The 230,686-nt window shown below is 42.6% G+C and carries 219 protein-coding genes, 1 tRNA gene, 1 other RNA gene, 1 riboswitch and 3 other annotated features (1 of these 225 running past the window's edge); of the genes, 39 read left to right on the forward strand and 182 right to left on the reverse strand.

Annotated elements, in window-relative coordinates:
- Positions 1 to 117: 117 nt before the first annotated feature.
- From MKY77_RS16865 to MKY77_RS16875, 3 genes are all read right to left on the reverse strand, one after another.
- Complete coding sequence (locus tag MKY77_RS16865; protein WP_342515386.1) at positions 118 to 2,475, reverse strand: DNA internalization-related competence protein ComEC/Rec2; 2,358 nt, start codon at positions 2,473 to 2,475, stop codon at positions 118 to 120.
- Complete coding sequence (locus MKY77_RS16870; protein WP_237663743.1) at positions 2,438 to 3,007, reverse strand: ComE operon protein 2; 570 nt, start codon at positions 3,005 to 3,007, stop codon at positions 2,438 to 2,440. Before MKY77_RS16870 ends, MKY77_RS16865 begins: the two co-directional genes overlap by 38 nt.
- Positions 3,008 to 3,077: 70 nt before the next feature.
- The gene (locus MKY77_RS16875) at positions 3,078 to 3,737 is read right to left on the reverse strand and encodes a helix-hairpin-helix domain-containing protein (protein ID WP_339146959.1); all 660 of its coding nucleotides are present in this window, start codon (positions 3,735 to 3,737) and stop codon (positions 3,078 to 3,080) included.
- 83 nt (positions 3,738 to 3,820) lie between these two features.
- Between MKY77_RS16875 and comER the strand changes: the two genes are divergently transcribed.
- A complete protein-coding gene (gene comER, locus MKY77_RS16880; RefSeq protein WP_339146960.1) occupies positions 3,821 to 4,639 on the forward strand; it encodes a late competence protein ComER in 819 nt (272 codons plus the stop codon).
- Between the two features lie 102 nt (positions 4,640 to 4,741).
- On the opposite strand, the gene MKY77_RS16885 is transcribed toward comER, so the two are convergent.
- The 8 genes from MKY77_RS16885 to MKY77_RS16920 all read right to left on the reverse strand — a co-directional run bounded on the left by MKY77_RS16885 (position 4,742) and on the right by MKY77_RS16920 (position 9,954).
- Positions 4,742 to 5,491 carry a class I SAM-dependent methyltransferase gene (locus MKY77_RS16885; RefSeq protein ID WP_339146961.1) on the reverse strand — a complete coding sequence of 250 codons (750 nt, stop codon included), beginning with the start codon at positions 5,489 to 5,491 and terminating at the stop codon, positions 4,742 to 4,744.
- Positions 5,492 to 5,842 (reverse strand): ribosome silencing factor, encoded by a 351-nt coding sequence (rsfS, locus tag MKY77_RS16890; RefSeq protein WP_237663739.1) that lies wholly within the window; start codon positions 5,840 to 5,842, stop codon positions 5,492 to 5,494.
- A complete protein-coding gene (yqeK, locus tag MKY77_RS16895) occupies positions 5,843 to 6,421 on the reverse strand; it encodes a bis(5'-nucleosyl)-tetraphosphatase (symmetrical) YqeK (protein WP_339146962.1) in 579 nt (192 codons plus the stop codon).
- On the reverse strand, positions 6,414 to 6,980 hold the full coding sequence (locus MKY77_RS16900) for a nicotinate-nucleotide adenylyltransferase (protein ID WP_339149848.1): 567 nt from the start codon (positions 6,978 to 6,980) through the stop codon (positions 6,414 to 6,416). The genes yqeK and MKY77_RS16900 overlap by 8 nt, the downstream gene beginning before the upstream one ends.
- Positions 6,981 to 6,999: 19 nt before the next feature.
- Positions 7,000 to 7,293: a ribosome assembly RNA-binding protein YhbY gene (gene yhbY, locus MKY77_RS16905; protein ID WP_339146963.1), complete on the reverse strand. Its 294-nt coding sequence runs from the start codon at positions 7,291 to 7,293 to the stop codon at positions 7,000 to 7,002.
- Entirely contained in the window at positions 7,287 to 8,123 is an 837-nt protein-coding gene (gene aroE, locus MKY77_RS16910; RefSeq protein WP_339146964.1) for a shikimate dehydrogenase, read from the reverse strand. Before aroE ends, yhbY begins: the two co-directional genes overlap by 7 nt.
- A 207-nt stretch (positions 8,124 to 8,330) precedes the next feature.
- Entirely contained in the window at positions 8,331 to 9,434 is a 1,104-nt protein-coding gene (yqeH, locus tag MKY77_RS16915; RefSeq protein WP_339146965.1) for a ribosome biogenesis GTPase YqeH, read from the reverse strand.
- 4 nt (positions 9,435 to 9,438) lie between these two features.
- Positions 9,439 to 9,954 carry a YqeG family HAD IIIA-type phosphatase gene (locus tag MKY77_RS16920; protein WP_339146966.1) on the reverse strand — a complete coding sequence of 172 codons (516 nt, stop codon included), beginning with the start codon at positions 9,952 to 9,954 and terminating at the stop codon, positions 9,439 to 9,441.
- Between the two features lie 483 nt (positions 9,955 to 10,437).
- Here MKY77_RS16920 and MKY77_RS16925 point away from each other — a divergent pair, with 483 nt between their 5' ends.
- Complete coding sequence (locus MKY77_RS16925) at positions 10,438 to 10,578, forward strand: sporulation histidine kinase inhibitor Sda (protein WP_063560167.1); 141 nt, start codon at positions 10,438 to 10,440, stop codon at positions 10,576 to 10,578.
- Positions 10,579 to 10,818: 240 nt separating this feature from the next.
- Here the strand turns inward: MKY77_RS16925 and MKY77_RS16930 are convergent, their stop codons facing one another.
- The 5 genes from MKY77_RS16930 to MKY77_RS16950 all read right to left on the reverse strand — a co-directional run bounded on the left by MKY77_RS16930 (position 10,819) and on the right by MKY77_RS16950 (position 15,668).
- Entirely contained in the window at positions 10,819 to 11,601 is a 783-nt protein-coding gene (locus MKY77_RS16930) for a phosphatidylserine decarboxylase (protein WP_339146967.1), read from the reverse strand.
- Between the two features lie 189 nt (positions 11,602 to 11,790).
- Positions 11,791 to 13,566 carry a M3 family oligoendopeptidase gene (locus MKY77_RS16935; protein ID WP_339146968.1) on the reverse strand — a complete coding sequence of 592 codons (1,776 nt, stop codon included), beginning with the start codon at positions 13,564 to 13,566 and terminating at the stop codon, positions 11,791 to 11,793.
- A 528-nt stretch (positions 13,567 to 14,094) separates the two neighbouring features.
- The gene (gene sigK, locus MKY77_RS16940) at positions 14,095 to 14,808 is read right to left on the reverse strand and encodes an RNA polymerase sporulation sigma factor SigK (RefSeq protein ID WP_010196129.1); all 714 of its coding nucleotides are present in this window, start codon (positions 14,806 to 14,808) and stop codon (positions 14,095 to 14,097) included.
- Positions 14,809 to 15,039: 231 nt separating this feature from the next.
- Positions 15,040 to 15,276 carry a hypothetical protein gene (locus MKY77_RS16945; RefSeq protein ID WP_339146969.1) on the reverse strand — a complete coding sequence of 79 codons (237 nt, stop codon included), beginning with the start codon at positions 15,274 to 15,276 and terminating at the stop codon, positions 15,040 to 15,042.
- 44 nt (positions 15,277 to 15,320) lie between these two features.
- Entirely contained in the window at positions 15,321 to 15,668 is a 348-nt protein-coding gene (locus tag MKY77_RS16950; protein ID WP_339146970.1) for a hypothetical protein, read from the reverse strand.
- Positions 15,669 to 16,089: 421 nt separating this feature from the next.
- Between MKY77_RS16950 and MKY77_RS16955 the strand changes: the two genes are divergently transcribed.
- Entirely contained in the window at positions 16,090 to 16,977 is an 888-nt protein-coding gene (locus MKY77_RS16955; RefSeq protein ID WP_339146971.1) for a helix-turn-helix domain-containing protein, read from the forward strand.
- A 154-nt stretch (positions 16,978 to 17,131) separates the two neighbouring features.
- On the opposite strand, the gene MKY77_RS16960 is transcribed toward MKY77_RS16955, so the two are convergent.
- Both MKY77_RS16960 and MKY77_RS16965 read right to left on the reverse strand, forming a co-directional pair.
- A complete protein-coding gene (locus MKY77_RS16960; RefSeq protein WP_339146972.1) occupies positions 17,132 to 18,655 on the reverse strand; it encodes an ABC transporter permease/substrate-binding protein in 1,524 nt (507 codons plus the stop codon).
- A complete protein-coding gene (locus MKY77_RS16965; RefSeq protein ID WP_339146973.1) occupies positions 18,655 to 19,608 on the reverse strand; it encodes an ABC transporter ATP-binding protein in 954 nt (317 codons plus the stop codon). Before MKY77_RS16965 ends, MKY77_RS16960 begins: the two co-directional genes overlap by 1 nt.
- Positions 19,609 to 19,801: 193 nt before the next feature.
- Here MKY77_RS16965 and MKY77_RS16970 point away from each other — a divergent pair, with 193 nt between their 5' ends.
- Positions 19,802 to 20,584, forward strand: coding sequence for a thermonuclease family protein (locus MKY77_RS16970; RefSeq protein WP_342515387.1), 783 nt, complete (start codon positions 19,802 to 19,804; stop codon positions 20,582 to 20,584).
- 48 nt (positions 20,585 to 20,632) lie between these two features.
- Here the strand turns inward: MKY77_RS16970 and MKY77_RS16975 are convergent, their stop codons facing one another.
- Positions 20,633 to 20,866: a YrhC family protein gene (locus MKY77_RS16975; protein WP_339146975.1), complete on the reverse strand. Its 234-nt coding sequence runs from the start codon at positions 20,864 to 20,866 to the stop codon at positions 20,633 to 20,635.
- A 248-nt stretch (positions 20,867 to 21,114) separates the two neighbouring features.
- On the opposite strand from MKY77_RS16975, the gene MKY77_RS16980 reads away from it, so the two are divergent.
- Positions 21,115 to 21,300, forward strand: coding sequence for a hypothetical protein (locus tag MKY77_RS16980; protein WP_339146976.1), 186 nt, complete (start codon positions 21,115 to 21,117; stop codon positions 21,298 to 21,300).
- 44 nt (positions 21,301 to 21,344) lie between these two features.
- On the opposite strand, the gene MKY77_RS16985 is transcribed toward MKY77_RS16980, so the two are convergent.
- The 5 genes from MKY77_RS16985 to MKY77_RS17005 all read right to left on the reverse strand — a co-directional run bounded on the left by MKY77_RS16985 (position 21,345) and on the right by MKY77_RS17005 (position 26,534).
- Positions 21,345 to 22,880 carry a carboxypeptidase M32 gene (locus MKY77_RS16985; protein WP_339146977.1) on the reverse strand — a complete coding sequence of 512 codons (1,536 nt, stop codon included), beginning with the start codon at positions 22,878 to 22,880 and terminating at the stop codon, positions 21,345 to 21,347.
- Between the two features lie 138 nt (positions 22,881 to 23,018).
- Positions 23,019 to 24,155, reverse strand: coding sequence for a bifunctional cystathionine gamma-lyase/homocysteine desulfhydrase (locus MKY77_RS16990; RefSeq protein ID WP_339146978.1), 1,137 nt, complete (start codon positions 24,153 to 24,155; stop codon positions 23,019 to 23,021).
- A gap of 1 nt (position 24,156) precedes the next feature.
- Positions 24,157 to 25,080 (reverse strand): cysteine synthase family protein, encoded by a 924-nt coding sequence (locus MKY77_RS16995; protein WP_339146979.1) that lies wholly within the window; start codon positions 25,078 to 25,080, stop codon positions 24,157 to 24,159.
- A 33-nt stretch (positions 25,081 to 25,113) separates the two neighbouring features.
- A complete protein-coding gene (gene mtnN / locus MKY77_RS17000; protein ID WP_339146980.1) occupies positions 25,114 to 25,815 on the reverse strand; it encodes a 5'-methylthioadenosine/S-adenosylhomocysteine nucleosidase in 702 nt (233 codons plus the stop codon).
- Positions 25,816 to 25,892: 77 nt separating this feature from the next.
- Complete coding sequence (locus MKY77_RS17005) at positions 25,893 to 26,534, reverse strand: class I SAM-dependent methyltransferase (RefSeq protein ID WP_339146981.1); 642 nt, start codon at positions 26,532 to 26,534, stop codon at positions 25,893 to 25,895.
- Positions 26,535 to 26,749: 215 nt separating this feature from the next.
- Between MKY77_RS17005 and MKY77_RS17010 the strand changes: the two genes are divergently transcribed.
- A complete protein-coding gene (locus MKY77_RS17010) occupies positions 26,750 to 26,959 on the forward strand; it encodes a YrzA family protein (protein WP_148979855.1) in 210 nt (69 codons plus the stop codon).
- Between the two features lie 44 nt (positions 26,960 to 27,003).
- On the opposite strand, the gene MKY77_RS17015 is transcribed toward MKY77_RS17010, so the two are convergent.
- The 9 genes from MKY77_RS17015 to mltG form a co-directional block, all read right to left on the reverse strand.
- On the reverse strand, positions 27,004 to 27,966 hold the full coding sequence (locus tag MKY77_RS17015) for a nuclease-related domain-containing protein (protein WP_339146982.1): 963 nt from the start codon (positions 27,964 to 27,966) through the stop codon (positions 27,004 to 27,006).
- Positions 27,967 to 28,305: 339 nt separating this feature from the next.
- Entirely contained in the window at positions 28,306 to 29,001 is a 696-nt protein-coding gene (locus MKY77_RS17020) for a YrrS family protein (protein ID WP_339146983.1), read from the reverse strand.
- Positions 29,002 to 29,094: 93 nt separating this feature from the next.
- Positions 29,095 to 30,870, reverse strand: coding sequence for a penicillin-binding protein 2 (locus tag MKY77_RS17025; protein ID WP_339146984.1), 1,776 nt, complete (start codon positions 30,868 to 30,870; stop codon positions 29,095 to 29,097).
- Positions 30,871 to 31,021: 151 nt separating this feature from the next.
- On the reverse strand, positions 31,022 to 31,495 hold the full coding sequence (gene greA, locus MKY77_RS17030; RefSeq protein ID WP_237663715.1) for a transcription elongation factor GreA: 474 nt from the start codon (positions 31,493 to 31,495) through the stop codon (positions 31,022 to 31,024).
- Between the two features lie 161 nt (positions 31,496 to 31,656).
- Positions 31,657 to 32,292, reverse strand: a complete 636-nt coding sequence (gene udk / locus MKY77_RS17035; protein ID WP_237663714.1) for a uridine kinase — start codon at positions 32,290 to 32,292, stop codon at positions 31,657 to 31,659.
- 4 nt (positions 32,293 to 32,296) lie between these two features.
- Positions 32,297 to 33,568 carry a U32 family peptidase gene (locus tag MKY77_RS17040; RefSeq protein WP_339146985.1) on the reverse strand — a complete coding sequence of 424 codons (1,272 nt, stop codon included), beginning with the start codon at positions 33,566 to 33,568 and terminating at the stop codon, positions 32,297 to 32,299.
- A 22-nt stretch (positions 33,569 to 33,590) separates the two neighbouring features.
- A complete protein-coding gene (locus MKY77_RS17045; RefSeq protein ID WP_339146986.1) occupies positions 33,591 to 34,517 on the reverse strand; it encodes a peptidase U32 family protein in 927 nt (308 codons plus the stop codon).
- The gene (locus MKY77_RS17050; protein WP_339146987.1) at positions 34,514 to 35,176 is read right to left on the reverse strand and encodes an O-methyltransferase; all 663 of its coding nucleotides are present in this window, start codon (positions 35,174 to 35,176) and stop codon (positions 34,514 to 34,516) included. The genes MKY77_RS17045 and MKY77_RS17050 overlap by 4 nt, the downstream gene beginning before the upstream one ends.
- Positions 35,177 to 35,524: 348 nt before the next feature.
- Positions 35,525 to 36,664: an endolytic transglycosylase MltG gene (gene mltG, locus MKY77_RS17055; RefSeq protein WP_339146988.1), complete on the reverse strand. Its 1,140-nt coding sequence runs from the start codon at positions 36,662 to 36,664 to the stop codon at positions 35,525 to 35,527.
- A 246-nt stretch (positions 36,665 to 36,910) separates the two neighbouring features.
- On the opposite strand from mltG, the gene MKY77_RS17060 reads away from it, so the two are divergent.
- Positions 36,911 to 37,372, forward strand: coding sequence for an Rrf2 family transcriptional regulator (locus MKY77_RS17060; RefSeq protein ID WP_339146989.1), 462 nt, complete (start codon positions 36,911 to 36,913; stop codon positions 37,370 to 37,372).
- Between the two features lie 44 nt (positions 37,373 to 37,416).
- Here the strand turns inward: MKY77_RS17060 and MKY77_RS17065 are convergent, their stop codons facing one another.
- The 18 genes from MKY77_RS17065 to MKY77_RS17150 form a co-directional block, all read right to left on the reverse strand.
- Positions 37,417 to 37,701: a DUF1292 domain-containing protein gene (locus MKY77_RS17065; RefSeq protein ID WP_237663708.1), complete on the reverse strand. Its 285-nt coding sequence runs from the start codon at positions 37,699 to 37,701 to the stop codon at positions 37,417 to 37,419.
- A gap of 16 nt (positions 37,702 to 37,717) precedes the next feature.
- Entirely contained in the window at positions 37,718 to 38,134 is a 417-nt protein-coding gene (gene ruvX / locus MKY77_RS17070) for a Holliday junction resolvase RuvX (RefSeq protein WP_339146990.1), read from the reverse strand.
- A gap of 3 nt (positions 38,135 to 38,137) precedes the next feature.
- Positions 38,138 to 38,404 (reverse strand): IreB family regulatory phosphoprotein, encoded by a 267-nt coding sequence (locus MKY77_RS17075; RefSeq protein WP_237663842.1) that lies wholly within the window; start codon positions 38,402 to 38,404, stop codon positions 38,138 to 38,140.
- Positions 38,405 to 38,486: 82 nt separating this feature from the next.
- Complete coding sequence (alaS, locus tag MKY77_RS17080) at positions 38,487 to 41,120, reverse strand: alanine--tRNA ligase (protein ID WP_339146991.1); 2,634 nt, start codon at positions 41,118 to 41,120, stop codon at positions 38,487 to 38,489.
- 266 nt (positions 41,121 to 41,386) lie between these two features.
- Positions 41,387 to 41,613 (reverse strand) — a binding site (T-box leader).
- A 46-nt stretch (positions 41,614 to 41,659) separates the two neighbouring features.
- Positions 41,660 to 42,718 (reverse strand): AI-2E family transporter, encoded by a 1,059-nt coding sequence (locus MKY77_RS17085; RefSeq protein WP_339146992.1) that lies wholly within the window; start codon positions 42,716 to 42,718, stop codon positions 41,660 to 41,662.
- 57 nt (positions 42,719 to 42,775) lie between these two features.
- Positions 42,776 to 44,155 carry an aspartate aminotransferase family protein gene (locus MKY77_RS17090; protein WP_342515388.1) on the reverse strand — a complete coding sequence of 460 codons (1,380 nt, stop codon included), beginning with the start codon at positions 44,153 to 44,155 and terminating at the stop codon, positions 42,776 to 42,778.
- Between the two features lie 418 nt (positions 44,156 to 44,573).
- Positions 44,574 to 46,040: a CoA-acylating methylmalonate-semialdehyde dehydrogenase gene (locus tag MKY77_RS17095; protein WP_339146994.1), complete on the reverse strand. Its 1,467-nt coding sequence runs from the start codon at positions 46,038 to 46,040 to the stop codon at positions 44,574 to 44,576.
- A gap of 166 nt (positions 46,041 to 46,206) precedes the next feature.
- A complete protein-coding gene (locus tag MKY77_RS17100; protein WP_339146995.1) occupies positions 46,207 to 47,814 on the reverse strand; it encodes a PucR family transcriptional regulator ligand-binding domain-containing protein in 1,608 nt (535 codons plus the stop codon).
- Positions 47,815 to 47,967: 153 nt separating this feature from the next.
- Positions 47,968 to 48,201 (reverse strand): hypothetical protein, encoded by a 234-nt coding sequence (locus MKY77_RS17105; RefSeq protein WP_010196066.1) that lies wholly within the window; start codon positions 48,199 to 48,201, stop codon positions 47,968 to 47,970.
- A 72-nt stretch (positions 48,202 to 48,273) separates the two neighbouring features.
- Positions 48,274 to 48,504 (reverse strand): hypothetical protein, encoded by a 231-nt coding sequence (locus MKY77_RS17110; RefSeq protein WP_339146996.1) that lies wholly within the window; start codon positions 48,502 to 48,504, stop codon positions 48,274 to 48,276.
- A 23-nt stretch (positions 48,505 to 48,527) separates the two neighbouring features.
- The gene (locus tag MKY77_RS17115) at positions 48,528 to 49,994 is read right to left on the reverse strand and encodes an NCS1 family transporter (RefSeq protein ID WP_339146997.1); all 1,467 of its coding nucleotides are present in this window, start codon (positions 49,992 to 49,994) and stop codon (positions 48,528 to 48,530) included.
- A 300-nt stretch (positions 49,995 to 50,294) separates the two neighbouring features.
- Positions 50,295 to 51,719: a dihydropyrimidinase gene (hydA, locus tag MKY77_RS17120; protein WP_339146998.1), complete on the reverse strand. Its 1,425-nt coding sequence runs from the start codon at positions 51,717 to 51,719 to the stop codon at positions 50,295 to 50,297.
- Positions 51,720 to 51,734: 15 nt separating this feature from the next.
- Positions 51,735 to 53,021, reverse strand: coding sequence for an NAD-dependent dihydropyrimidine dehydrogenase subunit PreA (gene preA / locus MKY77_RS17125; RefSeq protein ID WP_339146999.1), 1,287 nt, complete (start codon positions 53,019 to 53,021; stop codon positions 51,735 to 51,737).
- A 24-nt stretch (positions 53,022 to 53,045) separates the two neighbouring features.
- Positions 53,046 to 54,374, reverse strand: coding sequence for an NAD(P)-dependent oxidoreductase (locus MKY77_RS17130; protein WP_339149849.1), 1,329 nt, complete (start codon positions 54,372 to 54,374; stop codon positions 53,046 to 53,048).
- A 161-nt stretch (positions 54,375 to 54,535) separates the two neighbouring features.
- Positions 54,536 to 55,426 carry a nitrilase-related carbon-nitrogen hydrolase gene (locus tag MKY77_RS17135; RefSeq protein WP_339147000.1) on the reverse strand — a complete coding sequence of 297 codons (891 nt, stop codon included), beginning with the start codon at positions 55,424 to 55,426 and terminating at the stop codon, positions 54,536 to 54,538.
- 321 nt (positions 55,427 to 55,747) lie between these two features.
- The gene (locus MKY77_RS17140) at positions 55,748 to 55,903 is read right to left on the reverse strand and encodes a YrzQ family protein (RefSeq protein ID WP_156515689.1); all 156 of its coding nucleotides are present in this window, start codon (positions 55,901 to 55,903) and stop codon (positions 55,748 to 55,750) included.
- 22 nt (positions 55,904 to 55,925) lie between these two features.
- Positions 55,926 to 56,120 carry a hypothetical protein gene (locus MKY77_RS17145; protein ID WP_047969446.1) on the reverse strand — a complete coding sequence of 65 codons (195 nt, stop codon included), beginning with the start codon at positions 56,118 to 56,120 and terminating at the stop codon, positions 55,926 to 55,928.
- 15 nt (positions 56,121 to 56,135) lie between these two features.
- On the reverse strand, positions 56,136 to 56,609 hold the full coding sequence (locus MKY77_RS17150; RefSeq protein ID WP_339147001.1) for a PRC-barrel domain-containing protein: 474 nt from the start codon (positions 56,607 to 56,609) through the stop codon (positions 56,136 to 56,138).
- Positions 56,610 to 56,795: 186 nt separating this feature from the next.
- Here MKY77_RS17150 and MKY77_RS17155 point away from each other — a divergent pair, with 186 nt between their 5' ends.
- Positions 56,796 to 57,416: a hypothetical protein gene (locus MKY77_RS17155; protein ID WP_339147002.1), complete on the forward strand. Its 621-nt coding sequence runs from the start codon at positions 56,796 to 56,798 to the stop codon at positions 57,414 to 57,416.
- A gap of 78 nt (positions 57,417 to 57,494) precedes the next feature.
- Here MKY77_RS17155 and MKY77_RS17160 read toward each other — a convergent pair whose 3' ends face one another.
- From MKY77_RS17160 to MKY77_RS17185, 6 genes are all read right to left on the reverse strand, one after another.
- Complete coding sequence (locus tag MKY77_RS17160) at positions 57,495 to 59,897, reverse strand: ATP-dependent RecD-like DNA helicase (RefSeq protein WP_339147003.1); 2,403 nt, start codon at positions 59,895 to 59,897, stop codon at positions 57,495 to 57,497.
- A gap of 19 nt (positions 59,898 to 59,916) precedes the next feature.
- Entirely contained in the window at positions 59,917 to 60,570 is a 654-nt protein-coding gene (locus tag MKY77_RS17165; RefSeq protein WP_339147004.1) for a tetratricopeptide repeat protein, read from the reverse strand.
- A gap of 87 nt (positions 60,571 to 60,657) precedes the next feature.
- Positions 60,658 to 61,773: a tRNA 2-thiouridine(34) synthase MnmA gene (gene mnmA, locus MKY77_RS17170; RefSeq protein ID WP_339147005.1), complete on the reverse strand. Its 1,116-nt coding sequence runs from the start codon at positions 61,771 to 61,773 to the stop codon at positions 60,658 to 60,660.
- A 251-nt stretch (positions 61,774 to 62,024) separates the two neighbouring features.
- The gene (locus MKY77_RS17175; RefSeq protein WP_339147006.1) at positions 62,025 to 63,173 is read right to left on the reverse strand and encodes a cysteine desulfurase family protein; all 1,149 of its coding nucleotides are present in this window, start codon (positions 63,171 to 63,173) and stop codon (positions 62,025 to 62,027) included.
- A 73-nt stretch (positions 63,174 to 63,246) separates the two neighbouring features.
- Positions 63,247 to 63,663: an Rrf2 family transcriptional regulator gene (locus tag MKY77_RS17180; RefSeq protein WP_047969452.1), complete on the reverse strand. Its 417-nt coding sequence runs from the start codon at positions 63,661 to 63,663 to the stop codon at positions 63,247 to 63,249.
- A gap of 31 nt (positions 63,664 to 63,694) precedes the next feature.
- Positions 63,695 to 64,333: a YitT family protein gene (locus tag MKY77_RS17185; RefSeq protein ID WP_339147007.1), complete on the reverse strand. Its 639-nt coding sequence runs from the start codon at positions 64,331 to 64,333 to the stop codon at positions 63,695 to 63,697.
- A 197-nt stretch (positions 64,334 to 64,530) separates the two neighbouring features.
- On the opposite strand from MKY77_RS17185, the gene MKY77_RS17190 reads away from it, so the two are divergent.
- Positions 64,531 to 65,802: a replication-associated recombination protein A gene (locus tag MKY77_RS17190; RefSeq protein WP_339147008.1), complete on the forward strand. Its 1,272-nt coding sequence runs from the start codon at positions 64,531 to 64,533 to the stop codon at positions 65,800 to 65,802.
- A gap of 106 nt (positions 65,803 to 65,908) precedes the next feature.
- On the opposite strand, the gene MKY77_RS17195 is transcribed toward MKY77_RS17190, so the two are convergent.
- Positions 65,909 to 66,163 (reverse strand): hypothetical protein, encoded by a 255-nt coding sequence (locus tag MKY77_RS17195; RefSeq protein WP_339147009.1) that lies wholly within the window; start codon positions 66,161 to 66,163, stop codon positions 65,909 to 65,911.
- Positions 66,164 to 66,299: 136 nt separating this feature from the next.
- Between MKY77_RS17195 and MKY77_RS17200 the strand changes: the two genes are divergently transcribed.
- A complete protein-coding gene (locus MKY77_RS17200) occupies positions 66,300 to 66,992 on the forward strand; it encodes an RsfA family transcriptional regulator (RefSeq protein ID WP_339147010.1) in 693 nt (230 codons plus the stop codon).
- A 314-nt stretch (positions 66,993 to 67,306) separates the two neighbouring features.
- Here the strand turns inward: MKY77_RS17200 and MKY77_RS17205 are convergent, their stop codons facing one another.
- Positions 67,307 to 68,074 (reverse strand): tRNA threonylcarbamoyladenosine dehydratase, encoded by a 768-nt coding sequence (locus MKY77_RS17205; protein ID WP_339147011.1) that lies wholly within the window; start codon positions 68,072 to 68,074, stop codon positions 67,307 to 67,309.
- Positions 68,075 to 68,274: 200 nt separating this feature from the next.
- Between MKY77_RS17205 and MKY77_RS17210 the strand changes: the two genes are divergently transcribed.
- Positions 68,275 to 68,727 (forward strand): hypothetical protein, encoded by a 453-nt coding sequence (locus tag MKY77_RS17210; RefSeq protein WP_339147012.1) that lies wholly within the window; start codon positions 68,275 to 68,277, stop codon positions 68,725 to 68,727.
- A gap of 189 nt (positions 68,728 to 68,916) precedes the next feature.
- Here MKY77_RS17210 and ssrS read toward each other — a convergent pair.
- From ssrS to MKY77_RS17230, 4 genes are all read right to left on the reverse strand, one after another.
- A non-coding RNA gene (gene ssrS / locus MKY77_RS17215) (6S RNA) lies at positions 68,917 to 69,106 on the reverse strand.
- A gap of 65 nt (positions 69,107 to 69,171) precedes the next feature.
- Positions 69,172 to 70,944 carry an aspartate--tRNA ligase gene (aspS, locus tag MKY77_RS17220; protein WP_339149850.1) on the reverse strand — a complete coding sequence of 591 codons (1,773 nt, stop codon included), beginning with the start codon at positions 70,942 to 70,944 and terminating at the stop codon, positions 69,172 to 69,174.
- Between the two features lie 3 nt (positions 70,945 to 70,947).
- Positions 70,948 to 72,228 (reverse strand): histidine--tRNA ligase, encoded by a 1,281-nt coding sequence (hisS, locus tag MKY77_RS17225; RefSeq protein WP_339147013.1) that lies wholly within the window; start codon positions 72,226 to 72,228, stop codon positions 70,948 to 70,950.
- 730 nt (positions 72,229 to 72,958) lie between these two features.
- Complete coding sequence (locus MKY77_RS17230; RefSeq protein WP_237663687.1) at positions 72,959 to 73,135, reverse strand: RNA polymerase subunit sigma-70; 177 nt, start codon at positions 73,133 to 73,135, stop codon at positions 72,959 to 72,961.
- Positions 73,136 to 73,268: 133 nt separating this feature from the next.
- Between MKY77_RS17230 and MKY77_RS17235 the strand changes: the two genes are divergently transcribed.
- Positions 73,269 to 75,044 carry an SH3 domain-containing protein gene (locus MKY77_RS17235; protein WP_339147014.1) on the forward strand — a complete coding sequence of 592 codons (1,776 nt, stop codon included), beginning with the start codon at positions 73,269 to 73,271 and terminating at the stop codon, positions 75,042 to 75,044.
- 495 nt (positions 75,045 to 75,539) lie between these two features.
- Here the strand turns inward: MKY77_RS17235 and dtd are convergent, their stop codons facing one another.
- From dtd to MKY77_RS17275, 8 genes are all read right to left on the reverse strand, one after another.
- Positions 75,540 to 75,980, reverse strand: a complete 441-nt coding sequence (dtd, locus tag MKY77_RS17240; RefSeq protein WP_339147015.1) for a D-aminoacyl-tRNA deacylase — start codon at positions 75,978 to 75,980, stop codon at positions 75,540 to 75,542.
- Between the two features lie 15 nt (positions 75,981 to 75,995).
- The gene (locus tag MKY77_RS17245) at positions 75,996 to 78,194 is read right to left on the reverse strand and encodes a bifunctional (p)ppGpp synthetase/guanosine-3',5'-bis(diphosphate) 3'-pyrophosphohydrolase (protein ID WP_339147016.1); all 2,199 of its coding nucleotides are present in this window, start codon (positions 78,192 to 78,194) and stop codon (positions 75,996 to 75,998) included.
- A 725-nt stretch (positions 78,195 to 78,919) separates the two neighbouring features.
- Positions 78,920 to 79,432: an adenine phosphoribosyltransferase gene (locus MKY77_RS17250; RefSeq protein ID WP_060665151.1), complete on the reverse strand. Its 513-nt coding sequence runs from the start codon at positions 79,430 to 79,432 to the stop codon at positions 78,920 to 78,922.
- A gap of 14 nt (positions 79,433 to 79,446) precedes the next feature.
- Positions 79,447 to 81,792 carry a single-stranded-DNA-specific exonuclease RecJ gene (gene recJ / locus MKY77_RS17255; RefSeq protein ID WP_339147017.1) on the reverse strand — a complete coding sequence of 782 codons (2,346 nt, stop codon included), beginning with the start codon at positions 81,790 to 81,792 and terminating at the stop codon, positions 79,447 to 79,449.
- 202 nt (positions 81,793 to 81,994) lie between these two features.
- The gene (locus MKY77_RS17260; RefSeq protein ID WP_339147018.1) at positions 81,995 to 82,318 is read right to left on the reverse strand and encodes a lipopolysaccharide assembly protein LapA domain-containing protein; all 324 of its coding nucleotides are present in this window, start codon (positions 82,316 to 82,318) and stop codon (positions 81,995 to 81,997) included.
- Positions 82,319 to 82,341: 23 nt separating this feature from the next.
- Positions 82,342 to 83,232 (reverse strand): cation diffusion facilitator family transporter, encoded by an 891-nt coding sequence (locus MKY77_RS17265; protein ID WP_339147019.1) that lies wholly within the window; start codon positions 83,230 to 83,232, stop codon positions 82,342 to 82,344.
- Positions 83,233 to 83,342: 110 nt separating this feature from the next.
- Positions 83,343 to 85,598, reverse strand: coding sequence for a protein translocase subunit SecDF (gene secDF, locus MKY77_RS17270; protein ID WP_339147020.1), 2,256 nt, complete (start codon positions 85,596 to 85,598; stop codon positions 83,343 to 83,345).
- A 188-nt stretch (positions 85,599 to 85,786) separates the two neighbouring features.
- Positions 85,787 to 86,071, reverse strand: a complete 285-nt coding sequence (locus MKY77_RS17275; protein WP_339147021.1) for a post-transcriptional regulator — start codon at positions 86,069 to 86,071, stop codon at positions 85,787 to 85,789.
- A 172-nt stretch (positions 86,072 to 86,243) separates the two neighbouring features.
- Here MKY77_RS17275 and spoVB point away from each other — a divergent pair, with 172 nt between their 5' ends.
- A complete protein-coding gene (spoVB, locus tag MKY77_RS17280) occupies positions 86,244 to 87,800 on the forward strand; it encodes a stage V sporulation protein B (protein ID WP_339147022.1) in 1,557 nt (518 codons plus the stop codon).
- Between the two features lie 273 nt (positions 87,801 to 88,073).
- On the opposite strand, the gene MKY77_RS17285 is transcribed toward spoVB, so the two are convergent.
- Positions 88,074 to 88,748, reverse strand: coding sequence for a DUF421 domain-containing protein (locus MKY77_RS17285; protein WP_339147023.1), 675 nt, complete (start codon positions 88,746 to 88,748; stop codon positions 88,074 to 88,076).
- Positions 88,749 to 88,953: 205 nt separating this feature from the next.
- Here MKY77_RS17285 and MKY77_RS17290 point away from each other — a divergent pair, with 205 nt between their 5' ends.
- Positions 88,954 to 89,343 carry a TIGR04086 family membrane protein gene (locus MKY77_RS17290; protein ID WP_237663677.1) on the forward strand — a complete coding sequence of 130 codons (390 nt, stop codon included), beginning with the start codon at positions 88,954 to 88,956 and terminating at the stop codon, positions 89,341 to 89,343.
- Between the two features lie 60 nt (positions 89,344 to 89,403).
- Here MKY77_RS17290 and yajC read toward each other — a convergent pair whose 3' ends face one another.
- From yajC to nadB, 14 genes are all read right to left on the reverse strand, one after another.
- Positions 89,404 to 89,667 carry a preprotein translocase subunit YajC gene (yajC, locus tag MKY77_RS17295; RefSeq protein WP_339147024.1) on the reverse strand — a complete coding sequence of 88 codons (264 nt, stop codon included), beginning with the start codon at positions 89,665 to 89,667 and terminating at the stop codon, positions 89,404 to 89,406.
- Between the two features lie 44 nt (positions 89,668 to 89,711).
- Positions 89,712 to 90,851 carry a tRNA guanosine(34) transglycosylase Tgt gene (gene tgt / locus MKY77_RS17300; RefSeq protein ID WP_010195974.1) on the reverse strand — a complete coding sequence of 380 codons (1,140 nt, stop codon included), beginning with the start codon at positions 90,849 to 90,851 and terminating at the stop codon, positions 89,712 to 89,714.
- 271 nt (positions 90,852 to 91,122) lie between these two features.
- On the reverse strand, positions 91,123 to 92,151 hold the full coding sequence (gene queA, locus MKY77_RS17305) for a tRNA preQ1(34) S-adenosylmethionine ribosyltransferase-isomerase QueA (protein ID WP_339147025.1): 1,029 nt from the start codon (positions 92,149 to 92,151) through the stop codon (positions 91,123 to 91,125).
- A gap of 186 nt (positions 92,152 to 92,337) precedes the next feature.
- On the reverse strand, positions 92,338 to 92,538 hold the full coding sequence (locus tag MKY77_RS17310; protein ID WP_339149851.1) for a DUF2905 domain-containing protein: 201 nt from the start codon (positions 92,536 to 92,538) through the stop codon (positions 92,338 to 92,340).
- On the reverse strand, positions 92,535 to 93,536 hold the full coding sequence (gene ruvB, locus MKY77_RS17315) for a Holliday junction branch migration DNA helicase RuvB (RefSeq protein WP_339149852.1): 1,002 nt from the start codon (positions 93,534 to 93,536) through the stop codon (positions 92,535 to 92,537). The genes MKY77_RS17310 and ruvB overlap by 4 nt, the downstream gene beginning before the upstream one ends.
- Before the next feature lie 126 nt (positions 93,537 to 93,662).
- Positions 93,663 to 94,274, reverse strand: coding sequence for a Holliday junction branch migration protein RuvA (ruvA, locus tag MKY77_RS17320; protein WP_339147026.1), 612 nt, complete (start codon positions 94,272 to 94,274; stop codon positions 93,663 to 93,665).
- 151 nt (positions 94,275 to 94,425) lie between these two features.
- The gene (locus tag MKY77_RS17325) at positions 94,426 to 94,992 is read right to left on the reverse strand and encodes an intercompartmental signaling factor BofC (RefSeq protein ID WP_339147027.1); all 567 of its coding nucleotides are present in this window, start codon (positions 94,990 to 94,992) and stop codon (positions 94,426 to 94,428) included.
- 410 nt (positions 94,993 to 95,402) lie between these two features.
- Positions 95,403 to 96,155: a YhcN/YlaJ family sporulation lipoprotein gene (locus MKY77_RS17330; RefSeq protein WP_339147028.1), complete on the reverse strand. Its 753-nt coding sequence runs from the start codon at positions 96,153 to 96,155 to the stop codon at positions 95,403 to 95,405.
- Between the two features lie 100 nt (positions 96,156 to 96,255).
- On the reverse strand, positions 96,256 to 96,996 hold the full coding sequence (gene nadE / locus MKY77_RS17335) for an NAD(+) synthase (RefSeq protein WP_339147029.1): 741 nt from the start codon (positions 96,994 to 96,996) through the stop codon (positions 96,256 to 96,258).
- Between the two features lie 32 nt (positions 96,997 to 97,028).
- Complete coding sequence (locus tag MKY77_RS17340) at positions 97,029 to 98,009, reverse strand: hypothetical protein (protein ID WP_339147030.1); 981 nt, start codon at positions 98,007 to 98,009, stop codon at positions 97,029 to 97,031.
- Complete coding sequence (gene safA / locus MKY77_RS17345) at positions 97,993 to 99,489, reverse strand: SafA/ExsA family spore coat assembly protein (protein ID WP_339147031.1); 1,497 nt, start codon at positions 99,487 to 99,489, stop codon at positions 97,993 to 97,995. The genes MKY77_RS17340 and safA overlap by 17 nt, the downstream gene beginning before the upstream one ends.
- Before the next feature lie 396 nt (positions 99,490 to 99,885).
- Positions 99,886 to 100,989: a quinolinate synthase NadA gene (nadA, locus tag MKY77_RS17350; protein ID WP_339147032.1), complete on the reverse strand. Its 1,104-nt coding sequence runs from the start codon at positions 100,987 to 100,989 to the stop codon at positions 99,886 to 99,888.
- Between the two features lie 4 nt (positions 100,990 to 100,993).
- Positions 100,994 to 101,836, reverse strand: a complete 843-nt coding sequence (nadC, locus tag MKY77_RS17355; protein WP_339147033.1) for a carboxylating nicotinate-nucleotide diphosphorylase — start codon at positions 101,834 to 101,836, stop codon at positions 100,994 to 100,996.
- Positions 101,793 to 103,412, reverse strand: a complete 1,620-nt coding sequence (nadB, locus tag MKY77_RS17360; protein WP_339149853.1) for an L-aspartate oxidase — start codon at positions 103,410 to 103,412, stop codon at positions 101,793 to 101,795. Before nadB ends, nadC begins: the two co-directional genes overlap by 44 nt.
- A gap of 143 nt (positions 103,413 to 103,555) precedes the next feature.
- Here nadB and MKY77_RS17365 point away from each other — a divergent pair, with 143 nt between their 5' ends.
- Positions 103,556 to 104,701, forward strand: a complete 1,146-nt coding sequence (locus tag MKY77_RS17365; protein ID WP_339149854.1) for an IscS subfamily cysteine desulfurase — start codon at positions 103,556 to 103,558, stop codon at positions 104,699 to 104,701.
- A gap of 3 nt (positions 104,702 to 104,704) precedes the next feature.
- Positions 104,705 to 105,241 carry a transcription repressor NadR gene (locus tag MKY77_RS17370; RefSeq protein ID WP_237663666.1) on the forward strand — a complete coding sequence of 179 codons (537 nt, stop codon included), beginning with the start codon at positions 104,705 to 104,707 and terminating at the stop codon, positions 105,239 to 105,241.
- Between the two features lie 100 nt (positions 105,242 to 105,341).
- On the opposite strand, the gene pheA is transcribed toward MKY77_RS17370, so the two are convergent.
- The 10 genes from pheA to MKY77_RS17420 all read right to left on the reverse strand — a co-directional run bounded on the left by pheA (position 105,342) and on the right by MKY77_RS17420 (position 113,586).
- Positions 105,342 to 106,214 (reverse strand): prephenate dehydratase, encoded by an 873-nt coding sequence (gene pheA / locus MKY77_RS17375; protein WP_339147034.1) that lies wholly within the window; start codon positions 106,212 to 106,214, stop codon positions 105,342 to 105,344.
- Between the two features lie 72 nt (positions 106,215 to 106,286).
- Positions 106,287 to 106,760 (reverse strand): ACT domain-containing protein, encoded by a 474-nt coding sequence (locus MKY77_RS17380; protein WP_342515389.1) that lies wholly within the window; start codon positions 106,758 to 106,760, stop codon positions 106,287 to 106,289.
- Positions 106,761 to 106,875: 115 nt separating this feature from the next.
- Complete coding sequence (gene obgE, locus MKY77_RS17385) at positions 106,876 to 108,159, reverse strand: GTPase ObgE (RefSeq protein WP_339147036.1); 1,284 nt, start codon at positions 108,157 to 108,159, stop codon at positions 106,876 to 106,878.
- A 246-nt stretch (positions 108,160 to 108,405) separates the two neighbouring features.
- Entirely contained in the window at positions 108,406 to 108,939 is a 534-nt protein-coding gene (locus MKY77_RS17390; protein WP_339147037.1) for a Spo0B C-terminal domain-containing protein, read from the reverse strand.
- A gap of 227 nt (positions 108,940 to 109,166) precedes the next feature.
- Positions 109,167 to 109,457: a 50S ribosomal protein L27 gene (rpmA, locus tag MKY77_RS17395; protein ID WP_168863583.1), complete on the reverse strand. Its 291-nt coding sequence runs from the start codon at positions 109,455 to 109,457 to the stop codon at positions 109,167 to 109,169.
- Positions 109,458 to 109,469: 12 nt separating this feature from the next.
- On the reverse strand, positions 109,470 to 109,796 hold the full coding sequence (locus MKY77_RS17400; RefSeq protein ID WP_339147038.1) for a ribosomal-processing cysteine protease Prp: 327 nt from the start codon (positions 109,794 to 109,796) through the stop codon (positions 109,470 to 109,472).
- Positions 109,797 to 109,811: 15 nt separating this feature from the next.
- Positions 109,812 to 110,120 carry a 50S ribosomal protein L21 gene (rplU, locus tag MKY77_RS17405; protein ID WP_339147039.1) on the reverse strand — a complete coding sequence of 103 codons (309 nt, stop codon included), beginning with the start codon at positions 110,118 to 110,120 and terminating at the stop codon, positions 109,812 to 109,814.
- Positions 110,121 to 110,135: 15 nt separating this feature from the next.
- Positions 110,136 to 110,224, reverse strand: a sequence feature (ribosomal protein L21 leader region).
- Positions 110,225 to 110,282: 58 nt separating this feature from the next.
- Complete coding sequence (locus tag MKY77_RS17410) at positions 110,283 to 111,734, reverse strand: Rne/Rng family ribonuclease (RefSeq protein ID WP_339147040.1); 1,452 nt, start codon at positions 111,732 to 111,734, stop codon at positions 110,283 to 110,285.
- Between the two features lie 207 nt (positions 111,735 to 111,941).
- Positions 111,942 to 112,811: a M50 family metallopeptidase gene (locus tag MKY77_RS17415; protein WP_339147041.1), complete on the reverse strand. Its 870-nt coding sequence runs from the start codon at positions 112,809 to 112,811 to the stop codon at positions 111,942 to 111,944.
- A complete protein-coding gene (locus MKY77_RS17420; RefSeq protein WP_339147042.1) occupies positions 112,804 to 113,586 on the reverse strand; it encodes a M23 family metallopeptidase in 783 nt (260 codons plus the stop codon). Before MKY77_RS17420 ends, MKY77_RS17415 begins: the two co-directional genes overlap by 8 nt.
- Before the next feature lie 191 nt (positions 113,587 to 113,777).
- On the opposite strand from MKY77_RS17420, the gene MKY77_RS17425 reads away from it, so the two are divergent.
- The 3 genes from MKY77_RS17425 to MKY77_RS17435 are packed head-to-tail and all read left to right on the forward strand — an operon-like array spanning position 113,778 to position 116,053.
- Positions 113,778 to 114,152 carry a type II secretion system protein gene (locus tag MKY77_RS17425; RefSeq protein ID WP_339147043.1) on the forward strand — a complete coding sequence of 125 codons (375 nt, stop codon included), beginning with the start codon at positions 113,778 to 113,780 and terminating at the stop codon, positions 114,150 to 114,152.
- A gap of 1 nt (position 114,153) precedes the next feature.
- Complete coding sequence (locus MKY77_RS17430; protein WP_339147044.1) at positions 114,154 to 114,672, forward strand: hypothetical protein; 519 nt, start codon at positions 114,154 to 114,156, stop codon at positions 114,670 to 114,672.
- A gap of 19 nt (positions 114,673 to 114,691) precedes the next feature.
- Positions 114,692 to 116,053: a prepilin-type N-terminal cleavage/methylation domain-containing protein gene (locus tag MKY77_RS17435; RefSeq protein ID WP_339147045.1), complete on the forward strand. Its 1,362-nt coding sequence runs from the start codon at positions 114,692 to 114,694 to the stop codon at positions 116,051 to 116,053.
- Positions 116,054 to 116,088: 35 nt separating this feature from the next.
- Here MKY77_RS17435 and MKY77_RS17440 read toward each other — a convergent pair whose 3' ends face one another.
- From MKY77_RS17440 to MKY77_RS17530, 19 genes are all read right to left on the reverse strand, one after another.
- A complete protein-coding gene (locus tag MKY77_RS17440) occupies positions 116,089 to 117,057 on the reverse strand; it encodes a glycerophosphodiester phosphodiesterase family protein (protein WP_339147046.1) in 969 nt (322 codons plus the stop codon).
- Positions 117,058 to 117,116: 59 nt separating this feature from the next.
- A complete protein-coding gene (minD, locus tag MKY77_RS17445; RefSeq protein ID WP_339147047.1) occupies positions 117,117 to 117,917 on the reverse strand; it encodes a septum site-determining protein MinD in 801 nt (266 codons plus the stop codon).
- Positions 117,918 to 117,920: 3 nt separating this feature from the next.
- On the reverse strand, positions 117,921 to 118,640 hold the full coding sequence (gene minC / locus MKY77_RS17450) for a septum site-determining protein MinC (protein WP_339147048.1): 720 nt from the start codon (positions 118,638 to 118,640) through the stop codon (positions 117,921 to 117,923).
- 298 nt (positions 118,641 to 118,938) lie between these two features.
- Positions 118,939 to 119,460 (reverse strand): rod shape-determining protein MreD, encoded by a 522-nt coding sequence (gene mreD / locus MKY77_RS17455; protein ID WP_339147049.1) that lies wholly within the window; start codon positions 119,458 to 119,460, stop codon positions 118,939 to 118,941.
- On the reverse strand, positions 119,457 to 120,344 hold the full coding sequence (gene mreC / locus MKY77_RS17460; RefSeq protein ID WP_339147050.1) for a rod shape-determining protein MreC: 888 nt from the start codon (positions 120,342 to 120,344) through the stop codon (positions 119,457 to 119,459). Before mreC ends, mreD begins: the two co-directional genes overlap by 4 nt.
- Before the next feature lie 14 nt (positions 120,345 to 120,358).
- Positions 120,359 to 121,375, reverse strand: coding sequence for a rod shape-determining protein (locus tag MKY77_RS17465; protein WP_339147051.1), 1,017 nt, complete (start codon positions 121,373 to 121,375; stop codon positions 120,359 to 120,361).
- Positions 121,376 to 121,567: 192 nt separating this feature from the next.
- Positions 121,568 to 122,239 (reverse strand): DNA repair protein RadC, encoded by a 672-nt coding sequence (radC, locus tag MKY77_RS17470; protein ID WP_339149855.1) that lies wholly within the window; start codon positions 122,237 to 122,239, stop codon positions 121,568 to 121,570.
- Between the two features lie 266 nt (positions 122,240 to 122,505).
- Positions 122,506 to 123,063 carry a Maf family protein gene (locus MKY77_RS17475; RefSeq protein ID WP_339147052.1) on the reverse strand — a complete coding sequence of 186 codons (558 nt, stop codon included), beginning with the start codon at positions 123,061 to 123,063 and terminating at the stop codon, positions 122,506 to 122,508.
- Between the two features lie 270 nt (positions 123,064 to 123,333).
- Positions 123,334 to 124,449, reverse strand: a complete 1,116-nt coding sequence (locus tag MKY77_RS17480; RefSeq protein ID WP_339147053.1) for a hypothetical protein — start codon at positions 124,447 to 124,449, stop codon at positions 123,334 to 123,336.
- 164 nt (positions 124,450 to 124,613) lie between these two features.
- The gene (locus tag MKY77_RS17485; RefSeq protein ID WP_339147054.1) at positions 124,614 to 125,324 is read right to left on the reverse strand and encodes a pilus assembly protein PilO; all 711 of its coding nucleotides are present in this window, start codon (positions 125,322 to 125,324) and stop codon (positions 124,614 to 124,616) included.
- On the reverse strand, positions 125,321 to 125,962 hold the full coding sequence (locus MKY77_RS17490; RefSeq protein ID WP_339147055.1) for a hypothetical protein: 642 nt from the start codon (positions 125,960 to 125,962) through the stop codon (positions 125,321 to 125,323). The genes MKY77_RS17485 and MKY77_RS17490 overlap by 4 nt, the downstream gene beginning before the upstream one ends.
- Complete coding sequence (pilM, locus tag MKY77_RS17495) at positions 125,959 to 126,942, reverse strand: pilus assembly protein PilM (protein ID WP_339147056.1); 984 nt, start codon at positions 126,940 to 126,942, stop codon at positions 125,959 to 125,961. Before pilM ends, MKY77_RS17490 begins: the two co-directional genes overlap by 4 nt.
- Positions 126,943 to 126,971: 29 nt before the next feature.
- Positions 126,972 to 127,715, reverse strand: a complete 744-nt coding sequence (locus tag MKY77_RS17500) for a prepilin peptidase (RefSeq protein ID WP_339147057.1) — start codon at positions 127,713 to 127,715, stop codon at positions 126,972 to 126,974.
- On the reverse strand, positions 127,715 to 128,179 hold the full coding sequence (locus MKY77_RS17505) for a type II secretion system protein (RefSeq protein ID WP_339147058.1): 465 nt from the start codon (positions 128,177 to 128,179) through the stop codon (positions 127,715 to 127,717). Before MKY77_RS17505 ends, MKY77_RS17500 begins: the two co-directional genes overlap by 1 nt.
- Before the next feature lie 95 nt (positions 128,180 to 128,274).
- Positions 128,275 to 129,483 (reverse strand): type II secretion system F family protein, encoded by a 1,209-nt coding sequence (locus MKY77_RS17510; RefSeq protein WP_339147059.1) that lies wholly within the window; start codon positions 129,481 to 129,483, stop codon positions 128,275 to 128,277.
- Positions 129,476 to 130,522 (reverse strand): type IV pilus twitching motility protein PilT, encoded by a 1,047-nt coding sequence (locus tag MKY77_RS17515; protein ID WP_339147060.1) that lies wholly within the window; start codon positions 130,520 to 130,522, stop codon positions 129,476 to 129,478. The genes MKY77_RS17510 and MKY77_RS17515 overlap by 8 nt, the downstream gene beginning before the upstream one ends.
- Before the next feature lie 10 nt (positions 130,523 to 130,532).
- The gene (locus tag MKY77_RS17520; RefSeq protein ID WP_339147061.1) at positions 130,533 to 132,200 is read right to left on the reverse strand and encodes an ATPase, T2SS/T4P/T4SS family; all 1,668 of its coding nucleotides are present in this window, start codon (positions 132,198 to 132,200) and stop codon (positions 130,533 to 130,535) included.
- Between the two features lie 24 nt (positions 132,201 to 132,224).
- Entirely contained in the window at positions 132,225 to 133,703 is a 1,479-nt protein-coding gene (locus tag MKY77_RS17525; RefSeq protein WP_339147062.1) for a hypothetical protein, read from the reverse strand.
- Between the two features lie 23 nt (positions 133,704 to 133,726).
- Positions 133,727 to 134,104 (reverse strand): hypothetical protein, encoded by a 378-nt coding sequence (locus MKY77_RS17530; RefSeq protein ID WP_339147063.1) that lies wholly within the window; start codon positions 134,102 to 134,104, stop codon positions 133,727 to 133,729.
- A gap of 396 nt (positions 134,105 to 134,500) precedes the next feature.
- Between MKY77_RS17530 and MKY77_RS17535 the strand changes: the two genes are divergently transcribed.
- The gene (locus MKY77_RS17535; protein ID WP_339147064.1) at positions 134,501 to 134,914 is read left to right on the forward strand and encodes a sigma-70 family RNA polymerase sigma factor; all 414 of its coding nucleotides are present in this window, start codon (positions 134,501 to 134,503) and stop codon (positions 134,912 to 134,914) included.
- A complete protein-coding gene (locus tag MKY77_RS17540) occupies positions 134,907 to 136,046 on the forward strand; it encodes an anti sigma factor C-terminal domain-containing protein (RefSeq protein ID WP_339147065.1) in 1,140 nt (379 codons plus the stop codon). The genes MKY77_RS17535 and MKY77_RS17540 overlap by 8 nt, the downstream gene beginning before the upstream one ends.
- 210 nt (positions 136,047 to 136,256) lie before the next feature.
- Here the strand turns inward: MKY77_RS17540 and MKY77_RS17545 are convergent, their stop codons facing one another.
- Together MKY77_RS17545 and MKY77_RS17550 are read right to left on the reverse strand one after the other, a co-directional pair.
- Positions 136,257 to 137,993, reverse strand: a complete 1,737-nt coding sequence (locus MKY77_RS17545) for a sensor domain-containing diguanylate cyclase (RefSeq protein WP_339147066.1) — start codon at positions 137,991 to 137,993, stop codon at positions 136,257 to 136,259.
- Between the two features lie 104 nt (positions 137,994 to 138,097).
- Positions 138,098 to 139,393, reverse strand: coding sequence for a folylpolyglutamate synthase/dihydrofolate synthase family protein (locus MKY77_RS17550; RefSeq protein ID WP_339147067.1), 1,296 nt, complete (start codon positions 139,391 to 139,393; stop codon positions 138,098 to 138,100).
- 294 nt (positions 139,394 to 139,687) lie between these two features.
- Here MKY77_RS17550 and MKY77_RS17555 point away from each other — a divergent pair, with 294 nt between their 5' ends.
- Genes MKY77_RS17555 through MKY77_RS17565 form a run of 3 tightly spaced genes read left to right on the forward strand, consistent with a single transcriptional unit; the run spans position 139,688 to position 142,795 of the window.
- Positions 139,688 to 140,587, forward strand: a complete 900-nt coding sequence (locus MKY77_RS17555) for a RimK family alpha-L-glutamate ligase (RefSeq protein WP_339147068.1) — start codon at positions 139,688 to 139,690, stop codon at positions 140,585 to 140,587.
- The gene (locus MKY77_RS17560) at positions 140,584 to 141,474 is read left to right on the forward strand and encodes an ATP-grasp domain-containing protein (protein ID WP_339147069.1); all 891 of its coding nucleotides are present in this window, start codon (positions 140,584 to 140,586) and stop codon (positions 141,472 to 141,474) included. Before MKY77_RS17555 ends, MKY77_RS17560 begins: the two co-directional genes overlap by 4 nt.
- Positions 141,461 to 142,795 carry a Mur ligase family protein gene (locus tag MKY77_RS17565; protein WP_339147070.1) on the forward strand — a complete coding sequence of 445 codons (1,335 nt, stop codon included), beginning with the start codon at positions 141,461 to 141,463 and terminating at the stop codon, positions 142,793 to 142,795. The genes MKY77_RS17560 and MKY77_RS17565 overlap by 14 nt, the downstream gene beginning before the upstream one ends.
- A gap of 143 nt (positions 142,796 to 142,938) precedes the next feature.
- On the opposite strand, the gene MKY77_RS17570 is transcribed toward MKY77_RS17565, so the two are convergent.
- Both MKY77_RS17570 and MKY77_RS17575 read right to left on the reverse strand, forming a co-directional pair.
- A complete protein-coding gene (locus tag MKY77_RS17570; protein WP_339147071.1) occupies positions 142,939 to 143,070 on the reverse strand; it encodes a hypothetical protein in 132 nt (43 codons plus the stop codon).
- Between the two features lie 116 nt (positions 143,071 to 143,186).
- Entirely contained in the window at positions 143,187 to 145,835 is a 2,649-nt protein-coding gene (locus MKY77_RS17575; RefSeq protein WP_339147072.1) for a valine--tRNA ligase, read from the reverse strand.
- A gap of 218 nt (positions 145,836 to 146,053) precedes the next feature.
- Positions 146,054 to 146,300, reverse strand: a binding site (T-box leader).
- A 183-nt stretch (positions 146,301 to 146,483) separates the two neighbouring features.
- Here MKY77_RS17575 and MKY77_RS17580 point away from each other — a divergent pair.
- The gene (locus MKY77_RS17580; RefSeq protein WP_082892102.1) at positions 146,484 to 146,672 is read left to right on the forward strand and encodes a hypothetical protein; all 189 of its coding nucleotides are present in this window, start codon (positions 146,484 to 146,486) and stop codon (positions 146,670 to 146,672) included.
- A gap of 85 nt (positions 146,673 to 146,757) precedes the next feature.
- Here the strand turns inward: MKY77_RS17580 and ysxE are convergent, their stop codons facing one another.
- From ysxE to hemA, 9 genes are all read right to left on the reverse strand, one after another.
- Positions 146,758 to 147,798, reverse strand: coding sequence for a spore coat protein YsxE (gene ysxE / locus MKY77_RS17585; protein ID WP_339147073.1), 1,041 nt, complete (start codon positions 147,796 to 147,798; stop codon positions 146,758 to 146,760).
- 100 nt (positions 147,799 to 147,898) lie between these two features.
- A complete protein-coding gene (gene spoVID, locus MKY77_RS17590) occupies positions 147,899 to 149,158 on the reverse strand; it encodes a stage VI sporulation protein D (RefSeq protein WP_339147074.1) in 1,260 nt (419 codons plus the stop codon).
- 93 nt (positions 149,159 to 149,251) lie between these two features.
- Entirely contained in the window at positions 149,252 to 149,461 is a 210-nt protein-coding gene (locus tag MKY77_RS17595; protein ID WP_339147075.1) for a hypothetical protein, read from the reverse strand.
- A gap of 132 nt (positions 149,462 to 149,593) precedes the next feature.
- Positions 149,594 to 150,880: a glutamate-1-semialdehyde 2,1-aminomutase gene (gene hemL / locus MKY77_RS17600; RefSeq protein ID WP_339147076.1), complete on the reverse strand. Its 1,287-nt coding sequence runs from the start codon at positions 150,878 to 150,880 to the stop codon at positions 149,594 to 149,596.
- 76 nt (positions 150,881 to 150,956) lie between these two features.
- The gene (hemB, locus tag MKY77_RS17605) at positions 150,957 to 151,937 is read right to left on the reverse strand and encodes a porphobilinogen synthase (RefSeq protein WP_339147077.1); all 981 of its coding nucleotides are present in this window, start codon (positions 151,935 to 151,937) and stop codon (positions 150,957 to 150,959) included.
- A 1-nt stretch (position 151,938) separates the two neighbouring features.
- The gene (locus MKY77_RS17610) at positions 151,939 to 152,685 is read right to left on the reverse strand and encodes a uroporphyrinogen-III synthase (protein ID WP_339147078.1); all 747 of its coding nucleotides are present in this window, start codon (positions 152,683 to 152,685) and stop codon (positions 151,939 to 151,941) included.
- Positions 152,685 to 153,617: a hydroxymethylbilane synthase gene (gene hemC / locus MKY77_RS17615; RefSeq protein WP_339147079.1), complete on the reverse strand. Its 933-nt coding sequence runs from the start codon at positions 153,615 to 153,617 to the stop codon at positions 152,685 to 152,687. The genes MKY77_RS17610 and hemC overlap by 1 nt, the downstream gene beginning before the upstream one ends.
- Positions 153,618 to 153,660: 43 nt before the next feature.
- A complete protein-coding gene (locus tag MKY77_RS17620) occupies positions 153,661 to 154,494 on the reverse strand; it encodes a cytochrome c biogenesis protein (RefSeq protein WP_339147080.1) in 834 nt (277 codons plus the stop codon).
- A gap of 16 nt (positions 154,495 to 154,510) precedes the next feature.
- Positions 154,511 to 155,881: a glutamyl-tRNA reductase gene (gene hemA / locus MKY77_RS17625; RefSeq protein ID WP_339147081.1), complete on the reverse strand. Its 1,371-nt coding sequence runs from the start codon at positions 155,879 to 155,881 to the stop codon at positions 154,511 to 154,513.
- Between the two features lie 262 nt (positions 155,882 to 156,143).
- On the opposite strand from hemA, the gene MKY77_RS17630 reads away from it, so the two are divergent.
- Positions 156,144 to 156,626 carry a DUF5668 domain-containing protein gene (locus MKY77_RS17630; protein WP_339147082.1) on the forward strand — a complete coding sequence of 161 codons (483 nt, stop codon included), beginning with the start codon at positions 156,144 to 156,146 and terminating at the stop codon, positions 156,624 to 156,626.
- Between the two features lie 238 nt (positions 156,627 to 156,864).
- On the opposite strand, the gene MKY77_RS17635 is transcribed toward MKY77_RS17630, so the two are convergent.
- The 7 genes from MKY77_RS17635 to lonB all read right to left on the reverse strand — a co-directional run bounded on the left by MKY77_RS17635 (position 156,865) and on the right by lonB (position 166,123).
- Positions 156,865 to 157,596 (reverse strand): amino acid ABC transporter ATP-binding protein, encoded by a 732-nt coding sequence (locus MKY77_RS17635; protein ID WP_339147083.1) that lies wholly within the window; start codon positions 157,594 to 157,596, stop codon positions 156,865 to 156,867.
- Between the two features lie 10 nt (positions 157,597 to 157,606).
- Entirely contained in the window at positions 157,607 to 158,269 is a 663-nt protein-coding gene (locus MKY77_RS17640) for an amino acid ABC transporter permease (RefSeq protein WP_339147084.1), read from the reverse strand.
- A gap of 281 nt (positions 158,270 to 158,550) precedes the next feature.
- Positions 158,551 to 159,336: a transporter substrate-binding domain-containing protein gene (locus MKY77_RS17645; protein ID WP_339147085.1), complete on the reverse strand. Its 786-nt coding sequence runs from the start codon at positions 159,334 to 159,336 to the stop codon at positions 158,551 to 158,553.
- Positions 159,337 to 159,632: 296 nt separating this feature from the next.
- Positions 159,633 to 160,835 (reverse strand): DHHA1 domain-containing protein, encoded by a 1,203-nt coding sequence (locus MKY77_RS17650; protein WP_339147086.1) that lies wholly within the window; start codon positions 160,833 to 160,835, stop codon positions 159,633 to 159,635.
- A gap of 72 nt (positions 160,836 to 160,907) precedes the next feature.
- Positions 160,908 to 161,492, reverse strand: a complete 585-nt coding sequence (gene yihA / locus MKY77_RS17655; RefSeq protein ID WP_237663614.1) for a ribosome biogenesis GTP-binding protein YihA/YsxC — start codon at positions 161,490 to 161,492, stop codon at positions 160,908 to 160,910.
- A complete protein-coding gene (lon, locus tag MKY77_RS17660; protein ID WP_339147087.1) occupies positions 161,489 to 163,813 on the reverse strand; it encodes an endopeptidase La in 2,325 nt (774 codons plus the stop codon). The genes yihA and lon overlap by 4 nt, the downstream gene beginning before the upstream one ends.
- A gap of 624 nt (positions 163,814 to 164,437) precedes the next feature.
- On the reverse strand, positions 164,438 to 166,123 hold the full coding sequence (gene lonB, locus MKY77_RS17665) for an ATP-dependent protease LonB (protein WP_339147088.1): 1,686 nt from the start codon (positions 166,121 to 166,123) through the stop codon (positions 164,438 to 164,440).
- A gap of 195 nt (positions 166,124 to 166,318) precedes the next feature.
- On the opposite strand from lonB, the gene MKY77_RS17670 reads away from it, so the two are divergent.
- A complete protein-coding gene (locus MKY77_RS17670) occupies positions 166,319 to 166,888 on the forward strand; it encodes a hypothetical protein (RefSeq protein WP_339147089.1) in 570 nt (189 codons plus the stop codon).
- A gap of 68 nt (positions 166,889 to 166,956) precedes the next feature.
- Here the strand turns inward: MKY77_RS17670 and clpX are convergent, their stop codons facing one another.
- The 15 genes from clpX to MKY77_RS17745 all read right to left on the reverse strand — a co-directional run bounded on the left by clpX (position 166,957) and on the right by MKY77_RS17745 (position 181,365).
- Positions 166,957 to 168,225, reverse strand: coding sequence for an ATP-dependent protease ATP-binding subunit ClpX (gene clpX, locus MKY77_RS17675; protein ID WP_237663607.1), 1,269 nt, complete (start codon positions 168,223 to 168,225; stop codon positions 166,957 to 166,959).
- A 469-nt stretch (positions 168,226 to 168,694) separates the two neighbouring features.
- Entirely contained in the window at positions 168,695 to 169,981 is a 1,287-nt protein-coding gene (gene tig, locus MKY77_RS17680; protein ID WP_339147090.1) for a trigger factor, read from the reverse strand.
- Positions 169,982 to 170,197: 216 nt separating this feature from the next.
- Complete coding sequence (locus tag MKY77_RS17685; protein ID WP_339147091.1) at positions 170,198 to 171,211, reverse strand: tetratricopeptide repeat protein; 1,014 nt, start codon at positions 171,209 to 171,211, stop codon at positions 170,198 to 170,200.
- A 190-nt stretch (positions 171,212 to 171,401) separates the two neighbouring features.
- Positions 171,402 to 171,478 (reverse strand) — tRNA-Arg (locus tag MKY77_RS17690).
- A 164-nt stretch (positions 171,479 to 171,642) separates the two neighbouring features.
- A complete protein-coding gene (locus MKY77_RS17695) occupies positions 171,643 to 172,146 on the reverse strand; it encodes a metallophosphoesterase (protein WP_339147092.1) in 504 nt (167 codons plus the stop codon).
- 10 nt (positions 172,147 to 172,156) lie between these two features.
- The gene (locus MKY77_RS17700; protein WP_339147093.1) at positions 172,157 to 172,759 is read right to left on the reverse strand and encodes an XTP/dITP diphosphatase; all 603 of its coding nucleotides are present in this window, start codon (positions 172,757 to 172,759) and stop codon (positions 172,157 to 172,159) included.
- On the reverse strand, positions 172,756 to 173,523 hold the full coding sequence (rph, locus tag MKY77_RS17705) for a ribonuclease PH (RefSeq protein ID WP_339147094.1): 768 nt from the start codon (positions 173,521 to 173,523) through the stop codon (positions 172,756 to 172,758). The genes MKY77_RS17700 and rph overlap by 4 nt, the downstream gene beginning before the upstream one ends.
- A gap of 483 nt (positions 173,524 to 174,006) precedes the next feature.
- A complete protein-coding gene (locus tag MKY77_RS17710) occupies positions 174,007 to 175,089 on the reverse strand; it encodes a GerMN domain-containing protein (protein ID WP_339147095.1) in 1,083 nt (360 codons plus the stop codon).
- 372 nt (positions 175,090 to 175,461) lie between these two features.
- Entirely contained in the window at positions 175,462 to 176,271 is an 810-nt protein-coding gene (gene racE / locus MKY77_RS17715; protein WP_339147096.1) for a glutamate racemase, read from the reverse strand.
- A gap of 9 nt (positions 176,272 to 176,280) precedes the next feature.
- Positions 176,281 to 176,736, reverse strand: coding sequence for a MarR family transcriptional regulator (locus MKY77_RS17720; protein WP_237663594.1), 456 nt, complete (start codon positions 176,734 to 176,736; stop codon positions 176,281 to 176,283).
- Between the two features lie 404 nt (positions 176,737 to 177,140).
- Positions 177,141 to 177,365: a spore germination transcription factor GerE gene (gene gerE / locus MKY77_RS17725; protein ID WP_047972062.1), complete on the reverse strand. Its 225-nt coding sequence runs from the start codon at positions 177,363 to 177,365 to the stop codon at positions 177,141 to 177,143.
- 116 nt (positions 177,366 to 177,481) lie between these two features.
- Positions 177,482 to 177,946: a thioesterase family protein gene (locus MKY77_RS17730; protein ID WP_339147097.1), complete on the reverse strand. Its 465-nt coding sequence runs from the start codon at positions 177,944 to 177,946 to the stop codon at positions 177,482 to 177,484.
- A gap of 257 nt (positions 177,947 to 178,203) precedes the next feature.
- Complete coding sequence (gene sdhB / locus MKY77_RS17735; RefSeq protein ID WP_237663591.1) at positions 178,204 to 178,971, reverse strand: succinate dehydrogenase iron-sulfur subunit; 768 nt, start codon at positions 178,969 to 178,971, stop codon at positions 178,204 to 178,206.
- On the reverse strand, positions 178,968 to 180,728 hold the full coding sequence (gene sdhA / locus MKY77_RS17740; RefSeq protein ID WP_339147098.1) for a succinate dehydrogenase flavoprotein subunit: 1,761 nt from the start codon (positions 180,726 to 180,728) through the stop codon (positions 178,968 to 178,970). Before sdhA ends, sdhB begins: the two co-directional genes overlap by 4 nt.
- A gap of 28 nt (positions 180,729 to 180,756) precedes the next feature.
- On the reverse strand, positions 180,757 to 181,365 hold the full coding sequence (locus MKY77_RS17745; RefSeq protein ID WP_223490495.1) for a succinate dehydrogenase cytochrome b558 subunit: 609 nt from the start codon (positions 181,363 to 181,365) through the stop codon (positions 180,757 to 180,759).
- 353 nt (positions 181,366 to 181,718) lie between these two features.
- On the opposite strand from MKY77_RS17745, the gene MKY77_RS17750 reads away from it, so the two are divergent.
- Positions 181,719 to 182,150 carry a YslB family protein gene (locus MKY77_RS17750; protein WP_339147099.1) on the forward strand — a complete coding sequence of 144 codons (432 nt, stop codon included), beginning with the start codon at positions 181,719 to 181,721 and terminating at the stop codon, positions 182,148 to 182,150.
- Positions 182,151 to 182,665: 515 nt separating this feature from the next.
- Here the strand turns inward: MKY77_RS17750 and MKY77_RS17755 are convergent.
- From MKY77_RS17755 to polX, 13 genes are all read right to left on the reverse strand, one after another.
- Complete coding sequence (locus MKY77_RS17755; RefSeq protein ID WP_339147100.1) at positions 182,666 to 183,907, reverse strand: aspartate kinase; 1,242 nt, start codon at positions 183,905 to 183,907, stop codon at positions 182,666 to 182,668.
- Between the two features lie 314 nt (positions 183,908 to 184,221).
- Positions 184,222 to 184,408: riboswitch (Lysine riboswitch) on the reverse strand.
- A gap of 70 nt (positions 184,409 to 184,478) precedes the next feature.
- Positions 184,479 to 186,251: an excinuclease ABC subunit UvrC gene (uvrC, locus tag MKY77_RS17760; RefSeq protein ID WP_339147101.1), complete on the reverse strand. Its 1,773-nt coding sequence runs from the start codon at positions 186,249 to 186,251 to the stop codon at positions 184,479 to 184,481.
- A 365-nt stretch (positions 186,252 to 186,616) separates the two neighbouring features.
- Positions 186,617 to 186,931, reverse strand: coding sequence for a thioredoxin (trxA, locus tag MKY77_RS17765; RefSeq protein WP_339147102.1), 315 nt, complete (start codon positions 186,929 to 186,931; stop codon positions 186,617 to 186,619).
- Between the two features lie 394 nt (positions 186,932 to 187,325).
- Positions 187,326 to 188,303, reverse strand: a complete 978-nt coding sequence (locus MKY77_RS17770; RefSeq protein WP_339147103.1) for an electron transfer flavoprotein subunit alpha/FixB family protein — start codon at positions 188,301 to 188,303, stop codon at positions 187,326 to 187,328.
- Between the two features lie 196 nt (positions 188,304 to 188,499).
- Positions 188,500 to 189,273 (reverse strand): electron transfer flavoprotein subunit beta/FixA family protein, encoded by a 774-nt coding sequence (locus MKY77_RS17775; protein WP_339147104.1) that lies wholly within the window; start codon positions 189,271 to 189,273, stop codon positions 188,500 to 188,502.
- A 64-nt stretch (positions 189,274 to 189,337) separates the two neighbouring features.
- Positions 189,338 to 190,111, reverse strand: coding sequence for an enoyl-CoA hydratase (locus MKY77_RS17780; protein WP_339147105.1), 774 nt, complete (start codon positions 190,109 to 190,111; stop codon positions 189,338 to 189,340).
- Between the two features lie 34 nt (positions 190,112 to 190,145).
- Positions 190,146 to 190,733 (reverse strand): TetR/AcrR family transcriptional regulator, encoded by a 588-nt coding sequence (locus MKY77_RS17785; protein ID WP_339147106.1) that lies wholly within the window; start codon positions 190,731 to 190,733, stop codon positions 190,146 to 190,148.
- A gap of 180 nt (positions 190,734 to 190,913) precedes the next feature.
- Positions 190,914 to 192,602 (reverse strand): long-chain-fatty-acid--CoA ligase, encoded by a 1,689-nt coding sequence (locus MKY77_RS17790; RefSeq protein ID WP_339147107.1) that lies wholly within the window; start codon positions 192,600 to 192,602, stop codon positions 190,914 to 190,916.
- Positions 192,603 to 192,785: 183 nt separating this feature from the next.
- Complete coding sequence (locus tag MKY77_RS17795; RefSeq protein WP_339147108.1) at positions 192,786 to 193,961, reverse strand: cation:proton antiporter; 1,176 nt, start codon at positions 193,959 to 193,961, stop codon at positions 192,786 to 192,788.
- Positions 193,961 to 194,455 carry a cation:proton antiporter regulatory subunit gene (locus MKY77_RS17800; RefSeq protein ID WP_339147109.1) on the reverse strand — a complete coding sequence of 165 codons (495 nt, stop codon included), beginning with the start codon at positions 194,453 to 194,455 and terminating at the stop codon, positions 193,961 to 193,963. The genes MKY77_RS17795 and MKY77_RS17800 overlap by 1 nt, the downstream gene beginning before the upstream one ends.
- A gap of 157 nt (positions 194,456 to 194,612) precedes the next feature.
- Positions 194,613 to 195,020, reverse strand: a complete 408-nt coding sequence (locus MKY77_RS17805) for a DUF350 domain-containing protein (RefSeq protein WP_339147110.1) — start codon at positions 195,018 to 195,020, stop codon at positions 194,613 to 194,615.
- 14 nt (positions 195,021 to 195,034) lie between these two features.
- Positions 195,035 to 197,392, reverse strand: a complete 2,358-nt coding sequence (locus tag MKY77_RS17810) for an endonuclease MutS2 (protein ID WP_339147111.1) — start codon at positions 197,390 to 197,392, stop codon at positions 195,035 to 195,037.
- Between the two features lie 27 nt (positions 197,393 to 197,419).
- Positions 197,420 to 199,141, reverse strand: a complete 1,722-nt coding sequence (gene polX / locus MKY77_RS17815) for a DNA polymerase/3'-5' exonuclease PolX (protein WP_339147112.1) — start codon at positions 199,139 to 199,141, stop codon at positions 197,420 to 197,422.
- A 393-nt stretch (positions 199,142 to 199,534) separates the two neighbouring features.
- Between polX and MKY77_RS17820 the strand changes: the two genes are divergently transcribed.
- The 4 genes from MKY77_RS17820 to MKY77_RS17835 all read left to right on the forward strand — a co-directional run bounded on the left by MKY77_RS17820 (position 199,535) and on the right by MKY77_RS17835 (position 203,437).
- Positions 199,535 to 200,215: a PspA/IM30 family protein gene (locus tag MKY77_RS17820; RefSeq protein WP_339147113.1), complete on the forward strand. Its 681-nt coding sequence runs from the start codon at positions 199,535 to 199,537 to the stop codon at positions 200,213 to 200,215.
- Positions 200,216 to 200,306: 91 nt separating this feature from the next.
- The gene (locus tag MKY77_RS17825) at positions 200,307 to 201,335 is read left to right on the forward strand and encodes a TFIIB-type zinc ribbon-containing protein (protein WP_339147114.1); all 1,029 of its coding nucleotides are present in this window, start codon (positions 200,307 to 200,309) and stop codon (positions 201,333 to 201,335) included.
- On the forward strand, positions 201,332 to 202,207 hold the full coding sequence (locus MKY77_RS17830) for a TPM domain-containing protein (RefSeq protein ID WP_339147115.1): 876 nt from the start codon (positions 201,332 to 201,334) through the stop codon (positions 202,205 to 202,207). Before MKY77_RS17825 ends, MKY77_RS17830 begins: the two co-directional genes overlap by 4 nt.
- Positions 202,208 to 202,417: 210 nt before the next feature.
- Positions 202,418 to 203,437: an SPFH domain-containing protein gene (locus MKY77_RS17835; RefSeq protein WP_339147116.1), complete on the forward strand. Its 1,020-nt coding sequence runs from the start codon at positions 202,418 to 202,420 to the stop codon at positions 203,435 to 203,437.
- A gap of 312 nt (positions 203,438 to 203,749) precedes the next feature.
- Here the strand turns inward: MKY77_RS17835 and MKY77_RS17840 are convergent, their stop codons facing one another.
- Together MKY77_RS17840 and zapA are read right to left on the reverse strand one after the other, a co-directional pair.
- Positions 203,750 to 204,292 carry a CvpA family protein gene (locus MKY77_RS17840; protein WP_339147117.1) on the reverse strand — a complete coding sequence of 181 codons (543 nt, stop codon included), beginning with the start codon at positions 204,290 to 204,292 and terminating at the stop codon, positions 203,750 to 203,752.
- 5 nt (positions 204,293 to 204,297) lie between these two features.
- Complete coding sequence (zapA, locus tag MKY77_RS17845; protein WP_063560010.1) at positions 204,298 to 204,567, reverse strand: cell division protein ZapA; 270 nt, start codon at positions 204,565 to 204,567, stop codon at positions 204,298 to 204,300.
- A gap of 94 nt (positions 204,568 to 204,661) precedes the next feature.
- Here zapA and rnhC point away from each other — a divergent pair, with 94 nt between their 5' ends.
- Positions 204,662 to 205,618 carry a ribonuclease HIII gene (gene rnhC, locus MKY77_RS17850; RefSeq protein ID WP_339147118.1) on the forward strand — a complete coding sequence of 319 codons (957 nt, stop codon included), beginning with the start codon at positions 204,662 to 204,664 and terminating at the stop codon, positions 205,616 to 205,618.
- 655 nt (positions 205,619 to 206,273) lie between these two features.
- On the opposite strand, the gene pheT is transcribed toward rnhC, so the two are convergent.
- From pheT to MKY77_RS17865, 3 genes are all read right to left on the reverse strand, one after another.
- The gene (gene pheT, locus MKY77_RS17855; protein WP_339147119.1) at positions 206,274 to 208,688 is read right to left on the reverse strand and encodes a phenylalanine--tRNA ligase subunit beta; all 2,415 of its coding nucleotides are present in this window, start codon (positions 208,686 to 208,688) and stop codon (positions 206,274 to 206,276) included.
- A gap of 14 nt (positions 208,689 to 208,702) precedes the next feature.
- Positions 208,703 to 209,737, reverse strand: a complete 1,035-nt coding sequence (gene pheS, locus MKY77_RS17860; protein ID WP_223490528.1) for a phenylalanine--tRNA ligase subunit alpha — start codon at positions 209,735 to 209,737, stop codon at positions 208,703 to 208,705.
- 526 nt (positions 209,738 to 210,263) lie between these two features.
- Positions 210,264 to 211,022 (reverse strand): RNA methyltransferase, encoded by a 759-nt coding sequence (locus MKY77_RS17865; RefSeq protein ID WP_339147120.1) that lies wholly within the window; start codon positions 211,020 to 211,022, stop codon positions 210,264 to 210,266.
- Positions 211,023 to 211,141: 119 nt separating this feature from the next.
- Between MKY77_RS17865 and sspI the strand changes: the two genes are divergently transcribed.
- On the forward strand, positions 211,142 to 211,348 hold the full coding sequence (sspI, locus tag MKY77_RS17870) for a small acid-soluble spore protein SspI (RefSeq protein ID WP_010195705.1): 207 nt from the start codon (positions 211,142 to 211,144) through the stop codon (positions 211,346 to 211,348).
- 334 nt (positions 211,349 to 211,682) lie between these two features.
- On the opposite strand, the gene MKY77_RS17875 is transcribed toward sspI, so the two are convergent.
- The gene (locus MKY77_RS17875; RefSeq protein WP_339147121.1) at positions 211,683 to 212,768 is read right to left on the reverse strand and encodes a M42 family metallopeptidase; all 1,086 of its coding nucleotides are present in this window, start codon (positions 212,766 to 212,768) and stop codon (positions 211,683 to 211,685) included.
- A 72-nt stretch (positions 212,769 to 212,840) separates the two neighbouring features.
- Complete coding sequence (locus MKY77_RS17880; RefSeq protein ID WP_339147122.1) at positions 212,841 to 213,326, reverse strand: dUTP diphosphatase; 486 nt, start codon at positions 213,324 to 213,326, stop codon at positions 212,841 to 212,843.
- Between the two features lie 112 nt (positions 213,327 to 213,438).
- Here MKY77_RS17880 and MKY77_RS17885 point away from each other — a divergent pair, with 112 nt between their 5' ends.
- Positions 213,439 to 213,831: a sigma-w pathway protein ysdB gene (locus tag MKY77_RS17885; RefSeq protein ID WP_339147124.1), complete on the forward strand. Its 393-nt coding sequence runs from the start codon at positions 213,439 to 213,441 to the stop codon at positions 213,829 to 213,831.
- 89 nt (positions 213,832 to 213,920) lie between these two features.
- Here the strand turns inward: MKY77_RS17885 and MKY77_RS17890 are convergent, their stop codons facing one another.
- From MKY77_RS17890 to MKY77_RS17915, 6 genes are all read right to left on the reverse strand, one after another.
- Positions 213,921 to 214,496, reverse strand: coding sequence for a glycerol-3-phosphate responsive antiterminator (locus tag MKY77_RS17890; protein WP_339147125.1), 576 nt, complete (start codon positions 214,494 to 214,496; stop codon positions 213,921 to 213,923).
- Between the two features lie 79 nt (positions 214,497 to 214,575).
- Complete coding sequence (locus tag MKY77_RS17895) at positions 214,576 to 216,273, reverse strand: FAD-dependent oxidoreductase (protein ID WP_339147127.1); 1,698 nt, start codon at positions 216,271 to 216,273, stop codon at positions 214,576 to 214,578.
- A 218-nt stretch (positions 216,274 to 216,491) separates the two neighbouring features.
- Complete coding sequence (gene glpK / locus MKY77_RS17900) at positions 216,492 to 218,021, reverse strand: glycerol kinase GlpK (RefSeq protein ID WP_339147128.1); 1,530 nt, start codon at positions 218,019 to 218,021, stop codon at positions 216,492 to 216,494.
- A 77-nt stretch (positions 218,022 to 218,098) separates the two neighbouring features.
- Positions 218,099 to 218,926 carry an MIP/aquaporin family protein gene (locus tag MKY77_RS17905; protein ID WP_339147130.1) on the reverse strand — a complete coding sequence of 276 codons (828 nt, stop codon included), beginning with the start codon at positions 218,924 to 218,926 and terminating at the stop codon, positions 218,099 to 218,101.
- A gap of 444 nt (positions 218,927 to 219,370) precedes the next feature.
- Complete coding sequence (locus MKY77_RS17910; RefSeq protein ID WP_339147131.1) at positions 219,371 to 219,826, reverse strand: hypothetical protein; 456 nt, start codon at positions 219,824 to 219,826, stop codon at positions 219,371 to 219,373.
- Between the two features lie 56 nt (positions 219,827 to 219,882).
- Entirely contained in the window at positions 219,883 to 220,209 is a 327-nt protein-coding gene (locus MKY77_RS17915) for an antibiotic biosynthesis monooxygenase (protein ID WP_339147132.1), read from the reverse strand.
- 478 nt (positions 220,210 to 220,687) lie between these two features.
- On the opposite strand from MKY77_RS17915, the gene MKY77_RS17920 reads away from it, so the two are divergent.
- The gene (locus MKY77_RS17920) at positions 220,688 to 221,503 is read left to right on the forward strand and encodes a glycoside hydrolase family 16 protein (protein WP_339147133.1); all 816 of its coding nucleotides are present in this window, start codon (positions 220,688 to 220,690) and stop codon (positions 221,501 to 221,503) included.
- A 220-nt stretch (positions 221,504 to 221,723) separates the two neighbouring features.
- Positions 221,724 to 222,794, forward strand: coding sequence for a LacI family DNA-binding transcriptional regulator (locus tag MKY77_RS17925; RefSeq protein WP_339147134.1), 1,071 nt, complete (start codon positions 221,724 to 221,726; stop codon positions 222,792 to 222,794).
- A gap of 473 nt (positions 222,795 to 223,267) precedes the next feature.
- Here MKY77_RS17925 and MKY77_RS17930 read toward each other — a convergent pair whose 3' ends face one another.
- From MKY77_RS17930 to MKY77_RS17940, 3 genes are read right to left on the reverse strand one after another with little or no spacing between them, the layout of a single operon-like run.
- A complete protein-coding gene (locus MKY77_RS17930; protein WP_339147135.1) occupies positions 223,268 to 223,639 on the reverse strand; it encodes a DUF1304 domain-containing protein in 372 nt (123 codons plus the stop codon).
- Positions 223,640 to 223,671: 32 nt separating this feature from the next.
- Entirely contained in the window at positions 223,672 to 224,310 is a 639-nt protein-coding gene (locus tag MKY77_RS17935; protein ID WP_339147136.1) for a nitroreductase family protein, read from the reverse strand.
- A 14-nt stretch (positions 224,311 to 224,324) separates the two neighbouring features.
- Positions 224,325 to 224,759 (reverse strand): MarR family transcriptional regulator, encoded by a 435-nt coding sequence (locus MKY77_RS17940; RefSeq protein ID WP_339147137.1) that lies wholly within the window; start codon positions 224,757 to 224,759, stop codon positions 224,325 to 224,327.
- Positions 224,760 to 225,247: 488 nt separating this feature from the next.
- On the opposite strand from MKY77_RS17940, the gene MKY77_RS17945 reads away from it, so the two are divergent.
- On the forward strand, positions 225,248 to 228,358 hold the full coding sequence (locus MKY77_RS17945; protein WP_339147138.1) for an ATP-binding protein: 3,111 nt from the start codon (positions 225,248 to 225,250) through the stop codon (positions 228,356 to 228,358).
- Between the two features lie 87 nt (positions 228,359 to 228,445).
- On the forward strand, positions 228,446 to 229,558 hold the full coding sequence (locus tag MKY77_RS17950; protein WP_339147140.1) for a response regulator: 1,113 nt from the start codon (positions 228,446 to 228,448) through the stop codon (positions 229,556 to 229,558).
- Positions 229,559 to 229,582: 24 nt separating this feature from the next.
- Here the strand turns inward: MKY77_RS17950 and MKY77_RS17955 are convergent, their stop codons facing one another.
- From MKY77_RS17955 to MKY77_RS17965, 3 genes are all read right to left on the reverse strand, one after another.
- Positions 229,583 to 229,711, reverse strand: coding sequence for an anti-repressor SinI family protein (locus tag MKY77_RS17955; RefSeq protein WP_339147142.1), 129 nt, complete (start codon positions 229,709 to 229,711; stop codon positions 229,583 to 229,585).
- Positions 229,712 to 230,056: 345 nt separating this feature from the next.
- On the reverse strand, positions 230,057 to 230,455 hold the full coding sequence (locus MKY77_RS17960) for a hypothetical protein (RefSeq protein WP_339147143.1): 399 nt from the start codon (positions 230,453 to 230,455) through the stop codon (positions 230,057 to 230,059).
- A 196-nt stretch (positions 230,456 to 230,651) separates the two neighbouring features.
- Positions 230,652 to 230,686: the 3' portion of an NAD(P)H-dependent oxidoreductase gene (locus MKY77_RS17965; RefSeq protein ID WP_339147144.1), read on the reverse strand. The gene runs 550 nt beyond the window's last position; 35 of the gene's 585 nt are visible here — the last part of the coding sequence; the start codon falls outside the window, past its right edge — the gene reads right to left on this strand; the stop codon is at positions 230,652 to 230,654.

Here is a 230,686-nt window from a genome sequence, read left to right on the forward strand (position 1 = left end):
CGTCGTGATTCTTTTCCAAAGCGGTTGTGAAAAGAATGAGGATATCTCTGAAAAGCTTCGCTATAAAAGAGACTGCGTCTAAATGGTGCAGTCTCTTTTTCATTTTGATACTGTATCCTATGGTAGTACCGTGGAAAACGTTCCACCCCGATGTGTAAATTCAAAGATAATTGCCCCTTGTCTATCCGTACGATACACCATTGCCTCTGAACGCTCCAGCCTGTCGAGTACTTCCTGATGTGGATGACCAAAACGGTTGTTTCTCCCGGCGGAAATGATGGCGATATCCGGTTGCAGCCTTTCAACAAATGCCTGGCCGGTTGAAGTCTTGCTCCCATGATGACCAGCTTTTAGCACATCCACCGTTATATTTGGGTAGCGAAGTAACACCTCCCTTTCCCCTTCACCTTCCATATCTCCAGTAAACAGCCAACTTCTGTCGCCCAAAATGGCGTAAAGAGCAATCGATCCTTCATTCTTATTTTCATACGCTTTGGCTGGATGCAGATATAAAAAACTGGCAGTATCCACATCCCACCCTATATTCGGAACAGCAGTCTGTATTTTTGCCCCTCGATAGTCGGCTTCAAGCAATATCTCCTCTTCCAGTTCACTTCCGCCAAATCCCAATGGAACCACCACTTCGCTTACCTTTACATGTCCCCAGAGACTTGCGACATTGCCGATATGATCATAATCTCCATGAGATAATATTAATTTGTCCAACTTCCTTACTCCTTCCGCTTTCAAAAAAGGCAACAATACATCGATACCACTGTTATACTCCCTCTTCCTTTCTTTCCATGCTTCTTTCGGGAATGGGAATGCGCCTCCTGTGTCAATCAGATACGTTCCTTTATTAAAAGGAAGCCGAATAAATATAGCATCTCCCTGTCCAATATCCACTACCACCACTTTTCCATAAGGGTTTGTATATGGAATGTACCATTGGAAACACAAACAGCCCACAAGCATAGCCGATGCAGCCGACAACCTTTTCTTTTCCCACAGATAAAAAAATAAAGCCGTAAAAGATACGAGCAGCCCCATCATCCCGATAAAAGGTTTTCCAAACACCAGTGTACCGAATGGTATACTCGCAAACCACACCGCAAGAGAATTCAAAAGCTGAAGGGGGAAAGAGAAAAAAGGGACAAGTAAGGGGAGCAGTCCAGGATAGAAGATCATCGCAAAAAAGAGCAAGAATGCACCAGGAAGGACAAACAAGGAGAAAAAAGGGACATAGATTATATTTAAAAACGGGCTCCAGATGGAAAACTGGTAAAAGTGAAAAAGCAGCAAAGGCAGCGAAGCGACCTGAGCAATAAAGGAGACATAGAAAATCTGAAGAAGTCCATTGTTGACAGTGCTGATTTTCCTTGACGTCAATATTAAAGCCATACTGACCGAAAAGGATAATTGAAATCCGATATGATACATGTAATATGGGTTCAATAGCAAAACAAAGATGCAGGCAAGGCCGATTGTATCAATAGAGAGGATTTTCTTTTTAAAAAGCAGCAGCACAAGGGCTACGCCTGTCATTGTTGCGGCCCTCATGACAGACGGTGCACCACCTGCCAGAACGACATAAAGAGGTAATAGAAGGATTAAGAGGATGTTAACCGATTGTCGGGTTAGTCCCAATCGAATACCGGTATAGAAGGCAGCTGCGGTAATGATTCCTACATGCAAACCAGAAATCGCCAATAAATGAATGAGGCCCAACTTTTGGTATGCCTCTAATACCATATGATCAAGATATCTTCTCTCCCCGAAAATCAAGGAAATTATAAAGCTTGCCACAACTGGGTCCATATGTTCATCAATTGTTTTTATTCCCTTGTCGCGATACTTTTGGAGACCTTTAAAAATAGAAATATTTTCACCGGGGGCACAAGATTCCGGCAACCTGTCCAATGAAAATATCCAATATTTTTTTTGTTCGTAAAGATAGTTCTTGTAATCAAAAGCATGAGGGTTGGTGGCTGGCTGAGGTATTTTCAAGGCCCCTTGCCAATTACATAGCTCTCCAATTTCCAAAGATTCAAGTAGGGTGATCTCTTGTTGCTCCTGGAGATAATATTCCACTACCATCGATTCTTTTTTATTACTTTTCATTTCAAAACTGGCTTTGTTTCCATCAATATGAATGGATGTGGTGATGGTTCCAGAAATTCGTGTTTCACTACCCGTATGAACGGATACATTCTGGGACTCGATCATATTCATATAGCCGTAAAATCCAGCGCTGAAGAGGAGAGTCAAAAGGAGTAGTCTGAGAGGATTTTTATCTTGAAGATAGATCCATAAAAAAAAGACAATCAAAAGGGAAAGCGGTCCCCAGTGAGTATCTGACCTGGAGACAGCAATTCCCAAACAGCTAGCGATGGCCAAATAAGCAAAGTAGCCTGTCCTAATTTTCATTAAAATAAGATTATCCTTGCTTACTGAAAAGCTCGGTGGATTGTTCATACCAGCGCTTTATTTCTTCATCACTTGCACCGGATTCCTCCAATCTTTCAATCAAGCTATTAATGAATCCTATTTTCTCAGGATCGTTCAAGCTTACAGCCATCTCATCCAGTTCCACGTGTTCCACGCGCACATCAGCCTGTTCGAACATTTCCATTGCATATGGATGGTTCTTATATTCCATTGCATAGTAAACCGTTTTAATTCCCGCTTGGATTATGGCTTTACAGCAATGAAGGCATGGAAAGTGGGTGACATAAATTTCGGCGCCAGTCGTCGGCACCCCAAATTTGGAGCATTGAAGCAAGGCATTCATTTCGGCATGGATGGTCCGCACACAATGATTATCAATGACATAGCATCCTTCATCAATGCAATGTACTCCACCTGCAATGGAACCATTATAACCTCCAGCTATGATTCGTTTATCACGTACAATAGTTGCTCCGACAGCAAGCCTTGTACAGGTACTTCTTAGTGCTAATAAATGGCTTTGCGCCATAAAGTATTGATCCCAAGATATTCTTGTCATCTTCCCATATGCCTCCTAATCTTCTTAAACAATATCCTTAGTGTAGCGGGTTTTCTTGTCTTCCGTCAATTCAATTGGCTACAGTAATTTCATCCTTAAGCTTTTCAAAAGATTTCTCTCCGATTCCTGTCACATTCATGATTTCCTCTATACTCTTATATAAGCCATGGTCGGTCCTGTAGTCGATGATTGCCTTTGCTTTTGCTGGTCCGACACCCGTAAGAGCTGTCAGCTCCTCTTCTGAAGCAGAATTTATATTTATTTTTCCACCAGCGGAGTCAGCATTTGAACTGTTTTCAGGTTTAATAAGGACCTCCCTCTCCTCTTCATCTCCCTCACGCGGGACGATGATGACCATTTCATCTGTCAGGAGGGAGGCCAAATTAACTTTCCTCGTATCTGCGTCATCCAAAAAACCTCCTGCCACCTCCACTGCATCGATGACCCTGTCCCCCGATTTCATTTTGTAGACCCCAGGCTGGAAAACAGCTCCTTTGATATCAATAAGTACCTCTTTATTTATTGGCTGGGACGTTTCCTGTTCAACATCGTTTACTCCCAGATCCTCTTCACTTTCAGCTTCAGTTGCTTCCATCAAAAAACTCACTTGTTGTTCCGCCTGCGTTTCTGTGGGAACATATAGCCTGGACCAGATGAAAAAACAAAATAACACAACAACACTAATCACAATCAACACTTTTGTTTTATGGACATACCACAATTCTTTCAAGGCACTCACCTTCTATTCATATTAATAAGCATAAATACATATAGTGTATGAGAAACTTTTTTGGATGGAGGAGGGAATGAAACATGAAGATTGGAATGATCGGCACAGGAAACATGGGGAGAATCTTGGTGGAATCATTTGTCGACTCGAAAGCAGTACCTCCTGAGAATATCACGATTACTAATCGTTCCATAGAGAAAGCATTTAATTTACAACGCAAATATCCTGACCTATATGTGGCTGAAACGGCGGAAGAAGTGGTAAATGCTGCTGATATTATCTTTTTATGTGTTAAACCATTGGATATTCACCCCCTTTTAACAAAAATCAATAAAGACTTGACGGCCGATAAATGTGTGATTTCCATTACGAGCCCTGTATCTGTTACGCAGCTGCAAACAATCATCAACTGCCAGGTGGCACGCATCATCCCAAGTATCACAAACCGCGCCTTAGCTGGTGTCACATTGGTGACATTCGGAGAGAATGTACGAGAAGAATATAAGGATTTCTTACTGACTATTTGTTCAAAGATTTCAACACCAATTCATATTAAGGAAGATGTTACAAGGGTGGCATCGGATATTGTAAGTTGTGGACCTGCATTTTTCAGTTATATTTTGCAGAGGTTCATTGACGGGGCTGTAAGTGAGACGGCCATAACCAAGGAGCAAGCGACAGATTTGGCGAGCCAGATGATCATCGGAATGGGAAAATTGATTGAAAAGGATATTTATACCCTTCAAACCTTGCAAGAAAAAGTGTGTGTTAAGGGTGGTGTTACTGGAGAAGGCATTAAAGTGCTTGAGAATGAATTGGGCGATGTATTCCATCATGTCATTCAAAAGACGCATGAGAAGTTTGATGAAGATCTTGTGGAGGTCAAAAAACAGTTTCATTGATTTTTCTCTAATAAGGTTATTCGCCATCAAGCGACAAATACCTTTAAGTTTTTTCAACTTTTTCCGTTAAACGCAAAAAACAGGTTTCCCTAAAGGGGAAGCCTATTTTTTTGCGGTGAAGAATATTCTTTCTGCATTTTCTGCTAAATGTTCAGTGGAATAGTCTCCAGTTACCGATAAGATGGTGAACCCCACTTCTTCTAGCCACTTTTTATAGGTCTCCACAGGAAAAGTCCGTTGGAAATGGAGTTCATCAAACCGTGTATACTGGTTTGTTTCTTCTTGAACGAAGAAAGAAAGCTCATGTTCGACACTATTCGGATGCTCTCCGGGGAAGCTGTTCCATATGTAGGCAACATCCTCTTCTGCACTGGTGAAAGTGTTATTCATGAATACTTGTGTCATTTTGTAGAGGGAATGCACATCGAATAATAGAAGCCCTCCTTCTTTTAACTGTTTATAGGCAGCTGAGAAGGCTCTTTTGACATCGTCTTCTGATTCAAGATAATTCAGGGAATCACAGAAAATAGTGATGCAATCGACGTTTTGGAATCCATCAAGCTCTGCCATGTTCTGCTCATAAAAAGGTATGGAAACCCCAGCTTCGGTTGCCTTTTCATAAGCAATGGCCAGCATGCTTTCTGAAAGGTCCACTCCTGCCACTTCCCAGCCTTCTTTAGCAAACCGAATGGCAAGCTCACCTGTGCCGCATCCAACATCCACCACTGAGAACCCCTTGGAATCCGCAGGAAGATGTTGATTTTTCATTGCCTGCACAAATGACACCCATTTTTCATAGGGAACATCCTGCATCAATTGGTCATAAATATAGGCAAATTGTCCGTAAGCCATTTATGTTAACTCGATTTGAATGTCCTCGCGCGGAGCATCTCCCCAAAGACGTTCCAAGTTGTAATAGCCGCGCTCATCTTTATGGAATACATGGGCCACTACATCCCCAAGGTCAACGAGGACCCAGCGAGCTTCATCAAAGCCTTCCATTCTCTTTACATGCTGACCGTTCTCATCTGCCGTTTCTTTTATCGCACGTGCGATTGCCTGGACCTGCTTATCGGAGTTACCGTGACAGATCAAGAAATAATCTGACACAAGGGAGATACCCTGCATATTTAAAGCAACCAATTCTTCTGCACGTTTATCATCTGCAGCCTTTGCCGCAAGCTGTAATAATTCTTTAGACATTTATGTTAACTTCCTTTCTTTAACCTTCATGGTCATATCGTTATAGGCGTGAAATGTATCAGGGTAGATGGGCTGATTTCGTTTCAATAAAAAAGTGATCGTGTTTTTCATTGCCTGTATGACAGCGATATCAAGAGAATTCATGGCGGATTCCCGAACCTGTTCTACTCCAGGAAAATCCCTGCCAGGTTCGATATAATCGGCTACAAAAAGCACCTTATCCAAGGGGCTCATATTTATTTTCCCCGATGTGTGGCATCTTATTGCTTCTAGTACTTCATGGTCGGTAATACCGACCTCATTTTCCACCAGATAGGCTCCCACCGGGGCGTGCCAAAGTTCATCATGATGCTGCAAGAGATCCTGTGGCATTTTTTGATTGATAATGATTTGCCGCATTTCCTCTTTGTCCCGAAATTTCGCGTAATCATGGAAGATGGCGGCAAGTTCTGCTTTCCCAACATCAACCTTATAAATTTCTGCTAATTTGATTGCCGTTTCCATCACCCCGAGAGTATGCACATATCTGCGCTCGGTCAGTTGATCCTTCACCACTCTTAATGCTTTATCTCTATTCATATAGGCGTTTCCCCTCTATCATTTCTTTTACCTTCTCAGGCACTAGATATTGAGAAGTCCATCCTTGTTGAACCCGCTTGCGGATCAATGTGGAGCTGATGTCCATTTGGGGTGTCTCCACCTCGAGCACAGGATATTCCGAAGTGAAAGAATACCCCGGCCGTTTCACGCCCACAAAGGTGACGATCTCCAACAGCTTCTTTATGTTGTGCCATTTAGGCAAGTACTCTACCATATCCGCCCCTATGATAAAATAGAAGGTTGAATCCGGATTTCTTTCCCTTAATAACAACATTGTATCATATGTATAAGAGGGACCTTCCCTCTGAAGCTCAATGGTTTCCACCTTGAAACTTGCATTGGATTCCACAGCGGCTTTAAGCATTTCAACCCTGATTTCCGTCGGTGTAATATCTTTTTTTTGCTTATGGGGAGGGATATGGTTAGGCATAAACCAGATCTCATCGAGAGACAACTTCTGTCTCACCTCACTGGCTATCAAGAGGTGGCCTAAGTGAGGTGGATCGAATGTACCGCCAATAATGCCTACTTTCCTCATCATGATCCCTCCATCCGATTTATCTTGGTAATACGATTTGTTTGTTTTCCTTAGATTCCTTGTACAAGATAATGGTACTGCCGATCACTTGTACAAGCTCGGCTTTTGTACCGGCAACAAGATCTTCTGCAACCACTTTACGATCTTCATCGCAATTTTGAAGTACGCTGACCTTAAGTAACTCTCTCACTTCCAAAGCCTCTGAGATCTGCTTTGTCATATTTTCATTCACTCCGCCTTTTCCAACTTGGAAAATCGGATCTAAATGATGCGCCTCTGCGCGTAAAAATCTTTTTTGTTTACCAGTTAACATGATATTCCTCCTAGTTGTTCTTTCACTAAATTCTTCATTCTGTTTGTATCGGGAAAATGGCCTGTCCAATGTTCAAATGCAAGTGCAGCCTGATAGGCAAACATGTGAACACCATTCTGTGTCACAGCACCTAACGCTTTAGCACCCTTCAATAGTTTTGTTTCATAAGGATTATAGATAATATCACTGAATACGGCACCTTGCTTGATTGCTTTCAAGGGCAAAGGGGAGTCTTCCGTATGTGGAAACATCCCGACAGAAGTAGTCTGAATGACCACGTCATAGACTTCAAGCCTTTCAATGGCTTCTTCCATCGTTATGCTCTCGGCAAGATGGTCCAGCAAAAATTCCTGTATCAGATCAGCCGACTTGGAAGCGGTGCGGTTATACAGATCGATTTGAATGCCTTGTTCTTGAGCCAAAGTATAGAAAATCGCCCTTGCCGCACCTCCTGCCCCAATTATTAGAATGCGCTTATTGTTCAGCTTCGTTACTTCTTTCAATGCTTCCACATATCCCCTGCCGTCGGTATTATAACCAATAAGTACCCCATCCTTGTTAACTACCGTATTGACAGCTCCAATACGTCCTGCTGCTTCATCAACTTCATCAAGCAAGGGGATGATAGCTTCTTTATGGGGAATAGTGACATTAAAGCCGCTCACACCCAATGCCCGCATTCCATCCACTGCTGATTTCAAATCATTCGGCTCAATATGAAAAGCGTGGTAATGGGCATTGTAGCCCGATTGCAGGAATGCATCATTATGGATAAGTGGAGACATGGAATGTTCAATGGGAGCACCTATCACTCCGTATAGTTTTTTCATCACTGCCTCCCTCCATTTACATTAAGGTTTTATTCATGCCACTGTTGATTTCCGCAAACGGCTACGCTTTCCACGGGGCGACCTTGAGCCTCCTCGGGCTACGCCCTGCGGGGTCTCAAGATTGTCGCTATCCCCCCGCAGGAGTCTTCGCCTATTGCTCCAATCAACAGCTAGAAATTTATAAAAGATAAGTTATTGGGTTTTCAGTTAGATCAAGGATTTACGTACCATCACGCCTACGCCTTTCGGTACGTGAGCGACCACTTTGATTCCTGGTTCATTAATTGTCACCCAGCCCAGACCCGAGAAGACAATATCCGTTTTCTCACCTTTTATTGTAAATTCATGGGCTACAAGTTCCGGGAAATCTTCTACAAAGTTTTTACCAGGTGGTTGCAGCAAATCACCAAGATGCTCCTTGTATACATGCTCTGCATTCTCAAGTTTCGTCCGGTGAATGTAAAAATCATTGGATACATAGCAAGTAAAGGAATTCCGACCACCCTTTACATAATCAAAACGAGCCAATCCTCCAAAGAACAAGGTTTGCCCTTCATTTAACTGAAAGATTTTCGGCTTGATTTCCTTTTTAGGGGAAATCACTTTCAATTCCTTTTTATCTATAAAGTGTGCCATTTGGTGGCGGTTAATGATCCCAGGTGTATCGTACAGAGAAGATCCGTTGTCCAATGGTATATCGATAAGATCGAGAGTGGTACCTGGGAACTGCGAGGTCGTGATAACATCCTTCTCCCCTGAGAATTCACGGATAATCCGGTTGATGAAAGTAGATTTACCAACGTTCGTACAGCCGACCACATATACATCCTCACCTGCACGGTATTCTTCGATGGCCTGAGCCAGATCCTTTACACCTGTCCCTTTATCAGCACTGATAAGGAAAACCTCTTCTGGTTTTAGCCCGAGCTCTTTGGCGGCCTGCTTCATCCAGTTAATTACCTTATTCGGCTTGACGGATTTAGGCAAAAGGTCCACTTTGTTTCCTACGAGCAACACTTTGTTGTTACCTACAAAGCGATGCAAACCAGGCAACCAGCTTCCGTCAAAATCAAAGATATCAACAATCTTCACGACAAGTCCTTTTGTTTGTCCGATTGAATTCAATATCCGAATAAAGTCGTCATCTGTCAGAGAAACATCTTGTATTTCATTGTAATGCTTCAAGCGAAAGCATCGCTTACAGATGATCGCTTCCTTATCTAATGAAGAAGGAGGGGCATACCCCAACTCTTTCGGGTTGTCTGTCTGTATGGCAACACCGCAGCCGATACATACTACTTGTTCTTCCATGTTTTTAGTCCTCCCAATTAATCATACCTTTTCGTTTCATCCAAGAAAGGATACGCCTTTCCACTTTGCGGTTAAACTTTGTTACAAACCCGTCCGTCTGTGCTACTGGGACAACAAGAATTGTATGCAATCCTAGGCGATTGCCTCCCAATACGTCTGTCAGAAGCTGGTCACCGATTACCACCACTTCTTCTTTTTGAAGCTTCATATCTTTAAGTGCCCTTCTGAATGCTCGTCTCATGGGCTTTCTTGCACCGTAGATATAGTTGATACCTAACGGATCAGAAAACATCTTCACTCTTTTTAATTTATTGTTAGAAACTACTGTTACCAAGATGCCGACTTCCTGCATTCCCTTGAACCATTCTATCAACGCTGGTGTGGCTTCTGGTCGGTCCCATTCAACTAATGTATTGTCAAGGTCCGTAATGATACCTTTGATTCCTTTTTCCTTCAACTCTTGCGGTTTTATCTCAAACACGCTTTTTACGTGTTGTGCAGGCAGAAAATATTTAAACATTCAAATCACCCTCTATTGGTTCTATTATTCGGCTATGTAACCGTGTTATTGTACAGAAATGAATTCCCTTATCCATTAAATACTTTACCATCTTACCTAAATTCCATGTCCATGTTAAGCAAATTATAGATATTTATAGTGTTAGCTTGCATCAAACTTCTTATAAAAAGTGTTGAAAATAAAAATTTTTCGACAAATTCCTGACGTTTTCAACACCTGTGGATAAACTTATCTACATTATACAGTGTGTCCTACCTCAATTACTGGTAATTATAAACAGTTTACCCACATGTTATCCACTGTTAATTGTGGATAACAGAACGGTTGTTCTACGAAAAAATACGTGGTAGAGTTATCATACAAACAAGCGAAACTACCATTATATGATCATCTTATAGAAACTAGAACTGACAAACACACATAATAAAATCGGACAATACATAGTGACGAAACACTAGGAGGTGTAGGGCAGAGGCCAATCTGATGAGAAAACTTTCTGATGAACTTTTACTGGAATCCTATCACAAAGCTACGGAATTGAAATTAAGTCATGATTTTATTCTACTGATCGAATTAGAGATTAAACGCCGTTCCCTCAGCTATAAAATCAAAGCAACTTCCTAAAAGAACCGGACATCCCGGTTCTTTTTTTATTAGCTCTGTCAAAGCTAGGTATTGATAATGATAAGGTTTCTAGCTGTTGCTTGGAGCAAAAGGCATAGACTCCAGCGAGAGAATAGCGACAGCGACACCCTTTAGAACCCTAAAATGTTGCGAGGAGGCTCATGGATAAGCGAAGCCTTTGGAAGAGTAACAGCGCCATTTAACAAACCCTTTTTTAAAAAAGAAAAGCTAGTGCCTCCACTAGCTTAGCCACGTTCCAATCTTTTGTCCTACCAGGACCTCTTCTTTTTCCTTAATCATTTCATCCATTACAAAACCGTTCTTTTCAAACAACAAGATGACAGTCGAACCAAAAGAGAAATAGGCCATTTCTTCTCCTTTAACAAGTTGTTCGCTTTTATGTGTCAATTCAATACTATTGACAAACATCGCCCCGACCTTCACGACAACAACATGTTTACCGCTGTTTTCAATTTCTGTTAATCGGCGATAATTTTTGGCAAGAGGTTCCTTCCCATATTTAAGTCCCATCTGATTAACAGGATATGATTTTCCACCAAGTGTCCATTGCTTCGTGACAATTCCTGATATAGGTGTATGGATTTTATGGTAGTGGCTTGGACTCAAATAGAGCACCATGTAGAATCCACCCATATACTTTTGAGCCAGATCTGGGTCCGATAACATTTCCCCAACAGAATAGTCAATGCCCTTCGCGGTAAGAAGAAGATCATCTGTAATGGCGCCTGTCTTTTCTACCACCGCATCAACTGGGCTCACTACTGAATTCTTACTAGAGTCGATTGGTCTTACATTTGGCTTAAGACTCCGAATGAAAAATTGCTGTAGGGTTGGAAATGAATCTATCTTCTCCTGCATTTCTTCGGTGTTAATATTATATACCTTCGCGAAAGATGGGATAAACCGCTTGCTCAGCTTAGAACTGGCAAAACGCTTTACTGCCATTGATGACAATTTATGATTTGTCAATTCAATGGATAATCTATACACATTTTTCAACAATTTGCATTCCTCCAAGTTTGATTCTATCTATATAAAAGGTTGGTTTCTTCCATTTTATCTGCCGTCAACTTGACTCCATGAGTGATATTATAACATTTGACCCGCCACTACACTAATAATTTTTAGTTGAGACTGCCACCTACAAAGAAAGAGGAATCTCCTTTATGCGGAAATTCCTCTTTACTTCTATTATTTATTTGTTAGTTGTAAAAATTCCTCGACGTCTTCCAGGGATTTTTTTACCGCCTTTTCCCAGAAGTCACGTTGTGTCAGATCGACGCCAAGGTGCTTCATCGCGAGATCTTCCACTGTCATGGACGCAGTGTCTTTTAATAGAGCGATATATTTCTCTTCGTAATTAGTTCCTTCTTCCAATGCTTGTGTATAGATGCCTAATGAGAACAAATAACCAAATGTGTACGGGAAGTTGTAGAAAGGAACTTGAGTAATAAAGAAGTGCATTTTGGAAGCCCAGAACGTCGAATCATATTCTCCCAACGCATCACAATAAGCCTCTTTTTGTGCCTCTACCATCAACTCATTCAGTCTTTCCACACTTACCAGGCCATGTTTACGCTCGTCGTAGAATCTTGTTTCAAACAGGAAGCGGGCATGGATATTCATGTAGAATGCAACACTGCGTTGAATCTTATCTTCTAGAAGGGAAATCTTCTCTTGTTCGTCCTTTGCATACTTCACAGCTGCATCCGCCACAATCATTTCAGCGAATGTGGACGCCGTTTCCGCCACATTGCTTGCGTAGAAGCGGTTTAATGTCGGCACTCCATGCATAGCATGCTGATGGAATGCATGACCCAACTCATGAGCCAATGTGGAGACATTGGACAGCGTACCGGAATAAGTCATAAAGATTCTAGATTGGCCAGATACAGGGAAGCTTGTACAGAAGCCGCCAGGGCGTTTCCCCGCTCTATCTTCCGCTTCAATCCAGCGATCTTCAAATGATTGTTTCGTGAATTCTGTGAGCTCCGGACCGAACTTGGAGAATTGTTCTATGATAAATTCCGCCCCCTCCTGATAGGACAGAATGGTTTCTTCAGCAGATAGAGGAGCGGACACATCATACATATTCAACTTCTCCAGACCTAAAAGCTCGGCCTTGCGCTCAAGATATTTCTTCAGAGTACCTTTATGGTCAGTGATAACCTGCCACATCATATCAAGTGTTTCCTGTTTCATCCGATTGTTTTCAAGTGGTTCTTTCAACACAGAATCCCAACCGCGTTGCTCATATACTTGCAAACGGAATCCTCCAAGATGGTTTAAAGCCGCTCCAATAGTTTCCGCTTGTCCTTCCCAAGCCTTTTTCCATGCGGCTGATACTTTTTTCCTGACTTCACGATCGCCATTTGAAAAGCGATTTTGTGCTTGTCCTACTGACAGTTCTTTTACTTCCCCATTTTCTTCTACAGGGATTTTAATGGTACCGACAATAGAATTATATAGCTTACCCCAGGCATGATAGCCATCCACTGCTAGGGATGTTATCAATTTTTCCTGCGCAGCCGGCAGTTTATCTCCCGCTCTGCGTCTTCTTTCATTTAAAACGTATTCCAGTGGCTGAAAAACATCTTTTTGAATAAGCTTTGACCACGATACTTCATCTATTCCCACTAGTTTCTCATCCAAAGCGCCTAACTGGACTTGCAACTTCGCATGTAGTTGTGCCACTTTCCCTTGCAGTTGGGAAGCGGACTTATCCTTGACATCCTGTGCAAGAAGACAGCTGATGAATGCGGATGCCTGTACCACTTTTTTCACAACACTTTCGTAGGAAGTCAGTACGTCTTCCAGAGAGTCCGTAGAAAATTGTTGGATCTGTTGTTCGAACTGTTCTAATTCTGTTTGGATTTCAGATAGATATGTATGAAATTCTTTTGAGTTACTTCCACCTTGGAAAAATACTTCTAAGTCCCAAGTTTCACTATAAGTTTTAGTCGTCACGTTGTAATGTCCCCCTTTTGGCATTATGGTTTCATTATAACCGAAGTGTGTAAATATTTCTACAATTCCAAACTATTTGATATGCGTAATTTTCGTATTACGAAATTTTTGATTAAAAAAAGCCTATGCCCGAATGCATAAGCTTATCTAAAAAGGTGATTTTTACAATAATAAGCGCCGCCGATAAGCAACAAGATAAACAGAATTACCAGAAGGCCATACACCCATCCACCATAGAATCCAGGTCCATATGGTCCAGGATATGGCGGAGGACAACAACCAAACCCAGGGTACCCGTACATACCAACACCCCTTTCCCAACTAGGTATCTACACTACTACCATATGCACATCCCAAAAAAGAGACAGGGCAAACGCGGAGAAACCGGCAAATAATTTAGATTTGTTCATTACATTTCGGTTACTGGGGGATTAAATTTCAGAGAGGGGTCAGACCCTTAAAGGAATTCCCCCTTTCACGTCGAAACCCCTTGGAGCTGTTTGCAACCAAGGGGTTTAATGGTAGATTCTATTGTTTTTTCTTTTCTTTTTCAGCCCGATAGAATTCGTGGAACATTTTCATGAGGGCCCGCTTTTCGATCCGAGAGACGTAACTTCTAGAGATACCAAGTTCTTTGGCGATTTCCCGCTGCGTCTTCTCATCTTTCAAGTCGAGACCAAAACGTCCCACAATCACCTCACGCTCTCTTTCATCAAGCACATCAATATACACCTTGATCTTCTCAAGCTCCATATTTAGCTGGATGGTATCTATCACATCTTCGGACTCCGACTTCAATACGTCAATCAGACTAATTTCGTTCCCTTCCTTGTCTTGACCAATCGGATCATGCAACGAGACATCCTTCTTTGTTTTCTTTAAAGCCCTGAGATGCATCAATATTTCATTTTCAATACAACGAGCTGCATAGGTCGCTAGCTTTGTCCCCTTTCCTGAATGAAAACTTTCAATTGCTTTGATCAACCCGATTGTCCCGATGGAAATCAAATCTTCCGAATCTTCCCCGGTATTTTCAAATTTTTTTACAATATGTGCCACAAGCCGCAAGTTATGTTCAATAAGTAGATTCCTTGCCTCTTCATTCCCCTCTGCCATCAATTTCAGATATTTCGCTTCATCCCCAGATGACAATGGTTGTGGAAATGCATTGTTCTTGACATAAGAAACTAGGAAAACAAGTTCTTTGATTAAGTATCCTACCGATGCTAGTATGCTTGACACACTTTCACCTCCATAGAAATGCTTAGGCAAGAGCCTAGTAATAATTCTTATGTAGAAAAAGGCTTACGTGTGCAAGTACACTTCAAAATAAATCCAAAATTAAGTGTCATACAAACTATTCCTAGAAAACATAAATAATGTGCCAATTCTGACGATTAATGGTACAATTTCAATAGGAACAAATGTTCAACCTAAAGCACAAAAAAATCTTCCTAGCGAAGTAGGAAGATCTTAGTATTGAATATACGGGTATTTTTTCAACTTGGAAGGGATGGTACCTTTGCCCACTTTGACTACACTGTACTCTTGAAACAAAGTTTCAAACCACTTAGAGACTTCTGCATATGTTTTATTTTTGTAATCCACAAGCTGGGCAACCCGGTAATGCCTACGTGCCTTTTGCTCACGATCTACTACGATAAACCAAAAGCAAGTAAGCTCAAAAGTGTTCGTACTTGTCGCTGACATGATATCAACCTTCCTTTAATAGAGTAGTTTATCTAAATATAGATTTACATGTGAATTGGCGGTAATTCTTTCTTATGAATAGATGGTAATTCGCTTACTAACGCACCCATATGGATTGGAGGCAATTCCATATGAATTGGTGGTAATTCGCTAACTTGTTTCCCCATGTGAATTGGTGGTAATTCGCTAACTTGTTTCCCCATGTGGATTGGTGGTAATTCCATATGAATTGGTGGTAGTTCGCTTACTTGTTTCGCCATGTGGATTGGAGGCAATTCCATATGGATCGGTGGTAACTCTTCACTGCCAGTAGTTTTTGCATGAGAAGTAACAGCATTTGCCCCTAAACCAATTAAAGAGATTGCTAATACGGAGAGAAAATACTTTTTCATCTTCATTACCTCTTTCTAATTTTATTTAATCAGATTATAAAAAATTTGTTGTACATATTGTTGACTTGACAGAAATTTGATACTTAAGTTTAAAATTAATCAGTGTATAGATGGTAGTTCATTTGTTTTAACATCATCCGAAGTGGTTACATGAGAAGAAACAGCACTTGCTCCAAATAAAGTAATAGTAACGACTAAGAATGTGATTAGAAACCTTTTCATCATCATAACCTCTTTCTCTCAATTTTTTCTGTTATTATCAATTTATGTTATATAAGTATTTTACACTATTTATAATAATCATTATTTCTTCATAATTTGAGGTTTACTAGAAGAAAACAATGATTTCCTTCTGTTTTCTACGTTTTTCATTTCAGATTATAACTCTAGGAATATTTTATTAGTAAGGATGTGATATATTGTGGATTTTTCGTTAATTGGAAAAGAAATAAAAATCCTGCGATCTGCACTAAACTTATCACAAGCGGAGTTAAGTGAGGGGATATGTACACAATCACAAATCAGTAAAATTGAAAAAGGGGAAGTGTTTCCTCTTGCTAACACTTTATATTATATAGCAGAAAGGCTTGGGGTGGATATAAATTATTTTTATGATTTAGCAACTAATCCTCAATTATCCTATATCAAAGAGGTGTTTACACAAGTAAGAGAGTTGCTCCACCGCAATGAATATGAGGAAGTCTATACTATTGTAGAAAACGAAAAGAAAAATCCTCTGTTTATTAACAACCGAAAAAATAAGCAATTCCTCCTATGGACAGAAGGGATTTGCATATACCATTTAAAACGAAATAAACGCGAGGCATTAAAACTTTTACAAAGTGCTCTTGACCTGACAAAAATGACTTCAAAACTAATGGGAGAGAGAGAAATTGAGATACTAAACAGTCTCGCCATCATTCATTTTGAGACTAAAGCTTATGAAGAAGCATTAAATATATACAATTACGCTATAGAAAGTTATATGAAAATTCCTTATCATCATGACCCTACAATTAAAATCAAAATTTTATACAATAAATCAAAAACCTTAACTAGACTTAATATGCTAGAAGAATCAACTAAGTCTTGTAAAGAGGCAATAAAATGGTGTGTAAAACATAATAGCATGTATGCGCTTGGTAGTCTTTACTACCATATCGGGTACAATTATAGTCTACTACTGAATCATGATATTGCCATTGAATACTATAACAAATCCATTCAAATTTTTATGATTCAGGAAAACAAGGTGTTTGTTAAACATATTAAGGAAAAAATTGATGAATTATCTATTCTTATTGATTAAGGTTTTTTCGTAAGCTTTGTTGCTTCTTCGTATTTATTAACTAACATCCTTTCTGTCGGGCTCTTTTCCCGGTTGTATGTAATCAATTCCCAACCTTTTTTCTTTTTAATAGCAAAAAACAAAAAAACTAGGCCGCTAAGCCTAGTTTTTACGTTTATTCACCTAAAAGTCCTTTACTCTCAAGAAAAACTTTTGCTACTTCATAGGTTGTTTTACCTTCTACCGTTACCTGGTAGTTCATATCGCGCATTTCGTCATCATTGATTTGGTTTTCTAATTTGTTTAAGATGTCTTCGAGTTCAGGGTGCTCATCAAGGGTTTCTTTTCTTAGTAGTGCTGCTCCTTGATAAGGTGGGAAGAGGTTTTTATCATCCTCAAGCACTCGGAGGTCGAATTGTTTGATTTCTGCATCTGTCGAGTATGCATCCACCAAATTGACGTCTCCACTTTCCACTGCCTGGTATCTTAGCTTAGCCTGCATGGTTGTGAGGTTAGGGAAGGTAATGCCATACACTTCCTGAATCCCAAGATAGCCATCTTCTCGGTCTGAGAATTCCAGGGTGAATCCTGCTTTAATTTCATTTTTTGCTCCATCAAGATCCGTAATGGTATTTATATCATTCGCCTCAGCAAACTCCTCTGGGACAGCTAAAGCATAGGTGTTATTAAAGCCCATTGGTTTCAAGTAAACCAGTTCGTCCTGTTCCAACAGTCCTTTTTTCGCTTGTTCAAATACTTCTTCGTCATCGATGCTTACCGGCTCTTGATCCAACAGGGTCATGATGGCCGTTCCGGAATACTCGGGGTAAATATCGATATCCTTATTTTTCAAGGCTCTATAAACAAAGGTTGTATTCCCAAGCGAAGGACGTAATTCCACACGTAAGTCTGTTTCTTCTTCAATCAATAATTTATACATGTTAATGATAATATCCGGCTCCGCTCCGATTTTACCGCTGATGACAAGATCGGCTTCGGTGGCTTTTATGATCGCAAATGGAGATAGGAAAAGGAGAACCACCACGATACCAATAATCAAGGCTTTTTTTCCAGAACCTTTTTTAGCAGCCCTTTCAATCATTCTCAACACGATATCAAAAAGAATGGCCAGGAGCGCTGCCGGAATTGCTCCGAGTAGAATGAGGGCATTGTCATTCCGGTCGATTCCAAGAAGAATGAGACTCCCCAGTCCTCCTGCTCCAATCAAAGCGACAATCGTAGCCGTTCCTATGATCAAAACCATTGCTGTACGGATCCCTGCCATGATGACCGGTAGAGCAAGCGGCAACTCCACCCGGAATAACCTTTTCATGGAGGTCATTCCCATCGCTTTAGCAGCTTCGCGTAAGGATGGATCCACTTCCTTTATCCCTGTATAGGTATTCCTCAGGATTGGCAGCAGGGCATATAAAAATAATGCGATGACCGCTGGCACAAATCCAATTCCAACAAGTGGGATGAGCAATCCCAATAAAGCAAGAGATGGAATGGTCTGTAGAACCGCTGTAACACCTATAATAGGTTCTGCAATCTTTTCCTTTCTTGTTAAGAAAACACCCAGCGGAACAGATATGAACACCGCAATGGCGAGGGCTATGACGGAAATTTGAATATGTTCAAGCAGGGCGGTCCATAGCTGGTCGCCACGGGCAGCATATAAATCCTGAAGAAATGTCATTATACTAGCCCTCCTTCCTGGCTATGAACATGAAGAAAATGCAAGACCATATCACTTGTGAGGATTCCGACCGGTTCATTTTCATGCATTACGGTGAGGGCTTTTTCTTCGCTCAATACCGCCAAAGCTTCACCAAGAGTAACACTGCTATCCACTTCCCTAGCAGGGTTTACGGCTGGATTCAATTGCAGGTCCCCCAATAATTCTTCCAATGGCTGCTGAAGAATACTGCGCCTGTTGCCGATGAATGATTTTACAAAATCATTCTTTGGCTGGTTCATAAACTCTTCAGGTGTTCCCACTTGCACGGTTTCCCCATCCTTCATCAAGCAGATCCTGTCACCTAGCGTCAATGCTTCATTCATATCATGTGTGACAAAGACGATGGTTTTTTGAATTTTCTCCTTCAAGCGCAGAAAATCCTGTTGCAATTGCTCTCTGCTAAGAGGATCAAGTGCACTGAATGGCTCGTCCATCAAAATGATGGGTGGATTTGCAGCTAAGGCCCTTGCCACGCCGACACGCTGTTGTTGCCCACCAGACAATTCAGATGGCTTGCGCTTTTTATAGGTAGATGGATCTAACCCAACCAGGTCAAGAAGTTCATCCACACGCTTAGAGATATCCCCCTTCTTCCATGACTTAAGCTCTGGGACGATAGAAATATTCTCCTCAATGGTCATATGAGGAAACAATGCAATCTGTTGCAGTACATAGCCGATATTCCAGCGCAGCTCATGAATATTATGGTCTGAGATACTTTTTCCATCAATAAGGATATCTCCATCAGTTACAGTATGTAATCGGTTAATCATTTTCAGGGTGGTGGTTTTCCCACATCCACTCGGTCCTATTAAAACAAAGAACTCCCCTTCTTTTATATCAAGATTGAAGGATCGAACCGCAGTGGTACCATCCTCATAGGTTTTCGTTACATCACGAAAGGTTATCAAAACCTGCTCACTCCCAGACATTATTTTCTCTTTATCATTTCCTAAAAGCACAAACTATAAATACCCTACTTTTCCACCTGATAAACTTCCTTTAACAATCTCTTCAGATTCTATTCCTTTCCATGGTATAATTGGGAAAGATTTTGAGGATAGAAAGGTGACAATGATGAAAAAGTTTTTGTATGCATGGTGTTTGGCAGTTTTACTTATGTTGACAGGATGTGCAGTAGAAGACGGCTCCTCCACTCAGCTTGCCAATAATTCCACCAACCACGAACCCAGTATTAATGTAAGGGAAGAAACAGAACCCAATATTGAAGAGAATCACGAATTCCCACGCACAGAGGTCCCACTTGTTAGGGTCATTGATGGCGACACCATTAAGGTGAAAATAGATGGAAAAGAAGAAAATGTGCGTTTTTTACTAGTTGATACGCCTGAAACCAGCCATCCAAGGATGAATGGGCCACAGCCTTTCGGACCGGAAGCAAAAGAGTTCATGGAAGAATTTGCAGCCGCCGGAAAACTGGAACTGGAACTAGATGTAAGCGAACGCGACCGTTATGGCCGAGTTTTGGCATATGTGTATGTGAACGGAGTGTCTGCACAAGAGGAACTTCTAAAAAGAGGGTTGGCACGAGTAGCTTATATTTATCCTCCTAATACACGCTATGTAGACCATTATCAAACCCTTCAAGAAAAGGCCCAAGCTGATGGCGTGGGTATCTGGAGTGTGGAGAACTATGCACAGGATGATGGCTTTTATCCTGAATATGTAGAAGATCCTGATTTGAAAGAATCAACAGAGAAACAGCCTGTTACGGAAAACTGTCCTGTCAAAGGAAACATCAGCTCTAGTGGAGAAAAAATCTATCATGTGAAGACTGGTGCCTTTTATGAAAGGACCATCCCCGAGGAGTGTTTTAACACGGAAGAAGAAGCAAAGAAAGCGGGCTATAGGAAATCAAAACGATAATTTCACGCATTTTAGTAAAGGAGCCCCTCGGGAGGCTCCTTTTTTCATTCATTGATCATCTTGTTCTTGCAACAACTTCTTCAGCTTTCTTGCTCTTACCACGAAAAATACGGCCCCACCCAGTAGAATAACAGTAGTCCCCATCATCGTAAAGATTTGAATTGCTTCTTTTCCTGTATGTTGGAAGGCCACGCCAATATATAAAAAAACACTGACGGTCGTTAATATCATGGCATATCTAGTATAATCTTGAACTTTTGCTTGTAACACTTTCGCATTCATCTAGAATCCCCCCATCTATCATTCACTTTAACATAGTTTGCTAGTTTTTCCGGCTTGTAATTTTTTCCGTACGGTGAGAAAAGGCTTTGTTTTTTTCCGTATTATCCCTTATTCAGAAACCTTCTTCCCACTATTCAAAGACTATACTTAGGAACTTTCTATCAATCTGTATTTTTCAAGGAGCTAAACTTTTTTCAACTGGTAAATATCGTTATAATGGAACAATAAATTAGAGAGGAGGAACGAAATTGAAAAAACTGCTCATCTCTTTTTGCCTCTTAACCTTGCTGACAGCCTGTTCCTCTGCAAGTGATACAACAGAAGAAATCATCATTGTCGACAGTCCAAGTACCCCTAATGGTGAACCTGAAGAGAATGCTAAAGACGGTACACTTTATACCAAGAAGAATAATGAGGAAAAGAATCAAGATTGAATATGGAAAAGTCCTTCCGCAACTTGGCGGAAGGACTTTTGTTTTTAAAATTGATAAATAGCAGAGTATTTTTCTTCTAGATATCGCACAAGATATTTGGCATCCAACTCTTCGCCTGTGACCTTCACAATCAACTCGTTTGGAGAATAGAGCTTACCATATTGATGGATGTTTTCTCTTAGCCACCCACGGATCGCCAGGAAGTCTCCCTGCTCGATTTTATCGTAAAAATCAGGCATTTTCTTGATGAACGTATAAAGGATTTGGGCTGCATATAGGTTTCCAAGTGAATAAGAAGGGAAGTAGCCGAATCCACCAAAGGACCAGTGTACATCCTGCAGGACACCTAATGTGTCTGTCGGCGGCGTAATTCCAAGGTACTCCTCCATTTTTTCATTCCAAACCTTAGGTAATTCCTTTACTTCATATTCCCCTGCAAATAACCCTTTTTCGATTTCATAACGAATCATGATATGAAGGTTATAAGTCAGTTCATCCGCTTCGACACGAATATAGGAAGGATCCACACGGTTTGTCGCGGCATAGAAATCTTCCAAGGAAACATCCTTTAGCTGTGCCGGGAAGTGTTCCTGTAGGTCTTTGTAGAAGAAGGTCCAGAACTCTTTACTGCGCCCAACCATATTCTCCAGAAAACGTGATTGAGACTCGTGGATCCCAAAGGAGGTTCCTCTACGGATGACCCTACCTTCAAAATCCGGGTTCACACCTTGCTCATACATGCCATGACCCGCCTCATGGATCGTACCAAAAATGGCAGAACGGACATTTTCTTTTAAATAACGGGTAGTGATGCGCACATCCCCTGTGTTGACGGAAGATGCAAACGGGTGAACCGTTTCATCGAGGCGTCCACCTTCCATATCAAACCCAATAAGTGGGAGTATATATTGGTTGAATTTCTTTTGTGCATCTATATCGTAATTTTGTGCAAAAATGTCTTCTCGTGGTTGGGACTTTGATGCTTTGATCTTATTTAAAATCTCCACGCTTTTTTCACGTAGGTCTTTAAATAGCACATCCAGTTTTTCTACCGTCAGGCCTGGTTCAAATTCATTGAGCATGGCATTGTATGGATGACCTTCATATCCATAGTACTCACCAAACTTCTTTTTGAATGTCAGCACCTTTTCGAGAACAGGGGCATAAGAAGCGAAATCATCCTTCTCACGGGCTTCTTCCCATGCCTCATTGGCATCATTGACAAGGATCACATATTCCTGGTACTCTTCAGCAGGGATCTTGCTGGATTTGTCAAAATTCTTTTTGCGTTCCGCCACACAAGCTTTTGTTGCATCATCCAATTGGGACCATACATGTTCTTCTGTCAAAAAAATCAGCAATTCTCCCATTTCATCCGAGATGGACAATTTGAACGCTTCCGTTGATAAAGTACCGCGAGCCTTCCCGAATAAGGATCTCCCCTTCTTCGGTGCTTTCGTTTTGGAGTCCCAGCTAAGCAATCCTAATACATCATTATAATGGCAAAGCTTTTCATCAAGCTTGTTGAAAGCATCCACTTTTTCTTGTATGTTTTTTTCTAAAACAGGCATGGTTGTCATGTATTCTCCCCCTAGTAAAAATAGTATGAAAATTATGTATTCTTTACCTATTATAACAGAATTTTGCCCGGGAGAGAAAATTTAATCACAACAAAGCCCTATAAGAGACTAGCTCCTATAGGGCTTGATTTTCATAGATTAACCTTCGATTGCTTGTTTTAGATCTGCAATAAGATCTTCTACATCTTCAATTCCTACCGAGATACGAACCAGTCCATCGACAATCCCAAGCTCTGCACGGCGCTCAGCAGGGATGGACGCATGCGTCATACGAGCTGGAACAGAGATAAGGCTCTCCACCGCCCCAAGGCTTTCTGCCAAAGTAAAGTATTTGATCCTCGCCAAGAGCTGATCGGCTTTCTCCGCGCTTCCGATATCAAAGGATACCATCCCGCCGAAGCCACCTGCCTGCTGCTTCGCGACATCATGATTTGGGTGTTCTTCTAATCCCGGATAATACACCTTCCCTACAAATGGGTGACTCTCAAGAAATTCTACAATTCGGCGTGTATTCTTCTCTGTCGCTTCCATGCGCAATCCCAGTGTCTTGATTCCACGCATCAATAACCAGGAATCCTGTGGTCCCAAGATACCGCCAGTAGAGTTTTGGACGAAGTGGAGCTCTTCTGCAAGTTTCTCAGAATTCACCACTACCAAACCAGCTACCACATCACTGTGACCACCAATGTATTTGGTCGCACTATGAAGGACAATATCCGCCCCAAGATTGATTGGAGTCTGCCAGTATGGTGTGCTGAAGGTATTATCGACAATTGTCAGTAATCTATGCTTCTTTGCAACCAAGCTTGCTTTCTGGATGTCCGTCACTTTCAATAATGGATTAGTTGGTGTTTCAATGAAAAGTGCTTTTGTGTTATCTTGAATGGCCGCTTCAATATTCTCCACCTTGCTTGTATCCACGAACGTGGAGCTTATTCCCATTCGGTTCAACACTTTCGTCATTACGCGGTATGTCCCGCCATAGACATCATCTGTCAAAACGACATGGTCCCCACTGTCAAACAACATCATGACAGCTGTTATTGCCGCCATTCCCGAACCGAATGCAAAGCCTGCTTTCCCGTTTTCCAAATCCTTGATTAATTCTTCTAGTGCATGACGTGTCGGATTGCCTGTACGGGAATACTCAAACCCCTTGAAGTTTCCAACACTCTCTTGTTTGTATGTGCTCACCTGATAGATCGGAGTGGATACAGCACCCGTATGTGGGTCACCAAAGATTCCACCATGTATCAATTTCGTTTTCTTATGCATATCAAATGCCCCCTTCATAAATCTTTTTGCTTAAATAGCGCTCACTGCTATCGGCAAAAATCATCACTATGTTGGTTCCGGCTTCTGCAGTTTTTGCTTCTTCCAAGGCCGCATGCAACGCTGCACCTGAAGAACTCCCTACCAATAAGCCTTCTTTTTGCGCCAACTCCTTGACGCGGTTGAACGCATCCACATCATAAACCGTGTGGATGGCGTTGAAATATGTTTCATCCATATAGCCTGGGAGGAATTCCATCCCGATGCCTTCGGTTTTATGTGGGCCTGATTGACCGCCATTCAATATAGATCCTTCCGGTTCCACGATGACGGTTTTCACATCAGGATTCTTTTCTTTTAAATACTTGGCCGTACCCATGAAGGTCCCGCCGGTTCCCGCCCCGGCTACAAACACATCCACGTTACCATCCAGTTGCTCCCACAGCTCAGGACCGAGTGTCTTATAATAGGTTTCTGGATTGGCAGGATTGCCAAACTGCTGGGGACAATAGGAATTGGGGATCTCCTTGATAAGCTCCTGAGCTTTTTCAATGGCACCCTTCATTCCCAGTGGTGTCGGTGTATGGACAATGGTTGCACCAAGAGCTTTCATAAGCTCCTGCTTTTCCACACTGAATTTCTCCGGCATGCAAACCATGACCTTATAGCTCGTTCCCACAGCCGCCAAAGCCAAACCTATGCCTGTATTTCCTGCTGTTGGTTCAATGATGGTCCCGCCTTCTTTTAGTTTGCCGGAACGTATGGCATCTTCCAATAGCTCTTTCCCTAAACGATCTTTGATGCTTCCGCCAGGATTATAAAATTCAAGTTTGGCAAAAAGACGTACCCCTTGCGGCACCTCAAAATTCGCTAACTCCACGACAGGTGTATTGCCTATCAGGCCGTGGACATTTTTAAAAACGTTCATCTTGTATCCCCCCGCACACATTCAAACTGTGTGTTAAGCGTTTTTTAGCTCGCTTAGCATATTTTCAATCAACATGGATGAATGCAATGCCGCCTTGCTTAGGAACTGATCAAAGCTGATGTTCGACTCTTTTCCAGCGATATCCGATAATGCACGGATGACCACAAACGGCACCTCAAAGGAATGACAAACCTGGGCAATCGCCGCTGCTTCCATTTCCGCAGCCTGCAACTCAGGCATTTTTTCACGAACCGCTTCTACACGCACCGGATCGTTCATGAAGGAATCGCCTGTAGCGATCAGTCCTTCCACCACCTGCATGCCGCTTACGTTTTCAGCAGCTTTTTTTGCCACTGCCATAAGTTTCGCATCCGCTTCGAATGCTGCCGGCAAGCCAGGAACTTGTCCATACTCATATCCAAATGCCGTCACGTCCACATCATGATGACGAACTTCTGTTGAAATGACCACATCTCCAACATTTAAGCTTGGAGAGAATCCGCCCGCAGAACCAGTATTGATGACCGCTTCTGGTTTGAAACGCTCTAAAAGCAACGCAGTACTAAGTGCCGCATTCACTTTCCCGATTCCTGACTTGGAAAGGATGACATCCACTCCGTTCAATGTTCCAGTATAATATTCACAACCTGCTATCGTTGTCGTTTCCATGCCTTCTATTTTCTCACGCATGATGGTTACTTCTTCCTCCATTGCTCCGATGATTGCTACTTTCATTACGAAAATCCCTCTTTTCATATTATTAGCGGATGGGCTACTCACTTCTGAAAAGAGAGAAATTACTTGCCCACCTGCTATTGTTTGATCGCTTCCATTACCCAGACAAAATGATTAAAACGCTGGAACTCCACCTTAAAACCATGTTTTTCAAAAATTTCGGTGAGGACGCCCATCGTTGTATAGTATTCCGTTCTTAAATCCTTCGCCAAATTCAGAAACGTATGCTTTTCTGCCTGTTCAATTGTCGCTCTGTACGCCTCCTCATTTTCAAAGACCGTATCAGCAAATACTATTTTACCACCTTTATCAAGTAACTTTCCATAGTGCGCCACCGCTTCTTCCTTTTCTTCATCTGTCAAATGATGAAACGCATAGGTGCTGACAATGGATCGGATCGATTCCGGTGGTGCAGGGAAACTTAAAAAGTCCCCGTCTTCAATGCTGACTGTCTGTGGCAGCTTTTCCGATGCCTTCTCCCGCATTGTTTTGGAAGGTTCAATAGCATAGACTTTATGTCCTTCTTTCAGCAGCTCGGCAGTTAGATTCCCTGTACCAACTCCGAACTCCACGACAGGACTCAGTGCCTTTGCCGCCACATCCTTTAATATATCCTCATATCCACGGAAGACCTCTGCATATTCCTGATCTTTCCCGCTTACCGTAGCATCATAATAGTTTGCCCAATCATTAAACAGTTCGACGAATTCACGCCCCATTGATGATCACTCCACCTATTCCAATAATTTATATAATTCCTATGAGTATAGTATGTTTTAAAAAAATTACTGTTCTCAATCTATCACATCTTTCTATTTTCTTCAATGAAAATGTTTGGTACGATGTACACAGAAAGCTGATAATAGGAGGATGGGAACGTTTACAATCATTCTGATTTTTCTGTAAAATAAAGCCGACGAAAGGACTAGGAATTATGAATTTTGAATTTAGTTTGTTGGAAGATAAAGTGGAGTTTTTTGAAGCACTTGACTTGAAAACATTGGAAAAGAAAATAAACGAACAAATCGACCACAATCGTGCCATTATGTTGGGCGTACATTCTGTGTCCCATCAGATGCATGTGGATGAGGAAGGTAGACGTTTTTATAGTGCAGTGGTGCATTTTAGGTTGAAAGGGAAATGATTCTGATTAGTGGAGAACGCTCGGGAGGGGGCGTTTTTTTGCTTTTACGATAAAAAGTATCTCCTGCCTTTATAGTCTCCTTCAAATCTGAGGTTTAACGATGATAAGTATTTAGAAGTAGCTGTTCTTGTCGGTAGTTGAAGGAACCAGCGTATTCCCTTATTAGTGATGACTTCTCCAATCAATAGTTTATGATCAGAAAGTGCATCAAGATGAGTGATCTTAGAGCACGCTCCACATTCTAGACAATACCATCTCGTTCTCTTTTTACGCATCGGGGTACATTTACAAGTAGTACATATCACTCCAGGTATTAACTCATGGGTCTGCATCTTATAATACCCAAGGAAATTAAACTTATCGGGAGTATGCTTTTTGATCATTAGTTTGCAGAGTTTAAGAAGTTCTTTCATACTCAAATGTTCAATAAAATGATTATCGTCCATTTCTCTTATTCTTTTTGGTAAGTTTGTATGAAAAGTGACTTTCTTTCGAATGGAGGGTGTTGTCTTAATGAGCGTGGCATTTGTATGGGTTAAAGCTATAAGACTTGAGATCGGGATCGGGGGAAAGTTATGCTTTTCAAACCAAAGTGCAAGCTGATGACTTTGCCGTGCCATTTGAGAAATGGGATCACTTAGCTTTTCTATGCCACCATTATCGGGCAAATGTCGTAAAAGTTGATTTGCTGGTTCATCAAACTCCAAAACACCATTTATATATTTTGAATCGACAATAATACAATGGGTTTGCGAAAGAAGCACTGTATCCATCTGAAAAAACCTACCTTTTGGATCTTCAAGCCTTAAACTATTAAGAATTAAATATTTGTCATCAGGCAAAAAGGTTAAAAAGTAATCCATGGCCTCCTCACCTTTATGGCCATAGAACAACCTACCATTTTCTTTTTCCATTATTGGAAATTTAGGATGGTTTTTTGGGACTCTTCGCATTCCAGCCTCATGGGCTAAAAGCCTACGGGACTTTTCTCTCTGCTTTTTGATCATTTTGTACCTCCTTTTTATGACCTTTAAAAGTATTCTCTTCCTCCCACTTGATTTCCTGCTATTAAGTAAGCTATTTTATAGCATTTTTAGCATGAGGAGTTTCAAATTTTCCTCGTGTGGATGTCTTATTTTCCAAACTCTCATTTTTATTTTCCGTTATCCTAATTTACGAGTCATTACATACAATTTTCTTTCCGTTAATTAAAAATACGAGCAGTTACGCAACATTTACGAGCCGTTCGACAAAATACCGCAGGTTCCAACACTCAGCACACCCCCTGAAATAAAAAAGACCCACCCCAAGGGATAGGTCCACCACCATGATATTCTATATTTTCATTACAACGACTTAACCTGCTCCACCTTCGTTGGCTTCCAACCTTTGTTGGTCACCCACTCCAAGTAAATTTTGAAGTTTTCACCGGTGGATTTGTTTTTAATCGAGGCTACAGCTAGGTGCTCGCTGCCGCCATTACCTAAGAAGTACAATGTATAGTCCCCACTGTTCAGGCCGGTAGCTGCATGAACGGCATCCAGTTTTTCTTTCCAGTCGACATGGCCTTCGTCATAGACGGAAGTATGTGGTTCTGACTGAGTCGTGCCGACTGGACCCCAGCCAGGATTTGTCATCGTTTTGATGACGTTAGGGTCATCGGAGTTTTCGGAAACCTCAGTTTCTGAATCGTCGGCTTCATTCGACTCCTTCTCTTTTTCCTTCTCTTCTTTTTCCTTTTCTTTCTTTGCCTCTTCGGCTTTCTTGGCTTCCTCAGATTCGGACTTTTCCTCTTCTTCTGAAGGAGCCGCTTCCTCAGAATCTGCTTCGTTCTCTTGTGTTTCGTTTAATTCTTGTTCTTCTGTTGCCAGCTGGTTTTCGCTGTCTTTTGCTGGATCATTTTTTCCAAAGAACAGAGAGGAAGCGAGAACAATAATAAATATGAATACAACACCAATCAGGATATTCAAGATCATGTTTGTTTTTTTGCGTTTGGTTGTTCGGCCGTAACGTGAGCCACCTTTGTTAAAGTTTAAAGACACGACAGTCCCTCCTAGTCAAAGCCATATATAGTATAATTACAATAGTTTATTGTACCATCAATACTATAAAAAGCACAGTGAAAAGGATTGGTATTATCGTTCCGGGTTTTCCAGATTGTACAGCTGTTGTACCATCTCCACATAGACTGATGAGACATTGTTCTCATCCAGCACGTCCAACTCTACCATCACCATGGCATATTTAGGGCTTTGGATGGGAAAATATCCTGCGAACCACCTGTTCAACAGTTCCCTGTCTCCCTCCGTAAGCTTTCCTGTCTGGGCAGTACCGCTTTTTCCGGCTACCTCATAAGGTAAGTCCCTCATCCTCCAGCCCGTGCCCGTATCTGCTGCTACCACTTCTCTCAGAAGATGTTGGAGCTGCATAATCGTATAAGGGGATAGCTTGTCTACCTTTCTGTCATGCTCTGGAAAAGTGTAGAGTGATGTACCGTTTTTATAGAGGATGTCACTGACCAGCTTCACTTCTTTTGACTTTCCTCCCCGGGCAATGGTCGCCATCATATTGGCAATGGCAAGTGGTGTCACCTTCACGTCCTTTTGACCGATTGAGGTTTGGGCCACTGCGAGCGGGACACTTTTTTCCTTATCATCTGTCCAGATGATGTTCTCCTTTTCAGAAGGGATTTGTGTGAAATCTTCAAAGCCGAACATATCTCCATGCCAACCGACTGTCCCTGTCAGCCCCAAAATTTCTGCGTACCTGTCCAACACATCCCGGTCTTTTGCCATCAGCTGTTTTCCAATTTCCCCAAAAGTATAATTGCAGCTTTGTGCGAAACTTGTTTCGAGATCAAGTGTACCCATCCGTTTCTTTTCATCCTCTAGAAGGTTTCCCCTAATATCTAAATCACAATTATACGCCATCTCTTTATCTACCATATTTTCTTCGATCGCAGCTGCTGTTACGACCGTTTTGAAAACAGATCCGGGAAAATGAGGCTCTAGCATCAAATTATGGGCACCCGGACCTTTAATAGGGTTTTCGGGATCCGCGGCAGGTCTAGAGGCCATGGCTACCACTTCATTTGTAGCAATGTCTATAACAACCAAACCACCCTTTTTCACCTGGTAGTCATCTAACACTTTTTCCGCCATCTGTTGGACATTTTTATCAAGGGTTGTCTTCACAGATAGAGGATAATAGGGGTTCGACGGTGACATATACCGAACATCGATACCAAACAGTGGACCACCAAAGCGATCTACATGATATAGAAGTTTGGTGGACCCTTCCGGAAGGATGATTTCATCAAAAGCCTGCTCCAAACCAGAAACCCCGATTGGTGTGTGTGGAGAGTAATTTTCTTTTGACACCTTATCAGGATACCGCTTCAAAAACGTGTCTGCATCTTCTCCGGTCATACCTATTACGTGCTCAGCGATATTATCCTCGAGTTTGAACTGACGATACAACGCAACCACGCCTGGATAGTCGAGATCATTAATCTTCTCCATCTTCTCTTCCGTCAGGCTTTCTGAAAGCACTACCGGCTTCTCAGCATCCGCAAGCAAACGATCAATTTCATTGGGGCTCATTCCGAGAATGCGTCCAAGTTCATCCTTAGGCCAATCAAGTCCGTTTAAAAAAGGAAACAAAATGACACTTGGGAAATAGTCGTGAGTTAGCGGTAACCCATTTCGGTCAATGAACCTGCCACGCCCTTCATCAATGACGAGGGATTGTGTCCGTTGCTTGACACTCGCTTCGATAAGGTTAATATGGTCTTTTGTAAAGGATTCGGTGCTGATTAGCTGCACTTGAACAAGCCTGCCGATTAGCAGGCTTAACAGCAGGATCACACAGATTCCAAGTTTGTTGATTCTCCCTCTGATTAACCGTTGCATAAAAAAACACCTCATCAACATTGTTGACGAGGTGCGGTTTTTTTAATCAAGTAGGCTATTTTCTATAGAAAGTCGATGCTATTGGCTTGTAAGGTTGACCCTTTCTTTAACTTTACAAATTGCACCAACCTTAACGTAAACAGTCTAAGTCTTATTTTACTGAAACGATTTTCACGTTCATTTCTCCGCCTGGAGTTTGAATGGTTACTTCATCGTTTACACGTTTGCCCATAAGGGAGCTTCCCATTGGGGATTCGTTGGAGATGTTGCCTTCGAATGGATCAGCTTCAGCACTACCAACGATAGTGTAAGTTTCTTCTTCGCCATCTGGAAGCTCAACAAATGTTACTGTCTTTCCTAGACCTACTGCATCTGTTTCCTTGTCTTCCTGGATGATTTTTGCGTTACGGACCATTTGCTCAAGAAGCGTGATACGGCCTTCCACGAATGCCTGCTCTTCTTTTGCGGAATCGTACTCGGAGTTCTCGGAAAGGTCTCCGAAGCTTCGTGCTATCTTAATACGTTCTACCACTTCTTTACGTCTTACGGATTTCAGGTTCTCTAATTCTTGTACAAGCTTGTCTTTACCAGCTTGTGTCATTGGATATACTTTCTCTTGTGCCATGACTATTCACTCCTTCAAGTAATTGCATTCCCCAATTTACGTGTATCAATATGACAACTTCGTCAAAAGCCTATGTAAATGTGGAAAAAGATGTACCCATTTAATGGAATACATCGTCGTCCCTTCCACAATTGGAAAATTCTCTAGCTTCTCATATGTTATTACAAAATCTCTTTTTGTTCAAGAATTGTTTGAATTTTTGTTACCATCAAGTCGATGGCAACGTGGTTTTGTCCACCTTCAGGGATAATAATATCTGCATATCTCTTCGTCGGTTCGATGAATTGGTTATGCATCGGTCGGACTACGGTTACATATTGTTCGATGACAGAATCAATGGTACGTCCACGTTCCTTGATGTCTCGAAGCATGCGGCGGATGATGCGGATGTCGGCATCTGTATCCACAAAAAGCTTTATATCCATTAAGTTACGCAAACGCTCGTCTTCTAATACCAAAATTCCCTCTACAATAATTACATCCTTCGGTTCTACTTCTATCACCTGGGAGGATCTTGTATGAAGTGTGTAGTCATATACCGGCTTTTTCACGGTATCATATTGTAATAAGTTCTCAATGTGCTCAATCAACAGATCGTTGTCGAATGCAAGCGGATGATCATAGTTGGTTTTCAATCTCTCTTCCATTGGTACATCTGCTTGATCCTTGTAATAGTAATCCTGTTCTAGCATCAGGATGGATTTCTCTGTAAAATGGTCAAAAATTGCTTTCGTTACACTAGTTTTTCCTGAGCCAGAACCTCCGGCCACCCCGATTACGATCGGTTTCTTCCCCATTTCCTTACTGCCCCTTTCGCATCATGTTATTTGGATAGACCGGTTTTTCCACTCTGAACTTCACGATCTGCAATGGGTGACGGGCCGCATCTAATTCATTACCCTTTTCATCCCATATTCTCTCTATCTTCTGGGTGAAGTTATCCATTTCAGGTCCGAAAAATTCGACCTCTTCCCCAGGCTTGAAATAGTTTCGTTGTTGCAACGTTACCATTTTCGTTTCCGCGTCATAGTCAAGTACCTGTCCCACAAAGTCAAAGGCAGTCTTCTTGCTATGGTTACCAAACATCTGCTCTTTATACCCTGGAACACCTTCAAAGAACGCAGGCGCCGTTTCACGGTTTGCACATTTATCAAGTTCTTCTAGCCATTCTTGTTGGATGACAAAGTTCTCTGGGTCTGCACAATATGCATCAATCACTTTGCGGTACACACTCACGACTGTAGCCACGTAGTGAATGGATTTCATACGCCCTTCAATTTTCAAGCTGTCAATTCCAAGCTCTATCATTCTTGGAATGGATTCAATCAACTTCAAATCCTTAGGACTCATAGCGAATGGGGCATCGTTTTCAGCAAACAATGCTTTCTCTTCTCCGTCTTTCAGCTCATACAAATCGTAATCCCAACGGCAGGACTGGCAACAACCTCCTCGGTTAGAGTCACGTGCTGTCATATGATTACTTAGCGTACAACGTCCGGAATAGGCGATACACATAGCACCGTGGATGAACGTTTCAATCTCGATGTCCACCTTTTCTTTCATTTCACGGATCTCCTCCGCACTTGTCTCACGAGCAAGCACGACACGCTCCAATCCTTCCTCTTTCCAGAACTGGACAGCTTTCCAGTTGGACAAGGATTGCTGAGTGCTAAGGTGTACTTCAAGCTTAGGAGCCACTCTGCGGCAGGTTTCAATAATAAGCGGGTCTGCAACGATGATACCATGGACCCCAGCTTTTTCGATCCCGATCAGATACTCATCCAGGCCATCCATGTTTTCGTTATGGGCGAATATATTAGTAGTAACGTATATTCTTGCCCCAAATCTTTCCGCAAACTGTACCCCTTCCGCCATTTCCTCAAAAGTGAAGTTGCCGGCGTTGGAGCGCAGTCCATATTCCTGTCCACCGATGAAAACGGCGTCTGCCCCATACTGGACAGCAATTTTCAGTTTTTCGAGATTACCTGCAGGTGCAAGTAATTCGGGCTTTTTTACAATAACACGCTTGCCATCTACTATTTTTGAAATTTTATCATTCACATAGGTTTTCATAAAAGGTTACCTCCTTTTCTACTTAATAAACTGTTTCCTTGAAGAAGAATCCTGTATCCAACCGGCGGTGATCCTGCTGCAGCTCTTCGAGTTCACTTAGAAGATCATCTTTGATTTCTTCATATTGCTCTCTATCTTCCACGCACATATCGATCGCTTTACGGTAGCGTTTGGTCACTTCCACCATATATTCAGGAGTTTGGAGCACCCCATCAATTTTGAAGCTGTCCACTTCTGCATCAATCATTTCTTCTAATTCATCGATGATGCACATATCATTCGGACTCATAATATGGGTTCCATTCTCATCTTCATACACAGGATATTTGTTGTTACGTTCTTTATCGTGGAGAAGCATCGCTCTTTCTTTTCCTTTTTCCACTTCCATTGTTTTTCCTTGGTATTCAAAGTAGTGCCCAATTAGGGAACGCTTAGATTGGAACATACAGGTCATGCCATGTACCTGTACTTCTATTTCCACTTCTGCATTTTCTTTGATTTCCACAATGGAATCCATGTTTATTTCCCGGGCCAGAACCGCACGCTTTGAACCTTTTCTACCCCAATAATTACAGGTATAGTAATTGGTTGCCGTCGTTTCTGTATTCCAGTGTAGCTTCATATCTGGCGCAACTTCCTTCGCAGCCATCAACACCGCTGGATCCCCAAAGATTACGGCATCTGCATTCGCTTCGTTCAAAAATTGCAGGTAATCGGAGAGTTCTTCCACTTTTTCGTTATGAAATAGTGCATTCATAGCCATATAGACCTTTTTGCCCTGAGCATGTGCAAGCGTAATCGCCTCTTTCACTTGATCTCTTCCAAATTCCCCAGCCAGGCGCAGGCCATAACGTTGTTCGCCGATGACAAATGCATCAGCACCAGCATCCATCAGGTCTTTCATATTTTCCAAATCAATTGGAGTCACTAACAATTCCGGTTTCTTCATATTCTTTCACCTCTTTTTTTACTGATGGCAATTCCATCTCCCACAGGCAGGATGGTAGTTATATAATCTGGATGTTCCATCAGCCATCTGTTATAGCGGTCAATTTTTTTAACGAGATTTCTTATTCTTTTCGGTTCAATGGTTTCCTGGTTCTCTGCAACCAGTCCACGGAACAGTACATTATCAGTAATGATGACACCCATGTCATTCAATAGAGGCTCATACATCGTAAAAAAGCGCTCATACTGACCCTTTGCTGCATCCACAAAAATAAGATCAAAGGGTCCTTGCTGTGCTACTTGTGCCTGAACCTCTAGGGCATCCCCAAAAATCAACTCAATACGGTTGGAAAGCCCAGCCTCGGCGATATGCTGCTTCGCTTGTAGGTACCTCTGTTCATCACGTTCGATTGTTACGATAGTCACACCCGGTATTGCTTGTGCCATACGAATCGCTGAGTATCCAATTGCAGCACCGATTTCAAGGATTCGCTTTGGTTGCGACAGTCTTAACAGCTGAAGCAGTGTCTCCATACCAACAAGGTCCATAATCGGAACATTATCTGATTGTGCAAGCTTTTCCATCTTTGTAACTAAATCGTTTCTGGTGGGGACAAGGGAATCAAGATAAGTAATTACTTTATTTTCATTGGCTTCCAATCTAGGCAGCCTCCTTCTTCTATTTAAACAAGGGATAGGAAATATGCAGTTGAACGAATCCCCTTCTAGTTTCAGTGCAAGATGTGAGACTCCGGCGGGAGCGGTAAGTTGAGACCCCTGAAGCGTTGTGAGGAGGCTCAAGCATCGCCCTCTGGATAAGCGAACATCTCGGACGGAAGTCTAGAGGCGAATTACAGGTAAGTAGTTTCCATAAACAAAGAAAATAGAGGTGACCTCACAGGAGGAACCCTCTTAATTTTAAAAATACTTTTCAGTTCAAAACAACTCGATATATTTTATCACAAAAAAAAGGGAAATGCGAATTAATTTCGCACTTCCCCTACTGCCCTAACTGTTATCTTGGTTGGTAATATGTTGGTTCTTATCGTTATTATGCTCTTCAAGTGTTTCGTTGAATAACACTTCTCCATCAGGAGTCGCAAGGAAGTAATAATACTCTGTCTCGGCAGGGTGCATTGCCGCCTGCAACGAAGATATACCAGCATTGGCGATCGGACCAGGAGGCAGACCTTGATGTTTATAGGTGTTATACGGAGAATCCACTTCAAGATGTTCATATAATGTTCTCTCTTTGTGTTCTCCTAAAGCATACAATACTGTCGGATCGGTTTGAAGAGGCATGCCCACATCCATTCGGTTGTAAAAGACACTCGAGATGATTTCACGATCGGTTTGCACGGTAGCCTCTGCCTCTATGAGACTTGCCAATGTCAGTAATTGATGCGGTGTCAAATCTCTGTTCGCCATGCCGATTCGAACTTCGTCATCTGCTAGTATTTCACTCGTTTTCTGGAGCATGACGTCAATGACCTCTTCGGCAGTCGGACTCTCCACATAGAACGGATACGTTGCAGGGAATAGATATCCTTCTAAAGCATATTTTATATCCTCATTCAGTACTTCATCAGTCACAACATTTGGATACTTTTCCATCATGCTTTCTATGAACTTTTTGTCATTAACGGTTTTAAGGAAGTCTTCTTCTTTAAGTCCTATTCTGTTCTCAAGAATAACAGCAATCTGTTCCAACTGTCTTCCTTCGGGGATGGTAATCGTGAACAGAACATCCTGCTGTACCTTCCCTTCTTTTAAGAAGCCGATTATTTCATCAAGGTTCATGGAAGGACTTAAATCATACTCCCCTGCCTGAAAACCGGATTCATTTTTGAACTTTACATAATAGCGGAAAGCTTTTCCATTATGTATGATGCCATTTTCTTCAAGGATATTACCTATCGCGGTTGGAGATGATCCAATCGGAATATCCACCATTACGGTTTCTGTTGAATCCTCGTTCACTGGTTTTAATGCATTTTTTATATAGAAATAACCGCCACCGATAATTCCGGTCAAGGCAAGCATAAGAATGACGAATACGGTAAATACGATGCGGCGAACAATCTTCGCTTCAAAATGCTTCTCTTTCAACTTTTCTTGGATACTGTCTTTACTATTTTTCTCTGACAAAAAAAAGCCCCCCTCTCGCACACCAATTAATTATACAACAATTTCATTATATTTTTGACAAAAAAACAAGCATTTTTGTTTTTCCGACACATTCCTACATCATATTTTACCATTTTTCATGAGTAACGCATTACTTTTGTCCCGATATTATTCAATTTATTAGGAAGTTGTTCTTGTTTCCATTCAGTAGTTATTCCATTTTCATTCAGAATAGATATTATGGTAAGATAAACGTGGAGGGAGTATATGAAACTTACACTATATACAGATTACTCATTAAGAGTTTTATTATATTTAGCTAGCGCACCTGAAGAGAATAGGCTTGTACAAATCAAGGATATTGCGGAGTCCTATAAAATCTCCAAGAATCACTTGATGAAAGTCACCTTTAACCTCGGAAAACTTGGCTATGTAGAAACGATACGTGGACGTAATGGGGGCTTGAAGCTTGCAGTTTTACCAGAGGAAATAAATATTGGAAAGCTGGTGCGCGAGACTGAGGAAGACTTCCATATGGTCGAGTGTTTCCAGGAGCATCCTTCTTGTATCATTTCCCCTAATTGCAAATTAAAGGGTATCTTATATCAGGCACTCCAAGCATTCCTTTCTGTGTTAGACGAATATACCTTATATGATTTGATAACAAATAAAGAACAGCTGACCTCCCTATTGTTTCCTGTGCAGAAACAGGACGAGAGCAGCACATAAAAAGAGAGCAAACAGAAATTTTCTGCTTGCTCTCTTTTGTATTCTTACTCTTCTTCTTCCGCCAAGAACGTGTTCAACATTTCTTCGATCATGTCCCACTCTTCATCCGTTTCAACCGGCTGAAGGTCGCCGCCTTCTTCTGACTCGCTTGGAACGAAGCTGGAAGCATGGATTTCGATGTCATCTTGATCATCATTGTCTGCTCCTACAGGATAGTAAAGTACATATGACTTTCCAAACTCCTCTGAGTCAAATGTGAAAAGCACCTCACATAATTGTTCGTTCCCGTTTTCGTCTACTACTGTAATATTTTGTTCTCCGTGTTCCATTCTGCTCACCTCTAGTTTATTGTTGGCTGTCTAAATATCCTTGTAAAATAACCACTGCAGCCATTTTGTCAATTACTTGCTTTCTTTTTTTTCTACTTACGTCAGCAGAGAGGAGAATTCTTTCTGCTGCTACAGTAGAAAGACGTTCATCCCAATAGATGACAGGCAGCCCGGTTTTGGAGGTCAGCTTCTCGCCATAGTGCTTGCTGGCTTCCCCCCTGGGTCCGATGGAGCCGTTCATGTTTTTGGGTAGCCCTATTACCACTTTTTCAGGCTTATATTCTGCGATAATTTGCTTCAATCGCTTAAAGCCCAAATTTTTAATTGCTTCATCAATTTTTATCGTTTCCAAACCTTGTGCAGTCCATCCCATTTCATCGCTGATGGCCACACCCACCGTTTTGGAACCGACGTCTAAGCCCAAAATGCGCATGTACTACTCCTTGCGGTGCTGTTCTAAGTAGGACTTCACCAATTCTTCAATAAGCTCGTCCCTTTCAATTTTCCGAATAAGCGTTCTCGCGTCTTTATGACGAGGGATATAAGCAGGATCCCCGGATAATAAGTAACCTACGATTTGATTAATCGGATTGTACCCTTTTTCCTGCAACGCCTCATAAACCGTTATTAATACGTCATCAACATTAGCTTCCAATGCATCTTCCGGAAAGTTAAATTTCATTGTTTTGTCAAAGGAGCTCATCATTTGCACCTCTCTCTTAGACTTCTTTTTTTCTATCTGCTTGTCAATTGTTACCTATATTGTACACCAAATGTCGGCAATGTTAAACGGATTTTATCCAATCTTCAACAGATTGTAATGCAGAATCGACTTGTTCCGGGTTTTTTCCGCCTGCTTGTGCCATATCGGGACGACCACCACCGCCGCCACCGCAACGTGTAGCCACCTCTTTAACAACCTTACCGGCATGGTATCCTTTTTCAATAAGATCTTTTGTTACACCTGCAGATATGTTTACTTTTCCATCTTGTACACTTGCAAGTACTATGATACCAGAACCTAATTTATTTTTTAAATCATCCACCATGGTTCGTAGGTTATTCATGTCCGTACCCGCCACTTTGCTCACTAGCATCTTTACTCCATTGACTTCTTTTGCTTTAGAAGAAAGGTTGGATGCTTCGATGTTTCCTAGCTTAGAAGCCAAGGACTGGTTTTCACGTTGTAATTCCTTCATGTCGGAAAGAAGAACATTGATCCTTGCTCCCACCTCTTGAGGTTTTGTTTTCAATTTTGCAGCAGCCTCTTTCAGCAATTGAACCTGATCATTCAACAGACGGTACGCACCTTCACCTGTAACGGCCTCCATACGACGTGTTCCTGCACCAATTCCAGACTCAGACACGATTTTGAATAGACCAATTTCAGAAGTATTCGGTACATGACATCCTCCGCAAAGCTCTAGGCTATATTCGCCAACTTGAACGACGCGCACGATATCCCCATACTTTTCACCGAATAATGCCATTGCCCCCATCGCTTTCGCTTCTGTTATGGACTTGTTTTCAATGACAACATTCATGCTAGCCCAGATCTTTTCGTTGACGATTGCTTCTATTTGCTCCATCTCTTCCTGTGTTACCTGACCAAAGTGTGAGAAGTCAAAACGAAGACGGTCTGCAGTAACCTGGGAACCAGCTTGGTTTACATGTGTGCCAAGCACATCTTTCAAAGCTTGGTGCAGAATGTGCGTAGCAGTGTGATTTTTGATGATTTGAGCACGGTTCTTTGCATGAACTTCTGCTTTTACCGTTTGCTCTCTTTTCAGCACACCTTCCTCTACAACGATGGTATGTAAATTTTGGCCGTTAGGAGCTTTTTGAACATCCTTCACAAATCCTCTTCCGGATTCGGTAACGATATATCCGTGATCAGCAATCTGCCCACCACTCTCGGCGTAGAAAGGTGTTTCTGACAAAATGACTTGTACCTCATCGCCGGTTTCAGCTGAATCTGCAAGCTCCCCATTTTTGACAATGACGGAGAGTGTTGTCTCTGCGGATAGTTGGTCATACCCAATAAAGCTGCTTTCGGAACGGACCTCCCCTAAAACTCCGGATTGGACCTGCATGGAGCTGGAATCTTGACGAGCGGAACGAGCACGATCCCGCTGGCCTTCCATCTCTTTTTCAAACCCTTCGTGATCAAGGGACATGCCCTGTTCTTCCACATACTCTTCTGTTAATTCCACCGGGAAACCGTACGTATCATAAAGGCGGAATGCGTCTGCACCGGAAACGACTGTTCTGCCTTCCTCTTTCGCTTTTGCTATGACGGTCGAAAGGATTGCCAAACCATCATTTAGTGTTTCATGGAATCGCTCTTCTTCTGTTTTTACTACACGCTGGATGAAATCCTGTTTTTCTTTTACTTCTGGGTAGAAATCCACCATGATTTCCGCTACTACTGGCACAAGCTCATACATAAATGGACGGTTGATGCCAAGTTGTTTTGCGTAACGAACAGCTCTTCTTAAAAGGCGACGAAGAACATAGCCACGTCCTTCATTAGAAGGTAGGGCACCGTCACCAACTGCAAATGTCACCGTGCGGATATGGTCAGCAATTACTTTAAATGCCGTATCTTTTTCCTCGTTTGTTCTATACTTTTCACCAGATATTTTTTCAGTCGCTTGTATGATTGGAATGAAAAGGTCTGTATCAAAGTTTGTCGGTACATCTTGGATAACAGATACCATACGCTCAAGGCCCATACCTGTATCAATATTCTTCTTTGGAAGCGGTGTGTAGGTATGATCTGGATTGTGGTTGAACTCTGAGAATACAAGGTTCCAAATTTCGAGATAGCGTTCGTTCTCTCCTCCTGGATATAGTTCCGGATCATTTTGATCGTTCCCATAGCTTTCACCACGGTCATAGAATATTTCCGTATTTGGTCCACTTGGACCTTCACCGATGTCCCAGAAGTTACCCTCGAGTCGGATAATTCTTTCTGCAGGAACACCAATCACTTCATTCCAATACTGATATGCTTCCTCATCTTCAGGATGGATGGTGACAGAGAGTTTTTCCTGGTCAAAGCCGATCCATTTTTCACTTGTAAGGAACTCCCACGCCCAGTCGATTGCTTCTTTCTTGAAGTACTCTCCGATGGAGAAGTTACCAAGCATTTCAAAGAAAGTATGATGACGGGCAGTTTTCCCGACGTTTTCTATATCATTCGTGCGGATGGATTTTTGTGCATTACAAATTCGGGGATTTGCCGGAATGACACGTCCATCAAAGTATTTTTTTAATGTAGCCACTCCACTGTTGATCCATAAAAGGGAAGGATCTTCGTGTGGGACAAGTGATGCGCTAGGTTCAACCGCATGTCCTTTTTCTTTGAAGAAATCTAGGAACATTTGTCGTACTTGAGCGGATGTTAGATGTTTCATGTGATTTTCCTCCTTTAATTGTTACTGTCAATACTCCTGTTTCCTTACGTTCCAAGTGTTAAGCTTTCCACGGGGCGGTGCTTGAGCCTGGTCATTTCATTGAAGGCCATTCAAATTTCTAATGATTTGTTTTACACCGCAAGCTTCCGCAACCGGCTTCGCTTATCCAGAGGGCGACCTTTAGCCTCCCGATGGAGTCACACACCTTTCATTACAGTCAACAGGGGGACTTTGTTTCAAGAAAACAAAAAACTCCCGTCCCTAATAACAGGGACGAGAGTGTTCTCGCGGTACCACCCTGATTATGACAGAAAAGTTCCGTCATCTCTCAGATTGCTTTAACGGTGCAAACCGGCAGGATTTTACCCTGCTCTCCGGATTAGCTTTCCATTACCCTTCATCCTGGAATTCTTTCAGCCGTGGAATTCCTCTCTAAGTGAGCAATGCTCGTCAGGATGGACTGTAACGTACTCAGATCCTTCTTTGAATTGGTTTATGTAGCTAGTATGTTTCGATTATATGCAACAGAAAGACGGTTGTCAATGTTTGATGAAATGAGCAGTAAGATGGGTCAAAGTGACCTTTAACACAGCAAATACCGGTACTGCTAATATCAATCCAATCACTCCCGCCACCTCTCCTCCTATCAAGAGGGCCAAAATGATGAATACAGGATGGATATGCAAGCTTTTTCCTACGATGAGAGGAGATAAAATGTTGCCCTCTATAAATTGAAGTCCAAATATGACGATAATGACGAGAATCACCATTTTCACTGACATAGTCGCGGCGATAATCACAGCCGGGAAAGCCCCTATTATCGGGCCAAAATAAGGGATGATATTGGTGATTCCGATAATAACGCCAAGAACTAAAGCATACTTCATACCACTTAACCAGAGGGCTACCGTTGCTAAAAAGCCAATAATCAGGCAAACAGTAAGCTGTCCTCTTATATAGCTACCTAAAGAGATGTCCACATCTTTTAAAAAGGCGAGCCCCGGCTCCCGCCATTTTCTAGGTGTAAGATACCAGACAAGTTTCTTGACCTGATCGTAATCCTTCAACAGATAAAATACTATAAATGGGATGACAATCAGAATGAAGATGGAATTTAATATTCCTTTCATTCCTGCTACTACCCTTGTTAAAAGATTAGACAGCATCGCTTCGAATTCACCAAAAGTCTGATCTACCCTTTCATGGATTCCGTCAGGCCAACTAGAGGTGGAGCTATGAATTTGTTTGATCCAACCACTATATGTTTGAGCAAGTCGTGGAAAATTGTCGGAAAGCTCCCACAGTTGGTCAATGATGACGGGTATGCCTTTGTACCCTATGAGACCGATTCCACCAAAAAACAATAGATAGATCAGAAGAATGGCTATAGGCCTTGGCATGCCTCTATTGTGCGTGTATTCTACAACCGGGTGCAACAGGTATGTAATGAAAATACTGATTAAAAACGGGATGCTTATGATTATTAAAATCCTTAGAACCGGTTCCCATAATGGACTCAGCTTCATGAAGACATACAAAATGATCATAACGAGTAGAAGTGTACCTAGGCGTAACAGCCATTTCTTCTGATTTTCCAAGAGAAACGCCTCCTACTCGTTATTCTCTATTTAGTTAAAGGGATTTATACGGGTATTTTACTTTAGATCCGAAATAGAATCCGCCACCGTCTCAATGATGAACTGAAGGTCTTCATCACTGATCGACAGAGGAGGAGAAAGTGTAAGCACATTATTATATCCAGCAACTGTAGCCCCGTTTTTCCCCACAATCAATCCTTTCTTTTTACAAGCAGCAATTACTCCATTAATCTTATCGATTTCGATCGGCTCTTTTGTATCTTTATTCTTAACGAGTTCCAATCCGACAAGCAGCCCTTTGCCACGCACATCACCGACATATGGATTAGCTGATAATCGTGATCGAAGTTCACTTAAAAGTACGGCTCCTTTTTCAGCAGAACGCTCTATCAGCTTTTCGTTCTCCATGATTTCCAAGTTTTTCAATGCCAGTGCACAAGAGGCGGGGCTTCCGCCGAAAGTGTTAACATGTCGCAGGTAATCGTATTCCTCCGCCCCTTTAAATTGCTCATAGATTTCCTTTTTGACCGCTGTTGCAGACAGAGGCAGATACGCGCTGGTGATTCCTTTCGCCATCGTGATAATGTCAGGTTTTACACCATAATTCATAAATCCAAATGGCTTGCCTGTTCTTCCAAACCCGCATATTACTTCATCCACAATTAGGAGGGCACCATGTTTCTTGCAAATCTCAGCGACTGCCCCCATGTAATTGTCAGGTGGGGTCAGTATCCCTCCCCCTGTTATGATAGGTTCCATGATCATGGCTGCAATGGTTTCACTGAGCTCCCATGTCATGACCTGATCAACATCTCTCACGCAACGCATCTTCATTGGATCTTCCGTTTGGGCATCTTCTATCCTATAGGTGTCCGGTGGTGGTATGTGTACAAAACCTGGTGCTAGGGGCTCATATTTGTATTTACGTTGCGCCTGTCCAGTGGCGGCTAGGGACCCCATTGTATTTCCGTGATAAGAACGGTATCTGGAAACGATTTTGTAGCGGTTGGCATCGCCACGCTGGGCATGATACTGCCTTGCTATCTTAAAGGCTGTTTCATTTGCTTCTGAACCACTGTTGGAGAAAAAGATGACATATTCTTCTCCCAGCCACTCGTTTAGTTTTTCGGCAAGCTTGATTGCAGGGACATGACTTTGTGTTAAAGGGAAATAAGCCAGTTCTTTCAGTTGTTCATATGCCGCTTCTGCAAGTTCCGTTCTTCCGTAACCGACATTCACACACCAAAGACCGGACATGCCGTCCAAATAACGGATTCCGTCAATATCTGTTACCCACGCACCTTTCGCCTCTTTTACCACCATCGTGGAAGTTGGACTGTAAGGTTTCATGGAATGCCATACATACCGGTCATCCTGAGCCAATAAATCATGTTCTTGCGTCTGATTCACTTTCGTCACCCGATACACCCTTTCCATTTTTAGGGATTTGGGAAAATGCCAACGCCGCTGTTGATTTCCGCTCTGGGCTTCGCTTTCCACGGGGTGCTTGCGGAGCCTCCTCGGCAAGCCTGGTGGCCTCTGAAAAAGTAATGAACTTTAGTAATCTGGTTAACACCGCTGTTGATTTCCGCAAACGGCTTCGCTTTCCGCGGGGCGACAATCTTGAGCCTCCTCGGGCTACGCCCTGCGGGGTCTCAAGATTGTCGCTATCCCCCCGCAGGAGTCTTAGCCTATTGCTCCAATCAACAGCTAGAAACCATAAAAAATGATAAGTTATTAGGTTTATCAGTGGCCTTGCAAGCCTGCGGGGTCTCTTCTAAGCGCTACCTCCCGTAGGAGTCTTCGTCCTGTGCTCCAATCAACAGCTGGGATATCCTATTAACTAATGCTTATTTCAAAAATCGAATCTTGATGTAATCATTTTTTTACGGGTGAAGAAATTCACGCCGTCTTTTCCGTTCACATGAAGATCTCCGTAAAAAGAGTCTTTCCAGCCCGAGAACGGGAAAAACGCCATCGTTGCTGGTACTCCTACATTGACACCAATCATGCCTGCATCCGCTTCTTCCCGGAACTGGCGAACTGCCTTGGCATCTTTTGTGTAGATGGTAGCACCATTTCCAAAACGGGATTTTTCAATATGAGACAATGCTTCATCAAGGTTCTTTGCTCGCAGAAGACTCAATACCGGTGCAAAGATCTCTTCCTTGGCAATTGTCATTTCCGGTGTCACATGGTCAAAGATAGTTGGTCCAAGGTAGTTTCCTTCTGTCATCTCATCCATTTCCTTTCGCCCATCCCTGATCAGGGAAGCCCCTTCTGATAAACCCTGTTTAATGTAGCCAAGTACTTTTTCCCTATGGCTTTCCCTTATAACAGGGGTCAATAATACTTCTTCATCCATTCCGTTTCCGATAGTCAGGGTATTCGCTTTCGTTTTTAACTCTTCTACAAATTGGTCATTATCCCCGACTACCACAACTGCACTACACGCCATGCAACGCTGTCCCGCACTGCCAAAAGCGGAAGTCAGGATATGCTGTGCTGCTTTTTCATTGTTTGCATCTGGCATGACCACATGATGGTTTTTCGCTCCTGATAAAGCCTGAACACGCTTCCCATTTTTCGCGGCAGTCTCATATACATATTTTGCCACAGGCTGCGAACCGACAAAGGATATTGCTTTTACATCCTCATGATTAAGCAGACCATTTACCACGTCGTGTGCTCCATGAACAATGTTTAAAATCCCGTCAGGCGCTCCAGCTTCTGTAAAAAGCTCTACCAAACGATTTGCAAGCATCGGCGTTCGCTCTGAAGGCTTCAGGACAAACGTATTACCGCATGCGATGGCAAGCGGGAACATCCATAACGGAACCATCATTGGAAAGTTGAAAGGCGTAATCCCCCCCACCACTCCAAGGGGATAGCGGTACATGCTGGAATCAATATCTTCTGCTATATTGGATAAGGTTTCCCCCATCATCAAGGTCGGGGCACCGGCTGCAAATTCCACACATTCCAACCCTCTTTGCACTTCCCCATGCGCTTCCTTGAAGGCCTTTCCATTTTCGAGCACGATGAGCTTTGCCAGTTCATCATGGTTTTGCGTCAACAGATGATGATATGCATACATAATGCGGGCACGCTTAGGGACAGGCGTATTCTTCCACATTTGGAACGCGGTTTTTGCAGCCTTAACCGCTTCCTCCACATCCTCTTTCGTCGAAATTGGAACCTTTGCCAAGCATTCCTTTGTCGCAGGGTTGATAACTTCCATCTGTTCCGTCCCCTTGGAATCCACCCATTTTCCATCTATGAAATTCTGCAAAACTGCTGTTTCTTTTGAAGTGATTGTCATGTCTTTGTCCTCCTCATTCTTTTATGGGATTTTTAGAACTTATGACTATTATCTGTGAAATTAGAAAGGCTTTCATTAGACAAAATGTAAAATGGATAAGGTTTTGCCTCTGACATTTTGCCAGAAAAAAAGATTGGTCCGTTTAGGAAACCAATCTCCATACTTTTTATAATGTGTACGATTTGCCATCTCCGTCCAAATACGCATTTGTTGTATTCAGATATTCATATACCATCACCATGAATTCAATTACTAATCTCTTCTCCGAATTCATGAAATCTGCCCCCAGCAAGCTCTCAAGCTTCTGTATCCTGTGATAGAGGGTCTGTCTGACGATATAGAGTTTGCTTGCCGTCTCTTTTTTTGATCCGTTGCAGGCCAGATAGGTTTTCAAGGTTTCGAGCAGCTTTCCATTATGCTTCTGATCATAAACAATCACAGGCTCGAGATATTCCATGACAAAATCACGAAGATCATGATGCTTTTGCATAAATGAAATGAGCCGGTAAATATGGAGATCTTCGAAAAAGGAGAAATACTCCTCTTTTAACAGCTGTTCTTGTATCTGCAAAGCCTCCCACGAGGACTGATAGCTTCTAGATAGCTGATCAAGGGGATGAACATACTTTCCTACAGCTAAACGCAGCGAAGAAGTTCCGTTGTTATCTTTTTGTTTACTAAGAATAACTGCAGCACCCTCAGAAAGCCTCTCTTTCCAGCCTCTCTCTTCCCTTCTGTTGATCAGGATTACCGTCAACGTGTTTTTCATTTCAGTAAAAAAAACTGAAAAGCCCTGCTGTTCAAAAATAGAGCGGAATAACAAGGTAAGATAGGTCTTGTCCAAGGAAGGCGCCTGCTGGTTCTTCTTTTTGCATAAGAGAACCACTCCACCTTTATGAAAGATTGCCTCATTTCGTCCAAGAAATCCGCGGATAGATTCCTTGCTCTGACCACCTTCGAGCCAACTGCGGAGCCACTCGCTTTCTTCCAATCTTCTTTTCTCCTCCACATACAACCCTCTTAAAATATGCTGTGCGAGCGCTGTAACCGTACGATCCAAAAGAAGATGATCAAACTCACTCATCGTGCGGTCCTGTGAAAGGATGTGAATGACACCATGGTGCTTATCCAACACCTGTACAGACTCCTTCAAATATCTTTCCTTAAAAGGGTCCGATTTCAGGGAGCAAAGAATTTTCTTCCGTTCATGGATAGGGACGTCTGGGATAAAGAACCTTTCTTGGTTACCATTTTCGTAAATGATTTGTGTTTCCAAATGTTCTTGAAGATAGGTGAGGATGTCAAGTTCATGTGTAATGGTCAATAGTTTTTTGTTCAAGGTTTGAGAGTAGCTTTCCAATTGAGAGATCATCTGATATTGCTGGTTGATTAAGACAGAATGAATATCTTGTGTAATATCTACAAATGACACTTCCTGATGAAAGAAAATAAGAGGGAATTGATGTGCATTGGCTAAATCAATAATTTCCTGAGGGATGGCGGGGATGTAGGGACCTTTCTCAATACATAATCCGGCGGCCTGACAGTTTATCAACTGTTGGACAAATGAACAGAACTTCTCGATGTCCCCTCCAAAAGATACACCTGTGGATAAAATCAGTTCTTGTCCATTCAATAGTTTTTCTATATTGGTGATTTCCACAACATGCACCCATTTCACTTGGCGATGCATTCCTTGTCCTCCTGCAATTACTTCGGATCTCTCAAACTGTTTTCGCTTCATGATTTCCTGTAAGGACAGCATGGTTTTCATTTATTCACCTCTTAAGCCTTAATGTATGACTAGGTCCTAAAATCATACTCTTATTATAACGTAAGTAGTAAATAAATTTAATTAAAAATTCTGACAAATTAACACAAAAGATGACATGTTCAGTATTTCGACATGTCATCCTTTCTTTTACGGTTAATTATTTATCGGAAAATATAATTGAATCTCCTGGACCATTTCCTGGAATTCACCCTCGTCATTGAAATCACTTGAATCCCAATTTTCCAGGATCCAATTGACCAACTCTTCTGGTGAATTAAAGAACTCTCCACTAGAATCGGCTTTACGAATTGTAAATCTGTTGTTATCCTCGTCAATGGTTACCTCGCAAGGATAAGCACTTTCTTTGCATTTCAATTGATATTCCATAAAAGAATTACTCCTTTCACGATGCAGTTTACATGATTTTATTCCAACCTTGCTCAAACTATGAGAAATTTATTAACTTTCTTGCCGCTGCTGTCTGATTAATAGGGAGGCAAAATACTTCCTCGAATCTGCATGTTTTATGTGTAGAGTTTCTTCATGGGGAATGTCCTTTTTTCCATCATTCATTTCCAGGACAAGAAATGCACCCTCTAAGTTTTCTTCTACATCCTTGATACGGAACCCTTTATTTATGAAAAAATCTATTTTATCTTTTTCCGCTATATATTGTTGATAATCACTCAAAAAATATTCCTCCTCTCAGGTAGTCAGCTCGAAAGCTCCCGTGGTTCTTCATAGGCATCCGCATCATCAAGGATGACCCAATCCCTTCCCACTGTGATTCCTAAATATTTCTCATCATCCGGGTCTTCAATCTCAGCCTGCTGATATTTTTTGAAATACCAATATTTTGCGAGGACATAATATAAACCTCCACCTACTACAAATCCCACAATGAAAGAGTAGTTCGCCAAATAATAAGCTGATGCTCCTCCTACAAACCAGGCGATGAACCCTGCAAGATTAAACCCATTTGTATATTTAAACTGACCGTTGTTTTCATATAGATCGTGGACATTGACTCTCCTTTTTCTTAATAAATAATAATCTGCAAACAAGATTCCTACGATTGCAGATAAAATGCCTCCTACAATCAATAGAACAGGAATCAAAATGTCAAACAGGTTCCATGGTTGTACGACAGATCCCACGATTCCTGCGATCACAACCCCCGCCCAAAATGGAACTTTCGGACCTCCAACATTCGAGAAAATGGTAGCTGCCGGAATAAGGTTCGCCGAAGCATTGGTGGACCATTGGGCAAAAATAATCATCAACAACAGCACTCCTAGAACAATTCCTGTTGCAGCCTCCTGCAAAGCGACGACAGGGTCGTAATTGGAAACGGCGATATACGATACGCCTCCGATAGCCACCATAAATGTTTGTGTGATCGGAAGGGCAATCACACTTCCAACTATGCTGGACTTGTTCCGTTTCAGCCAATTCCTTTCATACTTTGGTGCTTTGATAAACCGGGATATGGATGGAATGTCGGCAGCTAACGTTGCCCAGAAACCCATGTTACTGAAAATAACGATAAGGAAGGCAGTAACCGCCGCTCCCCCAGTCACCGGACTCTCAATCCAGGACCAAACCTCTCGCCCCTGTTCTAACGCTCTATCTGATAGAGTAGTGTACATCCATGCAGAAATGATGATGATGATTGGTGCAGCAAGATCTGCGAATCGTTCCACTGCTTTGATCCCCAGTGCAGTATTCAATAGCTGGACCGCAGCAAAAATCAGGAAGCAGACAAACCAGTTGTCAAAACCGGTCAATGTAAAAAGAATGGCGTTCATTGCAGTCGCGCCGAAAAATGTATTGATCCCAAACCAAAACGATGCTGCCAAGCCCCGGATAATGGAAGGTATATGGGTACCCACCGTCCCAAATGGAGCCCTCATATAGACTGGGAAGGAGAGTCCATGCTCAATGCCAATGTCTCCTGTGATTGTCATGAATAATCCAATTGCGATACTTCCTATAATGGTCGCTACGATTACCCAACCGAGCGATAAGCTTTGTACACCTGCTCCTCCGATAGCAAATGCTGCAAGGACCACTGCCATTCCGACCCACATGACCGCAAATCCTAATGTACCAATTTTTCTGGCAGAATGAGCAATCGGTAGAAGGTCTGGTGATTTTAAGTAGCTTTCATTCTTTTTCATTTCAACACCCCATTAACTAAATTTAAGGCCCTGTTATACACCGCTGGTGATTTCCGCAAACGGCTGCGCTTATTCAGAGGGCGACCTTAAGCTTCCTCGCGCTACGCTCTGCGGGGTCTCAAGATTGTCGCTATCCCCCGCCAATTGCTCCAATCACCAGCTATAAAACTCTTTGAACTAAGAATTTTCTGCGAGTGATCACACATTCAGACAAGCTAGATATAATAAATGCTTGACCTAAGGAAATAATGTAGGTCAAGCATACGGAGGTTGGCAGAATGTAGTTTTAGGATTAGTAGTTTAAATGGATAGTGTCTCGTTCTGTTTTAAGAGAGATGTTTCCCCATATTTGTTCCGTTTAATGTACTGGCCGCTTCCTGCTTTTCCGACATATTGCTTATCACGGACAACGAACTGACCCCGTACCATAACAGAAACTGGTTCCCCAGTAATTTTCATCCCTTCAAAGGCATTGTAATCAACGGCCATATGATGGGTCGAAGCTGATATGGTCCGTTCTTGGTTTGGATCAAAAATGACGATGTCTGCATCCGCACCAACGGATATGGTCCCTTTTTTCGGGAACATACCAAATAGTTTCGCTACCCGTGTGGATACAATATCCACGAACTGGTTGATAGATATACGTCCCTTCTTCACACCCTCAGAGAACAGGATGCTTACTCGGTCTTCAATCATGGGTCCGCCATTCGGTATTTTTGTAAAGTCACCCTTTCCGAGACTCTTTTGCCCGTTAAAGTCAAAGGAGCATTGATCCGAGCCGAGAGTTTGAAGCTGACCGCTTTTGAGCGCATTCCATAAAACATCCTGGTGCCATTTTTCACGCAACGGTGGTGACCAGACATATTTCGCACCTTCAAAATTCGGCTTTTCCAAATAACTCTGATCCAGTGCCAAATATTGAGGACATGTCTCCCCCCAGATCTCCACCCCTTTGTTCCTTGCCTCCGCAATCTTTTCTACTGCTTCCGCACAGGATACGTGGACCACATAAAGCTGGGAATCCGCTAGGGAAGTAAGCTGTGCAGCCCTGCCAGTTGCTTCGCCCTCCACCTCAGGAGGTCTAGTTAAGGCATGGTAGATAGGATCCGTATTTCCATTCTTTAATGCTTCCTTCGTTAAATAATCGATGACATCGCCGTTTTCTGCATGAACCATGACAAGGGCACCGAGATCCTTAGCTGCCTTTAAGGTATGGAACAACGTTGCATCATCCGCCTGGAATACATCTTTATAGGCCATGAACACTTTGAAGGAGGTGATACCTTCCTTATCTATGACTTTAGGAAGTTCGTTCAAGACGTTCTCATTCATTTCTCCTATCATTAAGTGAAAGCTATAATCGATGACCGCTTTGTCTTTTGATTTGTCATGCCATGTCTGAATGGCATCTTGTAGTGGCTTGCCCTTATCTGTCAGGCAGAAATCAATCACGGTTGTCGTGCCACCAAAAGCTGCGGCCATCGTTCCGCTTTCGAAATCGTCCTTTGTAACTGTCCCTCCAAACGGCATATCCAGATGGGTATGCGGATCGATTGCTCCAGGGAATATATAGCAACCCCTTGCATCAATTACTTCTGCGTCTGCGGATGAAAGGTTGAGTCCGATGGAGGAAATTGTTTCTCCGTCAATCAAAATGTCTGCTTCATACTGGTCGCTTGCCGTTACAATTATTCCATTCTTTATTAACTTTTTTGCTGTCATTTTGTTACTTCCCCCTTATTTAACCGTATCCACTTCACATTTCTTCAATAATCCAAGGGCGGTCTGGCGGTCATTCCACGTCATTGGCGGTTGTTCATGCGGGAGCTCCACCATGGTGATGGCATCCTCCACCGGACAGACGATCGAGCATAGATTACAGCCTACACAATCTTCTTCCCTCACCTGTAAATAGGATTTACCAGAAGGGTCCTTCAGCATATCGATGCACTGATGGGACGTATCTTCACAGGCGATATGACATTTATTGCAGTTAATACAGGTATCCTGATTAATTCTGGCGACGATTTTATAGTTTAAATCGAGATTGCCCCAATCCGAGTACTTTGGAACGGATTTCCCAACAAGATCCAGGACTTTAGCTATCCCTTTTTCATCCAGATAGTTGTTCAGGCCATCAATCATGTCTTCCACAATACGGAAACCGTGATGCATGGCGGCTGTACAAATCTGCACGCCAGTTGCCCCCATCAGCATGAATTCCACCGCATTCTGCCAATTCGATACTCCACCCATACCTGATATAGGCACATTGATCCTAGGGTTTCTTGCGCATTCCCCAACCATATTAAGTGCTATCGGTTTTACGGCAGGTCCACAATACCCGCCATGTGCACCCTTGCCGCCTACATGCGGAACTGTATTCCAGCTGTCCAGATCCACCCCGGCCAGACTGTTGATTGTATTGATCATACTTACCGCATCAGCTCCACCCCTGACAGCAGCCTCTGCTGTCACGGTGATATCCGTGATATTTGGAGTCAGTTTTACAATGACGGGAGTTTTAGCTGCTTCTTTTGCCCAGTATGTCTGCTTTTCCACTAGGTCTGGAACCTGGCCTGATGCAGAGCCCATTCCACGTTCCGCCATTCCATGCGGACAGCCGAAGTTCAACTCAAGTCCGTCCACCCCTACCGCTTCTACCTTTTTCACAATTTCATGCCATTTTTCCTGTTTTGGCTCCACCATCAAGGACGCAATTACAGCCCTGTCCGGAAATCTCTTTTTGGTTTCTTCGATTTCCCTTAAGTTCACTTCCAATGGTCTGTCCGTGATAAGCTCAATGTTATTGAACCCCGCCACTCGCTGCCCGTTGAAACTCACAGCAGCAAACCGGGATGATACATTGATGATTGGGTCCCCAAGCGTCTTCCATACAGCCCCTCCCCATCCTGCTTCAAAGGCGCGTTGCACCTGATAGCCAGAGTTTGTCGGCGGTGCAGAAGCCAACCAAAAAGGGTTTGGAGATTTAATTCCTGCCAAATTTATCGATAGATCTGCCAATGCTTTCCCCCCTCAAAACGATTGTTAGGCCGTTTCTATTCGGCTTTTCACCAATTTTTCATAAAGTGCATAAGCGGTAAGCTTGCCCTGTTCTGCAGCCGTTACCACCATCGCCTCACCTTGACCTTTTCCAAAGACGACATCTCCACATGCAAATACCTTCTCATGGGATGTTTGGTGGGTGAGCGGGTCAATTTTCACCACTCCGCCGTCGTGGGAGAGGCCGAATGCATCAATCAGTTTCGTATATCTTGTCTGACCAATCGCTTTGATGACAGCATCCACTTGTAGTGTGAATTCTGAGCCTTCCACCTTTACAGGTCTTCTTCTGCCATCTGTACCAGGTGCACCAAGCTCCATTTTCACACATTCTATGGCCGTGACTTCACCATTCTCATTCCCGATGATTCGATTTGGTGCAGTAAGCCAACCAAATTCCACCCCGTCCTGCTTTGCGAACTCGTACTCAAAATCATAGGCAGTCATCTCTTCCAAGGTTCTGCGATAAAGAATCTTTACATTCTTCGCACCGAGCCTGACAGAACAAGTTGCGCCATCAATTGCGGTATTACCTGCCCCGATCACCACCACATTTTTCCCCTTGAGTTTATTGGAAATCGCATTTGTTTTGGTTTCTTTGACAAATTCAATCGCGTCGAAGACTCCCTCTAACTCTTCCCCATCAATTCCAAGCATCGGAACACTTGCCATTCCAACCGCTAGGATCACTCCGTCATAGTTAGTCAGTATTTCTTCTACGGAAATATCCACACCCACTCTTGTACCTGTCCGAATTTCTACATCAAGACTTCTGACCTGGTCCACTTCCCAATAAGAAACCCTCTTTGGAAGACGAAACGACACGATACCATACGTATTCAAGCCCCCGGCTTCCTTCTCGGCTTCAAAAATTGTTACTTGAAACCCGAGCAGCGCAAGTTCCCTGGCTGCAGAGAGACCTGCTGGCCCCCCTCCGACAATCGCCACTTTCTTCCCATTGGAAGTTCCTTTTTCGAAAAGTATTTGATCGTTCCGGATTGCCCAATCAGTGGCATATCGCTGGAGGTCCCCTATGACAATCGGTTTTGTGTGATGGTTCAGAACACAAGCTCCCTCACACAACTCTTCTGTCGGACACACACGCGAACAGCTTGCACCTACAGGATTGGCACTCATGATCGTTTTCGCGGAGCCCTTCAGATTTCCTGATGCAATCTTTTTGATAAAAGAAGGAATGTCAATACTAGTTGGACAGGCAACAATACAGGGTGCATCATAGCAGTACAGACAGCGATTCGCCTCTTCCACTGCTTCCCTATCCGTCAATCCAGGCTTTGCTTCCAAAAAATTCATCGCCAAATTTTCAAGATCTATTCTTTTCGTTGCTCCTTTCACACAGCCACGCTCCTTTTTTGCAGACTCGCAAGAAAAAAAGCGACCCAAATCGACGCATGTGCCCAAGATTCTATGTAGGAATTAGGTTCACAAACTACGAATGAGCCACCTTTTAACCTTTACGGTAAAAGTGCTGTCATTTCTTCATATGTTTCAGGTCTTCTATCACGATAAAACTGCCATACATCTCTCACTTCACGAATTAGTTTCTTGTTCATTTCACCAATTATTACTTCATCCTTATCTCTACTTCCTATGGAAACGAAAGATCCACGGGGGTCCACCAGATAGGACTGTCCATAAAATTCGCCCATTTTCCAAGGTCCTTCCACGCCTACCCTGTTGATGGCACCGACATAATAGCCGTTTGCCACAGCATGTGCTGGCTGCTCAAGCTTCCACAGGTATTCTGAAAGTCCCGCCACCGTGGCAGATGGGTTGAAAACTATTTCCGCCCCTTTTAAACCAAGTAAACGTGCCCCTTCAGGGAAATGGCGGTCATAACATATGTACACGCCAACTTTTGCGTATGCCGTATCAAAAATCGGATAACCAAGATTACCCGGCTTAAAGTAGAATTTTTCCCAGAAACCATGTCCCTGGTCTCCCACCCCAACTTGCGGAATATGCTGCTTTCGATATTTACCAAGATATTTTCCATCCGCGTCAATGACTGCTGCGGTATTATAATAAGTCGCGATCCCTTCCCTTTCATAAATCGGAAGGACAATGACCACACCCAGTTCCTTTGCCAGGTCCTGAAATAACTTTGTTGTCGGACCATTTGGAATTTCTTCTGCCGCCTCATACCATTTTGCATTTTGTTCACTGCAAAAGTATGGACCATAGAAAATCTCCTGCAAGCAGATGATCTGTGCGCCTTTTGCTTTCGCTTCTCGAACCAATTTAATATGCTTTTCAATGGCCGTCTTCTTGTGGACCTCTACAGCTTCTTTCCCATCCACATCATTCGACGCCTGAATTAAACCAATCATCACTTTATCGGACATACATGAACCTCCTTTTAATGAATTATTGGTAAATTGTTAGAATAATTAGAACTTTATGTTTATTCTACTGTCTTTAAGTAAGTATTTCACTATACATAATGTTAAATTGTAATGGGTGGGGACTGTCCAAAATGTAAAACGACAGTAACCTAGTTGATTGTAGTGGAAGGCGCGCAGAAGCCCGCGGGAGGAAGGGACAGGTGAGACCCCGCAACGGAGTGAGGAGGCTTACGGACCGCACGCAGGCAAGCGAAGCGCCTGGAACGGAAATCAACTGTTCAAAAGAAAAAACCCGCTCCTATAATTAGGAACGGGCTTTCATTAAGAAAACAATCTCTTGGCTTGCTTTCTCATCTTTTTCATATTCCGTTTGGAAGTGATATCTCCCAGGAAGTTTTGTACATCGTTGTTACGGCTTAGTCGAGTGGCAGCGGCTCCAAGGCCGATCATTAATAAGGATGTCATAGCTCTGTTCATGCGACTCACTCCCAAATTTTAGTTACATACTGATTTGTCGATCGTCTTCATGAAACAAATCATCCAAAGAACTTAACGTCCCATCCTCTTCCACCTGATGAGTATGGACCATTCCTTTGGATACGGAAAGCTCAATAAAACAACCCCAACAATAATACTGGTTCACTCCGATTTTGCCGATATCTTTGCTTTTGCAGTTAGGACAACAAAGGACCATCTTAGACACCTCGCGTTAGGATAATACAGAAACGACGACGGTATCTTTTCCTATGACAAGATCAGAAGGATTCTTTACTATCTTTTTTCCTTCAGACAAATCCGCAAAAAAACCGTCCGTTACTTCATATCCTACGATTGTGCCCGTTTCCTCCTCGAAATATACATCATCCAACAGGCCAAGCTTATCTCCTTCTCCAGTAATAAAGGACTTTCCTTTAATACCTTGGAAGTGGTGATAATATACTTGTCCGTCCTCTTTGGTGATGGGATTCAGGACATGTTTTCCCACCATGATTCCTTCATCACCGAAAGAATGGATGTATTCTAACGGGAGAAATTTTGCTCGATGGAAGAGACCTTTTCCATCGATAATTAATCCTTTTATCCGACCTGGCTCTTCAATGCAAAGATCCTTCACTCGGCCAACCTTATTCCCTGATGCCATATCATATATTAGCATCCCAATCACTCGAGAAAATGTTCTCAAAGAATCCACCTCTTTTCGAACATTACTAGCTTTTGTCTGATTGGGTCAACTGATACTGCGAAAGGTTTTCCATTTTAAAATAGGTGTTTTAAAGAAAAAACAGGCTGAAATTATCCACAATTGACCAAGCAGTATTTCTTAAATCGAATAAGATGTAAAGAATTCAATGGAAGGAGGTGAAAATTCATGTCAAAATATTATTACTACAAGAGTGAACAAAAAACTGTCATTGAAGACAACGCAGCAGGATACGACTACAAGAAGCATGATAAGAAGGACCATTGTAAAAAGCATGACGATGATAAAAAGAGACCTTGCAAAAAGCATGACGATGACCATGATAAAAAGGACAAAAAAAGGAATGGTTCCAAATTAGTGGAATTCGCTTATCAAACATTTGAACCAATTACTTCTACACCGCTACCTTTAAATTTCCCACTTAGCACGCAACCACAGGTTATTGCTACAGCTACATTGAGAAATGTCGAAAAAGGCAATGTAGTATGGTTGAATGGCCTTTACCATGTGAACAACAACTCCCCTGAATTCGCAGACGTGATTACAAGAATTTACCGCGGCAACATTTCCCCTGCAAATCTGATTTATCAAAGCATCGTAGAAGTTGATGCGGAAGGAAACGATGACGCAACAGAATCTGTCACTCAGTTTGTGGATGTTATTCCAGCGGACGGAAAAGAAACAACCTATTATCTGACTGCACAAAAGGGACAATTTTCAGGAGACTTGAATGTCTTCGCATATGGTCCTTTCACATTCACTGCTGCAGAAATCAAACAGGAAGACTGATCTCATCAGTCAAAAGAGGCTTGCCCAAAGGTGGACTAGCCTCTTTCCCATAGTAAATTTTATAGTTTACAGCGTCGCTTATTCGTCATCCATAAAATCATATGGACTGACGTTTTCCATGCCGATATTCGCATCCCTCCAGAATGGAATCTCCTGTAAAACAGGATCATCGTCATCTTCTTCCGTTATATCTATAGACTGCTTCACTTGTAGCCGTTCCCTTAAAGACGTTTGCCTTGCCTGCTCATCCGCTCGCTGCACACCAAGCTTCAATGCATCTTCTTCCCCACATAATATCAAGAAGCGTTTGGCACGTGTTACAGCCGTATACAATAGGTTCCTCCTCAACATCCTGTAATAGCTTTTCACCACTGGCAAAACTACTATCGGGAACTCACTTCCTTGCGACTTATGTATGGAGCAGCAGTATGCGTGTGTTATCTGACCGAGATCCTGTTTCGTATAGGTCACTTCATTCCCATCGAATGACACAATGACCATATCTTGTTTCTCTGTGTTCTCTTTCGCATAGAAAATGGAAACAACTTCTCCGATATCCCCGTTGAACACATTGCTTTCCGGTTGATTCACAAGTTGCAATACCTTGTCACCAGTCCTGTACACGACATTCCCAAAGCTGAGTTCACGCCTTTGCTCACTTTTAGGGTTGAACAGCTCCTGAAGCATTTCATTCAGTTTATCTATCCCCGCATTTCCCCTGTACATGGGAGCGAGTACTTGGATATCCCTTGCTGTGTACCCCTTACTTTGTGCATTGGCACAGACCTTTTTCACTACATCCAATATCTGAGCCTGCCCGCATTTTATAAAGGAGCGGTCTTTTTTTCCCGAAAAAATATCAGCTGGTACTACTCCATCCTTCATATCATGTGCCAGCTCAATAATGGAGGATCCATCTGCCTGTCTATAGATATCCGTCAGTTGCACAGTGGGAATGACTTTGGATGCCAACAAATCCTTTAACACCTGTCCTGGTCCCACTGAAGGCAATTGGTCTTCATCTCCCACCAAAACTACTTGAATATCTTCAGGGAGGGATTTGAAAAGTTGATTGGCAAGCCAGATATCAACCATTGATACCTCATCGACTATCAGCAATTTCCCTTTTATCGGATTTTCTTCATCATGTTGAAAACCTTCCGAACCGTTCCAGCCCAAAAGCCTATGTATCGTCAAGGAAGGCAGGCCCGTTGCTTCACTCATCCGTTTGGCAGCGCGGCCAGTCGGTGCCACAAGCATGATGGGAAATGGATCATCTTTGTCATAATCATTCGGTTCAAGGGAACAACCGTGCAGATCTGCATATAATTCAACAATCCCTTTAATGACAGTCGTCTTCCCGGTACCAGGGCCACCTGTTAAAAGCAGCATTGGGGTCATAAGTGCCTGCTGGATGGCTTCTTTTTGAGAGGGGGCATATTGTACCTTCAACCTGTCCTCAAGCTCACCTAATGCAAGCAGGAACTCGGACTCTGGAAACTGGTCTGCATATTGGGTTTGCTCCAGAACTTTTTTGATATTCGTGACTATACCTTGTTCGGAAAAATAAAGGCTAGGAAGATATACTCGACCTTCCTCCGCTTTTAGCTTCCCTTCTTCTGTCAGTTGCAAAATTTCCCGAGAAATGTCAGAGTCTGAAACAAGCCCATGCTGTTTTTCATTTAAAAGCCTTACCACTGCCTCAATAAGCTGGACTTCTTTTACAAAGCAGTGCCCTTCCTGCATGGAATGCTGCTCAAGCATATATAGGCAACCTGCTCTAATGCGATCTGGGTGGTTTCCGGATATTCCAAAGTGATTGCCGAGTTCATCTGCCCGGGCAAATCCGATTCCTTCTATCGTTTCAACTAGTTGATATGGATTTTTTTGGAGGGTTTCAATTGTCAGATCTTTATAGGCTTGATAAATCTTCATGGAAAGCTGTGGACCAAAACCAAATTGGGACAATGCGATCATGACCTGTTCGAGGCCTTGATGCTCCATCAGGCTGTCATAGAGAAGTTTTGCCTTATCCCCAGCAAGCTTTGGAATGGAGTCCAATACTGAAGGGTTTTCCAGAATTTTTGAAATAGCATTCTCACCAAGGGCATCGGCAATCTTCTCTGCCGTCTTTCTTCCGATCCCTGAAAATAAATCACTTGATAAATACTGGACAATCCCCTGTCTTGTTTGTGGAATATCCTTACGAAAGTGCTCTACATGAAACTGAAGCCCAAACCTAGGGTGATCCTTCATCTGTCCAAAAAATATGTAAGTCTCATCTTCATGTATCCGAGGGAAATAGCCTGTGACGACCGCTTCCTTTTCATCATAAGCAACATTCGTCTCCGTCACTCTGATCCGCACGACCGAATACATATTGGATTCATTATGGAAGATAGTAACAAGATGCGAACCTTTTATAAACTTTTCATGTTCCTCGAAAAGATCGAGAGAGGATTGTTGCTTTTGGTCCTTCATGGGAATTTCCCTCCGTTCCCTAGTTTTCTGTCAGGATTTTCTTAGCATGTGCCGCAAGCATGTGATCTGCCTGAACGTCCAATGCTTTATCAAGATTCTCTAATGCTTTTTCCCTGTTTTCTTGATAAGCATAAGCAACTCCCAAGTTGTAGTATGCATCTGCATGCATGTCATCAGCCTCTATCACTTTTTCAAACTCTGCTGTAGCTTCTTGAATCAGGCCTTGTCCCGCCAAGCAAAGCCCGTACTGGAATCTCGCTTCAGCATCTTCAGGCTTTAATTCTACAGCACGTTGAAAATAAGGGAGCGCAAGTTTTGCATGTTCAAACTGCAAAAGAGTCATCCCCATCATAAAGAAGATATCACTGTCCTTAACACCTTTTTTCAGCGCAAGTTCAAACTGATCTTTTGCTTCATTCCATTTTTCAAGCTGGTAAAATACATTTCCAAGCCCATAGTGAGCAGTTCCGATTGTGCCGTCTTTCTCCAACGCACGTTCGAAAAACTTCATCGCTTTTTCTAACTCACCAACAGCACTTAGAACATTTCCGAAGTTAACATACGCTACCGCATTATCCGGATTTTCTTCTATTTCTTTTGAAAAAGCCGTGAGCGCTTCCTCATATTTTCCTTCTTGAAGGTATTGAATCCCTAATGCATTATTATCTAACATCTTTACGTACACCTCATCCATTTAATAAGTCTTTTTAGTATATCACAGAGAAAACCTCCATTCCCTATGGAATCGAGGTTTTCACTTTTAGCCTACATACCAAAGCTTCTCGTTGTTTTTGAACACATGATCAATCGTACCCCCACCAAGGCACTCGTCGCCATTATAAAAGACAACAGCTTGTCCGGGAGTAATCGCTCGTACCGGTTCATCAAAGATAACTTTTACTTTGTTATCTTCTAGGTGTTGAATGGTTACTTTATTATCGGACTGGCGATAACGGAACTTGGCTGTGCAAGCTGTCCCGTCAGCAGGTGGATGATCGGACACCCAACTGATATCGGTTGCGGTTATGGAATCGGAATATAGCAACTCATTGTGGAAGCTTTGCCCCACATACAAAACGTTCTTTTCCAGATCCTTACCGATTACGAACCACGGATCCCCGCTTCCACCGATACCAAGACCATGACGCTGTCCGATTGTATAATACATTAATCCGTCATGCTTCCCTTTTACTTCTCCATCCATCGTCACCATGTTTCCTGGTTGAGCTGGAAGGTAACCGCTCAGGAATTCTTTGAAATTGCGTTCGCCGATGAAGCAAATTCCTGTGCTATCTTTTTTCGTTGCTGTCGCAAGACCTGCACGCTTTGCAATTTCACGAACTTCTGACTTTTCGATATTGCCAATCGGGAACATTACTTTAGAAAGTTGTTCCTGACCGAGTTGATTTAAGAAATAGGTTTGATCTTTATTGTCATCAAGGCCGCGAAGCATTTTGTATTCGCCATCACGAAATTCCACTTGTGCATAGTGCCCTGTTGCCAAATAGTCGGCTCCAAGGTCCAATGCATGCTCAAGGAAAGCCTTGAATTTGATTTCTTTGTTACACATAACATCAGGATTTGGCGTGCGTCCTGCTTTGTACTCATCTAAGAAATATTGGAACACTTTGTCCCAATATTGTTTTTCAAAATTTACCGCGTAATAAGGGATTCCGATTTGGTTGCAGACACGGATGACATCGTTGTAGTCTTCCGTTGCCGTACAAACCCCAAATTCATCGGTGTCGTCCCAGTTTTTCATGAAAATACCGATTACATCGTAGCCTTGTTCTTTTAGAAGAAGGGCTGCTACGGATGAATCCACTCCACCAGACATTCCTATTACTACACGGGTATCTTTTGGTGCTTTTGTCATCTTGATCACCCCGTATTTAATTTAAATATTCTATATAACTCTGTTGCTTTGCGTTTCAAGAGTTCGCTTTCCGCGGGACGGTGCTTGAGCCTCCTCACTTCGTTGCGGGGTCTCAAGCTACCGTTTTCTCCCACAGGACAAGAAATGCTACAGCAGTGATTCATCGCACGAAGAAAATGCGTTAGCATTTTCGAGGAGTCTCACTCCTTCCACTCCAACCAACAGGCGTCTCTTATCAACCTTCAAACATATTATTTCTTTCGTGATAGTCGTTTAACGACTTTTGCTGTTTCTTTTGCAGCGAATGTGATATCTTCTGTCGTGTTGCCAAGGCCGAAGCTGAAACGGATAGATGATGCAATTTTATCCGAATCCTTTCCGAACATGGCTACAAGGACATGAGAAGGATCAATGGAGCCTGCTGTGCACGCTGATCCACTTGATACGGCAATCCCTGACAAGTCCAGATTCACTAACAAAGATTCCACATTTGTTCCCGGAAAATAGACATTCAGGATATGTGGTAACGTTTCTTCTGCAGCACTGTTTATTTCAAAAGGAACTTCTTCCTCCTGCCATATTTGGAGCATTTTATTTTTAAAGCTGTTATATAATGTCACCTTTTCTTCCGCTTCCTCTGTACTGAGTTCAATCGCGGTTTTCAAGCCGACAATACCTGCCACATTTTCTGTCCCTGCACGGCGTTTCCGTTCCTGTTCCCCGCCATAGGTAAGAGTGGAGAAATTCACACCTGACCTTGCATATAAAAAGCCTACACCTTTTGGTCCATTGATTTTATGTGATGACATGGAGAGAAAATCGATGCCATGTTCCTCCACATTGATCGGAAGAAGACCGAAGGCTTGGACGGCATCCGTATGAAAGTAGGCTGGATGTTCTTTCAGCATTTCTCCAATTTCTTTTATTGGCTGCACGGTGCCCACTTCGTTATTCCCAAACATGATGGTTACGAGGATGGTTTGATCTGTCAATGCGCCTTTTAAGTCTTCTAGTCCCACCTGTCCTTTTTCATCTACTGGAAGATAGGTAACCTTAAACCCTTCCTTTTCCAATTGCTCACAAGTATGAAGAACGGCATGGTGCTCGACTTGCGTCGTGATGACATGCTTGCCGCGAGAACTGTTTGTCCTGGCTACACCAAGTATGGCCAGGTTGTCCGCTTCTGTCCCGCCGCTTGTGAAAATTATTTCCGTTTCTTTCGCACCTATAGCTTTGGCAGCAACATGTCTTGCCTCATCCACCAAATGTCTCGTTTTTCTGCCAAATCCGTGGATGCTCGAGGGATTTCCGAAATCTTCTCTCATGGCAGGAAGCATACTATCGAGGACAGCCGGGTGCATTGGTGCCGTTGCTGCATGGTCTAAATAGATCTGTTTCAATGAGGACGCCTCCTTTCATAATAGTTACTGTTCCCTTGTTCCACTCCTTGCATAACTATCTTTAATGGGGAACTTAGATGTAAAACATATATGCTTCTTGATCTCCGCCTTCATAATTGGCCAGATCGTCTAATGTTGTGCTATCTAATACGTCCTTCACCGCATCACGGATCCTAATCCATAGTTCACGCTTTGCCGGCTCTTCATCATCAATCACTTCAACAGGGCTGATTGGTCCTTCGAGTACGCGAATAATGTCTCCGGCCGTAATTTTCGTCGGCTCATCTGCTAAAATATATCCTCCGTATGCACCTCTTATACTTTTTACAAGGCCTGCATTACGTAATGGAGCAATTAGTTGCTCCAAATAGTGCTCTGACAAGTCATGTGTCTGAGCAATGGTTTTTAAGGAAAGCGGACCTTCCCCTACATTTTTTGCAAGTTCAATCATGATGGTTAACCCGTAACGTCCCTTGGTTGAAATTTTCATTTCGAACACCCCTACTTTTTCTATTCAATTTCTATATTTGAAGAGTAACCTTTTTATCATTTCTATGTTGAATTTTATAAAGTATTAAGTCCGTAGCTTTTTGACAGGCCGGCAAAGTCAAGCCGACGATGCTTCCAATGGTAAGACTGAATAGTATGGTCCCAATGAAAATCGGACCACCCAATAGCCAACCTAAACATAATACTACTAATTCCATTCCTAATCTAATATATTGCACTTTCCAGCCAGTCACTTGGGTCAAGGAAATCATCAAGCTGTCCCTTGGTCCGGCACCGCAACGCGATGAAATATACACGCCAATTCCAACTCCGATGATCACGATCCCCAAGACAAGCATCGTAATTTTACCCATGATTGTATCTGGAGTATGCAACTGGGGAACCATCAAGTACAGATCAATAAAAATCCCGACCATAAGCATATTCAGAAAAGCTCCAATCTGAGGCAGCTTTTTGGAAATAATAGAAGAAATCATCAAAATAAAAAAGCCTACAATGATGGACCATGTACCGATCGTCAATCCAATCTGGTAGAAGAGTCCAATATGAAAAACATCCCATGGCGCACTGCCAAGGTTTGCACGTATCATCAATACAATCCCAAAAGCCATGATGAGTAGTCCGATGAAATAGATGGACCATTTCGCCATAAACAATTTTCTCCCTAAACTCCGCTCTCCTTGCATGCTTCTCTACCCTTCTGTCTTCGCTAATTTCTGTATCTATTTAAAATCTATCCTATTATAGCATAATTCCATAGGTTTTACATTTTAAACCATGATGATAATTGTGGTACAGTGGGTATGGGACATTACATGTCATTGTAAGCAGGAAGGTGTTTATCTCAATGAATAACAAACCACTGGCCTTTCGGATGAGGCCGCGAACGATAGAGGAAATGGTTGGCCAGGAGCATCTGGTGGGAGAAGGGAAAATCATTCAAAGAATGGTAAAAGCCAAACACCTTTCTTCCATGATCCTTTACGGGCCGCCAGGGATAGGAAAAACGTCGATAGCAACAGCCATTGCCGGTAGTACGCAATATGCTTTTCGCACATTGAATGCGGTCGTCCACAATAAAAAAGATATGGAAATAGTCGCAGAAGAAGCGAAAATGTCAGGCAAGGTCATCCTTATCCTTGATGAGGTGCATCGCTTGGACAAGGCAAAACAGGACTTTCTGTTACCTCACCTTGAAAATGGGCGGATCGTTCTGATCGGAGCAACCACGAGCAACCCCTATCACGCCATCAACCCTGCCATCCGGAGCAGATGCCAGATTTTTGAGCTTCATCCCTTGTCAGTAGAAGAAATTAAGCATGTCATCATGCAGGCATTGCAAGATAAAGTACGGGGGCTTGGAGAACAAGAGATTAATCTTGATGCCAGAGCTTTAGAACATTTTGCGAACGGGTGCGGCGGGGATGTGCGCTCAGCGCTGAATGCATTGGAACTTGCAGTGCTTTCCACAAGTCCAAATGAAGATGGAAGTATAGTCATTAGCTTGGAAACGGCCGAAGAATGCCTGCAGAAAAAAAGCTTTTATCATGACAAGGACGGAGACGGGCACTATGATGTTCTCTCCGCTTTTCAAAAGTCCATCCGGGGCAGTGATGTAGATGCGGCCCTTCATTATTTGGGTAGATTGATTGAAGCGGGAGATCTCGTTAGTATCGGAAGACGGTTGCTTGTCATCGCATATGAGGATATCAGTTTGGCCAACCCGCAGGCCGGGGCACGCACACTCTCCGCCATCGAGGCGGCAGAGAGACTCGGGTTTCCAGAAGCACGTATTCCTTTGGCAAATGCAGTCATCGAGCTTTGCCTATCTCCTAAATCCAATTCTGCCTATAAAGCGTTGGATGAAGCATTGGCCGATATCCGGAAAGGGCTGGTCGGGGAAGTGCCCGCCCACTTAAAGGATGCCCATTATAAAGGGGCGGCTGACCTTGGAAGAGGTGTCGAATATAAGTATCCACATGACTATGCGAGTGGATGGGTTGCCCAGCAATACTTACCTGACAAGTTGAAGCATAAATCCTACTATAAACCGAAAGATACGAGTAAATTTGAAACGGCCCTAGGGCAGATATATGAAAATACGAAGAAGAAAAAGTAAGGAGGGATTAAATTCCCTTCTTATTTCTTTTCAATAAGCCCTATACCATTACCTGTCGGGTCCGCGAGATATGCTAGTAAGAAAGTCTCAAACTCCATCTTCTCTCTCACAACCATCGCGCCGCTCGCCTTTGGTTTTCCAATTGCTGTTTCGAGCAATCCACTTCAATCTGGATGCGCGTTCTCTGAGGATACTCACTCTCTCCTTTTGCAATTCCACCATTTATGCTGGTTTCAGCCGTACTGACAGGCCAATAATCCCAGTTTTCTTCACCGTTATTCCAACCGAAGACTTCTTGATAAAATTTCGTTGCCTCATTCGAATTTTGGCTGCTAATCTCAAATCCTACCACTTTTCCCATTTCCATTCCTCCCATTTCCCCATGAATGTTCTCGTAAACTAAAGAGTTTTCCTCTTTTTTCTAGTAATCTTCCGTATATTTCTTTTGTTTTGTGGAAATGATGGGTAAAAAAGACCGTTTCAAGGAGTGGATAAGGATGAAAGTCAGACAGGATGCATGGTCTCACGAAGATGATTTATTACTTGCAGAGACTGTTTTACGATACATACGCGATGGCGGTACACAACTTGCCGCCTTCGAAGAGGTTGGCGATGCGTTAAACCGCACTTCCGCCGCTTGTGGATTCAGATGGAATGCAGAAGTCAGGAAGAAATATGAACCTGCCGTTGCCATAGCCAAAAAGCAACGAAAAGAGAAAAAACGAGCGCAAGAAAAATTAGCAAAGCTACAACAGAAACAAAAAGGAGAGCCGGTTTCAATTAAAAAAGTTACCACACCTTCTCTGGAAATGGAATGGCTGCCAGCACCCAAAACAGCTTCAAACGAAAATGAAAACAAGCTTCCGTTCGAATATGACATGGAAGATGAAGAATATGCACCTCTTCCGGTAAGGAATGCAGCTGTTGATACTTCGATTACCTTGGATGACTGTATTCATTTCCTACAAACCTTCCAACAAAATCAAAACTCTGATTATCGCTTGCAGTTGGAAAGTGAAAGATTACAAAAGGAAAATCAGTTACTAAAACAGAAAAACCAGTCCCTGGAACAGCAGCTCAAGAATTTAGAAGAACAGCAAGTTGCCATAAACGAAGATTACGAAATGCTGGTCCAGATCATGGACCGTGCAAGAAGAATGACCGGTGGAGTCCAGGATGAAGTGATGTAAGTCCCCTAAAAAAGGTCTTCATAACGGCGATGAAGACCTTTTACATGGAACAAAACTTAAACAGAGGTCTTCATAACGGTGATGAAGACCTTTTACATGTGAATCGACACAAACAGAGGTCTTCATAACAGCGATGAAGACCTTTTACATGTGAATTAACACAAACAGAGGTCTTCATAACAGCGATGAAGACCTTTTACATGTGAATCGACACAAACAGAGGTCTTCATAACAGCGATGAAGACCTTTTACATGTGAATCGACACAAACAGAGGTCTTCATTAATATAATGAAAACCTCTGAAGTAAATAATATTATTGCTGGCCACCAACACGCTGGATTTTAACATCCTTCAGGATATCGTTGATCACGTATCCGCCAAGAATAAGCCCTGCAACAGATGGTACGAATGCATTGGAGGAAGGTGGCATTTTCGCCTTACGAATTTCCGCTTTATCGTTCCCAACCGTTTTACGGACATCTTCCCGAATGATTATCGGGCTTTCATCCGAGAAAACCACTTTGATGCCACGGTGAATTCCCTCTTTGCGAAGTCGTGTACGAATAACCTTCGCAATAGGATCTGTGTGAGTTTTAGAGATGTCAGCCATTTTGAATCTTGTTGGATCCATTTTATTTGCCGCTCCCATACTGGAAACCATCGGAATCTTCCGCTTTAAACACTCTTTCATCAAGTGGATTTTATAGGAAATCGTATCAGATGCATCAATGACATAATCCAAACCATAGCTGAAGAACTCTTCATAAGTCTCTTCTGTGTAGAACATTTTAAGAGCTATGACTTCACAGTCAGGATTGATATCTTGAATGCGCGCTTTCATAAGGTCCGCTTTCGGCTGCCCCACTGTGGACATGAGTGCGTGAATTTGACGGTTTACGTTTGTGATATCCACATCATCTTTATCCACTAAAATAAGGCGTCCAACGCCGGAACGTGCCAATGCTTCTGCTGAAAAAGAACCGACCCCACCGATTCCTAATACTGCAACCGTGCTATTTTTAAGTGTTTCCAATCCTTCTTTTCCTATTGCCAATTCATTTCTTGAAAATTGGTGTAACATTGCATATCAACTCCATTTATCGCTTGTTTCATTTCAAACGTCTTTTAAAGATTGTACCCGAAATCGAATATAACATACTTTGGATGAAAAGCAAGTAGTCGGATAGGAATTTTGTTTTTTTACAAAAATAGGTTTATATGCCTTATAATATAGGGAATAGTTATTGGATATTTATTTTTATTGAAGGCGGGGAGTTTGTAATGAAAAATCTGTTTAAGGCCTTATCTTTCTTCTTAGTGATTGGCAGTGGGTTAGTAACAATCTTTCGCTTGAACAAAACAAATAAGCAGTTAATAGCACGGGAAACAACCTCGTTTCAAGTGAAGCAGACATTGAAAGCCATTGCTGCGACATTGGAGAAGTCGAAGGAAAATGAGCGTTTTTCGAAGGTAGAGGGCAATCAAAATACTTTGGAGGTCACTAATGAAGAATCGAATCTCCAGGGCTCGAAAGCCTTAGAAACATCAAATGAACAAGAAGAAGCCGTGAACCAACAAGAGGAACCTCCTTTGATAAAAGCGAACAAGAACGCACGTGGTGAGTATATCTATCATGTTCCTGGAGGCGTTTTCTATAACCGGACGACCCCGGTGGAATGGTTCCATACAGAGGAAGAGGCGCAGGCAAAGGGATACCGGAAGTCAGCGAGGTAATAATTATTAGACAACCTTCATTTGGATGAGGGTTGTTTTTTTGATTTCTAAGCGGAAAGAGTGCAATGTTGTTTGGCTTTTGGAGGCGCCGGGAGTTTTAGAACAATAGAGTAAGAAGATAAAGTCTAAAAAACAAAAAAACCGGCACCACGCCATAGAGCACAGTACCGGTTTTTAATCCGTATGTAGGCAAGTCCCAATCGTGCCGTCGTCGATGCCTTCGTTTTGATCCCCGCTCACAGCAGGTGGGTGCTCTGTTTCATGCATGTAGTAAGTCCTCACGAGGAAGGCTTTTACGCAGCGACGAAAACTCTGAGCTCCCGTATAATCTATTGTTCGGTCAAAACAATAGGTTATACGACGAACACATCAGGACTTGCGACTTCTTGAAGTAATCTTAACACAGGGGATAGCTATTTTCAAGCTATCACCGTATAGGAAAATCTACTCTTTTTTGACAGCCAGCGACAAATGTAGCTCGTCTAATTGCCCACCTGCTACAGGACTTGGAGCTTCTGTAAGGATGCAGCTTGCACTCGCTGTTTTCGGGAATGCAATGGTGTCACGCAGGTTCGTTCTGCCAGCTAACAACATGACTAGACGGTCCAAGCCTAACGCGATTCCACCATGTGGAGGTGTTCCGTATTCGAATGCTTCAAGAAGGAAGCCGAATTGTTCTGTTGCCTCTTCTTTACTGAATCCAAGTACTTCAAACATTTTCTCTTGGATATCACGTTCATAAATACGTAGGGATCCTCCGCCGAGTTCATATCCGTTCAATACCAAGTCATAGGCTTGTGCGCGGACTTCACCAGGATTTGTTGCAAGTAATGGAAGGTCTTCACGTACTGGCATCGTAAATGGATGGTGGGCGGCAAAGTAGCGGCCCGCTTCTTCGTCATACTCCAGTAACGGCCAGTCTGTTACCCATAGGAAGTTGAACTTGCTATCGTCGATAAGGCCAAGCTCTTTTCCGAGCTTCATGCGTAGTGCGCCAAGTGCATCGGCCACCACTGACTTTTTATCAGCCACAAAAAGGATCAAGTCCCCTTCCTCAGCATCAAGGGATTTAATGAAGCCTTGTTGTTCTTCTTCGTTGAAGAATTTTGCGATTGGTCCTTTTAATCCTTCTGCTTCAACCTTTAACCAAGCTAGACCTTTTGCTCCATATACCGCAACATATTCAGTCAAGGCATCGATGTCTTTACGGGAGTACTTGCCTGCCGCTCCTTTGACGTTGATTGCTTTTACCTGGCCACCATTATTAACGGCCGCACTGAATACTTTAAATCCACACTCTGCCACCTGTTCAGAAAGGTCAACGAGCTCCATGTCAAAACGGGTGTCCGGCTTATCGGAACCGTATCTGCTCATGGCATCCTGATAGGTGATACGCGGGAAGTTTTCTGGAACGTCCACTCCCTTGGTATTCTTCATCACCATTCTCATCATCTCTTCCATCATACCGATGATCTCTTCTTGAGATAAGAATGATGTTTCGATGTCGACTTGTGTGAACTCAGGCTGTCTGTCTGCACGAAGGTCCTCATCACGGAAGCAGCGGGCAATCTGATAATAGCGTTCCACACCCGAAACCATCAAAAGTTGCTTAAAGATTTGTGGGGATTGTGGCAGTGCATAGAACTCACCAGGGTGTACACGGCTTGGTACTAGGTAATCGCGCGCCCCTTCTGGCGTGCTTTTTGTTAAGATAGGTGTTTCCACTTCCATGAATTGTTGGTCATTTAGGAATTCACGGATGGAGCGTGTCACATCATGGCGCATCTTCAATGTGTCGAACATCACCGGACGACGAAGGTCTAGATAACGGTATTTCAACCGTATATCTTCATTGACTTCTGTTTTGTTGTCTAGGACGAATGGCGGTGTTTTTGCTGCGTTCAGCACTTCGATCGTTTCCGCTTGGACTTCGATCGCACCTGTTTTCAGATTAGGGTTCACAGTGGCTTCGTCACGTGCAACCACTTTCCCTTTTATATATAAAACATATTCATTACGTACATTTTCTGCTGTTTGAAGAGCTTCTGCAGATACATCGGGATTGAACACGATCTGAACAATTCCAGTACGGTCGCGAAGGTCTAGGAAAATAAGTCCTCCAAGGTCACGGCGCTTTTGCACCCACCCTTTTAATTCGATTACTTCTCCGATTGATGATTGTGGTACTTCGCCACAGTTATATGTTCTTCCTTGCATCATTTATCTCTCCCTACTTTTCTTTTCTGCGATGTATGCAACTGCTTCTTTAAAAGAAACTTCCTGTTGCTCACCTGTTTCCATTTCTTTTATGGAGACAACACCTTTATCCAGTTCATCATCCCCAAAGACGATGGTGTATTTCGCTTGGAGGCGGTCGGCCGCTTTGAATTGCGCTTTAAGTTTTTTGTCCTGATAGTCTTTTTCCGCGACAATTCCTGCTTTTCTTAAATCGAATAGTAGTTTCACTGCTGTTTCCTTCGCTTTGTCTCCCAGTGCAACAACATAGCAGTCGATAGAATCTTCAAACGGGAACTTCACATTTTCCGCTTCCATTGCTGAAATGAGGCGCTCGATGCTGAGTGCAAATCCGATACCAGGTGTTTCCGGTCCGCCGATTTCTTGGACCAATCCATTGTATCGTCCCCCACCACATAGAGTCGTGATGGCACCAAAACCTTCGGATGTGCTCATGATTTCAAATGCTGTGTGGTAATAGTAATCAAGTCCGCGCACCAAGTTCGGATCAATTTCATATTGAATGCCTAGTGCGGAAAGGTAAGCTACCACTTTGTCAAAATAAACCTTGGATTCCTCGTTCAAGTAATCAAGGATGGATGGCGCAGTTGCCATCAACTCGTGATCGCGGTCTTTCTTGCAATCAAGGATTCTAAGAGGATTCTTCTCCAGACGTCCCTGGCAATCGCCACAAAATTCGTTGATTCTCGGTTGAAAATGATTAATCAGCGCATCCCTGTGTGCTTGTCTGCTTTCTTTGTCACCCAAGCTGTTGATGACCACCTTCAAGTTGTTAAGACCTAAGCTTTTGTATAATTCCACTGCTAAAGCAATTACTTCTGCATCAATGGAGGGATCATCACTTCCGAGTGCCTCTATTCCGAATTGGACGAACTGGCGGAAACGGCCCGCCTGTGGGCGCTCGTATCGGAACATCTGGCCGATGTAGTAAAGCTTTGTCGGTTGTGTCGGCGAACCGAACATTTTGTTGTTTACATAAGAACGCGCCACTGAAGCCGTTCCCTCCGGACGAAGTGTCAGGCTTCTGCCACCTCTGTCTTCAAAGGTGTACATCTCCTTCTGCACCACATCCGTTGTATCCCCAACCCCTCTCAAGAACAACTCCGTGCTCTCAAAGATCGGCGTCCTAATCTCCTTATAATTATAAAGCTCACAAATCTCCTTCGCCTTCGCCTCAATATACTGCCACTTCTCCACCGTACCAGGTAAAATATCCTGCGTACCACGCGGTATCTGAATTGCCATTCGCGGTTCCTCCTTTAAAGGGGGTCAGACCCCTTTTCGTTATTTAAAGTGGTAAAGAGGGTCTAACCCTCTCTCCGTTAATACGTTACACCATTAAAGAATTTTTCTTTTATCAATACAAAAAACTCCCGTCCCTTGTTTATTTTCTAAACAAGGGACGGGAGTTATATATCCCGTGGTGCCACCCTAATTGAAGTTTGAAGGCATTTCAAATATCTTTTGTGCCTTCGGTTACTTCCACTCAAGCAGTTAACGCCTGCAACGTCCATCTCCTAGTAAAGCAATTTGTGCTGTCTGCAGCAAGTTAAAACAACCATGCAACTGACTGGCAATGCTTTTTCAGAGCGGATCCTACGGAGTGTTCATTCATTGAGTCATCAAGGGGAAATGCTTTCAGCCCAGGGCATTTCTTCTCTTTCCATGTGGTTCCCAACTACTGTTCTCCATCATCGGTATCATATATTTTGGCTATTTCGTAAATTTTGTTGCTATTTCGTATTTAGTAACGCCTCGTAATACTTAGTACTGTCGTGCTCTTTTCCTTACCATGCAAGCAATGAGGCACTCCATATTTAGTATAAAAAGCGGTAAAAAGTCCAAAAGCCGACTTTTTACTAGGTAATTACAACAATCTCTGTGAAAAGAGCCTACATTTTAGTCCATTAACGCGACTGTTTGTTATGTAAGATACTTGCTAGTATATATACTTTCAATTCTAGTTGTCAAGGCTTTATTGAATTCGGTTCAATTGTTTTTTTAACGACTTTACGTCACGCATGGTAATCCCGAACTCCGAAGCAAGCTCCATGTATGTGGAATCCTTCTCCTTTTCAATAAAATCATGAAAGCTTACCCCAAAAACATCTCTACTGCCATATGCACGGTTATGTTTATCGCTGAATTTCATCTTTTTACGCTCCTTTTTTGCTACACTAGTATCTATCCTGTCCCTTTTTTGCTTATTTCTTTCAGATTTAGCAGGAATTTTTTCCACTTTTGTAGAAAAAGAAAGTTTGAACTTTCTTTAAGGAGGCCTAGTATTGCGTCATAAACTACCTATTTTTCTTACTGCACTATTATTATTTACTACCATCTTTTCCTTCATGGATGCTTCACCAGCAGAGGCCAATAGGACTGTCGTGGTTGCGACAGATGTATTGAATGTCCGTGAAACCCCCGACGCGGACGGGGTTATCATTTCAAAAGTCCAAAGAGGAGAATCCTATCCTGTTGTGGACAGCCAAGGGGAATGGCTGAAGATACAAGTATCTTCGACCAAGGCCGGATGGGTTGCCTCATTCCTTGTAACAGAAAGCAGCCAAGGAGCCCGTTCTACCGCTTCAAGGGCGGCAAGTGATGCCACCGTACAAGTCCTGACAGACGATCTGAGAATGAGGTCAGGTCCCGGTACTAATTTTTCCGTGGTCGGCTATCTCCATTCTTCCGCTTCAACTGTCCAATATCTTGAAGAAAATGAAAACTGGGTAAAGGTTCATTTTGACGGTGTGGAAGGATGGGTCGCCAAAGAATACGTTACCATCCTGGCCAAAAAGAAAGAAGAAACTGCCGAACAGCCTGAGGAGCCAGCGGAAGATGCCAATGGGCAGGTTGCCATCATTACAACAGACGGACTGAACATCCGAAGTGAGCCTTCCACCCAAAGTGAGGTGCTGGGTTCCTTATCTAATGGACAACAGGTGGATGTATTGGCAATTCGTGGAGATTGGTTGAACATTTCTTATAATGGCACAGTAGGGTGGATTCACAGGGATTATGCAACGATTGGAACATCTAGTTCTGGAGGCCAAGGAGGGAAGACACCTAAAACTGGTGCAACCATCAAGGTGTCCGGACTGAATGTGCGAAGTGAACCATCACTTAATGGAAAAGTATTGGAGCAGCTTTCGCAAGGAACTGCAGTAACGATTATCAACGAAAAAAACAATTGGTGTGAAATTGAATACGGCAACGGGGAAACAGGCTGGATCGCAGGCTGGTTTCTGGAGCGAAGCGGCGTTTCTAATCCTGTTCCTTCCACAAGCAATGAAGGGACAATCGTGATCGTTGACGATGGCACCAATATTCGAAATGCGCCTTCCACTAATGCCAACGTAGTTCTGCGGGCAAATGAAGGGGAGGAATTTTCGATTGTCGGCGTAGAAGACAACTGGTATAAAATAAAGCTAAAAGATGGCTCAGAAGCATATGTTGCCGGTTGGATTGTCGCCACAAAAGGAAGCACGCCTAATATTGCTAGGGCTGGTGCAGAACAATACCTGTCAAGCAAGGTGATTGTAATCGATCCTGGGCATGGCGGCAGAGATGTTGGAGCGATAGGTGTACAAGGAACACTAGAGAAGGATTTAACGCTTAGAACCTCCTTGCTGTTGCAGGATAAGTTAAGAGCTGCCGGAGCGACCGTGTACATGACAAGGCAGCACGACACATCCGTCCCACTTCTGGCAAGGCCTCAAATGGCCAATTATCATCGTGCAGATGCTTTTATCAGCGTGCATTATGATAGCATCGATGATAGTAGCGTCACAGGCACCACCACCTTCTACTATAGTCATTCCGATAAAACGCTCGCGGACAGTGTGCATTCTTCTCTCATCCAGTTTACGAACCTGCGTGACCGTAGCGTTCGCCAGGAGAACTACCTGGTATTGAGAGAAAGCATGCAACCCTCCTTGCTTTTGGAATTAGGTTATATTAGCAACCGTGGAGAGGAATTAACGGTAATCTCCGGGGATTTTCAAGAGAGAGCTTCCACTGCCATCTACCAGGGATTGGCACAATATTTTAGGGGGAACTGATTAAGAGGACCTATTTGAGGTCCTCTCAGTGTGTAGACAAAGTATAATCTAAAAGAAATATGTAATAACCATGTTGATCGTAGTGGAAGGCGCGTAGACTCCAGCGGGAGGAAGGGACAGGTAAGACCCCGCAACGGAGTGAGGAGACTTACGGGCCGCCCTGTAGATAAGCGAAGCTCCTGGAACGAAGATCAACAAGAAAATGCAACACTAAAGATGATTAGAACTTGTCAACAGTCTGAGAGGACCTATCTGAGGTCCTCTTTTGTTGTTAATGGCAGTCGGAAATTGGTTATTGTGACAATTTAGTTGGTTATTGTGACTTTTGAGGAGGTTATTGTGACTTTTCCAGCCATTATTGTGACAATGGTACAATTTGACCACCAAGAGAAGACTCCCCCCACACCCACATACAGAAACACCCCACAATTTCCCACAAAAAAAGCCGGCCACACACCTCCAGATAAAGGCGTGCAACCAGCTTCACAAATCAAATCATTTACTCTCCACAATCAACGTCACCGGTCCATCATTTACAAAATCCACGTCCATCATCGCACCGAACTGGCCGGTTTCCACTGTCACGCCTTTATTGCGCAACGCTTCGTTAAACGCTTCATAGATGGTTTCTGCATGGTCTGGCTTGGCTGCCTCCATGAAGTTGGGACGGCGCCCTTTGCGGCAGTCTCCATATAAGGTGAACTGGGATACGGAAAGGACCTGCCCATCCACATCCAGCAAGGACAGATTCATCTTGTCTTGATCATCCTCGAAAATACGCAGGTTGGCCACCTTTTCGGCAACATAGGCTGCATCTTCAGGGGAATCCTCATGTGTAACGCCAACGAGAAGCATCAATCCACGATCGATTTTCCCGACGACCTCACCACCGACACGAACTTCTGCTTTTTTCGCTCTCTGTAAAACCACTCTCATATCAATAAACCTCTCTTACTGCATTATTCGACGAACCGCATAAATATCGGAAATCTGTTTGATCCGATCCACCACTTTTTGAAGATGGTTGATATTATGAATGGCAATGGCCATATGGATGGTCGCCATCTTGTTCCGGTCCGAACGGCCTGACACCGCGGTAATATCGGTTTTCGTCTCATTTACAGCCTGTAGCACCTCATTCAATAATCCGCGGCGGTCGTAACCTGTAATTTCAATTTCTACGTTGTATTCGCGATTATCTTTAACATCACTTTCCCAGTCTACATCAATGAGGCGGTCGTTTGTCCCCTCTGCTTCCACGTTCGCACAGTCAGCACGGTGGACGGAAACGCCACGGCCTCTTGTGATGAAGCCAACGATGTCATCTCCTGGAACAGGATTACAGCACTTTGAAAGTCGGACAAGCAAGCTGTCGATTCCTTGAACGACGACACCTGCGTCTTTTCTCTTCTTTACCGGCGCTGTTTTCTTCTTCTCGGCATTTTCGGTAATATCTGTAATCTGTTGTTCCTTGTCACGCTGTCGTCGCTGTTTTTCTGTCAGACGGTTTGCCACTTGAAGAGCGGTGATTCCGTTATACCCAACTGCAGCAAACATGTCTTCCGCCGACATGAAGTTGAATTTTTCCGAAACGCGGTTGATATTTTCGGCATTCAGGATTTCCTTCAGATCAAAGTCCATTCCTTTGATTTCTTTTTCAACTAAATCGCGGCCCTTTTCTACATTTTCTTCACGGCGTTGCTTTTTGAAAAACTGTCGGATCCTGTTTTTGGCCTGGGAGGTTTGTGCAAGCTTCAACCAGTCCTGACTCGGTCCATAGGAATGCTTGGACGTCAGGATTTCGATGATGTCCCCTGTTTTTAATTTATAATCCAGGGTCACCATTTTACCATTCACTTTCGCACCTATTGTTTTATTCCCGATTTCCGAATGAATACGATAGGAAAAGTCGATTGGTACAGATCCGGAAGGAAGTTCGATGACATCCCCTTTAGGTGTAAATACAAAAACCATATCCGAGAATAGATCAATTTTCAGTGATTCCATGAATTCTTCCGCATTGGTAGCGTCATTTTGCCACTCCAAGATTTCACGGAACCATGTTAACTTCTCTTCAAAGGAAGCGCGGTCATCAGCTTCTTTGTCTTCTTTGTACGCCCAGTGCGCAGCAATCCCGTACTCTGCGATCTGATGCATATCGCTTGTGCGGATCTGCACTTCTAACGGGTCTCCCTTTGGTCCGATCACAGTTGTATGCAGGGACTGGTACATATTAGGCTTTGGCATGGCAATATAATCTTTGAAGCGGCCAGGCATCGGTTTCCAACATGTATGGATGATTCCAAGAACCGCATAACAGTCTTTGATACTGTTAACGATGATGCGCACGGCTAATAAATCGTAAATTTCGCTAAACTGCTTGTTTTGTTTAGCCATTTTACGATAGATACTATAAATATGCTTCGGACGTCCAGACAGCTCTGCGGTGATTTCCACTTCTTCTAGACGGTCGTTTACTTCATTCATTACTTCGGAAATATATTGCTCGCGTTCTGCACGTTTTCGTTTCATCAGGTTGACGATACGGTAATATTGCTGTGGATTTAAATATCTTAAAGCAGTATCCTCTAGCTCCCACTTGATTTTACTGATCCCCAAACGGTGGGCAAGTGGTGCAAATATTTCAAGGGTTTCGTTAGAGATACGGCGTTGCTTTTCTTGTGGAAGATGCTTCAAGGTCCTCATATTATGAAGACGGTCAGCAAGTTTGATCAAAATGACACGGATATCCTGAGCCATTGCCACGAACATTTTACGGTGATTTTCCGCTTGTTGTTCCTCTTGGGACTTATACTTGATTTTACCAAGCTTTGTTACACCGTCCACAAGCATTGCCACTTCGGCATTGAAGGCTTCCTTGATCTCTTCAAGAGAAACGGACGTATCCTCTACAACATCATGAAGAAACCCAGCCGCAATGGTGGATGGATCTAGATCAAGGTCCACAAGGATTCCTGCGACCTGTATTGGATGTATGATATAAGGCTCACCGGATTTTCGATATTGTTCTGCATGAGCGTTTTTGGCAAACTCATACGCTCTTTCCAAAAAGGCGATGTCCTCATCCTTTAGATAGCGCCTTGCATTATCTATCACCTGGTCTGCAGTTAATACTTGCTCATTTGCCATATTTCTACTCACCTTTTTGACTTCTTTTTTTATTTGGCTCTGTTTAACACCGCCGTTGATTTCCGCAACGGGCTTCGCTTGCCGCGGGGCGCTTGCGGAGCCTCCCCTAAGCACTACCTCCCGAGGGAGTCTACGCCCTCTGCTTCAATCAACAGCTATAAAACTCGTTGAGCATCTTTAACAGAGTGATTTATCAAAAAAACTATTAAAAAACGCATGCGCTATGGTAGTCTTGTTAATTTTATCATTATGGTCAAGATTCTTTCGTTCTTTACTTGGATATAACAAATAAGTATATTGTTTTTATTATCGTGAAATTTTATGTAGATGTAAAGAGATTATGAGGGAAAAATAAAGATTTGTCGACAGATTTTTCAGGAATTAGTGTAAAAAAAATACTTTTCTAAAAAAAGAAGCCTTTTCACCTATTATTTCATCATATTGATTATACCAAAAGAAGGTTTTCGTAAACTTTGTTGTTTTTCGTACTATTGAATCAACCGTTATATTCATTACTGTCGTGCTCTTTTCCCTGTGGTACTGAAAATCACTACCTGCATATTATCGGTAAGTAGGCAGTAAAAATTCCATTTGCCGACTTTTTACTGGTAATAGCAACAATCCTTGAGAAAAGAGCCTACCAAAAAATAGTACTGGGTATTTTTCATCCATATATACAAAAGAACCAGAGCAATCACGTTGCTCTAGTTCTTTTCGTTACTTCCTTAGTACTTCATCAATGTGAGGATATCAAATCCGTCCAACTTGTCACGGCCATCCAGGTAGGATAACTCAATGAGGAAGGCGATTCCTGCAACCACTCCTCCAAGCTCTTCTACAAGCTTGATTGTCGCTTCAATCGTTCCGCCTGTCGCAAGAAGGTCGTCCGTGATCAATACACGTTGTCCTGGTTTGATTGCATCCTTATGGATGGTCAGTACATCTTTCCCGTACTCCAATCCGTATTCCACACGTGCTACTTCACGTGGAAGTTTTCCTTCTTTACGAACCGGCGCAAAACCAACTCCAAGAGAATACGCAACCGGACAACCGATGATAAATCCACGTGCTTCCGGTCCAACAATTAAATCTACTTCTTTATCACGAGCATATTCAACGATTTGGTCTGTTGCATAACGGTATGCATCGCCATTATCCATCAACGTTGTTATATCCTTGAACTGAATTCCAGGTTTTGGCCAATCAGGAACGATTGTTACGAATTTCTTTAAATCCATCTTCTATTTTCCTCCTATGAATGAACAGTGCATTGCTTGGTTAGATGCTGATCAAACCACGCTTTCAATTGTTTATATGATGAATATAAAAACAAGTTTTCAAGCATCACTTGCTGTTGCTTTTTACGATAAGTGGGAGACTCTTCAAAGTCCCGTTTTTTCGCTGCATGGTTTAATGCGATAAAACCCTTGTCTATTGTAACAAATTCTAAGTCAAAAAACACCTGTGATATAAAATCTACCGTTTCTTTTGACCATCCACGATGTTTGGCAATATCTTCAGCATGCTTGCTCAAATCAAACGACCCTTTTTTTGATAATAGGGCATAGAACCATTTGAAGTGCTCCCTTGTTGGGATGGTGGAGAAAAAATGATTCTCTTTTTGATAGAACGAGGCATAGATTCTCTCAGGCTCAGCTTTTTCCAACAGATTGGAAAGCAATGATTTCTCAGCCGGGATATCCAAAATGACTACGAACTTCCCGGTTATGTCCGGTGTGGTTTCTCCATTTATATGGGTGGCAAACGGACGAAGTTCCGCTTGGAGCATCACGTCATCCAACGTCCTTTCATTGAAATATAGGATATGAAGTTTCTCTTTATCTATACCTGCTAATGTCTGGTTAAGCTGTTTAATAGAACGGATATCAAATAGCTGCCAATCTGTCACCCTGATATCCTTTAAAAATATCTGAGGCTTTCTAAAGTTATTCCATTCATTTATAGACAATTCCCCAAGCACATCAAGTGATGCTCCTGGAGAGACGTGATGATAGATTTCGCCGAAACCGAACCCCACACAATCTAGGGAGCTTCCTTCCTGTTCAATGACAAGTTTCAAGTGGTTGCTTTTATTGCCAATCTGGCGGATCTGCTGTGGAAGCACACCTTTGACGAGAACTTTAGGTTTCGGATTATTCACACCGAATGGTGAAAGCAGTTCCAATTGCTCAATCGTCTCGAGTGTAACCTCTTCCACCTTGCATTCCATATCCACTTCGGTGATTGGGGTATAATCCTCTTCCGTTAAGATAGCAGCCGCTTTTTGATTCATTCTTTGACGAAGCTCTTCTACATCCGCTATTTTTAATGTCATTCCGGCAGCCATTGGATGTCCACCAAAATGAGGGAGGATATCTCGGCATTCCGAAAGGTTTTCAAAGAGGTCAAACCCTATAATGGAACGTGCCGACCCCTTCGCCAGCCCTTTTTCCTCGTCAAGGCTCAGTACGATGGTCGGTCTGTAGAATCGGTCGACAAGGCGTGATGCCACAATACCGATCACTCCTGCATTCCAGTTATTACCCTCTACGATAATAAAACTGTTTTCTTGTGGAGGATACTTCTCTTCTACCTGCTTGATTGCTTCTTCTGTAATCTGGGTGACAATCTGCTGTCGCTCTTTATTATACGTTTCCATTTCCTCGGCAAGCATTTTTGCTTCTTCTACATCATCCGTCATTAGAAGGTGCACAGCCGGATCTGCATTGTCCAAGCGACCCACAGCATTGATTCTTGGGCCGATGGAAAATCCGACTGTCTCCTCTGTAATCGTATGCAGTTCCACTCCACATTTTTGCAGAAGTGCTTTTAGTCCTACTCTTGTCGTCTGCTTCATCTTTTTGATTCCTTTTGATGCAAGTAATCGATTTTCACCTACCAATGGTACAAGGTCGGCTATAGTACCTATTGCAGCCACTTCCAATAGGTGCTCAGGATTTTTCCCTAAAAGCGCATGAGCAACTTTGTAAGCAACTCCCACTCCAGCAAGGTCATCAAATGGATAGGTGCAGGTTTCCTTTTTCGGGTGGATGATAGCGTAAGCATCAGGTAGCACTGGTCCAGGTTCATGGTGGTCAGTGATAATAAGGTCGATGTTCAGCTCTTTTGCAATCTTTGCTTCATGTAGAGCTGATATCCCGGTATCAACCGTTATAATGACGGAATAACCGTTTTCCTTTGCCTGTCGGAAAGCATTTTCGTTTGGTCCGTATCCTTCTGTGAAGCGATTTGGAATATAAAAGTCAACGAGCGCCCCGATTTCACGAAGAGCAGTAACCATCACAGTCGTGCTGCTGACTCCATCGGCATCATAGTCCCCAAATACAAGGATCTTTTCGCTATCTTCCATTGCTTGGTTAACCCGTTGAACAAGTTTGTCCATATCCTCCATAAGAAAAGGGTCGTGAAAATCCTGGTCATCTGTATATAAAAATTCCTTTGCTGCGTCTATTGTGTCAAGCCCCCTGTTTACTAAAAGGGAAGCAATAAGTGGGGCAATATTCATTGATTCAATTAATTGTTCGACTTGTTCTCTCTTTGGTTCTTTCACATTCCATCTTGATTTAGAAGCTAACAAACTAATTCCTCCCTTAGCTTTCCTAATTATACTAGAGACTGATTGTAGCTTCAATAAAGTTTAAAATAACCCACAGGTACCTGACCCCTAAAACAGATACTCTAAATTCATAAAATTCACTTTGCAGGGGTCTGGTACCGCACTAAGATCTGGACCGCAAAAAGTGGTTTCGTACCGTAAAAAAAAAAAAAAAACAGGCCCATCACCTGGACCTGCGTCTCTCTCCTACCGTTTCATTTTTACTCTCAATAGCTTCTGTTTCCTTTGCTTCTGCTGTCTTTTTTGTTGTTTCACCTGCATGCTGCTTATGTTGCAGCCTCCGCTTCACCATGATCACCTGGTAGATTCCAATGGATCCGGCAATCACGATTCCCATCAGTGTGGAAAATAAAATCACGAGTACCAAGGGCCATTCGGCTGTACCAAAAAGGAAATTCACTTCAACAGGAGCTACATTAAGCACGGCGAAAATGGCCACCACAATCGTGAACAACACTCCTGCCAGTAAATACCATTGAGTTTTCATGTTCCTCCCCCCTCTACTTCTTACTATTCAGAGTATGGATTGATGTGCACGAAAACATCCTGCACCTCTTTGTTTTCCATCAATTTGGCCTTTACCTGTTTGCCTATTAGATGGCCATCTTCCACTGTAATATAAGGGTCTACAGATATTTTCAGATCGATGATGACATAATGGCCATGCTCTCTTGCGTGCAGACTGTCAAGCTTCATGACGCCTGGTACCGTCACGACAACCTCACGGAACTCCTCTGTATCCTCTTCATGCATCACATGATCCATCGTGTTATGGATGGATTCTGAACCCAACTGCCAAGATATTTTAATAATAAGAAGCGCAACGACAATTCCCGCAACCGGATCAAGATAGACAAGCCAGTCTACTCCAATATAACCGCCAAGTACCGCTCCGGCGATCCCGATTAAGGCAGCGATGGAAGAAAATACATCTGAACGATGTTCATACGCATTGACGATAATCGCATCACTCTTAATTCTTTTTCCCAAATTATACTTATATCGAAACATCGCCTCTTTGACAATGATGGAAATGACCACCGCATAGATTGCTAAGGCTTTTGGCGCTTCAATCGGTTCAAAGAAGGCTTGGAACGAAGATTTGCCAATTTCAAACCCTACAATGAGCAAAAGCACCGCAACGATGATTGCGGCAATATTTTCAGCCTTCCCATGACCATATGGATGATCCTCATCTGGAGGTTGTTTTGCCGCTTTGAGCCCTATGTATACAGCCATTGACCCTGCCACATCAGAAGCAGAATGCACAGCATCCGCAACAAGCGCGCGACTGTTGGCCACCACCCCGACCCATCCTTTCAAAATTGCCAAGATGATGTTTCCGACCACACCTATCAATGCGGCAAACTCTGCTTTTTTAAAACGTTCATTATGGTCCATACCGCACACCTCTTTCTAATCTCTTCTCCTATTGTACCCGAATTGAAGCAGAATCTCGGAAAAAAATAAAAAAACGTCGCAAAGCAACCATATGCTTTGCGACGTCTTAATTATACCTCAGGTTCCGGATCTTCAACCGGTGCCTTTTTCGGTTTACTCAACTGCTTGTGCTTCCAAATCAACCATAACTGCGCTGCGATGAACAAGGAAGAGTACGTACCAACGACTAATCCTACCAATAACGCAACAGAGAAGTTTGTGATAGACTCACTTCCAAAAATCAACAATGCGATAACTGCAATCAGTACTGTCCCCACTGTATTGATGGAGCGGACGAATGTCTGCTGTAGGCTGCGGTTGACCACTTCTGAAAGGTCATCAAAGGTTTTGACACGCTTTTTACGCTTCAGGTTTTCTCGTATCCTGTCAAAGGTGACGATTGTATCATTTATTGAATACCCGACAATGGTCAAGACAGCTGCAATGAAGGTGATATCAACCTCCAAGCGAACGAGGCTGAAGAATGCAACAATAAAGAATGCATCATGGAACAATGCCACAATCGCCGCTACTGCAAAGAGCCATTCAAATCGGATAGTCACATAAATGATAATCCCGATAGCCGCGATTAAAACCGCAAAGAATGCGTTCCGGGCGAGCTCCTGTCCTACGGTAGGAGATACCGTGCTGACACTTGGTTCTGATCCGTACTTTCCTTCAATAAATTGCTTGATTTCCGCAATTTCCGTTTGGGTGAAGTCATCCACATAACGGGCAACTGCTATTTCATTATTCGTACCAGCCAAGACAACATCTTTTGGCTCATAGTCAATGGAGGCAAGCTCATCTGTAATTTCTTCAGCTGTCAAACGGTTGTCACTCATGATTTCTACACGCGTTCCACTTGCAAAATCAATACCCAGGTTCAAACGGAAAGCTGCGAGAAGAATGATTCCAACTACAATCATCGCTCCTGAGAAAAGAAAGAACTTTTTGCGATGCTTTACAAAGTCCCAATTGGAGAAACGATTTGGTGGCTCTGTGTTCTCATCTGTCTTGTTAATATCCAGCATGTCTTCTTTTTTCACACCGAATAGATGTGGTTTATTGTTCATAAACCTGCTGCTTACCCATAAGCCGAGCAATAATCTTGTACCAAGTACCGCCGTTAGGAAGCTTAACAAGATACTCACAATCAACATGGTAGCAAACCCTTTTACAGAACTTGTCCCATAGACAAACATGACACCTGCTGCAAGTAACGTTGTAATGTTTGCATCCAAAATGGTAGACAACGAGTTGCGGTTTCCTGCACGGAATGCGGACATCGCCGACCTTCCAAGCTTTAACTCCTCTTTGATCCGTTCATATGTGATGATATTGGCATCTACCGCCATCCCCACTCCTAAAATTAGGGCCGCAATTCCTGGAAGGGTAAGGACACCATTCATCAACTCAAACACTAATAGAATTAAGAAAATATAAGCACTCAATGTCAAAACAGCTACTAATCCAGGCAAACGGTATGCTACAAGCATGAACAGCAGGATGGCACTAATACCGATCATCCCAGCAAGAACTGTTTTCTGAAGTGCTGTTTCTCCGAATTTTGCTCCAACAGAAGTGGAGTAGATCTCTTCCAACTCTACAGGAAGGGAACCGGCATTAAGCAACTCCGCAAGCTCCTTTGCCTCTTCAATGGAAAAGTTACCTGTAATCTGTACATTCGTATCATTGAAAACTCGATCTACGCCTGCAGCTGAAAGGTACTTGGGATCAGCCTTCCCCGCTTCTGCTTCATAGGAATCGACGCCTTCTTCAAAATCCAGCCAGATAACCATCAGGTTACGACCGGTACCAATACCCATGTCACGGACTTGACGCGTCACTTCGGCAAACTCAGTAGCATCTTTCAATGTCAGTGCCACACTTGGACGGTTATTTGGATCGAACGATTGAGAAGCACCGTTTTCCGCCAAGGAAGACCCATCCATCAAGAGATTGTCATCAACGTCCCGGAAGGTCAGCTTGGCTTCTGTCGATAACAGTTCCCGAGCCCTTGACTGATCATCCACCCCGGCAAGCTGAACGCGGATCCTGTCCTCTCCCTCAATCTGGATATTCGGTTCGCTTACTCCAAGCACATTGACACGTTTATTTAACGCGCTGACGGTGCTTAGTAAAACATCCCTGTTAATTTCACTATCTTCATTGATTGGCGTAACCTCATAAAGAACTTCAAATCCTCCTTGAAGGTCAAGGCCAAGTTTAATGTCTTTTGTAATTAGGTTCGTAAACACTCCTATTGTGCTTCCGATTAAAATAAGAAGTAAAAAGAATGCAACGATCCGTCCTCTTTTGACCATGCGTAAAAAATCCTCCTTCTGCTCTTACAATCGATGAAATGAAATTGTAGTATGGACAAGTGGCTAGCTTACATGCTTCACATTCCCAGTATGTATAATTATGTAAAATCGTTCAATAAAAGCCGTTTTCATGCCATCATGTACCATTATGATTCATCCATTAATGACTGTCAATTTTTGCTGAAAATTTAATCTTTTTGTGATGCAAAGTAGTTTGGTGCCTTATATGCTTCAATCGTGATGTAGCTCATATAGTCGGTGACCGATAAACTGTACACATCATTGACCAGCTCAAACAGCCTTTTCGTTTCTGGGCGCTTCCATTTCTTTTTTGTCAAGCATTCCCACAGTTCATCTTCTGATACGGTATCATATCCGAATAACTGAAATTCCTCCAGTTTACTTTGTAGAACTGGCCCCAACTCGTACCGGAAAAGATCATAAGCATGCTGTGCATCGGTTTCCTTCTTCATTGTTCATTGAACCCCCATTCAATTCACTCTCTGATTCGTTACGTATGCTTTAATCGGATAACCTTCTTTCCCTCTTCCATGCACCTTCATAATACTTGTCATGCTTGGCCTACTCCACTGCATATAGATAATTGTATATGAAATCTCCGTAATTGAGAAGGCAGGGAATCACATGACAAAGCAAACATTTCTTAAAGGGACATTAATATTGATTGTTGCAGGACTTATTACGCGCGTACTAGGTTTTGTGAATCGAATTGTGGTGGCAAGATTTATCGGGGAAGAAGGCGTGGGACTATATATGATGGCCGTTCCAACCCTTGTCCTGACCATCACCATTACGCAGCTTGGGTTACCTGTTGCCATTTCTAAGTTGGTGGCAGAAGCCGAGGCCCAGGGTAATCATCGTAAAATAAAAAAAATACTGGTCGTTTCCCTGGCAACAACCGGAGCACTCAGCCTTGTCTTCACTCCCGCCATGATTCTCCTCGCTCCGTACCTGTCCAACCACCTGTTCACAGACCCAAGAACCTATTATCCTTTAATGGCCATAGCGCCGGTAGTGCCGATCATTGCCATTTCCTCTGTATTGCGAGGATACTTCCAAGGCAGACAGAACATGAAACCATCGGCCATTTCACAGGTCATCGAGCAAGTTGTAAGAATATCATTGGTAGCAGCCTGTACAAAAGCATTACTACCCTATGGCATCGAATACGCCGCAGCAGGTGCCATGCTATCTGCTGTCGTCGGTGAGCTGATGTCTTTACTGTACATGTTATTCGTTTTTAAAAACAAAAAGGCGTTCCGCTTGCGTGCAAAATTCTTTAATTACGTTGGGGAAGGAAAGGAAACCTTCAGGGATCTGATGAGAATCGCCCTACCTACAACCGGAAGCAGGATGATCGGGTCCATCGCCTGGTTTTTTGAGCCGATAGTCGTCGCACAAAGCTTGGCTATCGCAGGTGTCGCAACCGCCATGGCCACCAAGCAATACGGGGAACTGGTAGGCTTTGCCCTGCCGCTCATGATGTTACCATCCTTTATTACTTATTCCTTATCCACCGCCCTTGTTCCTGCCATAAGTGAAGCAGCTGCCAAAAAAAATAGCATCCTCATTGAGCATCGCCTACAGCAAGCACTGAGACTTTCCTTTGTAACTGGCGGTCTTGCCGTCGTACTCCTTTTTGTTTATGCAGAGCCAATCATGCTACTGATGTATGGCAGCAGCAAAGCAGCTATCTATATTAAAGTGATGGCACCATTCTTTTTGTTCTATTACTTCCAGGGACCCCTCCAGGCAACCCTTCAGGCACTCGACCTTGCAAAGGCAGCCATGATTAACAGCTTTATCGGTGCGGCAGTAAAGACGGCGGTCATCTTCATTCTGGCGAGTAAGCCCGCATTTGGAATCATGGGGGCAGCACTCGGGATCGTCATCGGCATGATGCTCGTCACCTTGTTGCATATGGCAACCATCATGAAGGTCCTCTCCTACTCGCTTTATGTGCGAGATTATATCAAGAGCTTTATTACGATGGGTGTGTGTGTAGCATTTGGTTTGTGGATGCATGACCATCTCTGGCTAAGCCTTGGAGTTGGACAACGGAGCGGGCTGATGATTTTGCTGACCTGCCTATTATATTTGTTGTTATTGCTGATTTTCGGCCTAGTTAAAAGAGATGAGCTCGCCAGGCTACCATTTTTGAAGAAATGGCTGGCGAGGTGAATAGGAGTTTTTATCATGGAATTGATTTTGGGGAATCCGGCTTTTGGGCAGGATTCTCTTTTATTTTGACGGGAACTCGCGGGGGCCATAAGAGGGGGCTTGGCTTTGAGGTGAGCCTGAGTTGGGCGACTTTAGGTATTTTCAGCGTTCGCCCGATTGTACTTTGCTTTCGTCCATAATGTTGAATTTCCGCCCGTTTACAAAAGGGAGATCTAATTCAAAGAAGCGATACCCTCCGCTTTTTTAACCAACCCCCCATCTCCCCCATATCTGCTATTCATCCTTTAGATCGATAAAAAACACACCTTTATCATAGCTACAGAAGGAAATGTTCTTAAGATCCTTGTACCCAAGGGATCTTAATTGCTGCCTAAGCCAAAGGTTTGTTTTGTTGATCTGTTTAAGGTGATCTTCTTGTATGGTTCCGTCCATTATGAGAGGGAGATTTAAAGTACCTTCTTCCTCCTGTTGGTCTTCCACGGACGTTCCTTCCTCTTTCTTTTTCTCAAAAACAGACAGCTTTCCGGAAGGTTCGAGAATGGCAAACTCTACATCTGCCACATTTTTCACATTTTTATCTCTAAGCTGAACAAGCAGGTCGTCAAAGTTATAGCGTTGCTTTTTCATCATGTTTTCATCGATTTTCCCATTGTTGATGATGACACTTGGTTTTCCGTCGATGACATCCCTGATCCGCTGGCTTTTCAAGGAAACATATGCGAGGAGTATTTGTATCCCCATCAGTAAGAACATCGGCAACATAGAATGACTAAGCGGGTCCTTTGGGTTTTCTATAGCCACCACTGCCATTTCGGCAATCATGATGAAGACGACAAGATCTAAGACACTCAGTTCACCAATTTCCCGCTTGCCCATGACACGAAAGATAATGAGGATGATAATATAAAGAAAAATGGTCCTGCCTATTATCAGTATGTAATCTTCCATCATCATTCCCCCTAGACTCACCATAATTAAGCATGATTACTTCTAGTCTTAAACAAAGATGGTTTTTTCATGACATGAAGTCTTTACCAAATTCCGTAGTAACTCCCAGTAAGGCCACTCGTAGAAAATATTTATATTCTATTTGTTTCAACTCGTGAATATGCTTGTATTACTTAGCATGTACCAAGAAAGGGGAAGAATCCAGATGGAATCAAAACGACTTGGATTGGCCATCATGTATGGTCTGATCACCGTTTTTATGTTCGCGATAGGAATCAGTCTTTTATTTTCATTACTCTTACGTTTCACCTCTCTGCAGGAAACCAGTGTCGCCTGGATTATTGTGACATTATCTTTCATCACACTTTTCATCGGAGGCTTTGTGTCTGGAGGGAAAGGAAAGGAAAAGGGGTGGTTGCTTGGGGGAGCAACTGGGGGAGCGTACACGCTGGTCATCTTCCTTTTTCAGTATTTAGGAAACGACTCCTTATTCACCCTACACCAACTACTATTCCATCTTGGGTTTATTGGGACAGCCGCCCTTGGGGGAATTATCGGGGTGAACCTGAGCGGGGGATATGTGTCCAAAGCATAACTATGTTTACTGCATGAAAAAAGAGCATGGTCCCAAGGGATTCATGCTCTTACTTGTACATTAGTCTTGAACTACATCTCTAACCGCTTGGCGGTCGTATGTAAGACGAGATCCGTCTCCTGCTTTGATGACGATTTTGTCCTCATCCAATGCATCCACGATACCGTGTAATCCACCGATTGTAACAACCTTGTCCCCTTTTTGCAGGTTTGTCTGCATGTTACGTACTTGCTTTTGACGCTTTTGTTGTGGGCGAATTAACAAGAAGTAGAAAATAGCAAACATTAATACTAAAGGTAAAATAGCACCAGCCATTCCATCCATGTTGTAACGCCTCCTTTCTCACTAGTCATGTATGGGAAGAGATTTTAGAAGTTTTTCGCATTCGGTTTATTGAATCCATATTTCTCAAAAAACTCTTCTTTGAAGTCCCCCAGACGATCTTCGCGGATCGCTTGTCTGACATCCTCCATTAATTTTACCAGAAAATAAAGGTTATGGTAAGTTGTAAGTCTAATTCCCAAAGTTTCGTCACATTTGATTAGGTGACGGATGTAAGCCCTGGAATAATTTGTGCAAGTATAGCAGTCGCACTCCGGATCCAACGGTCCAAAGTCACGTGCAAATTTTGCATTTTTCACTACCAGGCGCCCTTCACTAGTCATTAATGTCCCATTTCGGGCAATTCTAGTCGGCAGTACGCAGTCAAACATATCAATTCCTCGAATTGCTCCATCAATAAGGGAGTCAGGAGATCCAACTCCCATCAAGTAACGCGGTTTATCCGTCGGCAGCCAAGGTGTCGTAAACTCCAGTGTGCGGTTCATCACGTCTTTTGGCTCTCCAACAGAAAGTCCACCTACTGCATAGCCAGGGAAGTCCATAGAAACAAGATCCTGTGCACTTAGCTTACGGAGATCCTCATACTCCCCACCTTGAACGATACCGAAAAGGCCTTGGTCTTGAGGACGTTGGTGTGCTTCTAAGCAACGCTCTGCCCAGCGGGAGGTTCTCTCCACTGACTTTTTCATGTATTCATGTGTCGCAGGGTATGGCGGGCACTCGTCAAAAGCCATCATGATGTCAGAGCCAAGGTCGTTCTGGATGTGCATCGCTTTCTCTGGCGATAGGAAAAGTTTATCCCCATTCATATGATTCCGGAAGTGGACCCCCTCTTCCTCGATTTTCCGTAGGTCGCTTAAACTGAAGACCTGGAAACCGCCTGAATCTGTCAGGATGGCACGATCCCAGTTCATAAATTTATGAAGGCCACCTGCCTCTTTGACGATCTCGTTACCTGGACGCAGCCATAGGTGGTAGGTGTTGCTCAGGATGATTCCAGCACCCATTGCTTTGACATCTTCAGGGGACATCGTCTTGACCGTTGCAAGTGTTCCCACCGGCATAAATACGGGAGTTTCGAAGCTTCCGTGTGGGGTGTGGACGATGCCTAAACGTGCTCCTGTTTGTTTACATGTTTTGATTAGTTCGTATCTGATTGCTGTCATTGTATTCTCCTTAGGATTTCTATAAAGCATTTCGTTGCTTGGTTAACTCATGTAGATTTCCGTTTCGGGTGTTCGCTAATCCAGAGGAGGTGCTTGAGCCTCCTCTGCTTCGCCTGTGGGTCCCAAGCTACCGTTTCCCCCACAGGACAAGGAAGGCTTCGGAGCGATTCATCCCACGAAGAAAATGCGTTAGCATTTTCGAGGAGTCTCACACCCTGCACTTCAATCTACAGGTAAGCCATCATTACAAAGAAACAGCCTCTTTCAATTTTTAAAGTATCAGCATGGCATCGCCAAAACTGAAGAAGCGGTATCTTTGGTTGACTGCTTCTTCGTAGGCGTGCATGACATTTTCACGACCTGCAAGTGCGCTGACAAGCATGATCAAGGTTGATTTTGGCAAGTGGAAGTTTGTTATCATACCGTCAATGGCAGCAAACCTATAACCTGGGTATATGAATATGTTTGTCCAACCGCTCGCCTCTTTAAACTCACCATGATCACGTGCGATGGTTTCTAGCGTCCGCGTGGAAGTGGTCCCCACCGTGATGATTCTTCCCCCGTTGCTACGCACATCATTCAAAAGTCTTGCAGTACCTTCTGACATCTGATAAAACTCTGCATGCATATCATGCTCTTCTACGGAATCCACACTCACAGGGCGGAATGTCCCAAGTCCTACGTGAAGGGTAATGAAAGCGGTATGTACCCCTTTATCCTTCAATGCTGCTAGTAGTTCTTCTGTAAAATGCAGACCAGCAGTCGGAGCTGCAGCTGAACCTGTTTCTCTTGCAAAAACAGTCTGATAACGGTCACGGTCCTCTAATTGTTCCTTGATATATGGAGGAAGTGGCATTTCACCTAGACTGTCTAACACTTCGTAAAAGATACCTTCATAGCGGAAATCGAGCTTTCTGCCACCATGCTCGCTTTCACCGGTACATACTGCAGTCAGCCTTCCGTCACCGAAGGACACCACAGTGCCTTCTTTTACTCGTTTGGCAGGCTTGATGAGGGTTTCCCATGTGTCGCCTTCAAGCTGCTTTAATAAAAGTACCTCAATCTTTGCTCCGGTTTCACTTTTCACACCAAAAAGTCGAGCCGGCAATACCCTTGTATCATTTAATACGAGGCAATCGCCTTCATTGACGTACTCCAATATGGATCGGAAAGAGGGTTCATGTGTAAGTTTTCCTGTTTCCTTGTTCAGCACCATTAGGCGTGAGGCTTCTCTTTGTTCAAGTGGGGTTTGTGCTATCAGTTCTTCTGGTAAGTGGAAATCAAATAAATCTATCTTCATACTGTCACCTTTTCTTGTTTGCTATCTTTGTATCTCGTTAACTCCTGTATCCTTGCGTTCCAGGGGTTCGCTTACCCAGAGTGGCATGTGCTTGAGCCTCTCACAACGCTTCAGGGGGTCCCAACCTACCGCTATCTCCGCAGGAGTCTCACACCTTGCACTTTAGTCTACAGGTAGAATCTTTTTTCACCTAAAGCGACCAATAAAATAAAACACCAGACTGAGTACGATGCTGATGATGATGGAGGTTACGATAGGGAAGAAGAATGTCATATTCCCTTTTTTCACAACGATGTCTCCCGGTATCTTGCCGACGACTTGCCAGAGCAATCCTACAATTAAAAGTACCGCTCCAACTACCATCAGCATTTTAGGCAGTTCCATTATTCTTTTGGCACCTCCATATTGAAGTGTCGATAGACTAGGTCTGTTACAACGCGACCTCGTGGGGTTCGTTGAAGAAATCCGATTTGAAGAAGGTATGGTTCATAAACATCCTCAATGGTGTGGGATTCCTCACCGATAGTAGCGGCAATGGTGTCCACCCCTACAGGTCCCCCCCGGAACTTTTCGATGATTCCCATCAACAGTTTATGGTCGATATGGTCGAGTCCGAGTTTATCCACCTGCAAGCGATCAAGCGCCTCTTTTGCAAGGGACGCACTAATGGTATCTTTTCCTAATACCTGCGCAAAATCCCTGACACGACGTAGAAGACGGTTGGCGATTCGCGGCGTTCCCCTCGCTCTTCTGCTTATTTCTGTTGCCGCATCCTGTTCTAAGCCTATCTCCAAAATCTGGGCGGTGCGGAGGCAAATCTCGGTAAGCTGTGCTTCGTTATAGTATTCTAATCTGCTAAGGACGCCAAAGCGGTCTCTTAGCGGTGCCGTCAGTAAGCCGACCCTTGTGGTAGCGCCAACAAGTGTGAAAGGAGGAAGATCCAAACGGACAGATTTTGAGGTTGGGCCTTTTCCAATCACTATATCCAAGCAGTAATCCTCCATTGCTGGATAAAGGACCTCCTCTATGGAGCGATGAAGGCGGTGAATTTCATCAATAAACAACACATCTCCAGGCTCAAGGGCAGAAAGGATGGCAGCCAAATCACCTGGGCGTTCAATCGCAGGGCCTGCAGTCGTGCGGAGCTGGACCCCCATTTCATTGGCGATGATCGCAGCAAGCGTCGTTTTACCGAGTCCTGGCGGGCCATAAAGCAGAACATGATCCAACGTTTCCTGGCGCATTTTTGCCGCTTGGATAAATACTTCCAGGTTTTCCTTCACTTTATCTTGACCTATGTACTGCTGAAGCGTCTGTGGTCGTAAGCTGTATTCCAAGGAATGCTCTTCTAGAGTAGCATCTTGTGAAACCATGCGGTCATCCATCATTGGGTTCCCCCTTTCCGGGACAGAATAGTCCCCCATATAAATATACTTCCTAAGAAAACGTCGCTGTTGATTTCCTCCCTGTACTACATTCAACAGCTTAATTAACTAATGATGCAACAGAGACTACTTGAGAAGCAGCTGCAAAGCCTTCTTTACATATTGATCGGTTGTTAAATCTTCCTTTTGCAAAGCAGGTACAACCTTCTTGATTTCCCTATCACCATATCCTAATACCTTCAAAGCTTCCAATGCTTCATCAAGTGCGGTGCTACTCCCACCAGGAACACTGACTTCCACGTCAGGCTGAAACAAATCAGGAAAGGCACTTGGTACTAGATCATTCAATTTGCCTTTCAAATCAAGAATTATCTGCCTAGCTGTTTTCTTTCCGACTCCAGGAAATTTCACCAAGAATTTTTCATCTTCGTTTTCAATGGCATGAACAACTTGTGCCGGCTGTCCGGAAGCCAAAATAGCAAGCGCCCCTTTGGGCCCAATCCCTGTGACATTCAAGAGTTTCATGAACAAGTTCTTATCTTCTCGTGTTTTAAAGCCGTAAAGGGCCAATATATCTTCTCTCACATGTTGATATGTATAAATGGTCACTTCTTTATCCGCATCTACGCGGTAAATGAAAGGATTGGGGGCATTAACTTGATAACCCACTCCCATCACTTCCACCACGACATATTCCGGTGACACATATGCCACAAAACCTTTGATAAAATCAATCAACGTCCAAATACTCCCCTTTATGTTCAACTTCTATTCTCCATTTTACCATGAATAGAACAAACAATCGGCTCAAAAGAAAAAGATAGCATAATTTAATATAATTGTTAAGCATACAACGCTAAAAAAACAGACCAGCAGAGTGCCGGTCTGTCTATTGTTTATTGGTGGTATAAGGCTTGAAGGTTTCAAGCACCTGTACATAGTCATCCTTGTTCACCACTTTAATTCCGCCTTTTAATTGTTCATGCTGGTGGCTTTCCAGCTTGCCGACATCAATTTGGAAAAAGGATTGAATGATCTTGGATGCTTCTGTGGGCTTCCCTTCATAAATAGTCAGAATGCCTTCTTCAGAGATACCGAAATAACCGTTCGACTTCAAGAGTGGGGAGATATCGTCAATATACTGTTGAAACACTACTTGCTCACTATCAAGATCGATGACTTGCCAATCCTCATATTGAGCCCAGAAATCCTCCATTGCCCAAACAGTTTCATCCAGGATCTCTTCACTGACTTCTCCATCCAGATAGATTCGCTCCAAGACGACCTTCAGTGTCAAAGGACCACTTACTTCAAATGCATCCTCCAATACCTCTTCATCTACATATTCATTCTCATCTGCAGCACCTTCAAATGTGGCAAACGTATAAAACAATCCAAACGCGGTTGCAAAAACTGTGACAAGTAAAATCCACTTTTTTAGTATGATGGGTTTCATTGTTACATTGCCCCCTCACATTCTGTTTAGTTTAATTTCTAAGTAATTTGCTAGTCTTATCTTTTTTAGTTTGACCATATTTAGGAATAATAACCATGCAATGTGGATGATTTTTCTAATAATATTGATAAAGAGATAAATCAGATACTAGTTGAATGTAGCGGAAGGTGTGCAGAGAGCGCGCAGAGAGACCCCGCATGGCCGGAGGAGGCTCAAGATCGCCCTCTGGATAAGTGAAGCAGTTTGCGGAAATCAACAGTGGTATGAAACAGATTACTAAAATAATGTATTTTTTCAGTCGCCTTAAGTATTTTGAGAATGCTCCCTAGAAGCGCCTGGAACGGAAGTCAACTGTTTTGCATTTATCATCAAAAAACAGCCTCCATTAATCAGAGGCTGCTCAAAAGGGTTTATCTAGTCATCGTACGTGTAAGTCCACGCATCGTATCATCCAAGTCTCGTAAGTGCCACTCGCCGTCCCTCAGGTCATTATCCACACTTTGGACCGTGTTATAGACACCTTCCTTTGTAGAAATACGTAACTCTTTGTTTTCCACAAGTGGTTTCACAGCACGTTGTACCTCACGCTTTAGATCACTTGTATCTGCATTGTTTTCGGGGTTTACTGCAACGATGACATCATCCCCATTGACAAGGGCACGTGCATTTCTCACTCCATCTACCTGCTCCGCACGCTTTACTAAACGATCGGCTAATCTGCCATCGTAGATATTATAATAAGATGGGTTGCCGACATGATCTATGCCATTCAAGCTTTCGTGATAATTTCTATCTGTACGGCTGAAACGTGGAGTATCATACCCGATGTTCATAAACCCTCTGTTGTCCGTTCTATTTCTTGTTTGTCTGACTCCCTTGTCCTTATTACGTCTTACTCTGTTTTCGTCATAGACAACAGAACGGTCCAGTATTTCATTCAAAGGACCATCATTATCTTCCAGAAGACGGGCATTGCCCCTTTCTTCCGGTTCGCGACGTGTACGGTCATTGTTTACATAAGGATTGTGTTCGCTTGTATAATAACCAATAGGTCTTGTTTCCTGATAATACCTATTGTCTGTTGCACTTTCCTTTTGGCCGCATCCAGCTAGACCGCCAACTAAAAGTGCCGCAGAGGTTACAGTGAATAGTGACTTCCTCAATGTAAAAACCCCCTAACGAGTCAGTTGAGTACAAAAGATGTACTCTCCATTAGGGTGACAAGTTAAGGGGGTTTTTATTTTGTTAGTTCTCTCCAACTTCTTAAAATTTTGGAGGGCTGTATGCCAATTGACGTTTATGTTCCGTGCGTTTATGCATTCTATCAATGATTTGCTTGTCTTTTTCGGGAATTTCCTCACCCTTAAGGTAGCTGTCAATCATATTGTAAGTTGTTCCCATTTCGTTTTCGTCTGTTTGACCTTCCCATAGTCCGGCACTAGGTGGTTTATTAATGATGCTATCCGGTACTCCAAGCACTTTAGCCATTTCACGAACTTCGCCTTTGGTGAAATTCACAAGAGGTACTAAGTCCACTCCGCCATCTCCGTATTTTGTAAAATAACCGGTATGCCATTCAGCAGCATTATCTGTTCCAACTACCAGATACCCATAGTTGTTGGCTACTGCATAAAGAGTGGTCATGCGAAGGCGTGCACGTGTATTAGCATCACCAAGACGGGATGTTTCCTCGTTCCATTCGCCTTTTTCCTTCAATTGTTTTTCCATGGCGGAAAAAAGGACGGTATGTGTTTCAGAAAGATCGATGGTCGTGTGGGATATTCCACAGCTCTCGATTACTTCAAGTGCATATTCTTGGTCTTTAGGGTCACTTTTACACGGCATAATCACACCGAGGGAATCTTCAGGGAATGCTCTTTTGATGAGATGTGCGACGACTGCGGAATCGATTCCTCCACTAACCCCGACAATTGCTCCATTTAATCCTGAATCCTTCACTTTTTCTTGAATCCATTGTACTAACTTGGCAATTTTTTCTTCCATTACGTATTCTTCCCTCCATTTGTCATTATTGATTATTGTATCAGATTGTTGAAATTCGTCAAAAACTGTTTGCGATGATTCCAGGTAGAAATAAAAAAGGAAAGATTCGCATAACTACTTGGTACCCCTTTTTCATCCCTTGTTTGGGAGAATGAATTCCCCTCTCTTAGGATGTCCATTGGAAAAGAAAGCGCCGTCCAACACCATGGATGCTTGTTGAGAAGATCCTCCAAAAAGAAATGCGTTCCAAACAGGGTCCTATCCCATCTAAGGAAAGGCAGAATTCTGCTAGCATACTGAACATAATCCCATTCAGCAGCCCCTATGGAAAGGAGGTCATAATCGATTAAATACACTTTATTATCTGTACTTCGAATAAAATTATGACTTGCGACATCCCCGTGCAGGACTACAGCTTCAGATTCCTTAAAATTGGAAGACAAGGCATCAAGCGCAAGATGACTATAGTATTGAATTTCACTAATTACTCCAGGATTAAACCATTTTGCTAAAAAAGGTACGTTCTGCTCAAATATTTCAATTCGTTTTCTCCACTTTTGCATCGTTGTTTCAACAGGTAGGTCTGGTAGGAGGTCAGGAAAAATCTTTTTGGAATGGTGATGAAAATCCCGGAGAACCATCAACCCATCCATCCTGTCCTCATTCTTCAAATAAGTGAACTTTCTTTTCGCAGAGAGAAAGCGTGTCAGCACCCAATAACGCCCTTGTTCGTTCATCACGTACGTTCCTTGGCCAAACTGCTCATACATAAGACCGTTATGAAAACCGCTTTTATGCAGAAAGCGGCTGAAATGGATGATGGAATCAAGGTTCCCGTATTCATAATAGCCCTTTATAATGTAACTTCCATCATCCGTTTGGATTTTGTAAAGATTATCTTTTATTTTATTGTAGGATTGAATGTTCATATTTGTTTCATGTGCTAAACGGAAGAAAAGACGATTTCGATTGAAATCGTCCCTAAAAGTAGGTTGGTTAGTTTTCATCATCATATTCTGGACCTTCGAAATCCGATCCTTCATTCCGCTCTTCATTAGTGTTTCCATAACCATAGCCTTGTGGATTATAATATCCCGAAGGTGCCATTGGGTAGCCGTAAGGGGCATAGCCATATGGAACATCGCTGCGATAGCCTTGTGGTGCTCCACAGCCACAGTCGCCACCAGAGCTGGTTCCTACTCCTGCTACCTGCTGTTGGTCACCACCCATCGGTCCGAAACCTGAACCGGGAGCAACCGGCCCCATCGGATAGCACGGATAACCGCCCATTCCACCCATCGGACCCATTGGCATTCCTTGTGGCATCATTTGTGGCATTCCCATTCCTTGCATACCTGGCATCATTTGCGGCATTCCCATTCCTTGCATACCTGGCATCATCTGTGGCATTCCCATTCCTTGCATGCCGTTTTGACTCATCTGATCCTGAACACCCATTACTGCGCTTTCCATCTCTTCATTACTCATGTTCGGCATTTGGCCCATTTGTTGCATCTGTTGCATTTGCTGCATCATTTGCTGTTGCATTTGACCATAATCCACGTCTGGGGATTCTTCGCCTTGTTGAACTCCCATTACTTGCGATTCATCCATTCCTTGCATTCCAGGCATCATCCCTGGCATTCCCATTTCTTGCATTCCAGGCATCATCCCCGGCATTCCCATTCCTTGTATTCCAGGCATCATCCCTGGCATTCCCATTCCTTGCATCCCAGGCATCATCCCTGGCACTCCCATTCCCTGCATTCCAGGCATCATTCCTGGCATTCCCATTCCTGGAGCTCCCCAGCCTGGTCCCCAACCATGGTGGTGATGGTGGTGTTTTGGCGGACACGGTGGTGGGCATAATCCGCTACCAGGTAAAACCGGTGAAATTGGATAGCACTCTTCCATATGAGGAGCTGGCTGTTCTACACCCAATACCTGCTCCGGGCTTTCCTCTTTCGGTTTTGGTATGTTCACAGGCATGTTAACATTTGGCATCTTTATGTTCGGCATTTTCATGTTTGGCATTTTGATGTTAGGCATCTTCATGTTCGGCATCTTCTCATTAGGCATTTTTTCATTTGGCATTTTCATGTTCGTCGGCTGTTTCTGAAAGTAATTATTTACTTCCACTTCAGGAAAGTACGGTTTCAGCTGAGGCATCTTAGGTGTGTATGGTGTTTTCGGAGCCTCTTTAACCGGTTGTTCTTTCACTGCAGGCTTTTTCGGCATTTCCTTATAGGGATGCTGCGCTTTCGGTGCCTGTACTCCCATCACTTGCTTTGGTGCTTCCTTCGTCACACCCATCACTTGGCTTTCTTTCTTGACAGGTACCCCTGCCATCGGCACTTTTATTTTCATTCCAGGCATAATCATGTCAGGATTGCTTAATTGTGAATTCGATTTCTTTAGCTCTTCGAAATTCACGTTATATTTCTGGGCAATCTTCCACAAAGTATCCCCTTTTTGGACAATATGGATTTTCAAGGATTTTCCCTCCTTAGCAAAGTCTCTACAGTCTATGAGTTGTGTAGGCATTTTGCCACTATTCTTCACATCAACATATGCGTGAAAAAGGAAGTTTATGATAAAAAACATGGACACCGCAGGGAAAAAAGATATTTTCCCTGCGGCGCCCATTTTTATTTTTTGCTATATTTTCTAACGTAGCTTTTCTTGAGAAGACCCTACTAACGAAGAACTTTTTAATAAAGTTCATGCCAAATGGAGGTGAGTCGATGTCAAAATGCCTCGAGTTCGTGCCAAAACACACCGAGTTGATGCCAAAACTTATTTTCGCAGCTGTTACGCACCTTTGCTCTCAACACAACAACAAAGTACACATAATGCATCCAGCAGCCCACTACCTAAGCACAGAAATTCTCAGGCATGTTCTAGCATTTTGTCCAAGGCAGAAATGGCGTGGTCTGCTATTTCTTTTTCTACAGTGATGCGATTGATGACCTTTCCTTTTTCAATGGATTCTAATGCCCATAATAGGTGAGGAAGGTCGATTCGATTCATGGTGAGACATGGGCACATGTTAGGGTTGAGCGATACAATGTCCTTGTCCGGATGCTGCTGGATGATTCTGTTCACCAGATTCATTTCGGTACCGATTGCCCATTTGCTTCCAGCGGGCGCTTTTTCGATTGTTTCTATGATATATTTCGTACTGCCTGCAAGGTCGCTTTGCTGCACCACTTCCCACGTGCATTCCGGATGGACGATTATGTTCATGTCAGGCTTCTCTGCTCTTAGCTCGGCAATATTGGCGAGCGTGAACTTTTCATGGACGGAACAATGGCCTTTCCAGAGGATGACCTTAACATTTGATGGGTCACCTTCGTATTCTAATTTGTCTGTAATCGGATTCCAAACAGCCATTTCATCAAGAGGAATGCCTAGATCATAGGCTGTATTTCTCCCAAGGTGTTGATCTGGCAAAAATAAGATTCTTTCCTTTTGGGTAAATGCCCACTTTACCATTTTGTGCGCATTCGATGAGGTGACGGTTGCCCCTCCTCTTTTTCCGCAAAATGCCTTGATGGCAGCCGTCGAGTTTACATAGGTGAGCGGCAGCACCGTATCGCCAAAAACCTGCTCCAACTCTATCCATGCACGTTCGGTCTGATGGATGTCTGCCATGTCAGCCATGGAACAGCCTGCACGCATATCCGGCAAAACCACCACCTGATCTTGATTTGTAAGGATATCCGCAGTTTCCGCCATAAAGTGAACGCCACAAAAAACAATATTGGACGCTGTTGTCTCAGCAGCTGCTTGAGCCAACTGAAGGGAATCCCCCGTAGCATCCGCAAATTCAATCACTTCATCCTTCTGGTAATGATGGCCCGGTATAAAGAGGTCAGTTCCCATTCTTTCTTTTATTGCCTTTACTTTCGTTTTCATTTCCCCTATTGACATATCATGATATTTTGTGGGCAACATCCCGTTGTCTTTTTTCACTAATTCTAATATATTCACCCTGTTAAACCCCTTTCATCCCAACATTAAAACTTATATCCAGCGCTCGTGCAGAATGGGTAAGGTAGCCGAGCGATATATAATCGACACCTGTTTCACGGTAGGAAGCGATAGTGCTAAGATTGATCCCACCAGACGCTTCCGTAACGATATGCTTTGGTACATGTTGGATGTATTCTTTTATCTCTTCAGGTGTACGGTTATCAAACATGATGACGTCCACTCCAGCTTCCACTGCTTCCTGCACCTGTGCCAGTGTTTCTGTTTCGACTTCGATTTTGATCATATGGCCAATTTTCTCGCGCACTCGTTTTACCGCTTCTGTGATGCTACCGGCAAATTCGATGTGATTGTCTTTAATCATTACCCCGTCATATAATCCAAATCGGTGGTTATATCCCCCACCGCAAGTGACAGCATACTTTTCTATCATTCTTAATCCAGGTGTCGTTTTTCTAGTATCACAGACTTTTGAATGGTCACTTGAAAGGGTGGATACAGCTTCTGCAGTCAATGTGGCGATTCCGCTAAGTCGCTGAATCAGATTCAGGGATACACGTTCTGCACCTAAAAGTGCCCTCATGCTTCCTTCCACCGTTCCGATGACTTCCCCTTTTTCCATCCGCTCACCATCTTTTTTATAAAGGGTCACCGCAATGTTGGAATCAAGCATAGCAAATGCCTCTTGTATCACTTGTTGACCGACAAATACCCCATTCTCTTTCGATAGGAATGTCCCTCTCCCTTTTTCCTCTTTTTGAAATAGAACGTCGGAAGTGACATCCCTTTCTCCCATATCTTCTTTAAAAAAACCACGCAGCATCTCTTGCAGCATGATGGTATTCATTTGACTCCCTCTCCTTTAGCCCTGATTTTTTCTCTGTATGAATAATTCTGACCTTTCTCCACGCATCATGGGACACAGGATAGTCAGATCGATAATGCGCCCCCCTGCTTTCCTGTCTTTGGAGTGCGGATTCTGTTATAAGGAAACTTAATTGAAGCATATGAATTATTTCTAAAACTTCCATTTCAAAGATTTCTGTAAAATGATGAACCGCCTGCCAATATGGCTGATAGGTTAGCAGCCAATTTCTCAATTCGGTCAATCCATCCTCATGCCGGACAATACCAGCATGCTTCATCATCATTTGCTGGATGTCTGATTTACTTGGAAGTGGCACTGCCCTTTGTTGCAACAGGTCTAAATCTCTTGTCATCATGGTGCTTCGGTTCCATGGCACGTCTTGATTGGAAGGCTCCCTTTTCAGAAGATGCTCTGCAAGCGTTTTGGAAAAGACAATGGTCTCTAATAAGGAGTTGCTCGCCAATCTATTAGCCCCATGTACTCCATTACAAGCAGCCTCCCCAACAGCATATAGTCCAGGCAAAGTCGTATCACCATGGATGGTCGTTTGAATACCCCCCATATAAAAGTGGGCGCCAGGGACTACTGGAATAAGCTTTGTCTTCAGGTTGATGCCATGGTTCGTGCAAAGGTTGGTTATGGCAGGAAACCGCTCTTCGAACTTATCCACTCCATCAATATTTAGATAAACTTTTTCCCCTTGCTCCAGTTCATGAAAAATTGCCCTTGAGACAACATCTCTAGGTGCCAGGTCCTTAAGTGGGTGGGTCGATTTCATGAAACGGTCACCCTTACCATTTTGGAGATAAGCACCTTCCCCCCGCACCGCTTCCGAAATCAGCCCAACCACTTTTCCTTCCACAGAGAGCATGGTCGGATGAAACTGCATAAACTCCAAATCTGTCAGTGCAGCACCTGCTTGATACGCAAGGGACAGGGCCATCCCGTTGATACTTTCATTATTGGATGTGTATGGATAGAGCGCTCCTGCCCCGCCTGTAGCAAGCACCACATAAGAAGCAAAATAATTCGTTCTTTCTCCGTTAAGATTAAATGTCTGCACACCACAACAGCTATTGTTTTCGACTAAAATCTTGATAACGGTTTCATGTTCCACCACCAGGACCTTCTCAGATAGTGTTGATTGCAGCCACTCCATCAATTCCTTTCCGGTCTGGTCTCCGCCTGCATGGAGGATGCGGCGTTTTGAATGGGCACCCTCCAACCCAAGCATATAATCGCCATGGCCATTTTTATCAAATTGCATGCCTTTTTGAATGAGGTGCTGCAATTCAGCCGGCCCCATCTTCGTCAGAACCTCCACCGCATCTTCTTCGTTATGGTAGCAGCCAGCCGAAAGTGTATCCTCATAATGTAGTTTCCATGAATCTGTATGTTCGATGGCACAAGCAACCCCGCCTTGTGCAAGAAAAGAATTATTATCTTTTTTACTTGACTTTGTGAAAATAATCACATTCATGTGCTCACTTAAATAATTTGCAGTCAGCAAAGCAGACAATCCGCTTCCAACTACAATGACATTTGGTCGTAAAATAGACACAAAAAAACCTCCTGTGTATATAAGTGTCTTGACACCTATATTTACATATTTTTATACTGATGACAAGAGATTTTTTCAAAGACTAGAAGATCGCTAGATGAACTGGTTTAGCACACTTCAATCGAGAAGGAGATTTACTGATGATATATTTGGATTATGCCGCAACTACTCCTATGAGCAAAGAAGCCTTAGAGGCCTACCAACAGGTTGCACGCCAATATTACGGCAACAGCAGCAGTTTGCATGATTACGGCTCCGCTTCTACCAACCTTCTTGAAACATGCAGATCCGAGCTTGCCCGGATGATTTCCGGAAAAGCAGAGGGAATCTATTTTACAAGTGGCGGAAGTGAAGCAAACTATCTGGGAATCCGCTCCCTCCTAAAAGGAAATGAACAGAAAGGAAAGCATCTCATCACAACCCAAACCGAGCATGCTTCCATTCACGCTCTATGCAAGACACTCGAAAAAGAAGGCTATGACGTAACATGGCTACCTGTGGACGAAAATGGCATCATCGCATTATCTCAGTTAAAAGCGGCATTGAGGGAAGATACATGCCTCGTTTCCATCCACCATGCCAATTCGGAAACTGGTATCCTGCAACCACTTGAAGCAATAGGCTCTCTATTAAAAGAGAAAAACATCCTCTTTCATAGCGATTGTGTACAGACTTTTGGTAAAATACCTATAGATGTGGAAAAGTTCCACCTGACAAGCCTGTCCCTCTCCGCCCATAAAATTTATGGTCCAAAGGGCGTGGGTGCACTATATATTGATCCAAAGGCAACTTGGAAGTCACCATACGAAGAGGCCAGTCATGAAAAGGGAATGCGTCCAGGAACCGTGGATGTTCCTGCAATTGCCTCCTTTTTGACCGCCGCACAGGCGTTGGAACCATTGCTGAAGGATTTGAGAGAAAAATATGAAATGCTTCGGATCTTTTTCTTGAGACAGATCCAAAAGGCCTGGCTACCAATATCCGTAGAAGGCGAGCATACCAACGGGTTGCCACATATACTCGGTCTTAGGATCACAGGATTGGAAGGGCAGCATGTGATGTTGGAGTGCAACAGAAAAGGCATCGCGATTTCTACAGGAAGTGCGTGCCAGGTTGGTTCCCAATCCCCCTCCCGCACCATGCTAGCCACTGGCAAAACAGATGACCAAGCACGAGAATTCATTCGCATCTCATTTGGAAAACACACAACTATCAAAGATCTGGAGCTTGCGGTGCAGGCCTTAAAAGAAATCATAGAAGAACAGATGAAAAGGAGCGGCTGATTAATGACCCAAGAAAAGAAAGTCCTAGGGGAAGAGCGAAGAAACCTGCTGTTGCATTGGCTGCAAACGGAAGACAAGCCGCTGACCGGCGGAGAATTGGCTGGACGGACCAATGTAAGCAGACAGGTAATCGTTCAGGACATCTCCCTTTTGAAAGCTAAAAACGAACCGATCCTGGCAACAAGCCAAGGCTACGTCTATATGAAACCTTTCGGAGAGCAGGTGAAAAAGGAGCGCATCATCGTTTCCTTCCATGAACCCCATCGCACGAAAGAAGAGCTGTATATCTTAGTCGATCATGGCGTAACCGTGAAAGACGTGCGAATCGAACATCCGGTCTATGGCGACTTAAATGCATCGGTGATGGTATCGAGCCGTGCAGAAGTCGATGCTTTCATACGTAAAATAAAACAGACGAAGGCATCCTACCTTTCCCAACTGACAGATGGGACGCACCTGCATACGATTGAAGCGGATTCGGACGAGAAGTTGGATGCAGCATGCGCAGCATTGAAAGATGCCGGGATGATTGTGGAATAGGTCAAATCCTTTTACCAGAGCCAAAGACAACGCTACTATTCCAAAACAAAAGCCTGTCTGGAATGCACCAACACGCATTCCAGACAGGCCTTTTCATTTTTCATTTCAATAAATAACTATTATATCTCCCCAACACTTTCACGGAACACCCAAGCGCCTCCAGCTCCTCGATGGCCGGCGAAATGAGCGGATGGTCCATTGCCTCATTCACATCAATGATGAAAAAATAATTACCCAAACCCGTTTTCATCGGACGTGATTCAATTTTGGATAGGTTTAGTTTTCTCCACGCAAACACAGACAACACTTGGTGTAATGCACCTGATTGATCGGTCGGAAGCGTCACCATCATGGTGGTCTTCTCCCCTGCGCTTTTATATTCTTCATTATATAAGTTTACCGTATCATCACGATGGAGAATGATGAATTTGGTATGATTGTTGTCATAATCATGGATGTTTTCCTGAAGGATTTTCAGGTTGTATTCCTTTGCGGCAAGCGCATTGGCGATACACGCAGCCTTTTGGGAAACCCTGTGATCGGAAATCAATTTAGCTGCTGCGGCCGTCGATGATGTTGTTTCATAAACTGCATTCGGGTATTTCTTATGTAAAAATTTATGGCACTGAGCAATCGCATGCGAGTGGGAGTAAATTACTTCCAACTCATCGCCACTATGAACAGTTTCAGGGTGTACCAAAAGATGCTGGCTGATGGGGATTGTCAATTCTCCTACTATCGGAAGAGGGCAATCATGAATCAGATAATCTAGCGTTACATTGACAGACCCTTCAATCGCATTTTCAAGCGGTACAACCGCAAACTCAACCTCCCCTTCCAACACCGCATCCATACATTCCGGGATTGTGGAAAAAGCCTTTTTACTAGCTTCTGGAAAAAATCTTGTCACGGCCATATCGGTAAACGTTGCTTTCGGCCCTAAAAATCCAATTCTTTGTTGTGATGGTGTCATTCTCTCTACTCCCCTATCTAAACTATGCTTACTCAGGGTTGCACCTTCCCACCTTCCAATAGGAATCCGGTGTTAAGCGCCTGTCCCCAAAATCTCTACTTTATCTACAAATTCTAATCGCTTTAACATCGAAAGTAAAGCATTGATATCACCTTTCAACCCGGACATATCAAGGGAAAGGGTGACGTTTGCTTTCCCTTGAAGCGGGATGGTCTGGTGAATAGTCAAGACATTGCATCCGACAGTGGCAACGGTTGCAAGAAGTTGCGACAACGCACCTGTCTGATCTTCCAGATGAAAAAACAAGGTCATGATTTTTTCTTTAACCATGGTGTGGAACGGAAAAACGGTATCGCGGTATTTGTAAAAGGCACTGCGGCTGAGGTCCACCTTCTGGACTGCTTCGGCGATGGACTCCACTTTCCCCCGAGCAAGCATTTCTTTCACTTCAAGCGACTTTTTCATCGCTTCGGGCAGGACATCTTCCCGCACTAAAAAGAACTTCTCCTCTAACATCGGATATCTCTCCTTTTTCTCATAAAGCATTATAGGATAAAAAATTTGGTTTACTTCCTGTGGACTTCGTTCCAGGTGATCAGTCAACAGGATATCGCTATATGTAAAGAAGAGAGGATAATATGAATTATCCCCTCCTGTAAATCTATTCTACAAATTCAAATTCGTATTTCTGAAGACGCACGATGTCGCCGTCTTTGGCACCTCGTGCACGCAATGCTTCATCGACACCCATTCCGCGAAGCTGGCGGGCAAAACGCTTGATAGACTCTTCATGGTTGAAGTTTGTCATCACAAACAGTTTCTCCAGCTTTTCGCCAGAAAGTACGTAAGCACCGTCAGGATCCCTTGTGATTCTGAAGTCTGCTTCCTCTTTCTCATGCTTGTAGACCACGCGTTGCTCAATCGCTTCTTCTTCATAAAGCGGGTACTCCGGTGCATGCTCAAGCTCGTCCGCCACCGCGTACAATAGGTCGCGAAGACCGCTGCGGGTAAGAGCAGAGATAGGGAATACCTTCACTTCATCGCCCACCTGTTGCTTGAATATTTCAAGGTTTTCCTCTGCATCCGGCATGTCCATTTTGTTGGCAACGACAATTTGTGCACGCTCTGTGAGACGCAGATTATATTCTTTCAGCTCTTCATTGATTGTTTTGTAATCCTCATATGGATCACGGCCTTCTAGCCCGCCCATATCCACTACATGGATGATGACACGAGTACGCTCGATATGACGTAGGAATTGATGTCCAAGACCTACACCTTCATGCGCACCTTGAATCAGACCTGGTAAATCGGCCATGACAAAGCTGCGGCCGTCTTCGGTCTCCACTACCCCAAGATTTGGTACGATAGTGGTGAAGTGGTATTCGGCAATTTTCGGTTTTGCTGCAGATACAACCGATAAAAGGGTAGACTTCCCTACACTTGGGAAACCCACAAGTCCAACATCGGCAAGCACTTTCAATTCAAGTACGACATAGCGCTCCTGGCCTGGTTCCCCGTTTTCGGCTACTTCCGGAGCAGGATTTCTAGGTGTAGCAAAGCGCGTGTTTCCGCGACCTCCACGTCCACCCTTCGCAACTACATACTGTTGTCCGTGTTCTGTTAAGTCAGCTAATGTTTCCTTTGTATCATCGTCCATGACTACAGTTCCAGGTGGAACCTTTACAATCATAGCTTCCGAGTTTCTGCCATGCTGGTTCTTGGACATTCCGTGCTCTCCACGGTTTGCTTTAAAGTGACGCTTGTAACGGAAATCCATTAACGTACGTAGCCCTTCTTCTACTTGAAGGATGACGTCCGCACCTTTACCACCGTCACCGCCAGCTGGTCCACCATCCGGCACATATTTTTCACGACGGAAGGCTACCATTCCGTTCCCACCGTCGCCACCTTTTACATAAATCTTGACCTGATCGACAAACATTGATTATTCACTCCGATATGTCAAAAGGTAAAAGAACACCTTTTGCGTTCATTTTTTAAAGCTCTTTTCTTAAAAATTGTTGCTATTCACGAGTAAAAAGTCGGCAATTGGACTTTTTACTGATTACATTACCTAAAAATCGCAATTAGTCTGCATTCTAAAACAGGGAAAAGAGCACGTCAGTAAGTAATATAAGACTAATTATTTATTTACGAAACAGCAACAAAGTTTACGAAAATCGGCTTTTTAAAGCTTATAAGACACCTGGATGGTACTTTGCTCAGATGTTATCGCCTGTTCATGCACTGTAAATCCATCCGGCTGTGTTTGCAGCCACTCCGTTAAAAAGTCTGTATCTTCTAGTATTCCATTTATATCAAAAAAGAAACGAATTTCTTCTGCCTCTTCTATATTCAAACTTAAAAACAAATGGTTATCTGCTTTTTTGTTCACCGCATTTTCTAGGTCGGTAAACAAAGAAGAAATCCATTTGTATAATACCCCATCCGCTTTTGACAAGTTCACCGGCTCCCCGATGACCTCGTATTCCATCGCAAACAATCTCGGCTCCCAATGGAAGGTAATCAGATATTCTGCAAATGCAGGGGCGTGTAAATTCGTCAAATTGGATTCATGATTAGCCTCAAGCACAATCTCATCTATCAAATTATTCACTCGCTCCAAACGCCCCAAAGACAAATTCGCTTTAATCAACTGAATCCGATTAAGCCAATCATGCCTCGAATGACGCAACACATCCAACGTCCCTCTATTTATCATAATACCGTACTCCTAGTCCCAACTTTAATTCCAACACCTTCTTAACTATGTCGATTATAGCATAAAAAAAGAAGAAAAGGGGGTCAGACCCCTAAAGGATTTTCGTTAATGACGTCGAATATATGTCGAATATATAAAGTTTGCTTCTGCATTTTTTGCCTAGCTGTTCTTTTGTCCAGCGCAATAAAAAAACTCTAACCTAAACATAGGCTAGAGTTCCTTTGGAATTATGCTTCTTGAGCAACAGGATATACGCTAACTTGTTTGCGGTCACGGCCTAGGCGCTCGTAACGAACGATTCCGTCAACCTTCGCGAACAATGTATCGTCTCCACCACGTCCAACGTTTGCTCCTGGGTAAATTTTAGTACCGCGTTGACGGTATAAAATAGAACCACCAGATACTAGTTGACCGTCTGCACGCTTAGCGCCAAGACGCTTAGAGATAGAGTCACGACCGTTTTTAGTACTACCTACTCCCTTTTTGGAAGCAAAGAACTGAAGATCTAATCTTAACATGTATTCCACCTCCTACTTAGAAATGGTTATATAATTTCCATAGTCACGTTCAATCGTCTCTAAAGACACAACCATACCTTCCAGCAACAGCTGTACTTTCTCATGTGTCGCCTCATCCAGACCGGATGGGACCGAACACTTTAAAAATCCATCTGCCCCTTGCTCAATATCAGGAGTAACCTGACATAATGACATGACCGCGTTCACCGCACCGAAAGATACGGCAGAAACCCCGGCACACACAATGTCTGCACCCTTTTTGGCAAAGTTAGCATGTCCAGTTATGGTAAACGATTGGATCAACTTGTGATCGTCTCGTTTAATTGTAACTTTAATCATCCGATCACCTTTAAATTACAGGTTGATTGCATCAACAGTAACTTTTGTGTAAGGTTGACGATGACCTTGTTTTTTACGGTAGTTTTTCTTCGCTTTGTACTTGAATACAGTAAGCTTCTTCGCACGACCTTGTTTTTCAACTTTAGCCGTTACAGTTGCTCCCGCTACTAGTGGGCTACCGACTTTAACATCGTCGCCACCAACGAAAAGAACCTTGTCGAAAGTTACTACATCTCCAGTAGCTCCATCAAGTTTTTCGATGTAGATCGTTTGACCTGCTTCAACCTTGATTTGTTTACCACCTGTTTCAATAATTGCGTACATTCTCTTGCACCTCCTCAATAGACTCAGACTCGCCAGTATCAGGTATATGTAACGAATTCACGCCCATATTTCACGGAACCTGGACTGTGCGGTTGTAGCACGGGTGCTACAAACTAACAAAGAACATCTTAGCATATTCCAAACCCTTATGTCAATAAGGTTTCAGAGCGTTTTTAACCTTTCTTTCGCGTCCTCGACAGACCCGGCAAACCTAACTTCAAAACGTGGGACCCCGTCTTTTTTAATAAAATAAATCTCGAGTCCCGTTCTTTCCATTATAGCAGAAAGACTCATCAGTTTGTTGACGACCTCTATGCTTGCTTCCACCACTACCGCTTCGACATCACTTCCTTTAAACTCCAGAAGTTCACGCTCCAGTTGATAGGTGACAGTATCCACAGAAAACACCACACCTTTCCCTTCGCACGGTTCGCAAGGTTGCAGCAACATGTTCGTCAATGGTTCACGCACCTTCTTACGCGTAAGTTGCAATAGGTTCAGTTCGGTAAATCCTATCACCCTCACATGGGAGCGGTCTTTCTGCACCGCATTCTGTACAGAACGGAACACCTGCTGCCGCTCCCCGTCATTTGTCATATCAATGAAATCGACAATAATGATGCCGCCGATCTGCCTTAAACGAAGCTGTCTCGCAATCTCGACTGCCGCTTCGAGGTTGGTTTTCAGCACCGTTTCTTTTTGACCGGTCTTTCCTATGTATTTACCCGTATTCACATCAATGACCGTCATCGCTTCGGTGTGTTCAATGATGATGTAGCCTCCACTTGGCAGCCACACGATCCGCTTCAACGCTTTTTCGAGTTCCTGCTCCATGCCCCTTCTTTTAAATATGCCTTCCTTGCCTTGATAAAAGCGGACAGGATAGCCTTTCTTTTTCAAAAGCTGGGAAGTGTAGACCTCATCCACCTCAGCAAGTTTCACATCAGAAGCAGGGATCTCTCTTAGTATTTTTGATAAAAAATGATCTTCTTCGTGTACCAGACAAGGAATCTTTACCGCCGAGCCTTGCTTCTCCTGGACCTCCAAGAACTGCTGCTGCAACTCCAACAATTCCGCCTCCACCACATCGGCCTCAATATGCTCACTTGCCGTCCGTAAAATAACCCCTTCTTCTGAAGTCAGCCATTCCTGCAAAAGCTTTCGCCATTCCTGCCTTTTGGCATCCGACATTTTCTTGGAAATGGCTTTATACTTCCCGTATGGCTGGTACACAATATGTGTCCCCGGAAACTCAAGGAGACCCGTCAGCTTTGCTCCTTTTGTCCCTTCGCCCTCCTTGACTACCTGTACGAGAATTGCTTCTCCCTGGTGGACAAAATGGGAAATGCCCTTTTGTTCCTTTTCCGATTTGGAGAGGGTAGAGGTTTGATAAGAACACAAATGGTCACGATGAAGATATCCTGGTTTCTTTTGTCCAAAATCAACAAAAGCGGCTTGCATGCCTGGCAGGACATTCACAACGCGACCCACATATATATTCCCTTCAATCGGATGAGAAGTTGGCCGGTAAATCAATAACTCGACAATTTTGTCATCCTCTTTTATCGCGACCCGTTTCTCCGTCGCTTTCATATCCATAATTAACTCTATCAATGAATTAGCCCCAGCTTTCAACGTGAAGTTTTAGTAAGGCTCTTTTCTCGACTATTGTTTATATTATTGGTAAAAAGTCTTTTTACCGCTTATCCGCTCTGAATAAGGCATGTAACCTTTTATGTTAAACCAGGAAAAGAGCAGGACAGCAAAATAAAAACAGGTGTTATAAAAATACGACAAAGCAACACCGTATACGAAAAGAACCTAGTATGAATACAGGATATCTCCTATATCAATTGTCGTCAACTTCTCCTTGAAATAAGCATGAAGCAACTCATTTTCATCAAGCGGTGGCTGTTTATCGTTTCCCTTCATCACAATGATATTATGCTTGCAATCGCGCTTGAACCTTTGAAGCACCTGATGGATCTTCTCTTTTTCATCGACGACAATCGGGGTGATGGTTGAAAAGGAATTATTCTTTCCGTAATACCGCTCCATCAGAAATCGCATAAACATGAAATGCCTCTGTCTCCATTCTGTATATAAGGAAAAAAAGAGGAAAATCGTAATGATCCAAACATTGATATGCAACGGGTCAATAAACAGATACGTCGCAGTAAAAAGCGCCAAGATGACAAAGGAAACCTTTAGTGTCCGCTCATGGGCCTGTGCAAATGGGGAGAACCTGCTGAACAACAGCCCCATGATTTTCCCGCCATCAAGTGGCCAGATCGGTAGAAGGTTCACAAGGAAAATCATCAAATTAAAGGTGAAAAACAACTCCCACATCCCCGGAGATAAATACCCCATCTCATATAGAAGGAAACCACCCGCTCCAAGCCATACATGCTGCAATGGCCCCGCGAGTGTGACAATCAGTTCTTCTTTCAAGGGACGGTTCCCGTGCTCCTCCATTTCAGCCACCCCGCCGAACGGCAATAGCAGTACCTGTTTGATCCGCCAATTATAGTGCGTTGCCGCAACACTATGTCCTAGCTCATGAACTAGAACAATGAAAAAAAGTAGTAACAGCTCCCGGAAGCTCGCAGTCAAAATGGCCAGTCCCACCAAAAACCACATGAGTGGATGGACATGTATTTTCTGAAATAGCCTCAGCCACTTATTATTCAAATGATATCACCTGCATAGGGTCGATAAATTCATTATCCTTTTGGATGGCAAAATAGAACATCCCTTTTGATCCATCCTCAAGCACCGTCGTTTTTCCGAGCACATCGCCTGTCTCAATATAATCATAGAGCTTCACTTCCACTTCCCCAAGCTGTCCATACCACGTGTAGCTGTTATCTGCGTGCTGGATGATGACTGTTTTTCCTGTGTCCTCTTTAACTCCGACGAACGAGACAAAGCCCCCATTCATCGCCTCCACATTAGAGTGAGCCATCGTTTCCACCATCACACCCTGCCCGTTCACCTCAAAGCTCTCAAAAACCCTACCGGAAGCCGGGATGACATAATCATCCGGATTCACCTGGGGCTGTGCACTATTATTAGGTAACGGTAAGAGTGCCAAGGACTTCCCAAACTTCTCTTCATACCAGTTAGTAAAAGCTGCGAACTGAAAGCTTTGCTCCATCGTTTTCGAGACAAACTGACGCGGCTTTTCAAACACACCGGAAGGGTTCTGGAACATAATGGCCACAACCAACACAAGAATCGCCGACGCCAAAATCTTGAACATGAACATTTCCTTGTTGAATAGAGGATGTCCACCATTCCCATCAGGTCCACTTTCATAAGAGGAATAGCCTGACCCTCCATACCTCTCCTCATCACGCATAATATGTTGTGTTGGCCCCGAGTTATTCCGTTTGGGCAATTGGTTCTGCCGTTGCTTCCTGCGCTTTGCGGCCCTTCTTTTAATTTCCGCTATCCGATCGTTCATACAAACACCCTTCCCGCAAATAGGTTTGTACCATTTTATGACTTGTCCCGGTAGGATATGACGGGTCATCAAGAAGCATTTTAAATCTATTATTTTCAGGAAAAAATAGATTACCTTTTAAAAGTTTTTAGTATAATGGAAGAATAGGAAGAAAGTAGTATTGTTAACCTTGAAAAAAGTAGGGGAATATAGTGAGAATAAATCAAAGAATTCATGACCAAAAAGGACTAACGTTGATAGAAATTCTAGTATCCATTGTTATTTTAGGTATTATCTTTACAGGTATGTTAGGCTTTTTCTCTCAAACGGTAAAGTACTCCTCTCATAATGAAAACAAAATCATTTCCATAAATCTAGCCGAAAAAATGCTATCTGAATACAAAGCCAGCAATTCATATACCCGGGAGCACACTTTAAACGGTAAAGACTATTACGTTGAAATTACTGAGCTCTCCGCTCATCAAAACATGGACTTAGTACCGATAGCCGTAAAAGTGTATACTGATCCATCCCTTACACCTACCTCATTAACTACAGAACTCTATAGTTATAGGGAGGACAAATGAAATGATGACAAATCAAAACTCCCAAAAAGGCTATGCACTTCTATATGTATTATTAACTATCGTCTTGATCGGATTGTTTATTCCGCCTTTAATAAATTCGGTACTTTCAAGTAGTCTCCAGTACAAAAAAACAGAAGAAATCATTCAGCACGATAAACTTGCTGAAATGGGGACTATCTATTTCGAGAAAAAAGTAATTGATATACTTGAAGATTGGGAGTTTCCTGAAGATTGGGCTCCCGATAATAAAGAAGCGTGGAACGCAAAGTCTCGTGAAGAGAAAAATGATAACCTAAATCAATACGTTCTCCGCAATGTAACGAACAAAATTGAGAGTAATCACAACTCCACTTTTTTAGAAACAGATGGATATAAAATAGAACTGACAAATATTCGCGTCATGCGAGCAACCGGAACCATCAACTATCAAATTTCCACCTCCTTAAATAGTGAAGCACCGAGATATTTTACAAAAGAGATGATCATTCCCATAATCGATTTTGATTTAGAGGAAAATTAAAAACAGGAGATTATTACTAATGAAAAGGAAATTTTCTTTAAATCAATCCGGTGTTACCCTTTTAGAAGTGCTGGTTTCCCTTGCTATTCTAGCCTTCGTAGGAACTTTAACTTTCAGTGTACTTGCTACAACTATCAAACATGAAGAAACAACGGGTTCACACATTATCTTAAGGCAAGAATCAAATATTATTATTTCATCCATAAGACAAAATCATCAAACAACGTCACCTAATTACACATTGTGCCCTCAAGACTTATTAGCAAGTAACGAAATGGAATTCAAGGATTTTTCCATCAATCAAACAGTAATTGACAAAAATGATTGCATACAAATTGATCCATCTGAAAAAACAGATGTGACTTTTACGCTTATAGATAACTTAAATAAAACTTTTAATGTAAGTACGACGCTAGAGCCTAGCCATGTACAGAGTTCCATAAATATTAAGAAAGACCCACCACTTCTAGTAGAACCGCCACCAACTATGTACGAGTCTTTCCTATATGAGAATATTTTTATTTTCGGTTCGGATTTTGGTATTTATGGATCAACACCTGTCAATGGGGTTCCGAAAGAAAAGTTAGGAACGATTCTGATAAACAACTATAATAAAAAGGATCTAAGGTTCACTGGTAACAACCAAGTGGTAGTTCATAGAGTTTTAATCGATAAAAAAGGAAATGCCGTAACGTTTGATAGCAGTACCAAACTCGGAAGGATCGGAACAACTGAGGCGATCCATATTAATGGCGATGTAAATCTGAATAACGGTGGATCGGAAATTAATGCTGATACTGTTGTTATTGACGGCAACGTGCACTTTGAAAGTAGTGGAAAAATCACTGCCAAAAAGGTTTTCATTAGTGGGAATGTTAATTTTGTGAATTGGTCTGCATTGATACAAGCCGATGAAATTTATATTGCAGGAATAATTACAGAACGACACAGTGGGAATGTGGTAGGTAGAAAAAAAACATATAATCCATTGGATGTGCCTACTAATGAAGATTTATTTGAGAATGTGATGCCAGCTTTGAAGGAAGATAGTTGGTATCGAAACAACGGTTATGCTACTGGAGGAGTACTTCAGGAAAACTCAAAAATCTTTGCTAATAATTACACTTCTACTTCATACAATCACAACAACCTAAATAATGTAGTAGTAGTAAGCAAAGGCGACATAACTATTACAGGCTTAGGTGCAAAAGGTTTAAAAGGAATACTTATCGCTCCTTACGGAAAGGTAACCTTTGGCGGGGCTTCATTTGAAGGGATCGTTATTGCAAGGGACGGTTTTTACACACAAACCAATCCCTCCATTACATTTAACAATATCGAGAACTTTTTTCAAGTTGAGAGTGCCCTTCCATTTCAATAATAAAAAGCTGCTCAGAACCATGAGCAGCTTTACCTTTATCTACCACTTAGTACCTCTATCCGGTTCGTCCAAATGTATCCCGAGAAATAATCAGGTATTCTCTCCAGATCCTCTTTCGAATCAAATCCTTCGGAGAAACCTCCATCCCCAGCAACAATAACCACCCTTGTATCTACTTTTTCCATACGTTCGTGAAACTTGCCGGACCATCCCCATAGAAATGGGCCAATCTTTTCAGGTACATGAAGTTGTGTTCCTTCACATGCTTCAGGAACATAGCCCGTCCATCCAATGGCAAGGTATGGGATCAGGCAACTCTTCATCGATCCTTTGGACATCACTCTCATATCAGGCACCATGTTTTTTAAGCTAGAGATAGGTTGGTCTCCTCCATACACGGTTAATTGTTCCATGCCATTAACGGTGTTCTTTTCCAGATAGTCCGCTAGCAGCTCCCCCTCTTTGGGATCATCACTTTTAATGTGGATCAGTAGCTCTTGATTCGGAAATTGTTCCAACACTTCTTTAAGTGTAGGAATGAGTCCTATTCCTTTTCCTCGGAATGGGTATGTTTTGCCACCATCTGCGGTATAACCATGCCCAACATCCAATTGACGCAGTTCCTCCATGGAATGCTCGCGGGTCACCCCCGCACCGTCTGTACGGCATTCCAATGTCCAATCATGAAATACGGCAAATTCTCCATCCGTTGTTGGATGAACATCCAATTCTACTATGTCTGCTCCAAGTCGAAACGCCTCTTCCATGGAAGCGATAGTGTTTTCGATATAGGCATGTTCAGGCTCAAAGATACGTTCTGCGGTGCATGCATCCCGGGTAATATCCTCCATCGTAAACGTTTGATGCACGCCCCTATGAGCAAGATACTTCGCTTCAACATTCTCTCTTTCCATAAAGAGAGAGGTGTTATTTAAAAACATAAAAACTATCAAAATGATAATACCGATCCCAATATACTTGAACGCTTTTTTGATGTTCTTCAATTTGTCCCTCTCCCATTCAAATAAAGCCGCCTCTTTTAAGAGACGGCTCGATTGAACCCTTAGCGTACGCCAAAGAATTTTTTTATTTTAAACATAACGCCTTTGTTTTCATCTTCAAGGGATTGCAACGGCACGGATTCACCCAAAATGCGTCTTGCAATGTTACGATACGCGATGGACGCTTTGCTTGTCGGATCCATGACAATCGGTTCCCCACTGTTAGATGCGCGGATGACACTATCGTCATCTGCAACGATACCAATGATATCGATTGCAAGTATGGATACAATTTCATCTACATCAAGCATCTCGCCGTTCTTTACCATATGGTTTCGAATACGATTGACAACAAGACGAGGAGGTTGGATGTTTTCCTCTTTCTCGAGCAATCCGATAATACGGTCTGCATCACGTACAGAAGATACTTCAGGTGTTGTGACAACGATGGCTCTGTCAGCACCGGCAATGGCATTCTGGAAGCCCTGCTCGATACCAGCAGGACAGTCTATGATGATATAATCATAGTCCTGCTTCAGTTCCATCACTAGTTTTTTCATTTGATCCGGTTTTACAGCCGACTTATCACTTGTTTGCGCTGCAGGCAAGAGCTTCAGGCATTCGAAGCGTTTATCATTGATCAAGGCCTGATGTGTTTTGCAACGACCTTCAATGACGTCGACCAGATCATAAATGATACGGTTCTCAAGTCCCATGACAACATCGAGATTTCTTAACCCAATATCTGTATCTATCAAACATACTCTTTTTCCTTGTAATGCAAGAGCCGTTCCTATATTTGCAGAAGTTGTCGTTTTGCCGACTCCACCTTTACCGGAAGTAATTACGATAGCCTCTCCCACTTGTTACATTCTCCTTTCAAGCCGTGTTAACATCGGTCTTAGTTGTGAAAGCAATTGTAAGCGGTCTATGACAATTTGTTCTTGATCATCTATATAGGCGCATTCCATCTCACTGCTTCCTTCTAGTTGCTCACTTAAATCTGGAGCGCGGTTTATTGTGTTATCAATGGAAAGCAATGTAGGCTTCATCAAACTTGCAGCTATGATAGCATCCTTTTTGCCTTGTAGGCCAGCATAGGCACTTCCCCTCAACGCACCCATAACGAATACATTGCCGCCTGCCTTCACCGTACCTCCAGGATTGACATCTCCTATCAAGAGGAGATCTCCCTCCACTTCTAGCACCTGCCCTGATCGGATCATCCTTGCAACAGGTAGAATCTCGGATTCTTTTTTCCACTGGATTGCCTGTTCTTTTGTTACTACATTGCTTTCTATGTCTTCCACAATAAAGTTCTTCTTGCTTCGAATTACATTTCGTAATTTTTCCTGCTGCTTATTGGTTAAGTAACGATTTCCGACTCTTAGACGTACACCTAAGAGCGGCGCTTCGTCCGGATTGCTATTCGACGTTAATTTTGCTTCTATTTCAGCTAAAAGCTCTGGAAACGAGCATGTATCATCGAGATGCAGGGTTAAGCCCTCTTTTGTGCCCTTAATGGTTACATACTGTTGTTTTTGTCTATTCACGACGTTCACCTCAACAAGTATATAATTCGACATTGTCCTTCTATTTCCTTTTTCCTATATCCATAAAATAAAAAAAAGATTGCTAGATTTTTTATGTAATGGAAAAGCCCGTCCCTTTTTGGGGGATGGGGCTTTTCCAATAACTTTTAGTTCCCTTGTAACTCCGCTTTTGATTTACGCACTAGGCTTCGCTTTCCACGGGGCCCTTGTGGAGCCTCCTCGGCAAGCCTGCGGGGTCTCCACTAAGCGCTACCTCTCGGAGGAGTCTTCGCCTTGTGCTCCAATCAAAAGCTAGAAGACTTACATTTACAATGATTATTTAAAAAATATCTTACAACTCATCCTTTTGTTCGATTGCAAGGCGCTCCATGAAGAGTTTGATTGGAAATAGTAGTATTAATGTGATGATGGCATTAAATACTAGTGTAGGTACGACTCGCATGTATAAAAATTCGGAATGGACCAGTTGTGTTGTCCCAATCAAGGAATGGATTCCAAAGACAAGGTGCTCGGTGATGGTAATGGATAGTAGCACCAATAAAAAGGATATCAAGTAATTTGTATTCACAAATCTCAAGATACCGGAAACAATATAGACGGACACCCCGAATGCAAATAGATAGACACCCAGGATTTCCGTATAAACTATATCATAGAGAAAGCCGAACAGCATGGCACAGATCAGGCCCACATATGGGCTTGTATAGATGGCACAGAGGACGATGACAATCAACATAAACCTAGGTACGATAATCCAGTCTTCCCGGATTTCGTGAAGGCCAAAGAAATCGACGCTCATGCTTTCGAGTATAAATAAGAAAAGAAGCAGGGCTGGTAAGATATATTTTCTCACTCAGAGCCCCCCTCTTCGGCAGCTTCTTCTGTTGGTTCCTCTTCTCCTGATATGAGTGTTCGTTTTACAATCATAACCTGAGTGATGTTATAGAAGTCAGCGGCTGGTTTGACATAGGCCATCTGCGTCAATCCATACTCATCTGCCACAACCTCCGTCACTTCACCAATCATCAGACCTTCCGGGAATACACCGCCCAACCCGGAGGATAGTACGGTTTCCCCTTCCTTCACTTCCGCTTGGTGAGGGATACGCTTTAACAGAAGGGCGCCTTTTTCTTCATCATAGCCTTCGATCAACCCAAATATGTCTTCTTCTCCTTGTATGTACGCAGAGATGCGGTTCTTTGGATCCAAGGAACTAAGGAGTTGCACAGTGGAAGTAAAGGCATTGGCATGTTTGACCTTACCGATCAGTCCACCCGAGGTGACGACCGCCATGTCCTTTTCCACACCGTTTTGCTTCCCTTTATTCACCGTGATTTGCTCGACCCATTGATCAGGGTTTCTGCCAATGACGGTGGCAGGTTTTGGTTCATAATCACGAAGCGAATCGAGTTCCCCGATCACTTCACGAAACTCGTCGTTTTCTTTTTCTAGCTTTTGGACCTTTGTTTCTAAAAGAGCATATTCTTCCAGTCTAGCACGCAGCAATTTATTCTCTTCATACGTATCTTTTAAATATCCTACATTATCAAAGAAGCCCGCGACAAAATGTGCGGGCCTATAAAAGATAGATTGGACAAAGCCTGTCGAGTCCTTTACGAACTGTTCAGGCCATGTCAAATCGTCCCGTTCTTTTAAAGAGAAACCAATCAATGCCACCAGAAAAATTAAGCTCACCAACAAAATAATCAACCTTTTATTGAGGAAAAATTGTGGCATGACTTAACACCTACTTAGCGATAATCTCTTGATTTCTTTTTAAACTCATCAATATAATCCAATGCTTTGCCTGTTCCTATTGCCACACAATCCAATGGATTTTCGGCAATAATCACCGGCATTCTAGTCTCATCGCTGATCACTTTATCCAGGTTACGGAGTAAAGCTCCGCCACCTGTCAGTACGATTCCACGATCCATGATATCTGACGCCAGTTCAGGAGGTGTGCGCTCCAATGTCGCTTTAACAGAATCTACAATGGCCGTCACTGTGTCCTTCAAAGCTTCAGCTACTTCTTTTGCAGTGATTTCCACTGTTTTCGGAAGTCCTGTCAAAAGATCGCGGCCACGGATGTCCATTGGCTCGATCCCTTCTGTATCCCCAGCAGATCCTACTTCAAGCTTCAAGGCTTCTGCGGTACGCTCCCCGATCATCAGGTTGTAGTTTTTACGGATATAGGCAATGATGGCATCATCCATTTCATCCCCTGCTACACGGATTGATTGGCTTGTTACGATACCTCCAAGTGAGATGATGGCTACTTCGGTCGTTCCGCCACCAATATCCACCACCATGCTTCCTGTTGGTTCCCATACAGGCAGGTTCGCACCGATTGCCGCAGCAAATGGCTCTTCGATCGGATACGCATCACGCGCGCCAGCTTGGCGAGTCGCATCGATTACCGCTCTTTCTTCCACAGCCGTGATACCCGATGGCACACAAACCATCACATATGGCTTGCGTGAAAAGGAACTTTTGTTCCTTAAAGCTTGTTTAATATAATATTTCATCATGGTCGCTGTCGTTTCATAGTCCGCAATGACTCCGTCTTTCATTGGACGAAGTGCGACAACATTCCCCGGAGTTCGACCGATCATGTTTTTTGCATCGTTACCGACCGCGACAATCTGCCTGTTATCGGTCTGCAATGCGACAACAGAAGGTTCACGCACAACAATACCTTTTCCTTTAATAAAAACTAATGTATTGGCTGTTCCCAAGTCAATACCAAGATCTCTCGTTCCAAACATATAAGTGTATCTCCCTTTCTGATACTAATGCGTAATAGTGGTAAATGAAAAGTGATAAAACGGACGAAGCATGCCCTTTTATTTTCATAAACATGTGGATAAGTTTTTTTGTAGAAATTTGATGGATTAAGAAGGTTGTCCTTCGAAACTCATGAGTAATATTATAGCGTAGGATATGCAAAATGCCTAGTATTACACATAGCCTTTTTCTTTTAAACTGATGAATTTCTGATCGCCGATGATCAAATGGTCCAAAAGCTCTATACCAATCAGCTTTCCGCATTCACTTAATCGTTTTGTGACATCTATATCCTCCCGGCTTGGAGCAGGATCGCCCGATGGATGATTATGGATACAGATGAACGAGGCAGCAGATCGCCTGAAAGCTTCTTTGAATACCTCGCGCGGATGCACGATGGATGCATTTAGGCTACCGATAAAGACAGTCTGTTGATGGAGGACCTGATTTTTCGTATTAAGATAGAGGCAAACAAAATGTTCCTGTGATAAAAACCTCATGTCTTCCATGACATAATTGGCAGCATCCTCCGGAGATCGGATTACATATCGGTCTTCATATTGCAAGCGGTGGATTCTCCGTCCGAGTTCGACGGCAGCCATAATCTGAACGGCCTTCACCTTCCCAATTCCCTTTGTTTCGATGATTTCTTCAATAGAAGCATCTTTTAAAAGGCGCAGTCCTTCAAAATTCACTAGGAGCTTATTGGCCAGCTGCAGGACAGATTCGTCCTTTGAACCAGTACGTAGCAGGATGGCCAGCAACTCATGGTTGGACAGGCTTTTCGGTCCATCCTGTATCATTCGCTCTCTTGGCCGTTGATCTTCGGGATAATCTTTAATCATCAGTGCGGTGGATGTGGTGGATTCCAATTTTCTTCCTCCCCTTTTAGTGGATGGAGGGTCATGCCACGACCGTTCTATTAGGCTCTTTTCTCAAAGATTGTTACTATTTTCTTGTAAAAAGTCGGCAATTGGACTTTTTACTAATTACGTACTCTAAAAGGTGCAAGCTTGTTATTACGTACAGCAGGGAAAAGAGCACGACAATAAGGAAAATAACGATTGATATATCCATACGAAACAGCAACTAAGTTTACGAAAAGAGCCTTCTATTGAAAACTTTTCAATTCACGAATCGTTCTTGAAAGCGGAAGCCCCACAATCGAAAAGTAGTCTCCTTTGATCTCTTTTACAAAAAGCGCACCGACTTCCTGAATCCCGTAAGAACCGGCTTTGTCCATCGGTTCTCCTGATTGGATGTAAAACTCGATATCCTCATCGGTCAGATCCCAAAATGTGACGGAGGTTTTTTCATAAAAGGTCACCTCTTTTTCTTCACTCAAGATGGCAACTCCACTTATGACATAGTGTGTATTGCCGCTCAGTGTTCGGAGGGTGGCTCTGGCCTCGTTTTCACTTTCCGGTTTGCCGAGAACCTTGTCACCAAGGACAACGATGGTATCGGATCCGATGATAACGGAGTCTCTATTTTTCATAAAGACATCTTGGGCTTTCTGATAAGCCAAGGTAGTCGCAATTTCTTCTGGTGTCAGGGATGGGTCGAAGGTTTCTTCGATGTTACTCACCTTCACGGTAAAAGGGAGGTGTACTTGTTGGAGAAGTTCCTTTCTTCTGGGGGATCCTGAGGCTAAAATAAGAGGTTTCATGTTTTATCACCTTTCGCAAATAGTAGTTGGTTGAGAGATACATGTTAATCCTATCACAAACATTATGGCAGGGCCAAATATCTTCCGATGAATTGGGAAAATTGTTTTTTTGACAGAAAAAAGGCCCCAAAATGGAATTTTGGGGCTGGCGTCTGTATGGTATCGTTAATAAGTTTGACGTTTCTTTTCGCTGCGGTCACTTGCTTTCCGCAGGCGGTCCGGGAGCCTCCCGCAGGAGTAAAGTGACTTCCGCTTCAATCCACTTATCTATTAATATAAGAATTTGGTTGCGTCTAATAGTTTTTGTTGGGCATCCCAGAGTGCTTCGGTGTTATTGGATGATTGATGGGACTGCAAGCTTTCATAGGCTCCGGAAAGTGTTGCCTTCCATTCTTTTATGCTCTCTGTTAATTCCGAATCATTAATGGCGGCTACTTTATCGAAGGAGGCTCCAAGGGTTTCAGAGGTTGCAGCATCCAAGGATCTGCCTTGTAATAAAAGTGCGGTAGCAACCGTAAGCTGCTTGTACAATACCTGACCTTCTTGAAGCAAAAGTGCATCCTGGTCTGTGAGGGAATTTACCGTTTTTTCCGAAAGACTGATTTCTTTTGCATAAGGTTCAAACCCTTTTTCTTGTGCCGCCCCTGCCATTTGCTTCATCCCTTCCACATTTTGCCCGACAGCCATAAAGACATATGTGGGATCAGAACCTAGGGCGGTTGCTGGAAAACCGGCAGCCTTCAGACGCTCCATTTCTGCATTGGCTCCCTCCGCCGTGGTAAAGGCACCTGCTTGAAGGACAGAAATAGTTTGAGCAGGAATGGTGGCGTTTCCTTCCCCACTGACTGCAGGGGTCTCAGGTGCATCATTCGTTTGATTCGTCACCGGTGCAGCGGCTGGCACTTCTGGATTAACTGGTGTTCCGGACATATTCATGACTGCAAGAATCAGAAAACCTAAACAAGTTCCAATACCGATAGCCATACCAATGGATAATAGAAGCTGCTTTGAGAAGGATGGAGGAGCAAGCTTTTTCTTTTTACCAAAAGGGGTCGGACGCACCTTTGTTCCTTTGTCTTTGTTCATCTGACGGAGATCTTCAATATATGAAGTGTTATCTTGTGAGTCTTTTGACTTTTTAGACTCCTTTGAGTTTTTTGGTGGCTCTTTCGGTAGCACCCATTCAAATTCTTCTTCCTTTTTTTCAGCAGCAGCTGCTGATTCGTCCACAATGATGATCGGCAATTCCTCTTCCGGGAAATCATCCTTGATCGGGACCTCTTTTTGCTGAGACGGCACTTTCTCTTTGTAATTCTTTTTCTTCTTTCCACTTCCGTACGGCTTTTCTTTTCCATTTATTTTTATTTTTACCTGGTGATTGTCCACTTTCCACACCTCCGTTTACGTTTGACAAATTTTGTCTTGGTTAGATTTGTTTTATCCTATCATAGGCCATAAAAAAAAGAACAAGACTTTTGTCGTCTTGTCCTAATTCTTTTCCGACACAATATCCATCCCCAAGATGAATTCGACTATTTCCACGGAAATAATTAATTGGTGTCGATAAATGGATTTGTTCGATTACTTGGTTCCGGAACAGATAAAGGAGGTAGGTCTTCCACCAGATCATCAAGTTCAGGAAGGTAAAATGCTGAAAGAGTTACGGAGTAAGTAAGAGATTCCAATTCCTGTTCGGTCGAAGTCACTTCAGGTAGACCGGTGAAGCTTACGGATTCCACCTGCGTTATCCGCGTCAAACTCTCCAGGGAAGAAAGAAAGGTGGTCAAATCTTCATATACTTCCGATTCAACGGATAGATTAACTGTGACTTTTTTCAGTCCTTCTGGTAAATACGCTTCCTCCTGGACTGTTTCCCCTTCGTCTTCATGCATCGTTTCATATTCTTCCAAGGTTGTACCGGCAGGAATGAACTCACCCTCACCGAAAGTCATGCTTACGATTCTACTATTTGATAGGACTTCTGCCTTTTCCATTTCCAAAATAAGCTGCTCCAAATAAGGGGTGACAGGAATCTTACGTTGAAGCTCAACCGTTGTATTGCCGATTGCGTTAGCCGTTTCCTCCTGTTGCTCCAACACTTGGATAAGCTGCTCTTCTATTTTTTTCTCGTCATGCAACTGTTGTGCTCTTGCTTCCTTTGGTGCATAAGACAAATAGTAGAAACCGGCGATACCCAATACGATCAGGAGAACACAAGAGCTTAACAAGATGTAATGTTTCTTTTCCAGTTCAATCATCATAACTCTTCGTCCTCCTCCACTTCCGTATCAGTTTCGCTTTCCACTTCTTCTTCCTCTTCTACTTCCTCTTCGACGGTTTGGAATGCATCGCGGTCAAATGCCAAGGTGTATTGTCCTATATACCTTGGGAGCACACCGACTGTTTCTTCCGTTCCGACATCAACTGTTGAAATGGAAGAGAGATCGATGGAATGGTATAGAGTCGATTCGTTCAAATGATAGAGGAAATAGGCAGCATCCCTTGATTCATCAAATTGAACGGATAGGTTTAATAATCCTGTTTCATCATAGGTAAAGCTTTGAATGAATCCTCGTTCTGGCAACAGCCTGATTAGGTCCTGCATCACAGGAACCATCTCAAGCGGGTACTCCTCCGCCCATACAACCGTATCTTCGAGTCGTTTAGCTGAGGAAGAGTTTTGCGAACGGTTCACCGGATCTTCCTTGGCAACCCTTAATTGCTGCACCATTTCCAGTTCCTGTTGGGCTGTCTGTACATCGTTATTGACCATGTTATAAAAGGTAAAAAGAATGATAGCTGAAAACAAAAGAAAAAATGCACAAATGCCATACACAAGAGGCGTGGTAATATTTCTGGATTTCTTTTTCGGTAATAAATCGATATCTACTAACATCATTGCACCTCTTTTAACGCCAACCCTAAGGAGTAGTAGTATTTCGGGTCAACCACCTCTTGGTCTAGTGTGTAAACTTCCTGTTCATACGTATCTACTTTCACCGAAGTCTTCTCTTTGAGCTTTGCATGAATCAAAGGCAGATTCGGATGGTCTCCGTAAAGTAGAACCCTACCAATCTCTTCATTCCCCTGATTCAAGGAATAACGGAAAAAGTTCATGATACGCTCCACTTCAATGATGAAATCCTCCAGGAACACATTGAACTGTACGATGTCCCCCGCCCATTCTAGCTGGGTATTGGTGACAGACACTTCCCAAACCTTCATGTCCTGCGGGAATGCAACGGTACGCATGAAAACAGGAACATGGTTCATGAAGATGCTCAGAGTAATACAGCTCACATCAAAATGGATGACTAACAGATGATCTTGTTCATTACGCTGACCAAATTCATAATACAGGCGATATAAACAAAGGGAGGAGACATCCGCTGCCGACGGTTTCATTTTGTTGTCTTCAAGCAACGAAGATATCTGGGTTACCACTTCTTCAGGCGAAGCAAAAAGAACCAGCTCCGTCTTTTCCGAACGATGAAGAACATGTACATCAAACACGGGATCCTCAAATGGCAGATGGATGGTCGAACCCAACTCCAGATACAAATGACCAATGATTTCGTCATCCATGATATTAGAGGGAATCGTCAGTTTCCGGGTGACGACGTATTGATCTGGCACAACAAAACGGACATGCTTCCGTTTTAGTCCCCAGTCTTCTACACATTCTTCTAAAATGAGACGAAAAATATTTTCATCGACAATCTTTCCATCTCGGATGATATTTGGCGGCAAATATCGCTCATTTGTGCGCTTGATTGTCAATGGATCCAAACTTTTCAACTCTACCATTCGAATGACATGGTCACGGATAATCAAATTTATGAAATTGTTTTGCTTTGGTTGCAGAAACGAAAATTCCATCCAGAAAGCTCCTTATGTAAGTTGTTGTACTAGAAGAGTAAGGAAAAATACCAAAATAGTATTTCTTCCCCTTTAAAATAAGTAATCACTGAAGCAAGTGCGATGGATGGACCGAATGGAAACGGCACACCTCTTTTTACTTTTCCAAGTAGCATTCCGATAAGGGCTGCAATCATTCCGATTAATGATGCTAGGAAGAAGGTAAGTATAACAAGCTCCCAACCCAGGACAAACCCCAGTACGGCAAAAAGCTTCACATCTCCCCCACCCATCCCGCCTTTTGAAAGAATGGCAACCAAAAAGGGAATGAAAAATCCAACCGCCAATCCTATTAGATGGTCCGGTATGGTTTGATAGGGAATGAAAAACCGTTCAATGATGAAAAGTCCAAAGAAAAATAGGAGGATCTTGTTCGGAATGAGCATATAATAAAGGTCCGATATAACAATGATAATGAGCATGGAAATAAATGTCCATGCGACAATCAGTTCATAAGTCCATCCCATCAATAGGGGAGCTAGGACAAAAAGCACAGCCGTCAAAAGCTCGAATAATGGATAAATAGGAGACACGGACTTTTGACAGTGCCGACATCTCCCTTTAAGAAATACATATGAAAGGACGGGAACTAAATCTAGCCCCGTCAATGTGGTTTTGCAATTGGTACAATGTGATCTTGGTGTGACTATTGACTCACCCTTTGGTATCCGTAGGCCCACTACGTTGTAGAAGGAGCCTAGGAGGAGGGCGAAGCTAATTATAAAAACCTTCATTACTCAGGTTTAACAGACGATCTACTTAGGCTTGTGACAGAGACTACAGTCTCCGAACCAGCACTTCCAGAATACACTCCATGAGCAGTGTCCTTAGATAGTAACAAAACACCTGTAACAGTGGTCCCTGAAACAACTACATATGAGTTATCAATATCATATGCATCACCATGTGGATGCTTAATATTACTCTCAATTAACCCCGCGCCTTGAAGGGCTCCCAATGTAATTTGATTAGTATCCTCATCAATTATATCTGCATTATTTACAATTGCTAGTTTCCCTGCACTTACCATTTGCTGCGCATTTGCTAAATGGGCATCTTTTTTTGAATTATCTATTATTTTCCCGATACTAGGCACAGCAATCGCAGCAATAATCCCCAAAATAACAACAACAGCAAGTAATTCGATCAATGTTAACCCTTTTTCGTTGCGAAGCATTTTTCTACATTTTTGCAACATCGTAATTTTCCTCCCGTAATGGAAATATGTAGTAATCTATCTACATATAATTCTATTATACTATCTTTCAAATTTCAATAAGATTTTACACGTTTCTACATTTGAATATGGTTAAAAATATCGAACATTGGAACTAGGATTGATGTGACTATAGTCCCGACTATCACAGCGAGCACAACAATCATTAGTGGCTCAATTAAACTTTTCAATCGGTCGGTTGCATAGTCGACTTCTTTTTCATAGAATTCGGCTATTTTGTCCAACATGGTATCAAGTGAACCTGTGCTTTCCCCTATGCTGATCATCTGTGTGACAAGCGGCGGAAAAGCCCAATGCTCTTTCATCGGCCCAGTGAGGGATTCACCTTTTTCTAATTCCATTTTACTACGCGCCAACACTCTCGCAATCACTTCGTTTTCGACAATCTTTTCTACAATGGTGATGGCCTGCAAAATCGGGACTGAACTTGAAAACAATGAACTCAGTGTCCTTGTCAGTCTCGCAATGACAGCCTTCTGCAATAATGGTCCGAAGATTGGCAGACGCAATAACGCATAGTCGATATAATATTTTGTCTGTTTCTGCTTGTTCATCGCCATGATCCCCACTAAGATTCCCCCAAGCAGCAACAGCAATAACCACCAAAAGCTTTGCATCCATTCACTTGCACCAAGTACGAATCTTGTAATCAACGGAAGGTCCGCTCCAAAGTCGCTGAACATCGAAACAAAGGTGGGAACAACTCCCACAAGCAAAAAGATGACTACCCCGATTGCAATGACTCCAAGTACCAACGGATAGGTCAGGGCTGAAACAATTTTCTGCCTTGTCTCATTCTGCTTTTCAAATTGAGTGGCGAGACGGTCCAGGGTATCGTCCAGTGCTCCACTTGCCTCCCCTGCCTTGATCATATTGATGAACATAGTGGAGAAAACCTTAGGGTGCTTGGCAGCCGCTTCTGATAGCGGGTTTCCTTGCTTCAGCTCTTCCTCCACATCAAAAAGCACGCGTTTCAACGCTTTGCTTGATGTCTGTTGGGCCAATACATTGGTTGCTTCCACAACCGATATTCCGGCACGGATCAAAGTGGAAAATTGGCGCAGGAAGATAACGAAGTCCCTCAATTTCACAGGATTTCCGATGGTGATTTCCTTTGTGAAAATGGATTCCGGCACTTCCTCGAGGTTCATCACCCGGATTCCTTTTTCCTTTAGCATTACAATCGCTTCCCGGCGCGAGCTGCTTGTGATGTTTCCTGTCTGTTTGCCGGCTGTGTTCCTGCCGGTATAGGTGAATCTAGGCATGTTGAATCGTCTCCTGTAAGAAGCTCTCGGCAGTTATCCTGCTGATATGGCCTTGTTGAATGAGTTGTTTGATGCTCATTTCCAATGTATGCATGCCAAGCGCCTTGCTTGTTTGCATCACGTTTTGTATTTGATGGATCTTTTCGTTACGAATCAGGTTGGCCACTGCCGGTGTGTTGACAAGTATCTCTGTGGCCACTTTCCTTCCTTGCCTATCAATGGTAGGGAATAGTCTTTGGGACACGATGGAAACGAGAACAGATGCCAACTGAATACGTATCTGTGCTTGTTGTGGGCCTGGGAATACATCAATGATTCGATCGATCGTCGATGGTGCGCTTGTGGTGTGAAGCGTTCCTAAAACAAGATGCCCCGTTTCCGCAGCCGTGATGGCCGTCTGGATGGTTTCTAGGTCTCGTAATTCTCCAACTAAAATGATATCCGGATCCTGCCTCAAGGAAGCACGGAGTCCTGTTGCAAATGTCTTCGTGTCAAAGCCGACCTCACGCTGATCGATCATGCACTGATTATGGCGGTGCAAATACTCAATCGGATCCTCTAGTGTGATGATATGTTTTTTCTGAGATCTATTAATAAAATCAATCATGGATGCAAGGGTCGTGGATTTCCCGCTTCCAGTTGGTCCTGTCACTAGAATAAGTCCCTGCGGTTTGTCCATGAGTGTTTGTAAAATCGAAGGCAGTTGCAGCTCTTCCAGTGATGGGATCCTTGTTGGGATAATCCGTATCGCTATCGCAACAGAGTTTCGCTGTCTGTAGGCATTAACTCGGAAGCGTGAAATTCCAGGAACACTATAGGAAAAGTCCAATTCCCCTTTTTCCTTAAAGCGTTCCCACATGAAATCCGGAATCATCTGTTTAGCAAGTGTTTCAGTGTCTTCAGGTGTTAGAATTTCTTGTCCGTATCGCTTCAGATCGCCATTGATTCGAAATACAGGTGCGACCCCAACAGAAAGATGGATGTCGGAAGCCTTGTATTCGTATGCGGCATGAAGCCAATCATTCATTTTTTCAATCATTGCTCATCACCTACTCTGACAAGGCGACACGCAAGATTTCCTCGGTCGTCGTCAACCCTTGCTTTACTTTTTCCAAGCCGTCATCGATAAGGAAAACGGTATCCTGCTCATATGCCAGTTCCCGAATGGTGGATACGGACTCATTATTCATGATCATTTTTTTCATTTTATCGTTAATGACCAAAAGTTCATGGATGGCAAGACGGCCCTTGTAGCCTGTCATATTACATGTTCCACAGCCCTTCCCTCTTGGCACCTTCTCCACCGTGAGGCCGCGTTTTGCAAAAATTTCGACCTCTCTTTGTGTCGGCTCTTCCATTTTGGCGCAATCACGGCACACTTTTCTGACCAAGCGTTGAGCGAGCACACCATTGATGGAGGAAGCGACAAGGAACGGCTCCACCTTCATATCAATCAATCTTGTAATCGTACTGATAGAATCATTGGTATGTAATGTACTAAGAACAAGGTGGCCTGTCAGGGATGCACGAACGGCCACTTCCGCTGTTTCCCGGTCGCGAATCTCCCCAACCATGATGACATTCGGATCCTGGCGGAGGATGGCACGTAGCCCCTTGGCAAAGGTCATGCCAACATTGGTATTCACTTGGATCTGGTTGATACCTTCAAGTTGGTACTCCACCGGATCCTCCACGGTGATGATGTTGACTTCTTCACTGTTCAAGTGATTAAGGGCGGCATAAAGGGTAGAGGATTTACCAGAACCGGTCGGACCGGTAATCAGGATGATTCCTGTAGGGCGATGGATCAGCTCCAAAAATCGTTCGTTATTTTTTCGGTTGAATCCAAGTTGGGCAATATCATTCAATGCACTGCTCATATCGAGGATACGCATAACGATTTTTTCCCCGAAAACCGTCGGCAGGGTGGAAACACGTACATCAACTGGATGGAAGTCGAAATTGGTCTTGATCCGGCCATCCTGTGGGACACGGTGTTCGGTGATATCCATTTTCCCTAAGATCTTGATCCTCGCTATCAATACGTTTTGTGTATGCTTTGGCAGGGTTCTCTCTGTCCGCAAAACTCCGTCAATTCGATACCGCACGACCACCTTCGTTTCATGCGGATCGATATGGATATCACTTGCCCGCTGTTGCACGGCATTTTGAAGAAGCTGGTTCACAATCCTTACGATCGGAGAATCATCCTCTGTGATACTCTCTTCCTGGACCTTAACTTCTATATTTGGTTCGAAGCCTTCCAACAGTTCATCCATGGAATCGGTCGTTTCATAGTACTTATTGATGGAACGCAGAATATCGTCCTTTGTTGCGATAACAGGCTCCACTTCAAACCCTGTAGAAAGCCGCAAGTCGTCCATCGCAAAAAAGTCCATCGGATCGGCCATGGCGACAAACAGCTTATTCTGTTCTTTTTTTAGCGGAATAATGAGATTTCTTTTTGCAAAATCCTTGGAAATCAAATGGACCAGACTCTCATCAAGTGGATATCGGTACAGACTCACATGTGGAATTCCAAGTTGAAATTCCAGCACTTCTATGAGCTGCTGCTCAGTAATATAGCCTTTCTGAAGCAATACATCGCCTATCTTCTGATCCCGTGCCTTTTCATTTAAAGCGCTTTGTAATTGGCTTTCTGTGATGATCCCAGCATCTACAAGCAGGTCACCAAGTCTCTTTCTAGTTTGAACCATATGGAGATCATCCTTTTACTTCACTTATTTTCCTACAGCCCCTGAACCTGTCCCTGGATTTTTGTTGTCATCGTTATTGCCACTTCCGGTGCCAGGGTTCGTGGTGCTGTTGGAACCACCTGTGTTATTGTTTTCCCCTCCCGTTGTGTTGGTCGGGTTTGTGTTTGGATTAGCGTTCGTGCCCGTATTGGTGTTTGTATTTGTATTGGAACCGGTATTGGTGTTTGTGCTGGTTCCTGTATTGGTATTGGTATTCGTACCTGTGTTTGTCCCTGTGTTGGTGCCAGTATTGATTCCTGTATTCGTACCCGTGTTGGACCCAGGCAGATTAGGGTTGGTATTATCCGCTACAACGGGAGGCTTGGTCAGGGCGTGCAATTCAACGCGCTGGATTGGAGCATAAAAATCTTCGCTGTATATGAGTGTTTCCACCACTTTTCCTGAAGCGTCTGTAGCCGTACGGACCATTTGAATATAGGAGCCGTTTTTACCGGTTTCTTTTACCTGCTTCCCTGTAGAAGGGATCGTCGCAGAGTACTGCACGACCGTTTTAGGTGAGAGTGTCTGCATCTCTGCCTGCTTTACCTCATACACATAAGGCAGTGGGCCACCATTCAGCTCTCCGGATAGAACGTTCGACTCCGCCGATAACGCGATGGTAAAGTCACTGTTATTTGGGTTGGTAATAGTAAAATCCATCTTATCCTTTTGGATGCGTGCTTCATATCCGTTCGAAGCCCAGACAGGCAGTTCCTTGGAAATATGGCGTTCCACGACCGCAAAGTTTGTTGGTGCTATTAACTCGAATAGCATGGATGCAAAGATGCTTGCCGCCTCATCCGATAATTCTATCTCTTCCTTGATCAACCAGTTCTGTACAGAGAATATTTCATTGGCTCTAAGCTTAATCTCTTTTCCGTTCAATGCTGTATTTAATTCCGTTCCTGCTGTCTGTCCGAATAGATTCAATTGTACTTGAAGGGCTGTCTGATTCATCACTTCTTCATCAACAAGATAGTTGGAGAAAGAAAAAGTATGATCCCCTTCTTTCAGTTGGGACGCCACCTCTTCCAGATCCTTTTTCAGTTGTTCCGTATCCATGGCGGAGAAAATGTCACTAGTCTGGGAAAGTGTTTCAATCTGCTCCAGCAGTGTTCCATTCGGAAGTTCCACCTTCAAGTTGTTCTGGGAGCCGTCCACGGCATATTCCACCGATTCGGATATGTAATAGGTGAAGGCTTCTTTAGGGAAGGGCTGTAATTCCCCTGCCCATTCCAAATAAATAGTCCCATTGGTTAACCAATTGCTTTTGGCTGCCTCCATTTTTTCCAGTGCATCTGGCTTGGATGTATTGCTCACTTCTTCATTGGCAATAAGTGTGGCCTCTGCAAATGAATTTGTGTGTGGGAGCCATTGATTGATTACCAGGGTCCCCACCTGGGAAAAACCGAAAATAAAAACTGTACATACGAGCAAAGCAACTAGCAGCTTCAGACTTTGCATCCCGTTCCCTCCAAATAAAAAGCTTATCTTTTTTCTATCAGCTCATCAGACAGTTCTTCAAAAGATGGCTTGCTTTTTGAAGCTGTTGTAGGATGGGCTGATTGGTTAATTCTATTTTCTTGTTCCATTGTCTTCTGTGATTGAATAGTATCTGTTTCTGTTGAAGTGATGAATAATGGTAATCGTTGAAGTAGGATAGCGGTTAGCAGTAGAAGTAGAATCATTGATAGTATGCTATGCCATAGTGTGAGAAGTTCAAATATGTATATTCCTAATACACTGACCAGAAAAGCGATTACTGGAATGACCCATTTTCCTATTTTAGAAAATTTCATCGGAAACAAAAAGAAGATTGCCGTCAGTAAGATTAGTGCCAGTCCGGCAAATAGATAATCCCCCATATCCTCACCGCTTTCTATGTATTTTTAAAGGAAATTGTAGAACGAAGTAAACTATTGTTATTGTATAATAAAGCCAGGTATTTTGAAATAGTAGATTACAAGATAAAACATTTTATTGAAAAAATTGTTTATTCCTCTATTTTTTACTCCTCATAAAATCTACCTGTAGAGAAATTTTAACAAACTCCCTGTTTCCTTTCGTTCCAGGTGTTCGCTTTCCGTGGGGCGGTGCTTGTGCCTCCTCACTGCGTTGCGGGGTCTCAACCTACCGCTACCTCCCTTCGGAGTCTAACACCTTGCTCTCCAGTCAACAGGGTAGAATTTCTTTAAAGTATTTTTTCATTTCCTTGAAACATTTCCATATTTCGGACGTTGTTGTTGTGAAAGGGGGGCCAGATGAGACAGTCCATTGATGATATATACCAAGAACATATGCAGGATATTTTCCGGTACCTCCTTTCTTTGTGCAGGGACCATCACCTTGCGGAAGATCTCGTGCAGGAGACATTTTTGCGTGCGTATTTATATGTGGAGAATTACAAGGGTGAGGACATCAAGCCCTGGCTGTTCCGGATTGCCCATAACGCGTTTATTGATCACTACCGGAAGCACAAGCGTACCGTGTTGAAAGAGCAAGGTTTTTTCCAGAGACTTTTTGGAAAGGGGCATGGAACAGAACAGGAAGTGCTTCTGAAATCAAAGGTTGCAGAGGCCATGGGGGTTACAGATACGTATTTTAAAGTGCTGCTCTACCGCGCCCGCTTAAAAGTGAGACTCATGCAAGGAAAGGAGAACGAAAAAGATGAATGATGATTTTAAAAGAAAACTGGATATGTTTGATAAAGGGGAGATGACTGAGGAAGAAAAAATAGAGTTTGAAAAAGAAATGGATACCCAGGAAAAACAGTGGATGAAGCCCAGTATGGATAAAAATAAACAATGGAAAATATTACGAGCTAGTAAGTGGAAGGCGCGGATTGGCACGGCACTGACCGTAATACCTATTTTACTGCTGGTTATGATGGTTTCCTCTTTCGTTACTAACATATACTATCACGGTTTTTCTACTGGTTTGTCAGAAGACTACACAAGGTCTCAAAAGTTAGCTGACGTCATAAACTTCTCGCAATTAATCACAGACCCTTTTGCAGATAAGTACTCCATTGATACGGAGGTAGGGACATTCTTTAATATGGGGATTACTATGGAGTTAAGAAAGCAAGTCGGAAAAGAATTTTATACTGTTGGAGAAATGGATGTAGATTTTTTGTTTTCTAAAATGGGGGATGTGGAGAAGAAGTATTACGGTAAAGATGAAAATTCCCAAGTACAATTTTTGCATCCATCCTTCCTAAAAGAATATCCATCAGAGTCCACTTCAGAATGGGAAAGACTTGAGATGCTTCCTGAAGGCACAGTTGCTACGGCTTTCATTACCTTTGATGAGATTATGTCTACTGAAAAAGTGTTTGAGCACTTCCAAGGTAAAGACCTCGACTTGATTTGGTTTCCAGTGGATATTCCAAATGATAGAGATAACTATTATCCCATTTCCAACATTGGTTTTCCCAATTATCCCATCTTTCACAGTGAGGATTGGACACTTACTTCACGAGCAGAGGAACGTTCTCTTTTTGGATCAACTATTACGGAAGGTAGGTCTGCACCTGAATATAAAGAAGGGGATACTGAGATGTTGCACAAACAGTTTAAAAAGACACTTCAGTTTCTGAAAGATTATCAAAAGGAATTTAATCAAATTCAAGTGATGCATAATGAAATAAAGCTGAATCATGTTATCAGTTACCTAGAGAAAAATGAAATATCCCATCACGGAGTTGTCATTACCGGACCGACAAAAGAAGTGCTCTCCCTGAAAGAAGATGACTGGATTGGAGCTATTCATATTGACGAAGTCGCCCTTTGGAATTGGAGTAACTAATTGTAAAGGAAAAAACTGAATTTATGGTTATTCTAGCTGGTGATTGAAGCGAAAGGTGAAGCACCCGGGGGGGAAGAAACAGTAGACTTGAGACACCTAAGGCTTGCCGACCGCCCTGCAGAATGCGAAGTCTGACGCTGAGATCACCAGCGCCGTTATTTATATCCCTTCAAAAAAACTCTCGTCATCAATGACGAGAGTTTCCTTTTGTTATGATGTCTTCCGATACTCGGCTACCTTATTCCTTCCAGCCTGCTTCGCCCCGACATACATCGCACGGTCCGCATGGCGTATGAGGTCAAGTGTGTCTTCCGCATCATCCGGAGCGGTCGCAAATCCGATACTTGCTGTTACTTTTACAAGCTGGGAACCTTGCGCATCGCGTATGTGTTGCTTGAGTGGGAATGATCTAGTGGCTAGATGCACCCGTATGCGCTCAGCCAGTTCAAGACATTGTCCCCGCTCCACATTAGGAAGAAGGATGACGAACTCTTCCCCACCATATCTTGCAACCGTCCCCTTATTACCAACAATTGCTGTCAATCGATCGGCTACCTGCATTAGGATCTCATTTCCACTCTGGTGGCCATATATATCATTGATTCTTTTGAAATGATCAAGATCCAGCATGATGAGAGAAAGAGACTTGGATTGTCCATTGTTAAGCTTTTCATACTCATTATCAAGGACACTTTCAAAAAAGCGATAATTATATAGTTTTGTAAGGGCACAGCGTTCGCTTTTTCTTTTTGTTTCTTGATAGTGGCGTGCTTTTTCCATCGCCACCCCAAAATAGGAGCAAAGTATATCGACAATCATCAATTGGGATTTATCGTATGTGCGCTTGGATGAGCTTGCAAGCAATACGAGCCCCTCAATTTTATGATTACGGATGACTGGGACGCACATCACACTTTGCATGGAAGCGGGAAGATGTGTCTTGGAAATATGCTTCCATTCTTTCTTCGTCAAATAACAGACGCTTTTTCCACGTTTTAACACATAGGCCAATAGTTCTTCTTCGTCTGTGAGAAGGATGGTATTGGGCTCCACGCTGTTTTCCTTGTCCATCACACGGAGCACTTTCATGATCTTATCCCCGTTCACGTCAATAATTGCTGCATAATCTACCTTGAAGAGAGTGGAGATTTTCTCTAGGAACACATCCAATACCCCTATTGTATCAAGTCTTTCCGTTAATTGATGGCCGACATCTGCAGCTTGTTGGAGATGAACATTGACCTTTTGACTGGAATGATAGAGTTGCAGAATCAAGGTTAAGATGACGAAGGGCAAACCGACATATAACAAGGCAACTGCTCCCACTTGCTCATAGAGCGTGTAGAGGATTAACCCCACCGGTAAGACCATGATGCTTGTAACGGCATCCCACTTCGTATCAGGAGTGATGAATTTACTTCTTCGCTCATATATAGATAATTGAATAAAATATAAATATACTGTATTAAGGGTGAAATAGACTAATTCATGTGCAAGTATCGGAGTAAGGACGCCGATATTCCATAACCTTGTATCTCCAGGCGTTCCACCTAAAGCATAAAAAACAAAACCAGCTACCAATGATATGCTAGAAAACATCAGCATATTAATGGGAATGCGCACCAAGTTCTGCCTGTTCATCCGCATATACACCATTAAGGCAAGGACCGAGATGAGTGTCACAATCATCTCGATAAATAGACCAAAGGACAGGAGGGCTGCCAGCGAAACTCCTTGCGCCAAAAATAGCGGTACCTCTCCTACCACTATCGGAATCAGGGCAAGTATAATAGCCAAAGCTATAAACCCGACAAGGTGCCAAATTGGCAAATCTTTTAACACTACAGGTGAAAGCTGATATCCTAACCATAAAAAGATGGGGACCAACACGATAAAGCTTGTCCAAATCACCATTTCCTTTTGGCGATTCACTCCCTGAGCTACCAAACTAACCCCTCCCTTCTCTATCCATTTTTCGACGTGCTTTCTCAATAATTAAATATTATCAAATTTTCTAACATTTGTCACAACAAAAATAGGATAAATATCCCTTATCTCTCTTCATCTTTTCGTGTGAGATAAGACCTAGTTTCTGAAATGAAGTAAAGGGAACCTGTAACAAGCAATACGGATTCCTCATTAAGCCTTGATACAGCAGCATCGAGAGCGATTTCCCACACTCTCTCTAATTGTTTTTTTGGATGATGGCTTATATGATAAATATCTTCTGCCCGGGCAGCTCGAGGAAAATGAAAGGAAGTAAAAATAATTTCAGATGCCACCTTTTCCAACTTTTTCACCATGGATTCAATCGGTTTATCTTTAAGCGCACTGAAAAGAACGATTACTGTCCTATTTGAATAGCATCTCTCGACAGAACGCACCAATGCATCCACCGCCTCGTCATTATGTGCCCCATCCATGATGATGAGTGGGTTATGGCTAACCACTTCAAATCTTCCTGGGTGGGTCGCTTTCAATATCCCCCGCTTTAATATTTTTTCCTCATATCGAGCTAATCCCTTTTCCGTCAACGTGAGGTATGCCTTTATTGCAAGTGAAGCGTTAGCCACCTGATGTTCTCCCTGCATCGAAATCCTTATATCACTTATCAACTTATCCTTAGCATGGTACTTAAAGGTCTCTCCTTCCTGCTCCATATCTACTAGTGAATAAGAAAAATCCTCTTCCATAAAACTGATGGGACTTCCGTTTGTCTTTGCTTCTGCCCTGATGACTTCTTTCGCCTCTGCCTTTTGTTCCCCACTAATAACAGGAACCCCTTTTTTGATGATGCCCGCTTTATGAGCGGCTATTTCTTTAATGGTTGTCCCCAAGAAGCCGATATGGTCATAACCTACGTTAGTTATAATGGACAGGACCGGCTTCATCACATTAGTGGAATCCTCCCTACCACCGAGGCCAACCTCGATCAAGGCAAAATCCACCTTCTTCATGCAAGCAAAATAATAAAATGCCGTGGCAGTCTGCAACTCAAACTCGGTCAATCCAACTTCATCAAGACCCTTTTCATTAAATAATTTCATTACTTCCATTAGTTCTGAATCTGTTATGTACTCACCATTCACAGAAATCTGGTCATTTATATACTCATAGGAAGGGGAATGAAACGTCCCGACATTATGGCCTGCCTCAAGTAGCATGCTCTCTAGAAAGCGCAACGTGGATCCCTTGCCATTCGTCCCTCCAATGTGAACTATTTTTATTTGATCCTGAGGATTGCCTACCTTCTCCAAAAAGCGGAGCATTCGCTCCAATCCCAGGTTTATCTCGCTTTTCATCGTGAAACTAATTTCCTTTTGAAGCTCCTTCAATGATGTAAACATATTGCAACTCCTTTTCAACCGACAATTCCTTAGGTAAAATAATGGATGTTACTCATTAATAGGCTCTTTTCGTAAACTTTGTTGCTTTTACGAATTTTTAAACCGTCTGTTATCTTCCCTACTGTCGTGCTCTTTTCCCTGCTGTACTGAAGAAACTACTTGCACCTTATAGAGTCTGATAACAGTAAAAAGTCCGATTGCCTACTTTTTACAAGTAAATAGCAACAATCTTTGAGAAAAGAGCCTATTAATATTGTTATAGCAAACTTTATCATAGAAAACGAGGCCTTTACCATGTCAAAATACCTTTGCTGGATTATTTATAACGGAAACCTTCCTGAAGAGAAATTTATCGAGATGGCTACTTGGATCAATAATGTGGCAATAGAGCATTCCATCGCCAGCAAACTCGTGAAAAACAACCGATTGATACCCGCCATTATCGACGGAAAGCCGGACCTAGTGCGTTCTGAGAGGGAACCCCTTCCGGATTTTATCATTTTTTTTGATAAGGATGTCGTTCTGGCAAAACATCTTGAAATGATGGGCATACCTGTTTACAACAGCGCTGCTAGCATCGAGATTTGTGATAATAAATCACTTACATATCAAGCACTTGCCGGAAAAAACATTCCAATGCCTAAAACACTATTGGCTCCCTTCGTTTTTTATGCCCACGATGACTATCAACCATTTTATCGTGCAAGTGAAGCCCTGGGCTTTCCACTGGTTGTGAAGGAAGCCTATGGTTCTTTCGGCATACAAGTATACCTGATTCATACTATGGAAGAACTTCTCGAGAAAGTGAAGGAAATAGGTAACCGCCCGTTTCTGCTTCAGGAATACATCGCATCAAGCAAAGGAAAGGATATTCGCTTGAATGTCGTGGGTGATCAAGTTGTTGCATCCGTTATGCGAATATCAGAGACAGATTTCCGGGCCAATGTCGGCAATGGTGGTAGGATGATCAAGTATGAACCTACCGCATATGAAAAAGAAATAGCGCTCAAAAGCACGCAGCTTGTGGGTGCGGACTTTGCTGGAGTGGATCTGTTGATTGGAGAAGACGGCTCGCCGCTTGTTTGTGAAATTAACTCCAACGCCCACTTCAAAGCCGTCCACAACTATACCGGGATCAATGTCGCAACCTATATTGTTCCCCATATTATAAAAAAATGGAAAGAGACGAAATGATGAGAAGAAAAGGCTGGCTTATATACGAAGAAGAACACTCCAAAAAGAATGCATCCTTTATCCAATGGTTTATGGAAGAATCCGAAGCATTAAATATAGAGTTGACGTTCCTGCTACAGTCCCAAATATCCTTTGGTGTGCGAGATGGCAAGCTGGAAATAAGGCTTGATGGACTAACCGCTGCCTCTCCCGACTTTGTCATCATGCGAAATGTTACCCCTTTGTTCAGTAAGCATTTGGAACGCATGACCATTCCATGCTTCAATTCCTACCAGGTGGCTTCCATTTGTAATGACAAGGCAAAAACCCATCAATATTTAGCAGGTAAAGGAATCCCGATGCTAGATACTTATTTTGTCACAGCGCATGAACTTACGCATGAAAACCTTCCCGTCCCTTACCCATTTGTGGTGAAGTCGGCAGCAGGCAGAGGTGGAGTCGAGGTGTACTTAATAGAAAATGAGGAGCAGTTGGCAACTATCCGGCAGGAGCTTGCCTCCCTCCCAGTCGTGATCCAACCACTTGCCGCTACACCAGGAAAGGACCTGCGTGTTTATGTTCTCGGCAAACAAATTGTTGCAGCTGTCCTTCGTACCAATGAAAATAGCTTCAAAGCGAATTTCTCTCTTGGTGGCAAAGCTGAGGTTTATACGTTGAATGAAGTAGAGCAACAATTGGTAGAAAAAATCATAGCACAATTTGATTTCGCTCTCGTTGGTGTGGACTTCTTATTTGATAGTGATGGACAGCTCCTCTTCAATGAAATCGAGGATGTCGTCGGCTGTCGGATGCTGTGTCAGACAACCGATATCAATATCGTAAAGCTTTACTTGGAATTTGTTTTGGGGAAGCTTGAGGAAAGCGAGGCAAACGATGAAGTTTTATAACATGCGCGAAGCCCTTTCCTACGTATATGCTTCCTTTCTAAAAGCAAAGCCCCATCAAAAGGAACTAGATGATGCAATCGTCCGCTCCCCACACTTAACGAAGGAGCTGTTGACCAGTTTAAATCTAATCTTCCCAAAAGAGAAGGTCATCCTTGTGACAGGGAGTAAAGGTAAGGGTTCCACATCCAGAATGATTGCCGCCATCCTGCGTCAAAAGGGGTACAATGTCGGCCTCTATACCTCTCCTCACCTTGTAGAATATAACGAACGGATCCGGGTGAACGGGAAAGCCATTTCAGATGAAGCCTTTCTTCAGCATCTTAACAATCAGGTTCCGGCTATAGATAAGATACTGGCTTCGATTGCTACCCCTCAACAATACCTTGGTCCAACAGGTATTCTGCTATCTATTGCACTTGCCCATTTCAAGGAGCAAGAGACAGATATCAATGTCATTGAAATCGGCCGTGGCGGTACTTATGACGATACAAATGTTTTGGAAAACAAATGGGCTGTCATTTCGAAAGTGATGGAAGAACATGTAGGTTACCTGGGAAATTCGCTTGAGGAGATTGTCGGCCATAAAGCCGGGATTGTAAAGGAATGCACGGACCATGTGATGGTTGGAAGTCAAAGTGAACCTGTTAAGCAAATGTTGGGGAGAAAGTTGGGAAGCAATGTTTCTGTTTTTGGAGTAGATTATTCTCCTTCCATCAAGCATGCAAGTTTGAAAGGAAGCTTATTTTCCTTACATACTAAGTTGAGCACATATGAAGATATTTTCCTTCCGTTGCTAGGCTCGTTTCAAGTGGAAAATGCCGCACTCGCTATTCAGACATGTGAAAAGGTAATTGGTAATCAGCTCACAGATGAGTTATTGAATGATTGTTTCCGAGAGTTGAGATGGCCGGGCAGATTGGAAGTGGTGGAAGAACATCCGACCGTCGTGCTGGACGGATCCATCAATCGTGTTTCAGCTGCTTATCTAAAAGAAGTACTCCCACTAGTGGACTCGACGAAAGTTGCCACCATCATAGCGGTCCCGGAAAATAAGGATTATGAAGGTGTCATAGAGGTTTGCAGTGAGTTCTCGGATGTTTTGGTGGTAACCACGCCTGATAACTCCCACAAGACATTTCCATCCGATGCACTTGCCGTTGCCCGTCGATATCATGCAGGGGCGATGGAGGTTGGCTTGCTTTCAGAAGCTGTTCCGCTGGTGCGAAGCTTAGAACCTACTCTCATTTTTATAGTTGGCACTCAGTCGATGATTGGAAGTGCCAAGGAGATTTGGAGGGATTCCTTAATGGATATTGGATAGATTTACGTTTACGCTACGGCATCCTTTTGGTCTTTTGGACCAGGTGAGGGCCGGAGCGTTTTTTGTTGGTTTGGGGGATTGGGGGTTTGAGGATTGGGGTATTAGCGTGCTACTTCTTCCACTTCAGGAAGAGGTTCTATTCTTCACCGGCTCCATTCTACCACTTCAGCATGAATTTCTACCACTTTCGTACAAGGTTCTACCACTTCAGCATGAACTTCTACCACTTCCGCACAAGGTTCTACAACTTCAACAAAAATCAACTCACCACGCATTCTCATACCTCCGTCACCAGTCACCCCCAAAAAAACCCCACTTGCAACAAAAAAATCCCAAGCAACCTCCCCTCATTAAAGGACAGGCTACCCAGGATCTTTTCACCGAAAAGCATTTACCCCTTCAACTCATCAATTCGAGCTTGAACAGCATCACGCTTTTCAACATAATCTTTTTCTTTCGCTTTTTCTTCTTCAATGACATTCGCAGGTGCCTTCGCAATGAATCCTTGGTTGGAAAGCTTCTTCTGAACGCGCTCCACTTCCTTATCAAGCTTCGCAAGCTCCTTGTTTAGACGGGAGATCTCTTCGTCAATGTTGATCAGCCCTTGCAGAGGAAGAATTAATTCCGCACCAGTTACCACTGCTGTCATCGCCTTTTCGCCACCGTCCAATGCAACATCTGTTCCGATCAACAGCTCGCTTGGGTTACAGAAGCGTTCTAGGTAAGAACGGTTTCTTTCAAGTTTCCCTTCAATCTCAGAAGTTTTTGCTTTCACAAGCAATTTAACCTGTTTGCTCATTGGCGTGTTCACTTCTGCACGAACGTTACGAACGCTGCGGATGATGTCCACTAGTAAACGCATATCCGATGCCGCTTCCTTGTCTGTCAATTCATCGCGAACTTCCGGCCATTTTGCAAGCGTGATGGACTCGCCTTCGTGAGGAAGCTGCTGCCAGATTTCCTCTGTGATGAATGGCATAAATGGATGCAACAGGCGCATTGTGTTATCCAATACGTAAGCCAAAATGGAGCGTGTTGTCTTTTTCGCCGCTTCATCTTCGCTGTACAATGGAATTTTCGCCATTTCGATATACCAGTCACAGAAATCATCCCAGATGAAGTTGTAAAGGGCACGGCCCACTTCACCGAACTCATATTTCTCAGCAAGCTTGGTCACTGTCTCAATTGTTTCGTTCAAACGAGTCAGGATCCACTTGTCTGCAACGGACTTCTCGCCGCTCAAATCGATATCCTCGAACTTCATGTCGCCCATGTTCATCAAGGCAAAACGGGATGCGTTCCAGATCTTGTTCGCAAAGTTCCAAGTCGACTCCACCTTTTCATAGCTGAAACGTAGGTCCTGACCTGGTGAGCTTCCTGTAGATAGGAAGTAACGTAGGGAATCCGCTCCGTACTTTTCGATAACTTCCATTGGATCCACACCATTACCAAGGGACTTACTCATTTTACGACCTTGCTCGTCACGAACCAGCCCATGGATGAGAACATCTTTAAATGGACGCTCGCCAGTGAATTCAAGACCTTGGAATATCATACGGGATACCCAGAAGAAAATGATATCATACCCTGTTACTAAGGTACTTGTTGGATAGTAACGTTGGTAGTCCAGTGATTCTGTTTCTGGCCAGCCCATTGTAGAGAACGGCCATAATGCAGAACTGAACCATGTATCAAGTACGTCTGTATCCTGCTCCCAATTTTCGATATCTTCCGGCGGGTTATGATCAACATGGATTTCTCCGGTTTCTTTGTTATACCAAGCCGGAATTCGGTGGCCCCACCATAGCTGACGGGAGATACACCAGTCGCGGATATTTTCCATCCAACGCATGTAAGTGTTCTCAAAGCGGTTTGGTACAAAGTTAACTTTGTCTTCTTGAGACTGAAGGTCAACTGCTTTGTCTGCAAGTGGTTGCATTTTAACGAACCATTGTGTGGAAAGATACGGCTCAACCACCGCTCCGCTTCGCTCACTGTGACCAACAGAATGCATGTGCTCTTCAATTTTGAAAAGGACGCCACTTTCTTGCAAGTCTTTTACAAGCTGCTTACGGCATTCAAAACGATCCATACCATTGTATTTGCCAGCTTTTTCGTTCATACTGCCGTCCTCGTGCATAACAAGGATGCGCTCTAGGTTATGACGGTTTCCGATTTCAAAGTCGTTCGGGTCATGGGCTGGGGTGATTTTCACGGCACCGGAACCGAATTCCATGTCTACATAATCATCGGCAACAATTGGAATTTCACGGCCTGTGATAGGAAGTGTTACCATTTTTCCAATTAAGTGCTTGTAGCGCTCGTCTTCCGGATGAACCGCAACCGCTGTGTCTCCAAGCATTGTTTCAGGACGTGTTGTCGCAATTTCAATGGAACCGGACCCATCTGTTAGAGGGTATCTCATATGATAGAAGGCACCTTGAACATCTTGGTGAATTACCTCGATATCAGAAAGAGCCGTCTTTGTTGCAGGATCCCAGTTGATGATGTATTCGCCACGGTAGATTAAACCTTTTTTATAAAGCGTTACGAACACTTCATTAACTGCTTTGGATAGCCCTTCATCCAAAGTGAAGCGTTCGCGGCTGTAATCCAGGCCAAGACCTAGCTTTGACCATTGCTGGCGGATATGTTGCGCATACTCGTCTTTCCACTTCCACGCTTCTTCCATGAACTTTTCACGGCCAAGTTCATAACGATTGATTCCTTGGTTACGAAGTTTCTCATCAACTTTAGCTTGAGTCGCGATTCCTGCGTGGTCCATTCCAGGTAACCATAGAACATCAAAGCCTTGCATGCGTTTCATGCGCGTGATGATGTCTTGTAGGGTGGTATCCCATGCGTGACCAAGGTGCAGGCGCCCTGTAACGTTTGGTGGCGGGATAACGATTGTGTATGGTGTTTTGTCATGGTCGTTCGTCGCTTCAAAAAAGCGGCCATCCAGCCAGTATTGATAACGATTTTTTTCGATTGTTTGTGGATCGTATTTAGTGGGAAGGTTTACTTCTTTCATTTCCATCCTGATTCCTCCTATTCTCTTATAGAAAATGGTTCTGTATAGCACCGCTGTTGATTTCCGCGCCAGTCTTCGCTTTCCGTGGGGCGGTGTTTGAGCCTCCTAGGCTCCGCCTGTGGGGTCTCAAGTTTCCCGCTACCTCCCGCCGGAGTCTTCGCCTTTCGCTCCAATCACAAGCTATGGAACTTCAAAACCAAAATAAAAAACTCCCTTCATCCAAATAAAAGGACGAAAGGAGTTAAGTTTCGCGGTACCACCTTTTTTTACAGGGTAAAAATAAATACACTATCCCCTGTACACTCAAATCTTTTAACGGCTCTCCACCGGTTTCAACTACTGAACAAACTGCGTTCGCTGAAACTACTCGAGGGCGACCTTCCAATCCGACTTTCCTGAGAAACCTTTCAGCTGATGGTTTCCCTCTCTAAAGGAGCCAGGCATTGTACTCTTCCCTGTCACTGTATTTTATCGTTATCTTATTACCTTACTATGTTACATAAAGGATATGCTAATAGTCAATAAGCTTCTCCAATTTTTTATTAAGTTATGCACAAATTTAAATATTTGTTCCGAATTGGGCACTATTTTCCGCTCGTAATCATATCTTAGGTATATATACTTCGAGAATAGTGTGCTTAAAGGAGGTACCTTATGCGGAAATACAACCCCTATTCCTTGCCGCCTTGGCTGAGACAGGTTCGAGGTGTATGTGCGCAATTCATTATTCCTATTTGTGTGTTTCAGGGAATACGTACCATCTTTCTTCCCACAACCTTTGACGTTCTGATTTTGGCCATTTGCATTGTCATCGCCATCTGTTTTCATTTGGAATGGATTTAGTTCATTCTAAAACTGCCGCATAATTTGTGGCAGTTTTTTATTACATGAAGTCTTCACCACTGAAAAAAACAAGGCCCAACCCAGCTTAACTGGTTTGGGCCTCTTTGCTTTTGTTTTGTTCCTCAATTTGATTGATCCTGCCTGCCACATATTCTATATTTTTAGCTAGCCAATAGCTTCCCTGAATCCTTTTTACTAATTCCCGTTCTGATAATGAACGCCTTTGGTTGGGATTTGATGGCTGTTGAAACTGCTCGACCGCCTGCATGAAGGAAGCGGGATGTGAGAGATAGCTGAGCGTCAAGTCCTTTTCATATGGTTGCAAACTGAATCCTTTTTGATATTCATAGAACCATTCAATACAATCGTCACAGAAAAGCGGATAGGTCCTTAAATATCGATGATAAAAAGAGATGATGTCGTTTGCTGGTGCTGCTTGCTTTGCCCGCTCCCAGCTTATGAAGTAGCCCCTTCCCTCGGTATCCTTTACGAAATGGTGAAATGATACCCTCCCATGGGTCATGGCCACGCGATGTTTCTTCGTCTCCTTTACTGCCTCTTGCCAGTTTTCTAGCTTTTGCAGTGAAAATTTCTGGGCAAGCGAAATTTCATGAGCATACGTGCACACCTGAAGCTCAAATGGCGACATATATAGCTTTTTTTCGCATACATCCACAAATTTCTCTAGGTCCTGCTGCTCTTTTGTCCACTTTTCAGAAACCCGGTTATAGAAGCTGGTTATTTCCTCTTCCGGGTACTCTTTCTCTTGCACTGTCATGCTGTGGAGCTTGGCAAGCTCTTTGAACATCAAGCTGTCCTTGAAATCCAGTTCCCTTTCTTCCGTATCTTCTATCCATGGCATCAAGTAGTAGGCGTCATTATAACTTTCTATAAAATAATAGCCCTGCCTTGTTTGATAGATTGGTACAACCGTCTTGATGCCCTTTTGAAAGAGGGAATGGATATTCCTAAACAGCGGATAGGCATGATCCTTCCTAATTTTCTTCAATGCAAAAGCACCATTCTTCGTGGCGATTCTCCATACTCCACCATGCTGTTCCACGAATTCCGGTATTATGCCATATTGATATACCAACTCTTCGACGCTTTGCTCATTCGTCTGCATAGCGATAACTCACTTCCGTTGTGATTTTTTATTAGGTGATCATAGGTAAAAAAGAAGTGAGAAAGGTAACACCTCCCTCACATTCCTCTTCAGCCGGTTATTAACTTTTAGAGGAAGCCTTTACCGGAATATAAAGTAACTGTCCTTCATTGATATGATCATCCGTTGAAAGCCTGTTGACCCGGATCAACTGTTGAATACTCACATCATATCGCTCCGCAATATGATCCATCGATTCTCCCTGTTGAACGATACAAATTTTCAGCTTTGTGAAATCTTCTCCCCCATCATCAGCGAAAATCTTGGTCAGGGATAAATCATTTTCATCTCTGGGTTCATCGGAAGTATTGGCTGTCTCATGCTGCTGGGCCTCTGCAACAGCTTGTTGACCTTTTCGTTTATCTAAGAAGGAAACAACATTTGATGTTTCTTCTTCGGTTTGGTCGTTTTTACTGGCATGCAAGGAATGCAACGGTGCATAGGCATCTTCCGCTTTATCTTGGTAAATAAAGTCGGCAGGGTTATATGGCGCTTCTTCCTCGGTCGCAGGAGGTTTTCTTGCCTCCACCTCAAAAGGTGCATACTCTCCATCATCGTCATAGTTGTATTGCATGCTTCCATCAATTTCATGCTGATTGAGGATTTCCTCTTCCTCATCTTCTTCCGTATAGTACTTGTAGGTATCCTCTTCGTATTCATTATCGGTGTTGGCACTGCGATACATCGGTTCGTACTCGAATACCTCTTCTTCCTGTTCTTCTACTACTTCTACTACTTCTACTACTTCCTCTTCTACTTCCTCCTGCTCGTAAGAATCTTCCTCGTTTTGAACATTTTGTGAAGCGTATGCTTCTTCATGATCCCTATTCGGTTCCACTTCATACACTTCTTCCTGCTCCTCTTCCCAAGCGGGACTGCTTTGTTGATGGCCATAGATGCCGGAGATGGACAGCTCTGCATCCAGTTGCAGGCAGCCACGAGTCGGGACACTGTAATCGAATGACTCGATTGCTACGTAAATGTCGTCCAGGCTCTGAATCCTGTTTTTCGGTATCGTAATATCCACCGGAAAACGATGATGCAAGGCGCAGACTCCATCCTCCCGCTCCTCTACTTCCTGCACGACACGGGCTTGTGGATGATACTCCTCTTCCTCGGCTTCCGCTCCTGCTTCTGCGTTTACTTGGTATTCTCCTGTTAATAATAAAGCTCCCCGTATGGAAACATATTGGTCCTGCTCATAAATTTGTATATCTGGATCTAACGCAATGGAGATGAGCTCAGATACTTCCTGTCCCTTTTGAAACCATATTGATTCCTCTACTGAAAACCGCAAGCACGATTGTTGTTCTGAAGACAAAGGGGTTCCTCCTTTCACACCTAAAAAAATTTACTATATCAATAAAGATGTATGATTGGATGGAGGGGATTATGAATAAAATGGTGAGATTATTCATTTGTTGATTTTAATTGGGTTCGCCTTGGGGGCAAGTGGTAGAACATTGATGTCAAGTGGTAGAACATTCAGCGGAAGTAGTAGAACATTGATGTCAAGTGGTAGAACATTTGCCTGAAGTGGTGGAATAAAAATCAGAAGTTGTAGAATCAAGCCCGGGAAGTGGAGAAGTACCCAAGTGAAGTTAAGAACTCTCTTGGAATTCAAGGAGTTGGCCCACTTCTAAAATATGAAGTAACCCCATGAAATAGTCCTCACCCCCTCGTAAAACCAGTAACCACAAAAAGCCCGTCCCAATAGCTTGGGGCGGGCATCATTACTATAATTATTAAATGCTTATCACTTAATCGCTGCAAACGACTTTTCAATAGCATCTAATGTTTTCTCGATATCTTCATCGGTGTGTGCTGTGGATAAGAACAATCCTTCAAACTGGGACGGCGGCAAGAATACGCCGTTGTTCGCCATTTCACGGAAGAACTTCGCGAAATACCCCAAGTCAGATGACTTCGCCACATCATAGTTCACAACTTCCTCACTATTAAAGAAGAAACCGATCATGGAACCGGCCCGGTTCACTGAAACAGGAACATTGTATTTCTCGCCGAGTGCCACAATACCTTCCTCTAAACGGTCCGCTTTCTTGGCAAACTCTTTATATGTTTCCGGAGTCAACTGCGCCAATGTTTCATATCCAGCTGTCATTGCAAGAGGGTTACCGGATAATGTTCCAGCCTGGTAGATTGGCCCGCTCGGAGCGATCTGTGCCATGATTTCCGCTTTCCCACCGTATGCTCCAACAGGAAGGCCTCCACCGATAACTTTTCCAAGGCACGTTAAGTCAGGTGTTACACCGTAGTACCCTTGTGCACAATGGTAATCTACACGGAATCCGGTCATAACCTCGTCAAAAATCAATACTGCACCATATTCAGTCGTCACATCACGCAATCCTTCCAAGAATCCGGGCTGCGGCGGGACTACTCCCATGTTTCCAGCTACAGGCTCGACTATGACTCCGGCGATATCGTCCCCGAACTCCTTGAATGCATAACGGATGCTTTCCATGTCATTGTAAGGAACGGTAATCGTGTTTTGCGCGACACCTTCTGGAACACCAGGGCTATCAGGCAAACCTAATGTAGCCACACCAGAACCCGCTTTAATCAAAAGGGAATCCCCGTGGCCGTGGTAGCAACCTTCAAACTTAACAATTTTGTTGCGTCCTGTATAGCCGCGTGCCAAACGGAGTGCACTCATCGTTGCTTCTGTCCCGGAGCTTACCATACGAACCACTTCGATGGAAGGAACGCGATCAATCACAAGTTTTGCCAACTCGTTTTCAATCAATGTAGGAGCACCGAAGCTTGTCCCTGATTCCGTCACCTTTTTGATGCCTTCCACTACGCGATCATTGGAGTGTCCGTGAATTAGTGGTCCCCAAGAAAGTACGTAATCTATGTATTCATTTCCATCTACATCGTAGATCTTGGATCCTTTTCCACGTTCCATAAAGATTGGGTCCATGTCCACTGATTTAAACGCGCGAACAGGGCTGTTTACCCCGCCTGGCATCAGTTTTGACGCTTCTACAAAAGCTTCTTTAGACTTTTCATAACTTCTCATTCTTCTATCATCCTTTCTTTTGCACGAATGGATTGCATCTTGCTTAATATTGTTTAATCGCGGCAGTTCTAACTAATCACTTCTCGTCCAACCAGCGAGCCACATCTTTCGCATAGTACGTAATGATGAGATCTACACCTGCACGCTTCATGCCAATCAGCTTTTCCATCACGATTTCCCGCTCATTGATCCAGCCGTTCATGGCAGCTGCTTTGATCATGGAATATTCCCCACTCACATTGTAGGCAACAACCGGCACGTTAAAGTTATTCTTCACATCACGGATGATATCCAAGTATGCCATAGCAGGCTTTACAATCAGGAAGTCCGCTCCTTCAAGCATATCCGATTCCGCCTCTCGAAGAGCCTCTTGACGGTTTGCCGGATCCATTTGGTAGGTTTTTCTGTCCCCGAATTGTGGAGAGCTGTGTGCTGCATCACGGAAGGGTCCGTAGAATGCGGAGGAATACTTGACTGCATAAGACATGATTGGAACATCTTCAAAGCCGTTCTCATCCAACCCTGCACGGATTGCAGCCACAAACCCGTCCATCATATTGGATGGTGCAATGATGTCCGCCCCTGCACGCGCTTGGCTGACAGCAGTGCGTGCCAAAAGGTCCAGTGTCGGGTCGTTTAAGATCTTGCCTTCTTCCACGATTCCACAGTGCCCGTGAGAAGTGTATTGGCATAGACAAGTATCAGCAATCACTACAAGCTCAGGAAAGTGTACTTTAATCTGGGTGATTGCCTGTTGAACAATCCCATGCTCGTGATAAGCCTGTGTCCCCACTTCATCCTTCTCTTTTGGTACACCGAATACAATAACTGATTTAATGCCAAGTTCTGAAACCTCTGCCATTTCCGCATTCAGTAGGTCAAGAGATATATGGTACACCCCTGGCATGGAAGGTACTTCATTTCTGATATTTTCTCCTTCGACCACAAAAATAGGATAAATGAAGTCTTCCTTATGTAGGTATGTTTCACGCACCAATGAGCGCATGTTATCGGAATTTCTTAATCTGCGATGACGGTTGAATTGCAAGTCTTTCATATTATGTATCCTCCTTTTGAAAATATTGCACGATTTCTTCTAGCAGGCCATCCATGGTGTATTCTGCAGGACTGATAGACACCATGACACCTGCCTGTTCTGCAGCCTGTCTTGTAATGGGACCTATTGTTGCTACAGGTCCGTCTGGAAGGCCGAACAATTCAATGTAATTATGTATCGTGGAAGGACTGGTAAACGTGTAAAGGTCCACTTGTCCACCTTTCAATACGGTCATTTCCTTTTTCTCTGGTACACGGAGCTTATTTTCATAAACCACTATCTGCTTAACATTGTACCCTATTCTCCCTAGTTCTTCACGTAAAAGCGGTCGGGCCAGATTCCCTTGAATCAATAAAATGGACGTAGGGTCCATTGCTTTGAAACTGTCCACAAGGTCTTCGGCAGAAAATCGCTTAGGAATCATGTCCACGTTATACCCCAAAGCTTCCAATGCTTCTTTCGTTTTAGCCCCGACCGCTGCTATACGGTTTGGCAACTTCCCCTGATAAAGCTCAAAGAAATACTTCACACCATTGACACTCGTGAAAACAATCCAGTCATAAAGGGGCAGGCTCTTTTCAATCTCCGTTGAAACATGTACACTTTCGGAAACCCGCTGAAATTGAATAAGAGGGACTTCTAGCGAGGTCCCTCCGAGCGCTTCAATCTGCGTGGAAAAGTACCTTGTCTGCTCTTTGCTTCTTGAAATAAGAATGCGTTTATCGGCTAAAGGCAAAGTACGTTTCATTACTGATCAAGCTCCTTTTTTACATCATCTATTAATTTCTTGCCTCCCTGTTCCGTTAGGCTTTCTGCTGCTTCAAGCCCGACCTTCACAGGGTCCGTTCCTGTAATTCTCTCTTTATACAAAACAGATCCGTCCGGCGCACCTACAAGTACCGTCAACGTCACTTGTTCTTCTTGTCCAACAGAGGCATAGCCGGCGATTGGAACCTGGCATCCGCCTTCCATTTTATGAAGGAATGCACGCTCTGCAACAACCGCTTTTTCTGTAACGGCATCTGTAAACAATCCTAGTACCTCAAGCAGTTCGGCATCATCTTCCCGGCATTCGATGGAAAGAGCCCCTTGCCCTACTGCAGGCAAGCATAGATCCTCATCCAGGAATTCCGTGACCACATCACTTGACCAACCCATTCTCGCAAGACCTGCTGCCGCCAAAATGATGGCATCATAATCTTCATTTTTTAGCTTGGCAAGTCGCGTATCAATGTTACCGCGTATCCATTTAATCTCTAGGTCAGGACGCTTAGCAAGAAGCTGGGCACCCCGGCGCAAGCTGCTTGTCCCTACGATGGATCCGCTAGGAAGATCGGCAAACTTCACATGGTCTTTGGAAATGAATGCATCGCGATGATCTTCACGGAACGGGATACAACCAATCATTAATCCTTCTGGTAAAACCGCCGGCATATCCTTCATGCTGTGGACCGCCATGTCAATTTCCTTATCCAACATTGCCTGCTCGATCTCTTTTACAAAAAGGCCTTTCCCACCGACCTTGGATAATGTAACATCAAGGATTTGATCGCCCTTTGTCACAATTTCCTTCACTTCGAAGTCAAAAGGGGCACCTAATGCCTTCAATTGGTCAATGACCCAGTTCGTTTGGGTTAAAGCAAGCTTACTTCTTCTAGAACCTACAATAATTTTTCTCATATTTCCTCCTTACCCAAAGCATTGGGATTCTTCACCTATAAGATCATAAGATCCAAAAATGAAAATTTGATAATCTACCGAATAGGAAAAAGTTGATGAGCACGACTAGAAACGCTGCGATATTCCAGTTGGCAATAGCCTTCCCACTAATTCCCTTGGCAAGTCTCTGATAAAAATAATAGCTGTATGCAGCAATCACAATAAAGGATCCTATCACTTTCATGTCATACCATGCAAACTCTGACAATTTTACCGTCGCCCATATGCTTCCTAAGATAAGGGATAGCAGAAGCATCGGCACCCCTATGACATTTAACACATAGGACATATGATCAAGCTTTGCCAAGTCTTGAATCCGTAATAAACGTTTACCCCACTTTTTCTCTTTCAAAAGCTTATATTGAATGACATAGAGCAAGGAAAATGCAAAGGACAGGGAAAATGCTCCATATGATAGGATAGCCATCGTGATATGTATGATAAGCAATTCGGAAACCAGAGCTTGCGCGACCACCTGCGACTCATGCTGAATCGGGGTGAATGTATGCAAGGCAAGGACAAGGAAGCCTATCACATTTGTAAAAAACACGATGAAATCCACACGCAGTATCCTATTGATGACCAAAGAAAAGGTAATCAGTACCCATGTATAGAAATACATGCCTTCATACAAGGTCAATATCGGAAAACGACCGGTGTCTAGCATCCGTAGAAATAAAAAGACCGTTTGCAATACCCATACAATTGCAAGTAACCAGAAGGCCGTTTTGTTAGCCTTCTGGTTATGTTGAAGAAAATCGATGAAATATAAGAGTACGCTTAAGGCATAGATCAGGATTGTTAATTCATATAGCCTTGCGATAGTCATCTCTAGCATAAGTTAACAGCCTCTCTTACGACCTGTATGTCGCGGCTTGAGGAAGCGGGATGCCCACAGGAGCTGTGGAGCTCTTTTCCTTTTTCACAGTATAGTACTGGGATTGAACTTCTTGCTGAACCGCTTCTTCGATATTAAAGATTTTTGTGAACAGTTCGAGAGACTCCTTGGCGTCAGATTCTGATGACAGTTCTTTCGCACGTAAAATCGGGTCACGGAGCATCTGGTTGATGATGCTTTTCGTATGCTTGTTCAGAACTTTTATTTCCCGTTCCGACAGGTGAGGAAGCTTACGTTGGATACTTTGCATTGTTTCAGATTGGATATCCAGCGCTTTTTGACGCAGAGCAGAAATGACCGGCACTACACCCAGAGTGTTTAGCCAATGTTTGAACTCTACAATTTCCTCTTCAATGAACAGTTCAATCTCTTCTGCCGCTTTCTTGCGTTCAGCCAAGTTGGCATTGACGATTCCTTCGAGATCATCAATATCGTATAAGAAGACACTTTCCAGCTTATCCAAATCAGGATCCAAATCCCTTGGAACCGCGATATCCACCATGAAAAGTGGACGCCCTTTCCTCATACGCTCCACATAGGTCATATCGTCTTTAGTCACTACATAATCTTTGGCTCCGGTAGAAGAGATAAGAATATCCGCTTCTACCAACGCACAGGATAGCTCCTGCATCGATTTTGCCTGACCTGCAAAACGATTCGCCAAACTTGTCGCTTTTTCCATGGTACGGTTAATGACCGTAACCTTTTTTACCCCGTTGCTGTGAAGATTCTGGACGGCGAGTTCTCCCATTTTTCCTGCGCCTAAAATTAAAACATGTTTGTTCGTTAAATCCCCGAATATCTTTTTCGCCAGCTCCACAGCTGCATAACTAACAGAAACGGCATTTGATCCAATCTCGGTTTCGGAATGTGCACGCTTTGCCACCGTGATAGCTTGTTTGAATAATTGATTGAAAATGGTTCCGACCGTTTGATGTTCTTGTGCGGATAGGAAGCTTGTACGGATTTGACCCAAGATCTGTGTCTCTCCAAGCACCATGCTATCCAACCCACAGGAAACACGATATAAATGCTCAATCGCTCCGTCATTTTCATAGATGTTCAAGTAAGGAGAAAACTCTTCCTTGTCCAAACCGAACCAGTCTGCAAGGAAAGCTTTAATATAATAACGTCCAGTATGCAACTGATCGACTACTGCATAGACTTCCGTACGATTGCAGGTAGAAACGATGACATTCTCCAATATGGACTTACGGTCCTTAAGAGCGACCATCGCCTTGTTCAAATCAGCTGGATTAAAAGTTAATTTTTCACGTATTTCAACAGGGGCCGTTTTATAATTAACACCGACTACTATGATATGCACTTGTTCGTACACCCCCAGAAAAAATAATATCATCTACTAAAATTATAACATGACTAACACCGGATACATTTGTTAAAATGTGAACAAATAGTTTCCAATTTGAAACGAAATGTACATCGCTTACATAGAAAAAAACAACGAAATACTTACACTTTCTTAGTTATATATTACAAACATTACAATTCTTTTATTCACCAACTTGTACATTAACAGAAATTCATTGCAGAATCAAGGTTTCAGCCTCGATCTCAGGGAGGAAAATATGAAGAAGAATAGCTTTCTACCAGGTTTACTTTTATTGTTTTTTGGTCTATATTTCCTGTTACAACAATTAAACATTGTATTATGGGAAGGAATGTATTCATGGTCTACTCTCCTCGCTATTACAGGAGTTGCATTATTGTTACAAGCATATAAACAGAATGATTACCCCAACATACTGCCTGGTTTCATACTTGTGGGGATTGGGTTGCATTTTCAACTAAAAGATACAGTGGATGCCTGGCCCGATCATTTCGCTGTCTTCATTTTAATTATTGGTGTCGGCTTTATACTCCGCTCCCAGAAGACAAAAGGTGGTATGTTTGAAGGAGTGCTGCTATGCATTCTTGCAAGTTTCTTTCTATTCTATGACTCGTTTATGGAGATGCTCGGTGTTGTGGAAACTGGTGTTGCAAGTTTACATACTTTTTGGCCGGTTTTGTTGATTTTGATTGGTGCGTTCTTTGTTTTTAAGAAGAAATAAGAGAAGACCTACTAACAATGGGTGCTATTCCGTTGTTGTAGGTCTTTTTGTTTGTAAACCTATGATTTACCATTTAACTCCCTGTTTTCTTGCGTTCCAGGTGTTCGCTTTCCTAGGGGCGGTGCTTGAGCCTCCTCACTTCGTTCCGGGGTCTCAAGCTACCGCTATCTCCCTCAGGAGTCTCACACCTTGCACTCCAGAAAACAGGGGAGATTTGCATTACTTATTTGTTTACTGGTTACAGTACAGCCTCTAAGAAATCTCTTGTTCGTTGGTTTTTTGGGTTGTTGAAGAGGTCCTGTGGGGGGCCTTCTTCGACGATTTTGCCGTCGTGCATGTAGATGACCCGGTCGGCAACTTCTTGGGCGAATCCCATCTCATGGGTAACAACCACCATGGTCATTCCTTCTTCGGCGAGTTCTTTCATGGTTTTAAGTACTTCCCCTACTAGTTCGGGATCAAGGGCGGATGTTGGCTCATCAAAGAGCATCACCTCCGGCCTCATGGCAAGGGCTCTTGCAATGGCGACTCGTTGTTTTTGTCCGCCGGAAAGCTTTTCAGGATAGACATTTTCCTTATCTGAAAGCCCAACCTTCGCTAAAAGATCCGATGCTCTTTTTTTCGCTTCTGCCTTTTTCAGACCTTCCACTTGTACCGGAGCCTCCATTACATTTTCCACTACCGTTTTGTGGGGGAATAGGTGGAAATGTTGAAACACCATCCCCACTTTTTGACGGACCTTATTCAGGTTATCCTTCTTTACATCCACTTCTTTCCCATCAATGACAACAGAACCGCTATCTTTCATTTCCAGGAAATTCAAGCAGCGTAAAATGGTACTTTTACCAGATCCACTTGCACCGATAAGGCAGACCACTTCTTTATTTTTCACAGTCAAGGAAATGTCTTTCAAAACATGCAGACTGCCGAAAGATTTATTCAAGTCCTTTACTTCAATTTTATTACTCATGTTCTACCTCCTATCTTTCACTTGCTGAGAATTTGCGTTCCAATAGATTTACAACGATTCCAATCAATCCGACTAGGATTAGATAGTAAACAGACACGACCAATAGATATGTCATAACATCGTATGAGTTGGCTCCCTGGGTTTGTGCGACATTGAACAACTCGTAGTAGCCGATGAATGCAGCAAGGGATGAATCCTTCAAACAGATGATGAACTGGTTACCAAGTGGGGGTAATGCCCTTCTGAACGCCTGTGGCAAGATTATTCTTCTCATTGTCAGGTTTCCGGTCATTCCTAATGACCTTCCTGCTTCCATCTGTCCTTTGTCTATCGACTGTATGCTTCCTCTGAAGATCTCCGCGATATAGGCTCCGTTATGGAACGCCAGTGCTAGTGTGACGGACCAGAATTGGGAGATTCCCAATGTTACTAATCCAAAGTAGAATACAAAGATTTGCACGATAAGTGGTGTACCGCGAATTAGAAAGATGTAAGTATTTGCAATCCATTCGAGAACTTTTATTTTGGAAATTTTCAAGAAAGCGAAAAATAACCCGATTAGAAGTGCGATGGCAATGGATACTGCCGTTATTTGGAGGGTTCTGATCATCCCTCGGAAAAACATGTCGTATGTATTTAAGAATACTTCAAAAAAGTGCAAAAAACTGGGCATACCGCTTTCACTCTCCTTATTTTTAGGCTCTGTTGAACACCGCTGTTGATTGGCGCACCCGGCTTCGCTTACCCAGAGGGCGACCTTTTGCCTCCTCGGGCTGCGCACTGCGGGTCTCAAGAATATCGCTATCCTCCCAAAGGAGTCTACGCCCTACACTTCAATCAACAGCATAAAGGTTTTATGTGATCAAGAAAATTCTTTTTGATAAAAAATGTGTGGTGAATGAACACCACACATTTTCGAACTGGATTTATGGTCAGCCGCTTTTAAACAGCTTGTTATTCTTGCTCATCCGGGTCTGAAGTGATGTCTTCTCCAAAGTACTTTTCACTTATTTCTTTCAGCTTGCCGTTCTCACGTAATGTTTCCAATGCGTCATTGATGGCTTCAAGGAGTGCTTCGTTACCTTTTGCGACTCCAACTGCCTGTTCACTGCGATCCAGAAGTTCACGTCCTTCTAACTCCATGCCTGCGCCAATTGCTTCACGGCCAGTTACAAAGTCCGTTACCACTGCATCATGACGGCCATTATTCAATGCTTCCAACGCTACGACATCGCTATCGTAGTTTTGAATGTTGTCAGAGATATCACTGACAAGGTCTGCATATGTAGACCCTCTGGAAACCGCAATTTCTTTCCCTTCTAGGTCATCTAAAGTTTGGATGTCGCTGTCAGGTCTTACAAAAATCTGTGCACCGGAATAGTAATAAGGTGTGGAGAAATCCACTTCCTTTAATCTTTCTTCTGTAATGGTGTGACTTGCAACTGCGGCATCGAAACGTCCGCTTTTTACTCCTTCAACAATACTCGCAAATGTGTACTTCTCCTGATCTGGTTCAAGACCTAGCTCAGCAGCAATGGCTTCTCCGACTTCAATATCAAAACCGGTCATTTCCCCATTTCCATCCGTTACACTAAATGGTGCAAATTCTCCTGAAGAAGCAAACTTGAATTTCCCTTCCTCTACTAGTTCATACCCTTCACTTGTTGTTACTTTTCCGCCGCAAGCTGCTAGAATCGTAGACAACAAAAATAACGTGGCTAACAATACCCTTTTTTTCAATTTCCATAATCCCCCTTAGTGTCCTTTTTTTCGTCTCCCTTTTATGTTAACAATTACGGAAAACTACCACAAATGAGCTTAAATTTCATTTTTGCTAATAATTCTGTAAATTCTAACTTCAGAAGACCTGACTACCTATGTATCGTATGTATGCTTGGAAATACTCCTTGTACATCCTATTCCCTAATGCTTCACTTTAATAAACATATTTTTCGAAATTTTTCTTGCTTTTTAAAAACAAAAAAATAGATTCCATAGCTTTTATCTCATGTAAGCTATAAAATCTATTTTAATTTTTACTCGTTCGATAAGATAAGCATTATTCTTTCTATCACTTCTGCCCCTGTATGCGTTGTTTCTCCCCCACCTTGGACGAAGTTTTCTCTACCGCCTCCCTTTCCATTTATGAAAGCAAATACTTCTTTGGCGATGAACTTCATATCGAGATTAGTTTTGCTTCCTCTAGCTCCAACAAATTGTAGCTTGCCTGCATTTTCAGCCACAAGGAACACGTTGATGTCATCCCTAGAAGAAACTAATTTTCGCGCCATACTCTGGAGTTCTGTCATTTCCTTATTTTGTAGCACAGACTTTATTATTATCCGACCTGAAACTACTTCCGCTTGAGAAGAAAGTGTAGCTGCCTCGTAATCTAGAAGCTTTTCTTTTAGTTCTTTTAACTCTTTAGACTGTTCTTTACTTTGCCCCAACAATCTTGAAACCGCTTCTGCCATTCCATTCTGTGGTGCATTTAGTAAAGCGGATAATTCCGAAACGACCTGTTGTTTTTCATGAAGGTTTGTTAACACACGATGGCCAGCAACAAAGGAGACTCTAATCATGTTCTTTTGTTTTTCCAGGTCAAGAATTTTAAGAGATGCTACTCCACCAGTTGAATGTGGGTGTGTTCCCCCACACCCGTTATAGTCGAATTCCGGGATGATGACGAGGCGGATATTATCCGATACTGACACCTCTTTTCTTAGTGGATAGGCGGAGAGTTCTTCCTTTGTAATCCACTTGGCCTCTATCTTGCGGTTTTCAAGGATTATTTTATTAACGAGTGCCTCAGCCTCAAGTACTTCCTGTTCCGTTAACACAGTAGTGTCAAGATCGATGGTGGACACTGTTTTTCCCAGGTGAAAACTTTTGGTTTTGTATGAAAATAGTTCTTCAAATGCAGCAGATAAAAGGTGCTGTCCTGCGTGTTGCTGCATATGATCATACCGTCTTTCCCAATCGATGTTCCCTTGTATTTTCTTTGTTGTCTCTGAAAGCCGCCGATCTAGGTAATGTCTGATTTCTCCATTGACTTCTTGCACCTCGATGACCTTATGATCATTCAGTTTTCCCGTGTCGTATGGTTGCCCACCGCCTTCTGGATAAAATGCGGTTTGTTCTAAGATAGCGTACCATTTTCCGGATTCGCTTTGTGCTTGTGCAGTTAGGGTTGTGGTAAATGATTGTATGTATGGGTCTTGATAAAATAACTTTTCCATCTATTTGGCTCCTGACTTTAAACCAAAAAACTGCGGTCAGAGTATTTCTTTCTCTGATTCGCAGTTTCGGTTTTACTTCATTCTTTTTTGCAGCATTCCCCAGACTTCATCTTTCCCTTGTCCTGTTTCAGAGGAAAAGAGAATCAATTCGTCTTCTTTTTCCATTCCGAGTGTTTCTCTTATTACCTTCAAGTGCTTTTGCCACTTTCCTTTTGGAATCTTGTCCGCTTTGGTGGCGATGACGACGACTGGAAGCTCGTAATGCTTCAGGTATTCGTACATGGTGACGTCATCCTTGGATGGCGGATGGCGGAGGTCGACAATTTGCAGGACTGCACGGAGCTGTTCTCTGCTTGTCAAATACGTTTCCATCATTCTGCCCCAAGCATCGCGCTCGGATTTTGGAACCTTGGCAAAACCATATCCAGGTACATCGACGAAATGCAACATTTCATTGATCAGATAAAAGTTCAATGTTTGTGTTTTTCCTGGCTTCGAGGATGTTCTAGCAAGGTTCTTACGGTTGATCATCTTGTTGATGAAAGATGATTTCCCTACGTTTGAGCGGCCCGCCAAGGCGAATTCCGGTAATAGTTCACTTGGATATTGTTCTGGTTTAACGGCACTGATTACTATTTCTGCTTGTGTTACTTTCATTTTTTCTCTCCTGCTAATGCGTGTTCTAACACTTGATCTAAATGTGATACTAAAACAAACGTTAAATCTTCTCGCACACTTTCTGGAATATCATCCAAATCTTTTTCGTTCTCTTTAGGTAGTATAACCTTTTTCAGGCCTGCACGGTGAGCGCTTAAGGATTTCTCCTTCAATCCGCCAATCGGCAATACACGTCCTCTTAAGGTGATTTCCCCTGTCATGCCAACATCTCGTCTTACCGGTCTACCGGTAAGCGCTGAAATGAGTGCGGTTGCCATCGTAATACCTGCTGATGGTCCGTCTTTTGGAACGGCACCTTCTGGGACATGTATATGGATATCATTCTTCTCGTTAAAATCAGGATCAATATTCAACTCGTTCGCCCGTGAACGGATGAAGCTGAATGCCGCATGGGCAGACTCTTTCATGACGTCTCCAAGCTTACCGGTCAACATCAGTTTCCCTTTACCAGGGGATAAGGATACTTCAATGGACAGTGTATCTCCTCCCACCGTTGTATATGCAAGGCCTGTTGCCACCCCAACTTGGTCTTCCACCTCGGCCTGTCCGTATCGAAACTTAGGCTTGCCAAGGAATTCCGCCAGATTCTTGTCGGTAATAACCACACGCTTTTTCTCACCGGAAACGATGATCTTTGCAGCTTTTCTGCAAATGGAGGCAAGCTGCCTTTCCAAACTACGTACACCTGCTTCACGAGTATGGTAGCGGATGATGGACATTAACGCTTCGTCCCTGATTTGCAGCAAGTTCTTCTGAAGACCGTGCTCCTTCGCTTGGCGCGGAAGCAAGTGGTCTTTTCCAATATTCAATTTCTCAATCTCTGTGTAACCGGCAATCGTGATGATTTCCATGCGATCACGTAACGGTCCAGGGATTGTGGCTAAGTTGTTCGCCGTTGCGATGAACATAACATTTGATAGGTCATATGGCTCTTCAATATAGTGATCACTGAAATTGAAGTTCTGTTCAGGGTCCAGTACTTCCAAAAGTGCAGAAGAAGGATCTCCCCTGAAATCATTAGACATCTTATCTATTTCATCTAAAAGAAAGACCGGATTGATGGTTCCCGCTTTTTTCATCCCTTGGATGATACGACCAGGCATCGCCCCTACATAGGTTCTGCGGTGACCGCGGATTTCTGATTCGTCCCTCACCCCGCCTAAGGATACACGGACAAATTTTCGGTCCAGGGACTTTGCGATGGAACGTGCAAGGGAGGTTTTCCCCACTCCTGGAGGTCCTGCCAGACAGAGGATCGGTCCTTTGAGGGATTTCGTCAGCTGCTGTACTGCCAGATATTCAAGTACACGTTCTTTGACCTTTTCCAATCCGAAGTGGTCTTCATTCAGAATCTCTTCTGCGCGGATGATATTAAGCTGGTCTTCTGTCGCTTCCGTCCACGGAAGGTTCAATAGCCAGTCAATATAGTTGCGGATAACAGAGCTTTCTGCGGAACTGGATGGAATTTTCTCATAGCGGTCGATTTCTTTCAATGCAATTTTCTTCACATTTTCCGGCATTCCGATACTTTCCAATTTCTCCTTGAGGTCTTGGATTTCTCCACCTTTTCCTTCTTTATCCCCAAGCTCCTTCTGAATCGCTTTCATCTGCTCGCGAAGGTAGTATTCCTTTTGTGTGCGTTCCATGGAACGCTTCACACGCAACCCAATTTTCTTTTCCAGCTGAAGCACTTCTTTTTCATTATTTACATGCTTGATAACCTTGTTCAGACGCTCTTTGACATCCCTTGTTTCCAAGATGTCCTGCTTTTCCTTCATGTTGACAGGCAAATGAGAGGTGATGATATCCGCCATACGGCCAGGCTCTGTTATATCAGATACCGTATGATACGTCTCAATCGTCGTCTTTTTGGACAGCTTTGTATATGTATGAAAATAGTCCAGCAATGTTCTCATCAACGCTTCGTCTTCCGGATCTTTCACTTCGGTATCCGGATACGTCAGAAGTTTGGCTTCCCAGTGCGTATCCTTTTCGATGAACTCTTCTATTTTCGCACGCTCTAGCCCTTCCACCAAAACACGGACCGTTCCATTTGGAAGCTTTAACATTTGTTTTACCTTTGTCAAAGTACCCCATTCATATAGGTCATCCTTTGTTGGATTGTCCGTTCCCACTTCCTTTTGGGTAGAAAGAACGACAATATCGTCTCCAAGCATCGCTTGTTCTAACGCTTCTATCGACTTTTCCCTTCCGACATCTAAATGTAAAACCATTGTCGGAAAGACCATTAGTCCTCTTAACGGCAATAATGGAACATGATATTCCTTATTTGTTGCCATGGTAACACCCCCGTACGCTCTTCCTTTGTGTATCTTTGTTCAATTCTATCCTAATTAAATAGCCCTGTCTAATCAAAGAGACAGTTTGGATTGTAAAAGAGTTTTGTTCTATTATCTTTTACAAATTTGCCTCGATTAATAAGGCTCTTTTCGTAAACTTTGTTTCTTTTACGCACTTTTGAACCAACCGTTATCTACTTTTTGGTCGTGCTCTTTTCCCTGCACGACAAAATATTTTATGTGCATATCTAGAGTTGGTATGCAGTAAAAAGTCCAATTGCCGACTTTTTACTCGTGAATAGCAACAATCTTAGAGAAATGCTGTTTTCGTAAACTTTGTTGCTAATACGTATTTTTAAACCATTCGTAATATTACTTACTGTCGTGCTCTTTTCGCTGGAACACTAATTATATTTCATGCATATTGAGACTACCCAGCTGTAAAAAGTCCAATTGCCGACTTTTTACTAGTGAATAGCAACAATCTTTGAGAAAAGAGCCTTGAGAAAAGAGCTATTAATAAAGAAACCGGTAGTAAAAATTTTACCTTTTTCACGTGGCAAGTGCAATGAGTAAGCTTTCACAATATGTAAACAGGCAGACCATACAAGGCCTGCCTATCCTTTACATGGATTCTGTTTTAGGAATACTGATCGGAGCCTGAAGGATTGTATCAAAGCTCGTTTCAGAGATTTTTTCTCTCACTAATGCCAAATCCAATACCTCTTGGAACTCTTTTACCGGAATGACCTCAATCCCGTCGATTTCCTTAATAATCGACTGCATATTATCTGCCGGAATGATGACCCTTTCCGCTCCGGCCTGTTTGGCAGCCTTAATTTTCGGAATCACACCACCGATTGGCTTAACAGTTCCATGTATACTGATTTCCCCTGTCATGGCCACTAGATTACATACTGGTATTTTGAAAATGGCAGAGTAGATGCCCGTTGCCATCGCTATTCCAGCTGAAGGCCCATCAATTGGGATCCCACCAGGAAAATTGACATGTATATCGTAATCAGCTGCAGGCACTCCGAGTTTTCTTAAAACAGTGATAACGTTTTCCACAGACCCTTTAGCCATACTCTTTCTGCGGATAGACTTTCCTCCTTGATTGCCCATGCTTTCCTCTTCCACGATTCCCGTGATGTTCACCGTTCCTTTTTTCTCTTCTGTCGGAATCGCTGTCACCTCTATTTCAAGCAGAGCTCCGGAGTTTGGTCCAAATACAGCAAGACCATTAACAAGTCCTGGTTGCGCGGCCTCTTTGATTTTGTTCTCATATTTTGGCGCCAATTGACTAGAGTGGATCACCCATTCGATGTCTGCCACCTTAACTGTATCCCGGTCTTCGGTGATGGCCAGTCCACATGCAATTTGCATCATATTTACCACTTCTCGCCCGTTCCTGGTATAGGACGCAAGCAGGCTTATTCCTTCTTCTTCGACCATCATATTGATCTTCGAAGCTGCATTCCTTGCGACTGATTCCAGCTCTTCCTGATCAAGCTCCCGGAAGAAAACCTCCATGCACCTTGATCTGATTGCCGGTGGGATTTCATTTGGTGTTCTTGTTGTCGCTCCGACAAGGCGGAAATCAGCAGGAAGGCCATTCTGGAAAATATCATGGATATGTGTAGGGATTTGGTTATTTTCTTCGCTGTAGTACGCGCTATCTAAGTACACTTTCCGGTCTTCCAACACTTTAAGTAATTTGTTCATTTGGATGGAGTGAAGTTCCCCGATTTCATCAATGAAGAGCATCCCTCCATGCGCATGTGTTACAGCTCCCTGCTTAGGTTGGGGAATCCCCGCCTGCCCCATCGCTCCTGCACCTTGATAGATTGGATCATGTACCGAACCAATTAATGGATCCGCGATGCCTCTCTCATCAAATCGTGCAGTGGTAGCATCCAATTCAATAAAAACAGCAGAGCCCCTGAATGGAGATTTTGGATTCTTTTTTGCTTCTTCAAGAACGAGCCTTGCTGCTGCGGTTTTCCCAACTCCCGGCGGCCCATAGATGATGACATGCTGGGGGTTTGGTCCACAAATGGCAGCTTTTAATGCCTTAATACCATCCTCTTGCCCGACAATCTCTTTGAAGCTTGTGGGCCTAACTTTTTCCGCAAGTGGTTCAGACAATGAAATACTTCTCATTTTTCTCAGTTGTTCCATTTCCTTTTTTGATTCTTTATCAATCGTCACTTTTTGCGTCCGTTGGTTCTTGAGCAAGTTCCAGAAATAAAGCCCGATGATGACCCCGAAGAAAAGCTGTATGAACAGTGCTATACCTGTAAAAGACATAGAAACCCTCCTGCATTCTTGATGTGATTATATGGTAGTATCTCCGCGGGAAGGGGGAATAATCCAATAAAAAATATTTGGTTAAAATAGGCTCCACACGAAAAGATTGGAGGGTATAACACGTTTTCTGAAAATAAGAAATATGAAACTTGTTCTGGTATCTCTTCGTAATAATATAAAAGGAGGCGAAAACCTATGACAGAGCCAACTTTCACCCTCCCACTACTAACACATTCTTCTAAACCAATACCAATCCTGGACTCAACTGGACACCAAGTCGCATCTTTTAACCGTACATACAGAAAAAAGTGGGTAGAAATTATGTCAAAGTTGCCAATCCCGATCCTCTCAGAAGGTGTACAAGCTTTTTTCGAAAAAAAAGATTTGATTGGAGTTTCACATATTGGAGAAGCGATCAAAGTAGAGGAGCGTACATTTAAAGAGAACCTCTTTAAACCAAAATGGGATGTTCACTATACTACAAGCCCGGGAGGAGAAGAAACCTATTTCTTTCAAGATGTTACTAAAATCAAAACCCACGGACGGTTTATTTACAAAAGAAACGAACGAAAATTCATTCTTGAAAAAAACATTCTGGACGGTACTACGTACATAAAAGAAGAAGGGATTTTACTAACTGAAATCACTAGGGTAAAATCATTTCCAAGACCAACCTATATCGTTAAATCTCCGGAAGAGTGTCCCATTTCATTACTGGAAATTGCTGTCCTACATCAAATATGCCATCTTCAATTAAAGGATTGATATTTAAACGAACAACCAAACTCAAAAGAGCACTCTCCCTTAAAGGAAAGTGCTCTTTGTCGTTCATATTATGCTGAAGTCTTTTCGTCTTCTTTCAACTCAGACCCATCGTCTAAAATTAATTTCGGTGCAACATTATCCGCAACTGTTTCAGCAGTTATCACACATTTCTTGATATCCTCACGAGAAGGAAGCTCATACATAACATCAAGCATAAGTCCCTCAATGATAGATCGTAATCCACGTGCACCAGTTTTTCTTTCGATCGCTTTTTTCGCAATCTCGGATAATGCGCCTTCTTCAAACTCAAGTTCCACATTATCAAGATCAAGCATCTTTTGATATTGTTTCACAAGTGCATTTTTAGGCTTTGTAAGGATTTCAATTAAAGCATCCTCATCAAGCGGCATTAAGCTTGCTGTAACAGGAAGACGCCCGATGAATTCTGGAATCAAACCGAAACGAAGTAAATCTTCCGGCAATACTTTTCCAAGCAATTCTTTTTGCTCCAAGTCATCCGCTTTTGTTTCAGCAGTGCCGAAGCCGATAACTTTCTTACCTAGACGGCGTTTGATGATTTGTTCGATCCCATCAAATGCACCACCGCAAATAAATAGGATGTTCGTCGTATCGATTTGAATAAATTCTTGATGTGGGTGCTTACGACCACCTTGAGGAGGAACGCTTGCAACAGTACCTTCAAGAATCTTCAATAGCGCCTGCTGTACACCTTCCCCAGACACATCACGAGTGATGGACGGATTTTCAGATTTACGAGCTACTTTATCAATTTCATCGATGTAGATGATTCCTTTTTCGGCTTTTTCCACATCATAATCAGCAGCTTGGATCAGCTTTAAAAGAATGTTTTCAACATCTTCCCCAACATAACCAGCTTCTGTTAAGGAAGTAGCATCCGCAATGGCGAACGGCACATTCAGAATTCTTGCAAGTGTTTGAGCAAGGAGAGTTTTACCGCTACCAGTTGGTCCGATCATAGCTATATTACTCTTTGCAAGTTCTACATCATCAATCTTACTGTTGGAGTTAATTCGCTTGTAGTGGTTATATACCGCTACAGATAAAGATTTCTTCGCAGACTCCTGACCAATAACATATTCGTCTAAAATATCGCGAATTTCTTTTGGTTTTGGAACGTCTTTGAATTCTACTTCTTCCTCTGTACCCAACTCTTCTTCTACGATTTCCGTACAAAGTTCAATACATTCATCACATATGTATACGCCTGGACCTGCTACAAGTTTACGAACTTGATCTTGTGTCTTTCCACAGAAAGAACACTTTAATTGTCCTTTTTCGTCATTAAATTTAAACAAATTGTTTCACCCCTTATCATTTCTCTCTTTTCCCATCCATCGGCTGGTTTCCTAAAAAATGAGAAAAACTCATCACTTTAAAAAAATAGTTATGTACTGCATTTTACCACATTTTAGCCTAACATTTCTAATAATAATACTTTGGTTATGTATGGATATTTTAGAAGCTGGGTCCGTACTATTGTATCCATGAATTCATTTTACTAACACAGTGATGAATGGAAAAAGCGGAAAACTTTACTTTTAAAAATGATCTGTTTAACACCCCTGTTGATTTCCGCACCGGGCTTCGACAACTTTACATCCCATGAAGAAAATGCGTAGCATTTTCGAGGAGTCTACGCCCTACGCTCCAATCAACAGCTGTAAAACTCTTTGAAGTCATCAATATCCATTAAAGAACTTTAAAAAAGGTCTAGATGGTACAAAACAAGGCACGATCAAGTCGCGCCTTGTCTCTTAAACTCTATTATGCAACATCTTTGCTGTTTTCTACAAGGAAATCAATTGCTTTTCTGATTTTCAAATCTTCTTTAAGACCTTCCAAGCTGCCTAATGCTTGCTTGATTTGGTCAACAGACATGTTGTACATGCCAGCCATTTTTTCGATTTCTTCGTTTGCTTCTTCATCTGTTACTTCGATGTTTTCAGCTTTGGAGATAGCTTCAAGCGTAAGGTTCATTTTCACACGCTTTTCTGCATCTTCTTTCATTTGAGTGCGAAGAGCTTCTTCGTCTTGACCGGAGAACTGGAAGTAAAGCTCCATGTTCATTCCTTGCATTTGAAGGCGTTGTTCGAATTCACGAACCATGCGGTCTGTTTCAGTTTTAACCATTGCTTCAGGAACTTCCACTTCTGCGTTAGCAGCAGCTTTGTCCACTAGCGTGTCGCGAAGGTGGTTGTCAGCTTCTGTTTTCTTCGCTTCTTCAAGGCGAGCTTTTGTTTTAGCTTTAAGCTCTTCAAGCGTTTCAACTTCTTCGTCTACATCTTTCGCGAACTCATCGTCAAGTGCAGGAAGTTCTTTTGTTTTGATTTCGTGTACAGTCACTTTGAAAACTGCAGGCTTACCAGCAAGCTCTTCAGCGTGGTATTCTTCAGGGAAAGAAACTTCTACTTCTTTCTCCGCTCCAGCTGCAAGTCCTACTAATTGCTCTTCGAAACCTGGGATGAACGTATTAGAACCGATTTCTAAAGAATAGTTCTCCGCTTTTCCACCTTCGAATGCTTCGCCGTTAACGAATCCTTCAAAGTCCATAACAACTGTATCGCCGTTCTCTACAGTTCCTTCTTCTTTAACAACAAGCTCAGCTTGACGCTCTTGAAGGCCTTTCAAGTCAGCTTCCACGTCTTCGTCAGTAACATTAGCGTCTAAACGCTCCACTTCTAATCCTTTGTATTCGCCAAGTTTAACTTCAGGCTTCACGATAACTTTAGCAGTGAATACAAGCTTTTCGTTTTTAGCGATTGTTTCGATGTCGATTTCTGGTTGATCAACAGGCTCGATTCCAGTTTCAACAACTGCGTTAGAGTATGCAGTTGGAAGAATGATATCAAGAGCATCTTGGTATAGGGATTCTACACCAAAACGTTGTTCGAACATTCCACGAGGAATTTTCCCTTTACGGAAACCTGGTACGTTTACTTTAGTTACTACTTTTTTGAATGCAGCGTCAAGACCTTTGTTAACAGTGTCAGCATCCACTTCAACCGTTAATACGCCTTGATTACCTTCTAACTTTTCCCATTTAGCAGACATAATTTTCCCTCCAACATCTATTTTCAAAAAAGATAATGTTTCGGACACTATCCATTCTGATGAACCACACATGGTGGTTGTTGTTTTCTACAATTTGCTGCAAGTACACAGTCTTAAACACCCCTTAAACAAGAGGTAATCTAAGAACCTATATCGTATATACAGTTTACAACCCTTACATTATAACATAATCCACGACGAGTTCAACACATAGCCTTATAATCGCAAATATGAAAAATCTTCAAGCTTATTGATCTCCCGTACTGCCGATTTCATTTCTAATGCAGACACATCATATTCCCCTGCCAGTTCCTCATCTGCCACACCTAAACTAAATAGTTCCACACCCGCACAATGCAGCCCAGCCGCCCATACTTCTGGTTTATCGGGAGTGAAAGGGAAAGGAAATTGAACAGTATGAATACGTACCAGCATTTCTTTTAACCCTTCAAAAAGTGTTGGATTATCACTTTCCACTTTGTCTTCCAGTATGGTGATGATCTTGTTTAAGAAAGGATCATTTTCACCGCTCATCAAATCTGTTGGAACGATGGTGATCCGTTGACCCATCTTATGCACTTCTGTTTCCTTGTCCCAGCCTTGTTCTATAAGAATATGAAGCAAGAACGTTTTCAGGACCGGATGCTTTAGTTCATCTACTAAATATTTTTGAATATCAGGGATGAGTGGACGAATATTACGGTGCTTAAACATCTGGATCAACTCATATTGTTTTTGAACTGTCCCTTCATGTAACAAAAAAACCTCATCTTCTTGGTCGTTTGCTTGACCATAGTCTGGCTCAACCTGATCCGTTTCTTCGGAAGGGAGCATTTTTCTGGCAAATTCCAAGAGCTGATAAAAATTTTGTGCATACTGAGCGGGCAATTTATCTTCTTCGAGGATTGCTTCTATTGTCAATTTGACTTCTGCATACTCTTTTAATTGAATCAGTATGGTTATGTAAATTTGAAGCACATGAAAATAATCACCGATATCCTCACGCAACATTTTCTTGCAACGATTCTTTGCCTCTGTCAGTTGACCGAGTTCCATAAAGCAAACAACCATCCCAAGTTCAACTTCCGCATAGGCATAATCATTTTCTCGAGCCTGTTCAAAAAGCTCCAATGCCTCCGAGAACTTTTTCTCTTTCATGGTTTGCATCGCTTTTTCCAACAGCCTCTGTTTAAGATTCGGAAACTCAACTATCTTTTTTGGTTTTTTCATATGTATGTAGCCGTCCTATTTTTATTGTGGAAATATTTGAAACAAGTTTATCAGTGTTTTAAGGGGAGCACAAGTGATAGGGGGGATGGTTATGTTTTAATCGAAAAAGCAAAAACACCATGCAATCATTTTTATCAGCACTCTTTTTAAGAGTATTCATAAAAATGCACATGGTGTTCTTTAGGTAAAATGGCGTCCCAGGAGGGATTCGAACCCCCGACACACGGCTTAGAAGGCCGTTGCTCTATCCAACTGAGCTACTGGGACAATATAAAAGACTTGCAATGTATTCCCCGATAAGAAATATTTACTAATTATCATCAGCGACAAGATTTATTATATGAGATACATAAATTAAAGTCAACACTTTTTGAAAACTTTCCTCGAATAATTTTAATTCAATTAAAGAGAGAGGGTTAACCTCTCCCTTGTCACTTATCAAATGTATGGGAAGAAAGTTTTTCTCCCTTTTCATTATAGTAATGTACAAAATAAGTGGAGTCTTTTGTATCTAGTATAGCATAGGTCTTGTTGCGTGTCATACGGGGAAGTTCTATGCTGCCCGGATTTATAAATAGGATTCCATCCAGAAACTCGACACCTGCGATATGCGAATGTCCGAAGCAAACAATATTCGCTTCCTCTTCTTCTGCGGCATATTTTAATGGCAGCAAAGAAGATTTCACTTGATAAAGATGTCCATGTGTAGCAAAAAGTCGGTTGTTGGAAAATTCCTTGGTTAATTGTTGAGGATAATCATCATCATAATCGCAGTTTCCTCTTACACCATAAAAGCCTTTCATTTCTTCACATGCCGATGGGAGTTCAGAATCACCACAATGGATGAAAAGGTCCACTTCCCCTTGATGACGGGCCTTTATTTGCCGAAGTACCTCTGCTTGTCCATGATTGTCACTAACAATTAAAACTTTCATGCTTCCACTCCTAGTTTTTGCGGGAGAGCATCTCCCACTGATTGGTCAATTGACTGATGGCATTTCCCCTGTGACTGATTTCACTTTTTTCTTCTTTGGAAAGTTGGGCCATCGTCCTCTGTTTCTCTTCCACATAAAAAATCGGATCATAGCCAAAACCGTTATCCCCTACAGGTTCAAAAGCGATGGTACCTTCACACGTGCCACGAACGGTAAACTTTTCCCCATCAGGATCGACTACTGCCAATACACATACAAATCGAGCCGTACGCTTCTTTTCAGGTACTCCTTCCATTCTTTTGAGCACCTTTAGGATGTTTTTTCTATCATCTTTATCCATACCCGCATAGCGAGCGGAATACACACCAGGCTCTCCATTTAGTGCATCCACCTCAAGGCCGGAATCATCTGCAAGCACTATTTTTCCTAGGTGTGCCGATACCGCCTCCGCTTTTAGTAAAGCATTTGCTTCAAAGGTAGTTCCCGTTTCCTCCACGTCTGGGACGTGAGGGAAGTCAGCAAGGGATTTAACCATAAATCCCTTGGGTTCCAAGATCACTTTAAAATCTTTTACTTTCCCAGGATTATTGGTTGCAATGATAATCTCAGTCATCTTGATTTTCTCCTTTTTCCTTTTTCACTGATACTCTCAGCCAAGGCTCCTAATGCCTTTTTTTGTTCCTCCACCAGATGGAGGACCCCTTCTTCTGCCAGATCCAACAATTCATTCAGTTGTTTTCTTGAAAATGTTGCTTCTTCTCCAGTTCCCTGCAATTCCACAAGTTCCAAGGAACCCGTCATGATGACGTTCATATCCACTTGGGCAGTGGAGTCTTCTATGTAATTCAAATCAAGCAGCGGCTCCCCGTCTTCCATTACTCCAACTGAAGTAGCCGCCAAAAAGTCTGTCACTGGTATATCAGCTATCTTTTTTGCTTCCACTAGTTTCTGAAAGGCTAGCACCATCGCCACAAACGCACCTGTGATGGATGCCGTTCTTGTTCCACCATCAGCTTGGATGACATCACAGTCGATCCAAATCGTCTTTTCACCTATTTTCTCCAATTCCACAACCGACCGTAGCGCACGACCGATCAGACGTTGGATTTCCATTGTTCTGCCGGTGACCTTGCCTTTTGTGGACTCCCGCATGGTTCTTTTCTCTGTTGCCCTTGGAAGCATGGAATATTCCGCTGTAATCCATCCTTTTCCTCCACCGCGCATAAAAGGTGGCACCCTGTCTTCTATCGTTGCTGAACAAATTACTTTTGTATTTCCTACACAAATTAAAACCGATCCTTCTGGATGGGTGATGTAATCGGTGATAACTTCAACTGTTCTAATTTGATTTTGTTCTCTTCCATCTGATCTGGACATTCTAACAAACTCCTTTTGTCGCCATTATATAAAAAGGCTGTTTTCGTATACTTTGTTGCTTTTCGTATATTCAAATCATCCGTTATATTACTTACTGTCGTGCTCTTTTCCACTATAGGATTTAAATTACTACTTGCATATTTACAGATACGTAAGCAATAAATAGTCCTACTGCCGACTTTTTATTAGTGAATAGCAACAATCTTTTAGAAAAGTGCCTATAAAAAAGAAGGCTCTATTATCCTCGCTGTTGATTTCCGTACCGGGCTTCGCTTTCCACGGGGCGGTGCTTGAGCCTCCTCACAACGCTTCAGGGATCTCAAGTCTACCGCTTCCACCCTCAGGAGTCTACACCCTATACTACAATCAACAGCTATAAAACAAGCTAAATTCAACAATAACTTCTATTACAGAATAAAAAGAAAGAAGAGGCAGTGTCTCACCTCTTCTCGGTTCTATTATTAGTATATCAAATTTTACACTTTAAAACCTGCCCGTGTTCACTTTTTCAGGACGTGTCACAGGTTCAGAGATGTTCGTGCCATCTGTCGCCATAAGATCGCCTTCCCCGTCCACCGTGATGGCAATGCTCTCCACACCTGTCTGCTCGGTCAAAGTGAGTACCAAGGAATCTACAATTGACTTGGACACTATACGCCCCTCAAGACCTAAGATCGCTTCATTAAAATTCAGTACTAGATTTCCATCTTCCATTACCGGATCATCCAAGAGGGCAATTTCATTGCTCAAGTCATTCGTTAAGCCCGAATTATGCGCTGGTCCTTTGATAAGGGCCTCCACAATCGCAGCATACTTATCTTTACCATCTAAGCTCAGTCTCGCTGTGACCGGAACATAATATGGGTCTCCTTCATTGCTTTCCGCCATAAAGTATAGCGTCACGGCGCGGGAACTCATTAGATCGACGGCTTCGGCCGTATCATAGTTAATCCCATTGGCTCTGCTTACACCTTCCCCAATAGGGGTTTTGTTGACAGGCATCACTGTTTGCAGATGTCCATTCACCATTATTTGGACCTTATCCACATTTTCGAATTGTGTGAGCGTCCATGTGATTGCTTGAAGAATTTTCTCTTCATCTGCAGCATCATAACTCATGAATTCGTTGTTGAAATCAGCAACGATGGTGCCGTCTTCCTTAAGGTTCACGTCCACTTCCGTTCCAGCAGGTAAAACGGCACGGAACCCATTCGGCAGCATGGCATCCACCGGTCCACCGGCAACTAAGTATTCCAATGCCTGTTTCGCCACTTCGTTTGTTTTTGGCAACTCCATCGTCTGCGAAACAACATATCCATTGCTATCAATTAAGTATAATTCTCTTTGGACATTTTCGGATGCAGCCTCTTCCCCATCCGTTTCTTCCCCGGTTACATCATTTTCTGTACCATTTTCGTTTGCTACATCATCTACATATGAAACATCCTGCGGAATATCCTGTTCGGAGCCTGCTTGCTCGTCACCTCCAAATAATCCACATCCAGATAAAAGCACAGAAGAAGCAAGCACGGCAGCAGCGGTCATTTTCACTTTTTTATGAGACATAGGTTTCCCTCCTAAGACGGTTTGTACTAATATATATACGAGCTTTCCAAAAAATAGACCGAGCTCTGTAAAAAGTTTTGTCCCATTTGTAAATTGCTTTATTTTTTTGTTCCGAATGGCTCTTTGCTCAAAGATTGTTGCTATATCCTTATAAAAAGTCTGCAATTGGACTTTTTACTGCTTTCATACTCTAAAAGGTGCAAGCAGTTTCTTAAGAACGGCAGGGAAAGGAGCACGACAGTAAGGAAAATAACGGTTATTGTATCCATACGAAAAAGCAACAAGTTTACGAAAAGAGCCTTCTGAATAAATCACAAAAAAGCCACTCTATCCAAATTGGATAGGGTGGCCTCTCATATACTTTGTAGATTGTTAGATCCCAATCGGATCCAGTACAATCGTTTGTACATTTTCAATCGGCTGCTCGAACAGTTTGCTTGCTATTTTCTCAAACATTTCCTTTGAGCCGGTTGTGTAGAATTGGTGCTGTTCTTTTAATTGGCTTTTGTTTAAAAGCTTTTTGAAATTGAGGATCGTACTGACTTCACGGGCCGTTTCATCACCCGAACATATCAGCTGGATATCCTCCCCCATCACTTCCTGGATTGTAGAACGCAATAAAGGATAATGGGTACATCCAAGTATCAATGTATCGATCTTTGAGCCCTTGAAAAGGTGTAGGGTATCCTGAACAATCCCTCTAGCCCGCTCGCCTTCGAAATCCCCGCTTTCGACTAACGGCACGAAGTTCGGGCAAGCCAAGCTTTCCACATGCACTTCATTGTTGATAGATCTAAGGGCATCGGCATAGGCACCACTGTTAATCGTCCCGACAGTACCGATGACACCTACCTGATAATTTGAAGTGACCTTCAGCGCCGTTCTGGCACCAGGATCCACAACTCCTATAACAGGAATGTCCAATTGTTCCCTTATCTCATCCAATATAACAGCTGTGGCGGTGTTACAAGCGATAACGAGCATCTTGATATCATGGGTCAACAGGTACCTGGTCATTTCCCATGTGTAAAGCCTTACCTCGTCAACAGGCCTTGGCCCATAGGGACAACGAGCCGTATCCCCCAGATAAATGATGCGCTCTTTTGGCAACTGACGCATGATTTCTTTCGCAACCGTCAGGCCTCCTACTCCAGAATCAATAACTCCAATTGGTCTTTGCAACTAAATCCCTCATTCTTTCATTTCTAGATGTAAACGTGCTAAACACTTTTCTAACATGAAAATCTCATCTTTGGAATAGTTCTTTAGTATGTTTTGCAAGTAGTCCTGACGTTTTTTTACCACTTCTGCAATGATGCGCTCTCCTTCTTCTAACAGATGGATTCGCACTACACGACGGTCGTTCGGATCTTTTACACGCTGGACAAGTTCATTCTTTTCCATACGGTCTACAAGATCTGTAGTCGTACTGCATGCCAAATACATTTTCGTGGACAATTCACCAATCGTCATATCCCCACCTTCAAGCAACCATTGCAACGCAACGAATTGAGGAGGTGTGATCGTGTAATTGCTCAGAATTTCGCGACCTTTTTGCTTTACTAATGTCGCTATGTATCTTAATGATTTTTCTATATCAGCCACTAATTGTTGGTCCTGTAATACTGCTTCATTCTGATTCGTCATTCTCGACCCTCTTTCTTCCCTTTTTCTTTTTATCTCAGCTCTTCTCAAGAATTGTTGCTATCCCACGTAAAATGTCAGTAATGGAATTTTTTACCGTAAATCTACTCTAATTTACACATGCAACTATTCTCATTCTTAACAAGAAAAGAGCACGACAGTAAGGAGTAAAACGAGTTACTTATAAATACGAAAAGCAACAAAGTTACGAAAACAGCCTTATCTGAACATAAGATGTCATGTATTCATTGTGTCTAGTATGTTTATTTTCTTATGTTTTCATATAAAAAGCAAGATGTAAAGGCTTATAAACATATTTACCCACATTGAAATACTTGGTTTAATCAAGAATAAATAACCGACTACCATTCATAACAGGTTTGTTAGAAGATAGTCGGCAGGTTAAGTTAAAGCTCTAATTCTCCCATGCGAAGAAGCTCGACAACTGCTTGGGAACGCCCCTTTACTCCCAGCTTTTGCATAGCATTTGAAATGTGGTTCCGAACTGTCTTTTCACTGATAAACAACTCACCAGCAATCTCTTTGGTTGTCTTATCCTGAACTAACAGCTCAAATACTTCTCTTTCTCTTTTGGTAAGCAATGGCTTTGGTTGAAACTCTTTCTCCTTCAATAATTGTAACCCTCCTTGCCTTAGCCAGAGCTGAACTAGCGGATGGGTGTATATTTAGTCATGGTATAATATGTTAGAAGGAGGGCGGGAGTTACATGTATTTAGACGTATTTTCATTATTTTTTCAAAGTTTCTATAGAAAGAAAGAGATTTTTCTGCTCCTCAGTCCATGCTTCCCCTTTTCCAGTGTGTTTATTGAGCTGGACCATGCGTCCTCTTCCTACAAAACATGGCTCTCCATTACTCTTTCTACCAAGATAATGCAGATCGACAGAAGAGGTTCCTACTTGATTCGCTTTTACACATACCTCTAATTCCTCACCAAAATAAACCTGCTTTAGAAAATCACATTGTAAATCCGCTACGACTGGAATGGTATTGCTTCCTTCCTGTGTCCAGTCTTGCATAAAACCCAGACTCTTAAAAAATTCAATTCTAGCTTCTTCAAAATAAACAAACGGAACTGTATTGTTCATATGCCCGAACATATCCGTCTCGGAAAATCTCACTTTGACTCCGTGACTGAATGAGAACTCATTCATCCATTGTTGAAGATCTTCTATATAAGCTGGTTTTTTCATCTATATTCCTCCCTATTTTAAAAAATATTGATGTTGGCTTTAACTCCCTGTTTCCTTTCGTTTTAGGTGTTCGCTTTCCCCGAGAGGAAGGGACAGGAGACCCCTCAGGCTTGCCGAGGAGGCTCCCGGACCGCCCGCAGAAAAACGAAGCGCCTGGAACGGAAATTAACCGTCGTTTAAATCATTCTGAATTTTCTAACATGCGCATTTGTAAAAAACGCCCCTTTTTAGTAAAGAGGCGTTCTGTTGGTTGTTTATTACCCTTGGTCGGAACCAAAGAAGTTTCTGAACATCTGAACCGTCGTGTCGCGGTTAAGCGCAGCGATGGATGTTGTCAAAGGAATACCTTTCGGGCAAGACTGCACACAGTTCTGTGAGTTACCACAGTTTGCAAGGCCTCCGTCACCCATGATTGCTTCCAGACGCTCGGATTTGTTCATTTCCCCAGTTGGATGGGCGTTGAATAAACGCACTTGGGATAACGGTGCAGGACCGATGAACTCAGATTTGCTATTAACATTAGGACAAGCTTCCAAACATACTCCACATGTCATACATTTGGAGAGTTCATATGCCCATTGACGTTTTTTCTCCGGCATACGAGGACCAGGTCCAAGATCGTAGGTACCATCGATTGGAATCCATGCTTTAACCTTTTTCAAGGAATCGAACATGCGACTTCTATCCACTTGAAGGTCACGAACCACAGGGAATGTGCTCATCGGCTCAAGTACGATCGGTTGCTCCAATTGGTCTACAAGCGCCGTACAGGATTGTCTCGGCTTGCCGTTGATCACCATGGAACACGCTCCACACACTTCCTCCAAACAGTTCATATCCCAGTTTACAGGAGTCGTCTCTTTCCCTTCATTGTTAACAGGGTTACGACGAACTTCCATAAGTGCAGAGATTACGTTCATGTTCGGGCGGTATGGTAATTCAAACGTTTCATAATAAGGGGTTCCCTCGGGACCATCTTGACGCTTCACTTTAAACGTTACAGTTTTTGTTTGTTCAGCCATCATTCTTTACCCCCTTTTTTCTTAGAGTAGTCACGCTTACGCGGCGGAATCAAGCTTACATCTACCTCTTCATAATGGAACTCTGGGGCAGATTTAGGACCTGTGAATTTCGCCATTGTTGTTTTTAAGAACTCCTCATCGTTACGCTCTGGGAAGTCCGGTTTATAATGAGCTCCACGGCTCTCATTACGATTGTATGCACCAATGGTGATAACACGTGCTAATTGAAGCATGTGCTGTAGCTGACGAGTGAACGCCGCTCCTTGGTTGCTCCATTTCGCTGTATCGTGGATGTTGATATTATCATAGCGCTCAAGAAGCTCTTGGATTTTCTCATCCGTTTGCTTCAGCTTGTCGTTGTAACGTACAACTGTTACGTTGTCTGTCATCCACTCCCCAAGCTCTTTATGAAGCACATAAGCATTCTCTGTACCATTCATTGTCATGATCTTGTTCCACTTTGCTTCTTCTTCTTTTACATAGCGATCGAAAAGGGAGGAAGAAAGGGAATCTGTGGATTTCTCCAATCCGTTCATGTATTCTACCGCTTTTGGACCAGCTACCATACCACCATAGATTGCAGAAAGTAAGGAGTTCGCTCCAAGACGGTTTGCACCATGCTGGGAATAATCACATTCACCTGCAGCAAATAGTCCAGGGATGTTTGTCATTTGGTCATAATCTACCCAGATTCCACCCATGGAATAGTGAACAGCAGGGAAAATTTTCATTGGTACTTTACGCGGATCGTCACCCATGAATTTTTCATAGATTTCAATGATACCGCCAAGTTTGATATCCAATTCTTTCGGATCCTTATGGGAAAGATCCAGGTATACCATGTTTTCACCGTTAACACCAAGCTTCTGGTTTACACACACATCGAAGATTTCACGTGTCGCGATGTCACGTGGCACAAGGTTACCGTAAGCAGGATATTTTTCCTCCAGGAAGTACCAAGGCTTACCATCTTTGTAAGTCCAAACACGTCCACCTTCTCCACGAGCCGACTCACTCATCAGACGAAGCTTGTCATCTCCAGGAATGGCTGTCGGATGAATCTGGATGAACTCACCGTTCGCATAATAAGCACCTTGCTGATACACGATGGAAGCAGCAGAACCTGTATTGATAACAGAGTTTGTGGATTTCCCGAAGATGATACCAGGTCCACCGGTTGCCATAATTACAGCATCTGCAGGGAATGATACGATCTCCATGCTTGTAAGGTTTTGTGCGACAACTCCGCGGCAAACGCCATCGTCATCGATAACAGAACCCAAGAACTCCCAGCCTTCATATTTTGTTACAAGACCGGATACTTCGTGTCGACGAACTTGCTCGTCCAACGCATATAACAGCTGCTGACCTGTTGTTGCACCAGCAAATGCTGTACGGTGATGCTGTGTCCCACCAAAGCGACGGAAGTCTAGTAATCCCTCAGGAGTACGGTTGAACATAACTCCCATACGGTCCAATAGATGGATGATTCCTGGTGCCGCTTCACACATCGCTTTTACAGGAGGCTGATTCGCTAGGAAATCTCCCCCGTATACGGAATCGTCAAAGTGTTCCCAAGGAGAATCCCCTTCTCCTTTAGTGTTAACTGCCCCGTTTATTCCACCCTGGGCACAAACTGAGTGAGAACGTTTAACTGGTACTAATGAAAATAGATCAACTGGCACACCGGCTTCAGCGACTTTGATGGTTGCCATCAACCCCGCAAGTCCACCGCCGACCACGATAACTTTTTTACTCATATGTAACTCACTCCTTAATAGTTGCTGATTAGACGAATGCTAGAATTGCACGGACACCTACGAAAGATAATGCAAAGAAAATCCCGATTGTTACGTAGGTTGCAATAAGTTGAGAACGAGGAGTTACAGTGATTCCCCAGCTAACACAGAAAGACCATAGGCCATTTGCAAAGTGGAAGATCGTTGCAATTACACCAACAATGTAGAACCAGAACATAAACGGGCTGGACAGGATGTCTGCCATCATGTTGTAGTTAACGTCCGCTCCAAGTGCTGCTGCGATTCTCGTTTCCCATACATGCCATACGATAAAAATTAATGTAACGATTCCTGTAAAGCGTTGAAGCATAAACATCCAGTTACGAACAAATCCATATTTGCTTACATTGTTTTTTGCTGTAAAAGCAATATATAAGCCATAGATAGCGTGGAATAGGATTGGAAGAAAGATTACAAAAATTTCTAGCGCATAACGAAACGGCAAGCTCTCCATAAAGTGTGCCGCTTTGTTAAAAGATTCTGGCCCTTTAGTCGCAAAATGGTTGATAACCAAATGCTGAACTAAGAAAAGACCAACAGGAATGACTCCTAGTAACGAGTGGAGTCTACGAAGTAAAAATTCACGTTCAGTTGCCATCACTTAACCCCCTTTTTCGAATAAGAAAATAGATTAGATGTTTTGTAAGTTCTGCTTTTCACTATCTATTATAGTAGAAAATCAAGGAACTCCCCATCTCATTTTTGAAACTTTCAATAAAATGAAAGCCTTTGCAGATTTATCGACAAATATGTGACATATTTATTTTACTCCCCTATATGTGTAGCGTCAAGAAAACGCGAACAAAAATTGAACTTTTAGAAAAACTCTATCCTCCACTGTAATTATCAGAAAAATAGAAAAATATTTTCGTAGAATAAAATACTCCATACGTTTCATTTATTTAAGGGCTTGGATGGTATATAATAAAGGTAGAGAAAGAGGGGAACTAAATGACAGAATCGAACAACCAACAACAAGTGGTCGACACACAAATCCAAGTCCCTATCTTCGGGTACGAATTGATCCGCGACATGCTCCTGCCTGACCTATTGGGAAAGGATCATATTCAGCTCATTTACTGGGCTGGAAAACAGCTTGCACGTAAGTTCACGATTGATACCCAAGAGGAAATTGTCCAGTTCTTTAAAGAGGCTGGGTGGGGCGAGCTTGAACTGATCGAACAGAGCAAATATGAAGTAAAATACCTCATACGCGGTGAGATGGTTGCGCGCCGCCTTGATTTGAACAAGGACGCTACCTTCCAACTTGAAGCAGGTTTCCTCGCTGAGCAGATCCAACGCCAAAAAGGGAAAACCGCAGAGGCGATTGAAGAACAAAAAAAACGAAAAGAGATTACGATTACAGTACAGTGGGATAGGTAATGGAGTTCGTTGCTGCCTCCAGGGTGGTTGGCGGACAGCCATGCATAGAGTGAACATGCAGTGGGTTCTGGGTGGATGGCTTTTGACTACCTTACGGGTGGCAACCTAATGATGTTAGATTTTCCGCTTACTAAATTTGAGATAGGTGATGGCCGATTGCCCTTTGTTGGGGTGGTCGGCTTTTTTTGGTGGAATTATTGTGGGGGAAGGGGGGACTCGGGAGGGGGATATTGCGGTTTTTTGTCGATCGGCTCGTATTTTTTGTTTAACTGCTCATATATTTGTGTAACAGCTCGTATTTTTGTTTAACGGCTCATATATTTGTGTAACAGCTCGTATTTTTGTTTAACGGCTCATATATTTGTTTAGCAGCTCGTATTTTCATTAACGGAAAGTATTTTGCTTGCTTTGGCTTGTAACGGTTGGTCATTGCACGCGCACACTCTCTACTTAAGCAAAAAAAGCGCCCTCTCAAGTAGGAAAAGGGCACTTTCGAAATAAAAACTAGTATTCTTTTAGCTTAATACTCTCTCAACAGACTCTTCTCCCAGCTTAAATGCCACGTGAAGCGCCTCTACCGCACGAACCATTTCAGCAACATCGACTACTGTAGAAACCTTGATTTCGGAAGTACTTACCATTTTCACATGGATGCCTTCTGTTGCAAGGACCTGGAACATTTCTGCTGCCACCCCTGGATTTGATACCATTCCGGAACCGACGATGGATACCTTCGCAAGTCCGCTCTCCTGCTCGATGGCTGTGAATCCTAAGCGGCTTTGGTGTTGCTCCAACACTTCAATTGTATCTTTCACGTCTACTGTTTTAACAGAGAACGAGATATTTGTAGTATCTTTATCCATGCTTGTTTGGATGATGATATCCACGTTCAAGCTATGTTGAGCTAAAGTCGTAAAAATGGTCGATAATGTATGTAGCTCATTAGGCAGGCTACAAACGGTAATGCGGGTGATTTGATCTTCAAATGCGATTCCTCTTACAACTAGATTTTTTTCCATGGATACTTCCTCCTCAATGATCGTTCCTTCTTCCTCTTCCATACTGGACCGCACAACCAGCTGCACTCCATAATTTTTAGCAAATTCAACCGCACGGGGGTGAAGAACCCCTGCACCTAGATTGGCCAGTTCGAGCATTTCATCATATGCGATGGCAGCAAGTTTTCTTGCTCCTTTTACAAACCGCGGGTCTGTGGTGAAGACACCAGTAACATCTGTATAAATGTCACACTTCTCTGCGTTTAGGGCCGCAGCCAATGCAACCGCAGTAGTGTCCGATCCACCGCGTCCAAGCGTTGTGATTTCATTTGTGGCCGTAATCCCTTGGAATCCTGCAACAATGACAATTTTCCCCGCATTTAAGTGACTTTTTAAAAGATCTGTTTCAATATGCGTAATCCTTGCGTTTCCATGGACCGGCTCTGTACGGATTCCCGCTTGCCAGCCTGTTAGGGAAACCGCTTCATGCCCTCTAACCTGCAAGGCCATGGCAAGTAAAGAGATGGTGATTTGCTCACCAGTTGTCAAAAGCATATCCATATCGCGCTTGCTAGGATGGGGGTTGATAGCATTCGCTAACGTCAACAGCTCATCTGTTGTTTTTCCCATAGCCGAAACCACTACTACTACTTTATGTCCGTTTTCCACTTCACTGATGACCCGACTTGCAACGTGCTGAATTCGTTCAACCGAGCCTACTGATGTTCCTCCGAATTTCTGTACAACAATCGTTGACATGTGCACCATTCCCTTTTCATTAGTTAGTTCTGTTAAACGCCGCTGTTGATTTCCAATCCGGGCTTCGCTTTCCCAAGGACGCCACTGGAGCCTCCTCGGCAAGCCTGCGGGTCTCCACCTAGCGCTATCTCCCTCATGAGTCTTCGCCCTGTGCTCCAATCAATAGCTAAGTTTTTACAGAATTTGTAATTTCATCATAATGTTAGATAGCTCTCAGTACGCATTTAGCCAAAGCAGCTTTTTGAGGATATAAAAAAACAGCAATGAGCTAATGTCTCATTGCTGTGATTGGTCAAATAAAGAATCCGTTCACGCGGTGAGATAGCTCTCCAGGCAGCACAAAGACAACCTGACAGTCCTACATTTCTTAAACGCAGAACCAGTAAAAAAAAGAAAAAGAGACTTTTTTTTACTTCGGCGATCCTCCCCTTTCCGTAATCATCCCGGAAGCTCTTTCTTCTCCGATTACATACTTTTGAAGTTCGCACCTCTATCATCACTTCATCGATTTGAAGTGGTACATTATGAAATTAATAGTGATTATAACAGACAATAGATTCCGTTACAACACCTATTCACGAAGTTTTTTAAAAATTTCTTCAGCTATCGGCTTCGGTATTTTCGCAGCCTGTATTTCTTCCACAGTGGCCTCTTTCATCTTTGCGACAGAACCGAAGTGTTTCATGAGGACCTTTTTCCTTGTAGCCCCAACCCCTGTAATTTCATCAAGTATGGATTGAAACACACTTTTACTTCTGATCTGCCGGTGGAAGGTAATGGCGAATCGATGGACTTCATCCTGAATACGTTGAAGAAGATAGAACTCCTGACTTGTTCTCTCGAGCGGAACAATCATTGCATCCTCCCCAGCGAGGAGGTTACTTGTTCTATGCTTGTCGTCTTTGGCAAGGCCGACAATCGGAATGAATAAATCCAGTTCATTTTCAAGGACATCCCTTACAGCACTCATATGACCTTTGGCACCATCAATTACAATCAGGTCCGGGAGTGGTAATGACTCTTTCAAAACTCGTGTATATCTTCTTCGCACTACCTCTCTCATGGATTCATAGTCATCAGGACCTTGGACACTTTTGGTCTTATACTTGCGATACTCTCTTTTCTCTGGCTTGCCATCAATAAAGACGACCATGGCTGAGACCGGATCAGTGCCTTGGATATTCGAGTTATCAAAGGCTTCAATACGGTGCGGTGTCATGATGCCAAGGATTTCGCCGAGGTTTTCGACCGCTTTGATGGTTCTGCCCTCATCCCGCTCAATTAAAGAGAATTTTTCTCCAAGTGCAACTTTTGCGTTCTTATTGGCGAGATCCACCAACTGCTTCTTTTTTCCCCGTTGCGGCTGAAGCACGTTTGTTTGTAAAAGCTCTTGCGCAACCGGCAGGTCTATTTGACTTGGAAGCATGACTTCTTTTGGTACAAAATGATTCTGCTTAGAGTAAAACTGACCCAGGAACGTGAGGAAATCTTCTTCCGGCTCATTGTAGATTGGAAACAAGGACACATCACGCTCGATCAATTTTCCCTGACGGATGAAAAAGACTTGTACGCACATCCACCCCTTGTCATAAGCGTATCCGAATACATCCCGGTCAACGAAGTCATTCATTTCCATTTTCTGCTTTTCCATTGTCGCTTCAATATTGATGATTTGATCTCGGAATTCCTGTGCCCGTTCAAATTCCAGGTTTTCTGAGGCTTTCATCATTTTTTCAGTAAGCTCGGTTTTGACTTCCTTATAGCCACCGTTCAAAAAGCGGACAATCCCATCGACCATTTGCTTGTTCGTCTCCTCGGATACATGTTCCACACAAGGGGCAAGACATTGTCCCATGTGATAGTAAAGACATACCCTGTCTGGAAGCGTCATGCACTTTCGGAGAGGATAGATCCGGTCAAGCAACTTTTTCGTTTCATTAGCAGCTTGAACATTCGGGTAAGGTCCAAAATACTTCCCTTTATCCTTTTGAACTTTTCTGGTGATCAAAAGACGCGGATGCTTTTCCGCAGTAATTTTAATAAAGGGGTAACGCTTGTCATCTTTTAGCATGACATTGTATTTAGGGTTGTGTTTTTTTATAAGATTAAGTTCAAGTATCAGTGCTTCAATATTGGATGAAGTCACAATATATTCAAAGTTGACAATTTCATTTACAAGTCGGAGCGTCTTACCATCATGGCTCCCAGTAAAATACGAGCGAACTCGATTTTTCAGGACCTTCGCCTTTCCGACATAGATAATCGTTCCTTGACGATCTTTCATCAGATAGCATCCTGGTTGGTCAGGCAAAATGGCGAGCTTTTCTTTTAATGATTCATTCAATGATTCTTCCTCCCAACCCAAGATTTTTCGTATATTTCTATTATACCTTGTTTCGTACGTACGTTCCATTTGAGAGCTTGGGGGATGTTTGTAGATTCGGAGTAGCAAGGGAAAACGAAGTGGAAGATTGATGTGGTGAATTACTGATATATCTTGAGAATTATTGATATATCCTGAAAATTACTGATATAACTTGAAAATTATTGATATATCTTCAGAATTATTGATATATCTTCAAAATTACTGATATTTTGTATTTTTTTTGATATATCCTAGATTTTATTGATATAAGTATTAGCCGAGTACTATTCAAACCTATAGCATGCAAAAAACCCGGTCAAAGGACCGGGCTTCCTCAAAGTGTATTAAGCGTGCTTGTTTAAAAGTTCAGCCAAAGCTTCTTTCGGTTGGTAACCTACTGCTTTGTCTACTACTTCACCGTTTTTGATAACAAGTAAAGTCGGGATGCTCATAACGCCGAATTTCCCGGCAGTTTCTTGGTTCTCATCAACATCCACTTTTACGATTTTAACTTTTTCGCCCATGTCTTGATCTAATTCTTCAAGAACTGGAGCAATCATTTTACAAGGTCCGCACCATGGTGCCCAGAAATCTGCAAGAACTAGACCTTCGCTAGTTTCTTGTGTAAAGTTTTGGTCAGTTGCATTTGTAATTGCCATAATAAATTCCTCCTAAGCCTTTTATCTCACAGTTAACAATATATGCTGTTAATGTGTGCTCTGACAGATGGAAAATCTTTCAGAGTATTACTATAGCTAAAGTATAGCATTTACCATATAGCGTTGCTAATTTTTTGCTTCGTTATAGGTTTACCCGTTTTCGGCCATTTTATTTCATGCTAGAATTCCTCAAACTCCGCTGGTGATTTCCGCACTGGGCTTCGCTTTCCTAGGGGCTGACGAGAGCCCTCCTCGCTTCGCTGTGGGGTCTCCACCTAGCGCTACCTCCCTCAGGAGTCTTCGCCCTATGCTCCAATCACCAGCTAGGTTATCCCTAATCCTTCACATCAAAACAGCCAAGCATCCAAGTGCCTGGCTGTTTCTCGATTTAATCTTAGTTCGTCACCAACAGCTTTTTGAATTCAGCTGTCAACATTGGTACTACTTCGAACAGGTCACCGACGATACCATAGTCAGCTACTTTGAAAATATTTGCTTCCGGATCTTTATTGATCGCAACGATCACCTTGGAGTTGGACATACCGGCAAGATGCTGGATGGCGCCGGAGATACCGCATGCAATGTAAAGATCAGGTGTCACCACTTTTCCTGTTTGACCGATTTGCAAGGAGTAATCACAATAGTCTGCGTCACACGCTCCACGGGAAGCACCTACTGCTGCTCCAAGTACGTCTGCCAATTCTTTTAATGGTTCGAAACCTTCTGTGGATTTCACTCCACGGCCACCAGCCACAACCACTTTCGCCTCGGAAAGGTCCACTCCTTCGGTTGCCTTGCGAACCACTTCTTTAATGATAGTGCGAAGGTCCTTCACATCTACATCTAGGGAAGATACGTCACCTGAACGTGCTTCATCTTTATCTAGGGATGCGATATTGTTCGGACGAATAGTCGCAAAAATAACACCGTCTGTTACGATTTTCTTTTCGAATGCTTTACCGGAGTAGATTGGTCTAGTGAATACTAGGTTTCCACCGACTTCTTCTACTTCTGTTGCATCAGAGATCAATCCGGAATTCAGTTTGGACGCCAGTTTAGGAGATAGATCTTTTCCTAATGCTGTATGACCAAAAATTATTCCTTCCGGTTTTTCTGAGTCGATAACCGCCATTAACGCTTGGGAGTATCCGTCAGATGTGTACGCTTTCAAATTTGCGTGTTCTACAGTTACGACGCGGTCTGCACCGTAAGAGATTAATTCTTGTGCAAGAGAACCTACGCTTTCCCCAACTAGTACAGTGACTACTTCGCCACCTTCTGCTACTGTTTTTCCTGCTGCAATTGCTTCAAATGATACATTACGCAATGCGGAATCACGCACTTCTGCTAATGTTAATACTTTTCTTGCCATGTTTGTCTCCTCCTGTCCATATATCTATCTATAAATATCTCGTAAACGACGCTTTTGATTTCCGTAGCTGGCTTCGCTTTCCGCGGGGCTCTTGTGGAGCCTCCTCAGGCCTCCTGCGGGGTCTCCTCTAAGCGCAACCTCCCGCCGAGTCTATGACATCTGCTTCAATCAAACGCCTAAATGTTTATAGGACGTATTAAATTACTTTCGCTTCGTTTCTTAATGCTGAAACTAGTTCTTTTACTTGTGCATCTAATTCACCTTGAAGCACGCGACCTGCTTCTTTTTTCGGTGGAAGGTAGATTTCCAAGGTTTTTGTTTTTGCTTCTACAACATCCTCATCAAGGTCTAGATCATCTAGTTCTAGTTCATCAAGAGGCTTTTTCTTTGCCTTCATGATCCCTGGAAGAGATGGATAACGTGGATCATTTAATCCTTGTTGTGCTGTTACAAGCAATGGAAGGGATGTTTCAATAACTTCAGAATCACCTTCAACATCGCGTACGATAGTAGCTTTTCCGCCCTCGATTTCTAGCTTCGTGATGGTTGTCACGTAAGGGATATCCAATAATTCCGCAACACGTGGTCCAACTTGTCCGGAACCACCGTCGATTGCTACGTTACCGCCGATAATCAAATCCGCATCTTTATCTTTTAAGAATTCTGCTAAGATTTTCGCTGTAGTGAATTGGTCTCCATTTTCTACATCGTCTTCTGTGTTGATCAAGACTGCTTTGTCGGCCCCCATCGCCAGCGCAGTGCGAAGTTCTTTTTCTGCTTCTTCAGATCCCACTGTCACGACTGTTACTTCTCCGCCATGAGCGTCTCTTACTTGAATTGCTTCCTCCACCGCATACTCGTCATACGGGTTGATAATGAATTCTGCACCATCTTCATTTATGCTGCCATTTGACACCGTCAGTCTTTCCTCTGTATCAAATGTTCTTTTTAATAAAACAAAAATATTCATCAAAGTACCTCCTGTTTAAACATTATTTTTATTAATAATTTTCAGATTTTATATTATAAAAAAATTACTTCCCTTTGAACTCGGGAGCTCTTTTTTCCATAAACGCGGTGATTCCTTCTTTACCATCTTCTGAAGTGAAGACCTTACCGAATAGTTGAGCTTCTTTCTCCACTCCTTGGTAAAATTCTTCATGTTTACCATAACGGGACAGCTCGATTACCGAAGCAACAGAGATAGGTCCTTTTTGTGCAATCTTCTTCGCCATCTTCAAAGCTTCATCCATCAAAACTTCTTCATCGACGGCTTTATTTGCAAGGCCCCATTGAACCGCTTCTTCCCCTGTTAAGGTATCGCTGGTGAACAGCATTTCAAAGGCTTTCGCAGAACCGACAAGTTTAGGTAAACGTTGTGTCCCAGCGAACCCTGGAATTAACCCTAACTGCAATTCAGGTAATCCAAGCTTAGCAGTTTTCGTTACCAACCGGATATGGCAGCCCATTGCAAGCTCCAGTCCTCCGCCCAATGCGGCACCATGGATGGCAGCAATGATCGGTTTAGGGAAATTCTCCATTCGTTCAAAAAGATCCTGGCCGAACTTTGCCAGCTGTGCAAATTCTTCCCCGGTTTCCACCGTGGTGAACTCTTTGATATCTGCTCCTGCTGAGAAGAATCTTCCTTCTCCGTGAAGCAATACCACCCTCACATCCTCTTGCTTCTCCAGGTCATCCATCAAGGATGAAAGCTCTTTCAAAACTACGGATGACAAAGCATTTGCCGGTGCTTTATTAATGGTGATGATAGCAATTCGGTCTTCTACTTTCATTTGCAAGAATTCCATAATAAATCCCTCCTTATGTAAAGCGAAGAGCTACTTAAGGTGTAGCTCCAAAACCTTTGATTAGTAATTCGTGCACTCTTGGCGCGATGGATGCCAGGTCGTACTTTTGGTCATTCATCACCCAGGTGGTAACCGTTTCATCTATCGTGCCGAACACCATCTGTCTTGCTAGTCGGACATCCAGGTCCGCACGAAGCTCCCCATTCTTGGTACCAGCCAGCAAAATCTCATCTACCACATGTAAATACCCTTTTAGCACCTCGTTAATCTTTAAGCGAAGCTCCAGGTTGGATTGTCGCAACTCCAATTGGGTTACGATTGCTAGATGGTGATCTGCAGCAAGCATGGTGAAATGTTTTTCAATCAACGTTAATAATTTCTCTGTTGATGTCGATTTTCCTGCAATTTCTTGACGAATCTTTTCGACGAAGAGTCCCATTTTTTCTTGAAAAAGAGAAATGAGGATATCTTCTTTATTTTTAAAGTATAGATAGATGGTACCGTCCGCTACTCCTGCCTGTTTGGCAATCTTAGAAACTTGCGCGTGATGGTAGCCGTTTTCGGCTATGACAATAACCGCCGCATCTATTATTTGCTTATATTTAGGCTTTTGTTGTTTCAACCTATTCGCTCCTTTTAGGAAAATGAATGAATCATCATTCATATTTTCATGATACTGTACCCTGAATGAACTGTCAATCATTATCTTATCATAATTTTCGTGCAAATTACTAATTATTTATTTGGTGAGAAAAGAGCCAATTAAAAAGAGAGGGTATCATCCCTCTCCCCCCGGTCTAACTTATTTTGCGATTTTCTGTTTTTCTTCATCCACAAGTGCTCTTCTCAAAATCTTTCCAACTGCTGTCTTTGGAAGCTCATCTCTGAATTCATAAAGTCTTGGAACCTTGTAGGCAGCTAAGTGTTTGCGGGCATAGGCATCCAGTTCTTCTTCTGTAAGAGTGGCTCCTGCCTTTTTAACAATATAAGCCTTCACGGTCTCACCACGATATGCATCCGGGACGCCTGCCACCACTACCTCCTGGATTTGTTCATGCTCATAAAGCACTTCCTCTATCTCCCGTGGATAGATGTTGAAACCGCCAGCAATGATCATGTCTTTCTTACGGTCTACCACATAGAAATAGCCACGTTCGTCCATATAGCCAAGGTCCCCTGTCAATAACCATCCGTCTTTTAGCACTGCTTCTGTTTCTTCTTTTCTGTTCCAGTAACCCTTCATGATTTGAGGGCCTTTTACAGCAATTTCACCAATTTCCCCGACAGGAGCCAGTTCGCCGTTTTCCATGGAGAGGATGACGGATTCTGTATTTGGCCAAGGAATGCCGATGCTACCAGATACCCTTTCATCCCAAAGGAAGTTTGCATGCGTGACCGGGGATGCTTCTGAAAGCCCGTATCCTTCCACCAACTTCCCTCCTGTTACTCGTTCGAACTGTTCCTGCACTTCAACAGGCAATGCTGCCGAACCACTGATACAGGAATCAATGGATGATAGGTCATATTTTTGAATATCAGGATGGTTCAAGAGAGCGATATAGATCGTGGGTGCTCCCGGGAAAAGCGTCGGCTTCTCCTTTTGGATGGTTTTCAAGGTTGTCTCCGGATCGAATTTAGGCAAGAGCACCATTTCGAAAGCCTGCATGATGGAAAGGTTCATAACAGCTGTCATTCCATACACATGGAAGAACGGAAGGATACCGATGACCTTTTCCTGTGCTTTTTTGCATCGATACATCCATTTTACACTCATCATCGTATTGGAAACGAGATTCATATGTGTCAACATGACTCCTTTAGGAAATCCTGTTGTTCCTCCTGTATATTGAAGCAAAGCAAGATCTTCGTTCGGGTCTATCGGAATATCAATCATTTGTGCTTCTGATTGTTTGATCACTTCCGTAAATAAGTGGTTTTCCCCGCTATGTTCCACTTTAACGACAATCCCATATTGTTTCTTCTGTACAAACGGATACAGCATGTTCTTAGGGAACGGTAGATAGTCCTTTATTCCCGTGACAATGACATGCTTCAATTTTGTCAGCGCTTTCACTTTTGAAACTCTCGGATAAAGAATATCCAATGTGATGATGACTTCCGAACCGGAATCATTCACCTGATATTCGAGCTCACGTTCCATGTAAAGAGGGTTCGTCTGCACGACAATTCCTCCTGCAAACAGGACACCATAATAACTGATAACCGCTTGGGGACAGTTGGGCAGCATGATGGACACCCTGTCACCCTTTTCAATTCCGAGTCCTTTTAAGTAGTTTGCCAGTTTTAAAGATTGATCATACACTTCTTCAAATGTCAGTTTCTTGCCAAGGAAGCTTATGGCCGTTTTTGTTGGGTACTCTTCCGCTGCTTGTTTTAAAAATGACTGCAATGTTCGTTCTTCGAAGTTGATCTCATGAGGTATTTCATCTGGATAAAGTGATAGCCACGGCTTATTCACTACTTGCTCCATTCCATTCCCTCCTCTTTATCGGCCTGTACTACTACAAAAGGCCCATATCTGTTTGTTATAGTATATCAGTAATCCGATGAAAATTATAACATTTTTTTGATTTTTGCAAAAATATAGTTTTGACAGCTATTCAAAAACCCGCATCGTTGTCTTACTTTCTAACAACTGATTGCGGGTTTCAACTTATGAAGGAACTTTTAAATTTCTTTTTTTCTTTTGTTTTTTTCCATAGATTAAATCCGTTAACTTAGGTGCAAAGATAAAAAACAGGATACCGAGCATTGCCGATACTAAAATAAACATGCCGCTGAAAACTTTTGTTGCCCCCGTGGCTATACCGGCTATGACGACAGAGAATTCTCCCCGTGGAGTAAGCGAAAATCCTGCTCTTAATGCCACTCTTTTTGACAGTCCATACCATCTCCCACCAAGCATGCCTACGATTATTTTCCCTACTAGAGCCCAACCGACAAGGGTGAAGAGCAGTCCAACATAAGGGATACCTTCCCCAAGGTTGATGGTCGTACCAAAGTGCAAGAAGAAAATTGGTAACAGTAAGTCTCTTACAGGAAGCGTTACGTTTTCAATGTCATGTGACCGTTTGGTTTCAGCAAGCATGATACCAGCTAAAAATGCACCCAAAACTTCAGAAAGACCTAATAATAAAGCAAGTCCACCATAGGTCAGCGCAATTCCGACCGTCAACAAAATGAACCTATCACTTCCGATCAGTCGCTCAATGAATTTCTCGAGCCTAGAGAACCCAAAACGACCTATCAGCATGGCACCTGCTGTCAAAAGGATAATTTTCCCTAGTAAAATAGCAAAATCCAAACCTGTAATTCCCCCATCGGAGGCCATTCCTATCAAAACGGCAACGATGATTGGCGCTACAATATCTTCAAAGATGAGGATGGCAAGTATGTATTCCGATTCCGCATTTGCAAGCCTCTTTGTACTTTCAAGCAGCTTAGCGGAAATGGAAGAGCTTGTAGCATATAAGACACCACCGATAATGAGGGAAGGCAAGAGGTCTAGTCCAAAGAACAGGCAGATGAAAGTGGAAACTCCCAGATTCAGAACGACATCGAGCAATCCCGGCTTCCAAACCTTAACGGCCATTCCTTTCAATTTCGCTAATGGAAATTCCAGACCCAGCAGGAAAAAAAGAAGCACAATTCCCACCTCGCTTGCGATATGAAGAATCTCATTATCGGAAATGAAGGATCCGATTCCAATTCCTAAAATAATATAAAGGATGACCCCTGGAATTTTTATTTTCCCACCTATATAGCTAATAAGAAAAAGAACCAATAATATGACACCTATGCTCAAAAGTATCGGTGCTCCATGATCCATCAGGAAGTGCCGCCTCCCTCACAAAGCTTGGTAAGCTTTGCAATCTGCGCCTGCTTTCCGCAGATCATCAACACATCACCTTCGTGTAGGATAACATCAATATCTGGAACGGCGATATTGTCTTCCCCTTTGACGATTCCAATGATGGAGGCACCAGTTCTAGTCCTTATCTGGGATTGCCCAATGGTCTTCCCAACAAGGGGCGATCCCTTTTTTACATCGACCCATTCAATGATGATCTGCTTTTTAAACATTTTCATTTTATCCATATCTACAGGCTGGTACATCGCACCCAATAATTGAGCCCCCAGCTCCCTTGTTTCATCCGATGTCATAGAAATGGAAAAGTCCGCTTCATCACTATCAGGGTCATCAAAGAAGTACATTTCTCTTTTACCGGAATGGTGTACAACTAACACGACCATATTACCTTCTGCCGTGATAAAGGATATTTTTTTGCCTATTCCGGGCAGTTCGGTAGTTTTAAATTGCATGTCTTTTCCTCCTAGATAAAAAAGAGAAGGAGGTTCGTCCCCTTCTCCCTGCAATATACAATATTATGCGATTACAAGATAAATGATTCCAATCAAAACAAAAATTACGCACAAGCCTATTAATACTTTCGCTAAAGTTTCCACAGTTTCCTTCTCCTTACCCGATACTTGCCCCTATGATAAATGATAGGCCAACGGAAATGACAAAAGAGATAAAGCCAACTGCCCGGTTGTCATTTCGTATTTCTTCATCGATGTTAAAACTTGGTGTCAAAAATTCAAAAATGAAATAAGCAAACAGCAATAGTAAAAAGCCTGCCGCACCCCATCCTATCATCGTCAGCAACGTGTCATGATCACTGATGGAGTATCGGAAAATATTCGCAATACCCAATATCTTTCCGCCAGTCGCCATCGCTACGGCAAGATTCCCCTTTTTGATTTCTTCCATATTTTTATACTTCGTCACTAATTCAAAGATAGCCAGAAATAAAACAAGACACAAAACCACCACACTGAAATTTGCAGCCGTTCTGACTAATTCATTTTCCCAAAAACTAGACATATCAGGCTCCCTTCCTATTTCAGTTCGACGACGGTTACACCAGTGCCACCTTCAGATGCCTCACCGAATCGATAATTTTTTACAGAACGATGGTTTTTCAGGTAATTTTGGACCCCGACACGCAATGCTCCGGTCCCTTTTCCATGTATGATCGATACCCGGTGGTAGCCTGCCAGTGTCGCATCATCTAGGTATTTCTCCACTCTCATCAATGCATTTTCAAAGCGCTCACCACGAAGGTCAAGTTCTATGCTTACATGATAATCTTTCCCTTTGATGGTTGCCAATGGCTTTGTTTCCACCGGTTTTGGCCTGCTGATGTATTGTATATCCTTTGTTTTCACTTTCATTTTCAGGATGCCGATTTGAACCTGCCACTCTTTGTCCCCCGTTTTTTCTACTAGGTGACCTTTTTGATTAAGACTTAGTACCTTTACTTCGTCTCCTGGCTCAAGAGTTTGATTCGTTGCTTCCTGCTTCTTGGTGGAAGCAGATTTTTTAACAGTTGGCACGGCGCCTTCCAAACGTTTCTTCGCGTCTATCAATTCATGCTCTTTGACATTAGCATGTTGTTCGATTCTCATCTTGCGTAACTCGCGGATGACCTTCTCTGCTTCTTCCTTGGCATCTTCGACCATCTTCTCCGCTTTTGCCGCCGCTTTTTCATAAAGTTTGTCACGCTGCTCATTCAGTTCCTGCATTTGTTGTTCAAGGTCCTCATGCAGTTTTTGTGATGTTTTTCTTAACTGTTCCGCTTCTTTCCATTCCTCTTCCGCCCTTTTTTGAGAGGCTTCTAAAGAGGCAATCATGTTCTCGACTTTGTTGCTGTCCTCACTCACAAATTCTTTCGCCCGGTCAATGACATCCATGCTCAATCCAAGTCGTTTGGATATTTCAAACGCGTTACTTCTTCCTGGAACCCCAATAAGTAAACGATAGGTCGGGCTTAAGGTGTCCACATCAAATTCCACACTGGCATTCACCACACCTTCCCGGTTATAGCCATATGCTTTTAGCTCCGGATAGTGGGTGGTTGCAATGACACAGGCACCACGCTGATACACTTCATCAAGAATGGAGATGGCCAGGGCCGCACCTTCTTGCGGGTCTGTTCCTGCACCGAGCTCGTCAAAAAGAACGAGGCTGTCATGGTCGACTTTTTTTAGGATATCCACAATATTAACCATGTGAGAAGAAAATGTACTTAAACTCTGTTCAATGGATTGCTCGTCGCCGATATCTGCATATACTGCGGAGAATACCCCGACTTCTGAACCGTCTTGTGCCGGCACATGCAATCCGGATTGTGCCATGATGGTCAAGAGGCCCAACGTTTTCAAAGTGACCGTTTTACCACCTGTATTAGGTCCGGTTATGACAATGGAAGTATAGTCCTTTCCAAGCTCAATGGTGTTCGGGACCACTTCTTCTTCTGAAATGAGAGGATGTCTTGCCTGAACCAATCTCACAAATTTCTCATTATTGATTTCCGGCTTGGTTCCACGGATGAATTTTCCGTATTTCGCCTTTGCAAACATAAAATCAATCTCTGCCAAAATACTTACATTTTCAAGAAGGTCCCGCGCAGCTTCTGCCACTTCTCCTGACAATTCAGCCAATATGCGATCGATCTCGAGCTTCTCTTTTACCTTCGCTTCCTGCAGGACATTGTTCAGATCCACTACCTGCTGAGGTTCAATGAACAAGGTCGCACCAGATGAGGATTGGTCATGTACAATTCCTCCATAAGCACCACGGTATTCCTGTTTTACCGGAATCACATAACGCTCATTACGGATGGTGATGATGGCGTCGGATAGCATTTTTTGCGCATTAGATGAACGAATCATGCTTTCTAGCTTTTCGCGCACCCTGGATTCTGTTGACCTTAATTGCTGGCGAATTCCTCGTAATTTATCACTTGCCCCGTCCAACACTTCTCCGTATTCATCTATACAGTTCTTGATATTGCGTTCAAGCTCCGGATAGATGACTAACTGGTCCATATAGCTTTTCATGATCGGAATGGAGATTTCCTCTTCCAGTACCGTTTCCACGAATCGATCAAGCTTGCGCGCCGCATAGATGGTTCCTGCTATATCCAAAAGCTCATGGGTGTTCAATGTCCCGCCAATCTCGGCACGCTTCACATGCGCTCTGATATCTGTGATGCCTCCAAGTGGAACCTCCCCTTTTAATCTAAGAATGGTTGCCGCTTCATCTGTTTGCAGCTGCCTTTCCACAACCTCCTCATAGTTGGTCGCTGGTGTCAGCTGGGCCACTTTTTCTTTTCCTAAGGATGAGGCAGAAAATGTAGCTAATTTATCTTTTACTTTATTAAATTCCAATACCTTTAAAACTCTCGGTTGCACGTACCCATAACTCCCTTCTTTACTTGCTTACGTATGGTGTCGTGTTAAATACTTCTTTAACTCTTCTGGTGACCATGTATTGATCACATTTTCCTTTTTAATCCAGCCTTTTCTTGCCGTGGCCACTCCAATTTCCATGTGATCAAGCATATCAATGCTATGTGCATCTGTATTGATGACAAGTTTCACCCCGGCATCTTGGGCAAGACGCACATAATGGCTGGCAAGATCTAATCTATTCGGGTTTGCATTAAGTTCAAGTGCCGTATTTGTTTCCTTAGCAAGCTGAATCAACATTTCCACATCCACATCATAGCCTTCTCTGCGTCCAATAAGGCGACCTGTCGGGTGGGCAATGATATCCACATGATAATTCTCCAACGCCGTTTTTAATCGCTCCATGATAACTTCCCTTTTTTGTGAAAAGCTTGAATGAATCGAAGCGATGACAATATCCATCTCCGCCATCAGCTCGTCATCATAATCAAGGGAGCCGTCCGGTAGTATATCCATTTCCACACCTGACAAGATGGTGATATCGTCATACTTTTCATTTAACTTCCTAATTTCTGCCTTCTGTTGTCTCAGGCGATCTGGTGTAAGTCCGTTTGCCACTTTCAAATATTGAGAATGGTCGGTGATCGCCATATATTTATACCCTTTTGCACGGTTCGCTTCAATCATCTCTTCTATTGTATGGGCACCATCGCTCCATGTGGAGTGCATATGTAGGTCCCCGCGAATATCATTTAATGAAACCAAAGGGACTTCTCCATTTTCTAACGCATAATCGACTTCCGTTCCATCCTCCCTTATTTCAGGTGGGATGAATGGGAGATTAAAATGTTTGAAGAATTCCTCTTCCGATCCGAAGTGTTTGATTTCCCCAGTTTCAACATCCTCCACACCATATTCACTAATTTTCTCTCCTCGCTCTTTAGCGAGTTGCCTCATGCGGACATTATGATCCTTTGAACCGGTGAAATGGTGAAGAGTCGTGGGAAAACTTAGTGGTTCCACCATACGGAAATCAACGGATACATCATAGTCATATTTTAAAATGATGGATACTTTCGTATCACCATTGGCGATAATCTCTATAACCCTATCCATCTTCACAAGCTGCTCTCGTACCTTTTCTGGATTAGTTGTGGAAATGATAAAATCCAGATCCTTGATCGTTTCTCTATATCTGCGCAGGCTTCCAGCACGGGAATATTCTTCTAACCCATCAACAGTTGATAGGAACTGTTCTATCTGCTCGGCAATTGGTGTCATAAAAGAGATCGGCAAACGGTCAGGACGTTTGCCCACTTCTTCGATGGCAGAAAGGATTTTCTCTTCCGTCTTCTTACCAAATCCCGCAAGCGCCTGCACCTTTTCAGCTTCACATGCCTCTTTCAGACTTGTTATATCTACTACGTCCAGCTCTTGATAAAGTTTAGCTATTTTCTTTCCGCCTAATCCTGGAAGTTTCAATAACGGAACCAATCCCTCCGGCACTTCCTGCTGTAGCTCCTCTAATACGGAAGATTTGCCTGTTTCCATAATCTCCTGGATAACAGCCGCTGTTCCTTTACCAATTCCACTTATCTTTGTAAAGTCATCAATTTGACTCAGGCTTCTCTCATCATTTTCAAGGGCCAACGCCGCTTTCCTAAAAGCAGAAACCTTAAAGCCATTCTCGCCTTTCAGTTCCATATATATCGCAATCGTCTCCAACCATTTCACGATCTGTTTTTTGTTCATCCTTATCACCTAACCTTATGTAAACTTATCCTATTAGAATCATACAAATAATTAGAGGAAATGTACAATCGAAGTTACTTGGGATAACGGAAAATCGAGTCTGCAGTAATTTTCCAAGAAAAAAATGAAACCTTTCGTCCTTGTATACAGTATAAACTACTAAGAGTTTCCTATTTTTTCGCTTTGTTTAACATCGCTGTTGATTTTCGCACTGGGCTTCGCTTACCCAAAGGGCGATGCTTGAGCCTTCCCTCTCCGTTACGGGGTCTCAAGCTACCGCTACCTCCAGTCGGAGTCTTCGGCCATTGCTACCATCAACAGCTAGAATATCAAATTAGTCATTGGATTATTATTTTATCGTTTGTTTGCATAACTAAAAGGAGGAATGTGTGTATGAGTATTATCGCGAGATTCAGAGATATTATGTCCAGTAACATTAACGCTTTGTTGGATAAAGCGGAGAACCCGGAGAAAATGATTGACCAATATTTACGGAACCTGAACAGTGATTTAGGAAAGGTAAAAGCGGAAACCGCATCCGTCATGGCTCAGGAGCAGCGTTCCAAGAGGGAATGGGATGCATGCAGGGACGATATGGAGAAAATGGAACGATATGCGATCAAAGCGTTGGAAGCTGGTAATGAGGATGATGCAAGAAAGTTCCTCGAGAGAAAAAGAACGCTTGAGACCACTTTCTCCGAACTGGAAGCATCCTATCAACTGGCTAGAAACAACTCCCTTCAGATGAAACAGATGCATGATAAATTGGTTTCTGATATCGGCGAATTGGAAGCGCGCAGAAATATGCTCAAAGCGAAATGGTCTGTCGCCAAAACGCAAGAGAGAATGAATAAAATCGGAGATTCCGCAACACGAGCAGGGGGATCGATTACCGCATTCGGCAGAATGGAAGACAAAGTGAACCGGGCACTCGATGAAGCAAACGCAATGGCAGAGCTAAATACAGGTCCAAAGGATGACATTGAAGACCTTACAGCAAAATACGATCAGCAAAGTGCAAATGTTGATAATGAGCTAGAAGCGTTAAAGGCGAGATTGAAGAATAATAATTAGTCATCGTAAACGAAGCTGTAGCATACTCGCTACAGCTTTGAAATGTATAGATAGAAAATACTTGTACCAAAAAGGAGAGAGGTGATTTCAAATGATCCTTCATTACAAATGCCCAGGCTGCGGAAGCGATATGAGTTTTGATGCCGACTCAGGCAAACTGTCCTGTCAAAGTTGTGGCCTCCGGGAAAATATTGAAGAACATCCGGAACAGTTGATTACAGCAACTTTTACAGAGGATGAAGTAAAGGAATATCAATGTGAGAACTGTGGAGCGGTCCTGATGACGGAAATAGAAACCACCGCAACTAGTTGCAGCTTTTGCGGAGCCGGGGTGGTCATTGCGGATCGATTGTCAGGCAACCTTGCTCCTGCTAAAGTCATCCCCTTTACAATCAGCAAAGAGGCGGCAATCAGCGCATTTCAGAAATGGTGTGGCAAGGGCCTCCTGACACCAAAGGGTTTTATGAGTGCAGATCGAATCAAGAGCATCACGGGAATCTATGTACCTTTTTGGTTGTATGATTTGAATAGCAAGGTCCAAGTACAAGCGGTCGGGACCAAGGTAAGAACCTATAGCCAAGGAGATTACATTTATACCGAGACAAAGTATTATGATGCCTTCCGAGACATCAATCTAGACTATGTCAAAATCCCGGTAGATGCTTCAGAAAAAATGAATGATGAACTGATGGATAAATTGGAGCCATTCCCTTATGATCAGCTAAAGGAATTCAAAACTCCTTATCTAGTAGGGTATGTGGCGGAGAAGTATAACTATGACGACAAAGAACTCCTACCAAGGGCAAAGCATAAAATAAGCGGATATATCGATTCCTACATACATTCCACTCTATCCGGCTATCAATCGATTAACTTCAAGGAAAAAAAGATAGATACGAAAAGTGTAAATAACCATTACGTGTTATTGCCTGTATGGATGATCAGCTATGATTATGCTCAATCAGAGCATACTTTTGCCATGAATGGCCAGACAGGAAAAGTGGTTGGTAAACCTCCGATCAGTATGGGCAAAGTGGCGATGTGGTTCAGTGGTGTTGCCGGCGGTACCCTCCTTGCGATGAAATCAATCGCCTACATGATGGGAGGCGGGTTCTGGTGAGAAGGTACAAAAGCATTTATTCATTTATCATCGCAGTTTTTTTAGTGGTAACATTGGGATTCACCGCACAGGCTGAATCGGTTAACCAGAAACAATTTGTATACGATTATGCCGGGATATTGACGGACCAGGAAGTCACACAACTTGATTCGTTAGCCAATGAGCTTGGTGCTGAATCCGATACTGCTTTTCTCGTTATCACAGCGAATGGAACGGATGGTATGGATATCGAAGAATATGTAGGAGACTTTTATGATGAAAATGCCCCTGGGTATGACCAGCCTTATGGAAACACAGCCATTCTGGCCATCGACTTGGAAGAACGGGATATATATTTGGCAGGATTCAAAAAAGCGGAACTTTATTTGAATGATCAACGGTTGGATCTGATCCTGGAGAGTATAACACCTGCCCTCTCTCAAGGAAACTACTATGAGGCATTTTCAGAGTTTATTTCAAGTTCCCATTCCTATATGGGCATGGAACCAGAAACGAGTGATGATAACCCAGGTTCTTATCCTGATAATAATGACGGGTACCAAAATTATGAGGAAGAGTATTATGCAGGAGGAAACCCCTCAGATAATCTCTTTTTCCAGCTATGGTTCCAGCTTTTGGTTTCATTCATCGTTGGCGGAGCCGTTGTAGGGATCCTTGCTTATAACTCTGGTGGAAGAGTCACTGTAAATTCCGGAACCTATATGAATAGCAACAGCTCCAAAGTACTGCATCGACATGATAGATACCTCAGAAAGACAGTGACAAGAGTCAAGAAGCCGACCAATAACAACAACAATAGCGGCGGGTTCACAGGCGGTGGCGGCATCACAGGTGGCGGTCATTCCCACAGCGGCAGCAGAGGGAAATTTTAATATGCTGGTTGGCTGAATTGTGTGATGACAGATTCACTAACTGTTGATTGTTTCACAGGGCGAAGTCTCCGGCGGGAAGTAGCGGTAGTTTGAGAGCCCTGAAGCGTTGTGAGGAGGCTCAAGCACCGCCCCTCTGGATAAGCGAAACCCAGTGCGGAAACCAACAGCGGCAGACGAGAGAAATTTTATAAAGTAAGGAGAAGAATTAACATGTCATTTTTCAGAAACCAATTTGCCAATGTCATTGAATGGCAAGAATTCAGAGAAGATATGATCTTCTATAAATGGAACAACAAAGAAATCAAAAAAGGAAGCAAGCTGATTATTCGCCCCGGCCAAGATGCCATCTTCTTCAACAACGGGAAAATAGAAGGAGTATTCCGTGATGAAGGCACCTATGATGTGGAGTCGCAGATCATCCCATTTTTATCCACATTGAAGGGATTTCGTTTTGGCTTCAACAGTGGTATGCGCGTGGAGGTCCTTTTCGTCAACACGAAAGAATTCACCGTAAAATGGGGCACCAAAAATGCCATCAACATTCCGGCACCGGGTCTACCTGGGGGAATGCCTATCCGAGCAAATGGAACATTCCAATTCAAGGTTGATGATTATATCGCGTTGATCGATAAAATAGCCGGGGTCAGGGAGCGCTATCTTGTAGAGGATGTCAGAATCCGGATCACTTCTGTTCTCGATCAGTTATTGATGAAGTGGATTACTCGGGAAGGCAAGGATATGTTCAATCTTCAGTCCAATTCTTTTGAAATATCCAAAGGCATCAAAGAAGACTTGGATATGCAAATCATTGATAACGGTCTTACCATTACAGGTTTTCAAGTGATGAGCTTCAATTATCCAAAAGAGATCCAGGATATGATCTCCAAAACAGCCTCACACGGTATGGTCGGTGATGTGGATAAATACCAGCGACTATCCATGGTCGATGGCATGTCATCCGGAAAGATGGGTGGTAGTGGAGCTGCCTCTGATATGGCAGGCATGATGATGGGCATGAACATGGCAAATCAAATGATGAATCAGATGAATCAACAAAACCAAAACAATACTGGGCAAAATCAGCCTCAGCCTCCTGCACAACCGGTGACTCCACCAGCTTCTGAAGGGCAGCCTGCAGTATCTGAAGCCAAACCAAATTTCTGTCCTAACTGTGGCACCAAAACAGCTGGCGGCAACTTTTGTGCTAACTGTGGGCATAAACTAGTTTAGATATTACCTAAACAACATAAAAAGCAGCAGTTCATATGTGAACCGCTGCTTCAGCTTGTAGAAAAAGTAAATTTATTTTCAAGATGTGCAATTCCCATGTTGATCGTAGTGGAAGGCGCGCAGACTCCTGCGGGAGGAAGGGACAGGGGAGACCCCGCAGGGCGCAGCCTGAGGAGGCTCCCGGACCGCCCGCGGAAAGCGAAGCGCCTGTAACGGAGAGCAACAGTCATATGCAAATATATAGATAATTAAGGTTTGTCAACAGACTAAAAGCAGAAGTTCATATTTAACCTCTGCTTTTACAATGCTTATTTATCTGCTGGCCGTATAACCGGCCCATAATTCCTGCAACTTAGCAGAGAAAATCGGGGTGTTTTCCACAATTCCCTTCGCCATGGATGAATCGCTGATGGACGTCTGCACCATTTCCAAAGGAACAAGCGCTCCTATGTACAAGAAAATGAAGACAACCAGATAAACTTCTACAAACCCAAGGACCGCCCCGGCCCAACTGTTCAGCTGCTTCAAAATCGGCAGATGGGATAGAAAATCCAGCATGGAACCGATGATCTGTGCAGCAATTCTTGTCCCGAAGAATAGAATGGCAAAGGCAATTGCTCTATAATAAGCGGTATCGAGGCTGATGGTCTCAAAAAACATAGAGAATTCCGAATTACCAAAACTCGGCATCGGTACCCAAAGCTTCAATTTTGGCGCCAAGTCCGCATAGAACAAATATGCAACCACAAAAGCGGCAATGAATCCAGATAGATGGACAATTTGCATGATGAATCCTCGACGGATCCCCACAATCAATCCCATAATAAATAGAAAGATAATAATCAAATCTAGCATCGTACTCAACCCTTTTTCTTTAATTCTCTCTCAAGCATATCGTATTCATCTTTTAATTTGATATAATCATGTACAACGTTAACCGCAGTCAACACTGCCAGTTTACTGATGTCCAAGTTTGAATTTTTACCATTGATTTCTCTCATTTTTTCATCGACAATGGAAGCAACAAGTCGTATGTGACTTATACTTTCCGTACCAACAATCGAATATTGTTGTCCATATATGTCGACAGTTGTGCGAGTTTTATGCTCTGACAACGTGTATGCCCCCATTCATTAAAATCCTAATCTTTATAATACCACGAAACTTTCTAAAGTGGAAAAGAAACATGGAAAAATGTAAAAATTTGTAGTAGGAGTGAATTAATTGTCATATCAAGTTATTCAAGTGTCTGGGACTATTTTAAACAAAATTGAAAGTTTCTATAAGGAACATAAGATAGACAAACTGCCAACAGGAGCAGTTTTTGTTGCTAAATCGCCTACGTGTAACATTACGGCATACAAGTCAGGAAAAGTATTGTTCCAAGGAAAAGGAGCGGAAGAGGAAGCGAATATATGGAAGGGGTTTGGGGCTACTGATGCACCTTCCAAATCTGGTAAAAAGGCCACCACTGTTTCATCATCAGGAAACAAAGTGAAATCTTCCTTGCCTGCAGGCTTTGCCTCCCTCTCTGTCATCGGATCTGATGAAGTAGGGACTGGGGATTATTTTGGTCCGATTACCGTTTGTGCCGCTTATGTAAAAAAAGAGCACATGGTTAAGTTGCAAGAACTTGGTGTCCAGGATTCAAAAGCATTAAATGATGAAAAAATCGTGCGTATTGCAAAAGCAATTTTGCCACATGTACCTTACAGCTTATTAGTATTACATAATGAAAAATACAATGAACTGCAACAGAGCGGTATGAGTCAAGGGAAAATAAAGGCGTTGTTGCATAATAAAGCATTGCAACATGTGTTGGATAAGATTTCTCCTGAGAAACCTGATGCCATATTAATTGACCAGTTTGCGGAATCAGGCATCTACTATCGTCATGTGGCTCAACAGAAGAAAATTGTTCGTGAAAATGTATATTTTCATACAAAAGCGGAAGGCCTGCACCTTTCAGTGGCAGCAGCGTCCATTATCGCGAGGTATTCTTTCTTGAAAGAGATGGATAAACTGAGCAAGCTTGCGGGAATAACGATTCCTAAAGGAGCGGGGTCAAAAGTGGATTCTGCAGCAGCAAGGGTCATCGAAAAGCACGGAGAAGGTTTTTTGAACAAAGTAGCGAAAGTCCATTTTGCAAACACCTTGAAGGCAAAAAAACTGGTCAGATAACTTTACCAATCGAAAGTTCGTTTACAGTAGCAGGTCTTGTGCTATAATTTGTGTATACACATGATTGAAGAAGCCAAAGTGTTGGACGCACTTTGACTTAACAGTATAAGTTCCGCAGAAGCACGGCTACTGTGGAGTCGAACGTAATAAGTAACTCACCCGACTGCCTAACAGCGAATTAGAAGTCACGGGTGGGTTATTTTTTTGTCATTTCTTTTATCAACACGATTACTAGATTCACTAATGCAAAGAGGAAAAGTCCTGATGTGAGGAAAAGCTGCATCTCGCTCATACGGTCACCCCCGTTCTCCACAGGGATTCACCGCACCACCCGTTCCTATTATACTGTCCACTCTATTATACCATTCTATCGGAAAAACAGAACACTTGTTCTTATATTTCCTTCCAAATACCTAGTTTTTAAATAACATGGAGATTGAGTTAAGGTTTGTTTTTGCGTTAGCGGTTGCTCTCCGTTTCAGGCGCTTCGCTTTCCACGGGCGGTCCGGGAGCCTCCTCACTCCGTTGCGGGGTCTCCCCTGTCCCTTCCTCCCGTAGGAGTCTGCGCGCCTTCCACTGCGATCAACTTGGTAATTGCATTTTCTATTTTAAGCACAAAAAAGGGATCCCATGTGGAACCCCTTTTTCTTGAAAATTAGCTTCTCAATACCGCATTGTATTTTTCTTCGACTGCTTGAAGCACTTTTGTGTGGACTTTTGTTACTTCTTCGTCCGTTAGTGTGTGTTCTGGGTGGTAGTAACGTAAGGCAAAAGCGACTGATTTTTTGGATGCGTCGATTTTGTCACCTTCGTAGACGTCAAATACCTGTACTTCTTTTAGAAGGGAATCACCTGTCGTCTTGATGACTGCTTCTAGTTCACCAGCTGGAGTTTCACGATCCACTACTAACGCGATATCGCGGCTGATGGATGGGAAACGAGGGATTGCTTCGTATTGGATTTCTCCGATACTCTCTCCAAGAAGTGCTGTTAAGGATAGCTCGAACACATATGTTTCAGGTAAGTCTAGTTCATTCAACTTTTCAGGGTGAAGCTGTCCTATGAAACCAATGCTTTTTCCGTTCAGTAAGATTTCCGCTGTACGTCCCGGGTGTAAGCCGTCTTTTTCAGAGCGGGTGTAAGTAATCGTTTCACTCACACCAAGCATGGAGAACATGCCTTCTAGGATTCCTTTTGCTACAAAGAAATCGACCGCTTTTTTCTCTCCTTGCCATGGGTGTTGCTGCCAAAGTCCTGTTAGGGCACCAGCAAGACGTTCTTTTTCCTCAGGCAAAACAGCACCATCTTTTCCGATGAATACAGAGCCGATTTCATATACCGCGTTCGATGGTAAGGAACGTGCGATATTGTGCTGAAGAGCTTCCAGAAGATGCGGCACTATGCTTAGACGCAGCGTGCTTCTTTCTTCACTCATCGGCATCGCAAGGCGAATCGCTTTTCCATCTTCAAGGGCAAATTGCTTTGCGCGCTCATCGCTTGTCAAAGAGTACGTAATGTTTTGGATCAGACCAGCACCCTCCAAGTAACGGCGGACTTTACGACGCTTTGCTTGATATGGTGTCAACACACCGGGAGTTGCTGCACTTACAGGCAATGTCGTCGGGATGTTGTCGTATCCGTAAAGACGAGCAACTTCCTCCACTAAGTCCTCCTCAATCGTGATATCCCCACGACGGGTTGGTACCGTTACTGTGAAGCTCTCATTGTCTTCTGATACTTCGAATTGAAGCTTTGTGAAAATATTTTTCACTTCCGCGGCAGTGATGGAAGTTCCCAGTACAGAATTTATTTTTTCTACAGTAGTAGTCACAACAGCAGGTTCAACTTTTAGGGTGTTTACTTCCACAGAACCACCGACCACTTCACCGCCAGCATATTTTACCATTAGTGCAACTGCTCTTTCTGCAGCTTCATGAGTGCGGTTCGGATCGATACCTTTTTCATAGCGGGCACTTGCTTCACTACGAAGGCCGTGGTCCTTAGAAGCTTTTCTGACAATTACTCCGTTAAAGTATGCGGACTCCAACAGGATTGTCGTGGTGTCAGATTGGACCTCTGAATTCGCTCCACCCATTACACCGGCAAGCGCGACAGGCTCTGAGCCATTAGTGATAACTAGATGGTCTTCTGTTAACGTACGCTCAGCATCGTCAAGCGTCGTAATTTTCTCATCCTTGCGAGCACGTCGTACAAGAATTTCTTTGCTGTCAAGACGATCATAGTCGAACGCATGCAATGGCTGACCGTATTCTAATAAAATATAGTTCGTGATATCGACCACATTGTTGTGTGGGCGGATCCCCGCTGCCATGAGGCGAGCTTGCATCCAAAGCGGTGACGGACCGATTTTCACGTTTTTCACTACTTTAGCCACATATAAAGGGTTGTCGCCAGAAGCGTCCACATTAACTGAAATATAGTCAGAAGCTTCCTCATGGTTTGCTTCATATTCTGTGGAAGGCCATTTTACGTCACGACCAAGGATTGCGCCCACTTCATAGGCCACACCTAGCATGCTTAGTGCATCAGAACGGTTTGGCGTTAAGCCAAGCTCCATCACTTTGTCGTTGCGGTTTAAGTATTCTAATGCATCTGTACCAACTTCCACCTCATTCGGGAACACGAAGATTCCTTCAGAGAATTCTTTGGCAACAAGCTTAGAACCAATTCCTAGTTCCTGCAGGGAACAGATCATACCGTTGGACTCTTCGCCCCGAAGCTTAGCACGCTTTATTTTAAAATTACCAGGAAGCACTGCCCCAACTGTCGCAACTGCCACCTTCTGGCCTTTATCTACATTTTTAGCGCCACAGACAATTTGTACAGTCTCTCCGTTTCCAAGGTCCACCTGGCATTTATTCAACTTATCCGCATTTGGATGCTGTTCCTTTTCTAAGACGTGACCCACTACGACACCTTTGATACCTTCGTTCAGCACTTCTACGCCTTCTACTTCAATACCGCTTCTTGTAATCTTCTCTGCCAAGTCTTCAGCAGAAATATCATCTATATTAACGTAATCTTTTAACCAATTGTAAGATACTAACATGGTTTCCCCTCCTCTTAAACTCGATTGAATTGCTTCACGAAACGTTGATCGTTCGTGTAGAAATGGCGGATATCGTCAATGCCGTAACGAAGCATCGCAATACGTTCAGGTCCCATTCCAAAAGCAAATCCTTGATATTTTTTCGGATCATAACCGGACATTTCCAGTACGCGTGGATGAACCATACCCGCTCCAAGAATTTCAATCCAGCCAGTTCCTTTACACATGCTGCAGCCTTTTCCTCCACATTTCGCACATGTCACGTCAATTTCAACAGACGGCTCTGTGAACGGGAAGAAGCTAGGGCGGAGACGGATTTCACGATCTTCACCGAACATCTTTTTCGCAAATGTTTCAAGCGTTCCCTTAAGGTCACTCATGCTGATGTTCTCGTCTATAACAAGCCCTTCAATCTGTGTGAACTGGTGGGAGTGGGTCGCATCGTCATCATCACGGCGATACACCTTACCAGGACAGATGATTTTGATAGGTCCCTTTTCTTTGTTTGCTTCCATCGTTCTCGCTTGAACAGGGGAAGTTTGCGTTCTTAAAAGCACCTCATCTGTAATATAAAAAGAATCCTGCATGTCGCGAGCAGGGTGATCCTTAGGTAGGTTCAGTGCTTCGAAGTTGTAGTAGTCCGTCTCGACTTCCGGTCCTTCTGTGATCGTGTATCCCATCCCTAAGAACAGGTCTTCGATTTCTTCGATGACTTTTGTCAACGGATGAGGATTACCAGTTGGAGCCGGACGGCCAGGTAATGTTACATCAATTGTTTCAGAGGCAAGCTTCTTCGCTACCTCCGCTTTCTCAAGCTCAGCTTGTTTCGCTTCAATCTTTTCCGCAACATTTCCACGAACAACGTTAGCTAATGCTCCCATTTTCGGGCGCTCTTCTGCAGAAAGCTTACCCATTCCTTTTAAAATTTCCGTGATTGGTCCTTTTTTTCCCAGGTATGCCACACGGACTTCATTTAACTGCTTTAAGTCTTGCGCTTGTTCTACCTGCTCAATGGCAAGCGTCTCTAATTCCTTTAATCGTTGTTCCACATCTATTCCTCCTTGGTTCATTTTTGAGTACATAAGAGTAGGTTGTTGAAATTTCCAGCTGTTGATTGGAGCACAGGGCGAAGACTCCATGAGGGTGATAGCGGTAGACTTGAGACCCCTGAAGCGTTGTGAGGAGGCTCAAACCGCCCCTCGGAAAGCGAAGCCCAGTGCGGAAATCAACAGCGGCGTTTAGCAGAGCCTATAAATAAACAAAAAAACTCGCCCCTCAAAAAGGGACGAGATATTCGCGGTACCACCCTAGTTAACAAAGACAAAAAAACTCTTTGTTCGCTCTGTTCCAGATAACGGCTATCTAACCGGTCCACCTTTACAGCATCGCTTTAAGCACGCTGGTCCAAGTGTCACTCAAGAGGTGAAATATTCGCTCTTTCTTCCTTTAAGATGCTTTCAGTCTACGGCACCTTTTCCCTGATAAGGTCTGAAATGAGCTACTTGCCTCTCTCATTGCTTTGATTTGTATGTAACTATTTCTATATTATATTGAAAACATGTGCCGGATGCAACTCTATCCGCGTAAATAATACATTAAAATCCCTGCCGCAACGCCGACATTTAAGGATTCACTCTGACCATGAATCGGGATGTATAGGTTCTGGTCTGTCATGTCTAGATGTTCCTGAGCCATTCCTTTTCCTTCATTCCCAAGAATTAGCGCAAAAGTTCCGGATGGTTGGACTTCCTGATAAGGTACACCGTTTTGTAAGGAAGTTCCGTATACTGGTGTGTTAAGCTCTTTACACTGCTTGATGTAACTTTTTAGATCACCCCTTGCAATCGGCAGGTGAAAAATCGAACCTTGTGTGGAACGGATTACTTTGGAGCTGTATAGATCTGCGCAACCTTCTCCCAAGATCACCATATCCATTCCCGCAGCATCTGCTGTTCTTATCATGGTGCCCACATTTCCCGGATCTTGTACATTATCGAGTAAAAGAATTTTTTTATTGGGTTGGATAGTGTGTTCATTTTCTTCGGGAATGCGGCAAATTGCTGCGACTCCTTGTGGCGTTTCCGTCTCACTAATTTCTTTTAGGACATTGGGAACGGCATAGATTAGTTCCACATGGTTGAGATCCCATTCTTTTGGAATGGAGCGATCTTCGGAAATAATGATTTCTTCCACTAGATTGTCTATTTTCAATGCCTCTTCCACCAAATGAAACCCTTCAATGATAAATGTTCCCGTTTGTTCCCGTTCTTTCTTTTTCTGCAGCTTTTTCCACTGCTTTACTTTATTATTCTTAATGGATTCTATATGTTTCAATGATTGTTTCTCCTTTTCCGCTACTCACTATAAGCTATTATACGCATTTTGCACACATAATTAAACCATCTGTTGGACATGCTATGTGTTGATACTATTTTTCCTACGAGGTGATATGAATGAATTTAAATTTACGTCATGCGATTCGTCAGAATGTGGAAGGAAATTCTCAAGACCAGCTTAGAGAAACAATCTTAGATGCCATCAATAAAGGTGAGGAAAAAATGCTTCCAGGTTTGGGCGTGTTGTTTGAAGTGATTTGGGAGAATTCTTCTGAGCAGGACAAAGCTGAAATGCTCTCAACTTTAGAGGATGGATTGAAATAGTATTGGATTGAGGCAGCTCCTATTGGGGGCTGTTTTTATTTGAGTTGATAAGTTCTCCTGTATTTGGAACCACAATGTGTTAGGCCTAATGAGTAAATAATTTTTGATGTGGTGGAGTTCGTTGCTAAACCTAGAAATTCCTTTAATTCTTGATGAGTGATGTTTATTCCGAATAGTAGCTGATAATCTTCTAAGTTCCTGCCAAAACACCTCAAGTTCATGCCAAAAAAATTTGGACCTAATTTCTACCAATTAAGAGACCAAAAATCCCTAACTTCCTATATCTCAAAACGAAAGGCCCGCCATCTACAGCGGCAGGCCTTCAAAATAACTATCAATCAAACGTCAATCTGCTTACCGTATCAGCATCCAACTTCTTGATCACTTCTGCAATCAATTTCACCGCGTTTTCGTAGTCATCGCGGTGTAGCATTGCTGCGTGAGAGTGGATGTAGCGTGTTGCGATGGTGATGGATAGTGCAGGTACACCTTGAGCTGTCAGGTGGATGGCACCGGAGTCTGTTCCGCCTCCTGCAACAGAGTCGAATTGATATGGAATTTCCATTTCGTCGGCTACACCTGTTACAAAATCGCGTAATCCTTTATGGGAGATCATAGATGCATCATAAAGGATGATTTGTGGGCCTTTCCCCATTTTGCTTAGTGCTTCTTTTTCTGTCACGCCTGGAGTGTCTCCTGCGATACCCACGTCCACACCAAATCCAATGTCAGGTTGGATAAGGTTAGCGGAAGTTTTCGCACCACGTAAGCCGACTTCTTCCTGCACTGTACCTACTCCGTACACGACGTTCGGGTGGTCTGCGTCTTTCAACTGCTTCAATACGTCAATGGCGATGGCACAGCCGATGCGGTTATCCCACGCTTTTGCAAGCAACATTTTTTCGTTGTTCATTACAGTGAATTCGAAGTAAGGAACAACCTGGTCGCCGGGGCGCACTCCCCATTCTTGTGCTTCTTCACGGCTAGATGCACCGATATCGATGAACATGTCCTTGATATCAACCGGCTTTTTGCGCGCTTCCGGAGGCAGGATGTGTGGCGGTTTGGAACCGATCACACCTGTTACGTCACCTTTAGAAGTCACGATTGTAACTCGTTGTGCAAGCATTACTTGGGACCACCAGCCGCCAACTGTTTGGAAGCGAAGGAATCCGCGGTCATCGATATGGGTGATCATGAAGCCCACTTCGTCCAAGTGTCCTGCCACCATTACTTTTGGACCGTCCGCTTTACCGATTTTTTTCGCGATTAAGCTTCCCAATCCGTCGGTGAATACTTCATCAGCAAATGGCGTTATGTATTTTTTCATTACGTCGCGTGGTTCTTTTTCGTTGCCGGGAATACCCTTGGCATCTGTTAGATCTTTCAACATTGCTAATGTTTCATCTAGCTTTGTCATGTATTTCGACCCCCTTAATAAATATCAATCCAACAATTATTATACAGAAAACTCTTACTAATGTAAAAAGGATTAATAACCTTGCTCCTGACGCTCATGATTCACTTTGTTTTTTGCAAAGTAGGCTTCCTCCACTTCCTCCCACGAGAAGCCTAGCATTTCACCCAATTGCATATAGGAATCGACTAATACGTTATAGTTCTCTTCGGAAACATCATTTCTAAATATAGAAACAAGGTGATATACGATATTGAATTGTCCGGTTAGGGACTCCGCTTGCCCGGCAATTCCTCTTGATACTTCCCCATATCCGAACGTCAGTCCCAAAGATAAAATAAAGTGCACCCCGTCCACATATTCTTCTAAGATCACATTGCGTTCAGCAGGTGGTTTTACACTCCAGAACTTGAAGCATCGAGTCTCATTTGCCAGTTCACCAAGCTCCACAAGCAAGGCCAATATCTTTTCTTCTACTAAATTCTCTTTTATTAAACCGTGCTGGGATTCAATTTTCTCATCTAGCTCTCTTTGCATGTCATATAACTTCTGTAAATTCATAAAGTACCGCCTTTTTTAAAAATTTTATAAAAAAATGAAACCTTTTCATACCTCCACCCGTATATTAGGTATTTTATAATAAATCTTTTAATTTTGCGAAGGAGTAACAACTATGTTTATGATTCTCATTCGTCTTGCTTTACTTGCACTTGTTGCGTTTATTATCTATTCTATTTTCAAGTACCTCCTGAATCCGAAGAGGAAGCTTGAAATCGCACATGAACAGAAGAATTTCTTCCTGTTAGATCAGAAAAGCAACGTGCGTAAGAATTTCCTTCTCACTTACAAAGGCGTCATGTTTGAAGGAGAAAAATATCTAGGCACGACGGACAGGGCATTTGAAGTCATCTCCATTTTTATTTGGCCGAAGAATACGGAAAAGTTACAAGGTCTTAAGAAACATGATTTTGAATTTATCCAAAATGAGGTTCGAAAACAATATCCAGATGCTTTAATCGATTGGAAGAGTCCGATTAAAGAGTTTTTAAAAGAGGAAAGAGGTTAACGCTGATATATTGGCGTTAACCTCTTTTTAACTTTAAGTTGCTTTAAAGCCTCTTTATTATTTTTCTAAAAAAGTTAGTATCTTCAATTTCAGTTATTAACTTGTAAAGACGATTCCCTGTAACTCCAGAGGGTAATATTTGATGTTGTAACAGCTTTGGCACCTGCATCAAGAGCCTGCTTCACATCTTCTTCATTAACAATTAATCCACCCGTTATGATCTCGATATTTGTATCGTTTCTAACCTTCTCAATATATTTTGGTAATACGCCTGGTAACACTTCGATAAAATCCGGCTGGACGTTGGCAGCCAACTTATAGCTCGTTTCCATAGCAATCGTATCAATGAGAAATAAACGCTGAATCGCTATAACATTATTTTTTTTCGCTGTTTTAAGTACATCTCCCCGTGTGGAAATCAGACCTGCCGGCTTTAGGTTTTGACATAAAAATTCTGCAGCATTTTTATCACTTTTTAAGCCCTGAATTAAATCAGCATGTAAAATGATTTTTTTCTTCCTATTCGCGGCATATTTCATTACACTAGCCAACTTTGAGATGTGGATCTCAAGTATGACAATATATTCATAATTACTTTCAAGTACGATTTCAAAATCTTTCATCCTTTTGATTGCAGGAAGAACCTTCTGACCATTAAAGTCCATATACACCCTCCAGTATTGAAATTCTTAATGGAATTCAATATACCATTAAATACTATTACCTATAAATAAAATAAAAAAGTTAACTGCTGAATATCAGATTCTCCTCTTCCTCTTCCATTACTATTCCAGTTGCATCTATTATCCGTTTCTCTAACTCCTCTGAATAATGATACTTTTGTTCCTTGGACCATTGAAGGTAATCAGCCATAAATGAAATCACTTTTCCCTTCCATTGGTACACCCTATCTATATCAAACAATAAGTAACTGGTTCTGCGAAGGAAAAAATCTGTAGGACTTGTAACCATTTCATGTTCTATTCCATAAATCAGTGCTGCCAATAAGTCCTTTGGTAAATTTGACGCCTCGTTTTTTTCATTTTTCCTCATAATGTCATAGATGAAAGAGATGTTGGAACCATAGCATTCAATCAGTTTTCTAGCATCCGCTTCAGCAAGACCGAGTTTCATACCTGCTTGTACCTGTTCTTTCAGATACAGCTTGAAATTATCAGAACCACCAACGCTGCCTCCAGACAGCTTCATCTTATCCGTTGTGCATCCTGGGTAGCGTACACCTGTTTCTGCTTCTAATTCTTTCGTAACAAGATTCACTACTTTTTCAGCCATTTTTCTGTATCCTGTTAATTTGCCTCCTGCAATCGTAATAAGGCCTGTTGGTGAATGGAAAATCTCATCTTTGCGGGAGATATCGGATGGGTCTTTCCCTTCTTCATGAATTAACGGTCTTAAGCCTGCCCAGCTTGATTCCACATCCTGTTCCGTTAGGTGAAGGTTTGGAAATAAATGATTAGTCGCCTTCAGAATATAATGAAGGTCCTCTTTTGTCATTCGAGGATGAACAGGGTTTTCCATGTATGTGGTATCAGTGGTACCTACATACGTTTTCTCTCCACGCGGAATTGCAAAAAGCATACGTCCATCCGCATATGGTGTATCAAAATAGACCGCTTCTGATAAAGGGAAGCGTTTTTTATCAATGACTAGATGGACACCTTTTGTTAAATGAAGATATTTTCCTTTCTTTGACTTATCCAAATCCCGTAATCCATCTACCCAGGGTCCAGTTGCATTGACTATTTTTTTCGCATAGATGTCCCTTGTTTGTCCAGTTTTCATATCGAGAATCTCAACACCGACTGCTTTCCCATTCTTATAAAGAAAATTTACCGCCTTTACATAGTTCGCCGCTAATACTCCTTTTTCGAAAGCTTTTTTTATAATTTCCAACGTTAAACGCGCATCATCAGTCCGATATTCCACATAAACCCCAGATCCTTTTAAGTCCTCTTTTTTCAATAAAGGTTCTCTTAACATTGTATTTGCTACAGATAACATTTTACGACGCTCAGATTTTTTTACACGTGCCAAGAAATCGTACATGCCTAAACCTATTGATGTTGAAAGTTTACCAAACGTTCCATTTTTATATATCGGGAGCATCATCCAAACAGGTGTCGTTACATGTGGGGCATTTTCATACACAATAGCACGTTCGCGTCCAACCTCTGCCACAAGTTTTATTTCTAATTGCTTCAGATAACGAAGCCCGCCATGAACAAGCTTAGTCGATCTGCTTGAAGTGCCCGCAGCAAAATCTTGCATCTCTATTAATCCCGTCTTCAACCCCCGTAATTGGGCATCAAGGGCTATCCCTGCCCCTGTTATTCCTCCACCAATAATTAGTAAATCTAATTCCCCTTCCCCCATATCCTCCATAATAGTTGCACGATTTTTATTTGAAAAATGTATACTCATCCTTCTCTCCCTTTTCCACCATATTTTTTTTAGTAAGGCTGTTTCTTTGTTGCTTTTTTTATTATCTGTCGTGCTTTGCAGGGCCAATAAAAAAAGAGACCACAACAGTCTTGTAAACACATTAAAAATGTTTACAAGATGCCGTGGTCTCCTCATATACCCAGACCTTTTATTAACTTATCATCAGTCTAACACATCATGAATTTCTTCGTAAAGAGTTATACAGATTGCTCTTCTTTTAGTGACCGAACAACCGGTTTGAATCCCATAGTCGATTCAACAGCTTTTTTCCATCCATCATATAAATTCGTACGTGTTTCTTCGTTCATCGTTACCTCAAATGTATGATCGATCATCCAGTTTTCAGCAATTTCATCACGACTTTTCCAAAAACCGATTGCAAGACCGGCTAAATATGCTGCACCAAGTGCCGTCGTTTCATTTACTTGCGGGCGTTCAACAGGGACATTGAGTATATCACTTTGGAATTTCATTAAGAAGTTATTTTTAACTGCACCACCATCAGTACGAAGCTTTTTCAGTTTTATTCCTGAATCCGCCTCCATTGCCTGTAATACATCTCTTGTCTGATACGCAAGAGATTCAAGTGTTGCACGGATAAAATGCTCTTTTGACGTACCGCGTGTTAACCCGAAAATTGCACCTCTGGCATCGCTATCCCAATAAGGAGTTCCAAGTCCAACAAATGCTGGGACAACGTAGACCCCGTCTGTTGATTCTACGCGAGTCGCATACTCTTCCGTATCCGGAGCTGCTTTAATCATCCGTAATCCGTCACGCAACCATTGAATGGCTGATCCAGCTACAAAAATACTTCCTTCTAAAGCATACTCAACCTTCCCGTCAATTCCCCAAGCTATTGTTGTCAATAAGCCATTTTTGGACGGAACTGGCGTCTCACCCGTATTCATTAACATGAAGCAGCCTGTACCATAAGTGTTTTTCGCCATGCCCTTCTCAAAGCATGCTTGACCGAATAAAGCCGCTTGCTGATCGCCTGCTGCTCCTGCGATCGGCACAATCTCCCCAAAGAAATGGTAATCTGCCGTATGGGCATATATTTCCGATGAAGAACGTACCTTTGGCAGCATCGATGCAGGAACATCTAAAATATCCAGCAGCTCCTGATCCCATTTCAGATCATAAATATTATACATAAGCGTTCTTGAAGCATTTGTATAATCGGTTACATGTGCCATTCCTCCACTCAGCTTCCAGATTAACCATGAATCAATCGTCCCAAAAAGCAGCTCACCATTTTCAGCTTTTATTCTAGCACCATCCACTTTGTCTAATATCCATTTCACTTTTGTGCCTGAAAAATATGCATCTATTAATAAACCTGTTTTCTTTCTAAATAATTCATTATGCCCTTTGGCTTTGAGCTCTTCACAAATATCAGCTGTTTGACGTGATTGCCATACAATCGCATTATAAACTGGCTTTCCAGTATTCTTATCCCATACAACTGCAGTTTCTCTTTGATTCGTAATACCAATTGCAGCAATTTCACTCGGCTTCACTTCCGCCTCCGATAAGACACCCGCAATAACAGCAAGAACTGACCCCCAAATTTCATTTGCATCATGCTCGACCCAGCCCGGCTTAGGAAAATACTGTGTAAATTCCTTTTGGGCAGTATGAACAATCTCCCCGCCTTTGTTAAACAAGATTGCCCTTGAGCTGGTTGTACCTTGGTCTAAAGCAAGAATGTATTTTTTTTTCATCTCATTTCCCCCTCAATATGTTCGTATATCATTCAAAACGATATCCACTAACTTAAAAACCAATGTTATCTATTACTTTAGGATGCTGCCTTCTTTTTCGCTTCTATTTCCACCGGTGTTGCAACTGGCATCACTTTTGCCGCTATAACTACAGCCGCTATAACTAGAGTAAGAATGAATAAACCTGTCTCAGATCCATTGGTAAACACTACCTGATAAAACTTCGCCCCTAAAACTCCTCCAAGGAATGGACCTACAACTGGAATCCATGCATATTTCCAATCAGATGAACCTTTCCCCGCAATCGGTAACAAAGCATGTGCAATACGTGGACCTAAATCACGAGCAGGGTTTATCGCATATCCCGTTGTACCGCCAAGTGAAAGTCCGATTGCTACAATAAAGAAACCGACGATTAATGGATTTAACCCTTCTGTAAATTCATTCGCACCAATACATAGAAGACCAAATAGTAAAATCGCTGTACCCAAAATTTCACTAATTAAATTTGATGGAGTGTGGCGTATAGCTGGACCTGTTGAAAATACTGCTAGTTTTGCTCCCTGGTCCACTGTTTCTCTCCAATGTGGCAGATAATGCAAGTAAACAATTGTAGCTCCTATGAATGCCCCCAGTATCTGCGCTGCAATATAACCTGGCACTTCCGCCCAGGCAAATTCCCCAATGGACGCCAATCCAAGCGTTACCGCTGGATTAAGATGTGCTCCACTAATACCTCCCACAGCATAGACACCAAATGCTACAGCAAACCCCCATCCCATTGTAATGACAATCCATCCGGAGTTTTCCGCTTTTGATTTTTTTAGAACGACGCCTGCAACAACTCCTCCTCCAAAAATAATTAAAATCATCGTACCAATTACTTCACCTAAAAAAGCAGACATTTATTTTCCTCCCTTAAAATAATATAAAAGTTTACATATTTGGAAGCGGTTTCTTTCAGAAGCAAAAAAGACAGCTTTTGTACCAAAGTGGAAGGATTTCCCCTTTGGTACAAAAAGCTGTCTCTCAAAGACTCATCAGCTAATTTATAAACTTTCTTAAATTATACACGAGCCCCTGCAAGTTTGTAAATTACTATTATATTTTTTTGAATATTCGTTCACTTCATTATCATACCTTGTCAACGCTTCATCAAGAGTAAGCCAACGTTTCCCCTTTTTACAAAATGAACTCAAAAATCTTTATTACATCATCTCAAATTTCCATTGTTTCCACAATAAGTTAGTTCGGGTAAACTAGCGCCAAAATAAAAAACGAGCGCTGATCCTTGTTAAAGGTTCGCGCCATTATCTTGAATAACTAATTGTTTTAAGGCTGCCATATTTCTAACATATTCCCATCTGGATCGCAAAATTTAAAGTTAGATCCAAAAGCATATTTTTCGGACTTTCAGATACAATGTTTACTCCATTTTCCTCCTTGAAACGATTGTACATTTCTTGGATACGGGGAGTAATGAAACAAACTATAGGGTGTCGATCACTGTTTTCATCCGTAAAACCTAAACTCCCGGCCCCTCCCTTTGCGGTCACAAGAAATATAGCTGGTACCGTTTGCCTTAGACCCGGTCCAGGAAAATTCCCATTATGATCAGGAAATCTTAAGATCGATTTTTCCATCCCCGGCTTAACAGGATTATGGTTTGTAGGTTCATAACCTAAATTTTTTTGATACCATTTAATAGACTCGTAAACGTTTTTGACGGGAATATAAATACAAGTTACGCCTGTAATGTCTTTTTCCAGTTTTTCCTCCATTTTGATTTCTTCATTAATTTGCACTTTCTTATTTCTTCCCTCTCATTTCACTCACGGGCTTCAAGAAGACAAGATATGAATTACATTTCGAAAAACCTATCTCTCTCCACTTTACAGACTCTAAGAGCAAAATTTTTATACCATTCTGTTTTTCCTCTGTCTTGTACAACTTGATGTGCTAAATGTTCTTTCCATTTCTTTATCGAATCAAGAGATTCCCAGTAAGAAACTGTGATTCCCAATCCCTCATCACGAGCACTTTCCACACCTAAGAAACCTTCCTGTTGAGAAGCTAACTCTACCATTTTTTCAGCCATTTTCCCATAACCTCTGTCATTCTCAGTTCGTTGTGAAGCAAATATTACCGCATAATAAGGCGGATGAGGAGTTTTAGCAATTCCACTCATAATTTAATTCCCCCTAGTTTTTAAAACATGATTGTAAAAAGTAACAACTGAATTTTAAGCCAATGCTGATAATCTGCCACACTGCCAGTTCCTAACCCTCTTTAATCCACTTATCAATTATAGATGTTGCCTTTTTCTTTTCGACACAAAAACAACACTTTAGAATAATCATATTCAAAGGGGCAAAGCTTTCCAACTTTCATATAGTTCCATACTTTTATTTCTCATGACAACAATGTATTGTAGTTTATTTACAGTTATTATATAATTTTAAGTGTAAGCGATTACAACACCTAAGAATAGTTTGCGAATAGAAAATATTAAAGGATAGGAGATGGTGCTTTCAATTAATTTAATAATATTTTATCCATTCTACGAGATTAGCTTTATTTTTTTGAAAATTAATTAACGCGCGTTAGTTGAATAGAATAACATATTTTTTTACATGAATTTAACGCGCGTTAGTAGGAGGTTAAGTATGTTAAAGAAAAAGGTATTTGTTTTATTAACGATGTTTTCATTATTGTTTGGAGGAGTTATGACTGGTGCAAAAGCAGCAGAAAGACCAATTGGGACTGCATTTCTTGAAACATTTGATTCTTATGACTCAGAACGTTGGTCCAAAGCAGGAATTTGGACAAATGGAGAAATGTTTAATGCGACATGGTATCCAGAACAAGTTACAATTTCTGAAGGTACAATGATGTTGCAAATTGATAAAGAAGACGATGAAACCGCAAGCCAACAATACAAGGCTGGAGAACTTCGGACAAACGATTTCTATCATTACGGGTTGTTTGAAGTGAGTATGAAACCTGCAAAATCAACTGGAACCGTCTCTTCATTATTCACTTATACTGGACCTTGGGATTGGGATGGTGATCCATGGGATGAAATTGACATCGAATTTTTAGGTAAAGATACCACTAAAATACAATTTAATTATTTTACAAACGGAGTAGGCGGGAATGAGCATTACCATGAATTAGGATTTGATGCAGCAGATGACTTCAATACGTACGCATTTGAGTGGAGACCAGATTCTATTCGTTGGTTTGTAAATGGTGAACTGGTTCATACGGCAACAGAAAATATACCACAAACTCCACAGAAAATAATGATGAACTTATGGCCTGGTATTGGAGTTGATGAATGGACTGGTAAATTTAATGGAGCAGATACCCCTGTAATTTCCCAGTACGATTGGGTGAAGTATACACCACTTGATGAACTAGATTGTTACAATGAGAAAAATCATAAGCACAAGAAACATAAGAAAACTAAGATTCAATAGATACTTCAAGGGTTTAATTGTGAAACATCACATGTAATACTGAGGTTGTCGCAATGGGTAAAAGCTTTGTGGCAACCTTTTTATAAAGGGAATGAATGGTCTTTTACCATATAATTTTTTGAAATAGATACATCAGAAGCATGCTTTAGTAATTATGCAAACATACTGAAAAATTTGGTATAATAAGGGGAAATATATGATTTAGTAGGTGTAAGGTTGTATGCGTAGTGAAGATTTAGCTAAACTTCTAGGTATTTCAAGAAGCACTATTTCGAGAGTAATTAATAATTATCCCGATATACCTCAAGCAACTCGTGATAAGGTATGGAAGGCAATTAAGGAGTATAATTATGTTCCAAATGCTTCTGCCCGTAAACTTGCAGGAATAAGAAATAATATGATCGCCATATTTGTATTTGATGTAAAAGAAGGGAGTGCCCCACACCACTTAAAAACAACAGATGATACACTTATATATAATAATCCTTTTTTCTCACCTATCATTAATGCAATTAGTGACCAAGCAAATAAATTAGACTATTATGTGTTAATTTCAATTGTCTATTCAAAAGATGACGTAAAAAGAGTGGAGAATGTTTTTTCGCAAAAAATGATAGATGGTGCCATCTTTGTTGGAACCGAAGATACAGATAACGAATTACTCTTTAAGCTTATTGAACAGGAGTATTTTCTTGCTCTAATTGATACAAATGACATTCATAATATAAATCATAATGCTATCTATGTAAATGCAAATAACTATGAAGGTAGTTGTAAGGCTATTTCATATTTAGTTGAATTGGGCCATAAAAAAATTGGTATGATTACTGGAAATTTAAAAAAGTTATCTGCAATGGAAAGACTAGAGGGTTATAAAGATACATTAAAAAAGTACAATATAATACTAGATGAAAATTTCATATATGAAGGGGACTTCATGGAAAGTAGTGGTTATAATGGGGCCAAGTATATTTTAGGTAAACCTAATCCTCCAACTGCACTATTTTTGAGCAATGATACAATGGCCGTAGGTGCTTATAAAGCCGTAGAAGAATTAGGGCTCAAAATACCGGATGATATTTCTATTATAGGCTTTGATAATGCCATTTTTTCGCAATATTTATCTCCAGCATTAACGACAGTTGATATGCCATTTGCTGAATTAGGGAAAAAAGCAGCAACATTATTAATAGAATCAATTGAGCAAAAGACACAACGCGGAAATGTAGAAAAGTTGAAAGTAAATCTAATCGAGAGAGAATCATGCCAACGATTTAAATCTCGATTATGAATTTGAGTTATTAGGAAACTTCGAGAAGTTCCTAAAGGAAAAATAGACATTATTTACTTTAACAACCACTCCTACATAAAACGTAAGGAGTGGTTGTTGTTGGTTTGGAACAAAGTTTGATCAAAAATACGCCCTAACCCAGCATGTTAATCCATTTTGAAAAAAGTTTGATTGAAATGGATTCTTTTTCAACAGATTTAAGATTGGTTTTTATAAAAAAGATTGATCATTTTCTATCTTTAATCTTCAACAACCGCTCCAGGTTGTTAATAATTGTTAAAATCGACTCGCATTTATTGAACATTTTGCACCTGTTTAACAAGATTCAATATTACTTACTTTTTCTATGATTAAAGATAATTCTTCCAAATCATCGAATAGTAAATCCGTTTCCATTGCCCCATTGTAAGTCCATTTTCATTCAGATACATCACTTCTTTGATTTAACAAGTTGTTATTAATAAGCTCGGGTTCTACATTACAGATAAAAGGGCAACCAATGCTAAAATAGCTGGAAGTCCTTGTTTCACAATAATTGATTTGTTGGATGTAAAGCCTCCGAAAATAGCTGCCACCACCACACAAATTAAGAAAAACAACTGAATCATATAACCAATTGAATTGAATCCAAGTATGAGTCCCCAAATAAGACCAGCTGCTAAAAATCCATTATATAGCCCTTGATTTGCAAACATGACGGCTACATTTCGATCTCCTTCTAAATGCTTCGGTAAATTGAAAGATCGTTTTGCCATTTTTGAATCAATAAAAAATATTTCAAGTATCATAATAAATAAATGTTCTAATGCTACGATCCCAACTAAAATCGCCGCTAGTATTTCCACAGACCACACTGCCCTTTCCTAATCAATTTGTATTATTTCCATTGTGCAATTCTATCGACAGGGAGACGGTATGAAGCATATCCTTCGTCAGCTGCTTTTCCGATGGAAAGAAGCATGACCGGTACATAGCGCTCTTTTTCCAATCCGAAGATTTCAGCGATATTTTCTTTATCATAGCCCCCAATTGGGTTTGTATCATATCCGTGTGTACGTGCTGTCAGCATAAGCTGCATGGAGACGAGGCCAGCGTCAACCAGAATGGTTTCCCGATTTACTTGGGCCGGAAGCTGCTCAAAATGTGCCATTAAAGCCTCCATTTGCCTGTCTTTTACCTCCTGTGGCATGTAGCCTAGGTCAACGGCTTTTGAGTAAATTCCTTCTAAATAGTCTGCATTGTTCATATCTGCAAATACTGCAATTACGGCAGATGAAGTGGTGACTTGTGACTGATTAAATTTAGCAAGCTTCGTTAGTTTCTCTTTACCTTCTGGGCTTTCAATGACAAGAAAACGCCATGGCTGTGCATTGACTGAAGATGGAGCAGTAGTCGCTTCCTCTAGTATTTCAGTCATCTCTTCTTTGCTGATTTTGACTGATGGATCATAGTTACGAATGGATCGTCGCCCTTTCATGATTTTCATAAAATCGTTTGTTTTTAATGAAGTTATCATGTGTAAACACTCCTCTATACTTTAATATTTTCTATATTTTTCTGCATCTGCAACAAAACATCCTTAAGAACAAGACGTTTTTCTTCGCTGATATTTGCGAACATTTCCTTTATGAAACGCTCTTTTTCTTTTTTAGAAGACTCGATTCTCTCTCGCCCTTGCTCAGTTAAGTGAACAAGTATTATACGATTGTCCACAGACTTCCTTCTTCTAGACACCATTCCTTTGGATTCAAGCTGTTTGACGTGTCTTGTAATAGCAGCACCATCGATATTCATCTTTTTTTGAAGGTCACTTTGACTAATTTCATCAAACTGATAAAGCAAAGCGAGTAACTCTAAACGAGTTTGGCTGATACCGGTACATACTTCAAACTTCGTGCTAATCACTTTGTTTACGGATTGCAGTTGATATAATATCTCAGCTTCTTGTGAACAGAATATTGTCAAAACCCATTCCTTCTTTCATGTTGAATAAATATTTGATAGGTCAATAATTGATACATCAAACAATTTAACTTATTTATATTAAAAATGCAAGTATTTAATCCTACTTTTCCTAACGAAACTACATTACCTAAAAATGAACTGAATTCCATAAATAGCCAAAGAGAATTATCATTTTTATGTTCTAGGAACTGTTAGCTTATTAGGATGTGGTGGTACCCCTTATTTGAATAGTTGCTCCAGAAATCTGGCCCTAATGCTGAACAAGAAACAAACTCTTATCATTTCCGAATTATTAATCAAATCTTATTAATTACTATTCTTTATACTCAAACTCTAAAAGAAACTTTGGTTAAAGGCTCCCTTTCTCTAATAGTATTTATTATTATCACCTTTAGTATTGCAAATAACTTCCTAATCTGGCAACTTATATAAAGGAAGAACTATACATAAATAAAAGTTTTTTTAGAAGGAGTAATTTAGGATAGATTATGGGAAGAGAAAACATCTCTATGCGAAGAATCCTGACAATTGTTATTGTCTTTATTATTTTCCTTACAAGCTTTCGAGCCATTTGGTTTATCAACCATTTACCGCTAAATCAACCATTTGCTGAGCAAGGAATCTTTGACATTTCTCAGCTTCCATTGTCTGATAAAGCCACAGTTGCCCTTGATGGGGAATGGTCATTTTATCCGAATGTATTTGCTACGCCTAAAGAGCTGGAAGCTGCGGCAGATCAGAGAACCATTCAAGTCCCGCGCGGGTGGAGGGAGTTTCCCACTTTTGCAAACCAAAAGGAACAAGTAGGCACTTACGAATTGTGGATCCATGTACCAGACGACAAAGAGCGATACGGTTTGAAAGTTAGGCGAATTGCAGGCTCTTTTATCCTATACGTAAACGGAGATCAAATCGAACAGCGTACTGCTCCTAATGAAACAATGAAGATTCAGCAGTCCTCACTTGTATCGTCCATTTTAACAGTGACGCCTGATGAAACGGGATGGATTCACCTAGTAATTGCTGTTTCTTCTAGTAATGAAATCTATGATGGTGGTATATTAAATTCGATCCGCTTCGGAACAGAAGCCGCTATCATTCAAGAGCATTGGAGATCAGTGGCTATGCAGCTTATGGTGGCTGCGATCATGCTGATTAACGGGATATATGCCTGTATTCTTTATTTCATTCGCCCGAAAAAAATCGAGCTATTGTATTTTATGGTGGCCGTGTTACTATCCTCTCTATCCGTTTTGGTTAGTGATGATCACCTCATTTTCCATTGGATACCATTAAACTATGAACTGTTTGTTAAGCTTGCGTATCTGTCGTATACCGGTCTTTCCCTTTTCTTTTTATTGTTTGTGAGGTATCTATTTACTAATTACAATCGAAATCAAGTAGTCCGATGGATTTCTGGACTTTGCGGGTTATACGCGGTGTTTATTGTCATATCTCCTGCCACAATGATACGGGAATGGTCCATATTGCTGCTATTTGTACTTGCAATACCGTTTACAGCCATCATTTTACTTGTGACTCAAGTAATCGTAAAAAAAGAGAAAGATTCCCTCTTTTTACTGCTCGCTGCTATTAGTGTGGCTTCAAGCATCCTATGGTCATCCTTTGCAAACAGAGTGCACTCATTCGATTTAGGGATAATTAGCATGATCGATCCTAGCTTTTATCCAGTTGATTTGACGCTTGCATTTTTGACGTTTTCTACCTTTTGGTTTATTCGCTTCTTTCGCGCAGATGACGACATTCGTGAGCTCGTGGAAAAGCTTCAAAAGGAGCATGTTAAAAAAGATCAATTTTTAGCCAATACTTCCCACGAGCTTCGTAATCCTCTGCACGGGATGATCAATATGGCGCAAAGCGTCATTGACCAAGAAAAGTCACGACTTACGTCTCAAAGCAAAAAAAATCTAGGGCTTCTCATGATCATAGGTCGGCGGATGTCCTATTTATTAAACGATTTAATTGATGTCACGAAAATGCAGCAAAACAAAATCAGCTTGAATAAACAGCCAATCGCCCTTCTTCCTACCGTAACAACCGCTGTCAATGTTCAACGGTTTATGATGAACGCGAAGAATCTTCACTTTCAGTTAGACATCCCTAAGGACTTTCCGCGTGTTTATGCGGATGAAATCCGGCTCGGACAAATTATTTTTAATTTGCTTCATAATGCGGTGAAATTTACAGAGAAAGGGGTAATCGCGGTTGAAGCAGAGTTGCGAAAAAATCAGGCAGTCATCCGTATCAAGGATTCAGGCATCGGAATGAATCAAGAAACACAGAAGCGGGTTTTCCTTCCGTATGAACAAGGAACAAAGGATTTCTACGATGAACAAGGTGGATTTGGGCTGGGGCTGAGCATTTGCCGTGAGTTAATCACGATGCATAACGGAACCTTAACCGTTCAATCCACACCTTTAAAAGGCTCCGTATTCACCTTTACATTACCGCTCGCTCAGGATGATGAGAGGAAGCTTGAAGAAAAAAGTTATACTCCGTCCACCAGCCAAGAAGACATGGTTTATCAAGAGATAGCTGCATCAGAAGTTCACATGCCTACAAAGAATGAGCATGGTCATAACAAGCCAAAAATCTTGGCCGTTGATGATGATCCAGTGAACCTTCATGTTCTTAAAAACATTCTCTTAACGGAAGGGTATTCAATTGAAACAGCCACAAGCGGTGAAGATGTTTTAAAGCGGTTGGACGAAGGTTGGGATATAATTATTGCCGATGTGATGATGCCTGCAATGTCCGGCTACGAATTAACAAGAAAAATCCGAAACCATTTTTCTATTTCTGAGCTTCCGATTTTATTATTAACAGCTCGAAGTAAACCAGAAGAAGTGTATACAGGGTTTCATGCAGGGGCGAACGATTATCTCGCCAAACCAATGGATGCGTTGGAACTAAAGGTACGAATTCGCAGTTTGATCGAACTAAAGCATTCAATACAGGAACGTTTAAGAATGGAAGGTGCATGGCTGCAATCACAAATTCAGCCACATTTTCTCTTTAATACTTTAAATTCGATTGCTGCACTAGGGGTTACCGATACATCCAAAATGCTTATGTTACTCGAAGAATTCAGCAATTATTTACGATTAAGTTTTGATTTCAATAATGCAGAACCGCTTGTTCCATTATCAAATGAGCTTTCGCTTGTACAATCGTATTTATATATTGAAAAAGAGAGGTTTAATGAGCGTATTACAGTTAATTGGGAGCTTAAATACAGGGGTGAGTGGGTGATTCCACCTTTAACAATTCAGCCGCTTGTCGAAAATGCAGTTAAACATGGAATTTTAACGAAGCCGGAAGGAGGTACAATTTCTATAAAACTATCAAATGAACAGGTTGGGTTAAAAGTCGAAATTAGTGATGATGGTAAAGGCATAAGTTCAGAAAAGCAACACAATCTGTTTACATTTGTAAAATATGAACAAAGTAGAGGTATAGGGCTTATTAATGTTGATCGCCGTTTGAAGCAAATGTACGGTCAAGGATTAACCATCCGCAGTAAATTAGATCAAGGAACAACGATTTCGTTTTTAATTAGGAATGATAAGAGAAAATGACCATCCTTTATCATCTTTCGCTTTTTCCTTGGTTCGGTTTTATTGATTGTAAAATAATGGTGTACCCAGAACTAAAGGAGACATGAAATGATTAAAGCAATAGTAGTTGATGATGAGATATTAGCATTAAATTACTTAACGAATCTACTTCGAACATTTCCTTTGATTCATATTATCAATACTTATACAAATAAAACTAATATTTTAGAAGATATTCAGAAGCAATCTGTTGATGTAGTATTTTTAGATATTGAAATGGCTGATGGAAACGGCTTAGATTTGGCAGAGGACATTTATTCTTTATCTCCATCTATTCAAATTGTTTTTGTAACTGGATATGCAAAGTATGCGGTAAAGGCTTTTGAAATTAATTCAATTGATTATTTATTAAAACCAGTTACGCCCAGACGATTAGCTATAACCATAAAGCGATTATCGGAAAAAAGCACCGACAATAAAGTCAACCGGAAATCGGAGAATGAGTCATTATTTATTCAGTGCTTTCGTGAATTCCAGCTTTTTAAAGATGGTGAACCGCTCCATTTTAAAACTGCAAAAGTAAAGGAGTTATTCGCATATTTTGTAACCTTTATGAACTCATATATACCTCGTGACCGTATTATAGAGAGCCTATGGCCTAATCAAGATTGTAAAAAAGCGAAAATCAACCTCCATACATGCCTAACCCATTTGCGGAAATTATTGAGCACACTTGGATATTCCAATTGTATTAAATTCTCAAATCAGAGCTATATTTTATCACTGGATTACATTCGATGCGATTTAACTTTGTTCAATGAGGCAGTAATAAATATAGAAATGGTAAATGAATCAAATATACCGCACATCGATGAAGTACTAAAACTCTATACTGGTTCATATATGGAATGGAACCACTATGACTGGACAAATGAAATCGCACAAGAAAAAGAAAATTACCTAATTGGCCTTTTAGAAAAAGTAATAGATTACTATAGTGGAGATAATTTCAATAAAGCATTACGTTATCTTCATTTTCAAAGAAAGTTAGCACCATACTTAGATATAAATATTGAGCGTACCATGCATCTTCTCATTCAAAAAGGAAATCACGCTGAAGCATTGAAAACATATAATGATTATAAGCAAAAGCTTTCCGAAGATTTAGGGGTAGATCCCGGAGAACGTCTAACAGCACTTTATCGTTCGCTACTGAAATAAATAATAACGCCCATGGGCCTTTATTCAATCCGTTTTAATAAAGGATTGAATAAAGGTCCTTACTTCTTCAATACCCAAGCCTAATTTCTTCGCTTCCATTATTAAAGATACCCACTCTTTATCTAATTGATATTTTTTTAAGCTATCATTCATATTTTTCATCCCCCTTATTATATGCCTTCCATTTTATCTTTTACTTCTTAAAAATCTCTTAAATGAATTTTTCATCCTGTATGCAAAGAACAACAGGGCTGTTTGACAACCTTTATTTTACTAAAGTGTAACAGACAATCATGCAAAATTTTAGGCACATAAAGAATGAAAACGCATGGAAACCGATCCATGCGTTTTCTTTAACAAATATTCAATCCATATGCCAACAATCTCGACCTATTGTTGAAGAACTTTACTTCGCAGTATTCGTCTACTACGTAGTACGAGTTACTCCACAATCTTGGCCATTTTCTGGAATAACTCTATTGTCAATCAACAGGTCCTTTAGATAACCATATCCAAAGGGGTAAAACCGTGTAACTTTTTTTCAAAGCCACATTTGGTGCTCATACCACTGAGAAAGCGGTTGTGCTTGAACATGCATAGTACGTGGAGCGCTCCACTTCCAGCATGCGCAGTACAAGTCGTACGGGATATCCTTGGACAATGTATGTTTGGGCAAATCTCTATATTATCCGCAAGCTTGGATTCTTTTTTTAGCAGGTCTCGAAGGATTTCCCGTTCCAATGGCTGTTTAGCATACAGATTTTTCAATTTCTCATGTTCCTTTTCAAGCGCTGCATAAACAGTGGCTTTAGGAACAAAGGCCGCTTGCTTATAGCGTGTTCCATCTAACTGATCGAGATCTGCACGCTCCAATTCTCTGGCCCATCGAAGCTTCATCTTGGGATCCAGTTCATGTTGCCGGGCTGCAGCGGTCAAATTGCAGATTTCTTTGCCTTTGGCGACAACCTTTTCTTGAAATCCAGGTCATATTGCTGCCTTGTCATGGCGTTCCCCTCCGTCTTGGTTTTATTGTATCGGAATAAGGGGGGGTATTGTCCAAGTTCATTTGGGCGCCAAATAGCATACATGAAAATCAGGAGAGTTTGGCACCAAGCTCTCGAACGTGAG

This window comes from Sutcliffiella sp. FSL R7-0096 (genome assembly GCF_038595065.1).
Classification (GTDB): domain Bacteria; phylum Bacillota; class Bacilli; order Bacillales; family Bacillaceae_I; genus Sutcliffiella_A.

What these genes read in the sequence shown, in the direction of transcription:
- MKY77_RS16865 (WP_342515386.1), bottom strand. Translation starts at nt 2,475, where the DNA reads ATGAACAATCCACCGAGCTTTTCAGTAAGCAAGGATAATCTTATTTTA.
- MKY77_RS16870 (WP_237663743.1), bottom strand. Translation starts at nt 3,007, where the DNA reads ATGACAAGAATATCTTGGGATCAATACTTTATGGCGCAAAGCCATTTA.
- comER (WP_339146960.1), top strand. Translation starts at nt 3,821, where the DNA reads ATGAAGATTGGAATGATCGGCACAGGAAACATGGGGAGAATCTTGGTG.
- MKY77_RS16885 (WP_339146961.1), bottom strand. Translation starts at nt 5,491, where the DNA reads ATGGCTTACGGACAATTTGCCTATATTTATGACCAATTGATGCAGGAT.
- rsfS (WP_237663739.1), bottom strand. Translation starts at nt 5,842, where the DNA reads ATGTCTAAAGAATTATTACAGCTTGCGGCAAAGGCTGCAGATGATAAA.
- yqeK (WP_339146962.1), bottom strand. Translation starts at nt 6,421, where the DNA reads ATGAATAGAGATAAAGCATTAAGAGTGGTGAAGGATCAACTGACCGAG.
- MKY77_RS16900 (WP_339149848.1), bottom strand. Translation starts at nt 6,980, where the DNA reads ATGAGGAAAGTAGGCATTATTGGCGGTACATTCGATCCACCTCACTTA.
- yhbY (WP_339146963.1), bottom strand. Translation starts at nt 7,293, where the DNA reads ATGTTAACTGGTAAACAAAAAAGATTTTTACGCGCAGAGGCGCATCAT.
- aroE (WP_339146964.1), bottom strand. Translation starts at nt 8,123, where the DNA reads ATGAAAAAACTATACGGAGTGATAGGTGCTCCCATTGAACATTCCATG.
- yqeH (WP_339146965.1), bottom strand. Translation starts at nt 9,434, where the DNA reads ATGGAAGAACAAGTAGTATGTATCGGCTGCGGTGTTGCCATACAGACA.
- MKY77_RS16920 (WP_339146966.1), bottom strand. Translation starts at nt 9,954, where the DNA reads ATGTTTAAATATTTTCTGCCTGCACAACACGTAAAAAGCGTGTTTGAG.
- MKY77_RS16925 (WP_063560167.1), top strand. Translation starts at nt 10,438, where the DNA reads ATGAGAAAACTTTCTGATGAACTTTTACTGGAATCCTATCACAAAGCT.
- MKY77_RS16945 (WP_339146969.1), bottom strand. Translation starts at nt 15,276, where the DNA reads ATGTCAGCGACAAGTACGAACACTTTTGAGCTTACTTGCTTTTGGTTT.
- MKY77_RS16950 (WP_339146970.1), bottom strand. Translation starts at nt 15,668, where the DNA reads ATGAAAAAGTATTTTCTCTCCGTATTAGCAATCTCTTTAATTGGTTTA.
- MKY77_RS16960 (WP_339146972.1), bottom strand. Translation starts at nt 18,655, where the DNA reads ATGACATTTCTTCAGGATTTATATGCTGCCCGTGGCGACCAGCTATGG.
- MKY77_RS16975 (WP_339146975.1), bottom strand. Translation starts at nt 20,866, where the DNA reads ATGAATGCGAAAGTGTTACAAGCAAAAGTTCAAGATTATACTAGATAT.
- MKY77_RS16985 (WP_339146977.1), bottom strand. Translation starts at nt 22,880, where the DNA reads ATGACAACCATGCCTGTTTTAGAAAAAAACATACAAGAAAAAGTGGAT.
- MKY77_RS16990 (WP_339146978.1), bottom strand. Translation starts at nt 24,155, where the DNA reads ATGCATAAGAAAACGAAATTGATACATGGTGGAATCTTTGGTGACCCA.
- MKY77_RS16995 (WP_339146979.1), bottom strand. Translation starts at nt 25,080, where the DNA reads ATGAACGTTTTTAAAAATGTCCACGGCCTGATAGGCAATACACCTGTC.
- mtnN (WP_339146980.1), bottom strand. Translation starts at nt 25,815, where the DNA reads ATGAAAGTAGCAATCATCGGAGCAATGGAGGAAGAAGTAACCATCATG.
- MKY77_RS17005 (WP_339146981.1), bottom strand. Translation starts at nt 26,534, where the DNA reads ATGGGGCGTGAATTCGTCGAACTGTTTAATGATTGGGCAAACTATTAT.
- MKY77_RS17010 (WP_148979855.1), top strand. Translation starts at nt 26,750, where the DNA reads ATGAATTTTGAATTTAGTTTGTTGGAAGATAAAGTGGAGTTTTTTGAA.
- MKY77_RS17015 (WP_339146982.1), bottom strand. Translation starts at nt 27,966, where the DNA reads ATGATCAAAAAGCAGAGAGAAAAGTCCCGTAGGCTTTTAGCCCATGAG.
- MKY77_RS17025 (WP_339146984.1), bottom strand. Translation starts at nt 30,870, where the DNA reads ATGCAACGGTTAATCAGAGGGAGAATCAACAAACTTGGAATCTGTGTG.
- greA (WP_237663715.1), bottom strand. Translation starts at nt 31,495, where the DNA reads ATGGCACAAGAGAAAGTATATCCAATGACACAAGCTGGTAAAGACAAG.
- udk (WP_237663714.1), bottom strand. Translation starts at nt 32,292, where the DNA reads ATGGGGAAGAAACCGATCGTAATCGGGGTGGCCGGAGGTTCTGGCTCA.
- MKY77_RS17040 (WP_339146985.1), bottom strand. Translation starts at nt 33,568, where the DNA reads ATGAAAACCTATGTGAATGATAAAATTTCAAAAATAGTAGATGGCAAG.
- MKY77_RS17045 (WP_339146986.1), bottom strand. Translation starts at nt 34,517, where the DNA reads ATGAAGAAACCGGAATTGTTAGTGACTCCAATTGATTTGGAAAATATG.
- MKY77_RS17060 (WP_339146989.1), top strand. Translation starts at nt 36,911, where the DNA reads ATGAAACTTACACTATATACAGATTACTCATTAAGAGTTTTATTATAT.
- MKY77_RS17065 (WP_237663708.1), bottom strand. Translation starts at nt 37,701, where the DNA reads ATGGAACACGGAGAACAAAATATTACAGTAGTAGACGAAAACGGGAAC.
- ruvX (WP_339146990.1), bottom strand. Translation starts at nt 38,134, where the DNA reads ATGCGCATTTTGGGCTTAGACGTCGGTTCCAAAACGGTGGGTGTGGCC.
- MKY77_RS17075 (WP_237663842.1), bottom strand. Translation starts at nt 38,404, where the DNA reads ATGAGCTCCTTTGACAAAACAATGAAATTTAACTTTCCGGAAGATGCA.
- alaS (WP_339146991.1), bottom strand. Translation starts at nt 41,120, where the DNA reads ATGAAACATCTAACATCCGCTCAAGTACGACAAATGTTCCTAGATTTC.
- MKY77_RS17090 (WP_342515388.1), bottom strand. Translation starts at nt 44,155, where the DNA reads ATGGAAAGGGTGTATCGGGTGACGAAAGTGAATCAGACGCAAGAACAT.
- MKY77_RS17095 (WP_339146994.1), bottom strand. Translation starts at nt 46,040, where the DNA reads ATGACAATCACTTCAAAAGAAACAGCAGTTTTGCAGAATTTCATAGAT.
- MKY77_RS17100 (WP_339146995.1), bottom strand. Translation starts at nt 47,814, where the DNA reads ATGAAAACCATGCTGTCCTTACAGGAAATCATGAAGCGAAAACAGTTT.
- MKY77_RS17105 (WP_010196066.1), bottom strand. Translation starts at nt 48,201, where the DNA reads ATGGAATATCAATTGAAATGCAAAGAAAGTGCTTATCCTTGCGAGGTA.
- MKY77_RS17115 (WP_339146997.1), bottom strand. Translation starts at nt 49,994, where the DNA reads ATGAAAAAGAATGAAAGCTACTTAAAATCACCAGACCTTCTACCGATT.
- hydA (WP_339146998.1), bottom strand. Translation starts at nt 51,719, where the DNA reads ATGACAGCAAAAAAGTTAATAAAGAATGGAATAATTGTAACGGCAAGC.
- MKY77_RS17130 (WP_339149849.1), bottom strand. Translation starts at nt 54,374, where the DNA reads ATGAATTTTTTGGAAGCAAAGCCTGGATTGACGGATAGGGAAGCAGTG.
- MKY77_RS17135 (WP_339147000.1), bottom strand. Translation starts at nt 55,426, where the DNA reads ATGTCCGATAAAGTGATGATTGGTTTAATTCAGGCGTCGAATGATGTG.
- MKY77_RS17140 (WP_156515689.1), bottom strand. Translation starts at nt 55,903, where the DNA reads ATGAACAGAGCTATGACATCCTTATTAATGATCGGCCTTGGAGCCGCT.
- MKY77_RS17145 (WP_047969446.1), bottom strand. Translation starts at nt 56,120, where the DNA reads ATGGTCCTTTGTTGTCCTAACTGCAAAAGCAAAGATATCGGCAAAATC.
- MKY77_RS17155 (WP_339147002.1), top strand. Translation starts at nt 56,796, where the DNA reads ATGTCAAAATATTATTACTACAAGAGTGAACAAAAAACTGTCATTGAA.
- MKY77_RS17160 (WP_339147003.1), bottom strand. Translation starts at nt 59,897, where the DNA reads ATGAAGGACCAAAAGCAACAATCCTCTCTCGATCTTTTCGAGGAACAT.
- MKY77_RS17165 (WP_339147004.1), bottom strand. Translation starts at nt 60,570, where the DNA reads ATGTTAGATAATAATGCATTAGGGATTCAATACCTTCAAGAAGGAAAA.
- mnmA (WP_339147005.1), bottom strand. Translation starts at nt 61,773, where the DNA reads ATGACAAAAGCACCAAAAGATACCCGTGTAGTAATAGGAATGTCTGGT.
- MKY77_RS17180 (WP_047969452.1), bottom strand. Translation starts at nt 63,663, where the DNA reads ATGAAAATTTCAACCAAGGGACGTTACGGGTTAACCATCATGATTGAA.
- MKY77_RS17185 (WP_339147007.1), bottom strand. Translation starts at nt 64,333, where the DNA reads ATGGCGAAATGGTCCATCTATTTCATCGGACTACTCATCATGGCTTTT.
- MKY77_RS17190 (WP_339147008.1), top strand. Translation starts at nt 64,531, where the DNA reads ATGAATAACAAACCACTGGCCTTTCGGATGAGGCCGCGAACGATAGAG.
- MKY77_RS17195 (WP_339147009.1), bottom strand. Translation starts at nt 66,163, where the DNA reads ATGGGAAAAGTGGTAGGATTTGAGATTAGCAGCCAAAATTCGAATGAG.
- MKY77_RS17200 (WP_339147010.1), top strand. Translation starts at nt 66,300, where the DNA reads ATGAAAGTCAGACAGGATGCATGGTCTCACGAAGATGATTTATTACTT.
- MKY77_RS17205 (WP_339147011.1), bottom strand. Translation starts at nt 68,074, where the DNA reads ATGTTACACCAATTTTCAAGAAATGAATTGGCAATAGGAAAAGAAGGA.
- MKY77_RS17210 (WP_339147012.1), top strand. Translation starts at nt 68,275, where the DNA reads ATGAAAAATCTGTTTAAGGCCTTATCTTTCTTCTTAGTGATTGGCAGT.
- aspS (WP_339149850.1), bottom strand. Translation starts at nt 70,944, where the DNA reads ATGCAAGGAAGAACATATAACTGTGGCGAAGTACCACAATCATCAATC.
- hisS (WP_339147013.1), bottom strand. Translation starts at nt 72,228, where the DNA reads ATGGCAATTCAGATACCGCGTGGTACGCAGGATATTTTACCTGGTACG.
- MKY77_RS17230 (WP_237663687.1), bottom strand. Translation starts at nt 73,135, where the DNA reads ATGAAATTCAGCGATAAACATAACCGTGCATATGGCAGTAGAGATGTT.
- dtd (WP_339147015.1), bottom strand. Translation starts at nt 75,980, where the DNA reads ATGAGAGTGGTTTTACAGAGAGCGAAAAAAGCAGAAGTTCGTGTCGGT.
- MKY77_RS17245 (WP_339147016.1), bottom strand. Translation starts at nt 78,194, where the DNA reads ATGGCAAATGAGCAAGTATTAACTGCAGACCAGGTGATAGATAATGCA.
- MKY77_RS17250 (WP_060665151.1), bottom strand. Translation starts at nt 79,432, where the DNA reads ATGGATTTAAAGAAATTCGTAACAATCGTTCCTGATTGGCCAAAACCT.
- MKY77_RS17260 (WP_339147018.1), bottom strand. Translation starts at nt 82,318, where the DNA reads ATGAAAACTCAATGGTATTTACTGGCAGGAGTGTTGTTCACGATTGTG.
- MKY77_RS17265 (WP_339147019.1), bottom strand. Translation starts at nt 83,232, where the DNA reads ATGGACCATAATGAACGTTTTAAAAAAGCAGAGTTTGCCGCATTGATA.
- secDF (WP_339147020.1), bottom strand. Translation starts at nt 85,598, where the DNA reads ATGGTCAAAAGAGGACGGATCGTTGCATTCTTTTTACTTCTTATTTTA.
- MKY77_RS17275 (WP_339147021.1), bottom strand. Translation starts at nt 86,071, where the DNA reads ATGAAGAAGGAAACCGATGCACAGCATGCTTATGATCTTTTCCGGTAC.
- spoVB (WP_339147022.1), top strand. Translation starts at nt 86,244, where the DNA reads ATGACAAAGCAAACATTTCTTAAAGGGACATTAATATTGATTGTTGCA.
- MKY77_RS17285 (WP_339147023.1), bottom strand. Translation starts at nt 88,748, where the DNA reads ATGGAAGATTACATACTGATAATAGGCAGGACCATTTTTCTTTATATT.
- MKY77_RS17290 (WP_237663677.1), top strand. Translation starts at nt 88,954, where the DNA reads ATGGAATCAAAACGACTTGGATTGGCCATCATGTATGGTCTGATCACC.
- yajC (WP_339147024.1), bottom strand. Translation starts at nt 89,667, where the DNA reads ATGGATGGAATGGCTGGTGCTATTTTACCTTTAGTATTAATGTTTGCT.
- tgt (WP_010195974.1), bottom strand. Translation starts at nt 90,851, where the DNA reads ATGACAGCAATCAGATACGAACTAATCAAAACATGTAAACAAACAGGA.
- queA (WP_339147025.1), bottom strand. Translation starts at nt 92,151, where the DNA reads ATGAAGATAGATTTATTTGATTTCCACTTACCAGAAGAACTGATAGCA.
- ruvB (WP_339149852.1), bottom strand. Translation starts at nt 93,536, where the DNA reads ATGGATGACCGCATGGTTTCACAAGATGCTACTCTAGAAGAGCATTCC.
- MKY77_RS17325 (WP_339147027.1), bottom strand. Translation starts at nt 94,992, where the DNA reads ATGAAACCCATCATACTAAAAAAGTGGATTTTACTTGTCACAGTTTTT.
- nadE (WP_339147029.1), bottom strand. Translation starts at nt 96,996, where the DNA reads ATGGAAGAAAAAATTGCCAAGTTAGTACAATGGATTCAAGAAAAAGTG.
- MKY77_RS17340 (WP_339147030.1), bottom strand. Translation starts at nt 98,009, where the DNA reads ATGATGATGAAAACTAACCAACCTACTTTTAGGGACGATTTCAATCGA.
- nadC (WP_339147033.1), bottom strand. Translation starts at nt 101,836, where the DNA reads ATGAATACCATCATGCTGCAAGAGATGCTGCGTGGTTTTTTTAAAGAA.
- MKY77_RS17370 (WP_237663666.1), top strand. Translation starts at nt 104,705, where the DNA reads ATGACCCAAGAAAAGAAAGTCCTAGGGGAAGAGCGAAGAAACCTGCTG.
- pheA (WP_339147034.1), bottom strand. Translation starts at nt 106,214, where the DNA reads ATGACACCATCACAACAAAGAATTGGATTTTTAGGGCCGAAAGCAACG.
- MKY77_RS17380 (WP_342515389.1), bottom strand. Translation starts at nt 106,760, where the DNA reads ATGCTTTATGAGAAAAAGGAGAGATATCCGATGTTAGAGGAGAAGTTC.
- obgE (WP_339147036.1), bottom strand. Translation starts at nt 108,159, where the DNA reads ATGTTTGTCGATCAGGTCAAGATTTATGTAAAAGGTGGCGACGGTGGG.
- MKY77_RS17390 (WP_339147037.1), bottom strand. Translation starts at nt 108,939, where the DNA reads ATGATAAATAGAGGGACGTTGGATGTGTTGCGTCATTCGAGGCATGAT.
- rpmA (WP_168863583.1), bottom strand. Translation starts at nt 109,457, where the DNA reads ATGTTAAGATTAGATCTTCAGTTCTTTGCTTCCAAAAAGGGAGTAGGT.
- MKY77_RS17400 (WP_339147038.1), bottom strand. Translation starts at nt 109,796, where the DNA reads ATGATTAAAGTTACAATTAAACGAGACGATCACAAGTTGATCCAATCG.
- rplU (WP_339147039.1), bottom strand. Translation starts at nt 110,120, where the DNA reads ATGTACGCAATTATTGAAACAGGTGGTAAACAAATCAAGGTTGAAGCA.
- MKY77_RS17420 (WP_339147042.1), bottom strand. Translation starts at nt 113,586, where the DNA reads ATGAACGATCGGATAGCGGAAATTAAAAGAAGGGCCGCAAAGCGCAGG.
- MKY77_RS17430 (WP_339147044.1), top strand. Translation starts at nt 114,154, where the DNA reads ATGATGACAAATCAAAACTCCCAAAAAGGCTATGCACTTCTATATGTA.
- MKY77_RS17435 (WP_339147045.1), top strand. Translation starts at nt 114,692, where the DNA reads ATGAAAAGGAAATTTTCTTTAAATCAATCCGGTGTTACCCTTTTAGAA.
- minC (WP_339147048.1), bottom strand. Translation starts at nt 118,640, where the DNA reads ATGTCGAATTATATACTTGTTGAGGTGAACGTCGTGAATAGACAAAAA.
- mreC (WP_339147050.1), bottom strand. Translation starts at nt 120,344, where the DNA reads ATGCCACAATTTTTCCTCAATAAAAGGTTGATTATTTTGTTGGTGAGC.
- MKY77_RS17465 (WP_339147051.1), bottom strand. Translation starts at nt 121,375, where the DNA reads ATGTTTGGAACGAGAGATCTTGGTATTGACTTGGGAACAGCCAATACA.
- radC (WP_339149855.1), bottom strand. Translation starts at nt 122,239, where the DNA reads ATGATTAAAGATTATCCCGAAGATCAACGGCCAAGAGAGCGAATGATA.
- MKY77_RS17475 (WP_339147052.1), bottom strand. Translation starts at nt 123,063, where the DNA reads ATGAAACCTCTTATTTTAGCCTCAGGATCCCCCAGAAGAAAGGAACTT.
- MKY77_RS17485 (WP_339147054.1), bottom strand. Translation starts at nt 125,324, where the DNA reads ATGATGATTGAACTGGAAAAGAAACATTACATCTTGTTAAGCTCTTGT.
- MKY77_RS17490 (WP_339147055.1), bottom strand. Translation starts at nt 125,962, where the DNA reads ATGATGTTAGTAGATATCGATTTATTACCGAAAAAGAAATCCAGAAAT.
- pilM (WP_339147056.1), bottom strand. Translation starts at nt 126,942, where the DNA reads ATGGAATTTTCGTTTCTGCAACCAAAGCAAAACAATTTCATAAATTTG.
- MKY77_RS17500 (WP_339147057.1), bottom strand. Translation starts at nt 127,715, where the DNA reads ATGAAGGTTTTTATAATTAGCTTCGCCCTCCTCCTAGGCTCCTTCTAC.
- MKY77_RS17505 (WP_339147058.1), bottom strand. Translation starts at nt 128,179, where the DNA reads ATGTTGCAAAAATGTAGAAAAATGCTTCGCAACGAAAAAGGGTTAACA.
- MKY77_RS17510 (WP_339147059.1), bottom strand. Translation starts at nt 129,483, where the DNA reads ATGCCTAGATTCACCTATACCGGCAGGAACACAGCCGGCAAACAGACA.
- MKY77_RS17515 (WP_339147060.1), bottom strand. Translation starts at nt 130,522, where the DNA reads ATGATTGAAAAAATGAATGATTGGCTTCATGCCGCATACGAATACAAG.
- MKY77_RS17520 (WP_339147061.1), bottom strand. Translation starts at nt 132,200, where the DNA reads ATGGTTCAAACTAGAAAGAGACTTGGTGACCTGCTTGTAGATGCTGGG.
- MKY77_RS17525 (WP_339147062.1), bottom strand. Translation starts at nt 133,703, where the DNA reads ATGCAAAGTCTGAAGCTGCTAGTTGCTTTGCTCGTATGTACAGTTTTT.
- MKY77_RS17530 (WP_339147063.1), bottom strand. Translation starts at nt 134,104, where the DNA reads ATGGGGGATTATCTATTTGCCGGACTGGCACTAATCTTACTGACGGCA.
- MKY77_RS17535 (WP_339147064.1), top strand. Translation starts at nt 134,501, where the DNA reads ATGAGACAGTCCATTGATGATATATACCAAGAACATATGCAGGATATT.
- MKY77_RS17540 (WP_339147065.1), top strand. Translation starts at nt 134,907, where the DNA reads ATGAATGATGATTTTAAAAGAAAACTGGATATGTTTGATAAAGGGGAG.
- MKY77_RS17550 (WP_339147067.1), bottom strand. Translation starts at nt 139,393, where the DNA reads ATGTTTACATCATTGAAGGAGCTTCAAAAGGAAATTAGTTTCACGATG.
- MKY77_RS17555 (WP_339147068.1), top strand. Translation starts at nt 139,688, where the DNA reads ATGTCAAAATACCTTTGCTGGATTATTTATAACGGAAACCTTCCTGAA.
- MKY77_RS17560 (WP_339147069.1), top strand. Translation starts at nt 140,584, where the DNA reads ATGATGAGAAGAAAAGGCTGGCTTATATACGAAGAAGAACACTCCAAA.
- MKY77_RS17565 (WP_339147070.1), top strand. Translation starts at nt 141,461, where the DNA reads ATGAAGTTTTATAACATGCGCGAAGCCCTTTCCTACGTATATGCTTCC.
- MKY77_RS17570 (WP_339147071.1), bottom strand. Translation starts at nt 143,070, where the DNA reads ATGCGTGGTGAGTTGATTTTTGTTGAAGTTGTAGAACCTTGTGCGGAA.
- MKY77_RS17575 (WP_339147072.1), bottom strand. Translation starts at nt 145,835, where the DNA reads ATGGAAATGAAAGAAGTAAACCTTCCCACTAAATACGATCCACAAACA.
- MKY77_RS17580 (WP_082892102.1), top strand. Translation starts at nt 146,484, where the DNA reads ATGCGGAAATACAACCCCTATTCCTTGCCGCCTTGGCTGAGACAGGTT.
- ysxE (WP_339147073.1), bottom strand. Translation starts at nt 147,798, where the DNA reads ATGCAGACGAATGAGCAAAGCGTCGAAGAGTTGGTATATCAATATGGC.
- hemL (WP_339147076.1), bottom strand. Translation starts at nt 150,880, where the DNA reads ATGAGAAGTTATGAAAAGTCTAAAGAAGCTTTTGTAGAAGCGTCAAAA.
- hemB (WP_339147077.1), bottom strand. Translation starts at nt 151,937, where the DNA reads ATGAAAGACTTGCAATTCAACCGTCATCGCAGATTAAGAAATTCCGAT.
- MKY77_RS17610 (WP_339147078.1), bottom strand. Translation starts at nt 152,685, where the DNA reads ATGAAACGTACTTTGCCTTTAGCCGATAAACGCATTCTTATTTCAAGA.
- hemC (WP_339147079.1), bottom strand. Translation starts at nt 153,617, where the DNA reads ATGAGAAAAATTATTGTAGGTTCTAGAAGAAGTAAGCTTGCTTTAACC.
- MKY77_RS17620 (WP_339147080.1), bottom strand. Translation starts at nt 154,494, where the DNA reads ATGCTAGAGATGACTATCGCAAGGCTATATGAATTAACAATCCTGATC.
- MKY77_RS17630 (WP_339147082.1), top strand. Translation starts at nt 156,144, where the DNA reads ATGAAGAAGAATAGCTTTCTACCAGGTTTACTTTTATTGTTTTTTGGT.
- MKY77_RS17635 (WP_339147083.1), bottom strand. Translation starts at nt 157,596, where the DNA reads ATGAGTAATAAAATTGAAGTAAAGGACTTGAATAAATCTTTCGGCAGT.
- MKY77_RS17640 (WP_339147084.1), bottom strand. Translation starts at nt 158,269, where the DNA reads ATGCCCAGTTTTTTGCACTTTTTTGAAGTATTCTTAAATACATACGAC.
- MKY77_RS17650 (WP_339147086.1), bottom strand. Translation starts at nt 160,835, where the DNA reads ATGGAAAAGTTATTTTATCAAGACCCATACATACAATCATTTACCACA.
- yihA (WP_237663614.1), bottom strand. Translation starts at nt 161,492, where the DNA reads ATGAAAGTAACACAAGCAGAAATAGTAATCAGTGCCGTTAAACCAGAA.
- lon (WP_339147087.1), bottom strand. Translation starts at nt 163,813, where the DNA reads ATGGCAACAAATAAGGAATATCATGTTCCATTATTGCCGTTAAGAGGA.
- lonB (WP_339147088.1), bottom strand. Translation starts at nt 166,123, where the DNA reads ATGTCTTTTACAGGTATAGCACTGTTCATACAGCTTTTCTTCGGGGTC.
- MKY77_RS17670 (WP_339147089.1), top strand. Translation starts at nt 166,319, where the DNA reads ATGACAGAGCCAACTTTCACCCTCCCACTACTAACACATTCTTCTAAA.
- tig (WP_339147090.1), bottom strand. Translation starts at nt 169,981, where the DNA reads ATGTCTGCTAAATGGGAAAAGTTAGAAGGTAATCAAGGCGTATTAACG.
- MKY77_RS17685 (WP_339147091.1), bottom strand. Translation starts at nt 171,211, where the DNA reads ATGAAAAAACCAAAAAAGATAGTTGAGTTTCCGAATCTTAAACAGAGG.
- MKY77_RS17695 (WP_339147092.1), bottom strand. Translation starts at nt 172,146, where the DNA reads ATGAAAGTTTTAATTGTTAGTGACAATCATGGACAAGCAGAGGTACTT.
- MKY77_RS17700 (WP_339147093.1), bottom strand. Translation starts at nt 172,759, where the DNA reads ATGACTGAGATTATCATTGCAACCAATAATCCTGGGAAAGTAAAAGAT.
- rph (WP_339147094.1), bottom strand. Translation starts at nt 173,523, where the DNA reads ATGTCCAGATCAGATGGAAGAGAACAAAATCAAATTAGAACAGTTGAA.
- MKY77_RS17710 (WP_339147095.1), bottom strand. Translation starts at nt 175,089, where the DNA reads ATGTCTCATAAAAAAGTGAAAATGACCGCTGCTGCCGTGCTTGCTTCT.
- MKY77_RS17720 (WP_237663594.1), bottom strand. Translation starts at nt 176,736, where the DNA reads ATGACGAATCAGAATGAAGCAGTATTACAGGACCAACAATTAGTGGCT.
- MKY77_RS17730 (WP_339147097.1), bottom strand. Translation starts at nt 177,946, where the DNA reads ATGAAAAAACCAGCTTATATAGAAGATCTTCAACAATGGATGAATGAG.
- sdhB (WP_237663591.1), bottom strand. Translation starts at nt 178,971, where the DNA reads ATGATGGCTGAACAAACAAAAACTGTAACGTTTAAAGTGAAGCGTCAA.
- sdhA (WP_339147098.1), bottom strand. Translation starts at nt 180,728, where the DNA reads ATGAGTAAAAAAGTTATCGTGGTCGGCGGTGGACTTGCGGGGTTGATG.
- MKY77_RS17745 (WP_223490495.1), bottom strand. Translation starts at nt 181,365, where the DNA reads ATGGCAACTGAACGTGAATTTTTACTTCGTAGACTCCACTCGTTACTA.
- MKY77_RS17750 (WP_339147099.1), top strand. Translation starts at nt 181,719, where the DNA reads ATGACAGAATCGAACAACCAACAACAAGTGGTCGACACACAAATCCAA.
- MKY77_RS17755 (WP_339147100.1), bottom strand. Translation starts at nt 183,907, where the DNA reads ATGTCAACGATTGTTGTACAGAAATTCGGAGGAACATCAGTAGGCTCG.
- trxA (WP_339147102.1), bottom strand. Translation starts at nt 186,931, where the DNA reads ATGGCAATTACAAATGCAACTGACCAAAACTTTACACAAGAAACTAGC.
- MKY77_RS17770 (WP_339147103.1), bottom strand. Translation starts at nt 188,303, where the DNA reads ATGGCAAGAAAAGTATTAACATTAGCAGAAGTGCGTGATTCCGCATTG.
- MKY77_RS17775 (WP_339147104.1), bottom strand. Translation starts at nt 189,273, where the DNA reads ATGAATATTTTTGTTTTATTAAAAAGAACATTTGATACAGAGGAAAGA.
- MKY77_RS17780 (WP_339147105.1), bottom strand. Translation starts at nt 190,111, where the DNA reads ATGGAATTCTTGCAAATGAAAGTAGAAGACCGAATTGCTATCATCACC.
- MKY77_RS17790 (WP_339147107.1), bottom strand. Translation starts at nt 192,602, where the DNA reads ATGGAGCAAGTAGTGAATAAGCCGTGGCTATCACTTTATCCAGATGAA.
- MKY77_RS17795 (WP_339147108.1), bottom strand. Translation starts at nt 193,961, where the DNA reads ATGGATCATGGAGCACCGATACTTTTGAGCATAGGTGTCATATTATTG.
- MKY77_RS17800 (WP_339147109.1), bottom strand. Translation starts at nt 194,455, where the DNA reads ATGCAATTTAAAACTACCGAACTGCCCGGAATAGGCAAAAAAATATCC.
- MKY77_RS17805 (WP_339147110.1), bottom strand. Translation starts at nt 195,020, where the DNA reads ATGTCTAGTTTTTGGGAAAATGAATTAGTCAGAACGGCTGCAAATTTC.
- polX (WP_339147112.1), bottom strand. Translation starts at nt 199,141, where the DNA reads ATGAACAAAAAACAGATCGTGAAATGGTTGGAGACGATTGCGATATAT.
- MKY77_RS17820 (WP_339147113.1), top strand. Translation starts at nt 199,535, where the DNA reads ATGAGTATTATCGCGAGATTCAGAGATATTATGTCCAGTAACATTAAC.
- MKY77_RS17825 (WP_339147114.1), top strand. Translation starts at nt 200,307, where the DNA reads ATGATCCTTCATTACAAATGCCCAGGCTGCGGAAGCGATATGAGTTTT.
- MKY77_RS17835 (WP_339147116.1), top strand. Translation starts at nt 202,418, where the DNA reads ATGTCATTTTTCAGAAACCAATTTGCCAATGTCATTGAATGGCAAGAA.
- MKY77_RS17840 (WP_339147117.1), bottom strand. Translation starts at nt 204,292, where the DNA reads ATGCTAGATTTGATTATTATCTTTCTATTTATTATGGGATTGATTGTG.
- zapA (WP_063560010.1), bottom strand. Translation starts at nt 204,567, where the DNA reads ATGGGGGCATACACGTTGTCAGAGCATAAAACTCGCACAACTGTCGAC.
- pheT (WP_339147119.1), bottom strand. Translation starts at nt 208,688, where the DNA reads ATGTTAGTATCTTACAATTGGTTAAAAGATTACGTTAATATAGATGAT.
- sspI (WP_010195705.1), top strand. Translation starts at nt 211,142, where the DNA reads ATGAATTTAAATTTACGTCATGCGATTCGTCAGAATGTGGAAGGAAAT.
- MKY77_RS17875 (WP_339147121.1), bottom strand. Translation starts at nt 212,768, where the DNA reads ATGACAAAGCTAGATGAAACATTAGCAATGTTGAAAGATCTAACAGAT.
- MKY77_RS17880 (WP_339147122.1), bottom strand. Translation starts at nt 213,326, where the DNA reads ATGAATTTACAGAAGTTATATGACATGCAAAGAGAGCTAGATGAGAAA.
- MKY77_RS17885 (WP_339147124.1), top strand. Translation starts at nt 213,439, where the DNA reads ATGTTTATGATTCTCATTCGTCTTGCTTTACTTGCACTTGTTGCGTTT.
- MKY77_RS17890 (WP_339147125.1), bottom strand. Translation starts at nt 214,496, where the DNA reads ATGGACTTTAATGGTCAGAAGGTTCTTCCTGCAATCAAAAGGATGAAA.
- MKY77_RS17895 (WP_339147127.1), bottom strand. Translation starts at nt 216,273, where the DNA reads ATGAGTATACATTTTTCAAATAAAAATCGTGCAACTATTATGGAGGAT.
- glpK (WP_339147128.1), bottom strand. Translation starts at nt 218,021, where the DNA reads ATGAAAAAAAAATACATTCTTGCTTTAGACCAAGGTACAACCAGCTCA.
- MKY77_RS17905 (WP_339147130.1), bottom strand. Translation starts at nt 218,926, where the DNA reads ATGTCTGCTTTTTTAGGTGAAGTAATTGGTACGATGATTTTAATTATT.
- MKY77_RS17915 (WP_339147132.1), bottom strand. Translation starts at nt 220,209, where the DNA reads ATGAGTGGAATTGCTAAAACTCCTCATCCGCCTTATTATGCGGTAATA.
- MKY77_RS17920 (WP_339147133.1), top strand. Translation starts at nt 220,688, where the DNA reads ATGTTAAAGAAAAAGGTATTTGTTTTATTAACGATGTTTTCATTATTG.
- MKY77_RS17925 (WP_339147134.1), top strand. Translation starts at nt 221,724, where the DNA reads ATGCGTAGTGAAGATTTAGCTAAACTTCTAGGTATTTCAAGAAGCACT.
- MKY77_RS17935 (WP_339147136.1), bottom strand. Translation starts at nt 224,310, where the DNA reads ATGATAACTTCATTAAAAACAAACGATTTTATGAAAATCATGAAAGGG.
- MKY77_RS17945 (WP_339147138.1), top strand. Translation starts at nt 225,248, where the DNA reads ATGGGAAGAGAAAACATCTCTATGCGAAGAATCCTGACAATTGTTATT.
- MKY77_RS17950 (WP_339147140.1), top strand. Translation starts at nt 228,446, where the DNA reads ATGATTAAAGCAATAGTAGTTGATGATGAGATATTAGCATTAAATTAC.
- MKY77_RS17955 (WP_339147142.1), bottom strand. Translation starts at nt 229,711, where the DNA reads ATGAATGATAGCTTAAAAAAATATCAATTAGATAAAGAGTGGGTATCT.
- MKY77_RS17960 (WP_339147143.1), bottom strand. Translation starts at nt 230,455, where the DNA reads ATGAAGCTTCGATGGGCCAGAGAATTGGAGCGTGCAGATCTCGATCAG.